The sequence below is a fragment of the Stenotrophomonas sp. GD03819 genome, assembly GCF_029841665.1.
Taxonomy (GTDB): domain Bacteria; phylum Pseudomonadota; class Gammaproteobacteria; order Xanthomonadales; family Xanthomonadaceae; genus Stenotrophomonas; species Stenotrophomonas geniculata.
The window spans coordinates 1-172,265 of record NZ_JAOCEW010000005.1; the positions used below are offsets into that span (position 1 = coordinate 1).

A 172,265-nucleotide genomic window follows, 5' to 3' on the forward strand; every position below is an offset into this window, starting at 1 on the left:
GTGGTTGAACATCAGCACCAGGCTGAGCACCACCGCGCCGATGGCCGAATACAGCACCTTGGAAGGCGACAGCACGAAGAACGCGGCCACCATCAGGCAGGCGTCGTAGGACATCTGCACCTTGCCCGCGCTCCAGCCACGGGTGCGCTGCAGGTACACCGCCAGTATGCCGATACCGCCGAGGCTGGCACGGTGACGGATGAAGAACAGGATGCCCAGGCCGGACAATGCGCCACCGACGATCGCCGAATACAGCGGGTGGATGTGCGAGAAGTCGATCCAGCGCGGCAGCAGGTCGGTCAGCACGCCACAGGCGGTGACCGCGGCGAAGGTCTTCAGGGTGAATTCCCAGCCCATGCGCCGCACCGCCACCCAGTAGAACGGCAGATTGACCAGCACGAACACCACGCCGAAGTTCCAGTCCAGCGCGTAATGCAGCAGGAAGGCCATGCCCGCCATGCCGCCGATCATCAGCCCACTCTTGGCGAAGATGGCCAGGCCCAGCGAGGCCACCATCGTGGCCAGCACCATGCCCTGCACATCCTCGGCGATCGAGTGGCGCAGCGCTTTTTCGTCGGCGGTGGTACCGGCGCTGTCGGGCGGCGGGGTCAGCGGACCGGCGGTGACCAGGTGGCCGTCAGCGTCGTCGCACGGCGCGGGGCCATGGGAGGGAAGGGACATACGGATGGGGAACAGCAGGTGGGGAGCGGTATTAGACACGATCTGCATGACAGTTGCAGATGAAATCGTTCAGCTGAATGCGCCCCGCCCTGCCCTGGGCCCGCCGCTGCTCAGCCCTTGCCGGCCAGATGGTGCGCCACCAGCGCGTTGGCGTGACCATGGCCCAGGCCATGCTCACTCTTCAGGAAGCTGACCAGTTCCATGTGTTTCAGGCCCTTCTTCCCGGCCAACAACCCGAACCAGTGCGCCACCGGCTGCCCGTAGGTCTTCTCGATGGAGGGGAAATACGAGGCCGGGCCTTTCGGCTTGGTGTCAGTGCTCATGTGCAGCTCCCGTTGAAGTCATTCATTCGACGAACCACAGTCCCTGAAATCGACATCCCCACACGCCTACACAGAATGGGGTCGAAGCCGTTCCAACAGCTCGCGGGAAACTGTCAAAGGCGGGGTGGCTCAGGTTGCGGGGGCGTGAGCGCCATGGGCCCGAGGCATGCCTCGGGCGGGTTGGGCAGGACGCCCAACCCCGGTCTTGCCGTGTGCGCAGGACAGCGCACACGAGCAAGCGCGACCGAGGCTACATGGGTGAGGGCGCTTTGCTTGCGAAGCACTGCTTCGCAAGCGCCCGAACGCCCAGCCGCCAGCGGCTGGGCCGGGCCCCGGAGGGGGACTTGCGCCGTCCCCCGCAACCTGAGCCACCTCGCCTCCCACGGGAAGCCAGCTTTTGACGTTGCCGTTGACGTTGATTCGGCAGGTGCCGGGCGCAGCCCGGCCGTATCATCCCGTCATGCCCCGCGAAAACCTCAACGACCTGCAGGCCTTCGTCCACGTTGCCCGCGAGGGCAGCTTCACCAAGGCCGCCGCCCAGCTGGGCATATCCCAGTCCGCGCTCAGCCATGCCATGCGCGGCCTGGAACAGCGCCTCGGCGTGCGCCTGCTGACCCGCACCACCCGCAGCGTCTCCACCACCGAAGCCGGGGCCCGCCTGCTCGATACCCTGGGCCCACGCCTGGCCGAGATCGAGGATGGGTTGGCCGCGCTGGCCGAGTACCGCGAACGCCCGGCCGGCACCATCCGCATCAATGCCACCGGCCACGCCGCCGAGTACATCGCATGGCCACGGCTGGCGCCGCTGCTGCAGCAGTATCCGGATTTGAAGGTGGAACTGGCCGCCGACTACGGGCTGGCCGACATCGTGGCCGAGCGCTATGACATCGGCATCCGCCTCGGCGAGCGGCTGGCGCGCGACATGGTCGCTGTGCCGATCAGCCCGCCGCTGCGCATGCGCGTGGTCGGCGCGCCCAGCTACTTCCGCCAGCATGTGGTGCCACGACATCCGGACGAGCTGGCAGGCCACAACTGCGTGACCCTGCGCCTGCCCACGCATGGCGGGCTGATGCCGTGGGATTTCGGCCAGGATGGCAACGAACTGAGCGTGCGCGTCGCCGGCCAGTGGACCTTCAACACCATGGGCATGACCCGCGCCGCTGCGCTGGCCGGCAGTGGATTGGCCTGGCTGCCGGAAGACCAGGTGCAGCCGATGCTGGACGATGGCCGGCTGCAGTCGGTGCTGGACGACTGGTGCCCCCACTTCGATGGCTACTACGCGTACTACCCGTCGCGCCGCCACGTCACCGTGGCGATGCGCACGGTGCTTGATGCGCTGCGTGGGCCGATGGGGTGAGGGTCAAGGAGTGCGGACCAACGGTCCGCACCCGCCGGGTGGTCAGCCCTTGGCCTGCGCCGCACGCTGCGCGTTGTAGCGCTCGCCGACGATCGACACTTCATCCAGCGCCTGTGCGATGCGCTGCAATTCCTCCGGCGCCAGCTGCAGGTTGGCCGCGCCCAGGTTTTCTTCCAGGCGGTGAACCTTGGTAGTGCCCGGGATCGGCACGATCCACGGTGCCTGCGCCAGCAGCCAGGCCAGCGCCACCTGCGCCGGGGTCGCGCCACGAGCCGCAGCAATCGTACTGATGCGGTCCACCAGCGCCTGGTTGGCGCGGCGTGCTTCCACTTCGAAGCGCGGCACGGTGTTGCGGAAGTCGTTGGCGTCGAAAGTGGTATCGGCGTTGATCGCACCGGTCAGGAAACCGCGGCCCAGCGGACTGAACGGCACGAAGCCGATGCCCAGTTCCTGCAGAGTCGGCAGCAGCTCGCGCTCCGGTTCCCGCCACCACAGCGAGTACTCGCTCTGCACGGCGGTGACCGGCTGTACTGCATGCGCGCGACGCACGGTGGCGGCACTGGCCTCGGACAGCCCGAAGTGGCCGACCTTGCCCTCGGCGATCAGGTCGCGCACGGTACCGGCCACGTCCTCGATCGGCACGTTCGGGTCGACGCGGTGCTGGTAGAACAGGTCGATATGGTCGGTACGCAGGCGCTTGAGGCTGGCTTCGGCCACAGCACGGATGTTCTCCGGGCGGCTGTCCAGGCCGGCATCGGTGCGCGCATCCTTGAAGCCGAACTTGGTGGCGATCACCAGCCTGTCGCGGTAGGGTGCCAGGGCCTGGCCGAGCAGGTCTTCGTTGGTGTACGGGCCGTACACCTCGGCGGTGTCGAAGAAGGTCACGCCGCGCTCGACGGCGGCGTGCAGCAGGGCAATGCCCTGGCCCGTTTCGACCGGTTGGCCGTAGGCATGGGTCAGGCCCATGCAGCCCAGGCCCAGGGCGGAAACCTTCAGGCCGCTGCGGCCGAGTTCACGTGTCTGCATCGTCGTGCTCCAGAGAGGGGAGCGCTGACGATACGCCTGCATTGGCGATGGATTGAACCGGCTGGACGGCAGTCGGTCATGACCGGAATTCATCAATCGCCCGCGCGCCCGGTAGAGTCGACTGTCAGTCGACTCTACACATCGCCAGGTCACCGGATCTCGGAGATCTCCACGCCATCCAGCCCCTGCGACAGGGTGCGCGCGTCACCGCCCTGGCTGAGCTTGATACGCAGGCGTACCTCGTTCTGCGAATCGGCGTAGCGCAGTGCGTCCTCGTAACTGATCTCACCGGCCTGGTACAGCTCGAACAGGCTCTGGTCGAAGGTCTTCATGCCCAGCTGGACCGAGTCCTTCATCACTTCCTTCAGCTTGTGGATTTCGCCATCGCGGATGTAGTCCTGCACCAGCGGCGTGCCCAGCAGGATCTCCATCGCCACCTTGCGCGAGCGGCCATCGGGCGAAGGAATCAGCTGCTGAGCGACCACGCCTTTGAGATTCAGCGACAGGTCCATCAGCAGCTGGTTGCGGCGGTCTTCCGGGAAGAAGTTGACGATGCGGTCCATCGCCTGGTTGGCGTTGTTAGCATGCAGGGTGCACAGCACCAGGTGGCCGGTTTCGGCGAACGCGATGGCATGGTCCATGCCTTCGCGGGTACGCACTTCGCCGATCATGATCACGTCCGGCGCCTGGCGCAGGGTGTTCTTCAGCGCCGCTTCCCAGCTGTCGGTATCGATGCCGACTTCACGCTGGGTGATGATGCAGCCCTCGTGCTTGTGCACGAATTCGATCGGGTCTTCGATGGTGATGATGTGGCCGGTCGAGTTCTGGTTGCGGTAACCGATCATCGCCGCCAGCGACGTTGACTTGCCGGTGCCGGTGGCACCGACGAACAGGATGATGCCGCGCTTGGTCATCGCCAGCGTCTTGATGATCGGCGGCAGACTCAACTCTTCCACGGTCGGAATGCGCGTCTCGATGCGACGCAGCACCATGCCCACCTGGTTGCGCTGGTAGAAGCAGCTCACGCGGAAACGACCGACACCGGACAGGCCGATGGCGAAGTTGCATTCGTGGGTCTTCTCGAATTCCTCGCGCTGCGCCGGGGTCATCACGTTGAGGACCAGGTCGCGGCTCTGCTGCGGCGTGAGCGGGGTCTGCGTGATCGGCGAGATCTTGCCGTTGACCTTCATCGCCGGCGGCATGCCCGCAGTGATGAACAGGTCCGAGGCGCGCTGGTGCGCCATCAGCTTGAGGAACGAAGTGAAATCGATGGTGGTCGCGGTGGTGTTCACGGCAGGCTCCCGGAAAAGCGGTTTACCAAGTAACGGTCGATGGAGGAAACAACACGGAGCGGCCGCGCCATTGCACGCGCCGCCCGTGGCTGCCCCGCCTTACTCGAACAGGCGCTTGTCCTTGGCGTAGTCACGGGCCTGGTTGCGGGTGATCAGGCTGCGCTTGACCAGGTCCTGCAGGTGCTGGTCCAGGGTCATCATGCCGTACTGCTGGCCGGTCTGGATGGCCGAGTACATCTGCGCCACCTTGTCCTCACGGATCAGGTTGCGGATGGCCGGGGTGCCGACCATGATTTCCCACGCAGCGGTACGACCGCCACCAACCTTCTTCAGCAGCGCCTGCGAGATCACCGCACGCAGCGATTCGGACAGCATCGAGCGCACCATCGGCTTTTCGCCGGCCGGGAACACGTCGATGATGCGATCGATGGTCTTGGCCGCTGAGCTGGTATGCAGGGTGCCGAACACCAGGTGGCCGGTTTCCGCGGCGGTCAGTGCCAGGCGGATGGTTTCCAGGTCACGAAGTTCGCCGACCAGGATGATGTCCGGGTCCTCACGCAGCGCCGAGCGCAGCGCTTCGTTGAAGCCATGCGTGTCACGGTGCACTTCGCGCTGGTTGATCAGGCACTTCTGCGAGGTGTGCACGAATTCGATCGGATCCTCGACGGTGAGGATGTGGCCGTATTCGTTCTTGTTGATGTAGTCGATCATCGCCGCCAGCGTGGTCGACTTGCCCGAGCCGGTCGGACCGGTCACCAGGATCAGGCCCTGCGGCTGCTGGATCACTTCGCGGAACAGCGGCGGGCAGGCCAGGTCCTCGAGGGTGAGCACCTCGGACGGAATGGTACGGAACACCGCACCGGCACCGCGGTTCTGGTTGAACGCGTTCACACGGAAGCGCGCCAGCGACGGAATCTCGAAGGAGAAGTCCACTTCGAGGAATTCCTCGTAATCGCGGCGCTGCTTGTCGGACATGATGTCGTACACCAGCGCATGGACCTGCTTGTGGTCCAGGGCTGGGATGTTGATCCGGCGAACGTCGCCGTCCACGCGGATCATCGGCGGCAGGCCTGCGGACAGGTGCAGGTCGGACGCTTTGTTCTTTACGGAAAACGCCAACAGCTCGGCGATATCCATGAGCGGCTACTCCCCAATAACGGCTTCGACTGGAAGGATCTTTCCCCGGGCGGCAGTATAGCCTCCTGATTCAACGGAACGCGTTACGTGGCCACTCCCCTGCCCCAGATCCTGAGCAACCTGCATGCCGCCGCCGAGACCGCGGGCAGGCCCGATCCACGCCTGCTGGCGGTGTCCAAGACCCAGCCGGCCGAGGCCGTGGCCGCGCTGGCCGCACAGGGCCAGCATGCCTTCGGCGAAAACTATGTGCAGGAAGCGCTGGCCAAGATGCAGGCGCTGCAGCACCTGGCGCTGGAGTGGCACCTGATCGGCCACCTGCAGTCGAACAAGGCCGATGCCGTGGCCAGCCACTTCGACTGGGTGCAGAGCGTGGACCGGCCCAAGCTGGTAACGGCGCTTGCGCGCCATCGCCCGGCCGCGCGCGGCCCGCTGAACGTGCTGATCCAGGTCAACATCGACGACGAATCCAGCAAGCATGGCTGTGCACCGGAGGAAGTGGACGTACTCGCCGCCGCAATTGCCGCCGAACCCACCCTGCGCCTGCGCGGACTGATGGCGATTCCCGCGCCATGGCCCGAGGCCGAGCGCCGTCGGGATGCATTCGTGCGCATGCGCACACTTTTCCAGTCGCTGGCTGCCCAGCACACGCAGATCGACACGCTGTCGATGGGCATGAGCAGCGACTACGCCGAAGCCATCGCCGAGGGTGCCACCCTGGTGCGGATCGGTACCGCACTGTTCGGCGCGCGCCCGCGCCCAGCCTGACTTTCCAAGGAGCTTTCCATGGCAGCTGATTCCATCACTTTCATCGGCGGCGGCAACATGGCGCGCAGCCTGATCGCCGGCCTGATCCGCCAGGGCACACCCGCCGCGCACATCCACGTCGCCGAACCGGTGGCCGAACTGCGCCAGGCGCTGGCCGCCGACTTCGGTGTGCAGGTGCATGACAACGCCGCAGATGCCGCCGCGCAGGGCAGCACCTGGCTGCTGGCGGTGAAGCCGCAGGTGCTGCGTGAGGTCTGCCAGTCGTTGCGGGCACTGGCCCAGGCAAACCAGCCGTTGGTGGTGTCGATTGCCGCCGGTATCACCAGCGCGCAGCTGGAACGCTGGCTGGGCGGCAACCTGCCGGTAGTGCGCGCGATGCCCAACACCCCGGCCCTGCTCGGCGCCGGTGTGACCGGCCTGTTCGCCACACCGTCGGTGGACACGCAGCAGCACGCACAGGCCGAGAAGGTGCTGGCCAGTGCCGGGCGCACGGTGTGGATCGACAGCGAGGCGCTGATGGATTCAGTGACTGCCGTATCCGGCAGTGGCCCGGCCTATGTGTTCCTGCTGGCCGAAGCGATGGAAGCGGCGGGTATTGCCCAGGGCCTGCCAGCCGACGCCGCGCGCACGCTGGTGGTGCAGACCCTGCTGGGTGCCTCGCGCATGCTTGATGAAGCCGGTGAGAGCCCGGCCGAGCTTCGCCGCCGCGTGACCTCGCCGAATGGCACCACCCAGGCCGCGATCGAGAGCTTCCAGGCCGGTGGCTTCGAGGCCCTGGTGGACACCGCACTGCGTGCCGCACAGGTGCGTGGGCAGGAACTGTCTGCGGCGAATGATTGATCCCGATGCGTGCCGACCAACGGTCGGCACCCACCGTCATCCACGCCTGGCGTGGATGCTCATTGCCCCAATGTGGTCATGACGAAATCGACGAAGCACTGCAACCGCGGACGCGGCCTGCGGTCGGGCAGGTAGATCAGGTGCATCGGCCGTGGTTCGGGCAGGTAGTCGCGCAGCAGCGGCTTCAACCGCCCTGCCGCGATCTCACCGGCCAGCAATGCGGTCGGCTGCAGCACCAGCCCCGCGCCGGCGACCGCCGCTTCGCGCAACGCAAACCCATCATTGCAGGTCAGACGCGCCTCCCAATCCACCTGTTCGCCATTGGCCAACTGCCAGCCGTGGCCACCGCGCCAGGCCAGGTGGCTCAGGCAATCATGCCCCTGCAGATCCGCGGGCGTACGCGGCGTGCCGCGCCGGCGCAGGTAGGACGGTGCCGCACACAGGCTCATCGCATACGGTGGCAGCGGCCGCGCCACCACTTCCTGCGACGGCAGTGGCCCGACCCGAATCGCTACGTCGAAGCCGTCCTCGATCAGATCCACACGGCGGTTGCTCAGATCCAGTTCGATGTTCAACTGCGGCTGCGCGCGCAGCAGGCCGGCCAGTTGTGGCGCCAGCACGCAGCTGCCCCAGGTGGTGGGTGCGCTGACCCGCAGCAGCCCGCGTGGCTGTATCTGCAGTCCGGCCACGTCGGCCTCGGCCTGCTGCACCTGCTCCAGCACCTGCCGGCACCCGGCCAGGTAGGCGCTGCCGGCTTCGGTCAGGCGCTGGCGGCGGGTGTTCCGTTGCAGCAACGCGGTGCCCAGGTGCGCCTCCAGCTGCTGGATGTACTTGCCGACCATCACCGCCGACACCTGCAGCTGTTCGGCAGCCCCTGCGAAGCTCCCGCGCTCGGCCACGGCAACAAAGGCCTGCATGCAGCGAAGGGTATCCATTGCTAATCCAGAGTTAGGAATCTGCGAAGAATACGCCGCTTACCTAACCGCACCGTGACGGCGCAGACTGCGCTCACTCCCTCACGCAAGGAACGGCCATGAAGATCCTCCTCGTCGGTGCCAGCGGCACCCTCGGCCAGGCAGTCGCCCGCCAGCTCGGCCAACAGCATCAGATTCTCGCCGCCGGCCGCAGCAGCGGCGAACTCCGAGTGGACCTGACCGATGACGCCAGCGTCGCCGAACTGTTCGCGCGTACCGGCCCGGTCGATGCGGTGATCTCCACCACCGGCTCGGTGCACTTCGGCCCGTTGCAGCAGATGACGCCAGCACAGTTCAACATCGGGCTGCAGGACAAGCTGCTGGGGCAGGTGCGGCTGGCACTGGCCGCCCAGCACCACCTCAACGCCGGCGGTTCGATCACCCTGACCAGCGGCATCATCAGCGCCCAACCGATCCGCGATGGCGTCAACGCCACCGCCGTGAACACCGCACTGGAAGGCTTCGTACGTGCGGCGGCGCTGGAGCTGCTGCCCCGTGGCCTGCGCATCAATGTGGTCAGCCCGAACGTGCTGATCGAATCGATGGCGGCGTACGGCCCCTACTTCCCGGGCTTCGAAGCGGTAAGCGCGCAGCGCGCGGCGCTGGCCTTCCAGCGTGCAGTGGAAGGCATCCAGAGCGGCGAGACGATCACGGTCTGGTAAGAAAAAAGGGGACGGAGGGGATTAAGTCGTTAATGCACAAACGACATAATCCCCTCCGTCCCGTTTTCGTGGGTCACTCCCAGCGCATCGGGCCGTCGCCGCGTTCGCCGAGGACGTCACCGGGGTTGGCCAGGCGGCAGCGCTGCAGCGACAGGCAGCCACAGCCGATGCAGCCGGTCAGTTCGTCGCGCAGCAATTCCAGCATGTGGATGCGCTCCTCCAACTCGGTGCGCCAGCGCGCGGACAGCTTGGCCCAGTCGGCTTTGGTGGGTGCGCGCCCCTCGGGCAGGCTTTCGAAGGCACGGCCGACGGCTTCCAGTGGCATGCCCACACGTTGCGCGACACGGATCACGGCCAACCGTCGCAGCACGTCACGGCTGTAGCGACGCTGGTTGCCCGAGGTGCGCAGGCTGCTGATCAGCCCCTTGCGCTCGTAGAAATGCAGCGCCGAAACCGCCACGCCACTGCGCTGGGAGACTTCGCCAACGCTCAGTTCCTGGGACACCATTGCTTGACCTCAACTGCAGTTGAGGTGTCATGCTGCTATCTTCGCCGCCAGTTGACAAGCGCGGCCCGCATCTGACTCGTATGTCCCCCACTCTTTCACCCGCCGACGCCCGTGCACCGGCGGATACGTCGATCCTGTCCCCGCGCTACCGCGCCACCACCATCGGCATGGTGGCGCTGGTGGCGCTGCATGCCTTCGAAGCCCTGGCGGTGGCGGCGGCCATGCCGACCGTGGCCGAGGCCCTCGATGGCCTGCGCCTGTATGCGCTGGCCTTCGGCGGCACCCTGGCCACCAGCGTGATCGGCATGACCCTGGCCGGACGCTGGGCCGACCGCCACGGGCCCGCCAGGCCGCTGTGGTACGGCCTGGGCTGCTTCGTGCTGGGCCTGCTGCTGGCCGGCTTCGCGATGCGCATGGGCATGCTGGTGGCGGGGCGGCTGCTGCAGGGCCTCGGCGCGGGCGCGATCTCGGTTTCGCTGTATGTGATGGTCGGCCGCAGCTACCCCGAGCACCTGCGGCCGAAGGTATTCGCCGCCTTCTCGGCCGGTTGGGTGGTGCCATCGATGGTCGGCCCGGCGTTGAGCGGCCTGATCGTGCAGCACCTGGGCTGGCGCTGGGTGTTCCTGGCGGTGCCATTGCTGGCGGTTCCGGCGGCCCTGCTGCTGCGCCCCGCGCTGGCACGCATGCAGCCCAGTCCTGCCGGCAGCGCCGATGATGGAGGCGGCAACGTGGTGCGCTGGGCCAGTGGTGCCTCGCTGGCCGCGTTGCTGCTGTACTTCGGCGGTCAGCAACAGGGCCTGCCTGCCTTGCTCTGCATCGGCGTGGCGATGCTGGCGATGCTGGCGCTGCTGTTCTGCGTGCATCGACTGCTTCCGCCCGGAACACTGATCCTGCGCCGTGGCCTGCCCAGCGTGATCGCGCTGCGCGGCGTCGCGGCGGCCGCCTTCTTCGCCTGCGAGGCCTACCTGCCGCTGCTGCTGCAGCGCGAACGCGGGCTCTCGCCCAGCTGGGCCGGTGCCGTGCTCAGCCTTGGCGCACTGGGCTGGTTCGCCGGTTCATGGCTGCAGGGTCACCAGCAGCGTGGCTGGTCGCGCCAGCAGCTGTTGCGGGTGGGCACGACGATGATGACGGTCGGCATCGCCGCAACGCTGGCGGTGCTGTTCAACGTGGTGCCACTGCCGGTGTCGCTGCTCGGCTGGGCCGTGACCGGCTTCGGCATGGGCATGATCTACGCAAGCCTGTCGGTGCTGACGCTGTCGTTGTCGGCGCCGCAGGAGCAGGGTGCCAACACCTCGGCACTGCAGCTGAGCGAGGCCCTGTCGGTGACCACCGCGCTGGCGGTTTCCGGCGCGCTGTTCGCGCTGTTCGTGCAAAGCGCACCCCACACCGGTTACGTGCTGTGCCTGGCGATCACCTTCGGCCTGGCGCTGCTGGCCACGGTGATCGCGCGGCGGGTGTAACGCCGCCGCATTGCGGGATTGCCGGCCAGCGGCCGGCACTACCGGGTGCCAGTCCCCATGTCATCAATATCCCGGTGCAGGATGCGCCGCACCTCCAGCACCGCCTGCGGGGTCTCCTGCACGCTGTGGCCGGAAATGATCACCTTCTCCGACAATGCGCCCGGCAGGTGTGCGCTCCAGTACGGCACCAGCCCGTCATCGGACTTCTCCACCGGCAGTTCCGGTTTGCGCTGGGCGATGATCGAGTGGTACTTCAGGCCCGCTTCGATCGGCAGCTGTGCGGCGGCCTTCACGAACGGATCGCTGGCCTTGAGGTTGTCGATGCTGTTCGGGATCTTCGGCTTGGCGGTGCCATCGACCTGCTGCTCGGCCTGCGCCAGTGCCATGAACACGTCCTCGAACTTGCCGAGAATGGTCAGCGGCAGGCGCACCAGGCGACCGATCAGGCGGCCGACCTTGTTGCCGGCGATGTCGGTACCCTGGTGCGGTGCGGCGATGAAGATCGCGCGTTCCACGTTCGGCTGTGCCTTGAAATGCAGCAGCGGCCCCAGCTTGTTCTGCACCCGCTTCAGCCGTTCACCCTTCAGGTCGTAGTTGGCCAGCAGGTCATTCCACAGCACGTCGCCCGAGTCGCTCACCAGCAGCCGCGCCAGTACACCGCCCATGCTGTGGCCGATGTAGACCATGTCCTTCGATGCACGCGTGCTGCCGTTGGGGTCGAAATGCTTCAGCGTATCGTTGAACGCATTGGCGATCTCGTAGCGGTTCAGTGCGATCGGCGCATTGGTCGGGTAATAGACCTGCCAGACCTGGAACTGCTGGCGCAGCTCGGGATCGCCCATGATCTCGTTGGCCAGGTTCACCCAGGCTTCCGGGCTGCTGGCCAGGCCGTGCAACATGAAGATGATGCGGCGGTTGGGGTCCCACGGCTGCATCAGGTAGATGTGCGGCTCGCCGATGCCCTCGCTCATGCCGAACAGGGTGCGCAGCGACTGCCGGGCGAAGCCACTCTGCGCCAGCCACAGGCCATAGGCCGCGGTGAAATTGCCGGCCAGCGGTACCTGCTCACCGTGCAGGGTGATGCGCTCGGTGGCTTCCGGCGAATAGGCATCCAGCTCGACCCGGCGTGTGCGCATCACGTCTTCCAGGCTGCTGCCCTCGAAGCGCAGCAGCGCTGTGACGTTGATCGAGGACATCTCGCTGAACTCAGGCACCGAGTCGTCATGGCGATGGCGGCGGCCACGGCGTGCGTCGTCCTCATCCTCCTGCGGCGCCTCGGCCTTGGGGCCATCGGCTGCGATCACCGGCGCAACCAGCTTCGGCGGATCCATCACCATCACCAGCTCGGCGCCGAAACCATCGCGGCGATAGGTGCTGCGCAGGCCGACGAAACTGACGGTACCGGCCGGCACCAACTGCGCCGGGATGCTCTTCAGGTTCAGCTGCTGGTAGTTGGAGGCCAGCGACCAGCTGCCGACCGAGACCGGCTTCGTGTAGTCCTCGCCGGCAAGTGCCGCCGCACGCGCACGCACGAACAGCACCACCGCTGCTTTCTCGGCCGCGTAGTTGTAGTAGTCACGCACCTGCGTCTGCCGGTCCTCGAAGGCACGGTCGGATGGGGACCTGCCGCTGTAGAACAGATACGCATACGCGTAACGCGCCGCTTCCAGCCAGGCATCCAATGCCGCATCGCTCATCGGCGGATCACCCGCTGCGGTCTTCTTCGGCGTCAGCGCCAGCGCGGCCTTCACCCACAATTCGGACAGCGCCGACAGCCGCTGCTCGACATTGAGGTCATCGGTCATCAGCAGCGTGCTGCGGCAGACCAGAAAGTCCTTCTCGCACTGCGACTCGTCCAGGCCCGCCGCGCTGAGCGTCTCGCGCGCGGCTGGGCTGAGCTTGCCGGTGTTGAGCACATCCGCGCGCTTGTTGACCAGCGAATCGCTGGATTTGACCTGCTTGACGGTCACCATCGCACAGCCGCTGCTGCCCAGCAGCAGGAAGGCCGCAAGCAGCGCCGGCAGCATGCGCTGCCAGCGGGTCAGAAAGAGTTGGGTCATTACTGCGGGTCCTGCTCGGTGCCGGGCACGCCCTGGCGGATCACGGTGGAGAAGTGCGGGCCATCGCCCAGGTCCAGCGCACGCTGGGTGATGCGGCCCTTGGCATGCAGCTCGGTGTACGGCACCCCCGGAGTGAGCGCACCGACCTCCTGCGCGTACTCGGCCAGGTAACCGGACAGCAGCAGGCGGTAATCCAGCGGCAGGCGCGGTGCGATGTGGCGGGCCAGGTCGAAGACGATGGTGGTGCAGTTGCTGGTCAACGTGTTGTAGAAGCCGGGCTTCGCATCCAGTTCGCGGGCCTGCGCGATGTACGCAGCGAACAGTTCCTTCAGCTGCGTGCGGTCCATGCCATGCAGGCGGTACAGGTAGACATCCTCGCCACGCGCGTTGGTGCGTGTGCGGATGATGTCGGTCTCCTCCGACGCCACCAAGGTCATCTCGAACTTGCGGAAGAAGCCGCCCAGCGCCGAGAACGACTCACCGCGCTCCTTGCGGATCTCCAGCGAGAACACCACGTGGCGACCGTCCTCGAAGCCGAACGAGATGAGGGTGTGGGCGATGGCCGGGCCCATCCAGTACGACAGCACCAGGTCGGCCGAGCGCAGCTGGTCCAGGTCGTACTCGCGGCGCACCCAGTGTGTGTCGTAGTCGGTTTCGGTGCGCCAACTGAAGTCACGCACATTGTCCAGCACGACGTGGCGGCCATCGAAGGACACCACGTGCAGGCGCTGCGCCACGTCATCGGCCCACAACCGGTCCTGGCGCGGGGTCAGCAGCAGCCACCACAGGCCGGCCAGCGCCAGCGATGCCCCGAACGCCAGACCCAGGCGGCGCGAGGCACGGCCCCGCGCGACCCGCCACGACGCCCACAGCGCAACCAGCAGCCACAGCCCGGCGACGCCGGTGGCCAGCCAGCCCGGCCCCGGCAACTGATAGGCCAGCAGCCCGGTCACCCACAGCGCCAGCAGCGCCATGGCACTTCCTGTCATCCAACGTCCTGCGGCGTTCACTGGCATCCTGTCGCGGTCTTGAAGCCGCATAGTTAGCCACAAGCGGGTTCACCGTGGCATCTACGGCCCGTTCAGGCAGGCCGGTGCACCGTCGGCGGCGGCCTCTGCGGCCAGATTCACCTCACAGGAGCAACGATGGGCATCACTTCCGTGGCCGGCGTTCCGGTCCAACCCCGGCATCGCGCCACCTGCCACTGCGGCACGGTCGAACTGCTGCTGGACCTGCCTGATGGCATCGTCGATCCGCGCCGCTGTGACTGCTCGATGTGCCGCCGCCGTGGCGCCATCGCCGCCAGCGTCGCACGCGCGGGCCTGCAGGTGGTGCGCGGGCAGAACCACCTGCAGCTGTACCAGTTCAACACGCATGTGGCCGAGCACTATTTCTGCGGCGTGTGCGGCATCTACACCCACCACCGGCGTCGCTCCAACCCGGACCAGTACGGCTACAACGTGGCCTGCCTGGAGGGCATCGACCCGTTCGCACTGGGCATCATTCCGGTCAACGACGGGGTCAACCACCCCGCCGACCGCACCGCCTAGTGGCGTGTGCGCCGCGGCGGTGCGGCGACCTTCTGCCAAGGCGCCATGCCGCTGCGCCCGGCCCGCACCGGGCGTTTCAGCCAGGGCCGACGGGGCGTCGCCTGTGGTTCGGCAGCGACCGGGGGAGGGACAGGTCTGCGGCCAGGCCAGAGATGGTCGAGCAGCCACATGGCAGGTCTCCGTGGGGGACGGGGACGACCTACGCTAGCGACAGCTGGGCAAAGGAAGGGTGATGGCGCTGCGGCAGCCAGATGACAGCCGCGCCCCCCGCTCACTCCTGCCGCCGTGACCGGCCCAGGCGGCGCACCAGCACGAAGAACAATGGCACCAGCACCACCGCCAGCACCGTGCCGGAGACCATGCCGCCGATCACGCTCATGCCGATCTCACGACGGCTGACCGCACCGGCACCGGTGGCCAACGCCAACGGAATCACACCGGCCACAAAGGCCAACGACGTCATCACGATCGGACGCAGGCGCAGGCGTGCGCCCTGCAGCGCGGCCTCCACCGCTGAACTGCCCGCGCGATAGCGGGCCTCGGCGAACTCCACGATCAGGATCGCATTCTTCGCCGACAGGCCGATGGTGGTCAGCAGACCGACCTGGAAGTAGATGTCGTTGACGAAGCCCGCCGCGGTGGTCGCCAGCACGGTACCGATCACGCCCAAGGGAATCACCAGTACCACGGCCACCGGCACCGTCCAGCTTTCATAGAGCGCAGCCAGGCACAGGAAGATGAAGGCAATCGAGGCCAGGTAAAGCCACAGCGTCTGGTTGCTGGCCAACCGCTCCTGATAGGACAGGCCACTCCACTGCAGGTCGAATCCCGCCTGGTCCGCAATCAGCGCCTGCATGCGCTGCATCGCCTCGCCCGAGCTGCGTCCTTCGGCGGCACTGCCCTGGATCTGCATCGCCGGCAGACCGTTGAAGCGCTGCTGCAGCTGGGGTCCGCGCGCCCAGTGGCTGCTGGCGAAGCTGGCGAACGACGCCATCTGGCCGTTGCCACCGCGCACATACCACTGGCCGATGTCGTCGGGCACGCTGCGGTAGGGCTGGTCACCCTGCATGTAGACCCGCTTGACCCGACCGCGATCGAGGAAATCGTTGATGTAGCTGCCGCCCCAGGCCGCCGACAGGGTGGAATTGATGTCAGCCTGGGACAGCCCCAGCGCGCTGGCCTGCGCATGGTCGATGTCCAGCCGCAGCTCGGCCTTGTCGCCCAGGCCGTTCAGGCGCACCGAGGTGAGCCCATCGTCTTCGCCGGCCGCACGCACCACCTGTTCCTGCGCCGCCTGCAGGGCCACGCGCCCGGCGGCGCTGGTGTCCTGCAACCACAGTTCGAAGCCGCTGGACTGGCCCAGTCCACGCACCGCCGGCGGTGCCAGCACATTGACCCTGGCATCGGGCAACCCGCGGAAGTAGGCATTGGCACGCGTGATGATCGCCGCAGCGGTGTTGTCGCCGGTACGCTCATCCCAGGGCTTCAGTGCGAGGAAGCCCTGTCCGGCGTTCTGGCCGGTGCCGGCATTGTTGCGGCCAACCACCACGAACACCACGTCCAGGTTCTGCTTCTCGTGCTCCATGAAGTAGCGGCTGATCTGCTCGCCCAGCGCTTCGGTACGCGCCATCGGCGTGCCCTCCGGCGTGGAGAACTGGAAGGTCACCTGGCCCTGGTCTTCCACCGGCAGGAAGCCGGTGGGCATGCGCGCGTACAGCGCAATCATGGCGACCACCAGCAGCAGGTAGAACGCCATCCAGCGCCGCGGCCGGGCGACGACGCCACCGAGCTTTCCCTGATAGGCCAACTGGCTGCGCTCGACACCCCGGTTGAAGGCCCTGAAGAAGCGCCCCTGCGGTTTCTGCGCCGAAGATGGCTTGAGCAGGGTCGCGCACAGCGCCGGGGTCAGCGTCAGCGCGACCAGCGCCGACAGCGCCATCGCAGATGCAATGGTGATCGAGAACTGGCGGTAGATGATGCCGGTGGAACCACCGAACAGGGCCATCGGCAGGAACACCGCGCCCAGCACCACGGTGATGCCGATCAGCGCGCCGGTGATCTCGCCCATCGATTTTTCGGTGGCCTCGCGTGGCGGCAGGTGCTCGTCGTGGATGATGCGCTCCACGTTCTCCACCACCACGATCGCGTCGTCGACCAGCAGGCCGATCGCCAGCACCATCGCAAACAAGGTGAGCGTGTTGATCGTGAATCCGGCGACCGCCAGCACGCCGAACGTGCCCAGCAGCACCACCGGCACCGTGATCGCGGGGATCAACGTAGCACGCAGGTTCTGCAGGAACAGGAACATCACCACGACCACCAGCACGATGGCCTCGATGAGGGTATGGATGACACCCTCGATCGAGACCCGCACGAACGGTGTGCTGTCGCGCGGATAGGCGACCTGCAGCCCGGGCGGGAACGTTGGTCGCAGGCGTTCGATCTCCTCACGGACCGCATCCGCGGTGGCCAGCGCGTTGGCCCCGGAGGCCAGCGTGACCGAGAAACCCGCCGCCGGATAGCCATTGAGATAGCTGCTGGTCTGGTAGTTCTCGGCACCGATCTCCACCCGTGCCACGTCGCCCAGGTGCACTGCAGCGCCGCTGGGAAGCGTGCGCAGGATGATCGCGCGGAACTGTTCGGGCGTCTGCAGCCGCGACTGGGCAGTGACGGTGGCATTCAGGCTCTGCGTTGCGCTGGATGGCAATGCGCCCAGTTCGCCGGCCGTGACCTGGGTGTTCTGGGCCTGGATGGCCGTGCGCACGTCGGCCGGCATCAGGTCGTAGGCGCGCAGCTTGTGCGGGTCCAGCCACACGCGCATCGCATACGCCGAGCCGAACACATTGATCTCGCCGACACCCGGAATGCGGCTGATCGGATCCTGCACGTTGCTGACCAGGAAGTCGGAAACATCCACCCGTTCCATGCGCCGGCTGGTGTCATACAGCGAGACCACCATCAGCGAGTCGCCCTGCGACTTGGCGACCGTCACGCCCTGCTGCTGCACTTCCTGCGGCAACCGGTTGATGGCCTGGTTGACGCTGTTCTGCACCTGGACCTGGGCAATGTCCGGGTTGGCGCTCTGGTCGAATGTGACCGTGATGCGCGCCTGCCCCGATGACGAACTGGTCGACGAGAAATACAACAGGTGATCGATGCCTTTGATCTGCTGTTCGATCACCTGGGTGACGCTGTCTTCCACCGTCTGCGCCGAGGCGCCGGTGTAGTTCGCGGTGATGTTGACCTGTGGCGGTGCGATGTCCGGGTACTGTTCGACCGGCAGCTGGCTGACGGCAATCGCGCCGAAGGCCATGATGCAGATCGCCAGCACCCAGGCAAATACCGGGCGGTGGATGAAGAAGCGCGGCAGCATGGGCTCAGTCCTTCCCGGCCGCTGCCGGCGTGACTGCCCCAGCGGGCTTCACCTGCACCGCCATGCCATCGGAGAGCCCCTGTGCGCCGGCCACGACCACCCGTTCGCCGGCAGCGATGCCATCCAGCACCAGCCACTGGTCGCCAATCGCGCGCGCGGTACGGAACAGGCGCAGCTTCGCCTTGCCGCCCTCATCCACCACCCACACCTGCGCCTCGCCCTTCGGGCTGCGGTCCACGGCAGACTGCGGCACCAGCAGCGCCTGCCGCTGCGTGCCCTGCCCCACCTGCGCCCGCACGTACATGCCCGGCAGCAGCTGCCCGGCGGGATTGGGAAACCGTGCACGCAGGGTGATGCTGCCGGTTTCCTGCTGCACGTCGATATCGGCAAATTCCAGGGTGCCGGGCAACGGATACGCACTGCCATCGGACAGCCGCAGCCGCACCGCAGCGGTGGTGGCCTGCACGCCACCGTCGGCGATCGCGCGGCGCAAGGCCAGGTACTCGTTGCTGGACTGGGTGATGTCCACGTTCATCGGGTCGACCTGCTGGATCCGCGCCAGCGGGTTGGCCTGGCCCGAGGTAACCAGCGCCCCGGGTGTGAACAGCGCACGGCCGATGCGCCCGGCAATCGGCGCGGTCACCGTGGCGAAACCAAGCCGCGTACGAGCGGTATCCAGGCTCGCCTGTGCCGCCTGCACCGCGGCTGCGGCCTGCTGCCCACTCGCGATGGCGTCATCCACGTCCTGGCGCGCGGCCAGCTGCTCGCCGCCCAGCGCCTGCATCCGTTGCGCGCGCAGGCGTGCGGTCACTGCCGCCGCTTCGGCGGTTTTCAGGTTGGCCTGAGCCTGATTCAACGCCGCCTGGTACAGGGCCGGTTCGATCTGGAACAAAGGCTGCCCGGCACGCACGGTTTCGCCCTCTTCGAACAGGCGTTTCACCAGCACGCCATCCACCTGCGGGCGCACATCCGACTCCTGCGATGCGATGGTTCGCCCCGGCAGCTCCTGTTCCATCGCCAGCGGCCTTTCCTGCAGGGTCAGCACTTCCACCTCGTGAAGCCGGCCGGCCGGCGTGGGCGCATCCTTGCCGCAGGCCGACAGCAGGCCGAGCAGAACGAGCGCAAGCAGCAGAGGCCGCCGGAGCCGCAGTGGCCGGGCATGGCATGGCAAGGGCATGTGCAGGAGGTTCATCGGGTGCCGGGGTTCCGCGCGTCGTGGGGAGACGCTCGGCGCCGAATATAGAAGACCCGTGCGCGGAATCCGGCGAATCGCGCATGAAACATTTTTCATTTGCAGTCACCGCGAGCGGTTGCGAGGATGGCAGCCATCCAACCTGCACAATGGCCCATGCCGCGCGTACTCACCATCGAGGACGACCTTGTCACTGCGGAGGAAATCGTAACCGAGCTGCGCAGCCATGGCTTCGAGGTCGACGTTGCCGTTGATGGCACTGCCGGCCTCGCATTGGCGCGTGCGGGCGACTACGCGGTGATCACCCTGGACCGCATGCTGCCCGGCATCGATGGCCTGGCGCTGGTCACTGCGCTGCGGCGCGAAGGAATCGTCACCCCCGTACTGATGATCAGCGCGCTGTCGGACGTGGACGAGCGCGTGCGTGGCCTGCGTGCAGGCGGCGACGATTACCTGACCAAGCCGTTCGCCTCCGATGAGATGGCGGCCCGCGTGGAGGTATTGATCCGTCGCCAGAGCCAGGCCGGCCCTGCCGACAGTGTCCTGCATGCCGGCGACCTCGAACTGGATCTGATGACCCGTTCGGCCCGGCGTGGCGGGCAGGAGATCAGCCTGCTGCCGACCGAGTTCAAGCTGCTCGAATTCCTGGTCCGCAATGCCGGCCAGGTGGTCACCCGCAGCATGCTGTTCCAGGAAGTCTGGGGCTATCACTTCGACCCCGGCACCAACCTGATCGATGTCCACATCGGCCGCGTGCGCAAGCGCATCGAGCAGCCGGGCCGCCCGCAACCCATCACCACCGTCCGTGGAACCGGCTATGTCTTCGATGCGCAATCCTGACCAGTGGTGCTCGTCCAGCAGCCGCCTGCTCGGGTTGTACTGCATCCTGTTCGTGGCCTGGTCGAGCCTGCTGCTGGGGGTGATGTACTGGCGCATCTCGGACTATCTCAATGACCTGACCGAATCCGGGCTGCAGCAGCGTGCCCATCTGTTCATGGCATTCGACGGCCAGGCACTGGACGATGCGTTGCGCGACAGCCAGCGCTTCGACCTGCACCAGGTCTACACCTACGGATTGTTCAGCGGCGACGGCGCGCCATTGGCTGGACCGCTGACCGCCATCCCAGCGGGACTGCCGCTGGATGGCAGCTCGCATCCGGTGGAAGGCTGGACATTGGTCGATGGAAAGCACGAGAGCGGCGGCAGCGCACTTGGCGTAGCGACCCGGGACGGGCGGACGCTGGTGTTCGTGCGCCAGAACGGCAAGCTCATGGCGGTCAACAGCATCATTCTCGATGCACTGCTGTGGGGCGTGTCGCTGACCGTCATCCCTGGCCTGGTCGGCTGGCATCTGCTGCGCCGGCGCCCGTTGAAGCGGATCCAGCAGATCGAAGCGGCCACCAGCCGCATCGTCGCCGGCGACCTCGGCCAGCGCCTGCCGGTATCCAACCGTCGCGACGAGATCGATCGGCTGTCGAGCATCGTCAATGCCATGCTCGAACGCATCGAGCAGCTGATGACCGAGGTCAAAGGCGTGTGCGACAGCATCGCCCATGATCTGCGCACCCCGCTCACCCGCCTGCGGGCGCATCTGTACCGCATGCGCGTCGGTCTGGACGAACAGGATCCGCATGCAGACCCGCTGGACAGGGCATTGGCGGAAACGGACATGCTGATGGCGCGCTTCACCGCGCTGCTGCGGGTATCCGAACTGGAAAGCCACCAGCGGCGTTCGGCCTTCGACGAGGTCGACCTTGCCGAGCTGCTGCAGGAACTGCACCAGTTCTACCTGCCACTGGCCGAAGAGAAGCAGCAGTTGCTGGAACTGCAGGTGGATCCACAGGCCGGCCTGCTGCGCGGCGACCGTGAGCTGTTATTCGAAGCGGTGGCGAACCTGCTGTCCAACGCCCTGCAGTTCACCCCTGCGCACGGCCGCATCCTGCTGCGTGCGGTCGATGATCACGGCGCGCCGAGGATCGATGTGATCGACAATGGACCCGGCATCCCGCCGCAGGATCGCACGCTGATCTACCAGCGCTTCTTCCGCGGCAGCAGCAGTGCCGGCCAGGGACCTGGATTCGGCTTGGGCCTGTCGATCGTGGCTGCTATTGCCGGCCTGCACGGCTTCCGGCTGCGCGCGGGCAGCGCCCCGGGCGGTGGCGCCTGGCTGAGCATCCGCGGCGCCTCGGACGGCCTGCCCTGACACCGGGCCTGGGTAACTCAATTGCATTTGGGAATCATTTGTATTTGCAGGCACGCATCCGGATAATCCGCCGTCACCGCCTTCCCGGATTCCTGACGATGCCCGCCCTGTCGCCGCGCCGCCCGCTGCTGTACACGCTCGCCCTGCCCACCCTGCTGGCCTCGGCCGTCGCCCAGGCCCAGGACGGCCCGGCGGCAGGCACCCTGGACAAGGTGACCGTGGTGGCCGAGCGGGCCAGCACCGCGACCAAGACCGACACCGCCCTGACCGAGACGCCGCAGGCGATCAGCGTGGTCACCCAGCAGCTGTTCACCGATCGCGGCGCGCACAACCTGCAGGAAGTGCTGCGCTACAGCGCCGGCGTCACCGCCGATGCCTGGGGCCTGGATACCCGCAACGACGCGACCTCGGTACGCGGGCTGGACCCCGTGCAGTACCAGGATGGCCTGCGCCGCAGCTACGGGTTCAGCCCGCTCGCCCGCCCGGAAATCTACGGCCTGGAACGCGTGGAAGTACTGCGCGGCCCGTCCTCGGTGCTGTACGGTGCCGGCGCCACCGGCGGCATCATCAATGCGATGAGCAAGCGCCCGACCTTCGGCGCCCTCACGGGCGAAGTCGGCGTGCAGTTCGGCAGTTTCGACCGCAGGCAGCTTCAGGGTGACATTGGCGGCGCCTTGAACGATGCCGGTACGCTTGCCGGCCGCTTCGTCGGGCTGCTGCGTGAATCGAACATGCAGACCGATGTACTCAATGATGACCGCATCTACCTGGCGCCCTCGATCAGCTGGCGCGGCGAACGCAGCACGCTGACCCTGCTGGCCAGCTACCAGCACGACAGGACCGGCTCCAGCCAGCAGTTCCTGCCGCTGGCCGCGACCCTGCTGGCACTGCCGGGCCGCCGCCTGGACACTTCCACCTTCATCGGCCACCCCGGCTTTGATCGCATCGATTCGCGCGTCTACAGCCTGACCGCGCTGTTCGACCACAGCTTCAATGACGTGCTCAGCCTGCGCTCGGCGGTGCGCTACATCGATGGCAGGACCACCCTGCAGCAGATGTACGTGGACAGCTACAGCAATCCGGCAGATCCCTTCATCGATGCCGACCACCGCGTGGTCAACCGCACCGCCTACGGCACCCGCCCCGACGTGCAGATCTTCAGCGCCGACAATGCGCTGCAGTTCGACTTCGCCACCGGTGCGTTCCAGCACCTGCTGCTGGCCGGGGTGGACTACAGCCAGTACAAGGAGCAGCTGCAGCGGCTGGATGCCACCGGCACGCCGATCGACATCTACGCCCCGGTGTCGGCCGCACCGGTCGTGCGTGGCTGGGATCGTCAGCCGGACCAGACCTCCACCCAGCTGGGTGTCTATGTGCAGGACCAGATCCGCTGGGCCGACCGCGTCTCGCTGGTGCTGGGCGCGCGCCGCGACCATGCGCGCTCGAAGACCGAAGGCCAACCCAGCCAGACCGACAACGCCACCACCTACCGCGCCGGCCTGATCGGTGACCTCGGCGCCGGAGTATCGCCCTACCTGAGCTACAGCGAATCGTTCCTGCCGGTCACTGGCCAGGACCTGTTCGGCCAGGCCTTCAAACCAATGCGTGGCCGCCAGAGCGAGGCCGGCATCAAGTGGCAACCGGCACGCAATCTGCTGCTGACGATGGCGGCGTACCGCATCACCGAAACCAATCGCCAGACCAACGATCCGGACAACGTGCTGAACGTGGTGCAGACCGGGCAGATCCGCTCCAAGGGCCTCGAGCTGGAAGGCCAGTTCCAGTTCGCCAACGACCTCACCATCACCGCCGCGGTGGCCCGCAATGAGGCCGAAGTCAGCCGCAGCAACTTCGCGCTGGAAGTGGGCCAGCGCCTCAACGACACCCCACGGGACCTGGCCTCGGCCTGGGTATCCAAGGGCTTCCAGCTTGACGATGCCGCACGCCTGCGCCTGGGCCTGGGCGTGCGCCACGTCGGCAACACCGTATCGCTGGGCAATGGCGGGCGCATCATCACGCCCAGCTACACGCTGGCCGATGCATTGGTGGAAGTGCAGGTGACCGACTGGACGATGGCATTGAACATCACCAACCTCGCCGACAAGCGCTACTACGCCCCGTGCCGTACGTTTGGCGACTGCTTCGCCGGCTACCCGCGCGTGGTCACCGGCACCATCAGCTATCGGTTCTGACCGAGGATCACGCTGGCCGCCGATTCAGCAGGTGAACCCGCGGCTCAGCCGCGGGCAGGCAGCTTCGCCACGTCCAGGAAATTGCCAAGCACCGGTGACGGTGGTTCCGGGCGCATGCAGAACTGCAGGGCGAAACGGGCGGCTTCGCCCTCCAGCACGCGATAGACGATCTCCTGCGGGCGGAAGCTGGCCATGCTGGCCGGCACGATCGCCACGCCGGCGTCCACCGCCACCAGTGACAACACCGCGTGCATGCCCTGCGCTTCCTGCACCACACGTGGGGTGAATCCCGCTGCGGTACACAGGCCCAGCACCTGCGCATGGAAGCCGATGCCCTCGCCCGCCGGCCACGAAACGAACGGTTCATCAGCCAGCATCGCCACACTGGCCTCCGCCGCATCGGCCAACGCATGTGCACGCGGCAGCGCAATCGCCAGGCGGTCGTGGTCGAAGTCGTGCAGCACCAGCTCGGCGGCGGGAATCGGTGGAATCAGCACGCCTACGTCGATGCGCTGCTCACGCAGCCACAACTGCTGCTGGCGCGAGGTGGCTTCCTGCAGGTGCAACTGCACCTGCGGGTACTGCTGGCGGAAGCGGCGGATCAAACCTGGCAGGCGGCCATACAGCGCACTGCCGACATAGCCTACGCGCAGGCAGCCAGACTGTCCGCTCGCCGCCTCGCGCGTGCGCAGCAATGCCTGCTCGGCCTGCTGCAGCGTCGCACGTGCCTCCACCAGCAACGTCTGCCCGGCCACGGTCAGGCCCAGGGTGCGGTTGCCGCGCACGATCAGTTCACATCCGAGCACGTCTTCCAGCCGACGTATCGCTGCCGTCAGTGGTGGCTGCGACATGTGCAGGCGGGCCGCGGCGCGGTGGAAATGCAGTTCTTCGGCCACGGCCACGAACTGGCGAAGCAGGCGCAGGTCGATCATCTGGGAGCAGGCAGTGGAAACCTGCCTAGGGTACGCCCTCAGCTACGCGCGTCCACGCTGGCGCGCGCGATGGCCGGCCACTGCAATGCCACCGACTCGATGCTGTCTGCACTGACCGCACGCAGATCGCGTGGATACGCCACGTGCTCGGCCTCCTGCAGGCGCAGTGCATGGAACTGCCCGTTGCTGGCGCGCAGCGTCCATCCGCCCTCGTGGCAGCGCGTGGATGCCAGATAGGCCACGCCCTGCGCGACCGCCTCCGGATGCAGTTCGTCGGGTTCGCCTTCGATGCCCCACATGCGCGTCTTCGCTACCGGCGAAACCGCATTGACCACGATGCCGTTCTCGGCGCCTTCCAGGGCCAGCACATTGACCAGGCCAAGCGCGGCCAGCTTGCCCATCGCATAGGCAGACAGTCCGCGCTGTGCGTACTGCGGATACAGCGCGCGATCGGAGGTGGTGATGACGATGCGGCCCCCGCCCGCCGCGCGCATCGCCGGCCACACCGCCTGCGCCAGCCACAGCGGTGTCTTCGCCGCCAGGCACAGCGTCTGATCCAGCGCCTCGTCCTCGATCGCTTCCAGCGGCTGGTACTCGACCCAGCCCGCGTTGTGGATCAGGAAATCGATGCGGCCATGTTGCTGCAACAGATCCTGCACCAGCGCGTGGCAACCCGAGCGATGGTCGATGGGACCGCTTGCGGCCTGCACCGGCAGACCCTGCCCCTGCAGCACTTCCACGCTGCGAAGGATGCGCTGCGGATCGGCGCCGCGGCCATCGGTACCGGCACCGACGTCATGCATCACCACCTGCGCACCGCGCTCGGCCAGCAGGCGGCTGTAGGCCAGGCCCAACCCACCCGCGGCACCGGTCACCAGGCCCACCTGACCCTCGAAGGAAATACGCGACATCGGCTTCATGCGCACAGCTTCAGCCAAGCTCACCGCCCCGGCCAATACCGTTGACCACCGCCCACGATACGCCCTCGCTATCACCGGAAAAGGGGACGGAGGGGATTAAGTCGTTTCAGGCACAGCAGGGCCAGTTACGACTTAATCCCCTCCGTCCCCTTTTTCGCTCAGCGGCTGAAGCGGCGCGCGCCGGCGACGCAGATCACCGCGACCACGGTCACCAGCACCATGCTGAGGCTGACCGCTTCATGCAGCAACAGCGCAGCCAGCGCAAGGCCGAAGAACGGTTGCAGCAGCTGTAGCTGGCCGACCGCGGCGATTCCACCCTGGGCCAGCCCGCGATACCAGAACAGGAACCCGAGCAGCATGCTGAACACCGCCACGTAGCCCAGCGCCCACCACGCGGATGCCCCCACTTCGACGAACGAGGCCGGACGCATCAACACCGTCAGCGGCAGCATCACCGGTAGTGCCAGCAGCAGCGCCCAGCTGATCACCTGCCAGCCGCCGAGATGACGGGCAAGCCGACCGCCTTCCGCGTAGCCCAGTCCACACACCACGATCGCCGCCAGCATCAGCAGGTCGGCCTGCAACGAGGCCTCAATGCCGTTGCGCGCGGCATAGCCGACCACGCAGGCGCTGCCCAGCAGCGAGAACAGCCAGAACGCCGGGCGCGGCCGATCGCCACCGCGCAGTACGCCGAACACCGCAGTGCTCAGCGGCAACAGGCCGAGGAACACGATGGTGTGCGCTGATGAGGCGTGGCGCAGGGCAAGCGCGGTCAGCAGCGGGAAGCCGACCACCACGCCAAGGCTGACCACCGCCAGCCCGGGCAGGTCGCTGCGTCGCGGAAAGGGTTGGCGCAACAGCAGCAACAGGCCCAGGCCGAGTATGGCGGCGATGGTGGCGCGCGCGGCGGTAACGAACCCGGCGTCCAGCTGCAGCACGGCCAGGCGGGTGGCCGGCAACGAGCCGGCAAAGATCACCACACCGATGAAGCCATTGATCCAACCACTCGCCGACCGTTCCACGTCTGTACTCCCGGGGTGCCGGGCGGTGCCCGGCGGGATCTCCATGGAAGCACCTGCGGCCCGCGCCCCCCAGCTACAATCCAGTACAGTTTCAAATAACTGTACTGCCCACACTTACAGCACACTTTCGCCATGACGCGCCCGCTTACCCGCATCGAATCGGTCATCCAGGCCGTCCGTACCCGTATCGGCACGCGGGTGGATGGCGCCGGTTCGCGGCTGCCCTCGGTACGCGCGCAGGCGGCGGCAATGGGCGTGTCGGTTTCCACCGTGGTCGAGGCCTACGAGCGCCTCGCCGCCGAAGGGCTGATCAGCGCGCGTGCCGGTTCCGGCTTCTATGTCAGTGGACCGGCCGCACCGCTCGCCCTGGCCGAAATGGAACCACGCCTGGACCGCGCGGTGGACCCGCTGTGGGTGTCGCGGCAATCGCTGGAAACGCCGGCGGGCCACCTCAAGCCGGGCTGCGGCTGGATGCCCAGTGATTGGCTGTATCACGACGGCGTGCGCCGCGGCCTGCGCCGACTGGCGCGTGCCGATGCCATGCAGCTGGTCGACTACGCCGGCCCGCTCGGGCTGCCCGCATTGCGCCAGCTGCTGCAACGGCGCTGCGCGGCGCTGGGCATTGATGCACCGATTGAGCAGATCCTGCTGACCGAATCCGGTACGCACGCGGTCGATCTGCTCTGCCGTTTCCTGCTCAAGCCCGGCGACTGCGTGCTGGTGGATGATCCGAGCTACTTCAACTACCACGCGCTGCTGAAGGCGCACCAGGTGCAGGCCATCGGCGTGCCGTACACGCACAGCGGCCCGGACCTGGAGGCGTTCGCGCAGGCACTTCAGGCGCATTCGCCACGGCTGTACATCACCAACTCGGGCCTGCACAACCCGACCGGCGCGGTGCTCTCGGCCAGCACCGCGCATCGGCTGCTGGGGCTGGCCGAACGCAGCGAACTGATCATCGTCGAGGACGACATCTTCGCCGACTTCGAACTGCAGCCGGCACCGCGCCTTGCTGCGCTGGATGGGCTGTCGCGTGTGATCCACGTCGGCAGCTTCTCCAAGACCCTGTCGGCCGCTTCGCGCTGTGGCTACATCGCTGCACGCCACGACTGGATCGAAGCGCTGACCGACCTGAAGCTGGCCACCAGCTTCGGCGGCGGCCATCTGGCGATGCAGTTGATGCACATCGCGCTGACCGACAGTGGCTATCGCCGCCACATGCAATCGGTGCGCTCGCGCCTGGCCGATGCGCGCCGGCACACACTGCGGAAACTGCACACGCTGGGCATCACGCCGTGGCTGCAACCGGAAGCCGGCCTGTTCCTCTGGTGCCAGCTTCCCGATGGCCGCGATGCTGCTGCGCTGGCACGGCAGTGCCTGCGCGAAGGCATCGTGCTGGCCCCGGGCAACGCGTTCAGCCAATCGCAGCGCGCGGCCGACTATGTGCGTTTCAACGTCTCGCAGTGCCAGGATCCGAGGATCTGGCAGGTACTGGCACGCGCGCTGCGTTGAGCTGGTAATGCGCGACCAGCGCATCCACCACCACGCGCACGCCCGGCAGCTGGCCGCGACGATGCGGCAGCAGCACGCTGGTGGTGACTTCGCCGGCATGCCACGCCGGCAGGACCTGCTGCAGGCGGCCAGCAGCGATGGCCGCCGCACACAGGCTGTAGGGCAGCACGGTGATGCCAAGACCCGCTTCTGCCGCCGCGATCAGCAGCTGCGATTCATTGCCGACCAGCGCCACCTGCGGCTCCACCTGCACGGTGCCGGCGTCGGCGCTGTGCAGCGTCCAGCGCGTTGCATGGCGCGCGGTCAGCAGGCCGGCATGCGCGCGTAGCTGCTCGGGCGTGTCCACTGCCGGCGCGGCTGCCAGATAACCAGGGGACGCCACCAGCACGATGCGTTCGCTACCGAGCATTCGCTGCACCAACCCGGAATCCGGCAGCGGACCGAAGTGGCTGCGCAGGGCGATGTCGATGCCCTCCTGCGCCAGATCGATGAAACGATCACTCACTTCAACTTCGATGCGCAGCCGCGGATAGCGGCGGGCCAACGCGGGCAGGCACGCGGCAAGCTCGCCCTGCACCACCGGAATCGAAGCGCTGATGCGCACGGTGCCGCTGGGTTCGGCCTGGCGGTCGCGGACAATGGCCTCCGCAGCCTCTACCTCCGACAACGCCGCGCGTGCGCGTTCGAAGAACTCTTGGCCGACCTCGGTCAGCGCGAAGCGGCGCGAACTGCGTTGCAGCAGCCGCACTTCGAGGTGTTCTTCCAGCAGCGCCACGCGCTTGCTAAGGGTCGAGCGCGGCAGGCCCAGATGGCGCCCACCTGCGGCGAAACCACCCTGCTCCACTGCGGTCACGAACAGGGCCAGATCATTGAGGTTGAGCATGCGCAACGTCCACACGTGTGGACTTCAGGATGCCATTCGGACGGCTTCAGCGGCAATGTCCATGCTGGCACGCTTTCCTCACCCGCCGCATCGCGGCTCGAACCGGAAATCTGCCATGACCCCGATCCTCTTCTACGGCGTGCCCTCGGGCTGCTCGTTCGGCTCCATCGTTGCACTGGAGTGGCTGCGCCAGCCTTACCAGCTGTGCCGCATCGACATGCCCGGCCAGGTGCAGGGCGAAGACTACTGCCGCCTCAATCCACTGGGCGAAACCCCGACCCTGCGAACCCCGCAGGGCGAGCTGCTCAGCGAGAGCCTGGCCATCCTCAACCACCTGGCTGCGAAGGGGATCGCGCAGGGGCTGGGCTTCGCACAGGGCACGGCTGGTTTCGATCGCCTCAACCACCGGCTGGCCTATCTCAACACCAGCTTCTTCGGTGCCTACGCGCCGCTCTGGCACGCACTGGAGCATGCGGAAGGTGATGAAGCCGAGGTGCTGGGTGCCTATGGCACGACCAAGGTGCGCCACGCCCACCAGGCGCTGGAGCAGATGATCGGTACGGGCCCGTGGCTGCTGGGCGAACAGCGCAGCTTCGCCGATGCCTACTTCGCCGGCATCGCGCGCTGGAACGACTATCACCAGGTGGTCGACCGCCGCGAGTTCCCCAGGGTGCAGCAGCTGTTCGAACGCCTGCAGGACGACGCGGGCGTGCAGTTCGCCCACGCCATCGAAGCGCAGCAGCCGGCAACCAGCAGTGGTGGCTTCCTCGGCGAGGTGAGGCTGGAAGACGTGCTTGAGGCCGCAGCGGCCTGAGCCCTGTGCTGTCTCTGCGGCAGCGGCGCGCAATACCTCTTGCGCGCCGCGCTACAGTGGTCTGTCCCCGTCGAAGGAATCCGCACATGTCCACGTTCTCCGACCCGCAGGCGGTGGCCCGCTATGCCGAAGCACCGCTGCGCCAGGTGCCCGGTTTCCTCGCGTTGCAGCAGATGAGCCGCCTGCTGCTGGCCGAACGCGTTCCCGCACAGGGCCGCGTGCTGGTACTCGGTGCCGGTGGCGGGCTTGAGCTGAAGGCCTTCGCCGAGGCACAGCCGGGCTGGCAGTTGCTCGGCGTGGATCCGGCCGCACCGATGCTGGCCCTGGCCGAACAGACACTGGGTCCGCTGAAGTCGCGCGTGCAGCTGCTGGAAGGCTACATCGACGATGCGCCCGATCTGCGCTTCGACGGTGCCACCTGCCTGTTGACCCTGCACTTCCTCGACGCCGCGCAGCGCCTGCACACGTTGCGCGAGCTGCACCGGCGCCTGCAGCCCGGCGCGCCGCTGGTGGTGGCGCACCACAGCGTGCCGCAGGATCCGGCCGGCAAGCTGCGCTGGTTGCAGCGCTACGCGGCGTTCGCCGAAGCCTCGGGGGTTGCCCGCGCCGATGCGCAGCGCGCGATCGAGGCCATTGCCGAGCGGCTGCCGCTGCTGGCGCCCGAGCAGGAGGTCGCCCTGCTGCAGGAGGCCGGCTTCGACGACGTGGAGCTGTTCTATGCCGGCTTCAGCTTCAAGGGCTGGGTGGCGTACGCCAGGTGATGCCTACGGCACCACGGTGATGCCGATGCGCTGCATCAACAGCGCCACCTGCTGCACGTCCAGCGTGGCGCCGCGCAAGTTGGTCCTGCGCAGGTCCAGCTCGCCCAGCTCGGAGTTGGTCAGATCGCAGTCGGTGAAGTTGGCGCTGTTCCAGTCGATGCCCTCGAACTGGCCGCCGGACAGGTCCGAGCCGGCGAAGCTGGCGCCACTCACGTTCGCACCGTCCCAACGGTTTTCCCAAAGCTCGCACTTCTCCAGCGTCACCCGCGAGAAGTTCGCGTAGCGCAGGTTCGACTTCTTGATGAAGGCACTGCAGAACCAGCTCCGCGTGGTGATCTGGTTCATGAAGCTGGCGTTGCTGAAATCCGCGCCCTGCGCGCGGCACTCGCTGATCTCCAGGCCCAGTGCCTTGATGAAGTTGAAGTGGCACATGCTGATGTCGCAGCTGCGGAAGCTGGCTTCCTTCAGCGTGGCGCCGTTGAAGCGACAGCCGGCACGGCTGTCGGCATCGTAGAAACTGCAGTTGATGAACTCGGTGCCGGTCAGGTCCGCGCCGGAGAAATCGCACTTGTGGAACTGCTGGTCGACCACCTTCTGGCCGGTGTACTGGTCTGCGCCGATGCGCAGCTCGCGGTGAACGGTGGGGGACATCAGGGATTCCATGCCAGGTGCCCCGCCATGATGCCGGGCCGCGAGGGCGATCCATAGACCCCAGGCGCCGGCGGGTTCACCGGCAGTTCAGCCACCCTGTGTCCACTTCCACCCATTGCACGTTGTTGCACGTTAACGCACGAATGTGCAGACTTGCAGCATGAGCTCAGATCCCAGCCCCCTCCCCGCCCAGCGCCCCCGGCAGATCCTTGAGGAACTGCGCCAGCAGGGCCGCGTGGTCGCCGCCGAACTGGCGCGCCGCTATGCCGTCTCCGAAGACTCGATCCGCCGAGACCTGCGCGAGCTGGCCGCACAGGGCCTGTGCCAGCGTGTCTACGGCGGCGCCGTGCTGCCACCGCCGAAGGAACGCCCGCTGCGCGAGCGGCTCACCCGCGACCGCAGCGACAAGGCCGAGCTGGCCGCCCGCGTCTGCGCGCTGCTGCAACCCGGCCAGGTCGTACTGCTTGATGCCGGTTCGACCAACCTGGCGATCGCCCAGCAGCTGCCGACCGCTCTCGGGCTGACGGTGATCACCAATGCCCCGCAGATCGCCACCGCCGCCAGCATGCTTGAAGGCACCCTGGTGCAGCTGATCGGCGGCCGCCTGGCCAGCGGCGGCGGTGCGGTCGGTGCCGAAGCGTTGGCCCAGGTGCAACGCCTGCGTGCCGACGTGTACCTGCCCGGCCCCTGCGCGGTGGACGGCGACACCGGCGTGTGGGCGATGGATGCCGAGGAAGCCACGCTCAAGCGCGCGATGGTGGCCTGCAGCAGTCGCATCATCGTCGCCGCCACCACGGAAAAGCTCGGCGCCCGCGGCCACTGGCAGATCGCCAGCCTCGACGAGATCGACGATCTGGTGCTGACCACCACCGCACCGCCCGCACTGGCAGCTCGCTTCCGCGCCGCCGGTATTGCGGTGCACCCCACTCCTCCCTGACCGTACCGCTCATGTCCCTCGCCAACCGCGCGCGTGCCGAACAGCACGCGACCCGCGCTGCATTCTTCATTCCCGGCTTCGCCACCGCGCTGTGGGCCACGCTGGTGCCCTTCGCCAAGGCACGTACCGGGATCAATGACGCGACGCTGGGCCTGGTACTGCTCTGCCTCGGTGCCGGTTCGCTGCTGGCGATGCCCTTGTCCGGCGTGCTGGCCGCGCGCCTCGGCTGCCGCCGGGTGATGGTGGCCAGCAGCCTGCTGATCTGCCTGACGGTGCCCGGCCTGGCACTGGCCGGTTCGGCCTGGACGCTGGGACTGGTGCTGTTCGTGTTCGGTGCCGCCGTGGGCGCGATGGACTGCACGATGAACGTACAGGCCGTCATCGTCGAGCGCGAAGCACGGCGCGTGATGATGTCCGGCTTCCATGCCTTCTTCAGCATCGGCGGCTTCCTCGGCGCGGCCACCATGACCGTGCTGCTGTCCGCGCAATTGCCACCGATAGCGTCGGTGCTGATCGGCGTCGGCGCCATGCTGCTGGCGTTGCTGCTGTCAGCGGCGTACTGGCACAGCGAACGGATGCCGCACGACACACCGATGCTGGCCCTGCCACACGGCATCGTGCTGTTCATCGGCGTACTGGCGTTCGTTGCGTTCCTCGGCGAAGGTGCGATGCTGGACTGGAGCGCGGTGTTCCTCAGCGATGTGCGTCGCGTCGATGCCAGCCTCGCCGGTATCGGCTATGTGACCTTCACCCTGACCATGACCATCGCCCGCCTGTTCGGCGATGCACTGGTGGCGCGCGTGGGCCGCCAGCGCGCGATCGTTCTCGGCGCTCTGCTTGCTGCCGCTGGCGTGCTGGTGCTGACCCTGGTCACGCCATGGCAGGCGTCGCTGGCGGGCTATGTGCTGGTCGGCCTTGGCTGCGCCAACATCGCACCGGCGCTGTTCTCGCTGGCCGGCCACCAGACCCGCATGCCGGGTGCGCTGGCGATCACCGCCGTTTCCACGCTGGGCTTCGCCGGCATCCTTGCCGGACCGGCGCTGATCGGCTTCGCCGCCAACCATTTCGGCCTGATCACCGCGTTCATCGGCGTGGCCACGGCCTTGCTGCTGGTGGCCGTGTCCACGCGTTGGCTGCGGGTGTAGCCCAGTGCATCAGCGCCGCCTGCGCCGCAGCTTCATCCGCAACCGGCGGTAGCCGATCACCGTGGCCGTTGCACACAACGCAGTGCCCGCAACGCTCAACAGCAGCAGAACAGCCAACCGGGCGGTGTCGAAGCGCAGCATCGCAGGCAGGTCCCAGCTGTGCAGGAAGTAGAACAGCCAGCGCCCCACCCGCTCGCGATACCCCATCGTCAGCAATGGATCGCCGGTGGCCAGGTCTAGGTAGACGCGCGTCGCCTCGGCATCGCCGAAGTCCACCACCGCCACCGGGAAGCGGCGCACCGCTGCGCCGTTCATGGCTTCCGGTGCACGTGGGTAGAAGTACGCATCCGCTGCATGCTGGACCCAGTACCCCTGCATGGGCGCATCCGACAGCGCCCGCACCTTCTGCTGCAGCCACCCGGCCGGCAGCCACCGCGCAACCTGCAGATGCCCATTGCTGCCGGACACGATACGGGTCTCGCCCTGTCCGTCCAGCAGCACCGCGAACAGCTCGCCACCGATGCGTCGCCACTGGATCTCCACGGGCTTGAACCGCTCGGCCTCGACGGCCGTCAGCAGCGCCGCTGGTTCGCCCAGTGCGCCATCCACCACCACCGGACCACCACGATAACGTCCGCTGTCGATCGCCTCGCGCGTGCTGCTCAAGACGCCCCACGGGTTCATCGACATCAGCCCGCTGAAGATCCAGGTGAACACGAACGCTGCAGCCACCAGCCCGATCAGATGGTGCCAGCGCATCCATGGTTCGACGTATGGCGTCTTTGCACCCGAACGGTAGTGTCCACGGAAACGCCAGCGCCACACACCGACCACGATGCCGCTGACTGCGGCCACCGTGCACAGCGCGGACAACACGATCACCACCCACGTCCACACCGGGTCCACCGACTGCATGCGCAGGAAGTACAGCCAGTGCAGCCAGGCACCCACATAGTTCCAACGCTGCTGCACATGCGGTGCGTCCAGCACCACTTCGCCGGTGTGCGAGGACACATACAGGTCACCCGGCTGCGCGCCCCCTACCTCCACCCGGTACAGCGGCCGGTGCGCGTCCAGCGCGCGCGAGTGCGTCCAGCGATCCTCATCCACGCGCATCGCGCCGACGAACGCCTGGCCGCCAGCAAACTGCGCAGCGGATGCTTCGGCACGCTGTGCCGACACCGGCAGCAGCACCTGGCCGGTGCGCGCAGACCAGGCGCCCACGTTGCCGCCGCTTCGCACCACATACGCTGGCTCGCCGCGCAGCGTCGTCAGTGCCACGGCCTCCGGCTCGGCCTGCACGGCGGCCGGCAATGCCGACAGCCCCTGCCAGCCGCGGGCATCCCCCAGCACCGGCAACGCCGCCAGCCGCTCACCCGGCGTCAGCTTCGGGTAGCCGATGAACAGCATCACCATGCCACTCACGAACCACAGCAGCATCAACAGGCACCCACCAATGCCCAGCCAGCGGTGCACCAGATAGGTCCAGCGCCTGGCGGTGGATCGCAGCGTCATGGCCGGCCTCCTCAGAAGCGATGGTCGACGGTGAGTTCGACGCGCCGGTCCGCACCCAGCAGCCATTGCGTGCTGGTGTAGTACGCGGTGGCGTAGTACGCCTTGTCGAACACGTTGAACAACCGCGCGGACAGCCGCGTGCGCGGTGCCGCCTGCCAGGTCAGCGCCAGGTCGGTGGTGCTGTAGCCGGGAAGTTCCAACGCGTTGGCATTGTCGGCGTAGCGCTTGCCGACATAGCGAACACCCGCCGCTGCGCTCCAGTCCGGCAGGAACTGCCAGCTCAACCATGCGTTGGCCAAGCGCTCGGCCACGTTCGGCGGTACGTTGCCATCACGCGACACCAGCACCGCCGGCGAACCCGTGGTTTCCAGGAAGTCCTCGAACTCGGCCTTCAGCACCGTCGCGTTGGCATCGAGCGACCAGTGCGGCGCGAAGTTCCAGTTCAAGGACGCTTCAATACCGCGCGAGGTCTGCGCACCCACCTGCACCCGGCGATCCGGCACCAGCGGATCACGGCTGAGCAGACCGGTCTTGCGGATGCGATACGCCGCCAGCGTCCACTCGCCGCCATCGAAGGCCTGCTTCAGGCCCACCTCGATCTGCCGGCCCTTGGCCAGATCGAAGGCACCGTTGGCTGGGCTGATCATCAGCAGTCCACTGACCGGGTCCGCCGCCTGTGAGTACTGCGCGTAGAGGCTCAGCGTCGGCTGCAGCGCGAATACGGTACCTGCACGCCAGCCGGTGCTGCTGTAGGTCTTCGAGAACGCGTTCTGGCCACTGATCAGATCGGTGCGATCGATGCGCGCGCGGTCGTGGCGCAGTCCACCCAGTACCGACCAGCGTTCGCTCAACGCCAGCCGGTCCTCCACGAACAGCGCGTACTGCTCGGCGCGGTTGCGATAGCGCGGCAGGTTGGGCGCGTCGCTGGCGAACCGGCCTGGCACCGGATCGAACGGATCGACCGGGCCCGAGCTGCCGGCATAGGTGTTGTTGGTGTGCTTGAAGTGCGCACGATTGGCATCGAGGCCCACGGCAAAGCGGTTGGCCAGGCCCGCGATGTTTCCTTGTACCCGCAGTGTCGAGGTCAATCCGGTCTGGTCCTGGTTGTGGGTGATCTCGGTGTTGCCGGAGCGATCGATCAAACCGGTGGCGCGGTTGTAGACATAGGCCTCGGCATTGCGCCAGTCGCGCTGGCTGTCAATCTGGTAGACGCGGGTGCGCCATTCCACGTTCGAGGTCGGCGTCCACAGCGCATCAAGTTGGGTCCAGCGGTCGCGATAACGGATGTCGCTGTCTTCCACGTTGTAGTTGCGATGGCGCAATGCCTCCAGCTGCTGCCCACCCACCAGCGGCGTGCCGAAGTAGCGCATCGGCTTCTGGTGGCCCTGCGCATGGGTGAGGGTCAGCTGCAGATCCGGGCGCGGCTGCCACAGCAAGGCACCGGAGAAGGTCGCGTCACTGTTTCGCCCGCGGTCAACCCAGCCACCGCTGTAATTGCCACTCACGTCCAGCCGATAGGCCAGGTCCCGGGTCAACGCACCGCCGCTGCCGAAGCCCAGGCGCGCAGTATCCTCGCTGCCGACGGTCACGCTGATCTCGTTCTCGATGGCGCTACGCGAGGGCTTCTTGGGCACGATGTTGATGACCCCGCCAATGGCGCCATCGCCATGGATGACCGAAGCCGGGCCGCGCAGTACTTCGATGCGTTCGATCGACCAGGTATCGAACGGGAAGGTGATGCCCACGCCGCCGTACTGGCGAAGCCCGTCGTACAGGCGCATCACCGAGGCGCCATCGGTGAAGCCACGGCTGGACAACGCACTCAGGCCGTTGCCTGGGTGCGGCATCGCACTGATCGCGCCTGCCCGGCTGATCGCATCATTGAGGTTGGTGTCGCCCCGCTGTTCCAGTTGTTCGCGCGAGATCACGGTCAGGCTGGCCGGTGTCTGCAGCACGCTCAGGCCCAGCGCAGACCCGGCGCTGGCGGTGGAAGACAGTTCACCGCTGCGGGTGTCGACCACGCGCACGGTATCCAGCGTGGTCGGAGGTGGCGCATCGGCGGCAAGGGCCGGCACGGCGTACAACAGGGACATGCACAGCGCAGGCAGTGTCGCCCTGCGCAGGCGCGCGGAGTTGGGGTTGGTTTTCATTTGTTCACGGCATGCAAGGCCACCCCGCAATGGCAGGGCAGCAATCAGAAAGGGGCAAACACGCGCGTGCGGGCACCGGCCGTGGCCGGCAACCTCATGGAAGAACGTTCAGTGCAACACGCGTGCGGCTCAGACGGCCATCAAGGCCGGCGGCCCACGCGCTCCCAATGTGCCGCTGATCCGTTGCGGCAACGTCTGCACCGCACCGCGCAGCGCGCGGCACACCGGTGCCATCGGCGCCAACAGCAACACTGCCGCCACCAGCAGGGTGATCAGCCGTGCAGCGATCAGGCAGTAATCGCAGTCCACACCCATCTCATGGTCGGCGTGTGGATCGGCAGCCGGCTTCGGTGTCGATTCCCCGTTCTGCATTGCCATCGCGTGATGGTCATGGTGCGCTTCCATCGCGTGCTGTGCATGCTCTGCGTGCATCGCGTGATTCAAGGCTGCCACCGGTGCGGTGGCCGCAACGTGGTCATGCGCCAGCCAGCGGCTCACCAGCGGGGCGAGCAGCACCAGCAGCATGGCAAGCCATGCCAGGACCTGGAACCGGCGGTGGAGGACAGAACGACGCACGCCACCATTCTACGGGGCGATGGCCAACCTTGGACCGAGTTCAGGGTTTCCAGAAAGGCGGTGCGACGTTATGACGCAGCCGCGGACGCAGACGCTCTCCACGGCCCCAAAGGGGGACGGAAGGCGGCCTTACAGCCCCTTCCGTCCCCACATCGCATTGCTAGAACCGCGCGGGCTGCTGCACCGCACGTTCCAGGAACATGACGCCCGCCTGCAGGCTGTTGCGGGCGTTCTCCAACCAGCGCTCCGGATCGGCCACCGCAAATCGCTCCTGTGCATCCACATCACCCGAGTCGGCCAGGTCGGCCAACTGCAGATGGATGTGGTTCTCCACCAGGCTCACCAGCACGGCGAGCTCGGCCGACAATCCGGCGATGCGTTCGGTGAAGCCAGCGTCGTTGCTGTTCAGAGACATGTCCCCTGTTCCTATGCGTTGCGGTGTTGATGGATGGCTTCGAAACGCTCGGCGCAGGCAGGCCCACAGAACAGCCTGGCCGGATCGTTGTCGAAGTCTTCGCTGCAGTCCGGGTTGTGGCATTCCCCAATGGGCCTGAGTGGGGCAACGCTGCGGGCCCGCGTTGCGTGCTGGGCCAGTGCTCGTTGCAGATGGCGCGCGTCCAGTTCCTGCGCTTCGTCGATGGTGTCCGTCATGCGGGTTGTATTTTATTGAGGGGTCGTCGCACTGATTGAGAACGTCGCGGCCGCGGCCTGCGGCGCGCATGTGGCGTCAGGCCGGGGCATTTCATTGAGGTCGGCTTCAGTCATGCAGGCTCCTTGTGCATGGGCGCCCTGGCGGGCGTTCGAGAGAGAGTGAAGGGCCGCGTCGAACGGCGCGGCCATCATCCGGAAACCGGTTCTCGCCGATTGCGACACAAGACGGCGATGATGCGGATCTGCGATCGCAGTCGCATGTTGAACCGCGTGGAGCGCCTTTGGCGGATCCAGGGACAGCAGGTATCCAAAGGTGTTGCAAATGGCGGATCCATCGGACACCATGACCACATCAACACCTTCCATCACCTACTGACCACTTCGCGTCGGGCCGCCGCCGCATGGCCTGCACAGCGCAGGCATCGCACAGCGCCATTGCCATCCACGGTCGCTGTGCATCGAACAACGTTCCAAGGGGGTCCCGCCGAATGTACACACCGCACCCAACGCAGGACGTCGTCCCGGCGTTCCTGCAGGCCATGCATGCACACGGCATCGTGCCGGACGCACGCGGACGCGATGCACTCAACGCCGACGGCACGCTGGTGCGCTTCCACGTGGAGGGTGACCGTCGTGGCACCCGCAATGGCTGGGCGGTCCTGTTCGGCGACAACGTGCCCGCCGGCGAGTTCGGCAGCTGGCGTACCGGTACCCGTCACGCCTGGTGCGCGCAATCACCGGCCACGCTGAGTCCCACCGAGCAGCGCGCGATCCGGCAGCGCCAGGAATCGGCCCGGACCGAACGGGAGCGGCAACAACGCGAGCGCGAGGATGCCGCAGCCAAGGCCGCCAACGTACTGTGGCAGCGGGCCATGCCCGCCGACGACAGCCACCCCTATCTTGCCCGGAAGGGCGTGCACGCTCATGGCCTGCGCGTGGCAGCGTGGCCGGTACGCAACAGCGATGGGCTGGTGTTCCGCCACATCGAGAATGCGCTGTTGGTGCCGGTGGTGAACACTGCCGGACGCATCGTCTCCCTGCAGGCGATCCTTCCCCGTACCGACCCGGCACTGGGGCGCGACAAGGACTTCCTGGCCGGTGGCCGCAAGCAGGGCTGCTTCCATGTCATCGGCAAGCCATTGCCCGGGCATCCCATCGCCATTGCCGAGGGCTATGCCACCGCGGCATCGATCCATCAGGCCACCGGCTGGTGCGTCGTGGTCGCGTGGGATGCGGGCAACCTGACGGCCGTGGCCCGTGCCTGGCGCAACGCCGTACCCGATGCCTCGTTCGTGCTCTGCGCGGATAACGACCAATGGACGCGGCAACCACTGGAGAACCCTGGTGTCAGCCAGGCCACGCAGGCTGCGGCGGACATCGGTGCTCGGGTGGTCTGGCCGGAATTCGCCATCGTGCACGGCGACGATGATCGCCCCACCGACTTCAACGACCTGCATCGGCGTGAAGGCCTGGAAGCACTGCGCGCGCAGCTGCTTGCCGACCCACCGTGCGCGCCGGGCGAAGTTCCCGCCGAGAGCGGCACACGCTCCCCGGCCGCCGCGAGCTACCAGGTTCCCGGCAACCTCTCCGCCTTCGATACCTTCACTCCGTTCCCCGACAGCAGCGCACGCGGCCGCCCGTTGCCGACCGCGCGCAATCTCGCCGAGCTGTGCCGCCGCACCGGCGTTACGGTGCGTTACAACGTCATCCGCAAGGACCTGGAGATCCTGGTGCCGGACCTCCAGTCCACGATCGACAATGCCAAGGAGGTTGCCGCCGGCGAAGTGATGGACTGCATGCACCGTGCCGGCATGGCCACCGCCAGCTTCGAGACCAACCTGTGCCAGGTGGCCGAAGCCAATCCCTACAATCCCGTTGCCAGCTGGATCACCTCGCAGCCCTGGGATGGCCACTCCCGCCTCCAGGCGTTCTTCGACACCGTGCAGGAAGCCCAGCCCACGCGCATGGCCGATGGCCGCATCCTGAAGGAGGTGCTGATGCGGCGCTGGCTGATCTCCGGCGTGGCGGCCGCCTTTGAACCGGATGGCGTGGTCGCACGGGGTGTACTGACCTTCGTCTCCAGGCAGAATCTGGGCAAGACGCGCTGGGCACGGCAGCTGGCACCGGCCGAACTGCAGCTGATCGCCGATGGCGTGGTACTCGACCCCACCAACAAGGACAGCATCAAGCAGGTCATCTCCAAGTGGATCGTGGAACTGGGTGAGGTCGACGCCACCTTCCGCCGCACTGATATCGCCGCGCTGAAATCATTCATCTCGCGCAGCCACGATGAAATCCGCCGGCCTTACGCACGCACCGAATCGCGCTATGCGCGGCGCACCATCCTGTTCGCCAGTGTCAACGACGAGCGCTTCCTGCGTGACGCGACCGGCAACAGCCGCTGGTGGACCGTGCATGCCGTGGCGTTGGGTGAACCGGCGCGGATCGACATGCAGCAGGTGTGGGCCGAAGCCCACGCGCTGTACCGCAATGGCGAGACCTGGCACCTGTCCGGCGAAGAGCTGGATGCGCTCAATGCCACCAACAGCGAGCACGAACCCATCTCGCCTATCGCCGAGCTGATCGATCGCCACTTCGACTGGTCCCTCCCCGCCGAGCATTGGAGCACGCACTACCGTGCCACCGAGATCGTCATCGCGGTGGGCATCGACAGACCGAACCGGCGCGAGGTCAACGAGGCCGCCGCCTACGTGGTGAAGCGGCATGGCGTGCGCACCCGCGTGGTGGGCAAGGAACGGGCAAAGGTATGGCTGATGCCACCGCGCAGCCGCAGCCTGTCCGAACACATCGCAGGACCGTTCTGATGCCACGCACCCATGATGGCCGCGAAGTCGGCAGCGACAGCGCCGAGTGGCGCCTCGACTGCGAGGCACGGCGCCTGCTGCAACTGGCGGGCTACCGCTGCATCGACGCTCAAGGGCGGTGCAGAACGATCAGCCCGCGTCGGCATCGCCAGCAGTACCTGGCGCGCATACAGGCCACCCGGGGTCCTGTGGAGCGCGAGCGATTGGCGTCACTGGCGGTACGGCAGTGGATCGCCAATCCCCCCTCCCAGCCCGCCGAGGATGCAAGTAGATGAAAGGTGTTGACTGGAGCGATCCACAGAGGCAAGATGACTGTATCGGCTACGCCACCTTCCAGGAGCGCTTCCGCCATGCCTCGACCCCGACTGCATGCCTTCGAAGGTGAGCAGCTCACCGTGCGACAGATCCACCAACGGGTACCGGTACTGTCCGAGCGGACCATCCGCGATCACCTTGCTGCCGGCCGTCGTACGCGTACCGCCATGTTGTGCTTTGACCCGATCGCGGCGGCAGCGCGTGGTGGCCGCATCACCCAGCGCATCCTGCGCGCCCGCAGCACCGCCGCATGTGATTCCTGATCCACCGGCAGCGGCCACGTCCTTCAAGGAGTAGATTCCCCATGATTCCCGCGTCCCCCGACAGCGGCCATCGCATGATCGCCGACACGCTGGCTGCGTTCCGTGCCGGGCCTGCCCTGGCCAGCACGGCGCTTCGCGCACGCCCGCAGGCGGATCCGCCGCTCTACATCGGCATCGCCGGCGCCAAGCGCGCGGGCAAGGACACCCTCGCCAGCGGGCTGGCGTCGGCACTGGCACTGCCCTGCGACAGCTTCGCCGCACCGCTGCGGCAGTTCGTCGCGTCCCTCCTCGGGCTCTCCCTGCGTGAACTGGACAGCCGCAAGGAGGACACCATCGACTGGCTGGCCGAACTCACTCCTCGCCACCTGATGCAGACCGCGGGTACCGAATGGGGCCGCGACCGTGTCCATCCCGAGTTGTGGGTACGCTCGCTGTTCGCGCGCCTGCCTGCGGGAGGACTGGTGCCCGACGTCCGCTTCAGTAATGAGGCCTGCGCGATCCGTCGCCGTGGTGGTGTCGTGATCCGCGTCAGCCGCCCGGGCCATGGAGACCATGACACCCACGCCAGCGAGCAGCCACTGGCCGATGAGCTGGTCGACATCGAGGTAAGCAACGACGGCAGCCGGGCCGATCTGGTACGCAGGACGCTGGACCAGCTGCTGTCGCGCGGCGTGATCTGAGCCTGGAGCAGGGCCGCGCTGCCCTGCAGCTTCCCCTGACCCAACCGCAGGTTCCGGCCCATCATCGGCGAAAATGATGTAAGGTCGTCCCCCATCACCGACGGCACCTGTCGTCACCCTGCATCCCCAATCATTTCGCAAAGAGGAATTGTCATGGAGGTCGAACAGTTCACGTCGACGCGCCAGAAGGCCATCGAATTGTTCAAGTCGCAGCCCAAGGGTGGCAAGGACATCGTGAGCCTGGACGCGATCTTCATCTCGCTGTGCTCGCTGGCCAACGCCCGGGCCGAGACCGGCACCACCCGGCAGGAACGCACTGCGGCTCGTCCTGGCAGCCAGCAACCTCCCGCGCCGTGGTTCACCGAGACCCTGGCCGCCCTGAAGGGCAAGGGCGAATCGATCACCGTGGCGCGGTTCCTGATGTTCGCCAACCGCTTCCCGGTCAAGCGCATGGACCAGGTCAATGCAGCGCGCTGGCTGCGTGATGCCGGCTACATTCCGCGCAAGACCGGCGGCAACCTGGTATTCGACCTTTGATCCAGCACCACCTGCAGTCCTGAAGCCCCGGCATCGTCCGGGGCTTTTTCGTTTCAGGGCCTGCTCACCGGTGTGAGGGAGGACGACCAACGGGACGCCATCCTCACCCCATACCTGCCACATCCCCTTGATCTGCCTTTCCCTCCTCTCTGTGAGGACTGCGAGTACGAAGGAAGGAGCAAACATCAGCAGCAACAGCCAGCGGCCGCAGGGCGTCATGCGCTCCCGAGCAGCCATCCTCACCCGTCCTCGGGGCACCGATGAATACCTTCAGCACCCACACTCGAAAGTAGACGAAAGGTGTTGACTGGCAGTGAGGGATGGCAACAGTGGAGATCAATGCCACTGAAGACATCCTCCATGAACGCCCTGCCCGACAGCATCCAGACCCTGGCCGAGGTCATCGGCGAATCCGCAGCCCTCACGCTGGTGCGTGCGTGGCCGCCGACAACGTCCAGCACCACCGGCCGTCATCGCGTCATCGTCTACGTTCCCTCCACCCTGCCCGACCAGCATCGCCTGATCGACATCCTCGGCCGCGACGTTGCCCAACGGCTGGTCACCCACTTCGGTGGCGAGCTGCTGTTCCTGGCCTCGTGCTTTGCAGCCAGCGCCCATGAGCGCCGCGAGCAGATCGCACGAGCGGTCGCCTGTGGCATGCCGCGCGAGCACGTCGCGCGCGAGTTCGGTGTCTCGCAGACCACCATCAAGCGCGCCCTGCGTGGCGCCCGTTCCGCGCCACCGACCGCGGTCCATCCGGCCCTGCTCAAGGGGTACGCACGCGCATGAACGAGAGCGACCTGCTGGCCGGTGTACCGGACTGGGCCAAATATCTGGGGGGAACCTCGGGTGTACTGATCGCGGTGTCGCTGTGGCTGCGCCAATGGTTGTCGTCGGCCAAGGTCGACCGCACCGCAGACGAGGCCACCAGCAACACCCTGCGCACCCTGCAGGAGCAGCTCGCAGCCGAGCGTACCCGCGCCGACGGCCTGATGCACGAGCGCGAAGCAATGGCCCAGGAGATCGGCCAACTGCGCGGCGAGGTCAACGCCCTGCGCGCGCAGATCGCCCAGCAGAGCGTGCAGATAGACGCGCTGTTGAACCTGGTGCGCAAGCAGCCGGGGGCCGCCGCATGACCGCCGCTGCAGCCAGCGCCCTCGGTGGGGCCAACGTCGCCGCATTCCTGGACATGCTGGCGGTATCCGAAGGCACCGACATCCCCAGCCAGCACTCGCGTGACCGCGGCTACGACGTGATCGTGGGTGGCCAGTTGTTCAACGACTACCGCGACCATCCCCGCGTGCTGGTGTCGCTGCCACGCTATGGCATCAAGTCCAGTGCCGCCGGTCGCTACCAGTTCCTGCGCAGTACCTGGGATGACCTGCGCGCGCGGCTGGGCCTGCCCGACTTCGGCCCGGTTTCGCAGGACCGCGCGGCCGTGGCGCTGCTCAAGCAATGCGGTGCCTACGAATTGATCCGCCTCGGTCGCTTCGATGCCGGCATCAACGCCGCACGACGTATCTGGGCGTCACTGCCGGGCGCCGGCTACGGGCAGAAGGAGCATGCGCTGGAAACACTGCGCGTGGCCTACCGCGCCGCCGGCGGAGGCCTGCAGTGACGCCCGTCGCCCTGCGGTTCCGCATGGGCCTGCTGGTCCTCGCCGGTACCCATGCATGCTGTGCCTGGCTGGGGTGGACGCTGCGCGACCGCAGCGCGGACCTTGCCATCGCCACCGTCCAGACCGCACAGCAGGCATCGCGCGCTGATGCGGCGCAGGCCGCACATCAGCGGGACCTCGGCAACGCCCGCGCAGGTGCGCAGGCCGAATCGCAGCGCCTGGCCACGCAGGCCGAACGCACCCGGCAATTCCAAACCCTGCAACAGGACATCGAGACCCATGCCAAGACTCCTGGCCGTGACCGCGGCGATGCTGATGCTGAGTTCGTGCGCATCTGGCGCGAAGCCAACGCCGGTCGCGCCCTGTCGCGTTGATCTCAGCATCGCCCCGGCGCAGCTGCGTGCGCCGGACGAGCTGCCGGACCTGCAGGCGGCCAACGACAATGCGCTGCTACGCAATCACGTTGCCGTCGCGCGGCAGTACCACGCACTGGCCGACCAGCTGCGTGCCCTGCTGTGCAGCCTCGGCAGCCAGCAGGGGATCACCCTCAACGGTACAGCGCCAATGGCGCCTGCAGAGTGCACAGCCACCGGCACGGCCACCGCGCGACAACAGCGCTGATCCCCGCGGCCACGCCTGCAATGTCCCATGCGGCGGGTGATGGCAACACTGGATGCAGACAGCGCGCGTCCCCAACCAGGCGCGTACTCCCATTCAACGCACGAGCTGACATGGCGACCAACTCCTCCTCTTCCATTCTCGACGCACTGCACCCCGCCATCGAAGCCGCGATCCGCGCCCGCTTCCCGGACTTCGCAACCGTCGAGTTCTATCGCGAACCCGGTGCTGAAGGCCTGGCCACACCCGCCTGCCTGCTGGCAATGACCCGCTGCGATCGCAGCAAGGACAAGGACGATGGCAGCGGGCAGATGCAGGCATTGCTGCGCTTCGAGGCACGCGTCGTCGTCGCTGCCGCCGCTATCGACGCGGCACTGCAGCTGCGCAAGGCCGCCGTCGCGCTCGCCGGCTGGCTGCACCAGCTCGGCCGGTTCCCCGGCGCGGCCAGCGGCGCGATCGATGTGATCGCCGCACTGCCCGAAGACACGGCGGCGGCGCAGCCAGGCCTTCGCACCTGGCTGGTGGAGTGGTCACTGCCGGTCGCTTTGGGCAGCAACGCCTGGGAGGAGACCGGAGGCGCAGTTCCCCAGGCCTTCTACAGCTTCGTACCGGAGATCGGTCGTGATCACGAAGCACGCTACCAGCCCATTGAAGGAGCAGCACCATGAGTGCCGAACACGCGCGCCTGATCGGCAACCTGCTGATGATCGGCGTCGTGCGCGAGCTGGACGAAGCGGGCGGCCGCGTGCGCGTGGATGCAGACGGCATGCTGACCGACTGGATTCCCTGGCTGGAGCGCCGTGCTGGCCCGGGCGTGCGCAGCTGGTGTGCACCCGAACCCGGCGAGCAGGTGCTGCTGGCGTGCCCCTATGGCGACCCCGGCCAGGCACTCGTTCTCGGCAGCCTGTACCAGGACCGGTTCCCGGCGCCCGCCGACTCGCGGCTGCGGCACCGCACCGAGTTCGCCGACGGCAGCGTTGTCGAGTACGACCAGGAAACCGCAACGCTCAACGTCGATGTCGGCAGCGGCAAGGTCATCGTCACCTGTGCAAGTGCACAGGTGATCGCCAGTGAGTCGATCGTGCTCGATACGCCATCGGTCAAGGCGACTGGCGACCTGGACGTCACCGGTGCGATCAGTGCCGGCAAGGACATCAGCACATCCGGCGAGGTCAAGGCTGGCGCCATCGGCCTGAAGGCACACAAGCACACCGCACAGGGTCCGACCGCACCTACCACGCCCGCGCAGCCCTGAGCGGCCACGCGTGCAATGCCCTGAAAACCCGCACTCCACGACGATAGAGGCCATGCGAGGAATCGACGCCAACACCGGCAAATCACTGGATGGGCTCGCCCATCTGCACCAGTCCGTGCGTGACGTTCTCACCACGCCCCTTGGCTCCCGGGTACTGCGCCGTGAATACGGTTCGCGCGTGTTCGAACTGATCGATGCGCCGACCAACCGCTCGCTGCGCATGGACCTGATCGCGGCCACCGTCGACGCACTCGCGCGATGGGAACCGCGGCTTCACGTCGAGAACGTCGACGTCTCCCTCCCCGCCCCCGGCGTGATGATCCTGGCAGTGACCGGAATCCACCTGCCGGACGGCGAGGCCATCACCATCGAAGGAATCGAGGTTCGCTAACCGTGGCATCCGGCTCGTTCACCAGTGTCAATCTCTCCCAGCTGCCTGCACCGGCGGTCATCGAAGTGCTCGATTTCGAGACGCTGTTCGATGAATCGTTGACCGCACTGCAGGCGCTCGACCCCACCTTCGACGCGCTGCTGCCGTCGGACCCGGCCTTCAAGATCCTGGAGGTCTGCACCTACCTGCGCCTGCTCGACCGACAGCGCGTCAACGATGCGGCGCGTGGCGTGATGCTGGCCTACGCGGTCGGCAGCGACCTGGACCAGCTGGCCGCGATCTTCGGCATCGGCCGCCAGATGCTGGACCCGGGCAAGCCGCAGGAAGGCATTCCGCCACGCTACGAGAGCGATGAAGATTTCCGTCGGCGCATCCAGCTGGGTCCGGAAGGCTTCAGCGTGGCCGGGCCGGAAGGCGCCTACATCTTCCACGCGCTGAGTGCCGATCCGCGGGTGCTCGACGCCAGCGCGACCAGTCCGTCGCCGGGTGAAGTGGTGGTCTCGGTGCTGTCGCGTGAAGCCGATGGCACGGCCACCCAGGCGCTGCTCGACGCAGTGGAAGCGAAGCTGAGTGCGGCCGACGTGCGTCCGCTGACGGACCACGTGCTGGTACGCACGGCGGCAATCATCAACTACGCGGTCACCGCCACGCTCTACACCTACGCCGGCCCGGATTCGCAGGTGGTGCTGGCCGAAGCACGCTCGCGCCTGGATCGCTACATCGCCGAGTCGCATCGGCTCGGCCGCGATGTCACCCGCTCCGGCCTGTTCGCCGCATTGCATGCCGAGGGCGTGCAGCGCGTGGAGATTTCCAGCCCGGCGGCTGACGTGGTGGTGGACCGGACCCAGGCCACCTACTGCACCGCGGTGACCCTGACCCATGGCGGCAACGATGAATGATTCCACCGCACGCCTGATCAATGCACGCCTGCGTGGCGCGATCGATGGGCACAACCTGCAGTTCCGCCATCCAGGTGGCGCACTGGCCACCCTGCAGGCGGTGTACCGCACCGATTGGCAGGGGCGTTTGAAGCTGTCGGATACGATGCGGCGCAACCTGCAGCGTTTCTCGGCATCCTTCGACCATCCACGATGGAAAGGCTTCTACGTGAAGCCGGCCAACCTGTCGTCCAGTCATCCCGCTCCGGATGGCAGCTCCAGTGCCTGGTCCTTCCCGGTCTCCGATGCGATCGGGGGCCCGGAGCAGAACTTCGCCGGCGTGGTGGACGAGGATGGAAGCGCGTTTCCCAATGGTGCCGTGCGCACCATCAGCATCTGGCTGCGTGCAACCGAACCCTGTGCGATCGACTTCGGCATGCGCGCCACCGGCGCAGGCAGGACCCGTCTGCAGGTGGGCACCGAGTGGAAGCGCTACAGCTACACCTATGCCGCAACCGCGGATGACGCCCCCCGGGGCGTGAGCATCGTGCTGGATCGGCGGGCGGGCGGGAACGCCGGCCTGAAGCCGGACAGCCGCATCCACCTTTGGGGCGTGCAGGTGGAGGAAGGCCGCGAGGCGACCAGCTACATCCGCACCATGCCCGAGCCAGTGGGCGTGATCGATTACAGCGTGCTCAACAATGTGATCACGCTCAGCCGCCCTCCCGCTCCCGGTTCGATCATCGACGCCGACGCGCTGATCAGGGTGCCGACGGCAACCACCCTGCTGCCGCCCAACGCCACCCGCGCGGAACGGGCGCTGGCCCGTGCTGCGGTGACCCGCCCGCTGCCGGTGGACATCACCGCGCTGTGGGATGCGGACCGCTGCCCGGCCGCGTTGCTGCCCTGGCTGGCCTGGGCCTTGTCCGTCGACGAATGGAAGGCCTACTGGCCGGAAACGGTAAAGCGTGCCCGCGTGCGCGCCGCGATCGCGATCCAGCGCCGCAAAGGCACCTGGGGCAGCGTCCGCGATGTGGTGGCTGCGTTCGGCGGTTCGATCCTGATCCGCGAATGGTGGGAAATGCAGCCGCGAGGTGCACCGCACACCTTCGAAGCGGTGATGACCATCGCCAACCAGGGCGGCGAGACCGCCACCGCCAAGTTCGTCGACGACGTGATCGGCGAGATCAGCCGCACCAAGCCGGTGCGCTCGCACTTCACGTTCACCCAGGGCATGCAGGCCAGCGCCGGTATCGGTGCACTTGCCGGCGCCCATGGCACCACCTTCCGCCGCATCCAACTGATCGGAGAGTAAACCCCGCATGCGCTTGAAAATCACCGACGCCGGCTTCGCCAGGCTGGTCAATCCACCCAACACCGGCACCAGTGCCGTGCTGATCACCGAGATCGGCCTGACGTCCACGGCATTCACGCCGACGGCAGGGCTGACCGCCCTGCCCGGCGAGATCAAGCGGGTCTCGACGTTCGGCGGCAAGGCCGTGGGCGACGACACGCTGCACGTCACGATCCGTGACGACAGCGCTACCGCCTACAGCCTGCGCGGCTTCGGCCTGTACCTGGGCGACGGTACGCTGTTTGCAACCTTCGGCCAGACCGATCCGATCATGGAGAAGACCGCAGCCTCGATGCTGCTGCTCTCCACCGATACCCGCTTCAGTGAAGTCGATACCGCGCTGATCGAGTTCGGCAATGCCGAATTCATCTATCCGCCCTCCACCACCGAGGTGCAGGGCGTGGTCGAACTGGCCACGACGACCGAGACCGAAGAGGGTGCAGATGCCCAGCGTGCGGTGACACCGCGCGGGCTGCGTGCCTTCATCGACAAGCGCTTTGGCGCCAGCGCCCCCACCCAGTTCGTCCGCACGCTGCTGTCGATCGCCACCGATGCCGCGTTCCGCTCCGCCCTGGGGCTGAAATCGGCCGCGTTGAAGGACGAGGGCGCCGACAAGGGCCTGGATGCCGACCTGCTCGATGGCCGCCACGGCACCCACTACCTGGACTGGCGCAACATGACCGGCGTGCCATCCAGCGTGCACGTGCCCGGACAGGTGATTCTGTTCGCCGGTGCCACCGCGCCCAACGGCATGCTGCTGTGCAATGGTGCCGCTGTTCCGCGTGCCAGCTACCCGGCCCTGTTCGCCGCCATCGGTACCCGCTACGGCGCCGGTGATGGCGCAACCACCTTCAACCTGCCGGCAATGCAGGAAGGCACGGTGGTCACGCACACACTGAACCCGGAAGCGGTCGGCAGCTTCACCCAGGGTGAGGTGATCCGCCACACCCATGGCGCAAGTGCGGCGACAGCGGGCAACCACAGCCACGCCATTTCCGTAGGCGCAGGCGGCGCGCATTCCCATGGCGCCAGCGCCAGCGCGGTAGGCGACCACGCGCACGGTGCATGGACCGACTCGCAGGGCCACCACGCGCATACCGGCGGCACCTCGTGGATCGGCGATCACCAGCATCTCACCGCGTTCGCCGAATCCGGCACCACCTACCCGTGGGGCGCCGACTACAACAACCACGCCGGTTCACGCGGCAACCTGGACTACGACAACCCCTGGCCGTACACCAGCCCGGCCGGTGGCCACGCCCACAGCTTCACCACCGACGGCGCAGGCGGCCACGGCCACAACATCGGCATGAACGGCGCCGGCGGCCACTCGCACACCATTTCCATCGCCCAGGTGGGTGACCACGGCCACGCCGCGTCGGCCGCCGACGCCGGTGCGCACACCCACACCGTCGTGGTGGAGAACGCCGGTGGCGACCGCAACCTGCCGGCTGGCCTGCGGATGATCTATTGCATCGCGTACTGAGGACATGAACTTGCCTACCGAACCGCGCTTCGCGCACTCCTACGATCCCGATACCCGCGCCTACATGGGCAAGGTCCGCCTGCAGCCTTCGCCGGACGGCGCCTGGAACCTGCCCGACTTCACCGTGGACGTCGCGCCTCGCCAACCTACCGGCGAATACCAGGCACTGCGCCTGGCCGAGGATGGCTCACGCTGGGAACTGGTGGCCGATTTCCGCAACTGCATGCTGTGGGACACACGCACCGCGATGGCGGTACCCAACCGCCTCGCGCTGGGCGAGCCGTTGCCCAAGGACGTGACCCTGTCCGAACCATTCAAGCTGGATGGCACCACCGCGCAATACAACGCGTGGAATGCCAGCCGCCGCGAATGGACGCTGCTGCCGGACTACAGCTCGCGACCGCTGTGGAACAAGCACGATGCCAGCTTCGCGACTCCCGTTTCCCGTGGGGTCGCGCTGCCGCCATCGGTCACCGATCTGGCACCGCCTGCAGATCGCAGCTACCCGGTCACCTTCGATGAAGCCCGTGCTGCCTGGGTGATGGTCACTGCCCCCGAACCCGACCCGGCCGCGCAACCGCAACCGCAACCGTGATTTCGGGCCACCGCTGCAATTAATCCAGCCGCGGCCAGATACGAACATGTACCCATGCGGCGCAGATCGCGACCGCAGCACCCACCCAACCAAGGAAAAAACAACGCATGGCCGAATTTCTGCATGGCGTGCAGGTCGTCAACATCGATGGTGGTTCCCGCTCGATCGCTGTTGCCTCGACCAGCGTCATCGGCATCGTGGGCACCGCGCCCCGCGCCGACAAGATCGCCTTCCCCTACAACACTCCGGTCCTGGTGACCTCGCGTTCGCAGGCAGCCAAGCTGCTCGCCAACGCCGCAACCGAAGTCGATGAGGGCACCCTCCCGGGCCAGCTCGACGCCATCTTCGACCAGTCCAACGCGGTTGTGGTCGTCATCCGCGTCGAGAAGGGCGCCACCGAGAACGACACCCTGGCCAACGTGCTGGGCGGCGTGAACGCGCAGACCGGTGCCTACACCGGCGTGCATGCACTGCTGGCGGCAAAGTCGGTGGTGGGCATCAAGCCCCGCATCCTGGCGGTACCGGGCTTCACCCACACCCACGAAAAGCGCGATACCGAACTGCTGGCCAACCCGGTCGTGGCCGAACTGCTCGGCATTGCCGACAAGCTGCGCGCGGTGATCATCAAGGATGGCCCGAACAGCAACGACGACGCCGCCAAGAGCACCACCGCTCTGACCGGTTCCAAGCGCGTCTACGTGGTCGACCCGGCGCTGCTGGTGCAGTCCGGTGATGCCATCGTCACCCGCTACGCCTCCGGTGCCGTGGCCGGTGCCATTGCCCGCAGCGACAACGAACGCGGCTGGTGGGCATCGCCGTCCAACCTGGAGCTCAACGGCGTGGTCGGTACCGCACGTGCGATCGACTTCGGCCTGTCCGACGCGACCAGCCGCGCCAACCTGCTGAACCAGTCGAACGTGGCGACCATCATCCGCGAAGGTGGCTTCCGCCTGTGGGGCAACCGTACCGCCAGCAGCGACCAGAAGTGGCAGTTCCTGTGCGTGGTGCGCACCGCCGACATCATCGCCGACAGCCTGGAAGCCGCCCACCTGTGGGCCGTCGACCGCGGCATCAGCAAGACCTACGTCGACGACGTGCGTGAGGGTGTCAATGCCTTCCTGCGCGGCCTGAAGACCCAGGGCGCGATCCTCGGCGGCAACTGCTGGATCGACCCCGACCTGAACGCAGCGGACAGCGTGGCCCAGGGCCGCTTCTACTGGGACTTCGACTTCACCCCGACCTACCCGGGTGAGCAGCTGACCTTCCGCATGCACATGAACAACAACTACGTCTCGGAGATCTTCTAAGCATGGCGCGCAAGATCCGCAAAAACTTCAACTTCTACGTCGACGGCAAGGGCTATGCCGGCAGCGTGATGTCCTTCACCGCCCCCAAGCTGTCGCTGAAGACCGAGGACTTCCAGGCCGGCGGCATGCTGGCCCCGACCGAGATCGTGCTCGGCCATGACAAGCTGACCGCCGATGTCGAGTTCGCCTCCGACGACGCGGAGATCATGAGCAAGTTCCACGTCATCGAAAGCAAGGAATACGGCTTCACCGCCCGCGAAGCGCTGGAAGGCGATGACGGCGAAGTGACCCAGGTCGTGCACAACATGCGCGGCAAGGTGAAGCTGCTGGACCGTGGCGAAACCAAGGTCGGCGAGAAGGGCACGATCAAGGTCAACCTGGCGCTGAGCTACTACAAGCTGACCCATGGTGCCCAGGTCGTGCAGGAGATCGACGTGGTCAACATGATCGCCCGCCAGGGTGGCGTGGACGTGCTGGCCGGCATCCGCGGCGCACTGGGCATCTGAACCCTCGCCGCACTGAAGAACCCGGGGGCGCCTCGCGCCCCCGCATCCATCGCACCGCATCGCATCCAGGAACGCATCCATGTCCAGCAAGACCAAGACCCCCACCGACACCGTCATCGAGCGCGATGGCTTCGCCGAGATCACCCTCACCCGCCCGCGCCAGGTCAATGGCATGGAAACCGCCGTGCTGCGCATGCGTGAACCGACCGTGGAAGACATGGAGCGCTACCAGGATGACAAGGGCAGCGACGCACAGCGCGAGGTGCGGATGATCGCCAACCTGTGCGAGGTCTCGCCGGAAGACGTGCGCAAGATGCCGCTGCGCGACTACGCACGACTGCAGGCAGGCGTCGCGCTTTTTACCACCTGACCCTGCCTCAGATCAGGCAGGGAGTGCTCGCCCTGGCCGGTCATACCGGCTGGGGCCTGCGCGAGATCATGACACTGCGGGTGTCTAAGTTCATCTGGTGGATTCAGGGATTGCCGGTACATGGCCAGTAACGTTCAAACGACAACGATCACGATCGGCGGCGAGGTGTCCAAGTCACTGAAGGACGCCTTCTCCTTTGCCAACGACGGTATCAAGCGCCTCGGCACCGAGGTGACCCTGCTGGACCGCAGGCTCGCGCGCATGAGTACGACCAGCAAGGAGTACGCCCGCATGCGTACCCAGGTCGATGCGCTGCGTGCCTCGCAGGTGGCGCTGGAGAGCATCGAAGCAAAGCGCGACGCCAACCTGGAGAAGCGCGGGAAGCTCGGCTCGGCATTTGGCGAAGCACGCGGCACGCTTGGCACGGCCGTTACCGCGCTGGCCAAGCCGGTCGAGAACGCCTCCGGCTTCGCCCGCCAGAACCAGCAGATCGGTGTGGCAGCCAACCTCAGCCGCGCCCAGGTCAGCGCACTGGGGCAGGCCATCCTGGAACAGTCGCGTGCAACCAACCAGGGCGCCGACGCGCTGCAGCGCTCGATCAGGCTGATGATCGACGCCGGCATGGATGCGCAGTCGGCCCAGGCCAGCCTCGGTGCTGTCGGGCGGACCACCACTGTCACCGGTGCCAGCATCGATGATGTGGCCCAGGCTGCGGCCGCCCTGCAGCAGTCGTTCGATATCGATCCCTCGCGCATGCAGAGCGCGCTGGATGTGCTGGTGGTCAACAGCCGGCAGGGCGGCCTGGGCCTGAAGGACATGGCCGCAGTGCTGCCTACCCTGGGTTCGTCGTTCGAAGCGATGAAGCTGCAGGGCACCTCGGCGACCGCCACCCTCGGCGCGGCCCTGCAGGCCACGCTGGACTCGGCCGGCGGCGCCGACAAGGCCGCCAGCAACATGAAGAGCTTCATGTCCGAGGTGCTCTCGCCGGACATTCAGGAGAAGGCCAAGAAGAGCCTGAACCTGGATCTGCGCAAGATCATCGGCGATGCACAGACCAGCGGCGGCAATCCCTTCGACGCTGCGATGCAGGGAATCATCCAGGCGACCGCGGGCGACCAGAAGAAGATCGGCACCCTGTTCAGCGATGCACAGGCGAAGAACTTCGTCCAGCCGATGATCGAGAACTGGGATACCTACATCCGTGTCCGCGACAAGGCCTTGAATGGATCGGCGGGTACCACCGATGCGGCCTATGCCGATGCGATGCAGACCGATCCGCAGAAGATCGAGGGTGCCAAGATCGCCGTGGACAACCTGTCCAAGGCCTTCGGTGCGGCACTGCTGCCCGCGGTGGGCGAGGCCGCGGTCAAGCTGACCGAGCTGTTGAACGGGGTTACCTCGTTCGTGCAGGAAAACCCGAAGCTGATCGCCAACACCACCCAGATCGTGGTCGGCATGCTGGGCATGCGCACGGCGGTGCTCGGCGCTCGCTACGCCTGGACCTTCCTGCAGGGCCCGATCCTGGGCGTGCAGAAGGCCTTCCAGCTGTTCCGTGGTGGCAGCCTGCTGGCACAGATGGGGCGCTTCGGGCCGATGGCCATGCGCCTGGCATCGGGCTTCCGCATCGTCGCCACTGCCGTGGCCGCCATCGGTGGTGGTCCGATCACGATCGCCATCGCGGCAATCACCGCAGGCGCCATCCTGGTGCGCAAGTACTGGGAGCCGATCAAGGCATTCCTGGGCGGCGTCTGGGAGGGCCTGAGCGGTGCAGGCACCGCAGCGATGGGTGAACTGATGCGTGCGGTTGAACCGCTGCGCCCCGCCTGGGAAGTCATGAGCGGGTTGATCGGCCAGGCCTGGGACTGGCTGTCGAAGATGCTTGCACCTGCACAGTACACCGGCAACGAACTGTCGCGCGTTGCCCAGATCGGCAGCTTCCTCGGTACCGTTCTGATGGAAGGCCTGAGAATGAACATCCAGCTCATCAGCGGCCTGGTGCAGTACGTCGCCTGGATGGGCAACGTGTACACGACCGTCGCCAGCGGGATCGGAATCGGAATGAGCAAGATGTGGACGGCGATCAAGTCCGGTGCCGAATCCCTGTTCGACTGGCTCATCCCGAAGCTGGATTTCCTCATGCCCTACGTCGAGAAGCTGATGGGGTTCGTCGAAGGGGGCATTGGCAAGGTCAGTGCGCTGGTCGGCAAAGGCCTGGACTTCGGCAAGGAGGTGCTTGCCGGTGGTGCGGAAGCGATCGGCAACGGCATGGTGGGGTACACGAACATGCGGGCCGGCGGCCGAGGTGGCCTGGATGACGCCGTGGGCCTGGTCGGCGACGTCGCCACGTTGGACGCGCCGGGCGCGCGCAAGCGTTGGGGCGGCATCAGCGAGGCCGCTCGCGGTCGCACCGCACCCGACATGCCATCGCCCACTACGCGCGGCGTCACCACCGTGCAGCAGCAACAGACCAACAACATCACCATCCACCAGCAACCGGGTGAATCCAGCGAATCGGTGGCGCGTCGCACTGCCGACGAACTGCAGCGTCGCAACGCGGTTGCTGCCCGTGGTGGCCTGGCAGACAGGAACTAAGCATGAAGCGTGAGTTCGTAACCGCATCCATCGACAAGCTGTTGTCCAGTTTCCAGAGCAACGACTCCGGCAACGCCCCGGTGCTGCTGATGCTGGGCGGCTTCAAGTTCAGCCTCAACACCGCCGTGTTCCAGGAGATCCAGCAGAGCAACGAATATGGCTGGGCTGCGCAGGAACGCATCGGGCAGATGGCCGCCCTGCAGTACACCGGCCCCGGCAAGGCCAGCATGACCTTGCCGGGCGTCATCCACTATGCGTTCCGGGGCGCCGGCAATGAGCTCTCGCAGCTGCGCAGGCTGGCGGCACAGGGCAAGCCACAGCGGCTGCTGACCGGCAAGGGCGGAAACCTGGGGCTGTGGGTCATCGACAAGATCGACGCCACCGCCTCCGGCTTCACCGTCGATGCGGGAATCCAGCGGCACGAATTCACCCTCTCCCTGCGGAAGCACAGCGATGGCACGAACGTATAACACCCGCGACGGCGACGTCGTTGACCGCATCGCGCATGCGCACTATGGCGAACAATCACCGGCCATTCTGCGCGCGATACTCGACGCCAACCCGGGCCTGGCCGCCCGCGGCGCGGTACTGCCTGCGGGCATCGCGATCACTCTGCCAGACGTGCAGCGCCCCGCCGGCGAACGCAAGGGGATCGCACTGTGGGACTGAACATCACACCGGCATTCCGCGTGGTGGCCAACAGCCAGGACATCACCGACAAGATCATGTCGCGCTTCAAATCACTGCGCATCACCGACGAGACCGACAACAACTCGGACATGCTGGAGCTGCAGCTGGCCGACCATGATCCGTCCGATCCGATCCAGCTGCCGCCGGCAGGCGCGGAGCTGGAAGCCTTCATCGGCTATGACGGCGAAGTGCGGCGCATGGGCCTGTACATCTGCGATGAGGTGGAGATTTCCGGCTACCCGGGCAGCATGACCCTGCGCGCGCGCGCCGCACCGTTCGAGGCCAGCAAGGGCGGCAAGAACGATCTGCAGACGCAGAAGACGCGCACCTGGAAGAAGGGCACGACGATCGGCGGCATGGTCCAGCGCATGGCCGGCGAGCACGGACTCAGCGCGGCCGTGAGCGGATCGCTGGCGTCGATCGCACTGCCGCTGACAGTGCAGTCGCAGGAGTCGGACATGAATCTGCTGCTGCGCCTGGCCAAGCAGCATGATGCCATCGCCAAGCCGGGCGGCGGCCGCCTGATGTTCGTCAAGCGCGGCGAATCCACCAGTGCCAGCGGTGAGCGCATTCCCGACGTCACCCTGACCCCGGCCGACGGCAGTGGCTACAAAGTGAGCATCGTCTCACGCGAGAAGACCGGCACCACCATTGCCTACTATCGCGATGTACGCGGTGCCAAGCGCCAGGAAGTAAAGCTGGGCAGCGGTGAACCGATCGTGCGCCTGCGCATGGCGTACGCCGACCGCGAAGCCGCCGAAGCCGCAGCGCGCGCCAAGCACCAGGAACAGGCCCGGCAGACGCGTACGCTGAGCTACACCCTGCCCGGCCGCGAGACGCTGATGGCCGAAGCCACGGTGGTGATGCAGGGCTTCCGCGATGGCGTGGATGGGCAGTGGCTGGTCAAGCGCGCCGAGCACAACATCAGCCACGACGGCTACGTGACCAGCATCGAGTGCGAACAACCCAACAGCGCCGACGCAGTGAAGGCGGCCCGCAGTGCCGCGGCCACCGAAGGCGAGCAGGTCGGCAGCGAGGTGTAGATCCACGCGGGCGTGGGTCTACATCGGCGGCCTCGACCAGGCTCGGTAGATCCACGCCATGCGTGGATGCTTTTCGCGCATCAACTCACGTACTGCGCAACCCCGTTGCCGAACGACCAGTTCTCCTTTTTCACTTCCACCAGGTTGATGAACACATCCTCGCGGCGGATGCCCACCGCCGCGTGCAGGCCATCAGCGATGCCGGCATACAGCGCCTTCTTCTGCTCCAGCGTGCGCCCTTCGTTCCAGGTGATCTGGATGCAGATGAAGTCGTCGGTGCGGTCCACGCCCAGGTAGCCGGGGTCGTAGATCAACGTGCCGGCGTCGTGCTGCTGGAAGATCTGGAAGCGGTCGTTCTCCGGCACACCCACCGCGCGCATGGCCTGGTAGATGGCTTCGCCGACACGTTGCAGGTAGTCGGCGGATTTACCTTTGCGAAGATCGATGCGGGCGAGCGGCATGGTGGCACTCCAGCGTGGATGGGTAAGGCGACAGGATGAGACTACGCCTGCCCGGGGCGGTGGGACAGCGCAGGGATGGAACCCTCTGGCTCCATGCATGACACATTCCCGCCTGCGCGCGCCGGGTGACGGAATTGCCATGGCGGCGCCGCTCTGGAGTCGTCACGTGCACGGTCGGCAGAAGGGCGCTCTGCGCCATCAGTGATGGGCGACACAGTCGGCGGATGCTGGAGGGCACAGAACCGGAAACGCTTGGTGTGCCTGCGTGGAGTTGAGAACTTTCCTTACAGACCACCGTGATTGCGCGATCCCATGATCACCGCGCCGAGGCAGATTGCCTGGGCCGGGATTGGCGTCTCGAATAAACGAATGAACACCCATCGCTGCGATTTACGCCGCAGCAGAGAGAATGCACCGATTGCCTTCAATGGCGGCCGGTGCGTGGGGATCGACAGATCCGCCAGGCCTTCTTCTCGATGGGAGTTCGTTTGCCTTGGTACGCCAACCCGCACCGTCCGCCACCTTCACTCCGGAAGGTGGCTCTACGCCAGTGAGGGTTTCGCCATGACCAATCGCACCGCCGACCGTCCCCGCCTGCACGCCCTGATCGGCAACATCGCCGCCGACGTGCCTGAAGAGCTCGCGCACGAGATCGAGTGCGCCTTGCAGGAACAGAACCTGCCCGTACAGTCGCCCACGTTCTTCGCCTGCCTCAATGCGATCAGCAACGCCGACGCCGATGACGGGCAACCGTGTGGCGGCCTCACCCTCGGCGCCAGCAATCACGCTTCGCTGCGCCGCTCGATGTCCGGGCTCAGCGCAGTGCTCGATCTGCTGCAGGCCGCCGACCGGGCGCGTGCCGAGGCCGGCCCGGAGGAACAGCTGGGCGCCTTCCATACCGACGGACTGATCGTGGCGGCACGACAACTGGTGCGCGAGGAGCATCACTGCCTCGCCGAGGGCCACACCTGACCGGCCCGGATGCGCTCCCGCTACAATCGCGCAGGGAACGCGGGAGGCCGCAATGGACGCCGAACACCTGGAGTATTTCAAGGCCGCTCTGGAGGGCCGCGCAAGCGTAGGCTGGAACGTATGGTTCGCCGCCAACCAGCAGGCGCTGGCACAACAACTGAGCCGCCCTGCACTGCTGCGCTTGAAGTTCAGCAAACTGGATGAAGCCGAACGCTTGCTCGCCCAGGCCGACATCGTGCCTCGCAGCACAGCGGGCAAGCGCTACGAAATGTACTGCGCGGAGTTCGCGGCAGACGTGGTGGACGCGAACGGTCGCCCGCTGCCAGCCCTCTGGCGCGCAGCGCACGGCGGAGCCATCGGCCTGCTTGCCGATGGCGAGCGTGAGGCCGGCCAGGCGAAGCTGCTCGCGGAGTTCCGCCGCGCCCGCAAGCGCGGGCTGCAACAGGTCCACGAATGGTTGGCCGATCTGTGCTTTGAAGGCGAGATGGAACTGACCAGCGGCAATGCCGAGGTGGGCCGTGGTCTGCTTGCAGTGGTGGTGCAGGCCGGCAGCGGCCACGACCTGCTGGATGCAACGGCACTGATCGCGCGCGCGCTGTTGGACGAACACGGCTGAGACAGGGTCCGCTGCCCGTCGGCCCAGCAGAATCGCAGGCAACAAAAAAGCCCCCATTGCTGGAGGCTTCTTTCGTTCTGCAACATGGTGGGCGGTACAGGGATCGAACCTGTGACCCTTGCCGTGTGAAGGCAATGCTCTACCGCTGAGCTAACCGCCCGGTGTGTTGCTGAGCCGCTCATTATAGGGGCTTTTCAGAGGCCGTCAACAGTTTTTCACATTCGTGTTCACGGGTGTTTCCGGGGTCCGCAGCCGAGCATGGCTCAGCTCTACAGAAAGGCCCCGGTGCTACCTCACATCGTGTGGGTCGGCTTGTCCGAGCCGGTAAGTCCGGCCAGCAGGGTCTCGATCTTGTGGCGCACGCCCTCGCCTTCGGCACCGTCGGCCAGCTGCACGCCGATACCGGCGGTGCGGTTGCCCTGCGCGCCGGCCGGGGTCACCCAGATCACCTTGCCAGCCACCGGCAGGCGCTCGCTGGAATCGGGCAGGGTCAGCAGCAGGAACACCTCGTCGCCCAGGAAGTAGCGCTTGGGCGTGGGCACGAAGATGCCGCCGTTCTTCACGAACGGCATGTACGCGCTGTACAGCGCGGCTTTGTCCTTCACGGCCAGGGACAGGATGCCCTGGCGGGCGTTGCTGGCACTCATCGATTTCCCCTTGCGGCAGGCCGCTCGTTCACCTTGTTCCAGGCCAGCAGCAACTCGACCACCGCAAGGTCTGCGCGCACCGTGGTGCGCAGCAGGTCGCGGGTGCGGTTGGCCGCATCGAACCAGGCTGCAAGCTTGTGCAATCGCTCCGGCGTGGTCAAGGCATCGGTGCTGGCCTGGGCCAGCGCCAGGTCGGCGGCAAAGCGCAGGCGCAGCGCTGCGTTGTCGTCGCCGCACCACTTCTGCGCCAGCTCCACCGCACCGGTCTTGCCGGCGGCCAGCTGTTCCAGCTCGCGGCCAACCTCGCGGCGCAGGCTCAGGCCATCTTCGCGCAGCCAGTTGTCGGCCTGGCCGGGATGGCCGCGTGCAGCCTCCAGCGCTTCGCGCGCCGACGCCTCGCTGTGTCCCTGCTGCTGCAGCCAGGCCAGTGCTTCGTGCTGCGGCGGCAGCTTGAATTCCAGGCGCTGGCAACGGCTGCGGATGGTCTGCGGCAGCCGCGCCGGGTCGCTGCTGATCAGCCACAGGTAACGGCCGGGCTGCGGCTCTTCCAGGGTCTTCAGCAGTGCATTGGCGGCCGAGCGGTTGATCGCATCGGCCGGGTCGACGATCACCACCTGTGCCACGCCGTACTGCGGGGTCAGCGCCAGCGTGTCGGTGATCTCGCGCACCTGCTCGATGACGATCTCGGTGCGCAGCTTGTCGCCGCTCTTGTTCGGAATGAAGCTGACCAGCTGCAGGTCCGGGTGGGTACCCGCGGCGATCAGCTGGCGCGTGCGCGTGGCATGCGCGGCATCGCCGCGCGCCAGCACGTGGCCGGCCAGCGCCAGTGCCACCTCGCGCTTGCCCAACCCGGCCGGGCCGCAGATCAGCAGGCCATGACCGAGCCGGTCTGCATCGAGCGCAGCAACCGTCTGATCGAACGCGCGCTGCTGCCACGGCGAAAACGTGCTCATACGCCCTCCCCGTCCCGCAGCCAGCGCTCGACACGCGCGACCACGTCGGCCGCCACGCGTTCCTGCACCTGGCCAGCGTCGACCAGCGCGAAGCGCTGCGGATCCTGCTGTGCGCGGCTGCGGAACACTTCGCGCACGCGCTGGAAGAAATCGTCCTGCTCGCTCTCGATGCGGTCCGGCCACAGGTCGCGGCCGTTGGCGCGTGCGCGGCCCACCGCCACGTCCACGTCCAGCAGCAGGGTCAGGCCCGGCAGCAGGCCCACCGCGCGTCGTTCCAGGTCGGCAATCCACTGCGGATCGAGGCCGCGGCCACCGCCCTGGTAGGCATAGCTGGAATCGGTGAAGCGATCGCTCAGCACATAGGCGCCGCGCTGCAGCGCCGGCTGGATCACCTGGCGCACGTGCTGCGCGCGTGCGGCGAACACCAGCAGCAGCTCGGCTTCGGCGCTGAGCGGTTCGGCGGCGATCTCGGCATCGGGCTTCAGCACCAGGCCGCGGATGCGCTCGGCCAGGGGCGTGCCGCCCGGCTCGCGGGTCAGCACCACCTCGTGGCCGTGGCTGCGCAGGCAGTCACGGATGGCGTTGATGGCGGTGGTCTTGCCTGCGCCCTCGCCGCCTTCCAGGCTGACGAAACGCGGGTGGCGAAGCAGCGCGGGACTCATTGCGCCGAGGTCTCCTTGGTACGTTGCTGGCGCAGCTGCTGCAGGTAGCGGGCGACTGCGGCGTTGTGCTGGTCCAGGCTGGGCGAGAACACGTGCGCGCCACTGCCATCGCCCACGGCGACGAAATACAGCACGTCGCCCGCTGCGGGTTGCGCGGCGGCCATCAGTGCATCGCGGCTGGGCATGGCGATCGGGGTCGGGGTCAGGCCCGCACGGGTATAGGTGTTGTAGGGCGTATCGGTGGTCAGGTCGCGGCGGCGGATGTTGCCGTCATACGCGGCACCGATGCCGTAGATCACGGTCGGGTCGGTCTGCAGGCGCATGCCGATCTTCAGGCGACGCATGAACACGCCGGCAATCTGCGGGCGCTCGCTGGCCAATGCGGTTTCCTTCTCGATGATCGAGGCCATCGTCAGCAGTTCGTAGGGCGTGTTGATCGGCAGGTCCGGCGCGCGGCTTTCCCAGGCTTCATCCAGCGCCTTTTCCATCGCGGCGTGGGCGCGCTTGAGCACGTCCAGATCACTGTCGCCGCGCTGGTAGACGTAGGTCTCCGGCAGGAAGCGGCCTTCCGGATGCTGTCCACCGAAGCCGAGGCGCTGCATCAGCGCGGCGTCATCAAGATTGTCGGTGGTGTGCAGCAGCGGCTCGGCGCGCTTGAGCGCGGCACGCAGCTGGCGGATGTTCCAGCCTTCGATGATGGTGACACGGTGCTGCAGCACCCTGCCGGCACGCATGCGCAACAGCAGCTCGCGCGGGGTCAGGTCGCCGCTGAGCGCGTACTCGCCCACCTTCAGCTTGCCGGCGGCATCGAGCTGGCGCGCCAGCAACTGCCACTGGGTGTCCTGGCCCTCGTCCACGCCGGCATCGCGCAGCTTGCGCAGCACGCTGTTCATGCCATCGCCGCTGGCGATGACCACACTTTCGGCGGTGGGAGTGATCGGGGCATCGGCGAAGCGGGTCTGCTGGTAGAAGAACCACGCGCCCGCGCCGGCCACGACAGCGGCCAGCACCACCACCAGCGTTACCACGAACAGACACCCGCGCTTGGCTCCCGCCATGGACTACCTCTGAACTCGATTCCGTCGTGCAGGATACCGTGCCGCTGGTGTGGGGTCATGACCGGGGCCACACACCCGTGCCGACCAAGGTCGGCACCCACCGAAGCCGAACCGGCGGCCGTCAGCCTTGCTGACCGAGCGCCCGCAGCAGGCCGCGCGCCTTGGCGAGGGTCTCGTCCAGTTCCTTGTCCGGGTCCGAATCCACCACGATGCCGGCACCGGTGCGGAAGCTCACCTCGTGGCCATCCACTTCGGCGGTGCGGATCAGGATGTTCAGGTCCAGGTCGCCATCCCGGTTCAGCCAGCCGAAGGCGCCGGTATAGGCACCGCGCGGCACCTGCTCCAGTTCGCTGATGATCTGCATGCAGCGCACCTTGGGGCAGCCGGTGATGGTGCCGCCCGGGAACGTGGCGGCGATCACCTCGCCGGGCGTGACCTCCGGGCGCAGATGGCCACTGACGTTGCTGACGATGTGGTGCACATGGGCGTAGCTCTCCACGGTCATCAGCTCGTCGACCACCACGGTGCCGGGCAGGCAGATGCGGCCCAGGTCGTTGCGCTCCAGGTCGATCAGCATCACGTGCTCGGCGCGCTCCTTGGGGTGGCCGACGAGTTCCTGGATGCGCGCGGCATCATCGTCCCCCTCGAAACGCGGACGCGTGCCGGCAATCGGCCGGGTCTGCGCGTGACCGGCATGCACCGACACCAGCCGCTCCGGCGAGGAACTGACCACGTGGCGGCCATGCGCGCTGAACAGGCCGGCAAACGGTGCCGGGTTGGCACGGCGCAACTGCGCGTACAGCGCCTGCGGGCTGACCGGCGCGGCGAACCGGGCGCTCCAGCGCCGCGACAGGTTCACCTGGAACACATCGCCGGCGCGCAGGTAGTCGATCACCCGGCGCACGCCGTCGGTGAAGCGCTGCGGCGCATCCTCGGCCACCGACTGCGGCGGCTGCCAGCCTTGCCCGGCTTCGGGCATCGCGGCCGAAGCCAGTGCCACCAGCGCGTCCAGCAGCGCCTGCTCGCCGGCTTCGGCGATGACAAAGCTGGCATCGTTGTGATGGTCGTGCAGCACCGCGGCCGGGCAGCGCAGTGCCAGCGCGGTCGGGCGGCCGTCCTCGCGCGCACGCGCCGGCAGAACCGGTTCGATCTGGCTGGCCACTTCGTAATCCAGCATCAGCGCCCAGCCGCCACGGAACGGCAGGCTGTGGCTGCCGTCGTGCGACAGGCGCTCATGCTGCCAGGCACGGTCCAGTGCCTGCAGGAACGTGCCGGGCTGCACCACGTCGTGCAGATCGCGCACCTGGCCATCGGCGTCCAGCCGCAGGCCCTCGCCCTGCGCGGCCAGCAGCAGGCTCCAGCGGCCCTGGGCGGTGCCCGAGGCGGTGGATTCCATCAGCAGCGGGAAGCGCGCCGGGTCGTGCTGCTGCAGCGCCAGCAGATCGATCGGATGCGGCAACGGGTGAATCAGCGGTGCGTGGGTCATGGCAGCCAGTTCGGGGTATCAGATGCACGGAAGCCGCCTTGCGGCGGCTCCATGGAACGCGGAGTCGAGCATGGCTCGACGCTACAACTCGGTCAGACGCGCTTGAAGATCAGCGTGCCGTTGGTGCCGCCGAAGCCAAAACCATTCGACATCACCACGTCCACCTTGGCCTGGCGTGCTTCGTTGGGCACGTAGTCCAGGTCGCAGCCTTCGCCCGGCTGCTGCAGGTTGATGGTCGGCGGAATGACGTTGTCCTGCAGCGCCATCACCGAGAAGATCGCTTCCACGCCGCCGGCAGCGCCCAGCAGATGGCCGGTCATCGACTTGGTGGAGCTGACCATCATCTTGTAGGCGTGGTCGCCGAAGGCGGTCTTCATCGCCATGGTCTCGCCCAGGTCGCCCAGTGGCGTGGAGGTGCCGTGCGCGTTGAGGTAGCCGACCTGCTCCGGGGTCACGCCGGCGTCCTTCATGGCCATGGCCATGCAGCGGGCGGCACCTTCGCCGTTCTCGCTCGGTGCGGTCATGTGGTACGCATCGGAGCTGGCGCCGAAACCGGCCAGCTCGCAGTAGATCTTCGCGCCACGCGCCCTGGCGTGCTCGTACTCTTCCAGGATCAGGATGCCGGCGCCGTCGCCCAGCACGAAGCCGTCACGGTCCTTGTCCCACGGGCGCGAGGCCTGTTCCGGGGCATCGTTGCGGGTGCTCATGGCCTTCATCGCGCAGAAGCCGCCCAGCGCGGTCGGCGACGAGCCACGCTCGGCACCACCGACCACCATCACGTCGGCATCGCCGTACTGGATCATGCGCATCGCGGTGCCGATCGAGTGGTTCGATGTCGCGCACGCCGACACCGCCGAGAACGACGGGCCCTTCAGGCCGGTGATGATGCTCAGCTGGCCCGGCAGCATGTTGATGATGGTCTTGGGCACGTAGAAGGGCGAGATCTTCTTGCCCTCGTGGAACTCGATGGTCTGCTCTTCGATGCCGAGCAGGCCGCCGATGCCGGCGCCGACGATGGCGCCGATGCGTTCGGCATTGGCGTCGGTGATCTCCAGGCCCGAGTCGTGCAGGGCCATGAACGAGGCACCGAGGCCGTAATGGATGAACGGGTCCATCTTCTTGGCATCCTTGCCGCTGACCCGGAATTTGCCGAACAGTTCATTGTCGGCGGTGATGTCGAATCCCTTGACCTCACCTGCAATCTTGGTGGTGAACCGATCCAGATAGGCATCAGAAACGTTGGTCAGCGGACCGATGCCCGAACGACCATGGGTGATGCCTTCCCAGCTGCTGGCCAGATCATTGCCCAACGGCGAGACGATACCCAGGCCGGTTACGACGACGCGACGCTTCATTGCTGATTCTCCTGGCCCGGATGGTTTCAACGGGCAACTCGGTTTGCTTCGGTGTGATGCTCAAACACACGGGGCCGCAACAGCGGCCCCATGGGGTGCGGTGCGCGGCGAGCGTGAACCCGCGCGCGCACTGCCGTCTGACATCAGGCCTTGACGTGGGCCTTGATGTAGTCGATGGCGGCCTGCACGGTGCTGATCTTCTCGGCTTCTTCGTCCGGGATCTCGCACTCGAATTCTTCTTCCAGGGCCATCACCAGCTCGACGGTGTCCAGCGAGTCAGCGCCCAGGTCATCGACGAACGATGCGCTGTTGGTGACTTCTTCTTCCTTGACGCCAAGCTGTTCGACGACGATTTTCTTGACGCGTTCTTCGATGGTGCTCATGGGATCTCGCTCCAGATGGAGTTGTGGTTCAAAAGTGGTCGCCATCAAAGGCGATGGCCGTGGGATAGTGTAGTGGAAACCGGCGCGGCCTTGCATCGCAGCAAAAACCTCAGCAGATCAATCACTTGCGGCGCAATCCCTGCGCCCCTTGCTTACGGCATGTACATGCCACCGTTCACATGGAGGGTTTCGCCGGTGATGTAACCGGCAGCCGGGCTGGCCAGGAAGGCCACCGCATGGGCGATGTCTTCCGGCGAACCCAGGCGTTCGAGGGCGATGTCGTTGATCAGCGCGGTACGCGCTTCTTCCGGCAACGCCTTGGTCATGTCGGTGTCGATGAAGCCAGGTGCGACAACATTGACGGTGACGCCGCGCGAACCGATTTCCTTGGCCAGCGACTTGCTGAAGCCGATGATGCCGGCCTTGGCGGCAGCGTAGTTGGCCTGGCCGGCGTTGCCGGTCACGCCCACCACCGATGCGATGTTGATGATGCGGCCCTTGCGCGCCTTCATCATGCCGCGCATTACCGCCTTGCTGGTACGGAACACGCTGGTCAGGTTGGTGTCGATGATCGACGCCCAGTCCTCGTCCTTCATGCGCATCAGCAGGTTGTCGCGGGTGATGCCGGCATTGTTGACCAGGATCGAGATCGGGCCGAATTCCTTGGCGATGCCGTCCAGCACGCTGTCCAGCGCAGCCGCATCGGTGACATTCAGCGCGCGGCCATGACCACCGTGGGCGGCCAGGCGCTCACCGATCGCGGCAGCGCCGGATTCGGTGGTGGCGGTGCCGATGACGGTGGCGCCCTGGGCGGCCAGCAGATCGGCGATGGCGGCACCAATGCCACGGCTGGCGCCGGTGACCAGTGCGATTTCACCCTGCAGGGGCTTGCTCATGATGTTTTCCTCAGGCTGGGGCGGCCGCCGCACCCGTGCCGCGTGCAGCGGCCACCGGTACGGACGGCAGGAACAGGGGGGATCAGGCCGACCATGCCTCGCGGGCAGCTTCGAAGTCGCCCGGCGTGGCCAGCGAACGGCCGTCGATGGCCTTGTCGATGCGCTTGACCAGGCCGGTCAGCACCTTGCCCGGGCCGCACTCGGCGATCTGGGTGACGCCACGGCCAGCCAGCGCCTGCACGCAGCCGGTCCACTGCACCGGCTGGTACAGCTGCTGGACCAGCGCGGTACGGATCGCGTCGATGCCGTCATGCACCTTGGCGTCGACGTTCTGCACCACCGGCAGCTGCGGCGCCTGCCAGGCCAGGCCGGCCATCACTTCGGCCAGGCGGTTGGCGGCTTCGCGCATCAGCGGGGTGTGCGAGGGCACGCTCACGGCCAGCTTGACCGCCTTGCGCACGCCCTTCTCGGCCAGCAGCGCCAGCGCGCGGTCGACCGCATCGGCGTCGCCACCAATCACGATCTGGCCCGGCGAATTGAAGTTGGCCGGCACCACCACCTGGCTGCCTGCCGCTTCAGCGCAGACGTCCAGCACCAGCTGGTCTTCGGCGCCGAGCACGGCGGCCATGGCGCCGACACCGGCCGGCGCGGCTTCCTGCATCAACTGGCCGCGCAGGCGCACCAGGTGCGCACCGTCATGCAGGCTCAGCGCGCCAGCGGCAACCAGGGCGGTGTACTCGCCCAGGCTGTGACCGGCCAGCACCGACGGGCGCGGACCGCCCACGGCGTTCCAGGCGCGCCACACGCCGATGCTTGCAGCCAGCAGGGCCGGCTGGGTGTATTCGGTGCGGTTGAGCATTTCCTCCGGGCCGCCCTGGGACAGCGCCCACAGGTCGACGCCGGCACCATCGGACGCCTCGGTGAAGGCGTCACGCACCTGCGGGTGCAGTTCGGCCAGCTCGGCCACCATGCCCACAGACTGCGAGCCCTGGCCGGGGAAGACAAAAGCGAGGGTGGATAGGGTCACGCGGTCATCCGCTTGTTGCAATCGAAGCGGGCCATGATAAGGGGGAACATGCCGTGTCGTCTGTACGTGCGCGTATGCACGCGTATGGTGAATGGCTGTCGCAACACGCTGGAGATCCGGGGCCGGATGCCTCTCCATGGAAAAAAGGGATCCGGCCCCAGCTGCTGATCAGCAGAACAGCTGCAGGACGTCCAGGTCGCCGTCGGCGAGGAAATCCACGCACAGGCCCACCAGCATCAGCACGCCAGCGGTGCTGGCGCCATGGGCGATGAAAATGGAGTGGGCCAGAGCGCGCGCTGAGCGGCCCAGCTTCATGCAGACCCGGGCCAGGCTGCGCAGGCGGCCGCTGACCGCGTGCACGTGCTCGCGCACCGGCGCCTGGGCATCGCCCATCGCCTCGGCCATCATCGCCTGCAGGTGCTCGGGGCGGTCGGCGTAGTGCTTGGCCACGCCATAGCCGAACATCAGCCAGTCGCGGGCCTGCGCTTCGGACAGATCCATCACTTCCAGCGGATCTTCCTCGAAGTCGATGAAACCGACGTTCTCGCCATCCCAGGTGAGATTGCGCGGCAACGGCTGGCCGAAATAGGCGCCACGCGCATGCGCTGCGGCAATGGCCAGCATCGCCGCCATCACCAGTCGGTCGCGACCTGCGTCGTCGGCTTCGCGCAGGCAGGTATTGAACGAACTGCCGTTGTCGCCGATCACCAGCGCGGCATGGCCGGTGCCCAGCACGTCGGGCACGTTCACACCCTGCGCCTGCAGTTCTGCAAGGCGACGGGCTTCGGTTTCGCGTGCGGCGTCGCCGCCACGGTGCGGCGGCGGACGCAGGGCGTCCAGATGAAAACGACGGGCAACAAAATTGAGCAGGCCAAGGGCCAGCGCCCGGCTTCCCTTGCCGTACTGCTTCAGCCAGGCACGTTGCCCTTCGATGACGATGGGCTCAACCATGACAGGTCCTCCTTAAACGCGTTACGGCCCCAGACGGGCCGCAACGACAAAGCTTCACGTTGTCGTAACTTGCACTATCAATAGCGCAGCAGAGCCGAACCCCACGTGAAGCCGCCGCCGAAGGCTTCCAGCAGCAGCAGCTGGCCACGTTCGACCCTGCCCGAACGCACGGCGGCGTCCAGCGCCAGCGGCACCGAGCCGGACGAGGTATTGCCGTGCTTGTCGACGGTCACCACGACCTGGTCCATCGACATGTCCAGGCGCTTGGCGGTGGCTTCGATGATGCGCAGGTTGGCCTGGTGCGGAATCAGCCAATCCAGGTCGGACTTGTCCAGGCCGTTGGCGGCCAGGGTCTCGTCCACGACCGAGTCCAGCGCCTTGACGGCGTACTTGAACACGTCGTTGCCCTTCATGTTGATGGTGCCGCCGCCATTGGCGCCGTCCTTGAAGCCGGTCGAGACACCGACCGGGTTCCACAACAGCTCCTTCTTGCTGCCATCGGCATGCAGGTGGGTACTGAGGATGCCGGTCTCTTCATCGGCCTTGAGCACGACGGCGCCGGCGCCATCGCCGAACAGCACGCAGGTGGTGCGATCGTTCCAGTCGACCATGCGGGTCAGCGTTTCGGTGCCGATCACCAGCACATGCTTGCAGTCACCGGAACGGATGAATTTGTCGGCCACGCCCAGCGCGAACACGAAGCCCGAGCAGGCTGCGTTGACGTCAAAGGCAGGGCACCCCGCAACACCGAGCTTGGCCTGGATCAGGCACGCGGTGGACGGGAAAATGAGATCAGGGGTGGTCGTGCCGACCACGATCATGTCGAGCTGCGAGGCATCGATGCCTGCGGCTTCAAGCGCGCGCAGGGCGGCGTTGTAGCCGAGGTCGCTGGTGGTTTCGCCTTCGGCCGCGATGTGCCGTTCACGAATTCCGGTGCGCGACTGGATCCACTCATCCGAGGTTTCGACCATTTTTTCCAGGTCGGCGTTGGTCAGGACTTTTTCCGGCAAATAGCTACCGGTGCCCGCGATCCTCGAGTAGATCCGCTTGCTCATCATGTTTCCTGTTGCGCGGGCCGCCGATCACCGGCACACCCGGGGAAGAAGGCAAAGGCCGCTGCCCGGAGGCAGCGGCCTTCCCGGCACATCAATCTTCTTCGACGGCCGAGGTCTTGGTCTGGATGACCTTCTTGCCGCGGTAGAAACCATCGGCAGTGATGTGGTGACGCAGGTGCACTTCGCCGGTGGTCGGGTCGGTCGACAGCTGCTTGGCGCTCAGGGCGTCATGCGAACGGCGCTGGCCGCGGCGGGACGGGGTAACACGGGATTTCTGGACAGCCATGGGATTGCTCCAAACTCGGTTCGTTTTGCTTCGTCGTTTCGTCGCACAGGACGCCAGCGCCCAGCACACTTTTCGCTTTCGCCGCAGCCGCCGACGACAACCGGCTGCTATTGTTTCTTCAATGCCGCCAACGCCGCAAACGGGTTGGCCTTCTTCGTTTCTTCTTCGCTCGGCGCCCAGTCCTTGTCGACTGCTTCACCGTCGGGCGACAGCGGTACCACCGGCACCGCCAGCACCAGTTCGTCCTCGACCAGATCCAGCGGCTTCAGCTGGCCATCTTCCGGCACCAGCAACGCCTCGTATTCCTCCGGCAGGGACGATTCCTCGTCCTCGTCGCGGATCAGGCCAAGCCTCTGGGTCACCTTCACCGGCAACAGGAATCGCTGCATGCTGCGCTGACAGGTCAGCGGCAGCGCGGTGTCGATGGTCAATTCCACATAGGATACCCGCAAGACGTCGTCGCGACCGAATTCAAGCGAGTAATTGCACTCACCGTCGGTATCTGCGACCAACCCCTGCAGGCGGGTCAATTCAGCCAGAGACACCTGACCGTCGAAGCGCCTTCGCGCTACAACCATCCGCCAGGCATCCAGCGTTTCGGGCACGTTCGCGGACATAAGCCGCTGAATACTAAGGATCCGGGCGCCGACTGTCAAATGCCCGCCATGCAGGACTTGCTGCTGGCGCTGCGGACACGCCAGACTGCCATGCCCTGCCCCGGTATTCTCGCATGTCACTGGTCCTGGCCTCCACCTCCCGCTACCGCCGCGAGCTGCTGGAACGGCTGGGCCTGCCCTTCGACTGCGCACGTCCGGAGGTGGATGAGACTCCCATGAACGGGGAGGCTCCGCTGGCCCTGGCCACCCGCCTGGCCACCGCCAAAGCGGCCGAGGTGGCGTCCCGCCACCCCGGCGCGTGGGTGATCGGTTCGGACCAGGTCGCAGACCTGAACGGCCAGCCACTGGGCAAACCGGGTACGGTCGAGGCCGCCTGTGCGCAGCTGGCAGCGATGTCGGGGCAGACCGTCCGCTTCCACACCGCCGTCTGTCTCAGTCGTGACGGAGAATCATTCACGGCCGTCGATCTGACCGAAGTCTGCTTCCGCGCACTGGAGCCAGACGAAATCGCCCGCTACGTGACCACCGAGCAACCGCTGGACTGCGCCGGCAGCTTCAAATGCGAGGGCCTGGGCATCAGCCTGTTCGACGCCATCGACAACCGCGACCCGACCGCGCTGGTCGGCCTGCCGCTGATCGCGGTATGCGGATTGCTGCGCAGGGCCGGTTTCGCGGTGCCCTGAACGCTCCTGCCAACCTGTAGAGCCGAGCCCATGCTCGGCTGCTTTTCGCTCGGCACCTGCCATCTGCAACATCTGCAACAAAAGCAGTCGAGCATGGCTCGACTCTACAGATGCAGGAGCCTCAACGGACCTCGAACGGCTGCTCCTGCCACGCCTCCACACTGCCATCGCGGCCATGCAGGCGCAGCCCGAGCCAGTGCTTGCCCGGAGCCAGCGTGGTGGTATCCAACGATGCGTCGAAGCCCACCGCCGGATGCTGCGGATCGGTACTGTCCGGCCAAGTGTGGCGCACGTCGAACACACGCCCATAGCGGGCGTCACCGATCGGGCGACCATCGACCAGCACTTCGACGCGCGCCAGGCCGACACCATCCTTGAACGCCCAGCCCTTGATTGCGAGCGTGCCGGACACCTTCTCGCCATTGGACGGCGCATCCAGCCACGCCATCGCCGGCGTCACGCACGGCCCTTCTGCGCGCTGCACCGGCAGCCGGAACAGCAGGAAGCGCTGGAACCCGTGATCACTGCTGACCACGCGTGGCGCAGGCATCGGCCCCACCTGATTGCAGATGGCGTGATAGCGCTCCAGCAGTTCGCGATAGCGCTGGTCGCTGGGTGACAGCACCAGCAGCATCGGCACCGTGCGCTCGCCCTCATGCAGCAGGCCCCACTGCGCCAGCTGCGCGGTGCGGCCATGCTTGTCATTGAGCAGATGCGGCAGTACCTCGATGTTGCCATTGCCCAGCTGGAAACCCAGCTCGGCGCCAACCTTGAAGTTGCCGGCCAGCACGCGCGTTCCTTCCGGCATCTGCCGCAGCTCTTCATGGACCGCAACTGCCAGTGGCTGCCAGCCGGCGAAATTGCGCGGATAGTACTTGCTGCCGGCCATCTGCTCGCGCAGTGCCGGCGTGGATGCCACCAGGTAGTAGCCGAAGGCCAGCACCATGCCCGCGCCGGCCAGCCACCAGCCGGTGCGGCGCAGCCAGCGCGGCCAGCCGTTGAGCACCACCGGCACCGCCACCAGCAATGCGAGGTAGCCCGGCAGCGGCCAGTGGAAGCTGATCCGCTCGACGTCAGTGAAGAAGCCGAGCACGAAAATGCCCAGCGTGGATACGCCGCCCACCAAGCCGAAATAGCGCCACTGCACGCGCGCACCGCCACCGCTCCGGGTTCCTGCCAGCGCCACCTTCCACATCGCCATGCACAGGATCGGCGTGACCAGCATCGGCTGGATCACCAGGAACCACAGCCCGCCCCATTCAAACGCCCAGGGATGACGCTCGATCACCTGGAATTTCAGGCCGGCATCGTGGTTGTCCGCATTCCACGCCAGCAGTGGCAGCCATGCCAGCACGCCCACCGCCAATGCCACCCACACGCGCGGATCGGCCAGCATGCGACGTCCCTGCGGCAATGCCAGCAACGCGATGAAACCGACGCCGATGACACCGATGAAACGGTAGTGGCTGAGTGCACCGATCAGCAGGCCCAGCGCCAGCTTCATCGCCGAGGAGGCATCCACGTTGTGCAGCAGGCGCGCACCGGCGTGCAGGCAGATCACTGCCGCCAACGCCATCGGCACGTCCGGTACCGCCAGCAGGCCCAGCGTCGCCGACAACGGCATCAACAGCGTGAGGCTGCCCGCCTGCCAACCGGCCACATTGCCGAACCAGCGCGTGGCCGTGCGCACCACCAGCAGCGGCAGCAGCGCACCGATGGCCAGGAACGGCAGGCGCAGCGCGAGCACGTGATGCCCCCCGATCTCCACGCCCAGGCGGGCCAGCCAGGCGGTCAGCCCGGGCAGATCCGAATAGGCCGCGGCCAGATGCTGGCCTTCCTGCCAATAGAACGCTTCGTCGACGAACAGCGGCAGGCGCGCGGCAACGATCAGCTTGGCCGCTGTGACCAGCGTCCATAACCAGAGAAATATCGTCCGTGCGCGCTGTTCGCCTTGCATTGCTCTATGGATAATCGAGTGGATTCCAGATCTGAGACGATCATGCCAGCTTCGTCCCCCAATCCCAGCATGCTAACCGATCAATTGCGTCAGGCCCTGCGGGAGGCACAGGATCAGGTGAACGCACTGGTACTGGGCAAGGTGCCGGAAGTCAGGCTGGCGTTCGTCGCATTGCTGTCCGGCGGCCACCTGCTGATCGAAGATCTGCCCGGCCTGGGCAAGACCACGCTGGCGCATGCGCTGGCCAGCAGCCTCGGCCTCAGCTTCCAGCGCGTGCAGTTCACCTCCGACCTGTTGCCGGCCGATGTGCTGGGCGTGTCGGTGTATGAAGCCGGCAGCCGCCAGTTCCAGTTCCACCCAGGCCCGGTGTTCACCCACGTACTGCTGGCCGACGAGATCAACCGTGCACCACCACGCACGCAGAGCGCGTTGCTGGAAGCGATGGCCGAACAACAGGTCACCCTGGACGGACAGACGCATCCGCTGCCCGACCCGTTCTTCGTGATCGCCACGCAGAACCCGGTGGACCTGTCCGGCACCTTCCCGCTGCCGGATTCGCAGCTGGATCGTTTCCTGCTGCGGCTGGCGATGGGCTACCCCAGTGCCCAGGCCGAACGCGAACTGCTGCGGGGCAGCGACCGCCGCGACCTGATCGCGCGCGCCGTGCCGAAACTGGATGACACCCAGGTGCGCGCGCTGCGCGACGCGGTGAACCAGGTGCATGCCAGCGACGCGCTGATCGACTATGTGCAGGCCCTGCTGACCCGCAGCCGCCAGCACGCCGGCGTGCGCGTCGGCCTGTCACCACGCGCCGGCCTGGCATTGCTGCGTGCGGCCAGGGCACATGCCCTGCTGCTGGGTCGCGGGCATGTCGTGCCCGAGGACGTGCAGACGCTGTTCGTCGCAGTGGCTGGTCACCGGCTGGTGGCGGAAGCCGAATCCAGTTCGGGACCGGCACTGGCGCGCGCGATCCTGCAGACCGTCGCGGTGGATTGAGCGTGGCCACACGCTGGGCACGCATGCAGCTGCTGGCACGGCCACGCAGGCCCGAAGCCTTGCCGAAGCGGCTGGACCGCCATCGCATCTATGTGCTGCCCACCCGCTTCGGCCTGTTCGTTGCCACCCTGCTGGTGGCCATGCTGCTGGGCGCGCTGAACTACAACAACAATCCGGCGCTGCTGCTGGCCCTGCTGCTTGCCGCAGCGGCCATCGCCAGTGCCATTGCCGCGCATCTCCAGTTGTCCGGCGTGCAGATGGATGCGATCTCGGCCGAGCCGGTACCTGCCGGGCAACCGTTGCGCCTGCGCGTAGACCTCTCACTGCGTGATCCGCGTGCGCGGCACGGCCTTCATCTGCAGCTGGGTGACAGCAACGCCTGGACCTCGCTGCCTGCGCACGGCCGTGGCGAAGTGGAACTGGACGTTCCCAGCGAACGCCGTGGCTGGCTGGAACTGCCGCGTATCCGCCTGTCCACCACCCAGCCGCTGGGCCTGGTGCGGGCATGGTCGTGGGTGTGGCCGGAACAGCCGCTGCTGGTCTACCCGCTGGCCGAGGCCGTGGCGCCTGCACTGCCGGAGAGCGGCAGCGATCCGCTGCATACCCGTGCCCATGCCAGCGGCGAGGAGCTGCATCAGCTGCGCCCCTACCGGGCGGGCGATGCGCCGCGCAGCATTTCCTGGAAGCACTCGGCACGCCGCGACAGCCTGCTGGTGCGCGAGTACGAAAAGCCGGTCGGCATCGAAGTGATCCTCGACTGGCGCTCATTGGCGCCGCTGGGCCATGAAGCACGCATCGCTCGATTGGCGCGCTGGGTGGATGTGGCCGAGCGCGAGGGCCGCCGCTACACCCTGCTGCTGCCTGCGCATCCACCGTTCGGGCCCGGCCAGGGCGCCAGCCATCATCACCTGTGCCTGCGCGCGCTGGCGCTGATGCCGCATGACTGATACCCCGGCCCTGCTCGACCGCAATGCCCGCAACTGGACCCTGGCCAGCGCGGCGCTGGCACTGTTGCCGTTGCTGCTGCAGCTGCCACCACTGCTGGCGGGCGTGATCGCGCTGGCGGCGATCATCACTGCCGCCCTGTCGTGGCGGACAGTGTTGCCGATGCCGGTACGCCTGCTGCTGGTGCTGGGCATGCTCGGCGCCATCGTCTGGCAGATGGGCGTGGTGCGCCCAGGACGCGATACCGGTTGCGCGCTGCTGGCCGCGATGCTGGCGATCAAGTCCAGCGAGCTGCGCAGCCTGCGTGATGCCCGCAGCCTGCTCGGCTTCGCGCTGTTCTCGCCCTTTGCAGCATTCCTGCTCGACCAGGGGCCGCTGACAACAGCGCTGGCCACGCTGGCCGGGGGCAGCGCACTGATCGCACTGCAACGCCTGGCGCAGGATGAAGGCCATGCTGGCCGCCAGCCACTGCGTGGACAGCTGCGTGGTGTCGGCCGCCTGCTGGCGATCGGCCTGCCGCTGGCACTGGCCTGCTTCTGGCTCTTCCCCCGACTGGCCACGCCACTGTGGGGTATTCCCGAACGCGCCGTGGGTACACCGGGGCTGTCCGACAGCATGGAACCCGGCCAGTGGCTGGACCTGATGGCCGACGACACCCCGGCGCTGCGCGTGCAGTTCTTCGGCGCTCCGCCCGAGCCGGCGCAGCGCTACTGGCGCGGCCCTGTACTGACCGCCTTCGATGGACGGCGCTGGACACGCGACCGTGCCAGCGCGCGGCGACCTGCTGCAGCGGTTGCAGCGGGTACACAGGGCTGGGACTACCAGATCGACTACGAGCCCACCGACCGCCGCCAGCTGGTGGCGCTGGACCTGCCCAGCCGCGCACCTGCGGGCAGCATGCTGGATGCGGACATGAGCCTGAGCAGCGAACGCCCGCTGGCCTCGCTCAGCCGCTGGCGGTTGCATTCGGCCCCGCCACTGCGCTTCGACAGCACGCTGTCGCCCTATCTGCGCCGCGCGACGTTGCAGCTGCCGACCGGCTTCAACCCGCGCACCGCCACGCTGGCGCAGCAATGGCGGCAGGACGCCGGCAGCGACGACGAGGCCATCGTGCGCCGCGCGCTGCAGTGGATCACCACCGATTTCTCGTACACGCTGGATACCCCTGCGGCAGGGCGCGACCCGATCGACGAGTTCCTGTTCGGCTACAAGGCCGGCTTCTGTGAACACTTCAGCTCGGCCTTCGTGGTGCTGATGCGCAACGCCGGCGTCCCGGCACGGGTGGTGACCGGTTTCGCTGGTGGCACCCGCAACCGCATCGGCGACTACTGGGTAGTGCGGCGGATGGATGCCCACGCCTGGGCCGAGGTATGGCTGCCGCAGCGCGGCTGGGTCAGGGTTGACCCGACCGCAGCCGTGGCACCGGAACGCATCCTGGACACCCTGGATGACCGCCTGCAGGCCGGCACGGACACACCACTGCAGCAGCGTTGGCTGCAGCTGGGCCAGATGGGCGACTGGCTGCGCCGCGGCTGGAACGATCTGGTGCTGTCCTTCGATGCGCGCCGCCAGCAGCAGCTGCTCAAGCCGTTCGGGCTGGACGATCTGGGCCCCGGGCAGCTGGTCGCTGGCTTCGTGGTAGCCGCACTGCTGGCGCTGGCGTGGATGGCCTGGCTGCTGGCCCGTGGCGAGCGCGAACGCGAGCCGCTGCTGCGCGCCTGGCACCGGCTCGGACGGCGCTACGCCCGCCTCGGCCTGGCCCGTGAACCGCACGAAACCGCACAGGACTGGGCACAGCGGGTACACCGGCAGCGCCCCGACCCGGCCCTGCTCGCACTCAGCCAGCGTTTCGCCGACGCGCGCTACGCTGGAACTTGCACCGACCTCGCTTCATTATTGCGGGACCTGCGCAGGCATCGCCCGACTTCCGGAGCCTCCCCATGAACACCAAGTTCCTTCTCACCGCTGTGGCCACGCTGGCCCTGTCGGCCTGCGCCACGGCCCCCAAGCCGCTGCAGGGACAGTTCAGCCTGGTCTCCCCTCGCGACTCGGTCGCTACCCAGCAGGTCGGCACGCCGGTCCGTTGGGGCGGTCGCATCATCGAAACCAAGCCCGGCCAGGGCGAGACCTGCTTCCAGATCATCTCGCGCCCGCTCAATGGCAGTGGCCGCCCGAACACCACCTCGTCCGACGCCAGCGACGGCCGCTTCATTGCCTGCCGTGCCGGCTTCTACGACCCGGCGGTGTTCGAAGCCGGTCGTGACGTGACCTTCATCGGCAAGATCGACGGCTACCAGAACACCCGCATCGGCGAGTACGACTACCGCCTGCCGAAGCTGTCGGCCGATGTGATCTACCTGTGGCCGGAACAGCGCCAGGTCGACGTGGTGCCCTACCCCTATGGCCCGTGGGGCCCGGGCCCGTATGGCCCGTACTGGGGCGGCTATGGTCGCTGGGGCTGGTGGTGATCGTCGCCACACACGCATGACGGAAAAGGCCGCCCTCGGGCGGCCTTTTTCATCCACGCATGGCGTGGATACCGGGCGCTCAACGTCCCGGGGTACCGAAGTGCCCCAGCGGCGCACCGGCCAGCAGATGCATGTGGATATGGAACACGGTCTGGCCGGCATCCTCGCGGCAGTTCATCACGATGCGGTAGCCGTCCTGTGCGAAGCCTTCGCGGCGCGCGTACTCGGCGGCAGCCAGCGCCAGCTTCCCGATCAGGTGCGCCTGCGACGGCTGCAGGTCATCCAGGGTCGGAATGATCTCGTTCTTCGGAATGAACAGCACGTGCACCGGCGCCTGCGGTGCGATGTCCTTGAAGCCCAGCACCTCGTCATCCTCGTAGACGATGGTGGCCGGGATCTCGCGACGGATGATCTTGCTGAAGAGGGTTTCGTTGCTCATGGTCGGCCTCGGCGGAGATGTCTCCCGCATTGTAGGCCGCTCACGTCCGGCCATGCCGGCCGTTGCTCAATCGCGGAATTCGCTGCGCGTCCCGAACGCGTGCGACAGCGTGCCACGATCGACGTATTCCAGTTCGCCGCCCAGCGGCAGGCCCTGCGCCAGACGGCTGGGCTGCACCTTGCGTGCGCGCGCCAGCTGCGCCAGGTAATGCGCGGTGGCCTCGCCCTCGACAGTGGCGCTGGTGGCGATGATCAGCTCCTGCACCTCGCCTTCGGCCAGCCGTCGCTCCAGCTGCTCCAGGCCCAGCTCGCGCGGGCCGATGCCATCAAGCGGCGATAGGCGGCCCTGCAGCACGAAGTAGACACCGCGGAAGCCGGTGGCGTTTTCGATGGCCAGGCGGTCGGCCGGCGATTCGACCACACACAGCTGGCTGCGCTCGCGGCTGCTGTTGGCACAGGTCGGGCACAGCTCGGTTTCGCTGAAATCGCGGCACTGCACGCAGTGACCGATGCGTTCCACCGCCAGCGCCAGGGTTTCGGCCAAGCGCCGGCCACCTTCGCGCTCACGCTCGAGCAGGTGGTAGGCCATGCGCTGCGCAGTCTTCTGGCCGACGCCCGGCAGCACCCGCAACGCGTCGATCAATTGTTCAAGCAGGGGTGCGGACACGGCGACAGGCTTTCATTGCGTCGAGCAGGCTCGACGGCTACAGGGTCCGTGGCACCCGGTTACACGGGTGCCACGCTGAAAATCAGAACGGCAGCTTCATGCCCGGCGGCAGCTGCATGCCAGCGGTGGCCGACCCCATCTTCGACTTCGACTCGGCATCGATCTTGTTCGAGGCATCGTTGAAGGCGGCGGCGATCAGGTCTTCCAGCATCTCCGGGTCGCTGGTCAGCGACGGGTCGATGCGCACCTTGCGGCATTCCTTGGCACCGGTCAGGGTCACGCTGACCATGCCGCCACCGGCGCTGCCGGTCACTTCGATCCTGGCGATTTCTTCCTGGGCCTTCTGCAGGTTTTCCTGCATCTTCTGGGCCTGCTGCATCAGTTGGGCGATGTTGCCGCGCATAGTCTCTACTCGTCAAAAGAACGGATGGAATCGGAAACAACCCGGGCGCCGTGCTGTTGGATCAGCACCTGCACTTCCGGATCGTCCATGAAAACAGCCTCTGCCACCTGCTGCCGCTCACTACGCTGGCGGTCGGCACGCTGATGCAGGGTCTCGGCCGGAACGTGCTCGATTTCCACGGTCTCGACCACGATCTTCGGGGCCTGGCCAAGGGCTTTCTCCAGCATCTCGCCCAGGGCCGCCAGCGCACGCTCCGAGCGCAGGTACTCAAATCCGGGCGAAAGGCCCAGTTTCAAGGTCCCGTGCTGGCAACTGATGAAGGCAGCGTTGGCCGCCAGCTGCCGCGACGGGCCGCTCAGGCCACTGTTGGCCACCAGGTCGAGCCAGTCCTCGGCCGTGGCCAGCTCGCTGACGCCTTCCTGCGGCACGGCATCACGTGCCGGGGCCGACTCTGTTGGCGCGATGGCAATGCCTTCAGTGCGGAACGGGCGCTCGGACGGCGCAGGCTCGCCGGGAGCCGCGACGGGAGCCGGCGGTTCATGCCAGGGCGCCACCATGGCGGCGTCCGGCCCAGCCATCTCGGCCGCCAGCGCCTCGTCACGCGCCTCGGCTTCGTCGGTGGCCCACGGCGGCAGGTCGTCGCCCGCTTCTGTTTCAACAGACGGAGGCGCCACGGCTTCGGCCTTCACCGGCGGCGGTGACACCGGCTCCTCCACCGGAACCGGCTCGGGCTCCGGCGTCGGCTCAGGGTCGGGTTGCGGGACCGGCTCCGGTTCGGGTTCAGGTTCGCGCGGCGCGGCCTGCGCCGGAGCGGCCACCTGCGCCACCACGGCCGGGCTGGCCGAAGCGGCGGCAGCGGCCGGCGTCGCTTCGTGGCTACCGGCACCGGTGCCACCACCGGCAGCGTTACCGCCCGGCGTGCCACCCACCGCACCGTCGACGGCCTTCGGCACCGGCGGTACCGCTGCGGCCGGTCGGAACGCCAGCATGCGAAGCACGGCCATTTCAAATCCCGCGCGCGGGCTCGGCGCCAGCGGCAGGTCACGACGGCCGTTCAAGGCCATCTGGTACCAGAGCTGCACCACTTCCGGGCGCAGGCGTTCGGCGAACACCGTCGCGTCCAGGCCTTCAGCGGCCGCTGCGGCACCCGGTACCAGCTGCTGCACCTGGATGCGATGCAGGCCTTCGGCCAATGCTTCCAGCACGCCACTCCAGTCCGGCGAGAATTCGGCCAGCGCAGCCACCACCTGCAGCAGGCGCGGACCATCGCCCTCGGCCAGCGCATCGAGCATCGCCGCCACCTGGGTGCGGTCGACCGTGCCCAGCATGGTGCGCACCACGTCCTCGCGCAGCGCGCCGCCGGCATAGGCGATCGCCTGATCAAGCAGCGACAGGCCGTCGCGCAGGCTACCGTCAGCGGCCTTGGCCAGCTGTACGATGGCACTGCCGTCGGCCTCGATCTCTTCTGCCGCCAGGATGCGCGTCATCTGGCCCTGGATCTGATCCTCGTCCAGGCGCTTGAGGTTGAATTGCAGGCAGCGGCTCAGCACGGTGACCGGCAGCTTCTGCGGGTCGGTGGTGGCCAGCAGGAACTTCACGTGCTCCGGCGGTTCTTCCAGCGTCTTCAGCAGCGCGTTGAACGCCGCCTTGGACAGCATGTGCACTTCGTCGATCAGGTAGACCTTGTACTTGCCACGCGAGGGCATGTACTGCGCGTTCTCGATCACCTCACGCACGTCATCCACACCGGTGTTGGACGCGGCATCGATTTCCAGCAGGTCGATGTAGCGGCCGGCGTCGATGTCCAGGCAGGCCGCGCACTGGCCGCACGGGTCGGCGCTGGTGCCCTGCTCGCAGTTCAGCGACTTGGCGAAGATGCGCGCGATGGTGGTCTTGCCCACGCCGCGGGTGCCGGTGAACAGGAACGCGTGGTGGACCCGGCCGCTGTCCAGCGCGTTGCTGAGCGCACGGACCACGTGTTCCTGGCCCACCAGCTCGGCAAAACGCTTCGGACGCCACTTGCGGGCAAGGACGAGGTAGGACATCAGGCCACCGTTTTCCATCGGATGTTCCATTGTGCCATGCCTGTCCAGCCCCCTCGCCTCCGGCACGTCCTTCGCAGGTTCCTGGCTGGGGTGCTTGTGAAGTGCCGCGTAGCCCGCTAGAATCTGCGCCCCTGCTGAGGCGTTTGCCGATGGCAGGGATCCGGAGAGGTGTCCGAGTGGTTGAAGGAGCACGCCTGGAAAGTGTGTAAGCGTCTAAACCGCGCTTCGGGGGTTCGAATCCCCCTCTCTCCGCCAGATAAATGAAGAAGCCGCCCAGTGGGCGGCTTTTTTATTTGTCTGGCGGGGAGCATCGGGCGAGAGAAGCCCCGCCGGGGTTCGACGGTTCTGCAGGAGCAGAACCGGACCGCCGCAGGCGGGTCCCGGTGCGCAGCGCGCCGGGATCGGGTGCATGGATGCACCCGACAATCCCCCTCTCTCCGCCAGATAACTGAAAAAGGCTGCCTGAAAGGGCAGCCTTTTTCAGTTATCTGGCGCGGGACGCGAAGTGCGCTGCGCGCGCTTCGCCCCAATCGTTGCTGCGCAACGTTTGGGCCCCTCCCTTTGCCTGCCTCTCCCCGCCCCTGCCGGGGCAGCCCCTCAACAGAGGGGCTTGTTCCTCCAGAGACGTCGGTAGATCCACGCCATGCGTGGATGCTCTTCGCGCGCCCCCCCCTGCTTCCCCACATGCTCCTCAAACAAGCTGGCGCGGGACGCGAAGTGCGCTGCGCGCGCTTCGCCCCAATCGTTGCTGCGCAACGTTTGGGCCCCTCCCTTTGCCTGCCTTCTCCCCGCCCCTGTCGGGGCAGCCCCTCAACAGAGGAGCTTGCTCCTCCAGATCCATCAGTAGATCCACGCCATGCGTGGATGCGTTTGATCGCCTTACGCACGCTCGATAGCACCCCAAAACAAACCTGAACGAATCCTGAAAATTCGCTATCGTAGGCGCCTTCAACCGACGCTTGGCCCATTGCCCATGAGCTCGATCGACAGCGCTCACGCCGCCTGCGAAAACTGCGACACCGCCCTGCACGGCCACTACTGCCATCGCTGCGGGCAATCGGCGCACAACCCGCTCAAGCATGTGGGTCATGCCATCGAAGAAGTGTTCGAATCCTTCTGGCATCTCGATGGGCGTATCTTCCGCACGCTGCGCGATCTCTGGGTGCCGGGCCGCATCGCGCTGAACTACCTCAAGGGCCGCCGGGTCGGATACGTGCAGCCCCTGCGGCTGTTCGTCATCCTCACCCTGTTTACGTTCTTCGTCGGCAAGCTCTTCGTGCACGTCGACGATTTCAGCATCGGCGGTGGCACCAACTCTGTGTACGCCAAGACCACGACAGTGGAGCAGGTCGAAGCCGCCCGCGCGGCGCAGCTGGCGTTGATCGACCAACAACAGGCCAACTCACCCGGCACCGGCAACGCCGGCTTCGCCATGGCCAGGGCCGCAGTGAATGCCGCAGCCGCGCAGCGCAAAGCCGAACTCACTGGCACCGGCAAGCAGGCCGCCGCGACGGAGCACGGCACGTTCTTCAACCACACCGTCAACGGAAAGCCCTGGGATGCGGACACCAACCCCATCGTGATGGCCGGCTGGCCCCGGTTCGCCAACAACTGGCTCAACAAGCGCCTGCACAACGGCAACGCCAACATCCAGCGCATGGGGGGCAAGACCGATCTGTACATGCAGGCGATCCTGACCGCATTGCCCGGCGCCCTGTTCTTCCTGATGCCGGTGTTCGCACTGGTACTGCGCGTCGCCTATATTCCGCGGGCGATGGGCTATCTGGAACACCTGGTGGTGGCGCTGTACAGCCATTGCTGGCTGATGATGGTGCTGCTGGCAACCTTCCTCATCGCCGGCATCAGCAGCGCGCTCGCATCACCCGCATTCGCCGCCGTCAGCCAATGGCTGTATGCACTGTTGTGGCTGGCAGTACCGGTCTATCTGCTGTGGATGCAGCAACGCGTGTACGGCGGCAACAAGGCGCTGACCGTACTGCGCTACCTGGCCATCGGCGGCGTCTATCTGTTCCTGGTGAGCTTCGTGGTGATGTATGCGGTGCTGGCGGGAATCTCGGCCTGAGGGATACACGCACGGCATCACGCCCATGAATCCACGCATGGCGTGGATCTACTGGCGATCGTTTATCGTGGGCCCATGAACCTCCGCCTCTACTACCCCACAGATGCCAGCGCCTGCCTGTCGATTTTCGACAGCAACGTACCCACCTACTTCGCGCCCGAAGAGCGCAGCGACTTTGAACGCTTCCTGCGCGAACAAGCCACGGACTGTGCATTCCAGGTCATCGAGCGCGATGGCAGCATCGTGGCCTGTGGCGGCCTGTCGCGACGCGGCGACGGCAGTGCCGGTTTCTGCTGGGGGATGGTCCAGCGCGCGCTGCACCGGCATGGACTGGGCCGCGAACTGGCACTGGCACGCCTGCGCCAGGCTGAAGCGGATCCCTCGATCAAGCGCATCGCGCTCAGTACCAGCCAGCACACCCAGGGCTTCTATGCCGGGCTGGGCTTCCAGGTGACGCGGATCGTGCCCGATGGCCACGGCGCCGGGATCGACGCCGTGGAAATGGAGCGGGAGATCTAGCGCTCCCGCCCCGGCCCCATCCACGCAGGGCGTGGATCTACCGCTGGCCCGCTCCCCTCAGAAGCCTACGCGCAGGTTGATCTGCCCGCCAACATCACGGCGGCCATCGCCGTGCTGGCCCTGCACGAACATCGACAGCTGGCTGTTGCGGCCGAGCCCAACCGCCACGCCCACCTGACTGACCAGCGCATTGCGTGCCATCACCGCGCTGTAAACGTCGAACGCGTTGCCACCGACGGCGAAGCGGTTGCGGCTGGCCACATCGGTGTCACCCGAGGCGTGCTGCCAGCCGAGGCCGACCGTCAGCTGTGCCGGGAAGCGCTCGCCGCTGCCCACATCCCAACGTCCACGCACGCCCACGGTGCTGACATTGAGCGTGTCCTTGCCGCCTTCCAGCTCCAGTGCAGCAGTGCCACCCTGCTCTACTGCGCGATCGCTGTCGACCCAGTGCTTCGTGAACTGCACGTACGGCTGCAGCTGGGTCCTGCCATGGGTCCAGGTCCAGCTGCCCTCCACCTGCGCGATGGTCACGTCCGAGTCCTGGCGGCTGTACAAGGTCTGGCCCAGCAGCGGCACCTCACGCGTGGTGCGCGTACGGTAGTCACCGCGCGATACGCTGCCCCCCACCGCGAAGCCGTTGTTCCACTGGCCCTGTGCATACAGGCCGAACGTGTTGCCACGCAGGCGGGCCCGCGAACTGCGATCGTACAGGCGCGTATCCAGCCGCTCGTTGCCTGCGGCCGCACCCAGCACCACGTGCTCGCCCAGCTGCCAGTCCACGCCCGCCATCAGCGCATTGCGGTTGGAGCGGATGTCATCGCCGTTGCCGTCACCGTCCTGGCGGAACACCTTGCCACTGCCGGCCAGCCACGCCGAAGCACGCTCACCACGCACGGTCGGCAGCTCACTGCCCAGGCGCTGGCGGATACCCTCTTCCAGGTAATTGTCGTACAGCAGCACCGCGCGGCTGGCCGCATGCACTTCACCGGACAGCTGGTCGAAGGCAGCGCGCGCGGTACCCGCGTCATACATCAGCAGCGTGTTGTACAGGCCCAGTGCCGAACCACTCTGCGGCAGGCTGTCCAGCGCTGCGGCGGTGTTGTACTGGTTGCGCGTCTTCGCCGCCGTGGTGAATGCCGCGGTCTGCGCCACGTCGATCTGCAGGTTGGCCGTGTTCGCGGTGTAGACCGGGGTGATGGTCAGGAAGGCCGACGGCGTGGTCGCCGAGGCGAACTGCCCGCTCACCCCACCGCCCGCGTTGACCACGGTGTACTGCTGGCCCTGCTGGTAGCTGGTGCTCGGCGAGATGGTGTTCACCTGCACGGTGCTCCCAGCCACGTTGGCACTGCCGCCCACCTGCACCGTGTCGCTGCCGGTGGCACCCAGATCGATGCCCAGCGTGCTGCCCGGCGACAGGGTCAGGTTGCCCCCCACCGTGATCGTGCCGGTGCCATTGCCCGCACCGCTGCCGTTGCCCGGACCATTGCCCGGCGACAGCACGCCGCCGCTGGATACAGTCACGCCACCGCCGGCGCCACCGATGGTGCCGGTGCCGGACAGCGTGGTGCCGCTGCCGATGGTCCACTGGCCGCCGATGTTGCCGGTGACATTCAGACCACCGCCGGTGACCTGGCCGGTACCGCTGAAGCCACCGCTGTTGCCGCCCAGGTTCAGGCCCCCCGGGCCGGCCTGCACGATGCTGCCACCACCACTGATGGTGCCGCCCAGCGAGGTGGTGCCACCGGTGTTGATGATCAGGCCACCATTGTTGGTGATGTTGCCGGTGACCGAACCGCTGGCCCCGCCGTTGCCGACCTGCACCGTGCCACCTGCATTGATGGTGGTGCCGCCGGTGTAGGTGTTGTTGCCGGTCAGCGTGATGGTGCCGTTGCCGGCCTGGGTCAGGCCACCGCTGCCACTGATGGTGCCGCCAACGGTGGTGTTGCCACCGATGTTGAACACCAGGCTGCCGTTGTTGCTGACGTTGCCGGCGATGGCACCGCTCGCGCCGCCGTTGCCAACCTGCAGCGTGCCACCGGTGTTGATGGTGGTGCCACCGGTATAGGTGTTGTTGCCGCCCAGGATCAACGTGCCGCTGCCGGCCTGGGTCAGGCCACCGCTGCCGCTGATGGCGCCGCCGACGGTGGTGTTGCCACCCACGTTGAACACCAGGCTGCCGTTGTTGGTGACGCTGCCGCCAATCGCACCGGTCGCGCCGCCATTGCCCACCTGCAGGGTGCCACCGGCAGTGATGGTGGTCGGGCCGGTATAGGTGTTGTTGCCGGTCACGGTCAGCGTGCCGCTGCCGGCCTGGGTCAGGCCGCCGCTGCCGCTGATGGTGCCGCCCAGCGTGGTGTTGCCCGCCACGTTGGACACCAGCGTGCCGTTGTTGGTGACGTCGCCCACGATCGAGCCGGTCGCACCGCCGTTGCCAAGCTGCAGCGTGCCACCGGCATTGATGGTGGTACCGCCGGTGTAGGTGTTGGTGCCGGTCAGCACCAGCGACCCACTGCCCGCTTGGGTCAGGCCACCCGTACCGCTGATGGTGCCGCCCAGCGCGGTATTGCCGGCCACGTTGGAAATCAACGCACCATTGTTGGTGATGTCACCGGCAATCGAACCTGTGGCGCCGCCGTTGCCGACCTGCAGCGTGCCACCCGCATTGATGGTGGTGCCGCCGGTGTAGCTGTTGTTGCCGACCAGGGTCAGCACGCCAGCACCGGCCTGGGTCAGCGCGCCAGTGCCACTGATCGCACCGCCGACCGTGGTGTTGCCACCGACATTGAACACCAGGCTGCCGTTGTTGGCGACGTTGCCGGTGATCGCGCCGGTCGCACCGCCATTGCCGACCTGCAGCGTGCCACCGGTATTGATGGTGGTGCCGCCGGTATAGGTGTTGTTGCCGGTCAGGGTCAGCGTGCCGGCACCGGCCTGGGTCAGGCCACCGGCGCCGCTGATGGTGCCGCCCAGCGTGGTGTTGCCGGCCACGTTGGACACCAGCACACCGTTGTTGGTGATGTCACCGACGATCACACCGGTCGCACCGCCATTGCCGACCTGCAGCGTGCCACCGGCATTGATGGTGGTACCGCCGGTGTAGGTGTTGTTGCCGGTCAACACCAGTGTGCCGCTGCCAGCCTGGGTGAGGCCGCCGCTGCCGCTGACCACGCCGCCCACGGTTGCCGTGGTACCGAGGTTGTAGACCAGGCTGCCATTGTTGGTGATGTCGCCCAGCACCGAACCGGTGCTGCCACCGTTGCCGATCTGCAGCGTGCTACCACCGTTGATGGTGGTGCCACCGGTATAGACGTTGTCGCCGCTCAGGGTCAGCGTGCCGGTACCGCTCTGCACCAGACCGCCGGTGCCACTGAGCACACCGCCGAAGGTGGTGCTGCCGTTGTTGCCGCCGGTGGTCAGGGTCGCACCGCCCAGCACCACGCCGGATCCGGTCACGCCGGCCAGGCCTCCGATGCTCTGGCTGCCACCGGCACTGATGTCCAACGTGCCGGCGCCGGCCAGGTTCACCGTGCTGGCACCGGACAGGCTGCCACCGGCCGCCACCGCCAGCGTGCCGCTGTTGATGGTGGTGGTGCCGGTATATGTGCTGGCACCGCCCAGGGTGACCGTTGCTGCGCCATCCTTCAGCAGGCCGCCAGCACCGCTGATCGGGCCGTTCAAGGTCAGCGCGTTGCTGCCGGCCAGGGTCAGCGTGCCGCTGGCCAGCTGCACGGTGTTGGCCAGGGTCAGCGCGGTGGTGCCGTCCAGGCTGGCATTGCCGCCCACGGTCAGCGTGCCGGTTCCCAGTGCACCGTTGTTGCCCAAGGCAAGGCCACCGGCGTTGAGTGCCACGCCGCCACTGAAGGTATTGCTGCCGGTCAGGCCCTGGATCCCAGCGCCGTTCTTCACCAGGCCGCCGGTGCCGGTGATGTCACCAGCGAACGTAGTGTTGCCCACGCCATTGAGTGTCAGCGTGCTGCCACCCAGCGCCACGGTGCTGCCGGCCACGCCTGCCAGCGAGCCGATAGCCTGCGGGCCACCCGCGCTGATGTCAAAGGCGGTACCGGCGTTGGCCAGATTCACCGCACCCGTGGCAGCCAGGCTGCCACCGGCGCCGATCGCCAGCGTACCAGCGTTGATGGTGGTGCCACCGGTGAAGGTATTGGTGCCGGTCAACGTCTGGGTGCCCGAACCTTCCTTGACCAGGCCGCCGGTGCCCGCCACCGAACCACTGAAGGTGCCATTGGTAGCGCCTCCGATCGTAAGCGTGTTCGCGCCCAGATTCACCGTACCGCTGCCGATCAGGGTACCGAACTGCTGCGTACCGCTACCCGCCGACAGATCGAAGGTCGCACCCGAGGCCAGGTTGACGATGCCACTGGCGTGCAGGCTCGCGCCGGCGCCCAGTGCCAACGTACCGGCGTTGATGTTGGTGCCACCGGTATAGGTATTGGTGCCGTTCAAGGTCAGCGTCGCTGCTCCCTCCTTGGTCAGGCTGCCGGTACCACTCAGGTTGCCGTTGAGGGTGAGGTTGTTGCTGCCGAGTACGGTCAATCCGTTGTTGAGGATGAAGTTGTTGGCCAGCGTCACCGCGGAGTTCGAATCGAGCGTAGCCGCGCCTCCAACCGTCACCGCACCGGTGCCCAGCGCAGCGTTGTTGCCGACCACCAGGCCACCTGCGTTGAGCGCCACGCCACCGCTGAAGGTGCTGGCGCCATTGAGCGTCTGCACGCCTGCGCCGTTCTTGATCAGGCCGCCATTGCCGCTGATCGCACCGTTGAAAGTGCTGTCCACGGTACCACCCAGGGTCAGCGTGCTGCCGCCCAGTGCCACCGTGCTGCCGGCCACGCCGGCCAGCGAACCGATGGCCTGGTTGCCCGCCGAGATGTCGAGCGTGCCGGTGCCGGCCAGGTTCACCGCGCCGGTTGCGGCGAGGCTGCCACCGGCACCGATCGCCAGCGTGCCACTGTTGATGGTGGTACCCCCGGTGTAGGTGTTGGCACCGCTCAGGGTTACGGTGGCCGCACCGTCCTTGATCAGCCCGCCCGTGCCGGAAATCACACCGCCCAGTGTCAGCGCCTGGCTGCCGAGCAGGTCGAGATTGGCACCCGAAGCTAGGTTGATGTTGTTGGCCAGGTTGACGCCGGTCGATGCATCCAGTGTCGCGTTGCTTCCGACCGTCAACGCACCGCTGCCGAGCGCAGCGTTGTTGCCGACCACCAGTCCACCGCCGTTGAGTGCAACGCTACCACTGAACAGATTGGCGCCGCCCAGCGTGAGGATGCCGGCGCCATTCTTGACCAGGCCACCGGTGCCGGAAATCGCGCCATCGAAGAGGCTGTTGCCCACACCACCGAGTGTCAGCGTCTGTGCCCCCAGGCTCACCGTCGAGCCCGCCACGCCATTCAACGACCCGATGGTCTGGCTGGCCCCTGCGGTGGAGATATCGAAGCCGGTGCCTGCAGCGCTCAGCGTCACAGCGCCGCTGGCGGCCAGGCTGCCGCCCGGACCAATCGCCAGCGTGCCGGCATTGATGAAGGTCCCGCCGGTGTAGGTATTGGCACCGGTCAGCGTCTCGATACCGGCACCGACCTTGGTCAGGCCACCCGTGCCTGCGATCGAGCCGCTGAAGGTGCCATTGGTGGCGCCACCGACCTCGATCGAGTTGGCACCGAGGTTTACCGTACCGTTGCCGACCAGCGTGCCGAACTGCTGCGTGCCACTGCCGGCAGACAGATCCAGCGTGGCGCCGGTGGCGAGGTTCACGGTACCGCTCGCCGCCAGGCTGGCACCGGCCCCCAGCGCCAGCGTGCCGGCGTTGATGTTGGTGCCACCGGTGTAGGTGTTGATGCCATTCAAGGTCAGCGTCGCGCTGCCATTCTTGGTGAGGCTGCCGGCCCCGGACAGGACGCCGTTGAGCGTCAGTGCATTGGTCCCGAGCACGGTCAGCCCGGCGTTGAGCGCGATGTTGTTGGTCAGCGCTGCCAGGCCGGTGGTATCCAGCGTGGCGGCACCACCAACGGTCAATGCGCCGCTGCCCAGCGCCGCGTCATTGCCCAGGACCAGCCCGCCTGCGTTGAGTGTCACGCCGCCGCTAAAGGTGTTGGCGCCGGACAACGTCTGTACGCCCGCGCCCACCTTGATCAGACCGCCACCGCCAATGATCACGCCGTCGAACGCGGCGTTGCCGGTCGTGCCGAAGGTCAACGAATTGCCGCCCAGTGTCAGCGTGCTTCCGCCCGCACCGTTGAGCGCGCCGATGGTCTGGCTGCTGCCGGCACCGGAGATATCGAAGCCAGCACCTGCGCCCAGCGTGATATCACCCGCTGCGGCAAGACTGCCGCCCATGCCCAGCGCCAGCGTACCGGCGTTGATGGTGGTACCGCCGGAGTAGGTATTGGCACCGGACAGCGTCAGCGTGGTGGCACCATTCTTGATCAGGCTGCCATTGCCGCCGATCACACCCGACAGCGTCAGCGCGTTGCTGCCCGGCAACGTCAGTGCAACGCCCGAGCCCAACGTGACTGCATTGCCCAGTGTCACCGCAGCGCCTGCATCCAGCGTGGTACTGGCATTCACCGCCAGCGTGCCGGAACCGAGTGCACCGTTCGCGCCGACCACCAGGCCACCGCCGTTCAAGGTCAAGCCACCGCCGAAGGTATTGGTGTTGTTGAGCGTCAGCAGGCCTGCACCGTTCTTGATCAGGCTGCCGTTGCCAGCCACCACGCCACCAAGGGTGAGATCGTTGCTACCGCCCAGCGTCAGCTGTGTACCGGCACCAAAGTTCACCGCGTTGGCAAGGTTCAGTGCCACCGTGTTGTCGAGGCTGACGGTGCCACCCACACCGAGCGCGCCGGTCCCCAGCGCACCGGCGTTGCCCAGCACCAGCCCACCGCCATTGAGCGCCAGGCCACCGCTGAAGGTGTTGGCACCGGACAGCGTCTGGATGCCAGTACCGGTTTTGACCAGGCCGCCAGTGCCGCTGATCACGCCATCAAAGGTGGCGTTGGCATTGCTGCCGAAGGTCAGCGAATTGCCGCCCAGCGTCAGCGCGGTTCCGGCCACGCCGTTCAACGCAGCGATGGTCTGGTTGCCGCCGGCCGCGGAAATGTCAAAGCCCGCGCCGGCATTGCCGAGCGTCACATCGCCGCCCGCCGCCAGGCTGCCACCGGCCCCCAGCGCCAGCGTGCCGTTGTTGATGGTGGTGCCGCCGGCATAGAGGTTGGCACCGCTCAGGGTCAACCGTGCCGCACCGTCCTTGATCAATCCACCGGCGCCGAACACCGGCCCACCCAGCGTCAGGTCGTTGCTGCCCAGCACGGTCAGATTGGCACCTGCGGCCAGGCCGATGCTGTTGCCCAGGTTCAGTGCGGCGCTGGCATCCAGCGACGCGTTGCCACCCACATCCAGTGCGCCGGTGCCCAGTGCGCCGGCATTGCCCAGCCGCAGCACACCGGCATTGAGGCCGACACCACCGGAGAAGGTGTTGGGGCCATTCAAGGTCAGCGTCGAAGCGCCGTTCTTGACCAGTTCGCCGGTTCCGGCGATGACACCGCCCAGCGTTACATTCTCCGTGCCAAGCAGGTTCAGTACCGTGCCTCCGCCCAGATTCACCGCATTGCCCAGGCTGAGCGCCACACTGCTGTCCAGCGTCGCGCTTGCGCCGACATTCAGTGCGCCCGTGCCGAGTGCACCGGCATTGCCCAGCAGCAGGCCACCACCGTTGAGCGTCAGCCCACCATTGAAGGTATTTGCGCCGTTGAGGGTCAATAAGCTGGCACCGTTCTTCACCAGGCCACCTGCGCCGGAAACCACGCCGCCCAGAGTAATGGCCTGTGTGCCCGGCAGCGTCAGCAGCGCACCACCGCCGAGCGCGACATCATTGACCAGGCTCAGCGGGGCACTGCCGTCCAGCGAAACACTCCCGCCGACGCTGAGCGCCCCGGTACCCAGCGCACCGTTGTTGCCCAGCAGCAGACTTCCGGCGTTTGCGCTCAGTCCACCACTGAACGTGTTGTTGCCGTTCAACGTCAGCAGCGACGCACCGTTCTTGACCAGGCTGCCGGTGCCGGTGATGTTGCCGGCCAGGGTCAGGTTCTGGCTGCCCGGCAGGGTCAATGCCGCGCCAAGGTTGATCGCATTGCCCAGGTTGAGTGCTGCAGTGGTGTCCAGCGAACCGTTGCCACTGACCGTCAGCGCACCGCTTCCCAGCGCGCCGGCGTTGCCCAGCACCAGGCCGCCGGCCGCAAGATTCAGCCCACCACTGAAGGTGTTGGCGCCGGTCAGCGTCTGCACGCCACTGCCCTGCTTGATCAGGCCACCGGTGCCGCCGATCACGCCGGCGAAGGTCTGGTTGGTGGCATCACCGAAGGTCAGCGTGCTGCTGCCCAACGTCACCGTGCTGCCAGCGATGCCGGACAGTGCGCCGATGGTCTGGTTGCCCCCCAGCGAGATATCCAGTGTGCTGCCCGCGCCGGCCAGGCTGACCGCGCCGGTCGCCGCCAGGCTGCCACCACTGGTCAATGACACCGTTCCGGCATTCACCGCCAGCCCACCGGTGAACGTGTTCGCGCCGCCCAGCGTCAGCGTGGCAGCGCCGTTCTTGACCAGGCTGCCGGCCCCGCCAATGACACCCCCCAGCGTCAGCGCGTTCGAGCCCAGCACATTGAGCGAACCACTGGCGCCCAGTGTGATGCCATTGCCCACGGTAAGCCCGGTGCTGGCGTCGAGCGATACCGCACCGCCGACGTTCAGTGCCCCTGCTCCCAGTGCACCGCCGTTGCCCAGCACCAGGCTGCCCGCGTTGAGCGCCAGACCACCGCCGAACGTATTGGCGCTGTTGAGGGTCAGTGACGATGCACCATCCTTGATCAAGCCGCCGGCGCCACCGATCACCCCGTTGAACGTGAGCGCCTGCCCGCCAAGCAGATTCAGGCTGGCGCCGGCACCGAGGTCGACGGCATTGGTCAACGCCAACCCGGTCGTGCCATCCAGCGTGGCATTGCCGCCGATAGACAGCGTGCCGCTGCCCAACGCGGCGTTGTTGCCCAGCAGCAGGCCACCGCCGTTGAGCGCGACGCCGCCGCTGAGGTTATTGACACCGGACAGGGTCTGTACGCCGGTACCCAGCTTGATCAGACCACCGGTGCCTGCGGCGAACGTGCCGGCATAACTGGTATCGCCCACTCCACCGAGGGTCAGCGTGTGGCTGCCGAGATTGACCGAACCGCCGAGGCCGGCCAGCGAGCCGATGGTCTGGTTGGTCGCCGCTGAAAGATCCAGGCTGGTACCAACGCCCAGCGTGATCGCACCGGTGGGCGACAGGCTGCCACCCGCGCCCAGCGCCAATGCGCCGCCAGCCAGGTTGAAGCTGCCGGTCAGCGAATTGGCGCCATTCAAGGTCAGCGTGCCGGCACCGTTCTTGGTCACGTTGCCGGCACCGGAAATCGAGCCACTCAATGTCAGCGCATTGCTGCCCAGCAGGTTCAGCGAGCCCCCGCCATTGACCACCAGGTTGTTGCCCAGGTTGAAGCCCGCCGTCGTATCCAGCGAGGCGCTGCCACCAACGGTCAGGTTGCCGCTACCGAGCGCACCGGCATTGCCCAGCACCAGGCCACCGGCATTGAGGTTGACGCCGCCACTGAACAGGTTTGCACCGCCCAGTGTCACCACACCGGTATTAGTGACGGTGAGGCTACCCCCACCGGACAACACGCCCCCCAGACTGAAGGGGTTGCTGCCACCGAGGGATAGCCCAAGGCCGCTGCCGAGGGAGAAATTGTTGGCGAGGGTCAGCCCCGCCGTGCTCGCCGCGATGCTGCCGCCGGCACTGGTGATTGTGCCCAAGCCGAACGCGCCTGGATCATTGAAGTTGGCCAGACCGCCATTGAGGGTCACCGCACCGGTACCCGACCACGGTCCCTGCAGGTTCCAGGTGCCGCTGTTGACGGTCAGCTTCTGGAAGCCGATGTAGTTGGTCCAGCCGATGCTCGATAGCGGGCCGTTGTTGCTTGCGTTGTCCTGCAGTACAAGCATATTGCTGGCGGCACCAGTACCGGCGCCTGCGTTGACAGTGCCCGCCGCTGCAACCTTGACCCCGGTTACGCCCGTGAGCACGCCGGCCCCGATAAGACTGCCACCGGCGGAGACCGTGGATCCGGCCACGGCGGTAAAGGTATTACCACCGGTCGAATCGCCCAGGTGCACGCTGCCGTTGACCGTTCCCGCATTGAGGAAGGTATTGCCCGACGAAGAGCCCAATCCCACCCGCCCGGTGATGCTGCCAGTATTCGTCACATTGGCGGCTGCCCCGCCATAGGTCACCACCGAAGTCGCATCAACGACATTGCCAAGGCCGATCAGTGACACGCCAATCGTGCCATTGTTGGTAATGGTGGTGACCTGGCCGGGAGAGCCACCGCCCCCATTCTGCGCCACGATGGCCTGGCCGCCGAAACCCAGCAAGGTAGCGATATTGAATACACCGTTGATCGTGCCGCCACTGTTGTTGTTGACAGTGATCGCGCTGGCCGAGCTGTTGCCGACCACCAGTCCATCCGAAGCGAGCAGCAGCGTGCTGGGATCAATCAGCCCGCTGTTGTTGACCGTGACATTGCTGCCCCCCAGTGTCACCGCATTGCCGCCCAAGGTCGCAGATGAGCGCATCGTTGCACCGGAGTTGACCTGCAGCGTGATGCCAGATGCGGGGTTGTTGTAATTGGTGGGGTTGGGGGTGTTGTCGCAGATGATCGTCGTTGTGCCGGTGCACGCTGCGAACGCCGAACCGCTGGCCAAGGTGGCTGCCAGTGCGACCGCCAGCTGATGCGCCCGCAATCGCGGTGGCCGCTTCGCGGTAATCGCACTTCCGCCGGGATTCTGGGCGACCTCCGAGGCAACCTGCATTACGCCGAGGGCACGATTGAAAACCAGACGGTAAATGCGGTTCATCGGTAAATCTCCATGAAAAGACCGGATGGCACTGCGGGCAGGTTTTTTGAAGACGATGCGGCCCATCCCGGCTCCCGATACGGGAACAAGGCCTGGCGGCATTAACTCCTGAAAATCTTCACATCTTCACGCGACGCCCCCTGAAAAAGGTGCGCCGGCGTGTCCGTCAAGGCGAAAACTCCCCGGTTTCGCATGACGAATGGCGGCACTGTGCGTCCGATGGCGCCAGCGGCATGTGAATCACGCTCGTTATTTTCATGACGTGCGTCAAATAAAACGAGCGGACAAAATGGCTTTGCCGAAAATGCATATACCTGCAGGACGCGGGGAATCCATTCCCCGCTCAACTAAATGCATTCAGCTGCTGGAGAGTTTCATCAGCACCAGCCCGGACACGATCAAGACCGCTGCACCGATCCGCATCGGGCTGACCTGCTCACCGAGGAACACGATGCCGACCACGAACGCGCCTACCGCACCGATGCCGGTCCAGATCGTATAGGCGGTACCCAATGGCAGGCTGCGCATGGCCACCGCCAGCAGCCAGAAGCTGGCGATCATGCCGATGATCGTGACCACGGTGGGGGTGAGCTTGGTGAAGCCTTCGGACTGCTTCATGGACACGGCCCAGACGATTTCCAGCAGGCCGGCGAACAACAGATAGATCCAGGCCATGACAGCCCTCCTCTTGGTAGGGCCAGGCCGTCCTGGTCATTGATTCCCGATGTGGGGGAGGTCGTTCCTCCTGGCCGGTATTCTAGCAACGCCGGTCGCGCCGGGGCGTTGCCAGCAGACGCGGGTTACAGCCGATTCAGTGCACGAAGCTGGCGTCGATGTACCTGCCTGCGCTATAGTTGCCTTCTGCCATCGGCCAGCCGATGTGCAGTCCGGCTGTGGTCTCCGGCGCATCGCGCGCTGGTTCCCCTGATCGGTGAACCGGCCACCCACTGGGCGGCCAACGTCTCTATGGTGGCCCCGTCGGCCCCTCGCGACGCTAGGTCGAAAATCCCGCCAGGGCCGGAAGGCAGCAACGGTATCGATCGACGCGGGCGCCGAGGTCAGCCGGCGGGGCCATCGCCTTTTCCGGCGACGCCCCGCCTCTGGTAGATGCCAACCTTGGTTGGCGCCCTTTGCCGGGCATGGCCCCGCGCTACTGCGCTTCCGGCGTACCCTGGTGGAACACCATGCGCCATCCGTCCCCATGCCGGCGCCACAGCGAACTGCGCAGTACCCAGCCTTGCGGCTGGCCATCCAGGTAGTAGCGGCTGCGATAACGCACCTGGGCCAGGTCTTGCGTCAGCAGCGAGACCGCGTACTGCTCCGATTCGATCCGCACCTGCGCCCGTTCCAGCGGGATCTCCGCCAGCGCAGCTGCACGGTCGTAACAGCGGCCGGAACTGCCGATCTCGCTGAAATCCTCGTCCAGCAGGGCCGCAAGGGACTCGCGATCCCCCCGCACCTGCGGCGCATGCAGCGCGCGTTCCAGCGCCTCCAGTTCGGCCGCCAGCGCCGCGTCGACGGGCTGGCCAACACCGCTCACGGCGGATCCTGCGCCAGCACGTGCGGCGCCGTCGGGCTCGCCAACCGCACGCACTGCCCCGGCTGGGCGACGCGGTGACCGCGCGCGGCCAGCGCCGCACCATCGGCCACGCTGGCGTAGTGGTAGAGCATCATCCGGGACTGCAGCTCGGCGCTGTACTCGCGCTCCAGGTCGTCCACACCGGTATGCGACGGGTTGCCGTGCAGGCCGCAGTCGTGCGCGATCAGTTCGTTGTCGTTGGCGAAACGGGCCAGCATCTCCGGAATCGGCCGGGTATCGCCGCTCCAGGTCAGCGCGCCCTGCAGACGCAAGCCGTAGGCCGTCTCCGGCCAATGGTGGCGCACCGGGAACACCTCCAGGCGCACGCCCTCATGCCAGAACGCCTCACCCACCACGATCAGCTGGAACGCATCCCAGAAGTTGGCGCCGCCCTCGGCCAGCACGTTCGGGTAATCCCCGATGCGCTTGTGCAGCAGCGGCACCACCGTGGCAGGCACATACAGGCGCACCTTGCCGCGCCGGTGCGCATTGAAGAAGGTATCGACGAACAGGCGCTCGAAGCCCGCCACGTGGTCCAGGTGCACATGGGTGACGAACAACGCCTGCGGCATGTGGCCGTAGTGCGCCTTGAACGCGGTCAGGCCTTCACCGCCGCAGTCGATGGTCAGCCACGGACGCCCGTCCCGCTCGATCACCGACATCGGCGACCCCAGCTCGACCGCCGACGCATTGCCGACGCCGAGGAAACGCAACGACCAGTCCATCAGGTGCCCCGGTTCCAGGCCATGTCATAGGCGCGGCGCAGACGCGCGAAGTCCTTCTGCACGTCTTCCATGCTGCGCTCGCCGCGCAGCTTGATCAGCGAGCGCAGCAGGCGCTTGAGATTGCGTTCGCGCCAGGCGGTCGCCGGGATGCGGATCACCCCGCGGTCGAAGTCGATCAGCCAGCCATGGCCATTGCCGTCGAACAGGATGTTGTGCGCATTGAGGTCGGCATGGTCCAGGCCGGCACGGTGGAAGCGCGCGATCAGCCGCCCGGTTTCCTCCCACGGTGCGCCCCGGCCAGCGACCAGCGCACGGTCGGCCAGCGAACGGACACCCTCGATCCGCTCCATCAGGATCGCGGCCCGGTAGCGCAGGCCCTCGCGCATGTAGAACGCGGCGATCGGCCGTGGCACCGGCAGCTTCTTCTCGCGCAGCGCGCGCATCAGCCGGAATTCGGCGAAACTGCGGGTGCGGTCCGCGCCGCGCCAGAAGTACTGGTCATGGCTGATCTTCGCCGCCAGGCCACCGCGCAGGTAGTGGCGCAGCACGCTGGGGCCGAACGGCGCATCGACCAACCAGGCGCTGCCACGGCCGCCCTCACCCACCGGCCGGGCCCTGCTTCCCCAGTGCTGGGGCGAGAACAGGCCGATCTCGGCTTGCCGCAGCCGCTCGCGGTCGAACAGAATGGCCCCGATGCCGCGACCCTCGCGGCATGGCGTCAGCGCTTCATTGGCGTCGAATGCGACCATTTCATTGAGTCTAACAACACATGGCATCAGCGTCCTCCTCCTTGTGCCTCCTGCGCTTGTCCGCACTTGGCGATGTCACCCACGTGGTGCCCCTGGTGCGCACCCTGCAGGCTGCGCGTCCGGACACGCCGATCCACTGGATCATCGACAAGGCCGGCCACAAGCTGCTCGACGGCCTGCCTGGCGTCACCTTCCATGCCTACGACAAGAAGAGCGGCATGGCCGGGGTCAAGGAACTGCGCAGGCAGCTGCCACCGGGGCGCTTTGAAGCGCTGCTGCAGATGCAGGTGGCGTTCCGCGCCAACCTGCTGTCGGCCTTCATTCCCGCAGAGCGTCGCATCGGCTACGACCGCAGCCGATCGAAGGATCTGCACGGTCTCTTCATCAACGAGCGCATCCCCGACCGCCCCGGCATCCATGTGCTGGACGCCATCGGCAGCTTCTGTGAACCCCTTGGCCTGCGCCAGGCCGAGGTCAGCTGGGACCTGGCGGTGCCGCAGTCCGCGTATGAGTGGGCCGCCGCGCAATGGCAGGACGATGGCCGACCGGTACTGATGATCTCGCCCTGTTCCAGCCACGTGCGCCGCAACTGGTATGCAGACCGCTATGCAGCCGTGGCCAACCATGCCGCACAGCGCGGTTGGCGGGTGGTGCTGTGTGGTGGCCGCAGCGAGCTGGAGCGCAGCATGGCCGATGCCATCCAGGCCCAGCTGCACACGCCGGCACTGGACCTGGTCGGCAAGGACACCTTGAAGCAGCTGCCGGCACTGCTGGCCCGCGCCAATCTGGTGATGACCCCGGACTCGGGCCCGATGCACATCGCCAACGCGATGGGCGCCAAGGTACTGGGCCTGCATGCGGCCAGCAACCCGAACCGCAGCGGTCCCTATTCCGACCGCCGCTACTGCGTGGACCGCTACGATGATGCCGCGCGCAAGTACCTGGCCAAGCAGGCCGCGGATCTGAAGTGGGGCACCAAGATCGAGTTCGACGATGTGATGGAACTGATCACTGTCGAAGACGGTATCGCTGCGTTCGAACGCTACGTCGCCGACCACCTGGGGTGAGCGGCAGGCTGCCGGGGATTACGCGCGCTGCGCGTAATCCTGGTAGGACTTCTCTTCCACGTACGCCGAACCCAGCGCCAGGTTGATCGCCTTCTTGATGCGCGCGCGTTCGTCGTTGCGCAGGTAGACACTGCGCGCCAGGTCGATGAAGCCCTGATCGAACGCCTGCGCCTTCTCCTTCAGGCGGATGTCGTCCTCGATGTCCCACAGCTGCTCGTTGACCGTCTTCAGCTCGGCACGCAGCTTGGCGATGTCCTTCACCGCCGCCGGGTGTGCCATCCAGGTCTGCTCCAGCGCCGACAGCTCCTTGCGCACATTGGCCAGCTTGCCCTCGTCGCTGATGCGCTCGGACTTGATCTGCAGGATCGAGATCTTGTCCAGCAGCTCGCCGAAAGAAACGGGGACGAGGATTTCAGCGGTCATGGGGAAAAGCTCCAGCAGGTGATGCGTGCAGTTTAACCCGCAGCTCGCGATGGGACAGGTAGATCCATCTGGAGGAACAAGCCCCTCTGTTGAGGGGCTGCCCCGACAGGGGCGGGGAGAGGCCGGCAAAGGGAGGGGCCCACGCGTTGCACAGCAACGCGTGGGGCGACGCGCAACGCGCGTCGTCCCGCGCCAGATAAAGAAAAAGGGCCGCCTTTCGGCAGCCCTTTTTCTTTATCTGGCGGAGAGGGGGGGATTCGAACCCCCGAGGCGCTATAAACGCCTGCCTGATTTCGAGTCAGGTACATTCAACCACTCTGCCACCTCTCCGGGTGGTCCCCGGCGGACCGGGGACGCGCATCATACGAGGAAGTGAGGCCGACGACAAGTCATTCCGGCCAACGAAGTGAAAATTTCCTGAGCGCATGCCTTGCCGGATGCGTGCCGTCACCCGATGATGCCTGTCTCCCCAGCAACACCCCGCCCCAGCCCCCCCATGATCGAATTCGGACACCTCACCCACCCCGGCATGCGCCGCGAGCTCAACGAGGACACCTACTACGGTGACAGCGAGCTGGCCTTGTGGCTGGTGGCCGACGGCATGGGCGGACCCGCCTGCGGCGAAGTGGCAAGCGCGCTGGCACGCGAGACCATCGTGCGCGAGATCCGCCGCGGCGCGCCGCTGGCGCAGGCCATCCGCACCGCCGACGAAGAGATCATCCGCGCCTCGCGCCGACGCAACGACACGCTGCCGATGGGCACCACCGTGGTTGCCGCGCGCGTGCAGGGCAATCGCTATGAAGTGGCGTGGGTCGGCGACAGCCGCGCCTACCTGTGGCGCGACGGCCAACTTGCGCAGCTCAGCCAGGACCACAGCGTGGTGCAGGAACTGGTCGCGCAGGGCAACCTGACCGCCGAACAGGCGCGCGCACATCCGCATCGCAACGTGGTCACCCAGGCGCTGGGCGTGACCGATCCGGCGCATCTGAACGTGGCCACCACCAGCGGTGAACTGCGCCCGGGCATGCAGCTGCTGCTGTGCAGTGACGGACTGACCGAGGAAGTGGACGACCGCGGCATCGCCCGCACCCTCGCCTTCGACGATGCCAGCGCGCAGGAGTGCGTGGATACGCTGGTCGCGGCCGCGCTCGACGGCGGTGGCCGCGACAACATCAGCGTCATCCTGGTGCGCTGCCACTGAACCTGGTGCATGAGCCGAGCATGGGCTCGGCTCTACAGTAGATCCACGCCATGCGTGGATGTTTATGCGCTGGCGGGCTCTTCCACCTTCGGGCCATCCCACAGCGCGTGGCCAGCCTTCTTGCGCAGCCGCTCCAGTCGCGCGGCATGCGCTTCCAGTTCCGACGGCGTGGCCACCACGCGCGGGCGCGGCAGCAGCTTGCTGGTGTCGAAGGCCTGCAGCGCCGCACCGGCACCACCGCCATCGTCATCGCTCAGGCCGAAGCCGATTTCCTCCTGGCCCGAGGTCAGCGCGATGTAGACGTCGCCCAGGATCTGCGCATCGAGCAGGCCGCCGTGCAGTGCACGGTGCGAGTTGTCCACGCCCAGCCGCTTGCACAGCGCATCCAGCGAATTGCGCTGGCCCGGGAAGCGCTCGCGCGCCATCACCAGGGTATCGATCACGGTGCAGCGGTCGGTGATCTTCCCGTACTGCGGCCCCAGCAGCGACAGCTCGTTGTCGAGGAAGCCGAGGTCGAACGCGGCGTTATGGATGATCAGTTCGGCGCCATCGATGAAGGCCAGGAACTCGTCGGCGATCTGCGCGAAGTCCGGCTTGTCATCGAGGAACTCCAGGGTCAGGCCGGTGACTTCCTGCGCGCCCTGTTCGAACTCACAGTCCGGCTTGATGTACTGGTGGTAGTTGTTGCCGGTCGGGCGGCGCTTGAACAGCTCCACGCAGCCGATTTCGACAATGCGGTTGCCCTTCTTCCACTCCAGGCCGGTAGTTTCGGTATCGAGGATGATCTGACGCATGGGCTCAGTTTACCGGGCTGGCGTCGCGGATCTGGATCGCCGCGTTGCGGGCCAGGGTATCCACCCGCTCATTGTCGGGGTCGCCGGAGTGCCCCTTCACCCACCGCCAGTCGATCTGATGCCGCAGCGTGGCCGCCTGCAGGCGCTCCCACAGCTCGCGGTTTTTCACCGGATCGCCACCGGCGGTCTTCCAGTTCTTGCGGATCCAGCCCGGCATCCACTGGGTCAGGCCCTGCCTCACGTACTGCGAATCGGTATAGAGCACGATGCTGCACGGCTCGGTCAGCGACTCCAGCCCGGAAATGGCCGCCATCAGCTCCATCCGGTTGTTGGTGGTGTGCGCCTCGCCACCGCTCAGCTCACGCTCGTGGCCCTTGTAGCGCAGCAGCGCAGCCCAGCCGCCGGGGCCGGGATTGCCAAGGCAGGAACCGTCGGTGTGGATTTCGATGGTTTTCAATACAACTCCAGAATCAGGTAGCTACGGTGCCGTGCCAGCGCACCGGCAGCGGTTTCGGCCCGGGCAGGGCCAGCGTGCGTTTTTCCGCATGGAACAGGCAGGCCGCACGCAGCGGTGCCCAACCTCCGGGACGACGGCTGCCCGCACCGCGCCAGAGCGGGCCCAGGTAACGCATATCGTCGCACTCCAGCCCATGACGGCCGAGCAGCAGGCGGATCCGCTGCGGCGTGCGCACCACCAGCCCATGCTGGCGCCAGCGCGTGCGGTACGGGCTGAACGGATTGAGGCTGCTCAGCCACAGGTGGCCGCCCGGCATCAGCACGCGCTCGCACTCGTCGAGCAGCCGATCAGCGTCGGCCGCGGTGACATGCTGCAGCACGATCGCATTGACGCTTTCATTGGCCAGCGGCAACGGCAGCGCGCAGCGGGTGTCGCCGGCATAGCCCGGCCCCTGTCGATACAGGCGCAGGCCGCGCCCACCCAGCTGCGCATCCTCCAGCCAGGCCGCACTCGGCGCGATCCACAGCCAGGGCTGCGCCGGCAGCACCGACAGCTGCGGCAGCAGCAACTGTCGCTCCAGCACGCGCAAGGCCTCCGCCGGTTCACTGTCGAACCACGGGGTCTGGCTCGCTTGACGGGTACTCTGCAGCGCGGGCATGGTCCAATTCTATGCGACTGACTGCCCTGCCCGCATTTGCGGATAACTACATCTGGACGCTGATCGACGACGAGGGTGCTGCCGTGGTCGTCGACCCCGGTGATGCCGCGCCCGTGCTCGCGCTGGCCGATCAGGGCATGCGCGTGGACACGATCCTGCTCACCCATCACCACGACGATCACATCGGTGGCGTGCCGGCATTGCAGGCGCGATTCCCCGGCGTGCGGGTCGTCGCGCCGGCCGAGGAGCGCATTCCCACGGCGACCGAGCGGGTCGGTGAAGGTGAACGCGTTCAGGCATTGGGCCGGACGTTCCACGTACTATCCGTGCCCGGGCATACCCGCAGCCACATCGCGTTTCACACTGCTGAACATCTTTTCAGCGGAGATTCGTTGTTCAGCCTGGGCTGTGGACGCCTGTTCGAAGGTACGCCGTCCCAGCTGCTGGCGTCGATGCGCAAGCTGGGTGCCCTGCCCGCGCAACTGCTGCTTTGTTGCGCTCATGAGTACACCGTGTCAAATGCCGTCTTCGCGCGGCATGTCGACCCCGCCAACGCTGCCTTGTGGCAGCGCCAAGAGGAGGCTTTGGCCATGCGCCGCGATGACCGTTCCACCCTGCCGGTAACCCTGGCCAACGAATTCGACTGCAATCCCTTCCTGCGTGTGCACGCTGCACCGATCCGTGCGTCGGTATCGGCACACCTGGGCCGTGACGTCGTGGACGACGTCGACGTGATGGCCGGTCTCCGGCACTGGAAAGACGGCTTCCGCGCATGATGCGCCGAAGTCTGACGCTGGCCCTGGGGCTTGCCCTGGGGTTGGCCGGGAACGCGGGCGCGCAGTCGCTGGGTGCCGGCATCAGCCAGAACCTGACCGCTGCCGCGGCCCTGCCGCTGGACGCTTCAGCGCTGCCCGCCGCTTCGGTGCGCAACGGCCAGGAGATCTTCACCAGCTTCCGCGACGGCCTGGCCGAGCCCAGCTGCGATGCCGAGGCCACCAGCCCGCGCTGGCAGAAGCAGTTCGCCCACGCCCCCTCGCGCCTGGCCAACCAGGATGACGATGCGCTGGTGCTGTTCGGCTATGTGGTCGAAGAGCTGCGCAAGGCCAACCTGCCCACCGAATTCGCGCTGATTCCGTTCGTGGAAAGCGGCTATCGGCCCAATGCCCGCAACGGCAGCGGCCCGACCGGCCTGTGGCAGTTCATCGCCACCACCGCACGCAACCACCGCGTGCCGATGGCCAACGGCTATGACGGCCGTCTGTCGGCGGTGGATTCCACCCAGGCCGCGGTGCGCTACCTGAAGACCCTGCACGGCATGTTCGGCGGCGACTGGCGCCTGGCCACCATGGCCTACAACGCCGGCGAGTACCGGGTACTGCAGTCCATGCGCAAGGCTGGCATGAACGCGCAGAACGCCAAGCCGGCAGCCCTGCCGGGCCTGTCGCCGGTCACCCATGCCTATGTCGAGAAGCTGCATGCCCTGGCCTGCGTGCTGGAAGACGTGGAAGACCAGCCGGGCGTGATGGCCTCGCTGGACCGCACCGTGCCGGTGCTGAAGGACCACACCCTGCCGGCCGGCACCAGCGTCCAGCAGTGGGCCGCACAGCGCGCGCTGGACCCTGCCAGGATCGCCCGCCTCAACCCGGCCCTGGCTGCCGGCAACCGCGCCTCTGGAACCACCCGGGTGCTGGCCCCGGTCTCGGCTGCCAATGCGACTGTGACGGAAACCGCGACCACACTGGTGGCCAGCACCGCACCGGTTGCCACGACCACGCCGACGCCGCAGGTGGCCAAGACCGTCGCCGCGATCGCCGACCGCCCGCGCAGCCGCCGCCACACCGTTCGTGATGGCGAGTCGGCATGGACCATCGCCCGTCGCTACGGCATGCCGGTGAAGGCGCTGCTGTCACTGAACGGCCTGAGCGGCAGCAGCGTGCTGAAGCCGGGCGCGGTACTGCGCGTCGAGGATTGAAGCAGGCGCGGTTCCGGCCGCGCCCTGCCCTGCTTCCTGTAGAGCCGAGCCCATGCTCGGCTTTTTCATGTTCGCGCCCTGCCGGGGTTCATGACAGGCCGAGCATGGGCTCGGCTCTACAGTTCAATTTCCAGCATCGCTCCCAATAAAAAAGGCCCGGCATTGCCGGGCCTTTCTCGTCCTGCCCGCCGCGAGGCTTACAGGTTCTCTTCGGTGGTCTGGATCACGAACTTCTTGCGCATCGCCTCGACGTAGGCCTTGGCTGCGGCCATGCCATCGATCTGGCTGAGCTGGTCCTTGAGCTGCTTCTGCTGCTCGGCAGTCACTTCCTTGATGTCGCCCGGGTTGACCTTGTTCACCGCGAACAGCAGCGCGTGGCCGTTGACATCCACCTTGCCGTAGCTCGGCTTGCCCTCGGCCGGCACCGGCGCGCTGAAGATCGCGCGGTTGATTTCCGGAGTCGGCACCGGCTGGCTGCGCGGCAGGCCTGGCATCGGGCTCAGCTGCAGCTTCTCGCTGGCAGCCAGCGACTGCAGGGTGGCACCGGCCTTCAGCTTGGCCAGCACGGCGTCGGCGGCCTTGTCGCTGGCCTGACGCTGGCGGTCGGCGCGGATCGCGGCGATCACCTGTTCGCGCGCCTTGTCCAGCGGCATGGCCTGTTCCGGAGTGTGCGCGGCCACGCGGATGACCACACTGTGGTTGGTCGCGCCGCCCAGGGCGATCGGGTCGCTGGCGGTCCCATCCTGCACCAGCACGTCGGAGAACGCGGCACGCAGCACGGCCGGGTCAGCGGCGATGCCACTGGCAGTGGCACGGGTGATCGGGCCCAGGGTCTGCAGCGGCAGGTTCACTTCCTTGGCCGCAGCAGCCAGATCGCTCGGGCTCTTGTTGATGGCGTCGACCAGCTTGCCGGCCAGTTCGTTGAAGCCGCGCTCGCCGTCGGCCTTCAACTGCTCGGCAGCCAGCGTGTCACGCACTTCCTCGAAGGACTTGCCTTCGCCACCGCGCACCGCGGCGACCTTGATGATGTGGTAGCCGAAGTCGGTCTTGACCGGACCGATCACGTCACCCGCCTTGGCAGCGAACAGTGCATCTTCGAACGGCTTGACCATCGCACCGCGCTCGACCCAACCCAGGTCACCGCCCTGGTCCTTTGAACCCGGGTCTTCCGAATTGGCCTTGGCCAGTGCAGCGAAGTCGGCACCGGCCGCCTTGGCTTCGGCAGCGATCTTGTTCGCCTTGGCTTCGGCGCCGTCACCGGTGATCAGGATATGGGCAGCCTGGCGCTGTTCCGGCGAGGTGAACTTCGCCTTCTCGTCTTCATAGCGCTTGCGAAGGGTCGCTTCGTCAGCCGCGGTCGGTGCCGGCAGGTTCGCGCCGTTGATCTCGACGTATTCCAGCGACACGCTTTCGGCCTGGCGGAAATCCTTGCCGTGGCTGTCATACCACTGCTTGATCTGTTCGTCGGTGACCGGCGCGGTATCGGCCGGCACTTCCGGCAGCGCGGCCAGTTCGACGTCGCGGGTTTCACCCAGCAGCTTCAGCAGGCGCTCGGTCTCGGCCTGGGTGACGAAGCCCGAATTCTGCAGGCCCGACGGAATCACCGACTGCTGCAGGCTCTCGCGCACCAGCTCCTGGAACTGCGTGGGCGTACGCGGCGGATTGCCACCGGCCAGGGCCAGGCGATAGTTGTTCTCGTTGAACTTGCCGTTCGAATCGAGGAAGGCCGGGATGGTGGCGATGTACTCGCGCACCGCACCGTCGCCCACCACGACACCGGCCTGCTCGCCCACCAGGCGCACGACCTGCTCGTCGATCAGCTGATCGAGCACGGCCATCTTGTTTTCAGTGCTTTCGAACGCGCGCGGGTCGAAGTTCTCACCCTGCTGCTGGCGCTCGCGCATGCGCTCCTGCTCGAAGCGGGTGCGGAAATCCTGCGCACTGATCTCGTGGTGCTGCCACAGCATGCGCACCGGCCACCACGACGGCGCCGAACGCCACCAGGTCGGCGGCGCGGAAACCTTGGCCACGTTCTGTGCGCCAACGCCACCGAGGTAGCTGTTGTCGATCACGAACAGGAACGGAATCATCAGCAGCCCCAGGATCACGGTGACGATCCAGCCTGAGGTCTTGTCGCGGAGTTTCTGCAGCATGGTGAGAATCACAAGGCCTGATTGGCGAGCCCGGCAGTGTAACCCGCTTCGCCGCAGGGACCAAAAGCAGCGCCGGCGCGGCCTGCGCCGATCTTCGTGGACCTGCACCATCAGCACATCGGCAGGCCTGCGGCACGGCCCAAAGAAAAAGCCCCCGGCTTGCGCCGAGGGCTTTTAAAGTTGGCGGAGCGGACGGGACTCGAACCCGCGACCTCCGGCGTGACAGGCCAGCATTCTAACCAGCTGAACTACCGCTCCGCGCTGAAACTTTGCAGGCGCCCAGTATATCCGAAGACTCCCTGGAAACCCAGCCCGATGAACACTTTTTTCAAAGTTTTTTCACAGGGACTTAAGAATTCTGCAATGGCGGAGCGGACGGGACTCGAACCCGCGACCTCCGGCGTGACAGGCCAGCATTCTAACCAGCTGAACTACCGCTCCGTTCTTGCAAAAACCTTTTCGCCTTCTTCCCGAACCTGTCGGTGAGAAGACAAGGCCCCCGGCTTCAGGCCGGGGGCCTCGATGTAGTGGCGGAGCGGACGGGACTCGAACCCGCGACCTCCGGCGTGACAGGCCAGCATTCTAACCAGCTGAACTACCGCTCCGCATTGTTGCTTTTTTGTTTTCCCACTGGCTTGGACCGGGGAGAAAACAAAGCCTCCAGCTTTTGGCCGGAGGCCTCGTTGAATGGCGGAGCGGACGGGACTCGAACCCGCGACCTCCGGCGTGACAGGCCAGCATTCTAACCAGCTGAACTACCGCTCCACACTCAAACTTTTACCGCGGTGCTGTGGTGGGTGCTGAGGGTTTCGAACCCCCGACCCTCTCCGTGTAAAGGAGACGCTCTACCGCTGAGCTAAGCACCCCAGCGAGCCGCTTAGTTTACAGCATCCTTCAGGGCCTTACCAGCCTTGAACGACGGATTCTTCGAAGCAGCGATCTTGATGGTGTCGCCGGTCTTCGGGTTGCGGCCGGTGCGGGCAGCACGGTCGCGGACCTGGAAGGTACCGAAGCCAACCAGGGTGACCGCATCGCCGTCCTTCAGCGCCTTGGTGACGGCAGCAACGACGGCATCGACAGCGCGGCTGGACTCGGCCTTGGTCAGGTCGGCAGCTTCAGCAACGGCATCGATCAATTCGGTCTTGTTCATTCTCTACAACTCCTTTGGCGGTGGGTTCCGCTTATTCGACAGGGAAGCAACCGCACGCCTTCTGCATGCGGCCGCCATGTGGAAACGGTTCGCCGATTCAGTCATCGCTGACAGCGATCACTCATTCGCGAGTGCTGCTTTTATACCAGTGGCCCTACCCCCACGCAAGCTGGAAAGCCAGCAACGACGCGGGTTTCGGGCCATCGGACAGCGCACGTCAATGCTTGACGCGCGCGCTTCCACTCGGTTTGGCCTTGCTGCGCACCGTGACACGCTGCGCACTCTTGCGCGCCTTCTTCGGTGCCAGCGGACGCTCCAGCGCCAGGTCCAGGACTTCTTCGATGTACTTCACCGGCACGATCTCCAGATCGCGGGTGACGTTGGCCGGAATGTCTGCAAGGTCCTTGCGGTTCTCTTCCGGAATGATGACGGTGCGGATGCCGCCACGCAGTGCGGCCAGCAGCTTCTCCTTCAACCCACCGATGGCAGTGACGCGACCCCGCAGGGTGATCTCGCCGGTCATCGCCACGTCGGCACGCACCGGCACCTTGGTCAGCATCGACACCAGCGAGGTGACCATCGCCGCGCCGGCGCTCGGGCCGTCCTTCGGCGTGGCGCCATCGGGCACGTGCAGGTGCACGTCGTGCTTCTGCAGGAAGTCGCTGTCGATGCCGAAGCCGACCGCGCGCGAACGCACCACCGACAGCGCCGCCGACGCCGATTCCTTCATCACGTTGCCAAGCTGGCCGGTCAGGATCAGCTGGCCCTTGCCCGGCACGAGCGTCGATTCGATCTGCAGCAGATCGCCACCGACTTCGGTCCAGGCCAGGCCGGTGACCAGGCCGATCTCGTTTTCTTCCTCGGCACGGCCGAAGTCGAAACGACGTACGCCCAGGTACTTGTCCAGGTTCTTGCTGGACACGCTCACCAGCGCCTTGGACTTCTTCGTGCCCTTCTTCGCCTTCACCGCCGGCTGCGGGCCGGCCAGTGCTATCTCCTTCACTACCTTGCGGCAGATCTTGGCGATCTCGCGTTCCAGGTTGCGCACGCCCGATTCGCGCGTGTAGTAGCGCACGATGTCCTGGATGGCATCACTGCCGATCTCCAGCTCTTCCGGCTGCAGGCCGTTGGCCTTGATCTGCTTGGGCACCAGGTAGCGGGTGGCGATGTTGAGCTTCTCATCCTCGGTGTAGCCGGGGATGCGGATCACTTCCATGCGGTCCAGCAACGGGCCCGGAATATTGAGCGAGTTCGAGGTGGCCACGAACATCACTTCGGACAGGTCCAGGTCCACTTCCAGATAGTGGTCGTTGAACGCGTTGTTCTGCTCCGGGTCGAGCACTTCCAGCAGCGCCGAAGACGGATCGCCACGGAAGTCCATCGACATCTTGTCGATCTCGTCGAGCACGAACAGCGGGTTCTTGCTGCCGACCTTGTTGAGGTTCTGCACGATGCGGCCCGGCATCGAACCGACGTAGGTACGACGGTGGCCACGGATCTCGGCCTCGTCACGCACGCCGCCCAGCGACATGCGCACGAACTTGCGGTTGGTGGCCTTGGCGATGGACTGGCCCAGCGAGGTCTTGCCCACGCCCGGCGGCCCGACCAGGCACAGGATCGGGCCCTTCATCTGCTTCACGCGCGACTGCACCGCCAGGTACTCAAGGATGCGCTCCTTGACCTTCTCCAGGCCGTAGTGATCGGCATCGAGGGTGTCCTGCGCCACCTTCAGGTCCTTGCGCACCTTGCTGCGCTTCTTCCACGGCACGCCCAGCAGCCACTCCAGGTAGTTGCGCACGACCGCGGCTTCGGCCGACATCGGCGACATCTGCTTGAGCTTGTTCAGTTCGTTGCGTGCCTTGGCTTCAACGGCCTTCGGCATGCCGGCTTCGGCGATCTTGCGGGCCAGCTCTTCCAGCTCGCCCGGCGCGTCGTCCAGGTCACCCAGTTCCTTCTGGATGGCCTTCATCTGTTCGTTGAGGTAGTACTCGCGCTGGCTCTTCTCCATCTGCGACTTCACGCGGCCGCGGATGCGCTTTTCCATCTGCTGCACGTCGATCTCGCCATCGACCAGGCCGACCAGCATCTCCAGGCGATCGCCGACGGCCAGCGTTTCCAGCAGGCGCTGCTTGTCGGCCAGGCGCACGCTGATGTGCGCGGCGATGGTGTCGGCCAGGCGCGCCGGCTCATCGATGCCCGACAGCGTCTGCAGCAGTTCCGGCGGCAGCTTGCGGTTGGTCTTGACGTACTGCTCGAACAGCGACATCAGCGAGCGGGCGATCGCCTCGACCTCGCGCGCTTCGCGCTCGTCGGTGGCGTCAATTTCCACCGCCTGCCCATGCAGCGAGCCGTTGCGCTCGTCGACGTGGGTGACCTGCACGCGCGACAGGCCTTCGACCAGCACCTTGATGGTGCCGTCGGGCAGCTTCAGCAGTTGCAGCACCTGCGCCAGCGTACCGACCTGGTAGAGATCGGCCGCATGCGGGTCATCGGTCTCGGCCGACTTCTGCGCCAGCAGCAGGATGCGCTTGTCCGCCTCCATTGCCTGTTCGAGCGCGTGCATGGACTTGTCACGGCCGACGAACAGCGGGATGACCATGTGCGGGAACACCACTACGTCGCGCAGCGGCAGGACCGGCAGGTCGAGGGTTTCACTTGGGGAACGGGCCATGGGGGCTCCAGGGAAGGGGAAAACCGCCTCCGGGAGGGCATCTTCCGGAGACAAAAAAAGCCGATGGCCCCGTTATGGGGCCATCGGCTTTCAGATGCAAGGCATTCCTTGAAAATCCTTTCCAATCAACAACCTGGAAGGATCACTCAGCGCCTGCGGCCTTCTGTTCAGGGGCCGCCGGGGTCTGGTAGATCAGGTACGGCTCGGACTTGTGCTCGATCACCGATTCGTCCACCACCACCTTGCTGACGTTTTCCTGCGACGGCAGGTCGTACATGGTGTCCAGCAGGACCGATTCGACGATGGTGCGCAGGCCACGGGCGCCGGTCTTGCGCTTGAGCGCCTTGCGGGCGATGGCCGACAACGCGTCCGGACGGAACTCCAGTTCGACGTTCTCCATCTCGAACAGCTTCTTGAACTGCTTGGTGATGGCGTTCTTCGGCTCGGTCAGGATCCTGATCAGGGCCGGCTCGTCCAGCTCCTCCAGGGTCGCCACCACCGGCAGGCGGCCGACGAACTCGGGGATCAGGCCGAACTTGATCAGGTCTTCCGGCTCGACTTCGGCCAGCACCTTGCCCACTTCCTGCTTGCGCTCGCTGCTCTTCACCTTGGCGCCGAAGCCGATGCTGCCGACGTCGGTGGAACGGGCCTGGATCACCTTGTCCAGCCCGGCGAACGCGCCGCCGCAGATGAACAGGATGTTCTTGGTGTCCACCTGCAGGAATTCCTGCTGCGGATGCTTGCGGCCGCCCTGCGGCGGAACGCTGGCCACGGTACCTTCGATCAGCTTCAGCAGGGCCTGCTGCACGCCTTCGCCGGACACATCGCGGGTGATCGACGGGTTCTCGCTCTTGCGCGAGATCTTGTCGATTTCATCGATGTAGACAATGCCCTGCTGCGCCTTCTCGACGTCGTAGTCGCACTTCTGCAGCAGCTTCTGGATGATGTTCTCCACGTCCTCGCCCACGTAACCGGCTTCGGTCAGCGTGGTGGCGTCGGCCATGGTGAACGGCACGTTGAGCAGGCGGGCCAGGGTCTCGGCCAGCAGCGTCTTGCCCGAACCGGTCGGGCCGACCAGCAGGATGTTCGACTTCGCCAGTTCGACGTCGTCGTTCTTCTGCCGGCTCTCGATGCGCTTGTAGTGGTTGTACACGGCCACGGCCAGGGTGCGCTTGGCGCGGTTCTGGCCGATCACGTACTGGTCGAGCACCTCGAGGATCTCGCGCGGCTTCGGCAGCGAACTGCGCGCCGACTGGGCCTTTTCCTCAAGTTCCTCGCGGATGATGTCGTTGCACAGCTCCACGCATTCATCACAGATGAACACGCTCGGACCCGCAATCAGCTTGCGCACTTCATGCTGGCTCTTGCCGCAGAAAGAGCAGTAGAGGATCTTGCCGGTGTCCGTGGAACGACCTTGGCGGTCTTCGCTCATGCTTCGCTTACCCAGTTACCCCACCCGCTGAACGGGGGTTCGATTCGAGAATAGCACAGGGCCGAGGGGACACCAGTCCCGCCCGACCCTGCAGGAACGGGGCCTCCATGGCCCCGTGAAGGCCGGTCAGCCGGCCTGGATCGACTCATCCGGACGACGCTCCAGGACCTGGTCGACCAGACCGTAGGCCTGCGCCTCGAAGGCGCTCTTGAAGTTGTCGCGCTCGGTGTCACGCGCGATCGTCTCCAGCGACTGGCCGGTGTGCTTGGCCAGCACCTCGTTCAGGCGCGAACGCAGGGTCAGGATCTCACGTGCGTGGATGTCGATGTCGGTGGCCTGGCCCTGGTAGCCGCCCAACGGCTGGTGGATCATCACACGCGAGTTCGGCAGCGCATAGCGCTTGCCGGCTTCGCCTGCGGCCAGCAGCAGGGCGCCCATCGAGGCAGCCTGGCCGATGCAGGTGGTGCTCACATTCGGCTTGATGTACTGCATGGTGTCGTAGATCGCCATGCCGGCGGTGACCACGCCACCCGGCGAGTTGATGTAGATGTTGATGTCCTTTTCCGGGTTCTCCGATTCCAGGAACAGCAACTGCGCCACCACCACGTTGGCCATGTGATCGTCGATCGGGCCCACGAGGAAGATCAGGCGCTCCCTCAACAGGCGCGAATAGATGTCGTAGGCACGCTCGCCGCGGCTGGTCTGCTCGACCACCATCGGAACCAGGTTCAGGGCTTTGGTTCGGTTGTCCATTACGTGAGGTACCTATCTTGGGGGGCAACAACCCCGCGCCGGCAAAGGCGCGGGGCATCCGGTGATCCGCCCGGGCTTACTGGCGGATCGCGTCCTGGAACGACAGCTTCTCTTCGGTGTGCTGGGCACGCTCGGCGATCCAGTCGATCACCTGCTCTTCCATCACACGGTTCTGCAGGCCAGACATCAGCTGGGGGTCATTGCGGTACATCTCAATGACCTGCTCCGGCTCTTCGTAGGTCGAAGCGATCAGACGCATCGTTTCGTTCAGGCGCTTGGCTTCCAGGCGCAGGTCGTTGATGCGGGCCACTTCACCGACCAGCAGGCCGACCAGCACGCGCTTGGCGGCCGCTTCCTTGAAGCCTTCGTGGGCATCGGCCGGGATCTCGCCAACGTTCTGGCCGTTGCGGCGGATCTGCTCGACCTGCTGGGCCAGCATGGCGCGGGCTTCGTTCTCGACCAGGCGCGGCGGCATTTCCACCGAGGAATAGGCGGCGATCAGCTGCTCGCCGACCTCGCGGCGCAGGCGGTTCATCAGGGCACCCTTCAGCTCGCGCTCCAGGTTGGCGCGGATGTCGCTGCGGAACTGCTCCACGTCGCCGCCCTTCACGCCGAAGCTCTTGATGAAGGCTTCGTCGACCGCCGGCACGACCGGCTCGGAGACTTCGGCAACCTTGACGGTGACCTGCACGGTCTTGCCGGCCAGCACCGGCACGCGCCAGTCAGCCGGGAACTCGACGTCCAGGGTCTTCTCTTCACCCTTGGCCAGGCCGACCAGGCCCTTTTCGATGGTCTCGAACATCATGCCCTGGCCGAGCACGATCGAACCCTTCTCGGTGCCTTCGGCCGGCAGGCGCTCTTCGCCGGCCTGCGACCAAGTTTCCACCGCGACCAGGTCACCGTCCTGCGCGCCACGGCTGACCGGGGCCCAGGTACGACGCTGGTTCTGCAGGTTCTCGATCATCTGGTCGATGTCGGCGTCGGTGATCTCGGCGGTATGGCGCACGACGGTCAGCTTGCTGACGTCGATGTCGCCGAAGTCCGGCACCACTTCCACGGTGGCCACGAAGGAGAACTCACCCTCGTCGCCCTTGTCGATGCGCGGGCTGCCGACGATGCGCAGGTCGTGCTCGCGCACGGCCGCGTCGAAGGTTTCGCGCAGCAGGCCGTCCAGCGCCTCACCACGGACCTGCGCGCCGAAGCGCTGCTCGATCACCTTGGCCGGCACCTTGCCCGGACGGAAACCCTTGATGCGGGTGGTACGGGCGATTTCGCCCAGGCGGCCGACGATGTGGCTCTGCAGACGCTCTTCCGGCAGCGAGAAGCTCAGGCGGCGTTCCAGGTTGCCGGTGGATTCGATCGAAGCTTGCATGTTGACTCCTGCCACCGGTGGCCCACGCCCCCGGCTCGATGATTGGGATGAAACGGTTGTAAGGACACGACGTCTGGGACGCGCCTGCTTGCCGCAGCCCTTTAGTTTCGCCCAATTCGGCCTGCACTGCCAGCGCGTGCCGGTCAAGGGGGGCGCAGATGGCCCGATCAGGGCGGGGACAGGCCGGCACTGGTGCGAAAGGGGGGACTCGAACCCCCACGCCTTGCGGCACTGGAACCTAAATCCAGGGCGTCTACCAATTCCGCCACTTTCGCGTGGCCGGCTCAGGCATTCATTGTCGCAGGCGACGGCGGGAATCGGAAGGCCTGCACAAAACTGAACATGACAGCCATGTGCTCATTGCCCGCCCCGAAGGTCCTGCGACCGTTCGGGACGGCAGCGACTCAGTGCTTCGCCTCGGCAGGGGACGCAGGTGCGTCAGCGCCCTGCCCGGCCGCCACATCCACCTTGCGGATATCCACGCCACCCTCGTCGGCGCGACGCAGCTCCATCGCCTCCGGCGCCGCTTCACCCTCCACCGGCTGCGCCGGCTGCATCTGCATGGCGTCACCGACCGGGCGCGCCGGAACCGCCCCTGTACCTGCATCGCGCTCCACGGTCTGCGCCGGATCACGTTCCGGCGCGCAGGCCACCAACACCAGCAACGCAAATGAAACCCACAGCCCCCGGCGCAGTCGTTTCATATCGGCCATCAGGATCTTCCTTCGTACATGCATGCGCTCTCGGCGCGGAAGATCCATTGGGTGCGATGAAGGGCGCAGCGCGGTGAGAAGCAGCGCACAGCATTGAAAACACTGATGACGCGTATGCCCCTGATTTCAGCATCGCTTCAGTAGATCCACGCCATGCGCGGATGAAACGCCACCCGGCGAACAGGCAAGAAAAAAGCCACTTGGCGAACCAAGGGGAAGCTGCTGCGCATTCGCGCCGCAGCCCCACTTCACCAGCCCCCACATCCCCGCGGCTTCGCCGCGCCCCCTTGACTCAAGGGGGCTCCACTCCAGCCAGCACCGCTGGTATCTGCAGACGCCACCCGGCGAACAGGCAAGAAAAAAGCCACTTGGCGAACCAAGTGGCTTTCGTCTGGTGGGCTGTCAAGGATTCGAACCTTGGACCTATTGATTAAGAGTCAACTGCTCTACCAACTGAGCTAACAGCCCGAAATCGGGGCGCGAATTATGACCCGATCCGCTCGGTGGGTGCAAGCACTTTTTTCAACGTGGTTGAAACCAGCACTGCGGTCCCGCTGCTGCTGCAGATCCGCGCCGAGCGGGTTCTGCAACGCGTGCCCCATCGAAACGATGGGAGTCACACCTATAAGAAAAAAGCCACCTGGGGTACCAGGTGGCTTCTGCCTTGGTGGGCCGTCAAGGATTCGAACCTTGGACCTATTGATTAAGAGTCAACTGCTCTACCAACTGAGCTAACGGCCCGTGAAACTCAGACGCACATTGTAGCGTGCTTTCTGTTTATTGCAATACCGTTTCGGCTGCGCCGATGCGGTTGAATCAGTGGGGTGGCTGAGGGGATTCGAACCCCCGACCACCGGAATCACAATCCGGTACTCTAACCAACTGAGCTACAGCCACCACTGAAACTTTCGCTCCACCGCCGATGAGGCTGACGTTGGAACTTGATGCTTTGCTACCGGGCGGAACCAGAAGTCCGTCCCCCGAAGCGAGTCCGGCATTTTCCGGGAGTCGCGAAGGAATTGCAAGCACTTCTTCACATTGATGTGCAGGGGCCGGAACAGGAGATCAGAGCTGCTCCGCCGAGATCACACGCACGGCGTCCCCATGCTCGTCCAGGAATGACAGCGTGGCCTCCCCCTTCGGCGTGACCTGCAACTGCTGGCGCGGCTGGCCCGCTCCGTCGAGCAGCTGAAACATCGCATTGTGCGACTGCGTCCTGCCAGGAAACACACGACGGGCAATGGCTTGCACACCTGCGCGTGCAAGCGCTTTAGGCCGAGAACATCGGCCGCCGCTGTCCATCTGCAACATCGTTTCGATCACGTCGATCGACGCACTGCGTTGGTCCGTCGCCCCCGTCAGCAGGCCAGTCAACGCCAGCGAGGTGACACCGCCGCAGTACAGGGCAAGCCGCCGTTGGCAACTGCGCAGACGATGCACTTCGGCCAGCACCTGCTCTACCTCTCCCGCGCCTTTCCAAACTGCATCTCATGCCGAGCGCCAGAAGGTGCGTGCCGCCTGCGCCGAAGGTCAGGTGCAGGCAAACAGCTCGCCATGGTCGGACGCACTCCCGACGGCGTGAACGATTGGTGAACGAATCGTGAATGAATCTCAAACGGGAATGGGGGAGATCCATTCATACAACGTTAGCTGCAGGACATGGAACGCGAGGCGCACGTTTGCAACCATGCCGGTTCCTGCAATGAAGGTGAGATCAATAGATGAGCAAGCGGCTAATCGGATTCGTCACGCTGGCAGCGGTGCTGGCAGTGGCAGCCGTTGCAATGTACGGCTACCGGCAGCAGCCAGCTGCCGATGCCACGGCAGAGGAATCCGGGAACAGTGGCAGCCTTGATGAAAGGCCCGACCAGGGAAGGCAGCTTCCGGCGTCAGGTGCGGCGGCCGCGCAGAGGCTGGAGCGGGACAACAAGATCCCGCCGGGCTCGTACAAGGCGGTGGGCCCCAAAGCCTACGAGATCGTAAGAGGCAATGAGTTCCGGCCTCCCGGTGACGCGCTCGCCCACGTCAAGCAACTGATGCTGCGCTCCGAATCCGGAGATGCCACGGCAACCTACGAAATCTATCGAACCATCGAGCAGTGCCAGACCTTCATCTCGGATCGCGCTGACAAGCTGGCGGATTCAGCCACCACGGTCGGGTCCGGCAACTGGTTCCTGGAGCGATCGGAACGAATCCTCAAAGAGTGCGAGTCGCTGGCTCTGGATCAGGACATCTATCACGCCGATTGGCTTTCGAAGGCCGCCGCCATGGGCTCGCAGGAAGCGATGCGCGCTTACTCGCGATCGCCGGAGAAAGTCATCGGTTCGCTTGATGACGCAATCCGTGATCCCGCGGCGCTCGAGGCGTGGAAGGACACCGCCACCGGATATCTGCGCGAACTGGAATCACAAGGGAACGTCAATGTCATCAGCGACATGGCGATGGCCTACACGTATGGCGGCATCGTTCCTGCGGATCCCGTTGCCGCCCTGGCGTACACCCGCGTCCTCAACCGGCTGGACCCACGTTTTGCCACCACCACTGACATTGCCAACCATGAGAAAAACCTGAGCAGCCAAGAGAAAGAGAAAGCCCGCATTTCATCGAACGAAATCTTCAAGAACTGTTGCATCCCACGATAAGGACCTATTGTGAAAGCTAGACTGATTGGGATTATCCCTTCGCTTGGTAGAAACTCCATTCCCGCCATTGCAGGCGTGCTGCTGTTCATGGCAGCCGGGAGCCTTCAAGCGAAAAAGCTTCCTGGCGTCATCAACTGCACCGCCGGATGCACGCTGGCAACCCCGTATCCCGATCCGGTGACCAACCAGCAGCTTTCCCAAGAGGTCCAGAAGCTCAATGACGGCCGGACCACCGTCTGGACAGCCCAGACGCGAGTCCAGACCGGCGATGTCCTGACCGTCTGCAACGGTATTTCCTGCGTCAACTACACGTGGCGAGGTGCAGGTTTCGACTCCGGCGAAGTGATTTCGACCGTCCTCCCGCCCAACTCCCGGGGCGGTGGTGGTGGCGGCGGTGGTGGTGGCGGCGGCGGCGGTGGCAGCGGCCCGATCAGCGGCGGCTGCCACGGCAACTGCGGTGGCGGCAAGGTCCGGGTGGGCGAACTGGAACAGATGTGATCCATCCAGGGCGCACTCGACCAGAGTGCTTCCATCGCGACCATCGCGACTTGGGAAAGGCCAGCGCATAGCGCTGGCTTTTTTCGTTGCCGGGCACATTGCCCCAACCCAGGCGGCGCTGCTCAAGCACCTGCGGAGTGAGCCGATCATCGCCAGACGCAGGTTCACCGCAACCCGCCTGGCATCACGCCGTGCGACTGCACCCCAGGCAAAGGGCATCTTTCATCGGAAAAGAGGAAGGTGGAACGCTCGCCACCCAGGATTGCCCAGCCATCGAATGGGAACCGATGTTCGCGGGCGTGAGTTCATAAACCATTGATTCCAATGGCGCGCCCGACAGGAATCGAACCTGTAACCGCCGGCTTAGAAGGCCGGTGCTCTATCCAGTTGAGCTACGGGCGCCCGAACCGGAACGGTGTCCAATCCGACGTGATGTGGGATTGGTCGGGGTAGAGGGATTCGAACCCCCGACATCCTGCTCCCAAAGCAGGCGCGCTACCAGACTGCGCTATACCCCGGTCTTGCAATCCCCTCGGGCCATGCCCGGGGAGTTGGTCATTGTCGCCAAGCGCATTGGGAACTGTCAACGCAGGATGTACAGATCCGGCGCCTGCCACAACGCCGAAAGCAGTCATCGGCTATGCTCACGCCCATCGGCCGGATGGCCGTCCAGACCCTCATTCGCACGGAGAACGCGCATGCGCAGCGGCAACCCGGCTCTTTCCGAGTCCACCTTCCTCGACCTCGCCAGCGGCTCGGTGGTGACCAGCCCCGACCAGGCAATGACCCTCAACGGCACCGTCAACAAGACCGGTTTCCTGCTGCTGTTGACCGTGCTGACGGCCGCTTTCGCCTGGAACCAGACCATCGACGACTACGGTCAGGTTTTGCCCGGTGCCAGGCTGTATGCCATGGGCGGCGCCATCGGCGGCCTGGTGCTGGCGCTGATCACCGTTTTCAAGAAGGAATGGTCGCCGGTCACCGCGCCGATGTACGCGCTGGTGGAAGGCCTGTTCCTCGGCGCCATCTCGGCCGTGTTCAACGCCAAATTCCCGGGCATCGTGTTCCAGGCCGTGCTGCTGACCTTCGGCACTCTGTTCGCGCTGCTGTTCGCGTACCGCAGCGGCCTGATCAAGGCCACCGAGAACTTCAAGATGGGCGTGGTCGCGGCCACTGGCGGCATCGCCCTGCTCTACCTGGCGTCGTTCGTGCTGGGCTTCTTCAACATCGACGTGCCGGTGATCCATGACTCCAGCTGGCTGGGCATCGCCTTCAGCCTGTTCGTGGTGGTCGTGGCCGCGCTGAATCTGGTGCTGGACTTCGACTTCATCGAGACCGGTGTCGCCCAGCGTGCACCGAAGTACATGGAGTGGTATGGCGCATTCGGCCTGATGGTGACCCTGGTCTGGCTGTACGTTGAATTCCTGCGCCTGCTGTCGAAAATCCAGCAGCGCTGAGCCGCAACATGCAATAGACGACAAAGGGCGCCCTTCGTGGCGCCCTTTGTCGTTCCTCCCTCAGCGCGCCAGCAGCACCGGCAGCGACGATACCAGCAACGCGATGCCTGACGCGGTCAGCAGGCCCAGCACGAGCTGCCGGAAGCGCGCCTCGCTGATGCCGATGTAGACCCTTGCACCCAGCAGGGTCGGCACCAGCATGGCCGGTGCCACGATGGCGAAATACGGCAGCATCTGCCGGCTGACCAGGCCGCTGCCGACATAGGTGGCCATGGTCACCGCCAGCATCGCCAGGTTGAAGTTCTGGATGACCGCGCGCTGTTCGTCCTTGCCGAAGCCTCGCAGGGTGCTCCACAACGTCGGCACCGGCCCGGCAAAGCCGCCAATGCCACTGAGCACGCCACCGGCCATGCCAGCGATCGCATCACCGATACGGCCGCCGACGCGGACCGGAGGCAACGAGCGCGCCATCAGCATCACCGGGCACCACAGCGCCAGGAAGCCGCCCAGCAGCGCCTTGAACCAGTCCATGTCCAGCTGCGGCAGCACCATCACGCCCAGCGGAATGCCGGCCAGCCCGCCCAAGACGAAGGGCAGCAACAGGCGCAGGTTGAAGCCACGGCGCACGGTGAACACCGCCACCAGCTGACCGACCAGCGCACCAAACACCGACAGCGTCGCCGCCAGCCGCGGCTCCAGTCCCCATGCCCAGAACGACATCGCCACCATGCCAAAGGCGAAGCCGGACAGGCCCTGCACGAATCCGGCGACGATCGCGCCCAGCGCGACCAGCAGATACACCGACTCCATCACCACCTCGGTTGCAGCCGCGCGACTACCCTGCCGCGCCCACCTGCGCAGCGTAGTGCGCCGCAAGGTGCTCGACCAGCGCACGCACCTTGGGAGCAAGCGCACGCGCATGTGGATACAGCGCGAAGTAGCGTCGCTGTCCCGCATGCCAGGCCGGCAACACACGGATCAAACGACCGGCGCGCAGGTCTTCCTGCACCGTCAGTGCGGTGAACAGGCTGATGCCCATTCCCGCCAGCGCGGCGGCATACAGCGCCGGCGTCGCATCCACGCGCAGGCGTTGCCCGGCCTCGATGCTCGCACTGGCACCGCGCGGCCCCTGCAACTGCCAGGGCGGCATTGACGGCGTGGGACTGAAGCCCAGCAGCGTGTGCTGCGCCAGATCCGATGCCTGACGCGGCAGACCATGATGCGCCAGATAGGCCGGTGCAGCGACCAGGATGCGCGGGCACCTGGCCAGTTCGCGCGCGACCAGCTGGCTGTCCGGCAGCGAGGCCGCGATACGCAGCGCCAGGTCAAAGCCACCACCGACGACATCGACCAGTTGATCATCGGCCGACAGGTCCAGCGAGACCTGCGGGTAGCGCTGCAGGAACGACGGCAGCCACTGGGGCAGCTCCTGGCTGGCGACCACCTGCGGCACGCTGATGCGTACGGCGCCACTGGGCTGCGCCTGCCCGGCGCGCGCGCGGTCGTCCGCTTCCTGCAGGCGATCGAGCAGCACGCCGGCCTCCCGGTGATAGTCGCGCCCGGCTTCGGTCAACGACAGCCGCCGACTGTTGCGATCGAGCAGGCGAACCTGCAGGTGATCTTCCAGCTGCCGCAGTTGCCGTGACATCGCCGAGTGGGTCGTGCCCAGGCGTTCAGCCGCAGCGGTGAAACTGCCTGCGTCGACGATGGCGCGCAGCGCACGCAGGGCGGCGAAGTGATCCATCGGCGAGCGACTCCAGGTGACGGGGCCCACGGCATGCGGGCCCACCAGCTTATCAAGCGCCGTCGCCGGCCTTGCGCACCGGCAGCGCCAGGATCGCGTCGGTGTTCATGACATCACCGAAGGCGTCTTCGATCTGCGCCAGCGAGGCGTCATGCAGCGCGCGATGATCGATGCGCTGGCCACTGGCCAGGTCCAGGTCGCGGCTGGCGCTGGCATCGGACGATACGATCACCCGGTAGCCGCGCGGTGCCGCCGCCGCGTCGCGCGCAGCACCGGCCACACAGGCATGGGTCTGCAGGCCGGTGACGATCAGGGTGTCGATGCCGGCATCCTTCAGGACCGTGTCGAGCATCGCGGCCGAGTTGCCAGCGAACACGCTGACATTGTCCTTCTGCACCACGGTCTCACCCTTGCGCGGCTGCAGGTCGCGATGGAAGGCGGCATTGACGCTGCCCTGCGCGAACAGCGGTGCACCGGCCGGCAACACATGCTGCACGTGGATCACGCGGATGCCGTGAGTATCGGCGAACTCGACCACCCGCCTGGCCTGGCGCAGTGCGGCCACGCCATCGGGAATGACCATGCGGCCACCAGCAAAGCCGGGCGCGGCGCTGGCATCGAAGTATTCGTTCTGGAAGTCGATCACCAGCACGGCGGTCTTCGCTGCATCCAGCGAGGCCGCGACCGGCGCGCCGGCCATGTGGCGGATGGTGGGATGGGACGGTTCGGCGGCAGCGACCGGGGCGGTGGCGGCCATGCCGATCAGGCTGGCCAGGCCGAAGGCGGTGAGGTTCATGGGAGGGTTCCTGTGCGGTGGGTGTGGGGCACAGGATGCGGAGCGATTGGCGCACGAACCAGCCGTGCCGGGGCACATGACCTGTGCGAAACCCGCACAACCGATCATTCCGTCATCCACGCATGGCGTGGATCTACCGGAAAACGCAACGGGGCGCCCGAAGGCGCCCCGCTGGGATCCAACCGAGGCCGACCGGCCGCTTACAGGCGGCTGGCGATGGCCTTGGCGAAGCTCATGGTGGTGCCGGTGCCGCCCAGGTCGCCGGTCAGCGAGTCCTTGGCTTCCATGGTCGCCACAATGGCCTTGCGCAGGCGCGCGGCGTTTTCCGGCTGGCCGACGTGGTCCAGCATCTGCGCGGCTGCCAGCAGCAGCGCACACGGATTGGCCTTGCCCTGGCCGGCGATGTCCGGCGCGGTGCCGTGCACGGCTTCGAAGATCGCCGCGTCCTTGCCGATGTTGGCACCCGGGGCCAGGCCCAGGCCGCCGACGAGGCCGGCACACAGGTCGGAGATGATGTCGCCGAACAGGTTGGTGGTGACGATCACGTCGAACTGTTCCGGACGCATCACCAGCTGCATGCAGCAGTTGTCGACGATCATTTCCTGGAATTCGATGTCCGGATACTGCGCGGCCACTTCACGGGCGACATTCAGGAACAGGCCCGAGGTCGACTTGATGATGTTGGCCTTGTGCACGGCGGTGACCTTCTTGCGGCCGGTGCTCTTGGCCAGCTCGAAGGCGTAGCGCACGATGCGCTCGGAGCCCTTGCGGGTGATGCGGGTGCCGGAGAAGGCGGTCTCGCCGTCGGCCGACACTTCCTGGCCTTCGGCCAGGTACGCACCTTCGGTGTTCTCACGAACGGTGATCAGGTCGACGTTGTCGAAACGCGACTTGGTGTTCGGGAAGGTGTGGGCCGGACGCACGTTGGCGTACAGGTCGAAGTGACGGCGCAGGCTGACGTTGATCGAGGTGAAACCACCACCGACCGGGGTGGTCAGCGGGCTCTTCAGCGCGACCTTGTTGCGCGCGATCGATTCCAGGGTCACCGCCGGCATCAGGTCGCCGTGCTTTTCCAGGGCCACCAGGCCGGCGTCGGCGTCTTCGTACTCCAGGCCAGTCTTGAGCTGGTCGAGCACGAACAGGGTGGCGTCCATGATTTCCGGGCCAATGCCGTCGCCGCGGATGACCGTAATTTTCTGCGTCATTGATCGATGTTCCGAACAGGGGGAAAAACGCCGTCCGGACGTGCCCGGAAACGCCGGCGCAAAGGAAGTTTCACCGGCAATTATGCCTGAGCCGGGGCCGAGGTCCCAAATAGACCATGGTCCCAGTGCCCGGCTCAGGCAGAATTGCCCGCGCATTCCACCTTATCCCCGCGCCTGTCGGCGCGCCCCCTTGAACAACAAGGGGGCTCCTGGACTGTTGGATTGCGGGAAATGCCCCGGCGCTACCTCAGTGCTCGTGCGCTGCCGGGGCGGCGGCGCCGCCTTCGAGCTGGTCGAGGAAGTCGACCGCGCGGCGCAGGTGCGGGATCACGATCGAGCCGCCCACCACCAGGCCGACCGAGAAGGTCTCGAAGAATTCTTCACGGGTCACCCCGGCGTCCTTGCACTGGGCCACGTGGTAGCTGATGCAGTCGTCGCAGCGCAGCACCATCGAGGCCACCAGGCCCAGCAGTTCCTTGGTCTTCACGTCCAGCGCACCGGCCTGGTAGGTCTGCGTGTCCAGCGCGAAGAAGCGCCGCACCACCTGGTTCGGCTCGCCCAGGATGCGCTCGTTCATGCGCTTGCGGAACTCGGTGAACTCGGCGATGCGGTCCTTGCTGCCGTCGTCGGCCGCGCTCATGCCTGGCCCTGCCCGGCCAGCAGCGGCTCGAGCTTGCCTTCACGGTGCAGGGCCATCATGTCGTCGTAGCCGCCCACATGGACGTCGCCGACGAAGATCTGCGGCACGCTGGTACGGCGGGTCTTGGCCATCATCTTCTCGCGCTCGACCGGGTCCAGGTCGATGCGGACCTCGGTCCATTGCTGGCCCTTGCTCTTCAGGAAGTTCTTGGCGGCCACGCAGTACGGGCAGACGGCGGTGGAATAGATGGTGATGGCGGGGGCACCGCCGGCGGTCTGGGCTGTCACGGGAAACTCCACGATGGATCGACGGTCTACATATGGTACCGGTGCGCTGGAAATTCCACGCCACGGCCGCAACACTGTGGATTAACGAATGGTTGCCCCCTGCCCTGCCACGCTTGGCGCGCCCCGCCCGAGGACCTCCTGCTTGCGAGCCCTGCTGCTGACTACCGCCGTCACCCTGGCCCTGGCCACGCCGCTGGCCCAGGCCCAGGAGAAGCTGCCCGACATCGGCTCGTCGGCCGGCGAGCTGCTGACCCCGGCCCGCCAGGCCGAGTACGGCGCGATGATGCTGCGCGAGCTGCGCAACTACGGCTACCTGCTGGACGACCCGCTGGTCAACGACTGGCTGCAGACCATGGGCACCCGCCTCGGCTCCAACAGCGACCAGCCGCGCCAGCCGTACACGTTCTTCGTGATGAAGGACCGCCAGATCAACGCCTTCGCCACGCTGGGCGGCTACATCGGGGTCAATGCCGGCCTGGTGCTGACCGCCGAGCGCGAGGACGAGGTGGCCGCGGTGCTGTCGCACGAAATCGCCCACGTCACCCAGCAGCACGTGCTGCGCGGAGTCGAGCGCGCCCAGCGCGACCAGATCCCGATCCTGCTCGGCATGCTGGCGGCGGTGGTGGCCGCGCAGGCCAGCAACAGCACCTCCTCCGGCAACGCGACGATGGCCGCGATCAGTTCCGGCATGGGCCTGATGCAGCAGCGGCAGATCAACTACACCCGCTCCAACGAGTCCGAGGCCGACCGCCTCGGCATCCGCACCCTGTCGCGCAGTGGCTACGACGTGGATGCCATGGCCGGCTTCTTCGAGCGGATGGCATCGGCGATGCGCGGCAACGAGGGCGGCTACAGCGTGCCCGAGTTCCTGCGCACCCACCCGGTCAACATCACCCGCATCAGCGAGGCCAAGGCCCGCGCCGAGCAGATGAAGAAGGACACGGTGCTGCTGACCACCACCACCCCCAGTAGCGAGCGCAGGGAGCGCGTGGACCCGACCGATCCCAGCCTGGCCGAACCCCTGTTGCGCGGAAACAACCCGCTGCTGCCCAGCAGCGTGCTGCGCATCCCGATGGGCCAGCTCAGCCGCGGCGCCAGTGGCGACTTCGACTGGGCGCGCGAGCGCCTGCGCGTGCTCAGCGCGGACTCCACCCCCGAGCTGGAACGCGAGTACGCCGATCTGGCCAAGCGCCAGAAGGACGGCCTCAACGATGCCCAACGCTATGGCCAGGCGCTGGCGGTGATGCGCAGCGGTCGCGCCGGCGCCGCCCAGGCCCGGCAGACCCTGGCAGGCCTGCTGCAGACCCGCCCGGACAATCTGTGGCTGGCACTGGGGCTGGGCGAGGCCGAATCGCGTGCGGGCCAGACCGCCCAGGCCAACAGCCGCTTCGAGCAGCTGCTGCGCCAGCACCCCAACAGCCGTCCGGTGGCGCTGACCTATGCCGAGATCCTGAACGAACAGGGCAGCCGCGAGGCCGGCCAGCGCGCGCAGGCCATGCTGCGGCCCCTGCTGTCGCAAAGCGGTAACGATCCGGTCTTCCAGCAGCGGTACGCCCGCGCCAGCGAACTGGCCGGCGACAGCGTGCGTGCCAGCGAGGCCTACGCCGAGGCGGCCTTCCTCAGCGGTCGGCCCGAACAGTCGCTGATGCAGCTGCAGGCGCTCAAGCGCAATCCGGCGCTGGACTATGTCGGCCGGGCACGGGTGGATGCGCGCATCGAGGCGATCACCCCCACCGTGCTGGAGCTGCGCCGCCAGGGCGTGCAGGACCCGGATCTGGACCGCCGCTGAGCGCTGCATGACCGGCCGATGGCAATCCAGGCCGGTTCCGGCCAGGCAGTCACAAACATGTCATCAAACCGTAGTCTACTGGCACCACTCCAGTAACCGAGCCCTACGGTGTCCTCGTGCAGAAACGCATCCTGATCGTCGATGACGAGCCCGCGATCCGTGAAATGGTCGCCTTCGCCCTGCGCAAGGGCGATTACGAACCGGTCCACGCCGGCGACGCCCGTGAGGCCCAGACCGCCATCGCCGACCGCGTTCCCGACCTGATCCTGCTGGACTGGATGCTGCCCGGCACCAGCGGCCTGGACCTGGCCCGCCGCTGGCGCAAGGAAACCCTGACCCGCGAAGTGCCGATCATCATGCTGACCGCCCGCGGCGAAGAGAACGATCGCGTCGGTGGCCTTGAAGCTGGCGTCGACGACTATGTGGTCAAGCCGTTCTCGGCGCGCGAACTGCTGGCCCGCATCCGTGCGGTGATGCGCCGCGCCCGCGAAGATGACGAGGACGGCAGCGTGGCCGTCGGCCCGATCCGCATCGACGGCGCCGCCCATCGCGTGTTCGCCAACGACCAGCCGGTGCCGATCGGCCCCACCGAATACCGCCTGCTGCACTTCTTCATGACCCACCCCGAGCGCGTCTACACCCGCGCCCAGCTGCTGGACCATGTCTGGGGCGGCAGCGTGTACGTGGAGGAGCGCACCATCGACGTGCACATCCGCCGCCTGCGCAAGACGCTGGAACCGTTCAACGCCGAAAACATGGTGCAGACCGTGCGCGGCGCCGGCTACCGCTTCTCCACTGCTACCTGAGTCTCGTCGTGCCGGCGCGCCACGCACCTGCGGGTGCCGGCGCCGGCAACTCTGCTATAACCCTCGGTTCACCCCAGTGAACCGCCGCACCTCAACGACGAGATCGCAATGCCCCGCCACATCCGCTCTGCCTGGTTGAAGACCCTGGCCACCGTTGCCGCGGTACTGCTGTTCGCCGGATTGGTGGGGTGGTTCACGGGCCATCTGTGGTTGTGCATCGCACTGGGCGCACTGGCCACGCTGGCATGGCATTACTGGCGCCTGCGCAGCGTGCTGCGCCGGCTGACCGCGCGCCAGCGCTGGGACACCGCCGAAGAAGGCACCGGCGTCTGGAACGAGCTGGACCGCCTGCTGTACCGCAACCAGGTGGAAATGCGCGTGCGCAAGCGCCGCCTGCTGGACATGCTGCGCAGCTACCGCGCCGCCGCCGCCGCGCTGCCCGATGCCGTGGTGGTGCTGGATCGCAACAGCCAGCGTGTGCAGTGGTTCAACGAAGCGGCCACCGCCCTGCTCGGCCTGCATCATCCGGGCGACCTCGGCGAGGCCTTGGTCGAACGCCTGCAACCGATGCCGCTGGCGCATTGGCTCGCTGGTGGCCGCAATGCCGAGCCGATCCTGGACGTGCCCTCGCCGGTCGACCCGGCGATCCGCCTGAACCTGCGCCTGATTCCCTATTCCTCCGATTACTGGCTGCTGATCGCCCGCGATGTCAGCAAGCTGCTGCGCCTGGAGCAGGTGCGCCGCGACTTCGTCGCCAACGTTTCACACGAGCTGCGCACGCCGCTCACCGTGGTCCACGGCTATCTGGACATGATGGACCCGGAGGATTTCCCGGGAACCGGTCCGATGCTGGAAGAAATGCGCAAGCAGAGCCAGCGCATGGCCCAGCTGGTGGAAGACCTGCTGACGCTGTCGCGCCTCGAGTCGCAGGAACACAGCGAGGAAGAGACCGTGGCCATGCAGCCGATGCTGGCCACCCTGCGCCGCGAAGCCGAAGCGCACAGCCAGGGCCGCCACCAGATCAGCATCGACGATCTTGCCGGCGTTGACCTGCAGGGCTCGACCAAGGAACTGCACAGCGCCTTCTCCAACCTGGTCACCAACGCGGTGCGCTATACGCCGGCCGGTGGCCGCATCGCCGTGGAATTCCGCCGCGAAGGCGACGGCGCCGTGCTGGCAGTGCGCGATTCCGGCTACGGCATCCCGGCCACCCACCTGCCGCGCCTGACCGAACGTTTCTACCGTGTCTCCAGCAGCCGCTCCCGCGAAAGCGGTGGTACCGGCCTGGGCCTGTCCATCGTCAAGCACATCCTCGGCCTGCACCATGCGCGGCTGGAGATTGAAAGCGAGGTTGGCAAGGGCTCGGTGTTTTCCTGCCATTTCGATGCCGACCACGTGCGCCCGCGCGACTCCGCCCCCCTGACTTCCATCGAAGAATGACGCCATGAGCAGCCTCGGATCCCTCCCCCTCCCCGTGAGCCCGGACAACGATCCGCTGCGTGACCCGGCGCTCTACATCAACCGCGAACTGTCGCAGCTGGATTTCAATTTCCGCGTGCTGGCCCAGGCGATGGACCCGCAGGTGCCGCTGCTGGAGCGGCTGCGCTTCATGTGCATCTCCTGCACCAACCTAGACGAGTTCTTCGAGATCCGCGCCGCCGCCGTGCGCCACGCGCAGGAATTCGGCCTGCCGCCGGCGCCGGACGGGATGAGCCCGCAGGCCATCCTCAATGCCATCCACGACCGCGCCGCGGAACTGGTGGACCAGCAGTACCGCTGCTGGAACGAGACGCTGCGCCCGGCGCTGATGGAGGCCGGCATCGGCGTGCTCGGCCGCCATTCCTGGACCGACCGCCAGAAGCGCTGGCTGCGCGCCTACTTCCGCAACGAGATCATGCCGGTGCTGTCGCCGCTGGGCCTGGACCCGGTGCATCCGTTCCCGAAGATCCTCAACAAGTCGCTGAACATCGTGGTGGTGCTGAAGGGCACCGACGCGTTCGGCCGCGCCGGCCATCTGGCCATCGTGCGTGCGCCGCGCTCGCTGCCGCGCATCATCCAGCTGCCGGAGAAGCTCGGCGGATCGCAGAACTTCGTGTTCCTGTCGTCGGTGCTGTCCACCTTCGTCGATGAGCTGTTCCCCGGCATGGAAGTGCAGGGGGCCTACCAGTTCCGCGTTACCCGCAACTCCGAGCTGGTGGTGGACGAGGAGGAAGTGGAGAACCTGGCGCTGGCACTGCGCGACGAACTGGTCGACCGCGGCTACCGGCCGGCGGTGCGCCTGGAAATCGCGCAGGACATGCCACGCGACATCGTGCGCACCCTGCTGCAGAATTTCGGCCTGACCGAGAACGCGGTGTACCGCATCGACGGCCCGGTCAACCTCAACCGCATCATCCAGCTGTACGACCTGATCGCGCAGCCGGACCTGAAGTACCCGCCGATGACCCCGCGCACGCTGCGCGACAGCGACGGCATCTTCGAGACGGCGGCGCGCCAGGACCTGCTGCTGCACCACCCGTTCGATGCCTTCACCGCAGTGCTGGACCTGATCCGGCAGGCGGCGATCGACCCCAACGTACTGGCGATCAAGCAGACCCTGTACCGCACCGGCAAGGATTCGCTGATCGTCGACGCGCTGATCCAGGCCGCGCGCAACGGCAAGGACGTGACCGTGGTGGTTGAACTGCGCGCACGTTTCGACGAAGAGGCCAACCTGGGCCTGGCCGATCGCCTGCAGGAAGCCGGCGTGCAGGTGGTGTACGGCGTGGTCGGCTACAAGACCCACGCAAAGATGCTGCTGATCGTGCGCCGCGAGGGCCGCAAACTGCGCCGCTACGTGCACCTGGGCACCGGCAACTACCACAGCGGCACCGCCCGCGCGTACACCGACATCAGCCTGATCACTGCCGATGCGGACATCGGCAACGACGTGCACCTGCTGTTCCAGCAGCTGTCCGGGCTGGCCTCGAAGATGAAGCTCAAGCGCCTGCTGCAGTCGCCCTTCACCCTGCACACCGGCATCCTCGGCCGCATCGAGCGCGAAACGCGCATCGCCGCCGCCGGCCGCCCGGCGCGGATCATCGCCAAGATGAACGCACTGAACGAACCGCAGGTGGTGCGCGCGCTGTACGCCGCCTCGCAGGCCGGCGTGCAGATCGACCTGATCATCCGCGGCGCCTGCACCCTGCGCCCGGGCGTACCGGGCATCTCGGACAACATCCGCGTGCGCTCGATCGTCGGCCGCTTCCTGGAGCACAGCCGCGTCTACTGGTTCGGCAACGACGGCGCACCGGAGATGTACTGCGCCAGCGCCGACTGGCTGGAACGCAACCTGCTGCGCCGTGTCGAGACGTGCTTCCCGATCCTCGACCCGGAGCTGGCCAAGCGGGTCTACCGCGAAGTCCTGCAGAACTACCTGGACGACAACCTCAACGCCTGGGAGCTGGACGCCGACGGCATCTACCACAAGCGTGCCCCGGCGCACGACGAAGCCCCGCATTCTGCTCAGATGGCATTGATGCAGGGGCTGTGAGCCGGTGTGTCGACCAAGGTCGACACCTACCAGGAGCGGCAGGCACCGATTCTGGTCGGGATTGGATCAGTGTCGACCAAGGTCGACACCTACCAACAGCAGCGGAATTCTGTCGAAGGCGGGGTGGGTCCGGTGGCAGGGGTGTGAGCCGCATGGATGCGGCGACCAAGCCCCCATGGACGGGTTAACGGCGTCCCCTGCCATCGGACCCACCCCGCCATCCTACGGATAGCCCGCTTTTGCCTTTGCTTTAGCCGTTGCCGTTGATTCGGCGGGTGCAGGGCGCAGCCCTGCCGCACTCCCCTCTTCCAAAATGTGAAGGCCGCGCGGTGACGAGCACACCGCCCCTTCGGCTAACATTCGTCCATGCCGCATACCACCACGACTCCGCCCGCATTGCAGGATGGCGACCTGCTGGCCGCCATCGACCTTGGCTCCAATAGTTTCCACATGGTCATCGCGCGCTACACGCTCGGCCAGCTGCGGGTGATCGACCGCCTGCGCGAGACCGTGCGCATGGCCGATGGCCTGGATGGCAAAGGTGGGCTCTCCTCCGCTGCGCGGCAGCGCGCGCTGGAATGCCTGGCCCGCTTCGGCCAGCGCATCCGCAACGTGCCGCCGCACCGGGTGCGCGCACTGGCCACCAACACCGTGCGCCAGCTGCGCTCTCCGCAGTCGTTCCTGGTTCCCGCCGAAACCGCGCTCGGGCATGCCATCGAAGTGGTCAGCGGCCGCGAAGAAGCGCGCCTGATCTACCTGGGCGTGGCCCACGCGCAACCGCCCAAGCCCGGCCAGCGCCGGCTGGTGATCGACATCGGCGGCGGCTCCACCGAATTCATCATCGGCATGGGCATGCAGACCCTGGAGCGCGAAAGCCTGCAGGCCGGCTGCATCGCCAGCACCCGGCGCTTCTTCCCCGGCGGCAAGCTGAGCAAGAAGCGCTGGAAGGACGCACTGGCCGAGATCGGCCGCGAGTTCCAGCCCTTCGCCAGCAAGTACCGCGCGCTGGGCTGGCAGGAAGCCTTGGGCTCGTCCGGCACGCACAAGGCGATCAGCGAGATCTGCGCCACGATGAAGCTGAGCAAGGGCGCGATCACCGCCGAGGCCCTGCCCCAGCTGCGCGACGAACTGCTGAAGGCCAAGAAGATCGACGACATCCAGTTGCCGGGCCTGTCCAGCGACCGCCGCCCGATCATCGCCGGCGGCATCCTGGTGCTGGAGGCCGCCTTCCAGGCACTGGGCCTGCAGAAGCTGCTGGTCAGCAAGGCGGCGATGCGCGAAGGCATCCTGTACGACATCGTCGGCCGCGCTGGCGAAAACGACCTGCGCGATGAATCGGTGTCCGCACTCAGCCAGCGCTACGGCATCGATACCGTGCAGGCCGATCGCGTGCAGGACACCGCGCTGTCACTGCTGGAACAGGTGCAGGAACGCTGGCGGCTCGATGCCGACGACGCGCGGATGCTCGGCTGGGCCGCACGCCTGCACGAGCTGGGCCTGATGATCGCGCACAGCGGCTATCACGTGCATGGCAGTTACGTACTGGAACACTCGGATATCGCCGGCTTCTCGCGGCAGGAACAGCAGATGCTGGCCGCGCTGGTGCGCAGCCATCGCCGCAGCGTAACCAAGACCGCCTTCGACGCCCTGCCCGAGCGCCTGCTGCTGACCGCTCGCCGGCTGGCCGCCCTGCTGCGCCTGGCGGTGCTGCTCAATCGTGCCCATGAGGACGATCCACTGCCCGCGCTGGAACTGACCGCCGACGACAACCGCCTGTCGCTGATCGTGCCGCAGGCCTTCATCGATGCCCGGCCGCTGCTGCGCGCCGATCTGATCGGCGAGACCGACGGCATCGCCGGGCTGGGCATCCAGTTCCGGCCGTTCGTGGCCTGAGGCTGAACTCGTTGTTCCCCTACTACGGTGGCTTCGACATCGGTCGTTTCATCTACATGAAATACCAGCAGCGCTTCTGATCCACCGCGCTTCCTGGACCACCGCCACGGCCCTTCGGGGCCGTGGCTCCATGGGAACCGGACCGCCGTCATCCCGTGGTCGCAAAGCGGTCATATCCGCTACATCGCCAGGCCCGAGCATGCCGGAAACCCGGAGGCCCGCCATGCGCTATGCCATCGTCACCGAGACCTACCCGCCGGAAGTGAACGGCGTTGCCCTGACCGTGCAGGGCCTGGAGCAGGGACTGCGCACTTCCGGCCATGACATCGACCTGATCCGGCCACGCCAGACCAGCGAAGCGCTGGACTCGGCGCCAGGCACGCTGCTGGTTCCGGGTGCCGCATTGCCGCGCTACCCCGGCCTGCGCTTCGGCCTGCCTGCACCGATCCGGCTCAACCGCCACTGGCAGCAGCAGCGTCCCGATGCGGTCTACATCGCCACCGAAGGCCCGCTGGGCTGGTCGGCGCTGCGCACCGCGCGCCGCCTTGGCATTCCAGTCGCCAGTGGTTTCCACACCCGCTTCGACGAGTACCTGCCCGACTACGGCGTCGCCTGGCTGCAGGCCGCTGCGATGCGCTGGATGCGCCGGTTCCACAACCAGGCCGACGCAACGCTGGTACCCACCCGCGAACTGCAGCAGTTCCTCGGCGAACAGGGTTTCGAACGTGTACGCCTGCTGGCACGTGCGGTCGACAGCCAGCAGTTCGATCCGGGCCGGCGCGACCCGGGGCTGCGCGAGGAATGGGGCGTGGACGGCAATGGCCTGGTCGCGATCCATGTCGGCCGCATCGCCGCGGAAAAGAACCTTGGCCTGGCGGTGAAAGCCTTCCGGCGCTTGCAGCAGATCCGGCCCAAAGCCCGCTTCGTCTGGGTAGGTGATGGTCCGGCCCGCGAAAAACTGGCACATGAAAACCCGGATTTCATCTTCTGCGGCATCCAGCGCGGCGAGGCCCTGGCGCGGCATTTCGCCAGCGGTGACCTGTTCCTGTTCCCCAGCCGCAGCGAGACCTTTGGCAACGTGACCCTGGAAAGCATGGCCAGCGGCCTGGCCACCGTCGCATTCGACTACGGTGCGGCCCGCGAATACCTGCGTAATGGCGAGAACGGCGCGGCCGTGGAAAACGATGAGCAGTTCATCGAGGCAGCCGTGCAGCTGGCCGCCGATGATGCACGGCGCCGCGAATTCGGCAGCAGCGCCGCGCGTGCGATGAAGCGCCTGCATCCACAGCAGGTGGTTGCCGAGTTCGATGCGCTGCTGTCCGAGCTGGCCCAGTCGCGGAGGAGCGGCCATGCGCACCACGCCGCTTGAGCTGTTGGCCGGCCGCGAGGCGCGGCTCTGCCGCCGGGCCAACCACTACTGCCGGCGTCGCCGCGTGCGTCGCCTGTTCTCGGTCATCAGCCGTCTCGGCGATGGCGTGTTCTGGTACGTGCTGATGGGCGCGCTGGTGCTGCTCGACGGCTTCGACGGACTGCGCGCCTCCGTGCACATGGCCGCCACCGGTCTGGCCGCGCTGCTGCTCTACAAGGGCCTCAAGCGCTGGACCCGGCGTCCCCGCCCGTATGCGGCCGATCTGCGCATCCGTGCCTGGGTGGCACCGCTGGACGAGTTCAGCTTCCCCTCCGGGCACACCCTGCACGCGGTGTCGTTCACCATCGTCGCGTTGGCCTACTACCCGTGGCTGGCACCGCTGCTGGTCCCGTTCACCTTCGGCGTCGCGCTGTCGCGGGTGGTGTTGGGCCTGCACTACCCGTCCGATGTACTGGCCGCCACCGGCATTGCCATCCTGCTGGCATCGGCCAGCCTGGCCTGGTTGCCGCTGCCGGTGTGATGGCCGCCGCGCCGGCCACGCATGGCCCGGCGCTACCGCCATCGTTGATGGCCTAGAATGCAGGCATGACCACGCTGTTCATTTCCGACCTGCACCTGGACCCCAGTCGTCCGGAGATCACCGACCTGTTCCTGCGCTTCCTGCGCGAACAGGCGCCCGGCGCCGATGCGCTGTACATCCTCGGCGACCTGTTCGAAGCCTGGATCGGCGACGACACGCCCTCGCCCGCCGCCGATGCAGTGGCCGACGCGCTGAAGGTGCTCTCCGACAGCGGCGTGCCGGTGTATTTCATCCGCGGCAACCGCGACTTCCTGCTCGGCGAAGACTATGCGCGCCGTGCCGGCCTGCGCATCCTGCCCGACCCGTGCGTGATCGAGCTGTACGGTCGCCCGGTGCTGCTGCAGCACGGTGACCTGCTGTGCACGGACGACATCCCCTACCAGCAGTTCCGTGCACAGACGCGCGACCCGGCATTCCAGGCGCAGTTCCTGTCACAGCCGCTGGCCGCACGCATCGCCTTCGCGCAGAAGGCACGCGACGCCAGCCAGGCCCGCCAGTCGGAAATGAAGCAGGACGATCGTGCGCAGTTCGAGACCGTGACCGATGTGGCTCCGGCCGAAGTCGATGCCACCTTCGTGCGCCATGGCGTGGACACCATGATCCACGGCCACACCCATCGCCCGGCGGTGCACACGCTGCAGGCCGGTGGCCGCACCTGCAACCGCATCGTGCTGGGTGACTGGTACGAACAGGGATCGGTACTGCGCGTGGATGCCGGCGGCTGGTCGCTGGATACGCTCGCGCGCGAATGATGGATCGCAGGGTGCCAACCAAGGTTGGCATCTACCAGGGCAGGTGCACGCACCCGGGTAGACGCCGACCCCGGTCGGCGACTGGCTTCAGCGGAAGGCCGCGATGGTGGCCTTGGTATTGACCAGCACGCGCTGGTTGTCGGCGGTACTGGCATTGCCCATCGGGATGCCGTTGTAGCTGATGTTCGGGTTGGACCAGTAGTTCAGGCGCGGGCAACCGGCCGAGCAGTCATAGGCCATGATCGTGCGCCAGCGCGAACCGGAGGACGGCTCGTAGCGATAGCCGTGCCCATAGGCATAGGGCGACGTGCTGGGATCACTGGCGATATCGTGCCGCGCACTCTGCAGATGGCCGATCTCATGTGCGAAGGAGTAGTAGCCGGTCGCGCAATCCCAGTACACCGCCGCGAAGGCCGTCGATGCCGTCGAGCCGATGCCCGAGGCCAACCCGCAGTAGCTCGTGTTGTTGATCAGCAGGACGCCGACATCGGCCGCGGTGTTGTTGCGGCTGGTGTGGATGCTGTCCATGTAGCCGTCGCTGGTGTTGCGGAAGCGGGTCAGGTCGGTGGTGAAGTTGCCGGACTCGGTGTAGTTGGTGGTTTCATAGCCGGCCAGCTGCAGGGTGATGCCAACGTTGCTGTTGACGTAACCCTGGTTGGATTCGGCCACCGCCAGCTGCACCAGCGACTGCATGTTGCCGCCATAGGCCGTTACCGCTGCATTGGTCGCCACCACCAGCACGCGGATGGTGGCCGGGGTGCCGGACGAGGCCTGCGCGATGCCGATGCGGTCATTGTTGCCCATCGGGATTTTCGGCAGCTGGTTGTAGTCGGCCGGATGATCGGCCGGCATCCGCGATTCATCCACTTCCACCAGTACATGGCGGTTGCCCAGCGGACGCAGCCGGTAAAGCTTGCCGTCCTTGCGGATCGAGCCGGTGAGGGTGTTGCCCGAACGCACCAGGATCACTGAATTGCCAGGATCATCCTGACCGTTCGAAGTGGCGGCAGTCAGCCGATCGGACGGCGAACGCAACTGGCCGTACCAGATGCTGCCGCCATCGGGCAGGGCTTCCACCTTGCTGCGCACCGCCTGCACGCGCTGGCCAAGCAGTTCGAACTCCAGTTGCGGCTGCGCGGTGGCAGCAGCGTCGACACGCACTTCCTGTACCGTCGCGGTGGACGGGGTGGCCAGCAGCTTGCCCAGCGCGGGCTCACTGTTTGCCGATGCCCGGCTGATGACCGTCACCGGCTCGAACAACGGTGCCGCATGCGCGGCCGCTGCCACCGACAAACCCAACACCAGGCCACCTGCCGCTTTGCCAATCGATCTGGACAACATTGCGTCGCTCCTTGAATGATGTGAACAGCGTTGATGCAGCACGCCCGGGTTTGCCGGGTCTGGCCATATGGCCTGCGCGGGTCGTGTGAATTCAATAGAAGATGGGAATGAAAATCAGGAACTGTGATCGACCGCATCTGCGTTAAGTAAGGTCAAAAGCGTCACTACACTTCGTCAATACACCGCTTTCGCGCTACCGTGACGCAGTCACGACGGGACATGCACATGGCACCATCGCAGGACACGGATGAAGATGTCGGCATGCTGCGGATTGGCCTGTTCTTCGATGGCACCCGCAACAACGCACACAACCTGGCACGCGGTCGCCCACAGGTTCCGCAGCCACGTCCGGCGCAGCTGCGCGCGGATGATGATTCGACCTACCAGAGCCGGCTGACCAGCAGCTACGACAACGGCCTGACCAACATCGCGCGCCTGCAGCAGCTGTATCCGGACAGCCGCCGCAATGCGATGGGCGCACCTTCGTTGTCGATCTATGTGGAGGGCGTGGGCACCCGCGATGATGCCGATGATGATCTGATCGGACTGGCCTTCGGTATCGGTGCCAGTGGCGTTCGTGCGAAAGTGCAGCGCGCGCTGCAGGTGCTGCTGCCGGCGGCACTGGCCGAGCTGTCCGCGCGCTGGCAGCGACCGTTGCGTGGCGTGCAGCTGGATCTGTTCGGCTATTCGCGCGGCGCTGCCGCGGCACGTGATATCGCCAACCAGCTGCAGGGCTGGGACAGCGTGCGCTGGCGCCAGCTGCTGCAGGGCGCCGGCCTGTCCTGCACTGCGAACTTCGCCCCCGCCACACCGGTGCTGCGCTTCATCGGACTGTTCGACACCGTGGTCGCAGTCAATGGCGGCCGCGCCGATGAGCACCCGCAGCTGGCCCTGCACAGCGGCATCGCCGGTCGCGTCGTGCAGCTCACTGCACGCGATGAACACCGCCAGCACTATCCGCTGACCAGCGTGGCGCCGCCATTCGCCGAGATCGCCCTGCCCGGTGTGCATGCCAACATCGGTGGTGGCTACAACCAGCTGGAGGAAGGCCCCAAGCTGCTCAGCCGACCGCGCCGGCAACAGTTGCGCCGCCCAGCGGTTGCCGACTACCAGGTCCCACCATTGGCGTTGCTGCAGGCCACCACGGCCTACGCTGAAACACAGGCCGATGCCGAACGCTGGCGGCAGCAGCTGGGCGTTGGGGAAAAAGAGATCTGGGTGGATGTCTGGCACCAGTGGCAGCAGCAGCGTCGCGCCGGCAGCCGCAGCGTGCTGCTGTCACCGGTGCTGTATGTGACGGCCGCGGTGGTGCTGCGTCGGCGCATCGACTGGCGTTATCAACTGATCGCACTGCTGGTGATGCAGCAGCGGGCCATCGATGCCGGCGTGCAATGGACCGCCAATGCGGCCAGAGTTCCCGGCTGGGAGCTGCCATCCGCCCTGCAGCCGATCGCACGCCGCCTGGTGGCCGGACAGCCGCTGACGCAGACACAGGAGGCGCTGCTGCGGCGGCGCTACCTGATGCAGTCAGCGCACTGGAACTTCGATGCACTGGGCGACACCGCACTGACCTACGCCGCCGATGCCGGCGTCAGCGAACTGCCGTACCGGCCGGGTCCCGGCCTGTTCTACATCAACCGGCCGACCGTGGACGGCAAGCGCGTGGTGTTGCCGAATGCATAAGAAAAAGGGGACGGAGGGGATCAAGTCGTTAATGCCACAAACGACTTGATCCCCTCCGTCCCCTTTTTCTCAACCCGCCTGCTCGACCAGGTTGGCGAGCTCATCCGCATCAAAACCAGCCAGCAGGCGCGCTTCGATGTTGAACGGCCCGTGCAGGTAGCCGCCGGCGTACTCCACCAGCAGTTCCTTGAAGCGTGCGCGCGGCTCGACACCGGCGCGGTCGCAGTACCAGCGGTACCAGCGCGAACCGGCGGCAACATGCGCCACTTCCTCGCGCAGGATCACTTCCAGCACGTCGGCGGTTTCGCCATCACCGACGTTGCGCAGCTTCTCGATCATGCCCGGGGTGACGTCCAGGCCGCGCGCTTCCAGCACGCGCGGCACCAGCGCCATGCGTGCCAGGCCGTCATGCGCGGTCTTTTCGCACATTTCCCACAGGCCGTTGTGCGCGGGGAAATCGGCATAGTCGTGGCCATGCACCTGCAGGCGTTCGCGCAGCAACATGAAGTGCCGCGATTCGTCGTCGGCACAGCTGACCCAGTCGGCATGGAACGCCGGCGGCAGGCCGCGGAAGCGGTACACCGCATCCCAAGCCAGGTCGATCGCGTTGAGTTCGATATGGGCGATGGCGTGGATGAAGGCGGCCCGCCCTTCCACGCCGCCCAGTCCGCGCCGCGGTACCTCGCGCGGATGCACCAGCACCAGTTGCGCCGGCCGGCCGGGCATGCGGATCGGTTCCGGCGGCGGCGCATCGGCGGCCACTCTCAGGCGACCGGCACGGAACGCGGCGGCGTACGCCTGGGTCAGCGCGACCTTGCGCAGCGGGTCGGCTTCGGCCAGGCACTGCTGCGCCGCACGCAGCAGATCACCACCAACGTCGGGCACGTCAACCACGCCTGGACCTCAGGCGCGGCGCTTGTGCTTGGCATCGTCCGAACGCAGCTGCTGGATGCGCTCGAAGTAGCCCGGCTCGATACCGGTCGGGTAGTGGCCGTTGAAGCAGGACGAATCGAAGTTGCGCAGCGCCGGGTTGCCCTCGCTCACTGCCGCTTCCATGTCTTCCAGATCCTGGTAGATCAGCCAGTCGCAGCCCAGGTGGGCTTCGATCTCTTCCACGCTGCGGTTGTGCGCGACCAGCTCTTCCGCAGCCGGCATGTCGATGCCGTAGATGTTCGGGTAGCGCACCGGCGGCGCCGCGCTGGCCAGGTAGACCTTGCGTGCGCCTGCATCACGGGCCATCTGCACGATCTGCTGGCTGGTGGTGCCGCGCACGATCGAGTCGTCCACCAGCAGCACCACGCGGTTGCGGAATTCCAGGTGGATCGGATTGAGCTTGCGGCGCACCGACTTCACGCGCTCGCCCTGCCCCGGCATGATGAAGGTGCGGCCGATGTAGCGGTTCTTGATGAAGCCTTCGCGGTACTTCACCCCGAGTACGTTGGAGATCTCCAGCGCGGCGTCGCGCGAGGTGTCCGGGATCGGGATGATGGTGTCGATGTCGTGGTCCGGGCGCAGGCGCAGGATCTTCTCGCCCAGCTTGATGCCCATGCGCATGCGCGCCTTGTGCACCGACACGTTGTCGATCATCGAATCCGGGCGTGCGAAGTACACGTACTCGAAGATGCACGGGGTGTGCTCGGCCGGCTCGGCGCAGATCTCCGAGAACAGCTCGCCACGCGCGGTGATCACCAGCGCTTCGCCCGGCTGCACGTCACGCACGCGCTGGAAGCCCAGCACGTCCAGCGCGGCCGATTCGGACGCCACGATGTACTCATCACCCTCGGCGTGGCTGCGCTTGCCCAGCACCAGCGGGCGGATACCATGCGGGTCACGGAAGGCGACCAGGCCCAGGCCCAGCACCACGCTGACCACCGCATAGCCGCCCTTGCAGCGGCGGTGCACGCCAGCCACGGCACGGATGGCCGCTTCCGGGCTGAGCTGGCGCTGCTGCTCCAGTTCGTAGGCGAACACGTTCAACAGCACTTCGCTGTCCGAATCGGTGTTGACGTTGCGCCGGTCCTGTTCGAACACCTGCTGGCGCAGCGCCTCGGTGTTGATCAGGTTGCCGTTGTGGGCCAGCGCGATGCCGTACGGCGAGTTGACGTAGAACGGCTGTGCCTCGTCCATGCCTTCCGAACCGGCGGTCGGGTAGCGCACATGAGCGATGCCGACGCTGCCTTCCAGGGTGGACATGGTGCGGGCATCGAACACATCGCGGACCAGGCCGGTGGCCTTCTGCACCCGCAGGCGGCTGCCATTGACGGTGGCGATGCCTGCTGCGTCCTGGCCGCGATGCTGGAGGACGGTCAAGCCGTCATACAACTGCCCGGCGACGTTCTGGTTGCCGACGATTCCGACGATGCCACACATGGTGCGAGGTCTCCGCTGGGCTTTGCCCAGTTACAAGGAAGGTGGCCGTACCTGGCCGCGGTGGTCGCCGCGCGCGCGGTCGACATTGGCCGGATCGCCCGGCTCGATACTGTCCGGCAGTGCTGGGGCGTCCGGACGCACTTCGGCCGGATCGTAGGAATCGCCCTGTTCCGCTTTCGCAGGCCGCAGCCATCCGCTGCCTGCCACTACCTGGTTGAGGATGCCATTATCGCCTGCCGCGCCCGGCTTTCCCAACCCGGCGCCTGCGTTCTTCCCCAACTCCATCAATGCAGATGGGGACAGGGCGTCGGTGGGCAAGCCCTTGGGCAGCAGATCGGCGCCGGGAACCTCCCAGTGCGGCAGCTTGCTGTTCATCCAGGCAACGGTGGGGTTCAGCAGTGGGCGCACCGCCGAACGCTGCCAGGAAGGCTCGGCGGTCAGCGGGGTGAAACTGCCCAGCAGCAGCAGGATCGCGGCGATCAGGCCGCCCCGCACCGCGCCCAGCACCCCGCCCAGCAGGCGGTCCAGGCTGGTCAGCATGCTGCGGTGGACCAGGGCCTTGATGACCATGCCGATCACCGCGACCACGATCATCACGCCGATGCCGACCCCCAGGTAGCCACCGACGAAGTGTTCGCCACCGGGGGCCGCCGGGGCGGCCCACCAATGGGCGGCATCATTGCCGAAGGCGAAGGCCGCCCACGCGGCCAGCAGCCACGACAGGGTGCCGATGACGATTCCCACAAAGCCGCGCAGCATCCCCAGCAAGGTGGAGGCGGCGATCACGATCAGCAGCACAACGTCGATCATGGCGCCCCGCTCCTTCGGCGGCGCTGGCAACGGGGCTGCGCGTGGGTCATGGGTGCGGTCGCACCATGCCGGCCACGCCGACCTTGGCGGCGACCTGCGCCTTCAGCTGCTCGGCATCGGCGCGGTTGGCCACCGGCCCGACGCGGACGCGATGCAGGGTGCCCTTGTCCGTGCGCACCTGTTCAACGAACGCGCTGAAACCGGCGGCGCGGACCTTGTCGCGCAGGGCATTGGCATCGTTGGCCTGACCGAACGCGCCCAGCTGCACGGCAAAGCCGACGCCGCTGGCAGCCGGTGCCGCCGGCGTGGTCGGCGCCGTCGCCGGCTTGCTTGCGGTGGCCTCCGGCTTCGGCTCGGGCTTCGGCGCCGGCTTCGGCGGTTCCGGCCTGGCGGCCGGGGTGGTCGTTGCGGTCGGCGTACTCGGCGGAAGGCTTTCGCTGCGGACCGGGTTGCTGCTGGCCGACGGCGCAGTGGCTGCGGACGGAGTGCTGGCGCTCGGCGTAGCCGATGCCGGAGTGGCCGCGACCGGGGCACTGCTGCCGGCCGCCGCGTCCAGAGTGATCACTTCGGCCTTCACATCCGCGCGGATCTTCACCGCCTGCAGGCGGGCCGCCTCGGCCTGGGCGCGGTCGGCATACGGCCCGACCCGCACACGCCATGCCTGACGGCCGCCGATGGTGGCGGTTTCAGTGAAGCCCGGCAGCTGCCAGCGCTTCAGGTAGGCGATCACGGCATCGGCATCGGCCTTGCTGCCGTAGGCACCGAAGGTGACCGCATAGTTGCCGGCGGCAACCGTCGGCGACGTGTCCACGGTCGGCGGCGTGGCCGGCGTGGCGGCATCCTGCAGCGGCTTGGCCTGTCCGGTCTGCAGGCCGGTGGCGCCACCGGCCGGGGCGACCAAGGGCAGCTCACGGGTTTCGAACTGGCCATCGGCCGGTGCATCCGGCGCGGCGATCGGCACATTGGCCACACCGCTGTCCGGTGCCGGTCCCTTGACCAGCATCGGCAGGAAAATCACGGCCAGCGCCACCAGCACGATGGCACCAATCAGACGCTGTTTCAGAGGCGTATCCACGTGAGGCAGGCAACTGTCCGGAGGTTGCCGTCGATTATACGGGTGCCGGACCGGACGGCGTCGGCGTTGGCTGAACGCGGATCAGGCATCGCCCTGCAGCATCTGCAGGGCAGCCGCGGCGGTATGGAAGGAGCCGAACACCAGCACGCGGTCGCCGCGCTCGGCCTGGGCCAGCACCTGCGCCAGTGCCTGTTCGACGCTGTCGGCCAGCGGCGCCTTGGCCGCAGCCGTGCCGGCCAGGCGCTCCTGCAGCTGGGTGGCGCTCTGCCCACGCGGGCCATCCAGCCCGGCCAGGGTCCACTCGCCCACCACATCCTGCAGCGCCTGCACCACGCCCACCGCGTCCTTGTCCTGCAGCGCGGCGTACACCGCCAGGGTGCGCCCGGCCGAGACCTCGGCCTTCAGCGCACGCGCCAGCTGGCCCGCTGCCTGTGGGTTGTGGCCCACGTCCACACGGATCTGCACGCCATCCCGCTCGAATGCCTGCATGCGGCCGGAAATACGCGCCGCCGCGATACCGGCGGCCCACGCCGCACGCGGCACCGGCTTGTCCAGCGCGCGCAGGGCGGCGATGGCGGCACCCGCATTGGCCAGCTGGATCGGGCCGGCCAGCGCCGGGGTCGGCAGCTCCATGCGCAGGCCGACATCACGCCAGCGCCAGCGCTGTGCATCGATCGGTTCGTAGAAATAATCGCTGCCGCCGCGGATCGCGTTGGCACCCACCAGATAGGCACGTGCGAGCACGCTGGACGGCGGATCGGTCTCGCCCAGAATCACCGGCTTCCAGCCACGGATGATGCCGGCCTTCTCTGTGCCGATCGCTTCGCGGTCCTCGCCCAGCCACTCGGCATGGTCGATGTCCACGGTGGTGATCACCGCCACGTCGGCATCGACGATGTTGACCGCATCAAGGCGGCCACCCAGACCCACTTCCAGTACCGCCAGATCCAGCCCGGCGTCGGTGAACAACTGCAGCGCGGCCAGCGTGCCGTACTCGAAATAGGTCAGCGTGGTCTCGCCCCGCGCGGCCTCGATGGCGTTGAACGCAGCGACCAGCGCTGCATCGTCCACATCCTGCCCGTCGATGCGCACACGCTCGTTGTAGCGCAGCAGATGCGGTGACGTGTAGGCACCGACCTTCCAACCAGCAGCACGGCCGATGGCCTCGATGAAGGCCACGGTGGAGCCCTTGCCGTTGGTGCCACCGACCACGATGGTGCGCCCGGCCGGCGCGCCAAGCCCCATCGCCGTGGCCACGGTGCGCACGCGCTCCAGGCCCATGTCGATGGTCGCCGGGTGCTGGCGTTCAATGTAATCCAGCCAATCGGCCAGGGTGGTCGGGGTGTTCGTCACGGCAGTGCTTCCAGCAGGTACAGGTGGTTCGGTGTGGCGGGTCAGAGTGCGCGGTGCTTGGCTTCGCCGAAGAACGGCGTGTGGTGGGCGCAGTCGTTCAGGCGCACCACTTCCAGGCTGTCCAGGTCGGCGCCCTCGAGCAGGTTGAGCGTGGTCGGTGCCTGGCGGAAGGTCCACAGGCGGGAGATCGGCAAGCCCAGCACCTTGCACAGAATCACGCGGTTGACCGCGTCATGCGCGACCACCAGCAGGGTGTCGTGCTCGCCGAGGCCTTCGGTGGCACGGGCCAGGCCACGCCAGCTGCGTTCCAGCACCAGGCGCAGCGATTCGCCGCCGGGCATCAGCACGGTATCCGGTTCCTCGCGCCAGGCCTGCAGGCGCGATGGATCCTTTTCGTTGATTTCGCTGGCCAGCAGGCCTTCCCATTCGCCGTGGGCGATTTCCTGCAGCTCCGGCTCGGTCAGCAGCATGTCGGCGCGGGCGGCGCCAAGCGCCAGCTGCGCGGTGCGCTGCGCGCGCGACAGCGGCGAGGCAACGGCACGGGTGATGTCCACCGAGGCCAAGCGGGCGCCAAGCGCCTGGGCCTGGGCTTCGCCGATCGGCGAAAGCGGAATATCGATCTGGCCCTGGTAGCGGCCTTCGGCGTTCCACGGCGTTTCGCCGTGGCGGGCAAGCAGGATGCGCATGCGTGCAAGGGGTCCTGGGGGGAGGAGGTTTCCGCGTTTCGTTCACATCCTGTGAAGTGCGCGGAACAGGGATGATACCTGTTCGGCGCACCGGGCCGGGCAGCTAGGGATGGAGTGCAACCAACGACGTCGAAGCGGACAGCCACGTTCACTTTGCAATATGCAACTAATCTGATGGTATTGCTGGCACCGGACGTCCACGCTTGGAGCCTTTGCGGGCCGATCAATGTCCAATCGATCCTATCTGTGCTGCAGCCCCCTGCCGGGCATCTATCCCAGCTTCTCCGTCGACTACGATTCCGACGTGCAGACACTGGCAAACGATGTCTACTGCATACCGCTGCTGTGGCCGGCGCTTTTCACACCCGAGGATTTCCAGCGGGCTGATTTCGAAGTCGATGGCGAAGTTGTGATCGGACAGGCACCTTCGGCACCCAAACAGAAAGTGCTCGAAACCCTTCGGCGCCGCCGCACAGGCGTCGTCCAGGCATTCAAGGGTATCGGTGATCTTGCTCCGTACGTGAACATGCTCGAACGGGTGATTGAAGACGCACCGTATGAGTTCATTTCAATCGAAATGGACGAAATTGCCGCCCTGAACGATCCCGAGGAAGATTTCTATGAAGCGTTCGAGCGCTTGTTGTCCGGATTGGATGCACCGGACGAAGACGTTTGCGAACAGCTGATCGCGCTGGCTGCAATGGAACACAGCTGGCCTATCCCATCCGTCCGCCTGCATCTCGACGGCCTTGAGGGCTCGGAAGATGACTACTGGAATCACTGTCGGGTGCTCGGAGCGGGCAGCGATGTGTCGGGAATGGGGCGCCCGGTTCCCTGGGAAACCGCTTAGGGCTGCTGACAAAAAACCCCGCGACAGACGTCGCGGGGTTTCAGGATTGCAGTAGATCCACGCCATGCGTGGATGCACCGCCAGGGACCGCGAACCTTACTTGACCAGGTTCAGTTCCTTCAGCAGCTGCGGCGCCGGCGCCACTTCCTGCATGATCCACTGCATGTAGCGGCTGTCGACGGCGATCATGCGGGTCATCACCGGATCGAACACCCAGTTGGAGCTGACCGATTCCCAGTTGCCGTCGAATGCCAGGCCGACCAGCTTGCCGTTGGCGTCCAGCACCGGCGAACCCGAGTTGCCACCGGTGATGTCCAGGTTGGACAGGAAGTTCACCGGCACCGAACCAATGCGCTTGTCTTCCAGGCCGCCGTAACGCTTGGCCTTGACGGCATCGAGCAGCGCCTTCGGCGAATCGAAGGGATCTTCGCCGGTTTCCTTCGCCGCTACGCCTTCCAGGGTGGTGAACGGGGTGTACTTCACGCCGTCCTTGCCATAGCCCATGACGTTGCCGAAGGTGATGCGCAGCGACAGGTTGGCGTCCGGGTAGACGAACTCGCCCTGGCTCTTCTTGTAGTCGGCCACGGCCTGCAGGTACAGCGGGCGGGCGGTCAGCGATTCGCCTTCGCGGATCTTCTTCTGCTCTTCCTGCTTCAGCAGTGCCGGCATCACAGCCACGGCGTACTGGATGGCCGGATCGCTGCTGGCTTCAAATGCGGCACGGTCGGCCTTGAACCACTTCAGGCGGGTGTCCAGGCTGCCCAGTCCGGTGCCGCCCAGCTTGGCCACCAGCGACTTCACCGCAGCGGCATCGCTGCCGGCCAGCCACTTGTTCAGCACTTCATTGTCGCGCTGCGCAGCGGGCAGGGCCACGTACTGCTCCAGCCAGTAGGCCTGCAGCTGCTGGTCCATCTTCGCCACGTAGCGGCGGTCCAACTGCTTGAGGCCACCTTCGATGGTGGTCAGGTCGCGTTCCTGGTAACCGGCTTCGCGCTCGGCATCCGGCTTGCTGCGCTCGATCGACAGGCGGTACAGGGTGATCGCTGCGCCAACGGCCGAGGTGTTGTTGAACTGACCGACGAACAGGTCGCGTTCGCGGGTCGACTTGCTGGTATCCAGATGCTTGAGCAGCTGCGCGTGTGCGGCCAGCGCCGGCTTGCCGGCAGCGCCCTGCTTCTTCAGCCACGCCAGCACGGCGGCTTCTTCAGCCTGCTTCTGACCAGCGGCGTCGATGCGCTTGAAGCCTTCCAGCTGGCCCAGGTAGTTCTTGGCCACGTTGTTCATGCTGGCGGCGGTGGCGGCGTACTTCACCTTGACGTCGGCGTCGGCCTTGCCGGCGTCGGCGATCATCTTCAGCACCGCGTTGTAGTGCTTGGCGATGGTCGGGTAGGTGAAGCTGGCGGTTTCGTTGAACTCACCGGCCAGTGCATAGCGGTTGGTACGGCCCGGGTAGCCAGCCACCATCACGAAGTCGTCGGCGCCCAGCGGCTGGTCGGCGAACTTCAGGAAGTGCTTGGGCTGGTACGGCACGTTGTCGGCGGCGAAGGCGGCCGGCTTGCCGTCCTTGCCCACGTAGGCGCGGTAGAACGAGAAATCGCCGGTGTGGCGCGGCCACATCCAGTTGTCGACGTCGCCGCCGAACTTGCCGACGCTGCCCGGGGGCGCGTAGACCAGGCGCACGTCCTTGATTTCCATGTTGCGGAACAGGCGGTAGGTGTTGCCGCCGGAGAAGCTGTACAGGCGGCATCGGAAGCCGGCATCGGCTTCACAGGCCGCGACCTGGGCCTTGTCGAAGGCGTCCAGCGCGCGACTGCGGGCCAGCGGGTCGTTGCCGGCGGCAGCGATGGCGGCCTTGGCCTGGGTGGTGACGTCGGTGATCTGGTCGAGCACGAACACGCGGGCGTTCGGGCCGGCGCTCAGTTCGTCCTTCAGGGTCGGCGCGTTGAAGCCGTCCTTGATCAGGTTCTTCTGCGCGGTCGAATTCAGCTGGATGGCGCCATAAGCGCAGTGGTGGTTGGTGACCACCAGGCCCTGCGGCGAGACAAAGCTGGCGGTGCAGCCGCCGAGGGCGACGACCGCACCCATCGGGTCGCCGGTCAGGTTGGCCAGCTGTTCCGGGGACAGCTTCAGGCCGGCCTTCTGCAGCGGGCCGGCGATTTCCGGCAGCTGCTGCGGCACCCACATGCCTTCAGCGGCATGGGCGACCTGGGCCAGCCCGAGGCTGGCGACGATGGAGAATGCAAGCAGGTTCGAGCGCATGGAGCGGCCCCTGGTAGTGGAACCTTCGATTGTAGCCCGCCGCCCTGCCCCGGCCCGAACCCCGGAAGTCATGCAATCGGATGCTTCCATCGTTCAGCGTCTCCACTGCGATCGGACGGAGGCGGGAGGCCAGGCCGATGCAGGACACGCCGTAAACCCATCCATGGGGGCTCGATCGCGCCATCCATGGCGCTCACGGTCCTGCATCGGCCTGGCCTCCCGTCTCCCGACAATTGCCTGGCCTCGGACGGTAGCGCCGGGCCATGCCCGGCGAGTGCAGCGGCCACGTTCGAAACGCCCGCCGGCGCACGCCTTTCGTTCCACCACTGCACCCGCAGCGCAACATGGGAAATCCGTGCGGCACCCTATAATCCGCGCTTTCCCCCTGATGAGTTCCACCTCGATGGCGCAGCAAACGATGAAGGCCCTGGTCAAGCGCGAAGCGGCCAAGGGCATCTGGCTGGAAGAAGTTCCGGTTCCGACCCCGGGCCCGAACGAGGTCCTGATCAAGCTGGAGAAGACCGCGATCTGCGGCACCGACCTGCACATCTACCTGTGGGACGAGTGGAGCCAGCGCACCATCAAGCCGGGCCTGACCATCGGCCACGAATTCGTCGGTCGCGTCGCCGCACTCGGCTCGGCCGTGACCGGCTATGAAATCGGCCAGCGCGTCTCGGCCGAAGGCCACATCGTCTGCGGCCACTGCCGCAACTGCCGTGGCGGCCGCCCGCACCTGTGCCCCAACACCGTCGGCATCGGCGTCAACGTCAACGGCGCCTTCGCCGAATACATGGTGATGCCGGCCAGCAACCTGTGGCCGATCCCGGACCAGATCCCGTCGGAGCTGGCTGCGTTCTTCGACCCGTACGGCAACGCCGCGCACTGTGCGCTGGAGTTCAACGTGATCGGCGAGGACGTGCTGATCACCGGTGCCGGCCCGATCGGGATCATCGCCGCCGGCATCTGCAAGCACATCGGTGCACGCAATGTGGTGGTGACCGACGTCAATGATTTCCGCCTGAAGCTGGCCGCCGACATGGGCGCCACCCGCGTGGTCAACGTGGCCAACCAGTCGCTGAAGGACGTGATGAAGGAACTGCACATGGAGGGCTTCGACGTGGGCCTGGAAATGAGCGGCAACCCGCGTGCGTTCAACGACATGCTCGACTGCATGTACCACGGCGGCAAGATCGCCATGCTCGGCATCATGCCCAAGGGCGCCGGCTGCGACTGGGACAAGATCATCTTCAAGGGCCTGACCGTGCAGGGCATCTACGGCCGCAAGATGTACGAGACCTGGTACAAGATGACCCAGCTGGTGCTGTCCGGTTTCCCGCTCGGCAAGGTGATGACCCACCAGCTGCCGATCGACGATTTCCAGAAGGGCTTCGACCTGATGGAAGAAGGCAAGGCCGGCAAGGTCGTGCTCAGCTGGAATTGATCCATCGCCGCAGGCGATGGGCGGGTGCCAAGCTTGCTCGGCACACCTTGAAATTGAAAAAGGCGCCCGATGGGCGCCTTTTTCGCAATGCGTGCCAGGCAAGCCTGGCACCTACCGTAACGCCTGCGGCGTTACTTGCCGACGGCCACGCTCAGCATGACGCGGCTGTGCGCCAGCTTGCCCGAATTGTCGCGGCCGTTACCGTCGGTGCCGTAGTAACCCAGGCCGACGTTGAACAGGCCGAACTGGCGCGCGACGCCGACGTTCCAGTCGGTGTAGTCCTTGGCGATGCCGTCCTCGAAGGTGCTGCGACCGACGTTGGCATTCAGGGTGAAATCCTTCGGCAGGCCCCAGCTGCCGCCCAGGCCGAAGTACCAGCCATCGGTGCTGCTGTTCCAGACATCGTTGGTGTAGGCCACCGTCAGCTTGTAGGTGTCATCCAGCGTGGTGGTGGTGATCAGCTCGTTGTAGTTCTGGTGGCTGGACTTCAGGTAGGTGTAGCGGTTCAACAGCACATCGACGTTCACGCGCTCGGTGACATCCACGCCGTAGCCGATCAGGTAATCGACCTCGGTCTTCGGGTCACCCGCACCAAAGTCCACACCCGAGCCCCACACGCCGGCATACAGGCCAACCGGGCTGGTGTAGGTGAAACCGGCCTGCAGGGTCGGATCCTCGTCGGTCTGCGACACACCACGGAACAGGTAATCGGAAACGGCGGTGACGTTCCAGCTGTACGGCGATTCGTTTTCCTGGGCGCTGGCGGCGAACGGGGCGGCCAGGGTCAGGGCAGCGGCAATGGCGAGGCAGGCACGGGCGTGCTTCATGAGCGTCTCCGAGGGTGGCGGGGGCGGGAAGGGGGAGCGGGCAACCGGCGCCAGACAGGCGCGGTTCACGAATTTTTAACCCGTTTGCTATTGCGATGCAACATGTGCCGGCCGTGGCGATGCCCCAGCCGGGCCGGTCGGCACGCGGCGATGCCCGGTAGAATCAGCGGTTTCCCCGTTCAGAGCCGTGCCCACGCCATGACCGACGCTTCCTCCGCCCTGACCCGCCACTACGCCGAGGAACTGGACGCCATCCGCGCCCAGGGCCTGTTCAAGTCCGAACGGATCATCACCAGCCCGCAGTCGGCCGAGATCACCCTCGAGGACGGCCGCAAGGTGCTGAACTTCTGTGCGAACAACTACCTCGGCCTGGCCGACCATCCGGACCTGATCCAGGCCGCCAAGGATGCGCTGGATACCCACGGCTTCGGCATGGCCTCGGTGCGCTTCATCTGCGGTACCCAGGACCTGCACAAGCAGCTGGAGAAGCAGATCGCCGACTTCTTCGGCAAGCAGGACACCATCCTGTATGCGGCCTGCTTCGACGCCAACGGCGGCCTGTTCGAACCGCTGCTCGGCGAGAACGACGCGATCATTTCCGATGCGCTGAACCATGCTTCGATCATCGACGGCGTGCGCCTGTGCAAGGCCAAGCGCTTCCGCTACGCCAACTGCGACATGGCCGACCTGGAAGCGCAACTGCAGGCCGCCGATGCCGCCGGCTGCAAGACCAAGCTGATCACCACCGACGGCGTGTTCTCGATGGACGGCTTCATCGCGCCGCTGGACGAAATCACCGCGCTGGCGAAGAAGTACAACGCGCTCGTGCACATCGATGAGTGCCACGCCACCGGCTTCCTCGGTGCCACCGGCCGCGGTTCGGCCGAGGTCAAGGGCGTGCTGGAGAAGATCGACATCATCACCGGCACCCTGGGCAAGGCCATGGGCGGCGCACTGGGCGGCTTCACCTGCGCCAGCGCCGAGGTGATCGAGCTGCTGCGCCAGCGTTCGCGGCCCTACCTGTTCTCCAACTCGCTGCCGCCGCATGTGGTTGCCGCCGGCATCAAGGCGTTCGAGATGCTGGCCGCCGCTGACGACCTGCGCGACACCCTGGTGGAGAACACCCGCTACTTCCGCGAAAAGATGGTCGCCGCCGGTTTCGACGTGAAGCCGGGCGTGCACCCGATCAGCCCGGTGATGCTGTACGACGCACCGCTGGCGCAGAAGTTCGCCGAGCGCCTGCTCGAAGAAGGCATCTACGCGATCGGTTTCTTCTTCCCGGTGGTGCCCAAGGGCCAGGCGCGCATCCGCACCCAGATCAGCGCCGCGCACAGCCGTGAGCATCTGGACCGCGCGATCGATGCGTTCACCCGCATCGGTGTCGAGCTGGGCGTGATCAAGGGCTGATCGCCCCGGGGTCGGATCCCCACGGGTAGCGCCGGGCCATGCCCGGCGGTTTCCCGATAGCCGCGCTATGCGCTCGCCGGGCACGGCCCGGCGCTACCGAAATGACGCGCGACGCGCGTCACTTCTTTTTCTTCTTGCCCTTCGGCTCGTCCTTGCTGGCCACCACCACCGGCTTGGCGGCAGCGTCCTGGCCGTTGCCCTTGGCAACGCGGATGCCGTTGGCCTTCATCCAGGCATCGAACTCATCGGCGGTCATCTTCTTGTCGCCGTTGCTCATCAGGAAGCGGTAGCTGCCGCGGCCATCCAGCTCCGGGGTCTTCACTTCCACCACCGGTGTTTCAGCCGGCGTTTCCGCCTTGGCCACCTTCTTGTGGCCACCACAGGCGGTCAGCAGCACCATCGGCAGCAGCAGGCCTGCGCAGCGCAGGGTTTGGTTGAGGGTCGGGTGGTACATGGGCAGGCTCCGTTCGGGAAATTCAGCAACCAGGCGCCCCCTACGCCTGGAACGGTGGCCGGCAACCGCCGGCCGCGGGCGATGATCAGCCCGGTGCAGCGGCCCCCAGCCGCTGCTGGTCACTGACCTCAAGTAGCCGCCATTGCCCCTTGCCGAGATCGCCGAGCTGCAGCCCGCCGATCGCAACCCGGACCAGGCGCAGTACCTGCAGGTCGAAGGCCGCCAACAGGCGGCGGATGTGGCGGTTGCGGCCCTCGTCGAGGACCACCTCCAGCCACGCGGTCTTGTCGCCGCTGCGCAGCACGCGCACGGCCTGGGCGAGGAGGAACTCGCCTTCGTCCTCGACACCGGCGCGCAGCGCAGCCAGGGTGTCCTCGTCGGGTAGGCGGTCCACCTGCACGTGGTAGGTCTTCTGCGGGCCGGTTTCCGGATCGGTCAGACGCGCGGCCCACTGCGGATCGTTGCTGAACAGCAACAGCCCCTCGCTGGCCTTGTCCAGGCGCCCGACCGGTGCGATCCACGGCAGCCCGGCGCCATCGAAACAGCGGTAGACGGTGTCGCGGCCACGCTCGTCCTGCGCGGTGGTCACCACCCCGCGCGGCTTGTTGAGCATCAGGTACAGGCGCTGCGGCGCACCCATCGGCTGGCCATCGACCTCGATCGGCGGCGCCGGCTGGCCAATCGGGAACTCGGGATCCCGCACTATGCGGCCGGACACGCGTACGCGGCCCTCGGCGATCCAGCGCGCGGCCTCGCTGCGCGAGCAGACGCCGGCCTTGGACAGCACGCGCGCCAGGCCATGACGGACACCGGCGGCTGTGGCAGCGGGAATCGCACGCCCACGCGGTGCGTGGGAGCGGGCGGCGGGGGCGGCAGGTGGGCGGCGCGTGCGCAAGCCTCTGCTCCCCGCGGCGCTTACTTCTTGTCGACCGGCTTGGTCTCAGCCGGTGCTTCGGCTGGAGCCGGGGTGGCGGCCGGAGCCGGACGTGCCTTGACCACACGCACGCCACGCGCCTTCATCCAGGCATCGAACTCTTCAGCGGTCATGCGCTTGCCGTTCTGGCTCATGTCGAAGCGCCAGGGCGTGTTGTCGAATTCGGTCTGCGGCTTGTAGGCCGCCGGATCGTTCGGCTTCACCGCCGGTGCGCTCGGAATGGCCTTGGCGATGTTCTGGCAGCCGTCGATGCGCAGGCGCTGAAGCACCTGGTCCAGCGACTGCGACGGATCGTAGTTGCTGCTCAGCACACCGGCCGGCATGCCCAGCTGGTTGCCACGGATGTAGAGCTCGTCGGCCACCGGCGCAATGGTCGTGGCCGGCAAGGGCAGCGGCGAGGCGCTGGTGTTGACCGAGCAATCGACCGCAGCGTGGGCGGCGGGAACCAGGGCCAGCGCCAGGAAGGCGGCCGATGCAGAGCGCAGCATGAAGGGCATCCAGGAAAGGAAGTGACGCGGCGAGTTTAGCAATGCCGCGACAGCTTTCAAGCGCCACTTTCAATGAATACGGCAACTCATTGGTTTTACGAACAAAAACCCGACGAACGGTTGCCTGCGTAGCAGTAGATACCCGGATTCCGGGCCGCAGAAACAACAAGACCCGGCCGAAGCCGGGTCCTGCTGTGTCCTACAGGCAGAGCGTCAGAACTTAGTTCTGGACGTTCAGCTCGGTACGACGGTTCTTGGCGCGACCTTCCGGGTTGTCCGAACCATCCGGGTTGGTGTTCGGAGCAATCGGACGGCTCTCGCCGTAGCCGATCGGGCCGACCAGGCGACCGGCGTCAACGCCGTTCTTGGTCAGGTAGTTGTACACGGCGGTAGCACGACGCTCCGACAGCTTCTGGTTGTAAGCGTCGGTACCCTTCGAGTCGGTGTGACCGGCAACTTCAACGCGCAGATCCGGGTAACGCTTCAGGATCTCGGTGGCTTCGCTCAGGATCGCCACGGCGTCCGGACGCAGGTTCGACTTGTCGAAGTCGAAGTTGACGCCCTTCAGGTCGATGGAGACCGGCACCGGGCAACCGTCCGGACCGATGGTCTGACCCGGCTGCGAGTTCGGGCACTTGTCGTCGCAGTTGTTGACGCCGTCACCGTCGTCGTCCAGGTCGGCGCAGCTCGGGGCAACCGGAGCCGGAGCCGGAGCAGCCGCGACCGGAGCCGGGCCCAGCGGGATCACGACGCCGACCGAAGCCAGCACGTCGCCGAACCAGTCTTCCTTCGGAGCGGCAACGCTCTGGTCGTCGAAGTCAGCGCGGTAGGCCACTTCGGCGCGGACAGCAACGCGCTTTTCGAACGTGGTCTGCAGGCCGACGCCCAGCTTGGCGGCAACGTTGCCGTCCTTACGCTGGCGCGGACCATTGGCATTCAGCGCCGGGTACTCTTCTTCCGACTTCTGGTAGCCCAGGCCACCGACGATGTACGGGTTCCAGCCGCGGCCTTCCTTGATGAAGTGGCGACGCAGGTCCAGCGAGACGCCGTACTGCGACCAGTTCAGGTCCTTGTTCGAATCGAAGTTCGGGTTCTGATAGTTCAGCTCACCGTCCAGCGACCAGTTCGGGCTGATGAACTTGCCCAGGCCCAGGGTCACGAACGGAGCGTCATTGGTCAGACGGTCGCTGTCCTGGAAGTTGAAGCCGGCCGAACCGGTCAGGTACCAGCGGTCATCGAACTCCTGCGCCGAAGCTGCCTGGGCAAAAGCCAGGCCGCCCAGCAGCGCGGCAGTAAGGATCTTCTTGTTCATTGAGTACAGCTCCTATTTCGGGGGTATGAAACCGGTAGAGGCATGGGCCAGCACAAGTGCGTCGATGTACGACAGCCGATTCAGCACGCCACCGCCGCGAACATTATGCTCAGGCGGGTGAAGGCCATGTTAACAGTCCCGTAACATGTGAAGTGTTGCGCCCGACCGTCCACCGGTCCGACGTTGAAACCCTATACAGGATGATGAAAATCCGCAAGACCCTCACGCTGCAAGGGTTTGACGGGGTTTAGGCGGGGAAAACGACATATTGCGCAACGTACTGCATCACACGGTTCAGCGTGTTTGCGGAAAGGTGAGGAACCTTATGATGGAGCCACGAACCCAGCCGGAGCCGTGATGAAAGCCGTCGCCCTGAGTCGTGAATCCGCCCCCGCCCTGTGCGATATCCACCTGCCCCCGCCGCTGCCTCCCCGGGGGCGTGACCTGCTGGTCCGGGTCGAGGCGGTTTCGGTCAACCCCGTCGATGGCAAGCAGCGTGCCAGCACGGATCCGGCCACGCTCCAGGCGCCCCGCGTGCTGGGTTGGGACGCCGCCGGCGTGGTCGAGGCGATCGGCGACGAGGCCAGCCTGTTCGCCTCTGGTGACGAGGTCTATTACGCCGGTGATGTCACCCGCCCCGGCTGCAATGCGCAGTACCAGTGGGTGGACGAACGTCTGGTCGCGCGCAAACCCACCACGCTGGATTTCGCTGAGGCCGCAGCGCTGCCGCTGACCACGCTCACCGCCTGGGAGCTGCTGTTCGAGCGCATGCCCCTGCGCCTGGACGATCGCCGCCACGCCGGCCAGCATCTGCTGGTGATCGGCGGTGCGGGCGGGGTCGGCTCGATGGCGATCCAGCTGGCCCGCCATGCGGGTTTCGAGGTGATCGCCACGGCGTCGCGCGAGGCCTCGGCCGACTGGTGCCGGCAGATGGGTGCCCGGCACGTGATCGACCACCGGCAACCGCTTCAGGCCCAGCTGCAGGCGCTGGGCATCGACGCGGTGCAGGTCGCACTCAACCTGGCCGACACCGATCACTACTGGGACGAACTGGGCCTGTTGCTGGCGCCGCAGGGACACGTCGGCCTGATCGTCGAGCCACGTGGGCCGCTGCGCATCGGCGATCCCTACAAGGCCAAGTGCATCGGCATCCACTGGGAGTTCATGTTCGCGCGCTCGCGCTTTGCCACTGCCGACTGCATCGAGCAGCACCGCATCCTCAGCCGCACGGCCAGCATGATCGATGCCGGCCAGCTGCGCGGCACCCTCAGCGAGACGCTGGGCCCGATCAATGCGACAAATCTGGACATCGCGCATCAGCGCCTGGCCGGCGGACGCACGGTGGGCAAGCTGGCGCTGGCAGGCTGGGGCGACTGACGCGTCATGTAGCGCCGAGCCCATGCTCGGCTGGTGGTGCCAGGCAAAGCAGCCGGGCATGGGCTCGGCGCTACAGATTCCGCCTGTAGCGGCTGATTGGTCGGCATCTGTATCTATTGAAGTGACTGGATCGGGATTACGGTGGGAACAGATCCCCCTCCCCCGAGACCGCCATGCCCACCGCCCTGCCCCTGCGCATGCTGCAACTGATCACCGGCCTGTTCCTGTACGGCTTCGGCGCATCGCTGATGATCCGTGCCGCCATCGGCGTGGCGCCCTGGGACGTGCTGTCGCAGGGCATCGCCGCGCAGACGCCGCTCTCGTTCGGGCTGGCCACCAATGTGATCGGTGCGCTGGTGCTGCTGCTGTGGTGGCCGCTGCGGCAGAAGCCGGGCGTTGGTACTGTGCTCAACGTGATGCTGATCGGCCCGTCCGCGCAGTTCGGGCTGTGGCTGCTGCCGCCGGCGGTCGGCCTGGGCTGGCAGCTGGCGATGTTCTGCGCCGGCATGCTGCTGGTCGCGCTGGCCACCGGCCTGTACATCGGCGCCAAGCTGGGCCCTGGCCCGCGCGACGGCCTGATGACCGGCCTGCACGCCCGTACCGGCTGGCCGATCTGGAAAGTGCGCAGCCTGATCGAGGGCAGCGTGCTGCTGCTGGGCTGGTGGCTGGGCGGCAATGTCGGCCTCGGCACGCTGGCCTTCGCCCTGCTGATCGGGCCGCTGTGCGGAATGACGCTGGGCTGGTTCGGGATTGGCCGGCCGATGCCCGGACCGCGCCCGGCGAGCGCACAGCGCGGCCACGGGTAGCCGCGTCCCCGGGCATGGCCCGGCGCTACCGATTCGCCAGCCCTTGCTCCGGCCGCCGTTTCGCGGCACGCTTCGCGCTTCCGTACGCAAGCGTATCGACCATGTCGCCAGCCAACGAAAGCGCCTATCCCCACCTGTTCGCCCCGCTGGACCTGGGCTTCACCCAGCTGCGCAACCGCGTATTGATGGGCTCGATGCACACCGGCCTGGAGGATCGCGCCCGCGACTTCCCGCGGCTGGCGGCCTATTTCGCCGAACGCGCCGAGGGCGGCGTCGGCCTGATCGTCACCGGTGGCTTCGCGCCGAATGTAGTGGGCTGGTTGAAGCCGTTCGGCGGCAAGCTGTCCTGGCCGTGGGAAGTACGCCCGCACCGCCAGCTCACCGCCGCCGCGCACCAGCACGGCGCGAAGATCTGCCTGCAGCTGCTGCATGCCGGCCGCTATGCCTACCACCCTTTGTCGGTGGCGCCGTCGAAGCTGAAGGCACCGATCAACCCGTTCACCCCGCGCGCGCTCTCGGCCAGCGGCGTCGAGCGCCATATCGCCGACTACGCACGCAGCGCGAAGCTGGCCCGCGAGGCCGGCTACGACGGCGTGGAAGTGATGGGCTCGGAGGGCTACCTCATCAACGAGTTCATCGCCCCGCGCACCAACAAGCGCACCGATGCCTGGGGTGGCGACGCGCGCCAGCGCATGCGCTTCGCGGTGGAGATCGTGCGCCGTATCCGCGAGGCCTGCGGCCCGGACTTCATCATCATCTACCGCCTGTCGCTGGTGGATCTGGTGGACGACGGCAGCAACTGGGACGAGATCGTGCAGCAGGCGCAGGCCATCGAGGCGGCCGGCGCAACGATCATCAATTCCGGCATCGGCTGGCACGAAGCGCGCATCCCGACCATCGCCACCTCGGTGCCGCGCGCTGCCTTCGCCGGGGTCACCGCCAAGCTCAAGCCACATGTGAAAGTGCCGCTGGTGGCGACCAACCGCATCAACATGCCCGACGTCGCCGAGCGCATCCTCGCCGATGGCGGCGCCGACATGGTGTCGCTGGCGCGGCCGCTGCTGGCCGACCCGCAGTGGCCGAACAAGGCCCGTGCCGGCCGCGCCGAGGCGATCAACACCTGCATCGCCTGCAACCAGGCCTGCCTGGACCACGTGTTCGAGAACAAGCTGGCCAGTTGCCTGGTCAACCCGCGCGCCGCGCACGAGACCGAGCTGGTCTACCGCCCCACCACTACGCCGAAGAAGGTTGCCGTGGTCGGTGCAGGCCCCGCCGGCCTGGCCTGTGCCACCGTCGCTGCCCAGCGCGGCCACCAGGTCACCCTGTTCGATGCCAACGAGGAGATCGGCGGGCAGTTCAACGTGGCCAAGCGCATCCCCGGCAAGGAAGAGTTCTACGAGACCCTGCGCTACTTCCGCCACACGCTGCAGGAGACCGGCGTGCAGCTGCGCCTCGGCACCCGTGCTGATGCCGCCAACCTGGCCGGCTTCGACGAGGTGGTGCTGGCCACCGGCATCACCCCGCGCAAGGTCGATTTCCCCGGCGCCGACCACGCCAAGGTGGTCAGCTATCTGGACGTGCTGCTGGGGCGGGTCGAAGTGGGCGCCAATGCGGCGATCATCGGCGCCGGCGGCATCGGCTTCGATGTCGGCGAATTCCTCAGCCACGCCGGTGAGTCGCCCTCGCTGGACTCGCAGCGCTGGATGGCCGAATGGGGCGTGGACAGCACGTTCGAGGCCCGCGGCTCGCTGGCCAGGCCGCAGGCAGAAGCCTCGCCGCGCCGGCTGTGGCTGCTGCAGCGCAGCCCGGGCAAGCCCGGCGCGCGACTGGGCAAGACCACCGGCTGGATCCATCGCGCCACGCTGAAGGCCAAGGGCGTGCGCATGCTCGGCGGCGTCGAGTACCTGGGCGTGGACGACGAGGGCCTGCGCATCCGCGTGGAAGGCAGCGAACAGCTGCTGCCGGTCGACCATGTGGTGATCTGCGCCGGGCAGGAACCGAACCGCGCATTGCAGGCCGAACTGCAGGCCGCCGGCATCAACGCGCAGCTGATCGGCGGCGCCGATTTGGCCGCCGAACTGGATGCGAAGCGGGCGATCGACCAGGGCAGCCGGGTCGCCGCTGCGCTCTGATGAGGGCCTGAATGGGGGGCGGAATGTGATTTCCGTCACCCCTGCCGAACCTGAATGTCAAGTCGCACGGTTCACGATGCGTTCGGCTATCCCCCCCTACCTTGCGCCATCTTTCCGCTCACCAGCCAGTTTCCGGTGAGCCGGCGCAGCCCCCTCGATCGGTACTGATCGTTTCTTTTGGGGCTGCCCACGGGGCGGCCCCGATGGCCGCCTCCCCATGACGCCAAGTCGTACCCCGCCTCCTGTCGCCCCCGCGGCCGGAACCGGAGGGTGCGGCCCACACGGAGCAAGGAGTTATATGAAACTGGCCTGGATTCTCTGGCTGTCGCAGTTGTTGCCGCAGCCGGCCGCTGATTCATTGTGTTTGAGCACCACCGTTTACCTGGAAGCCCGCGACCAGACCCTGCGGGGCCAGCAGGCCGTCGCCGAGGTCGCCCTGCGCCGTCTCGACAGTGGCCTGTGGGGCGACTCGATGTGCCAGGTGGTCACCGCGCGTAAGCAGTTCGCACCGACCATCGTCTCCCCCGGTACCCAGCTGGGCAACGACGCGGCCTGGAGCGAGGCGATGAACGTGGCCTTCGACGCCGAGCGCAACTGGGCGCTGCCGGCCGGCGAGCGCCGCGAGATCGTGCCCGGTGCCAGCCACTTCGCCGCGCTGTCCATCGCCAGTCCGAACTGGCGCAATGCCTACCAGGTGGCCACCATCGGCGATCACACCTTCTACAAGGTGCAGAACCTCAAGCCGCGGCAGTCGTAACGATCCGTGCTGGCGGCAGCGTTGCCGCCCGCCGGCAGGCTCTGGGATAGTGGGCGTTTCCCGCCCGCATCACCTGGAGTTCCCATGAAGCTGTACAGCAAGCCCGGCGCCTGTTCCACCGCCGACCACATCGCCCTGCAGTGGACCGGCCAGCCGTTCGAGGTTGAACTGCTGAACAAGGACACCCTGAAGGGGCCGGAATTCCTCAAGATCAATCCGGCCGGTGCCGTCCCCGCACTGGTCGACGGCGACTTCGTGCTGCTGCAGAACGCCGCGATCATGGGCTATATCGCCGACACCTACCCGCAGGCCGGCCTCGGCGGCGATGGCAGCCCGCGCCAGCGCGCCGAAGCCACCCGCTGGCTGGCCTTCGTCAATTCCGATGTGCATCCGGCCTTCTCGCCGCTGTTCGCGCCGGGCAAGTTCATCGCCGACGAGAGCCAGTTCGATGCGATCCGCGCCGCCGCGCACAAGCGCCTGCGTGGCCTGTTCGAGACCGCCGACAAGCAGCTGGCCGACAAGCCGTGGCTGGCCGGCTTCCGCAGCTTCGCCGATCCGTACTTCTACATCACCCTGCGCTGGGCCGCCGGCACCAAGGTCGACCTGTCCGGCCTGGACAACCTGGCCGCCTACAAGGCGCGCATGGATGCCGACGCCGGCGTGCAGGCCGCGCTGAAGGCTGAAGGCCTGGCCTGATCTTGACCTGGGGTCGGATCCGTCTGCGCAGCAGGCGGCTCTGACCCCCTCGGTTCCAGCAGCGTGATCAGCCGATCTGGCGGATCACTTCGCCCTTGGCATCGCGCAGATAGGTCGGCACCACTTCGATGCACAGCGCCTCCACCACCGGGTAGATACCGCGCTCGGCACGCACGCCAGCCAGGGCCTGCAATCCCGCCTCGTCCAGTGCCCAGCGCGCGTTGTCGGCGGAGACGTCGCCCACTTCACCGCCCCTGGCCGGAACGAACTCCCACTGCCGCTCGCGGCTGACCAGTTCCAGCGATCTGCCGTGGCGCAGGCGCAGCGGCAGCAGCTCGCACACGCTGGCGACCTGGCCGGCCCCCAGCACCAGGGTGGTGACGCCCGCCTCCTGCCGCCAATCCAGTGTCTCGATGAACAACATGCCGGTACTGGAGCCCTCGCGCTCGCTGCCGGCCTGCACCTGTGCGGCCAGCGCCGGTTCCTCCAGCAGGTTGCCGCGATGCAGGTCGCTGATCCACAGCGGCATCGCCGGTTGCAGCGCCTGCAGCACGCCGCGCGTCGACCAGCGCTTGACCGCTTCCATCTCCTCATCGGTCAGCCCGACCAGCTGCAGGAACTGCAGGTGGCCATTGGCGGTGTCGCGTGCGGGCAACTGCGGATCCGCGACGAAGGCCAGATGGCACAAGCGCGTGCCGGTCTCCAGCGCGATCGGGCCGTTGGCATTGAGATGGTGACCGTCCTCGAACACGTTGCCACTGCCGAACACATAGCGCGCCAGGTTCTGCAGCAGGTTCATCGGCCACACCGGCGGGGTGCTGCCGGCGTTCTCACCGGCGTCGGCAGCGAGACGGAAGGTCAGCTCGAAACCATAGCCGCTGGTGGCGGCATCACTGCTCTCCTTGGCATACAGTTCGGAGAAGCCGTAAGTGATGTAGTGCCAGTGGGGTACAGGCGCATCCGCCCAGTACACGCTGATGCCATCGAGAGGATCCTGGCCACCGAGCGTGTACGGCAGCGCGGTGCCGAAGTGACGCGGCTCCTGCCCGGCATACAGGGGCGCCAGCGCCGCATTGATCGCGTCCCAGCCAGGGGTGTCGGTGTCGTCGTGGTCGTCCTGCACGCGGGACTCCTTGTGGGGGAAGTGAACCGATCACTTTACGCGGTGGCTCAGGCCTGCACGACCTCGCCACCACCATTGACCACGGCAGCCTGGGTTTCCTGCCACCAGCGCTGCGCCAGCGCCGGACTGCGCGCCTTGCCCACCGCCGCCAGCAGTTCCGGGCACAGGCGTTCCAGCGCCAGCGCATCGGTGCAGCGTTCGATCTTCAACTGCATGAAGTAGCCCTTCAGGCCCAGGTGGCGGCGTACCGCCTCGCTCATCGCGTCGTACAGCTGCTGGTACAGCGCCGGGTCCTGTTCGCGCCCGGTGCTGATGCCGCGCAGCGGTGTCACCTCGGCACTTCCGCCGATCACTTCGATCAGGCCCTGCGCTGACAATTGCTCCAGTGCGTCGGGCGGCGCACGCAGGCCTTCGAACAGGCCGCGCAATTCAGTGTCATCGCGATGGCCGTCGACCATCAGCAGGATCGAACGCAATGCCGCCGGCAGGCGCCGGCCACGGTCTTCGATTTCCTGACGGCCAGCCGCCGTCTTGGCGTGCAGCAATGCCATTGCCTCCCCCTCCCTCGATGCGCAATGCCGGCGCGCCCTGGCGGGCACGCTCCCCTGCAACCGAGCTTAGCGCACCGGTTGCAGGGAGGAAGCTGCGGTGCAGCAACGGCCTCCCCTGTAGAGCCGAGCCCATGCTCGGCTGCTTTGGCAAGGCATGCGGAGCCGAGCATCGGCTCGGCTCTGCAGAAGCAGGTCAGCGGCCCAGCGCGCGGCGGATTTCCTCCAGCGCGCTGGGATCATCCAGCGTCGACAGGTCACCCGGGTCGCGCTGTTCGGCCAACGCCTGCAACGAGCGCCGCAGCAGCTTGCCCGAACGGGTCTTGGGCAGTGCATTGACCACGTGCACATGCGCCGGGCGCGCTACCGCACCAAGCGAAGTCGTCACCGTCGCCATCATCTCGGCCACCACCGGCGCCGGATCCTCGCCATCGAGCCCCTGCTTGAGGGTGACGAACACCAGCGGCACCTGCCCCTTCAGTTCGTCCTTGACCCCGATCACGGCAGCCTCGGCAACGCGCGGATGGCTGGAAATGGCCTCCTCGATCTCGCGCGTGCCCAGGCGGTGCCCGGCCACGTTGATCACATCGTCGGTGCGGCCGAGGATGAAGGTGTAACCGTCATCATCGCGGATCGCCCAGTCCAGCGAGCTGTACAGCAGTTCCTTGAAGTGGCTGAAGTAGCTCTGCAGGAAGCGGCTGTCATCATTCCACACCGTGCTCATGCAGCCCGGCGGCAACGGCGGCGACACCACCAGCACGCCCTTCTGCCCCGGTGCGACTTCCTCACCGGTGTTCTCGTCGATCACCTTCATCCGATAGCCGAGATTGGGGAAACCCGGCGAACCGAAGCGCACCGGCTTCATCTCCAGGCCCGGCAGCAGGGTCAGTGCCGGCCAGCCGGTTTCGGTCTGCCAGTAGTTGTCGATGATCGGCTTGCCGAGCGCTTCGCTGATCCAGTGCGCGGTCGGTTCATCCAGCGGCTCACCGGCCAGGAACAGGTACTTCAGCGCGCGCAGGTCGTGGCGATGGATGAAGTCTGCGTCGTGCTTCTTCAGCACGCGGATGGCGGTGGGCGAAGAGAACATCGTTCGCACGTTGTACTGCTCGCACAGTGCCCACCAGATGCCCGGGTCCGGATTGGTCGGCAGCCCTTCGTACAGCAGCGAGGTGCAACCACCGATCAGCGGGCCGTACACATTGTAGGAATGACCGACAGCCCAGCCGACATCAGAGGTGGAAAACATCACCTGGCCAGGCTTGCAGTCGAATACCGTCTCCATCGACTGCGCCATCGCCACGGCATAGCCACCGACATCACGCTGCACGCCCTTCGGCTTGCCGGTGGTGCCGGAGGTGTACAGCAGGTAGCTCGGTTCGCTTGCTTCCAGCCATTGCACCGGCACATCGACTTCCCCGATCTGCGCACGCAGCGTAGCGTACTCCACATCACGGCCCGGCACGCGTGGTTCGGCTGCATCCAGCCCACGCGACACGATCAGCACATGCGGTGGCGGCGAAGCCGCTTCGGCGCAGGCGGCGTCGACCATCGGCTTGTACGGAATCAGCTTGCCACCACGCATGCCGGCATCGGCGGCGATGAGCAGCCTGGGCTTCGCATCGTCGATGCGCAGCGCCAGGTTGTGCGCGGCGAAGCCACCAAACACCACCGAGTGCACCGCACCGATGCGCGCGCAGGCCAGCATCGCGAACACGGCTTCGGCCATGTTCGGCATGTAGATCACCACGCGGTCACCGTGACCGACGCCGAGGTGCTTGAGCGCGGCGGCGAAGTCGTTCACTTCGCGATACAGCTGGCGATAGGTGATCTCACGCGTGCTGTTGGTTTCGGTGGAGATAGCGACCAGCGCGAGCTGGTCGGCGCGCTCGGCCAGGTGGCGATCCACGGCGTTGTAGCAGAGATTGGTTTCACCACCGACGAACCAGCGCCGGAACGGCGGGTTGCTGTAGTCGAGCACCTGCTGTGGCGGTTTGTGCCAATGGATGCGCTTGGCTTCCTCGCCCCAGAAGGCCTCCGGCTCGTCGATCGAGCGACGGTAGGTTTCCTCGTAGTTCATGACGCAGCCCTCCCAGACAAAGTCATGGGTTCGAGGATAGTCCGGCGCTGGCGAGCGGGCCGCCCTACCTTGGTAGGGGGTGGGGTTTGTTCTGCAGGGCTTGCAGCCCTGCACCTGCAGAAGCCGAAGCAACAGCAGAAGCTGGCTTACCGGGGATGGCGGGGCGGGTCCGGTTGCGGGGGAAGCCGTGAATCCGTCCATGGAGGCTCGGTCGCCGCATCCATGCGGCTCACGCCCCCGCAACCGGACCCACCCCGCCTTCGACAGTTCCCCGCAATCTTTCGGGCTGGCATTGCCTGCTCTTGGTGGGTGTCGACCTTGGTCGACACGCTCGATCCACGCCATGCGCGGATGAATTCCATTCGATTCGATTTCTGACAGATGTGTCGACCAAGGTCGACACCTACCAACGACCACGGAAATCTGTCGAAGGCGGGGCACTGTGGGTGTGCGGGGTGTGAGCGGCATGGATGCCGCGACCAAGCCCCCATGGATGGGTTCATGGAGTCCCCGCACACCCACAGTGCCCCGCCATCCCGCGGAATGCCGCTTTAGTTTTTGACGTTGCTGTTGCTGTTGCCTGAAAGCTTCGGCAGGTGCAGGGCTGCAAGCCCTGCCGGCCCCTAGAACGGAGCCGCGGACTCGAACGCGAGCGCCTCGCCCGTCAGCGGATGCGTAAACCGCAGGCTGCGCGCATGCAGATGCACGCGTTGCGCCGGTGCCGCGTCATACAGCACATCGCCGACGATCGGATGGCCAAGGCTGGCCATGTGCAGGCGCAGCTGATGGCTGCGGCCGGTGATCGGTTCCAGTTCCACGCGCGTGCGCTGCGCTTCAACATCACGAGCCAACACGCGCCAACGCGTCAGCGCCGGCTTGCCGCGCTCATGGTCGACCATCTGCTTCGGCCGGTTCGGCCAGTCCACGATCAACGGCAGGTCCACTTCGCCGGCATCACCTTCGAGCACTCCCTGCACCACGGCTTCGTAGCGCTTGCCGACCTGGCGCTGCTCGAACTGCATCGACAATGCGGCCTGCATCTCCTTGCCTCGCGCGTGCAGCAGCAGGCCGGAGGTGACCTGATCCAGCCGATGCACCGTCAACGCATCCGGGTACAGCGCCTGCAGGCGCGCGACCACGCAGTCCTGGTTCTCGGCGCTGCGGCCGGGCACGGACAGCAGGCCGGCCGGCTTCTCGGCCACCAGCAGCGCGTCGTCGATGTAGTGCAGGTGGATCATGCGATTCCAGGAATTCCAAATGAAAACGGGGAAGCCGAAGCCTCCCCGTCTTCTGCGGTGAGCGTACCGACCAACGGTCGGTACCCACCATCGCGGTGGAGGTACCGGCCGTGGCCGGTACCGCCTGCATCAGCCCAGCAGGTGGGCGACGCCGGCGCGCTCTTCTTCCAGCTCGGCCAGGGTCTTGTCGATGTACTTCTGGCTGAAGTCGTCGATCGGCAGATCCTTCACCAGGGTGTACTTGCCGTTCTCGGTGGTCACTGCAAAGCCGAAGATCACGCCTTCCGGAATGCCGTAGGAACCGTCGGACGGCACGCCCATGGTGACCCACTTGCCGTTGCTGCCCAGCACCCAGTCACGCACATGGTCGATGGCAGCGTTGGCGGCCGAAGCAGCCGAGGACGAGCCACGGGCTTCGATGATCGCCGCGCCGCGCTTGCCCACGGTCGGGATGAAGGTGTTGGCGTTCCACTCCTGGTCGTTGATCGCATCGGCGATCGATGCGCCATCGGCGGTGGCGAAACGGTAATCCGGGTACATGGTCGGGCTGTGGTTGCCCCACACGACCAGCTTCTCCATGCCACCGACCGGCTTGCCCAGCTTGGTCGACAGCTGGCTCAGCGCGCGGTTGTGGTCCAGGCGCAGCATGGCGGTGAAGTTTTCCGGCTTCAGGTCCGGCGCCGACTTCATGGCGATGTAGGCGTTGGTGTTGGCCGGGTTGCCGACCACCAGCACCTTCACGTCACGGCTGGCGACCTTGTTCAGCGCTGCGCCCTGGGCGGTGAAGATCTTGGCGTTTTCCAGCAGCAGGTCCTTGCGCTCCATGCCCGGGCCACGCGGACGTGCGCCGACCAGCAGGGCGATGTCGGCGTCCTTGAACGCGACTTCGGCGTCATCGGTGCCGACCATGCCGGCCAGCAGCGGGAAGGCGCAGTCTTCCAGCTCCATCATCACGCCCTTCAGGGCGGCCTGGGCCTTGTCGACCGGCAGTTCCAGCAGCTGCAGGATGACCGGCTGGTCCTTGCCCAGCATTTCGCCGGAGGCGATGCGGAACAGCAGGGCATAACCGATCTGGCCGGCGGCGCCGGTCACGGCAACACGAACGGGTGCTTTCATGGGGGTTTCCTCTTGCTTGCAAGCGTTTGATGGGACGCCGCGGGCGTGGCCACGCTGGCCTGGCGGGCGGCGGGGAACAGGGAAACGGCCACCCGTGGGTGGCCGTCTCGAAGGGGGGTCAGGCGGCGAGGTGCTTGTTCCACTCCGCGACGCGCTCGGCCTGGGCGGCCAGCACGGCGTCGACGTCGCCTTCCAGGGTGATCGAATGGATCACGTCGCCCTGCTTGACCGAATCGACGATGGCCTGGCCTTCCAGGACCTTGCCGAAGACGGTGTGGCGGCCATCCAGCCAGTCGGTCTTGATGTGGGTGATGAAGAACTGGCTGCCGTTGGTGTTCGGGCCGGCGTTGGCCATCGACAGCGAGCCGACCTCGTGCTTCACGCCATTCTTCTCGTCTTCGAACTTGTAGCCCGGGCCGCCGGTGCCACGACCCTGCGGGCAGCCGCCCTGGATCATGAAGTCGGCGATCACGCGGTGGAAGATCAGGCCGTCATAGAAACCGTGCTTGACCAGGTTCACGAAGTTGGCCACGGTCAGCGGCGCCTTGTCGGCGAACAGCTCGACCTTGATCGGGCCCTGGGTGGTGTCGAAAGTGGCGATGAGGGACATGAAGATCCTTGATGCAGAGGGGAACGCGTCTAGCCACCTAGTTTACACCTGCCTCGTGGCGGCGGCGGCTTCGACCATGGGCGCAGATCCGGGCTTCAGCCGCCGGCGGGGGAGCCCCACACGACGGTCCTGGCGGCCTCGGCCGCCGCTGCGGACAGCCAGCTGAATGGGCCCCATGACCGGCGTGAAATCCACCTTTTCGCGAATCGTCAAGTTCGACGTATAATGTTGGACTTCTTTTTCCAAATCCGGCGCCGACTGGCCCCCTTTCGTATGTCCATCGAAAATCTTCGCAACATCGCCATCGTCGCCCACGTCGACCATGGCAAGACCACCCTGGTCGACCAGCTGCTGAAGCAGTCCGGCACCCTGTCCGAGCGCACCGTCCTCGCCGAGCGCGTGATGGACAGCAACGACCAGGAAAAGGAACGCGGCATCACCATCCTGGCCAAGAACACCGCCATCACCTGGGAAGACAAGAAGACCGGCATCAAGAACCGGATCAACATCGTCGACACCCCCGGCCACGCCGACTTCGGTGGTGAGGTCGAGCGCGTGCTGTCGATGGTCGACACCGTGCTGATCCTGGTCGATGCGATGGACGGCCCGATGCCGCAGACCCGCTTCGTGACCCAGAAGGCCTTCGCGATGGGCTTCAAGCCGATCGTCGTGGTCAACAAGGTCGACCGTCCGGGCGCCCGTCCGGAATGGGTGATCGACCAGGTCTTCGACCTGTTCGACAAGCTCGGCGCGACCAACGAGCAGCTGGACTTCCCGATCGTCTACGCCTCGGGCCTGAACGGCTACGCCGGCCTGGAAGACACCGTGCGCGACGGCGACATGACCCCGCTGTACGAAGCGATCATGCAGCACGCGCCGCGTCCGGAAGTGGACCCGGAAGGCCCGTTCCAGATGCGCATCAGCCAGCTGGACTACAACAACTTCGTGGGCGTGATCGGCATCGGCCGCATCCAGCGCGGCACCCTGAAGAAGAACATGCAGGTCGCGGTCATCGACCGTGAAGGCAAGAAGCGCAACGGCAAGGTGCTGCAGGTGCTGGGCTTCATGGGCCTGGAGCGCATCGAGCAGGATTCGGCCGAGGCCGGCGACATCGTGGCCATCTCCGGCATCCAGGAGCTGACCATCTCCGACACCATCTGCGCGCCGGACTTCCCGGAAGCCCTGCCGGCGCTGACCGTCGACGAGCCGACCATCTCGATGACCTTCCAGGTCAACAACTCGCCGTTCGCCGGCAACAAGGACCTGTCCGGTGGCAAGTTCCTGACCAGCCGCCAGATCAAGGACCGCCTGGACCGTGAAAAGGTCCACAACGTGGCCCTGAAGGTCGAGCAGCTGGAAGACGCTGACAAGTTCCTGGTCTCCGGCCGTGGCGAACTGCACCTGTCGGTGCTGATCGAGAACATGCGTCGCGAAGGCTACGAGCTGGCCGTGTCGCGCCCGGAAGTGATCATCAAGGAAATCGACGGCCAGATGATGGAGCCGATCGAGCAGCTGGTGGTGGACATCGAAGAAATCCACCAGGGCGGCGTGATGGAAAAGCTGGGCACCCGCAAGGGCCAGCTGAAGAACATGGAATCGGACGGCAAGGGCCGCGTGCGCCTGGAATACTCGATCCCGGCCCGTGGCCTGATCGGCTTCCAGAACGAGTTCAAGACCCTGACCCAGGGTTCGGGCCTGCTGTTCCACGTGTTCGACCACTACGGTCCGAAGGAACAGGGCGCGATTGCCAAGCGCATCAACGGCGTGATGATCGCCAATGCGCCGGGCACCACGCCGGCCTACTCGCTGGGCCCGCTGCAGGAACGCGGCAAGCTGTTCGCAGCTGAAGGCGACAACGTGTATGAAGGTCAGCTGGTCGGCATCCACTCCAAGGACAACGACCTGACCGTCAACGCGATCAAGACCAAGCCGCTGACCAACATGCGCGCTTCGGGCAAGGACGATGCGATCCAGCTGACCCCGGCGATCAAGTACTCGCTGGAACAGGCCCTGGACTTCATCGAAGACGACGAGCTGGTCGAGATCACCCCGAAGGAGATCCGTCTGCGCAAGAAGTTCCTGACCGAAAGCGACCGCAAGAAGGCTTCGCGCGGCGGCTGAGCCAGCACCCCGTGAACCAGAGCGGCTACAACCCGGATCCACACCGGCATCCGGGTCTCCATGTCATCGCCCTGCTCGAAGCGAGCAAGGCGATGCTGGCGCTGTTGGCCGCCACCGGGCTGGAAGTGCTCGGACCGCAGCCGCTACGGCACGGCATCATGGCCCTGATCCGGCGTTTCAGCCTGGATCCGGACCATGGCACCCTGCCCTCGCTGCTGCACATGATCAGCCCCGACGCGGTCCACCTGGCCGCGGCGGGGATGATCGGCTACGGCCTGCTGCACCTGGTTGAGGCCTGGGGCCTGTGGCGGGCCAAGGCCTGGGCTTCCTGGCTGGGCTGCCTGACCGCCGCCCTGTACCTGCCGTTCGACATCTTCGCGATCATCCGCCATCCCGGCTGGCCGTCGTGGACGATCCTGGCGATCAACCTGATCGTGGTCTACGTCCTCGCCCGCGACCTGCGCAAGCGTCACCGCTGAGCACCCGCTACACTGGGGATTGGAGCCGACCAAGCCGCCCCATGCGCCCGTCCTTGCCGCCTCTGCTGACCTGCCTGCTCGCCGCGCTGCCGGCGCTGCTTTCGGCTGGCTGCAGCCCGGCCACGCCCAGCGCGCATGCGGCCGAACCTGCGAGCCGCAACGTGCCGTTCCCGTACGCCGAAACCGATGTTGCCGACCTGCAGGCGCGGATGTCCGCCGGTGAACTGGACAGCACCACCCTGACCCAGGCCTACCTGCAGCGCATCGCCGCCCTGGACCGCACCGGGCCGCGCCTGCGCGCAGTGATCGAGCTCAACCCCGATGCCCTGAAGGAAGCCGCCGCTCGCGACCGCGAGCGCCGCGAAGGACGCCTGCGCGGCCCGCTGCATGGCATCCCGCTGCTGCTGAAGGACAACATCAACGCCGCGCCGATGGCCACCAGCGCCGGCTCACTGGCCCTGCAGGGCTTCCGTCCGGACGATGCCTACCTGGTGCGCCGGCTGCGCGAAGCCGGTGCGGTGGTGCTGGGCAAGACCAATCTGAGCGAATGGGCCAATTTCCGCGGCAATGATTCCATCTCCGGCTGGAGCGCACGCGGTGGCCAGACCCGCAATCCCTATCGGCTGAGTCATTCGCCCTGTGGCTCCAGCAGCGGCAGCGCGGTGGCCGTGGCCGCCAACCTCGCCAGCGTGGCGATCGGTACCGAGACCGATGGCAGCATCGTCTGCCCGGCGGCGATCAACGGCGTGGTCGGCCTGAAGCCAACCGTCGGCCTGGTCAGCCGCGACGGCATCATCCCGATCTCCTTCAGCCAGGACACTGCCGGGCCGATGGCACGCAGCGTCGCCGACGCTGCCGCCGTGCTGACCGCGATCGCCGGCCGCGATGATGCCGACCCGGCCACCGCGACCATGCCCGGCCGCGCGGTCTACGACTACACCGCACGCCTGGACCCGCAGGGCCTGCGCGGCAAACGCATCGGCCTGCTGCAGACGCCGCTGCTGAAGTACCGCGGCATGCCGCCGCTGATCGATCAGGCAGCGACCGAGCTGCGTCGCGCTGGTGCCGTCGTGGTCCCCGTCGAGTTGCCCAACCAGGGCGCCTGGGCCGAAGCCGAGCGCACGCTGCTGCTGTACGAATTCAAGGCCGGGCTGGAGCGCTACTTCAGCACCCACCGCGCGCCGTTGCGCAGCCTGGCCGACCTGATTGCCTTCAACCAGGCGCACAGCAAGCAGGAACTGGGCCTGTTCGGCCAGGAGCTGCTGGTGGAGGCCGATGCCACTGCTGGCCTGGCCGACCCGGCCTACATCCGCGCGCGCAGCGATGCGCGCCGCCTGGCCGGCCCGGAAGGCATCGACGCCGCCCTCGCCGCCCACCAGCTCGACGCGCTGGTCGCACCCACCACCGGTGTGGCGTGGCCGATCCGCAGCGAAGGCGACGACTTCCCCGGCGAGAGCTACAGCGCGGCCGCCGTCGCTGGTTACCCCAGCCTGACCGTGCCGATGGGCCAGATCGATGGCCTGCCGGTCGGCCTGCTGTTCATGGGCACCGCCTGGAGCGAACCGAAGCTGATCGAAATGGCCTACGCCTACGAGCAGCGCACGCGCGCACGGCGCCCGCCGCACTTCGATACCGATGCATTGATCGACGCCGGCGAGCCGTGATCGTGTTTCTGTAGAGCCGAGCCCACGCTCGGCTTCACCGGAAAATCGAAAGCGGCCGAGCATGGCCCGGCTCTACAGAGGCTGGTCAGGCTCCGCCGGCACGATCGCCGCTTCACCATCCTCCGCGCCAGGCGAACGCACATCCGCGGTGCGCGCACGTGGGCCGCGCGGCATATCCAGCTCGTCTTCGTGTTGCAGCCGCGCACGCACCTGCGGCAGCGACTGCGGATGCTCACGCGCGAGGAAGTCGAGCATGCGCTCGCGCACCAGGCAACGCAGGTCGAAGGCATCACCGGAGCTGCGCGCGCTGACCAGCAGTCGCACCTGGATCGCACGCTCGCTGGTCTCGGTCACCTGGGTCACGCAGACCCGGCCATCCCACAGCGCTTCGCCACGACAGATGCGCTCCAGTTCGGCGCGGATCGCCGTGATCGGCGCCCGGTAGTCCAGCCATAGAAACGCAGTGCCGAGCAGATCGGCACTGCGCCGCGTCCAGTTCTGGAACGGGTTCTCGATGAACCAGGTCAACGGCACCACCATCCGCCGCTCATCCCAGATGCGCACCACCACGTAACTGCTGCCGATCTCCTCGATGCGGCCCCATTCGCCTTCGACGATCACCACGTCATCCAGGCGGATCGGCTGCGTCACTGCAATCTGCAGGCCAGCGATCAGGTTGCCGAACACCGGCTTGGCCGCGATACCGGCCACCAGACCGATCAGGCCCGCCGAGGCCAGCAGCGCGGTACCGATCTTCTGCACCATCGGGAAGGTCAGCAGCACCAACGACGCGCCCAGCACGACGATGCCGCCCATCAGCACACGACTGAGCACCCGCGTCTGCGTCTGGATGCGGCGCGCCTCCAGGTTATCGGAGACATCGATGGGATGGCTGCGCAGGATCGCGCGCTCACCGGCCGCCACCGCGCGTACAAGCAACCAGATGAAGCACGCGGTCAGCGCGATGTGCAGCACATGCTGCAGATTGCCCAGCAACGGATCCTGCAGCGGTGTGGCCTGCAACGCGGGAATCAACAGCAGCAGCGGCCATGCAGTGGCCATCGGTAGCCCGAGCACACGACCGATGCGCGCACGCCGGCGATCACGCCCTTTCAGCCGGTGATAGATCCACAGGATCAGCCACGCGCCGATGCCGCCCACCAACGCCGCCAGACCCAGCGGCCATGCATATGCCTGTGCGCTTTGCCAGTGCACCGTTGCTACCTCCACACGAACAGCCAAGCGGACAGCCTCGCGCATGGCGCATGAGCGTCACGTCAGTCGTTCGTAAGCAGGGTGTTGATCGGCAGGGCTTGCAGCCCTGCACCTGCTGTAGCGCCGGCCGCTGGCCGGCAACCTCAACAGCAACAGCAACAGCAGAAGCGTGTTTCCTCTGGGATGGCGGGGAGGGT

The 172,265-nt window shown here is 66.5% G+C and carries 157 protein-coding genes, 14 tRNA genes, 1 other RNA gene and 1 pseudogene; 76 read left to right on the forward strand and 97 right to left on the reverse strand.

Going from position 1 to position 172,265, the window contains the following annotated elements; genetic code table 11:
• A partial coding sequence (locus N5D45_RS04120; RefSeq protein WP_279938507.1) for a YitT family protein occupies positions 1-681 on the reverse strand: 681 nt, incomplete at its 3' end.
• Positions 682-791: 110 nt separating this feature from the next.
• Positions 792-1,004: a DUF4287 domain-containing protein gene (locus tag N5D45_RS04125; RefSeq protein WP_014646220.1), complete on the reverse strand. Its 213-nt coding sequence runs from the start codon at positions 1,002-1,004 to the stop codon at positions 792-794.
• A 460-nt stretch (positions 1,005-1,464) separates the two neighbouring features.
• Here N5D45_RS04125 and N5D45_RS04130 point away from each other — a divergent pair, with 460 nt between their 5' ends.
• Positions 1,465-2,361, forward strand: a complete 897-nt coding sequence (locus N5D45_RS04130; RefSeq protein WP_057503305.1) for a LysR family transcriptional regulator — start codon at positions 1,465-1,467, stop codon at positions 2,359-2,361.
• Positions 2,362-2,403: 42 nt separating this feature from the next.
• Here N5D45_RS04130 and N5D45_RS04135 read toward each other — a convergent pair whose 3' ends face one another.
• The 3 genes from N5D45_RS04135 to N5D45_RS04145 form a co-directional block, all read right to left on the reverse strand.
• Positions 2,404-3,387, reverse strand: coding sequence for an aldo/keto reductase (locus N5D45_RS04135; protein WP_057503304.1), 984 nt, complete (start codon positions 3,385-3,387; stop codon positions 2,404-2,406).
• Between the two features lie 149 nt (positions 3,388-3,536).
• Positions 3,537-4,679 carry a PilT/PilU family type 4a pilus ATPase gene (locus N5D45_RS04140; RefSeq protein ID WP_006422552.1) on the reverse strand — a complete coding sequence of 381 codons (1,143 nt, stop codon included), beginning with the start codon at positions 4,677-4,679 and terminating at the stop codon, positions 3,537-3,539.
• A 99-nt stretch (positions 4,680-4,778) separates the two neighbouring features.
• A complete protein-coding gene (locus tag N5D45_RS04145; RefSeq protein WP_006422551.1) occupies positions 4,779-5,816 on the reverse strand; it encodes a type IV pilus twitching motility protein PilT in 1,038 nt (345 codons plus the stop codon).
• Positions 5,817-5,903: 87 nt separating this feature from the next.
• On the opposite strand from N5D45_RS04145, the gene N5D45_RS04150 reads away from it, so the two are divergent.
• Together N5D45_RS04150 and proC are read left to right on the forward strand one after the other, a co-directional pair.
• Complete coding sequence (locus N5D45_RS04150) at positions 5,904-6,581, forward strand: YggS family pyridoxal phosphate-dependent enzyme (RefSeq protein ID WP_057503303.1); 678 nt, start codon at positions 5,904-5,906, stop codon at positions 6,579-6,581.
• 18 nt (positions 6,582-6,599) lie between these two features.
• Positions 6,600-7,421: a pyrroline-5-carboxylate reductase gene (proC, locus tag N5D45_RS04155; protein ID WP_057503302.1), complete on the forward strand. Its 822-nt coding sequence runs from the start codon at positions 6,600-6,602 to the stop codon at positions 7,419-7,421.
• Between the two features lie 59 nt (positions 7,422-7,480).
• Here proC and N5D45_RS04160 read toward each other — a convergent pair whose 3' ends face one another.
• Positions 7,481-8,356 carry a LysR family transcriptional regulator gene (locus tag N5D45_RS04160; protein WP_057503301.1) on the reverse strand — a complete coding sequence of 292 codons (876 nt, stop codon included), beginning with the start codon at positions 8,354-8,356 and terminating at the stop codon, positions 7,481-7,483.
• Between the two features lie 71 nt (positions 8,357-8,427).
• Between N5D45_RS04160 and N5D45_RS04165 the strand changes: the two are divergent.
• A pseudogene (locus N5D45_RS04165) lies at positions 8,428-9,057 on the forward strand (short chain dehydrogenase); the annotation flags it as partial.
• Positions 9,058-9,130: 73 nt separating this feature from the next.
• Here N5D45_RS04165 and soxR read toward each other — a convergent pair.
• Positions 9,131-9,565 carry a redox-sensitive transcriptional activator SoxR gene (gene soxR / locus N5D45_RS04170; RefSeq protein ID WP_019336938.1) on the reverse strand — a complete coding sequence of 145 codons (435 nt, stop codon included), beginning with the start codon at positions 9,563-9,565 and terminating at the stop codon, positions 9,131-9,133.
• A gap of 29 nt (positions 9,566-9,594) precedes the next feature.
• Here soxR and N5D45_RS04175 point away from each other — a divergent pair, with 29 nt between their 5' ends.
• Positions 9,595-11,025 carry an MFS transporter gene (locus N5D45_RS04175; protein ID WP_279938488.1) on the forward strand — a complete coding sequence of 477 codons (1,431 nt, stop codon included), beginning with the start codon at positions 9,595-9,597 and terminating at the stop codon, positions 11,023-11,025.
• 38 nt (positions 11,026-11,063) lie between these two features.
• Here N5D45_RS04175 and N5D45_RS04180 read toward each other — a convergent pair whose 3' ends face one another.
• Both N5D45_RS04180 and N5D45_RS04185 read right to left on the reverse strand, forming a co-directional pair.
• Positions 11,064-13,085: an alpha/beta hydrolase gene (locus N5D45_RS04180; RefSeq protein WP_057503298.1), complete on the reverse strand. Its 2,022-nt coding sequence runs from the start codon at positions 13,083-13,085 to the stop codon at positions 11,064-11,066.
• Complete coding sequence (locus N5D45_RS04185; RefSeq protein WP_082587854.1) at positions 13,085-14,059, reverse strand: DUF4105 domain-containing protein; 975 nt, start codon at positions 14,057-14,059, stop codon at positions 13,085-13,087. The genes N5D45_RS04180 and N5D45_RS04185 overlap by 1 nt, the downstream gene beginning before the upstream one ends.
• Before the next feature lie 171 nt (positions 14,060-14,230).
• Here N5D45_RS04185 and N5D45_RS04190 point away from each other — a divergent pair, with 171 nt between their 5' ends.
• The gene (locus N5D45_RS04190) at positions 14,231-14,635 is read left to right on the forward strand and encodes a GFA family protein (RefSeq protein ID WP_049453579.1); all 405 of its coding nucleotides are present in this window, start codon (positions 14,231-14,233) and stop codon (positions 14,633-14,635) included.
• A gap of 271 nt (positions 14,636-14,906) precedes the next feature.
• On the opposite strand, the gene N5D45_RS04195 is transcribed toward N5D45_RS04190, so the two are convergent.
• Together N5D45_RS04195 and N5D45_RS04200 are read right to left on the reverse strand one after the other, a co-directional pair.
• Positions 14,907-18,008, reverse strand: a complete 3,102-nt coding sequence (locus N5D45_RS04195; protein ID WP_057503296.1) for an efflux RND transporter permease subunit — start codon at positions 18,006-18,008, stop codon at positions 14,907-14,909.
• 4 nt (positions 18,009-18,012) lie between these two features.
• Positions 18,013-19,200, reverse strand: a complete 1,188-nt coding sequence (locus N5D45_RS04200) for an efflux RND transporter periplasmic adaptor subunit (protein ID WP_057503295.1) — start codon at positions 19,198-19,200, stop codon at positions 18,013-18,015.
• 156 nt (positions 19,201-19,356) lie between these two features.
• Here N5D45_RS04200 and N5D45_RS04205 point away from each other — a divergent pair, with 156 nt between their 5' ends.
• The 3 genes from N5D45_RS04205 to N5D45_RS04215 all read left to right on the forward strand — a co-directional run bounded on the left by N5D45_RS04205 (position 19,357) and on the right by N5D45_RS04215 (position 23,595).
• Positions 19,357-20,040, forward strand: a complete 684-nt coding sequence (locus N5D45_RS04205; RefSeq protein WP_057503294.1) for a response regulator transcription factor — start codon at positions 19,357-19,359, stop codon at positions 20,038-20,040.
• Positions 20,027-21,403, forward strand: a complete 1,377-nt coding sequence (locus N5D45_RS04210) for an ATP-binding protein (RefSeq protein WP_082587853.1) — start codon at positions 20,027-20,029, stop codon at positions 21,401-21,403. Before N5D45_RS04205 ends, N5D45_RS04210 begins: the two co-directional genes overlap by 14 nt.
• Positions 21,404-21,501: 98 nt before the next feature.
• A complete protein-coding gene (locus N5D45_RS04215; protein ID WP_057503292.1) occupies positions 21,502-23,595 on the forward strand; it encodes a TonB-dependent siderophore receptor in 2,094 nt (697 codons plus the stop codon).
• Between the two features lie 44 nt (positions 23,596-23,639).
• Here N5D45_RS04215 and N5D45_RS04220 read toward each other — a convergent pair whose 3' ends face one another.
• From N5D45_RS04220 to N5D45_RS04230, 3 genes are all read right to left on the reverse strand, one after another.
• Positions 23,640-24,527 carry a LysR family transcriptional regulator gene (locus tag N5D45_RS04220; protein ID WP_057503291.1) on the reverse strand — a complete coding sequence of 296 codons (888 nt, stop codon included), beginning with the start codon at positions 24,525-24,527 and terminating at the stop codon, positions 23,640-23,642.
• 38 nt (positions 24,528-24,565) lie between these two features.
• The gene (locus tag N5D45_RS04225; RefSeq protein WP_057503290.1) at positions 24,566-25,447 is read right to left on the reverse strand and encodes an SDR family oxidoreductase; all 882 of its coding nucleotides are present in this window, start codon (positions 25,445-25,447) and stop codon (positions 24,566-24,568) included.
• 158 nt (positions 25,448-25,605) lie between these two features.
• Entirely contained in the window at positions 25,606-26,469 is an 864-nt protein-coding gene (locus N5D45_RS04230; RefSeq protein ID WP_057503289.1) for a DMT family transporter, read from the reverse strand.
• A gap of 132 nt (positions 26,470-26,601) precedes the next feature.
• Between N5D45_RS04230 and N5D45_RS04235 the strand changes: the two genes are divergently transcribed.
• Positions 26,602-27,981 carry a PLP-dependent aminotransferase family protein gene (locus N5D45_RS04235; RefSeq protein WP_057503288.1) on the forward strand — a complete coding sequence of 460 codons (1,380 nt, stop codon included), beginning with the start codon at positions 26,602-26,604 and terminating at the stop codon, positions 27,979-27,981.
• Here N5D45_RS04235 and N5D45_RS04240 read toward each other — a convergent pair.
• The gene (locus tag N5D45_RS04240; protein ID WP_057503287.1) at positions 27,920-28,864 is read right to left on the reverse strand and encodes a LysR substrate-binding domain-containing protein; all 945 of its coding nucleotides are present in this window, start codon (positions 28,862-28,864) and stop codon (positions 27,920-27,922) included. The two genes, N5D45_RS04235 and N5D45_RS04240, sit on opposite strands and share 62 nt — an antisense overlap.
• A gap of 115 nt (positions 28,865-28,979) precedes the next feature.
• On the opposite strand from N5D45_RS04240, the gene N5D45_RS04245 reads away from it, so the two are divergent.
• Positions 28,980-29,678: a glutathione S-transferase family protein gene (locus tag N5D45_RS04245; protein WP_057503286.1), complete on the forward strand. Its 699-nt coding sequence runs from the start codon at positions 28,980-28,982 to the stop codon at positions 29,676-29,678.
• Between the two features lie 86 nt (positions 29,679-29,764).
• Positions 29,765-30,439: a class I SAM-dependent methyltransferase gene (locus tag N5D45_RS04250; RefSeq protein WP_049410213.1), complete on the forward strand. Its 675-nt coding sequence runs from the start codon at positions 29,765-29,767 to the stop codon at positions 30,437-30,439.
• Between the two features lie 3 nt (positions 30,440-30,442).
• Here the strand turns inward: N5D45_RS04250 and smqnr are convergent, their stop codons facing one another.
• Positions 30,443-31,090, reverse strand: a complete 648-nt coding sequence (gene smqnr / locus N5D45_RS04255; protein ID WP_010483741.1) for a SmQnr family pentapeptide repeat protein — start codon at positions 31,088-31,090, stop codon at positions 30,443-30,445.
• A gap of 160 nt (positions 31,091-31,250) precedes the next feature.
• Between smqnr and N5D45_RS04260 the strand changes: the two genes are divergently transcribed.
• Both N5D45_RS04260 and N5D45_RS04265 read left to right on the forward strand, forming a co-directional pair.
• Positions 31,251-32,027: a DeoR/GlpR family DNA-binding transcription regulator gene (locus N5D45_RS04260; protein ID WP_057503285.1), complete on the forward strand. Its 777-nt coding sequence runs from the start codon at positions 31,251-31,253 to the stop codon at positions 32,025-32,027.
• Between the two features lie 11 nt (positions 32,028-32,038).
• Entirely contained in the window at positions 32,039-33,172 is a 1,134-nt protein-coding gene (locus tag N5D45_RS04265) for an MFS transporter (protein ID WP_057503284.1), read from the forward strand.
• 9 nt (positions 33,173-33,181) lie between these two features.
• On the opposite strand, the gene N5D45_RS04270 is transcribed toward N5D45_RS04265, so the two are convergent.
• From N5D45_RS04270 to N5D45_RS04295, 6 genes are all read right to left on the reverse strand, one after another.
• Positions 33,182-34,687, reverse strand: a complete 1,506-nt coding sequence (locus tag N5D45_RS04270) for a PepSY domain-containing protein (RefSeq protein ID WP_057503283.1) — start codon at positions 34,685-34,687, stop codon at positions 33,182-33,184.
• Between the two features lie 11 nt (positions 34,688-34,698).
• Positions 34,699-36,837 carry a TonB-dependent receptor gene (locus N5D45_RS04275; protein WP_164191902.1) on the reverse strand — a complete coding sequence of 713 codons (2,139 nt, stop codon included), beginning with the start codon at positions 36,835-36,837 and terminating at the stop codon, positions 34,699-34,701.
• A gap of 129 nt (positions 36,838-36,966) precedes the next feature.
• Positions 36,967-37,362, reverse strand: coding sequence for a DUF2946 family protein (locus N5D45_RS04280; RefSeq protein WP_019336919.1), 396 nt, complete (start codon positions 37,360-37,362; stop codon positions 36,967-36,969).
• Positions 37,363-37,573: 211 nt separating this feature from the next.
• Complete coding sequence (locus N5D45_RS04285; RefSeq protein ID WP_005408345.1) at positions 37,574-37,828, reverse strand: hypothetical protein; 255 nt, start codon at positions 37,826-37,828, stop codon at positions 37,574-37,576.
• Positions 37,829-37,839: 11 nt separating this feature from the next.
• Positions 37,840-38,064 carry a hypothetical protein gene (locus tag N5D45_RS04290; RefSeq protein WP_010483754.1) on the reverse strand — a complete coding sequence of 75 codons (225 nt, stop codon included), beginning with the start codon at positions 38,062-38,064 and terminating at the stop codon, positions 37,840-37,842.
• Between the two features lie 12 nt (positions 38,065-38,076).
• Positions 38,077-38,430 carry a hypothetical protein gene (locus tag N5D45_RS04295; protein WP_164191899.1) on the reverse strand — a complete coding sequence of 118 codons (354 nt, stop codon included), beginning with the start codon at positions 38,428-38,430 and terminating at the stop codon, positions 38,077-38,079.
• Between the two features lie 122 nt (positions 38,431-38,552).
• Here N5D45_RS04295 and N5D45_RS04300 point away from each other — a divergent pair, with 122 nt between their 5' ends.
• The 24 genes from N5D45_RS04300 (at position 38,553) to N5D45_RS04415 (ending at position 57,387) form a co-directional block, all read left to right on the forward strand.
• Positions 38,553-40,889, forward strand: coding sequence for a VapE domain-containing protein (locus tag N5D45_RS04300; RefSeq protein ID WP_057503280.1), 2,337 nt, complete (start codon positions 38,553-38,555; stop codon positions 40,887-40,889).
• The gene (locus N5D45_RS04305; RefSeq protein WP_164191896.1) at positions 40,889-41,164 is read left to right on the forward strand and encodes a hypothetical protein; all 276 of its coding nucleotides are present in this window, start codon (positions 40,889-40,891) and stop codon (positions 41,162-41,164) included. Before N5D45_RS04300 ends, N5D45_RS04305 begins: the two co-directional genes overlap by 1 nt.
• Before the next feature lie 75 nt (positions 41,165-41,239).
• Complete coding sequence (locus N5D45_RS04310) at positions 41,240-41,467, forward strand: hypothetical protein (protein ID WP_164191894.1); 228 nt, start codon at positions 41,240-41,242, stop codon at positions 41,465-41,467.
• Between the two features lie 41 nt (positions 41,468-41,508).
• Positions 41,509-42,147 (forward strand): hypothetical protein, encoded by a 639-nt coding sequence (locus N5D45_RS04315; RefSeq protein ID WP_279938489.1) that lies wholly within the window; start codon positions 41,509-41,511, stop codon positions 42,145-42,147.
• 153 nt (positions 42,148-42,300) lie between these two features.
• Entirely contained in the window at positions 42,301-42,684 is a 384-nt protein-coding gene (locus N5D45_RS04320; RefSeq protein ID WP_019336915.1) for a hypothetical protein, read from the forward strand.
• Positions 42,685-43,044: 360 nt separating this feature from the next.
• Positions 43,045-43,473, forward strand: coding sequence for a Mor transcription activator family protein (locus N5D45_RS04325; protein ID WP_228355113.1), 429 nt, complete (start codon positions 43,045-43,047; stop codon positions 43,471-43,473).
• Positions 43,470-43,820 carry a hypothetical protein gene (locus tag N5D45_RS04330; RefSeq protein ID WP_010483765.1) on the forward strand — a complete coding sequence of 117 codons (351 nt, stop codon included), beginning with the start codon at positions 43,470-43,472 and terminating at the stop codon, positions 43,818-43,820. The genes N5D45_RS04325 and N5D45_RS04330 overlap by 4 nt, the downstream gene beginning before the upstream one ends.
• Positions 43,817-44,302, forward strand: coding sequence for a glycoside hydrolase family 104 protein (locus N5D45_RS04335; protein ID WP_057503277.1), 486 nt, complete (start codon positions 43,817-43,819; stop codon positions 44,300-44,302). Before N5D45_RS04330 ends, N5D45_RS04335 begins: the two co-directional genes overlap by 4 nt.
• A complete protein-coding gene (locus N5D45_RS04340) occupies positions 44,299-44,676 on the forward strand; it encodes a hypothetical protein (protein WP_029550698.1) in 378 nt (125 codons plus the stop codon). Before N5D45_RS04335 ends, N5D45_RS04340 begins: the two co-directional genes overlap by 4 nt.
• Positions 44,618-44,923: a hypothetical protein gene (locus N5D45_RS04345; protein WP_164191888.1), complete on the forward strand. Its 306-nt coding sequence runs from the start codon at positions 44,618-44,620 to the stop codon at positions 44,921-44,923. Before N5D45_RS04340 ends, N5D45_RS04345 begins: the two co-directional genes overlap by 59 nt.
• A 110-nt stretch (positions 44,924-45,033) precedes the next feature.
• Positions 45,034-45,588 (forward strand): hypothetical protein, encoded by a 555-nt coding sequence (locus N5D45_RS04350; RefSeq protein ID WP_010483773.1) that lies wholly within the window; start codon positions 45,034-45,036, stop codon positions 45,586-45,588.
• Entirely contained in the window at positions 45,585-46,175 is a 591-nt protein-coding gene (locus N5D45_RS04355; RefSeq protein ID WP_053442589.1) for a phage baseplate assembly protein V, read from the forward strand. The genes N5D45_RS04350 and N5D45_RS04355 overlap by 4 nt, the downstream gene beginning before the upstream one ends.
• A gap of 52 nt (positions 46,176-46,227) precedes the next feature.
• Entirely contained in the window at positions 46,228-46,566 is a 339-nt protein-coding gene (locus N5D45_RS04360) for a GPW/gp25 family protein (protein WP_010483777.1), read from the forward strand.
• A 2-nt stretch (positions 46,567-46,568) separates the two neighbouring features.
• On the forward strand, positions 46,569-47,465 hold the full coding sequence (locus N5D45_RS04365; RefSeq protein ID WP_010483779.1) for a baseplate J/gp47 family protein: 897 nt from the start codon (positions 46,569-46,571) through the stop codon (positions 47,463-47,465).
• Complete coding sequence (locus tag N5D45_RS22560; protein ID WP_019336910.1) at positions 47,458-48,759, forward strand: phage tail protein I; 1,302 nt, start codon at positions 47,458-47,460, stop codon at positions 48,757-48,759. The genes N5D45_RS04365 and N5D45_RS22560 overlap by 8 nt, the downstream gene beginning before the upstream one ends.
• Before the next feature lie 7 nt (positions 48,760-48,766).
• Positions 48,767-50,284: a tail fiber protein gene (locus N5D45_RS04375; RefSeq protein ID WP_057503276.1), complete on the forward strand. Its 1,518-nt coding sequence runs from the start codon at positions 48,767-48,769 to the stop codon at positions 50,282-50,284.
• 4 nt (positions 50,285-50,288) lie between these two features.
• Positions 50,289-50,879 carry a hypothetical protein gene (locus N5D45_RS04380; protein WP_279938490.1) on the forward strand — a complete coding sequence of 197 codons (591 nt, stop codon included), beginning with the start codon at positions 50,289-50,291 and terminating at the stop codon, positions 50,877-50,879.
• A gap of 107 nt (positions 50,880-50,986) precedes the next feature.
• Positions 50,987-52,186 carry a phage tail sheath C-terminal domain-containing protein gene (locus tag N5D45_RS04385; RefSeq protein WP_010483787.1) on the forward strand — a complete coding sequence of 400 codons (1,200 nt, stop codon included), beginning with the start codon at positions 50,987-50,989 and terminating at the stop codon, positions 52,184-52,186.
• A gap of 2 nt (positions 52,187-52,188) precedes the next feature.
• Positions 52,189-52,692, forward strand: a complete 504-nt coding sequence (locus tag N5D45_RS04390; protein ID WP_010483789.1) for a phage major tail tube protein — start codon at positions 52,189-52,191, stop codon at positions 52,690-52,692.
• Positions 52,693-52,771: 79 nt separating this feature from the next.
• Positions 52,772-53,062, forward strand: a complete 291-nt coding sequence (locus tag N5D45_RS04395; protein ID WP_019336908.1) for a phage tail assembly protein — start codon at positions 52,772-52,774, stop codon at positions 53,060-53,062.
• Between the two features lie 120 nt (positions 53,063-53,182).
• Positions 53,183-55,654, forward strand: a complete 2,472-nt coding sequence (locus N5D45_RS04400) for a phage tail tape measure protein (protein ID WP_267067084.1) — start codon at positions 53,183-53,185, stop codon at positions 55,652-55,654.
• A 2-nt stretch (positions 55,655-55,656) separates the two neighbouring features.
• Complete coding sequence (locus N5D45_RS04405) at positions 55,657-56,124, forward strand: phage tail protein (RefSeq protein WP_049410185.1); 468 nt, start codon at positions 55,657-55,659, stop codon at positions 56,122-56,124.
• Complete coding sequence (locus N5D45_RS04410; RefSeq protein WP_010483798.1) at positions 56,108-56,323, forward strand: tail protein X; 216 nt, start codon at positions 56,108-56,110, stop codon at positions 56,321-56,323. Before N5D45_RS04405 ends, N5D45_RS04410 begins: the two co-directional genes overlap by 17 nt.
• On the forward strand, positions 56,314-57,387 hold the full coding sequence (locus N5D45_RS04415) for a contractile injection system protein, VgrG/Pvc8 family (RefSeq protein WP_049410183.1): 1,074 nt from the start codon (positions 56,314-56,316) through the stop codon (positions 57,385-57,387). Before N5D45_RS04410 ends, N5D45_RS04415 begins: the two co-directional genes overlap by 10 nt.
• An 80-nt stretch (positions 57,388-57,467) precedes the next feature.
• Here the strand turns inward: N5D45_RS04415 and N5D45_RS04420 are convergent, their stop codons facing one another.
• Positions 57,468-57,848: a tautomerase family protein gene (locus N5D45_RS04420; RefSeq protein ID WP_005408320.1), complete on the reverse strand. Its 381-nt coding sequence runs from the start codon at positions 57,846-57,848 to the stop codon at positions 57,468-57,470.
• A gap of 564 nt (positions 57,849-58,412) precedes the next feature.
• Between N5D45_RS04420 and N5D45_RS04425 the strand changes: the two genes are divergently transcribed.
• Positions 58,413-58,820: a hypothetical protein gene (locus tag N5D45_RS04425; protein WP_019336903.1), complete on the forward strand. Its 408-nt coding sequence runs from the start codon at positions 58,413-58,415 to the stop codon at positions 58,818-58,820.
• A 52-nt stretch (positions 58,821-58,872) separates the two neighbouring features.
• On the forward strand, positions 58,873-59,436 hold the full coding sequence (locus N5D45_RS04430) for a hypothetical protein (protein WP_049453542.1): 564 nt from the start codon (positions 58,873-58,875) through the stop codon (positions 59,434-59,436).
• Between the two features lie 85 nt (positions 59,437-59,521).
• On the opposite strand, the gene N5D45_RS04435 is transcribed toward N5D45_RS04430, so the two are convergent.
• From N5D45_RS04435 to N5D45_RS04500, 14 genes are all read right to left on the reverse strand, one after another.
• Positions 59,522-59,596 (reverse strand) — tRNA-Val (locus N5D45_RS04435).
• 133 nt (positions 59,597-59,729) lie between these two features.
• Positions 59,730-60,083 (reverse strand): PilZ domain-containing protein, encoded by a 354-nt coding sequence (locus N5D45_RS04440; RefSeq protein ID WP_005412452.1) that lies wholly within the window; start codon positions 60,081-60,083, stop codon positions 59,730-59,732.
• Positions 60,080-61,036, reverse strand: a complete 957-nt coding sequence (locus N5D45_RS04445; RefSeq protein ID WP_197657021.1) for a DNA polymerase III subunit delta' — start codon at positions 61,034-61,036, stop codon at positions 60,080-60,082. Before N5D45_RS04445 ends, N5D45_RS04440 begins: the two co-directional genes overlap by 4 nt.
• Positions 61,033-61,698 (reverse strand): dTMP kinase, encoded by a 666-nt coding sequence (tmk, locus tag N5D45_RS04450; RefSeq protein ID WP_019336901.1) that lies wholly within the window; start codon positions 61,696-61,698, stop codon positions 61,033-61,035. The genes N5D45_RS04445 and tmk overlap by 4 nt, the downstream gene beginning before the upstream one ends.
• Entirely contained in the window at positions 61,695-62,756 is a 1,062-nt protein-coding gene (gene mltG, locus N5D45_RS04455) for an endolytic transglycosylase MltG (protein WP_279938491.1), read from the reverse strand. Before mltG ends, tmk begins: the two co-directional genes overlap by 4 nt.
• Before the next feature lie 121 nt (positions 62,757-62,877).
• Positions 62,878-64,242, reverse strand: coding sequence for an aminodeoxychorismate synthase component I (locus tag N5D45_RS04460; protein WP_197657023.1), 1,365 nt, complete (start codon positions 64,240-64,242; stop codon positions 62,878-62,880).
• 92 nt (positions 64,243-64,334) lie between these two features.
• Complete coding sequence (gene fabF, locus N5D45_RS04465; protein ID WP_057503269.1) at positions 64,335-65,597, reverse strand: beta-ketoacyl-ACP synthase II; 1,263 nt, start codon at positions 65,595-65,597, stop codon at positions 64,335-64,337.
• Positions 65,598-65,740: 143 nt separating this feature from the next.
• A complete protein-coding gene (acpP, locus tag N5D45_RS04470) occupies positions 65,741-65,980 on the reverse strand; it encodes an acyl carrier protein (RefSeq protein WP_005415509.1) in 240 nt (79 codons plus the stop codon).
• Positions 65,981-66,132: 152 nt separating this feature from the next.
• Positions 66,133-66,876, reverse strand: a complete 744-nt coding sequence (fabG, locus tag N5D45_RS04475; RefSeq protein WP_005408312.1) for a 3-oxoacyl-ACP reductase FabG — start codon at positions 66,874-66,876, stop codon at positions 66,133-66,135.
• Between the two features lie 82 nt (positions 66,877-66,958).
• Entirely contained in the window at positions 66,959-67,903 is a 945-nt protein-coding gene (fabD, locus tag N5D45_RS04480; RefSeq protein ID WP_010483822.1) for an ACP S-malonyltransferase, read from the reverse strand.
• 168 nt (positions 67,904-68,071) lie between these two features.
• A complete protein-coding gene (locus N5D45_RS04485) occupies positions 68,072-68,854 on the reverse strand; it encodes a serine/threonine protein phosphatase (protein WP_164191869.1) in 783 nt (260 codons plus the stop codon).
• A gap of 77 nt (positions 68,855-68,931) precedes the next feature.
• Complete coding sequence (locus N5D45_RS04490; RefSeq protein ID WP_005415505.1) at positions 68,932-69,909, reverse strand: beta-ketoacyl-ACP synthase III; 978 nt, start codon at positions 69,907-69,909, stop codon at positions 68,932-68,934.
• Between the two features lie 91 nt (positions 69,910-70,000).
• On the reverse strand, positions 70,001-70,195 hold the full coding sequence (gene rpmF / locus N5D45_RS04495) for a 50S ribosomal protein L32 (protein WP_005408308.1): 195 nt from the start codon (positions 70,193-70,195) through the stop codon (positions 70,001-70,003).
• A 107-nt stretch (positions 70,196-70,302) separates the two neighbouring features.
• The gene (locus N5D45_RS04500; protein WP_010483828.1) at positions 70,303-70,812 is read right to left on the reverse strand and encodes a YceD family protein; all 510 of its coding nucleotides are present in this window, start codon (positions 70,810-70,812) and stop codon (positions 70,303-70,305) included.
• A gap of 113 nt (positions 70,813-70,925) precedes the next feature.
• On the opposite strand from N5D45_RS04500, the gene N5D45_RS04505 reads away from it, so the two are divergent.
• Positions 70,926-71,495 carry a Maf family nucleotide pyrophosphatase gene (locus N5D45_RS04505; protein ID WP_279938492.1) on the forward strand — a complete coding sequence of 190 codons (570 nt, stop codon included), beginning with the start codon at positions 70,926-70,928 and terminating at the stop codon, positions 71,493-71,495.
• A gap of 121 nt (positions 71,496-71,616) precedes the next feature.
• Here N5D45_RS04505 and N5D45_RS04510 read toward each other — a convergent pair whose 3' ends face one another.
• Positions 71,617-73,452, reverse strand: a complete 1,836-nt coding sequence (locus N5D45_RS04510) for a glycosyltransferase family 39 protein (protein WP_279938493.1) — start codon at positions 73,450-73,452, stop codon at positions 71,617-71,619.
• 42 nt (positions 73,453-73,494) lie between these two features.
• Between N5D45_RS04510 and N5D45_RS04515 the strand changes: the two genes are divergently transcribed.
• Genes N5D45_RS04515 through N5D45_RS04530 form a run of 4 tightly spaced genes read left to right on the forward strand, consistent with a single transcriptional unit; the run spans position 73,495 to position 77,861 of the window.
• Positions 73,495-74,448 (forward strand): AAA family ATPase, encoded by a 954-nt coding sequence (locus N5D45_RS04515; RefSeq protein WP_043398214.1) that lies wholly within the window; start codon positions 73,495-73,497, stop codon positions 74,446-74,448.
• Between the two features lie 23 nt (positions 74,449-74,471).
• Positions 74,472-75,395, forward strand: a complete 924-nt coding sequence (locus tag N5D45_RS04520; protein WP_279938509.1) for a DUF58 domain-containing protein — start codon at positions 74,472-74,474, stop codon at positions 75,393-75,395.
• Positions 75,388-77,337 carry a DUF3488 and transglutaminase-like domain-containing protein gene (locus N5D45_RS04525; protein WP_279938494.1) on the forward strand — a complete coding sequence of 650 codons (1,950 nt, stop codon included), beginning with the start codon at positions 75,388-75,390 and terminating at the stop codon, positions 77,335-77,337. Before N5D45_RS04520 ends, N5D45_RS04525 begins: the two co-directional genes overlap by 8 nt.
• A complete protein-coding gene (locus N5D45_RS04530) occupies positions 77,334-77,861 on the forward strand; it encodes a Slp family lipoprotein (RefSeq protein WP_005408301.1) in 528 nt (175 codons plus the stop codon). Before N5D45_RS04525 ends, N5D45_RS04530 begins: the two co-directional genes overlap by 4 nt.
• A gap of 79 nt (positions 77,862-77,940) precedes the next feature.
• On the opposite strand, the gene N5D45_RS04535 is transcribed toward N5D45_RS04530, so the two are convergent.
• From N5D45_RS04535 to dnaX, 4 genes are all read right to left on the reverse strand, one after another.
• Entirely contained in the window at positions 77,941-78,300 is a 360-nt protein-coding gene (locus tag N5D45_RS04535) for a histidine triad nucleotide-binding protein (protein ID WP_014646179.1), read from the reverse strand.
• Positions 78,301-78,366: 66 nt separating this feature from the next.
• Positions 78,367-78,966, reverse strand: coding sequence for a recombination mediator RecR (gene recR, locus N5D45_RS04540; protein WP_100447841.1), 600 nt, complete (start codon positions 78,964-78,966; stop codon positions 78,367-78,369).
• Positions 78,967-79,048: 82 nt separating this feature from the next.
• On the reverse strand, positions 79,049-79,369 hold the full coding sequence (locus N5D45_RS04545; RefSeq protein ID WP_019659509.1) for a YbaB/EbfC family nucleoid-associated protein: 321 nt from the start codon (positions 79,367-79,369) through the stop codon (positions 79,049-79,051).
• 5 nt (positions 79,370-79,374) lie between these two features.
• Positions 79,375-81,414, reverse strand: coding sequence for a DNA polymerase III subunit gamma/tau (gene dnaX, locus N5D45_RS04550; RefSeq protein WP_279938495.1), 2,040 nt, complete (start codon positions 81,412-81,414; stop codon positions 79,375-79,377).
• Positions 81,415-81,576: 162 nt separating this feature from the next.
• Between dnaX and N5D45_RS04555 the strand changes: the two genes are divergently transcribed.
• From N5D45_RS04555 to N5D45_RS04565, 3 genes are all read left to right on the forward strand, one after another.
• Positions 81,577-81,669 (forward strand) — tRNA-Ser (locus N5D45_RS04555).
• 718 nt (positions 81,670-82,387) lie between these two features.
• A complete protein-coding gene (locus N5D45_RS04560) occupies positions 82,388-83,497 on the forward strand; it encodes a DUF3667 domain-containing protein (RefSeq protein WP_279938496.1) in 1,110 nt (369 codons plus the stop codon).
• 75 nt (positions 83,498-83,572) lie between these two features.
• Positions 83,573-84,016 carry a GNAT family N-acetyltransferase gene (locus N5D45_RS04565; protein WP_228355109.1) on the forward strand — a complete coding sequence of 148 codons (444 nt, stop codon included), beginning with the start codon at positions 83,573-83,575 and terminating at the stop codon, positions 84,014-84,016.
• Positions 84,017-84,073: 57 nt separating this feature from the next.
• Here the strand turns inward: N5D45_RS04565 and N5D45_RS04570 are convergent, their stop codons facing one another.
• Together N5D45_RS04570 and sugE are read right to left on the reverse strand one after the other, a co-directional pair.
• Entirely contained in the window at positions 84,074-94,960 is a 10,887-nt protein-coding gene (locus N5D45_RS04570; protein WP_279938497.1) for an autotransporter-associated beta strand repeat-containing protein, read from the reverse strand.
• A gap of 357 nt (positions 94,961-95,317) precedes the next feature.
• Positions 95,318-95,635, reverse strand: coding sequence for a quaternary ammonium compound efflux SMR transporter SugE (gene sugE / locus N5D45_RS04575; RefSeq protein ID WP_010483859.1), 318 nt, complete (start codon positions 95,633-95,635; stop codon positions 95,318-95,320).
• A 300-nt stretch (positions 95,636-95,935) separates the two neighbouring features.
• On the opposite strand from sugE, the gene ffs reads away from it, so the two are divergent.
• An RNA gene (gene ffs, locus N5D45_RS04580) (signal recognition particle sRNA small type) lies at positions 95,936-96,032 on the forward strand.
• A 78-nt stretch (positions 96,033-96,110) separates the two neighbouring features.
• Here ffs and N5D45_RS04585 read toward each other — a convergent pair.
• From N5D45_RS04585 to N5D45_RS04595, 3 genes are read right to left on the reverse strand one after another with little or no spacing between them, the layout of a single operon-like run.
• A complete protein-coding gene (locus N5D45_RS04585; RefSeq protein WP_057502326.1) occupies positions 96,111-96,500 on the reverse strand; it encodes a nuclear transport factor 2 family protein in 390 nt (129 codons plus the stop codon).
• On the reverse strand, positions 96,497-97,264 hold the full coding sequence (locus N5D45_RS04590; protein ID WP_010483863.1) for an MBL fold metallo-hydrolase: 768 nt from the start codon (positions 97,262-97,264) through the stop codon (positions 96,497-96,499). Before N5D45_RS04590 ends, N5D45_RS04585 begins: the two co-directional genes overlap by 4 nt.
• Positions 97,264-98,013, reverse strand: a complete 750-nt coding sequence (locus tag N5D45_RS04595) for a 3-deoxy-D-manno-octulosonic acid kinase (RefSeq protein ID WP_010483865.1) — start codon at positions 98,011-98,013, stop codon at positions 97,264-97,266. Before N5D45_RS04595 ends, N5D45_RS04590 begins: the two co-directional genes overlap by 1 nt.
• Before the next feature lie 20 nt (positions 98,014-98,033).
• Here N5D45_RS04595 and N5D45_RS04600 point away from each other — a divergent pair, with 20 nt between their 5' ends.
• Positions 98,034-99,080 carry a glycosyltransferase family 9 protein gene (locus N5D45_RS04600; protein WP_010483867.1) on the forward strand — a complete coding sequence of 349 codons (1,047 nt, stop codon included), beginning with the start codon at positions 98,034-98,036 and terminating at the stop codon, positions 99,078-99,080.
• 18 nt (positions 99,081-99,098) lie between these two features.
• Here N5D45_RS04600 and N5D45_RS04605 read toward each other — a convergent pair whose 3' ends face one another.
• A complete protein-coding gene (locus N5D45_RS04605) occupies positions 99,099-99,503 on the reverse strand; it encodes a DUF6165 family protein (RefSeq protein WP_010483869.1) in 405 nt (134 codons plus the stop codon).
• A gap of 239 nt (positions 99,504-99,742) precedes the next feature.
• Positions 99,743-99,833, reverse strand: a tRNA-Ser gene (locus N5D45_RS04610).
• 166 nt (positions 99,834-99,999) lie between these two features.
• On the opposite strand from N5D45_RS04610, the gene N5D45_RS04615 reads away from it, so the two are divergent.
• Positions 100,000-100,704 carry a protein phosphatase 2C domain-containing protein gene (locus N5D45_RS04615; RefSeq protein ID WP_010483871.1) on the forward strand — a complete coding sequence of 235 codons (705 nt, stop codon included), beginning with the start codon at positions 100,000-100,002 and terminating at the stop codon, positions 100,702-100,704.
• Between the two features lie 62 nt (positions 100,705-100,766).
• Here the strand turns inward: N5D45_RS04615 and dnaQ are convergent, their stop codons facing one another.
• Genes dnaQ through N5D45_RS04630 form a run of 3 tightly spaced genes read right to left on the reverse strand, consistent with a single transcriptional unit; the run spans position 100,767 to position 102,613 of the window.
• Positions 100,767-101,498, reverse strand: coding sequence for a DNA polymerase III subunit epsilon (gene dnaQ, locus N5D45_RS04620; protein ID WP_019336550.1), 732 nt, complete (start codon positions 101,496-101,498; stop codon positions 100,767-100,769).
• A gap of 4 nt (positions 101,499-101,502) precedes the next feature.
• On the reverse strand, positions 101,503-101,955 hold the full coding sequence (rnhA, locus tag N5D45_RS04625) for a ribonuclease HI (protein ID WP_010483875.1): 453 nt from the start codon (positions 101,953-101,955) through the stop codon (positions 101,503-101,505).
• A gap of 13 nt (positions 101,956-101,968) precedes the next feature.
• Positions 101,969-102,613, reverse strand: coding sequence for a methyltransferase domain-containing protein (locus tag N5D45_RS04630; protein ID WP_010483877.1), 645 nt, complete (start codon positions 102,611-102,613; stop codon positions 101,969-101,971).
• 11 nt (positions 102,614-102,624) lie between these two features.
• Between N5D45_RS04630 and gloB the strand changes: the two genes are divergently transcribed.
• Positions 102,625-103,389: a hydroxyacylglutathione hydrolase gene (gene gloB, locus N5D45_RS04635; protein ID WP_019336552.1), complete on the forward strand. Its 765-nt coding sequence runs from the start codon at positions 102,625-102,627 to the stop codon at positions 103,387-103,389.
• Positions 103,386-104,585, forward strand: coding sequence for a lytic transglycosylase domain-containing protein (locus tag N5D45_RS04640; protein ID WP_164191837.1), 1,200 nt, complete (start codon positions 103,386-103,388; stop codon positions 104,583-104,585). Before gloB ends, N5D45_RS04640 begins: the two co-directional genes overlap by 4 nt.
• 197 nt (positions 104,586-104,782) lie before the next feature.
• On the opposite strand, the gene N5D45_RS04645 is transcribed toward N5D45_RS04640, so the two are convergent.
• The 17 genes from N5D45_RS04645 to N5D45_RS04725 form a co-directional block, all read right to left on the reverse strand.
• On the reverse strand, positions 104,783-106,738 hold the full coding sequence (locus tag N5D45_RS04645) for a peptidyl-prolyl cis-trans isomerase (protein ID WP_019336553.1): 1,956 nt from the start codon (positions 106,736-106,738) through the stop codon (positions 104,783-104,785).
• 181 nt (positions 106,739-106,919) lie between these two features.
• Positions 106,920-106,996: transfer RNA gene (locus N5D45_RS04650), tRNA-Asp, on the reverse strand.
• A gap of 106 nt (positions 106,997-107,102) precedes the next feature.
• Positions 107,103-107,179: transfer RNA gene (locus N5D45_RS04655), tRNA-Asp, on the reverse strand.
• Between the two features lie 87 nt (positions 107,180-107,266).
• Positions 107,267-107,343, reverse strand: a tRNA-Asp gene (locus N5D45_RS04660).
• An 83-nt stretch (positions 107,344-107,426) separates the two neighbouring features.
• Positions 107,427-107,503: transfer RNA gene (locus tag N5D45_RS04665), tRNA-Asp, on the reverse strand.
• A 26-nt stretch (positions 107,504-107,529) separates the two neighbouring features.
• A tRNA-Val gene (locus N5D45_RS04670) sits at positions 107,530-107,604 on the reverse strand.
• Positions 107,605-107,615: 11 nt separating this feature from the next.
• On the reverse strand, positions 107,616-107,888 hold the full coding sequence (locus N5D45_RS04675) for an HU family DNA-binding protein (RefSeq protein WP_004146343.1): 273 nt from the start codon (positions 107,886-107,888) through the stop codon (positions 107,616-107,618).
• A 217-nt stretch (positions 107,889-108,105) separates the two neighbouring features.
• A complete protein-coding gene (gene lon / locus N5D45_RS04680; RefSeq protein WP_053442573.1) occupies positions 108,106-110,559 on the reverse strand; it encodes an endopeptidase La in 2,454 nt (817 codons plus the stop codon).
• A 142-nt stretch (positions 110,560-110,701) separates the two neighbouring features.
• Entirely contained in the window at positions 110,702-111,991 is a 1,290-nt protein-coding gene (gene clpX, locus N5D45_RS04685; protein WP_032129320.1) for an ATP-dependent Clp protease ATP-binding subunit ClpX, read from the reverse strand.
• Positions 111,992-112,117: 126 nt separating this feature from the next.
• Complete coding sequence (gene clpP, locus N5D45_RS04690; protein ID WP_279938498.1) at positions 112,118-112,744, reverse strand: ATP-dependent Clp endopeptidase proteolytic subunit ClpP; 627 nt, start codon at positions 112,742-112,744, stop codon at positions 112,118-112,120.
• Positions 112,745-112,820: 76 nt separating this feature from the next.
• Entirely contained in the window at positions 112,821-114,116 is a 1,296-nt protein-coding gene (tig, locus tag N5D45_RS04695) for a trigger factor (protein WP_010483893.1), read from the reverse strand.
• Positions 114,117-114,306: 190 nt separating this feature from the next.
• Positions 114,307-114,391, reverse strand: a tRNA-Leu gene (locus N5D45_RS04700).
• 129 nt (positions 114,392-114,520) lie between these two features.
• The gene (locus tag N5D45_RS04705; RefSeq protein WP_197657330.1) at positions 114,521-114,829 is read right to left on the reverse strand and encodes a hypothetical protein; all 309 of its coding nucleotides are present in this window, start codon (positions 114,827-114,829) and stop codon (positions 114,521-114,523) included.
• A gap of 392 nt (positions 114,830-115,221) precedes the next feature.
• Positions 115,222-115,297 (reverse strand) — tRNA-Lys (locus tag N5D45_RS04710).
• Between the two features lie 197 nt (positions 115,298-115,494).
• Positions 115,495-115,570: transfer RNA gene (locus N5D45_RS04715), tRNA-Lys, on the reverse strand.
• A 79-nt stretch (positions 115,571-115,649) separates the two neighbouring features.
• Positions 115,650-115,726 (reverse strand) — tRNA-His (locus tag N5D45_RS04720).
• A 168-nt stretch (positions 115,727-115,894) separates the two neighbouring features.
• Positions 115,895-116,281, reverse strand: a complete 387-nt coding sequence (locus N5D45_RS04725) for a hypothetical protein (protein ID WP_197657331.1) — start codon at positions 116,279-116,281, stop codon at positions 115,895-115,897.
• Positions 116,282-116,550: 269 nt separating this feature from the next.
• Here N5D45_RS04725 and N5D45_RS04730 point away from each other — a divergent pair, with 269 nt between their 5' ends.
• Together N5D45_RS04730 and N5D45_RS04735 are read left to right on the forward strand one after the other, a co-directional pair.
• A complete protein-coding gene (locus tag N5D45_RS04730; protein WP_049454898.1) occupies positions 116,551-117,471 on the forward strand; it encodes a hypothetical protein in 921 nt (306 codons plus the stop codon).
• 9 nt (positions 117,472-117,480) lie between these two features.
• Entirely contained in the window at positions 117,481-117,969 is a 489-nt protein-coding gene (locus tag N5D45_RS04735; protein WP_279938499.1) for a hypothetical protein, read from the forward strand.
• Between the two features lie 325 nt (positions 117,970-118,294).
• Here the strand turns inward: N5D45_RS04735 and N5D45_RS04740 are convergent.
• Positions 118,295-118,371 (reverse strand) — tRNA-Arg (locus N5D45_RS04740).
• 39 nt (positions 118,372-118,410) lie between these two features.
• A tRNA-Pro gene (locus N5D45_RS04745) sits at positions 118,411-118,487 on the reverse strand.
• Between the two features lie 180 nt (positions 118,488-118,667).
• Between N5D45_RS04745 and N5D45_RS04750 the strand changes: the two genes are divergently transcribed.
• Positions 118,668-119,426 (forward strand): Bax inhibitor-1/YccA family protein, encoded by a 759-nt coding sequence (locus N5D45_RS04750; protein ID WP_126929896.1) that lies wholly within the window; start codon positions 118,668-118,670, stop codon positions 119,424-119,426.
• Between the two features lie 60 nt (positions 119,427-119,486).
• Here the strand turns inward: N5D45_RS04750 and N5D45_RS04755 are convergent, their stop codons facing one another.
• From N5D45_RS04755 to grxC, 6 genes are all read right to left on the reverse strand, one after another.
• On the reverse strand, positions 119,487-120,236 hold the full coding sequence (locus tag N5D45_RS04755; protein ID WP_197656946.1) for a sulfite exporter TauE/SafE family protein: 750 nt from the start codon (positions 120,234-120,236) through the stop codon (positions 119,487-119,489).
• Positions 120,237-120,261: 25 nt separating this feature from the next.
• Entirely contained in the window at positions 120,262-121,170 is a 909-nt protein-coding gene (locus N5D45_RS04760) for a LysR family transcriptional regulator (RefSeq protein ID WP_197656947.1), read from the reverse strand.
• A 52-nt stretch (positions 121,171-121,222) separates the two neighbouring features.
• Positions 121,223-121,966 (reverse strand): cysteine hydrolase, encoded by a 744-nt coding sequence (locus tag N5D45_RS04765; protein ID WP_125437321.1) that lies wholly within the window; start codon positions 121,964-121,966, stop codon positions 121,223-121,225.
• A 200-nt stretch (positions 121,967-122,166) separates the two neighbouring features.
• Entirely contained in the window at positions 122,167-123,171 is a 1,005-nt protein-coding gene (locus N5D45_RS04770) for an isocitrate dehydrogenase (RefSeq protein ID WP_049412684.1), read from the reverse strand.
• Positions 123,172-123,418: 247 nt separating this feature from the next.
• A complete protein-coding gene (locus N5D45_RS04775) occupies positions 123,419-123,811 on the reverse strand; it encodes a carboxymuconolactone decarboxylase family protein (protein ID WP_004154542.1) in 393 nt (130 codons plus the stop codon).
• Positions 123,808-124,098, reverse strand: coding sequence for a glutaredoxin 3 (gene grxC, locus N5D45_RS04780; protein WP_010483913.1), 291 nt, complete (start codon positions 124,096-124,098; stop codon positions 123,808-123,810). The genes N5D45_RS04775 and grxC overlap by 4 nt, the downstream gene beginning before the upstream one ends.
• Positions 124,099-124,186: 88 nt before the next feature.
• On the opposite strand from grxC, the gene N5D45_RS04785 reads away from it, so the two are divergent.
• The 8 genes from N5D45_RS04785 (at position 124,187) to lpxH (ending at position 134,819) form a co-directional block, all read left to right on the forward strand.
• Positions 124,187-125,887, forward strand: a complete 1,701-nt coding sequence (locus N5D45_RS04785) for a M48 family metalloprotease (RefSeq protein WP_197656948.1) — start codon at positions 124,187-124,189, stop codon at positions 125,885-125,887.
• Between the two features lie 116 nt (positions 125,888-126,003).
• Positions 126,004-126,693, forward strand: coding sequence for a phosphate regulon transcriptional regulator PhoB (phoB, locus tag N5D45_RS04790; RefSeq protein ID WP_005408258.1), 690 nt, complete (start codon positions 126,004-126,006; stop codon positions 126,691-126,693).
• A gap of 108 nt (positions 126,694-126,801) precedes the next feature.
• Positions 126,802-128,133 (forward strand): phosphate regulon sensor histidine kinase PhoR, encoded by a 1,332-nt coding sequence (gene phoR, locus N5D45_RS04795; protein ID WP_057503052.1) that lies wholly within the window; start codon positions 126,802-126,804, stop codon positions 128,131-128,133.
• A 4-nt stretch (positions 128,134-128,137) separates the two neighbouring features.
• Positions 128,138-130,225 carry a polyphosphate kinase 1 gene (gene ppk1 / locus N5D45_RS04800; RefSeq protein WP_019337026.1) on the forward strand — a complete coding sequence of 696 codons (2,088 nt, stop codon included), beginning with the start codon at positions 128,138-128,140 and terminating at the stop codon, positions 130,223-130,225.
• Between the two features lie 366 nt (positions 130,226-130,591).
• The gene (ppx, locus tag N5D45_RS04805) at positions 130,592-132,118 is read left to right on the forward strand and encodes an exopolyphosphatase (protein ID WP_010483920.1); all 1,527 of its coding nucleotides are present in this window, start codon (positions 130,592-130,594) and stop codon (positions 132,116-132,118) included.
• Positions 132,119-132,341: 223 nt separating this feature from the next.
• The gene (locus N5D45_RS04810) at positions 132,342-133,487 is read left to right on the forward strand and encodes a glycosyltransferase family 1 protein (protein WP_010483926.1); all 1,146 of its coding nucleotides are present in this window, start codon (positions 132,342-132,344) and stop codon (positions 133,485-133,487) included.
• Entirely contained in the window at positions 133,468-134,007 is a 540-nt protein-coding gene (locus N5D45_RS04815; RefSeq protein ID WP_010483928.1) for a phosphatase PAP2 family protein, read from the forward strand. Before N5D45_RS04810 ends, N5D45_RS04815 begins: the two co-directional genes overlap by 20 nt.
• Before the next feature lie 65 nt (positions 134,008-134,072).
• Positions 134,073-134,819, forward strand: coding sequence for a UDP-2,3-diacylglucosamine diphosphatase (gene lpxH, locus N5D45_RS04820; protein WP_057503051.1), 747 nt, complete (start codon positions 134,073-134,075; stop codon positions 134,817-134,819).
• A gap of 87 nt (positions 134,820-134,906) precedes the next feature.
• On the opposite strand, the gene N5D45_RS04825 is transcribed toward lpxH, so the two are convergent.
• On the reverse strand, positions 134,907-136,160 hold the full coding sequence (locus N5D45_RS04825) for a zinc-dependent metalloprotease (protein ID WP_010483932.1): 1,254 nt from the start codon (positions 136,158-136,160) through the stop codon (positions 134,907-134,909).
• Between the two features lie 225 nt (positions 136,161-136,385).
• On the opposite strand from N5D45_RS04825, the gene N5D45_RS04830 reads away from it, so the two are divergent.
• Positions 136,386-137,843 (forward strand): DUF2235 domain-containing protein, encoded by a 1,458-nt coding sequence (locus N5D45_RS04830; RefSeq protein ID WP_279938500.1) that lies wholly within the window; start codon positions 136,386-136,388, stop codon positions 137,841-137,843.
• Positions 137,844-137,912: 69 nt separating this feature from the next.
• On the opposite strand, the gene N5D45_RS04835 is transcribed toward N5D45_RS04830, so the two are convergent.
• The 6 genes from N5D45_RS04835 to N5D45_RS04860 form a co-directional block, all read right to left on the reverse strand.
• Positions 137,913-138,737 carry a ferritin-like domain-containing protein gene (locus N5D45_RS04835; protein WP_043401359.1) on the reverse strand — a complete coding sequence of 275 codons (825 nt, stop codon included), beginning with the start codon at positions 138,735-138,737 and terminating at the stop codon, positions 137,913-137,915.
• A 9-nt stretch (positions 138,738-138,746) separates the two neighbouring features.
• Positions 138,747-140,213, reverse strand: coding sequence for an amidophosphoribosyltransferase (purF, locus tag N5D45_RS04840; RefSeq protein WP_010483938.1), 1,467 nt, complete (start codon positions 140,211-140,213; stop codon positions 138,747-138,749).
• A 30-nt stretch (positions 140,214-140,243) separates the two neighbouring features.
• Entirely contained in the window at positions 140,244-141,023 is a 780-nt protein-coding gene (locus N5D45_RS04845) for a CvpA family protein (RefSeq protein ID WP_019336370.1), read from the reverse strand.
• Positions 141,024-141,069: 46 nt separating this feature from the next.
• Positions 141,070-142,098 (reverse strand): SPOR domain-containing protein, encoded by a 1,029-nt coding sequence (locus N5D45_RS04850; RefSeq protein ID WP_279938501.1) that lies wholly within the window; start codon positions 142,096-142,098, stop codon positions 141,070-141,072.
• A gap of 81 nt (positions 142,099-142,179) precedes the next feature.
• Positions 142,180-143,451, reverse strand: coding sequence for a bifunctional tetrahydrofolate synthase/dihydrofolate synthase (gene folC / locus N5D45_RS04855; RefSeq protein WP_010483943.1), 1,272 nt, complete (start codon positions 143,449-143,451; stop codon positions 142,180-142,182).
• A gap of 41 nt (positions 143,452-143,492) precedes the next feature.
• On the reverse strand, positions 143,493-144,137 hold the full coding sequence (locus tag N5D45_RS04860; protein ID WP_010483945.1) for a histidine phosphatase family protein: 645 nt from the start codon (positions 144,135-144,137) through the stop codon (positions 143,493-143,495).
• A gap of 226 nt (positions 144,138-144,363) precedes the next feature.
• Between N5D45_RS04860 and N5D45_RS04865 the strand changes: the two genes are divergently transcribed.
• Complete coding sequence (locus N5D45_RS04865; protein WP_111104139.1) at positions 144,364-144,987, forward strand: hypothetical protein; 624 nt, start codon at positions 144,364-144,366, stop codon at positions 144,985-144,987.
• A 96-nt stretch (positions 144,988-145,083) separates the two neighbouring features.
• On the opposite strand, the gene N5D45_RS04870 is transcribed toward N5D45_RS04865, so the two are convergent.
• Positions 145,084-147,246 carry a S46 family peptidase gene (locus N5D45_RS04870; protein ID WP_279938503.1) on the reverse strand — a complete coding sequence of 721 codons (2,163 nt, stop codon included), beginning with the start codon at positions 147,244-147,246 and terminating at the stop codon, positions 145,084-145,086.
• A 418-nt stretch (positions 147,247-147,664) separates the two neighbouring features.
• On the opposite strand from N5D45_RS04870, the gene tdh reads away from it, so the two are divergent.
• Positions 147,665-148,687 (forward strand): L-threonine 3-dehydrogenase, encoded by a 1,023-nt coding sequence (gene tdh / locus N5D45_RS04875; RefSeq protein WP_010483949.1) that lies wholly within the window; start codon positions 147,665-147,667, stop codon positions 148,685-148,687.
• A 131-nt stretch (positions 148,688-148,818) separates the two neighbouring features.
• On the opposite strand, the gene N5D45_RS04880 is transcribed toward tdh, so the two are convergent.
• On the reverse strand, positions 148,819-149,514 hold the full coding sequence (locus tag N5D45_RS04880; protein ID WP_010483951.1) for a TorF family putative porin: 696 nt from the start codon (positions 149,512-149,514) through the stop codon (positions 148,819-148,821).
• Positions 149,515-149,712: 198 nt separating this feature from the next.
• Here N5D45_RS04880 and kbl point away from each other — a divergent pair, with 198 nt between their 5' ends.
• Positions 149,713-150,921 carry a glycine C-acetyltransferase gene (gene kbl, locus N5D45_RS04885; RefSeq protein ID WP_005408238.1) on the forward strand — a complete coding sequence of 403 codons (1,209 nt, stop codon included), beginning with the start codon at positions 149,713-149,715 and terminating at the stop codon, positions 150,919-150,921.
• Between the two features lie 118 nt (positions 150,922-151,039).
• Here kbl and N5D45_RS04890 read toward each other — a convergent pair whose 3' ends face one another.
• The 4 genes from N5D45_RS04890 to N5D45_RS04905 all read right to left on the reverse strand — a co-directional run bounded on the left by N5D45_RS04890 (position 151,040) and on the right by N5D45_RS04905 (position 154,109).
• Entirely contained in the window at positions 151,040-151,375 is a 336-nt protein-coding gene (locus tag N5D45_RS04890) for a hypothetical protein (RefSeq protein WP_005412356.1), read from the reverse strand.
• An 85-nt stretch (positions 151,376-151,460) separates the two neighbouring features.
• A complete protein-coding gene (locus N5D45_RS04895) occupies positions 151,461-152,207 on the reverse strand; it encodes a pseudouridine synthase (protein WP_238794440.1) in 747 nt (248 codons plus the stop codon).
• An 83-nt stretch (positions 152,208-152,290) separates the two neighbouring features.
• Positions 152,291-152,797 (reverse strand): hypothetical protein, encoded by a 507-nt coding sequence (locus tag N5D45_RS04900; protein WP_010483956.1) that lies wholly within the window; start codon positions 152,795-152,797, stop codon positions 152,291-152,293.
• 220 nt (positions 152,798-153,017) lie between these two features.
• The gene (locus N5D45_RS04905) at positions 153,018-154,109 is read right to left on the reverse strand and encodes an OmpA family protein (RefSeq protein WP_010483958.1); all 1,092 of its coding nucleotides are present in this window, start codon (positions 154,107-154,109) and stop codon (positions 153,018-153,020) included.
• Positions 154,110-154,466: 357 nt separating this feature from the next.
• On the opposite strand from N5D45_RS04905, the gene N5D45_RS04910 reads away from it, so the two are divergent.
• The 5 genes from N5D45_RS04910 (at position 154,467) to N5D45_RS04930 (ending at position 159,877) form a co-directional block, all read left to right on the forward strand.
• The gene (locus tag N5D45_RS04910) at positions 154,467-155,486 is read left to right on the forward strand and encodes a zinc-binding alcohol dehydrogenase family protein (protein ID WP_043401399.1); all 1,020 of its coding nucleotides are present in this window, start codon (positions 154,467-154,469) and stop codon (positions 155,484-155,486) included.
• A 173-nt stretch (positions 155,487-155,659) separates the two neighbouring features.
• Positions 155,660-156,292: a membrane protein gene (locus N5D45_RS04915; RefSeq protein ID WP_010483962.1), complete on the forward strand. Its 633-nt coding sequence runs from the start codon at positions 155,660-155,662 to the stop codon at positions 156,290-156,292.
• 101 nt (positions 156,293-156,393) lie between these two features.
• The gene (locus tag N5D45_RS04920; RefSeq protein WP_279938504.1) at positions 156,394-158,424 is read left to right on the forward strand and encodes an NADPH-dependent 2,4-dienoyl-CoA reductase; all 2,031 of its coding nucleotides are present in this window, start codon (positions 156,394-156,396) and stop codon (positions 158,422-158,424) included.
• A gap of 298 nt (positions 158,425-158,722) precedes the next feature.
• Positions 158,723-159,181 (forward strand): cell wall hydrolase, encoded by a 459-nt coding sequence (locus N5D45_RS04925; protein ID WP_004154513.1) that lies wholly within the window; start codon positions 158,723-158,725, stop codon positions 159,179-159,181.
• Positions 159,182-159,265: 84 nt separating this feature from the next.
• The gene (locus N5D45_RS04930) at positions 159,266-159,877 is read left to right on the forward strand and encodes a glutathione S-transferase N-terminal domain-containing protein (RefSeq protein ID WP_010483964.1); all 612 of its coding nucleotides are present in this window, start codon (positions 159,266-159,268) and stop codon (positions 159,875-159,877) included.
• Positions 159,878-159,944: 67 nt separating this feature from the next.
• Here the strand turns inward: N5D45_RS04930 and N5D45_RS04935 are convergent, their stop codons facing one another.
• The 6 genes from N5D45_RS04935 to N5D45_RS04960 form a co-directional block, all read right to left on the reverse strand.
• Positions 159,945-161,000, reverse strand: coding sequence for a suppressor of fused domain protein (locus N5D45_RS04935; RefSeq protein ID WP_019337044.1), 1,056 nt, complete (start codon positions 160,998-161,000; stop codon positions 159,945-159,947).
• Positions 161,001-161,047: 47 nt separating this feature from the next.
• On the reverse strand, positions 161,048-161,551 hold the full coding sequence (locus N5D45_RS04940) for a hypothetical protein (protein ID WP_010483966.1): 504 nt from the start codon (positions 161,549-161,551) through the stop codon (positions 161,048-161,050).
• Positions 161,552-161,744: 193 nt separating this feature from the next.
• The gene (prpE, locus tag N5D45_RS04945) at positions 161,745-163,625 is read right to left on the reverse strand and encodes a propionate--CoA ligase (protein WP_279938506.1); all 1,881 of its coding nucleotides are present in this window, start codon (positions 163,623-163,625) and stop codon (positions 161,745-161,747) included.
• 623 nt (positions 163,626-164,248) lie between these two features.
• A complete protein-coding gene (locus tag N5D45_RS04950; protein WP_049411406.1) occupies positions 164,249-164,863 on the reverse strand; it encodes an RluA family pseudouridine synthase in 615 nt (204 codons plus the stop codon).
• A 129-nt stretch (positions 164,864-164,992) separates the two neighbouring features.
• A complete protein-coding gene (locus N5D45_RS04955; protein WP_004153634.1) occupies positions 164,993-165,979 on the reverse strand; it encodes a malate dehydrogenase in 987 nt (328 codons plus the stop codon).
• A 118-nt stretch (positions 165,980-166,097) separates the two neighbouring features.
• The gene (locus N5D45_RS04960) at positions 166,098-166,589 is read right to left on the reverse strand and encodes a peptidylprolyl isomerase (RefSeq protein ID WP_004153629.1); all 492 of its coding nucleotides are present in this window, start codon (positions 166,587-166,589) and stop codon (positions 166,098-166,100) included.
• Positions 166,590-166,862: 273 nt separating this feature from the next.
• Here N5D45_RS04960 and typA point away from each other — a divergent pair, with 273 nt between their 5' ends.
• The 3 genes from typA to N5D45_RS04975 are packed head-to-tail and all read left to right on the forward strand — an operon-like array spanning position 166,863 to position 170,853.
• Positions 166,863-168,710, forward strand: coding sequence for a translational GTPase TypA (gene typA / locus N5D45_RS04965; RefSeq protein ID WP_010483969.1), 1,848 nt, complete (start codon positions 166,863-166,865; stop codon positions 168,708-168,710).
• A gap of 11 nt (positions 168,711-168,721) precedes the next feature.
• The gene (locus N5D45_RS04970) at positions 168,722-169,189 is read left to right on the forward strand and encodes a DUF2127 domain-containing protein (protein WP_005408223.1); all 468 of its coding nucleotides are present in this window, start codon (positions 168,722-168,724) and stop codon (positions 169,187-169,189) included.
• A 41-nt stretch (positions 169,190-169,230) separates the two neighbouring features.
• On the forward strand, positions 169,231-170,853 hold the full coding sequence (locus N5D45_RS04975; RefSeq protein ID WP_197656954.1) for an amidase: 1,623 nt from the start codon (positions 169,231-169,233) through the stop codon (positions 170,851-170,853).
• Positions 170,854-170,925: 72 nt separating this feature from the next.
• Here the strand turns inward: N5D45_RS04975 and N5D45_RS04980 are convergent, their stop codons facing one another.
• On the reverse strand, positions 170,926-172,113 hold the full coding sequence (locus N5D45_RS04980) for a mechanosensitive ion channel family protein (RefSeq protein WP_197576549.1): 1,188 nt from the start codon (positions 172,111-172,113) through the stop codon (positions 170,926-170,928).
• Between the last annotated feature and the right edge of the window lie 152 nt (positions 172,114-172,265).

Excerpts from the sequence above, each read along its gene's own strand:
- N5D45_RS04125 (WP_014646220.1), bottom strand. The coding sequence starts at position 1,004 with ATGAGCACTGACACCAAGCCGAAAGGCCCGGCCTCGTATTTCCCCTCC.
- N5D45_RS04130 (WP_057503305.1), top strand. The coding sequence starts at position 1,465 with ATGCCCCGCGAAAACCTCAACGACCTGCAGGCCTTCGTCCACGTTGCC.
- N5D45_RS04135 (WP_057503304.1), bottom strand. The coding sequence starts at position 3,387 with ATGCAGACACGTGAACTCGGCCGCAGCGGCCTGAAGGTTTCCGCCCTG.
- N5D45_RS04145 (WP_006422551.1), bottom strand. The coding sequence starts at position 5,816 with ATGGATATCGCCGAGCTGTTGGCGTTTTCCGTAAAGAACAAAGCGTCC.
- proC (WP_057503302.1), top strand. The coding sequence starts at position 6,600 with ATGGCAGCTGATTCCATCACTTTCATCGGCGGCGGCAACATGGCGCGC.
- N5D45_RS04160 (WP_057503301.1), bottom strand. The coding sequence starts at position 8,356 with ATGGATACCCTTCGCTGCATGCAGGCCTTTGTTGCCGTGGCCGAGCGC.
- soxR (WP_019336938.1), bottom strand. The coding sequence starts at position 9,565 with ATGGTGTCCCAGGAACTGAGCGTTGGCGAAGTCTCCCAGCGCAGTGGC.
- N5D45_RS04175 (WP_279938488.1), top strand. The coding sequence starts at position 9,595 with ATGCTGCTATCTTCGCCGCCAGTTGACAAGCGCGGCCCGCATCTGACT.
- N5D45_RS04180 (WP_057503298.1), bottom strand. The coding sequence starts at position 13,085 with ATGACCCAACTCTTTCTGACCCGCTGGCAGCGCATGCTGCCGGCGCTG.
- N5D45_RS04185 (WP_082587854.1), bottom strand. The coding sequence starts at position 14,059 with ATGGCGCTGCTGGCGCTGTGGGTGACCGGGCTGCTGGCCTATCAGTTG.
- N5D45_RS04190 (WP_049453579.1), top strand. The coding sequence starts at position 14,231 with ATGGGCATCACTTCCGTGGCCGGCGTTCCGGTCCAACCCCGGCATCGC.
- N5D45_RS04195 (WP_057503296.1), bottom strand. The coding sequence starts at position 18,008 with ATGCTGCCGCGCTTCTTCATCCACCGCCCGGTATTTGCCTGGGTGCTG.
- N5D45_RS04200 (WP_057503295.1), bottom strand. The coding sequence starts at position 19,200 with ATGAACCTCCTGCACATGCCCTTGCCATGCCATGCCCGGCCACTGCGG.
- N5D45_RS04205 (WP_057503294.1), top strand. The coding sequence starts at position 19,357 with ATGCCGCGCGTACTCACCATCGAGGACGACCTTGTCACTGCGGAGGAA.
- N5D45_RS04210 (WP_082587853.1), top strand. The coding sequence starts at position 20,027 with ATGCGCAATCCTGACCAGTGGTGCTCGTCCAGCAGCCGCCTGCTCGGG.
- N5D45_RS04215 (WP_057503292.1), top strand. The coding sequence starts at position 21,502 with ATGCCCGCCCTGTCGCCGCGCCGCCCGCTGCTGTACACGCTCGCCCTG.
- N5D45_RS04220 (WP_057503291.1), bottom strand. The coding sequence starts at position 24,527 with ATGATCGACCTGCGCCTGCTTCGCCAGTTCGTGGCCGTGGCCGAAGAA.
- N5D45_RS04225 (WP_057503290.1), bottom strand. The coding sequence starts at position 25,447 with ATGAAGCCGATGTCGCGTATTTCCTTCGAGGGTCAGGTGGGCCTGGTG.
- N5D45_RS04235 (WP_057503288.1), top strand. The coding sequence starts at position 26,602 with ATGACGCGCCCGCTTACCCGCATCGAATCGGTCATCCAGGCCGTCCGT.
- N5D45_RS04240 (WP_057503287.1), bottom strand. The coding sequence starts at position 28,864 with ATGCTCAACCTCAATGATCTGGCCCTGTTCGTGACCGCAGTGGAGCAG.
- N5D45_RS04245 (WP_057503286.1), top strand. The coding sequence starts at position 28,980 with ATGACCCCGATCCTCTTCTACGGCGTGCCCTCGGGCTGCTCGTTCGGC.
- N5D45_RS04250 (WP_049410213.1), top strand. The coding sequence starts at position 29,765 with ATGTCCACGTTCTCCGACCCGCAGGCGGTGGCCCGCTATGCCGAAGCA.
- smqnr (WP_010483741.1), bottom strand. The coding sequence starts at position 31,090 with ATGTCCCCCACCGTTCACCGCGAGCTGCGCATCGGCGCAGACCAGTAC.
- N5D45_RS04260 (WP_057503285.1), top strand. The coding sequence starts at position 31,251 with ATGAGCTCAGATCCCAGCCCCCTCCCCGCCCAGCGCCCCCGGCAGATC.
- N5D45_RS04265 (WP_057503284.1), top strand. The coding sequence starts at position 32,039 with ATGTCCCTCGCCAACCGCGCGCGTGCCGAACAGCACGCGACCCGCGCT.
- N5D45_RS04270 (WP_057503283.1), bottom strand. The coding sequence starts at position 34,687 with ATGACGCTGCGATCCACCGCCAGGCGCTGGACCTATCTGGTGCACCGC.
- N5D45_RS04275 (WP_164191902.1), bottom strand. The coding sequence starts at position 36,837 with ATGAAAACCAACCCCAACTCCGCGCGCCTGCGCAGGGCGACACTGCCT.
- N5D45_RS04280 (WP_019336919.1), bottom strand. The coding sequence starts at position 37,362 with ATGCTGCTGGTGCTGCTCGCCCCGCTGGTGAGCCGCTGGCTGGCGCAT.
- N5D45_RS04285 (WP_005408345.1), bottom strand. The coding sequence starts at position 37,828 with ATGTCTCTGAACAGCAACGACGCTGGCTTCACCGAACGCATCGCCGGA.
- N5D45_RS04290 (WP_010483754.1), bottom strand. The coding sequence starts at position 38,064 with ATGACGGACACCATCGACGAAGCGCAGGAACTGGACGCGCGCCATCTG.
- N5D45_RS04295 (WP_164191899.1), bottom strand. The coding sequence starts at position 38,430 with ATGGAAGGTGTTGATGTGGTCATGGTGTCCGATGGATCCGCCATTTGC.
- N5D45_RS04300 (WP_057503280.1), top strand. The coding sequence starts at position 38,553 with ATGTACACACCGCACCCAACGCAGGACGTCGTCCCGGCGTTCCTGCAG.
- N5D45_RS04305 (WP_164191896.1), top strand. The coding sequence starts at position 40,889 with ATGCCACGCACCCATGATGGCCGCGAAGTCGGCAGCGACAGCGCCGAG.
- N5D45_RS04310 (WP_164191894.1), top strand. The coding sequence starts at position 41,240 with ATGCCTCGACCCCGACTGCATGCCTTCGAAGGTGAGCAGCTCACCGTG.
- N5D45_RS04315 (WP_279938489.1), top strand. The coding sequence starts at position 41,509 with ATGATTCCCGCGTCCCCCGACAGCGGCCATCGCATGATCGCCGACACG.
- N5D45_RS04320 (WP_019336915.1), top strand. The coding sequence starts at position 42,301 with ATGGAGGTCGAACAGTTCACGTCGACGCGCCAGAAGGCCATCGAATTG.
- N5D45_RS04325 (WP_228355113.1), top strand. The coding sequence starts at position 43,045 with ATGAACGCCCTGCCCGACAGCATCCAGACCCTGGCCGAGGTCATCGGC.
- N5D45_RS04330 (WP_010483765.1), top strand. The coding sequence starts at position 43,470 with ATGAACGAGAGCGACCTGCTGGCCGGTGTACCGGACTGGGCCAAATAT.
- N5D45_RS04335 (WP_057503277.1), top strand. The coding sequence starts at position 43,817 with ATGACCGCCGCTGCAGCCAGCGCCCTCGGTGGGGCCAACGTCGCCGCA.
- N5D45_RS04345 (WP_164191888.1), top strand. The coding sequence starts at position 44,618 with ATGCTGAGTTCGTGCGCATCTGGCGCGAAGCCAACGCCGGTCGCGCCC.
- N5D45_RS04350 (WP_010483773.1), top strand. The coding sequence starts at position 45,034 with ATGGCGACCAACTCCTCCTCTTCCATTCTCGACGCACTGCACCCCGCC.
- N5D45_RS04355 (WP_053442589.1), top strand. The coding sequence starts at position 45,585 with ATGAGTGCCGAACACGCGCGCCTGATCGGCAACCTGCTGATGATCGGC.
- N5D45_RS04360 (WP_010483777.1), top strand. The coding sequence starts at position 46,228 with ATGCGAGGAATCGACGCCAACACCGGCAAATCACTGGATGGGCTCGCC.
- N5D45_RS22560 (WP_019336910.1), top strand. The coding sequence starts at position 47,458 with ATGAATGATTCCACCGCACGCCTGATCAATGCACGCCTGCGTGGCGCG.
- N5D45_RS04375 (WP_057503276.1), top strand. The coding sequence starts at position 48,767 with ATGCGCTTGAAAATCACCGACGCCGGCTTCGCCAGGCTGGTCAATCCA.
- N5D45_RS04380 (WP_279938490.1), top strand. The coding sequence starts at position 50,289 with ATGAACTTGCCTACCGAACCGCGCTTCGCGCACTCCTACGATCCCGAT.
- N5D45_RS04385 (WP_010483787.1), top strand. The coding sequence starts at position 50,987 with ATGGCCGAATTTCTGCATGGCGTGCAGGTCGTCAACATCGATGGTGGT.
- N5D45_RS04390 (WP_010483789.1), top strand. The coding sequence starts at position 52,189 with ATGGCGCGCAAGATCCGCAAAAACTTCAACTTCTACGTCGACGGCAAG.
- N5D45_RS04395 (WP_019336908.1), top strand. The coding sequence starts at position 52,772 with ATGTCCAGCAAGACCAAGACCCCCACCGACACCGTCATCGAGCGCGAT.
- N5D45_RS04400 (WP_267067084.1), top strand. The coding sequence starts at position 53,183 with ATGGCCAGTAACGTTCAAACGACAACGATCACGATCGGCGGCGAGGTG.
- N5D45_RS04405 (WP_049410185.1), top strand. The coding sequence starts at position 55,657 with ATGAAGCGTGAGTTCGTAACCGCATCCATCGACAAGCTGTTGTCCAGT.
- N5D45_RS04410 (WP_010483798.1), top strand. The coding sequence starts at position 56,108 with ATGGCACGAACGTATAACACCCGCGACGGCGACGTCGTTGACCGCATC.
- N5D45_RS04420 (WP_005408320.1), bottom strand. The coding sequence starts at position 57,848 with ATGCCGCTCGCCCGCATCGATCTTCGCAAAGGTAAATCCGCCGACTAC.
- N5D45_RS04425 (WP_019336903.1), top strand. The coding sequence starts at position 58,413 with ATGACCAATCGCACCGCCGACCGTCCCCGCCTGCACGCCCTGATCGGC.
- N5D45_RS04430 (WP_049453542.1), top strand. The coding sequence starts at position 58,873 with ATGGACGCCGAACACCTGGAGTATTTCAAGGCCGCTCTGGAGGGCCGC.
- N5D45_RS04440 (WP_005412452.1), bottom strand. The coding sequence starts at position 60,083 with ATGAGTGCCAGCAACGCCCGCCAGGGCATCCTGTCCCTGGCCGTGAAG.
- N5D45_RS04445 (WP_197657021.1), bottom strand. The coding sequence starts at position 61,036 with ATGAGCACGTTTTCGCCGTGGCAGCAGCGCGCGTTCGATCAGACGGTT.
- tmk (WP_019336901.1), bottom strand. The coding sequence starts at position 61,698 with ATGAGTCCCGCGCTGCTTCGCCACCCGCGTTTCGTCAGCCTGGAAGGC.
- mltG (WP_279938491.1), bottom strand. The coding sequence starts at position 62,756 with ATGGCGGGAGCCAAGCGCGGGTGTCTGTTCGTGGTAACGCTGGTGGTG.
- N5D45_RS04460 (WP_197657023.1), bottom strand. The coding sequence starts at position 64,242 with ATGACCCACGCACCGCTGATTCACCCGTTGCCGCATCCGATCGATCTG.
- fabF (WP_057503269.1), bottom strand. The coding sequence starts at position 65,597 with ATGAAGCGTCGCGTCGTCGTAACCGGCCTGGGTATCGTCTCGCCGTTG.
- acpP (WP_005415509.1), bottom strand. The coding sequence starts at position 65,980 with ATGAGCACCATCGAAGAACGCGTCAAGAAAATCGTCGTCGAACAGCTT.
- fabG (WP_005408312.1), bottom strand. The coding sequence starts at position 66,876 with ATGAGCAAGCCCCTGCAGGGTGAAATCGCACTGGTCACCGGCGCCAGC.
- N5D45_RS04485 (WP_164191869.1), bottom strand. The coding sequence starts at position 68,854 with ATGGTTGAGCCCATCGTCATCGAAGGGCAACGTGCCTGGCTGAAGCAG.
- N5D45_RS04490 (WP_005415505.1), bottom strand. The coding sequence starts at position 69,909 with ATGAGCAAGCGGATCTACTCGAGGATCGCGGGCACCGGTAGCTATTTG.
- rpmF (WP_005408308.1), bottom strand. The coding sequence starts at position 70,195 with ATGGCTGTCCAGAAATCCCGTGTTACCCCGTCCCGCCGCGGCCAGCGC.
- N5D45_RS04500 (WP_010483828.1), bottom strand. The coding sequence starts at position 70,812 with ATGTCCGCGAACGTGCCCGAAACGCTGGATGCCTGGCGGATGGTTGTA.
- N5D45_RS04505 (WP_279938492.1), top strand. The coding sequence starts at position 70,926 with ATGTCACTGGTCCTGGCCTCCACCTCCCGCTACCGCCGCGAGCTGCTG.
- N5D45_RS04510 (WP_279938493.1), bottom strand. The coding sequence starts at position 73,452 with ATGCAAGGCGAACAGCGCGCACGGACGATATTTCTCTGGTTATGGACG.
- N5D45_RS04515 (WP_043398214.1), top strand. The coding sequence starts at position 73,495 with ATGCCAGCTTCGTCCCCCAATCCCAGCATGCTAACCGATCAATTGCGT.
- N5D45_RS04520 (WP_279938509.1), top strand. The coding sequence starts at position 74,472 with ATGCAGCTGCTGGCACGGCCACGCAGGCCCGAAGCCTTGCCGAAGCGG.
- N5D45_RS04525 (WP_279938494.1), top strand. The coding sequence starts at position 75,388 with ATGACTGATACCCCGGCCCTGCTCGACCGCAATGCCCGCAACTGGACC.
- N5D45_RS04530 (WP_005408301.1), top strand. The coding sequence starts at position 77,334 with ATGAACACCAAGTTCCTTCTCACCGCTGTGGCCACGCTGGCCCTGTCG.
- N5D45_RS04535 (WP_014646179.1), bottom strand. The coding sequence starts at position 78,300 with ATGAGCAACGAAACCCTCTTCAGCAAGATCATCCGTCGCGAGATCCCG.
- N5D45_RS04545 (WP_019659509.1), bottom strand. The coding sequence starts at position 79,369 with ATGCGCGGCAACATCGCCCAACTGATGCAGCAGGCCCAGAAGATGCAG.
- dnaX (WP_279938495.1), bottom strand. The coding sequence starts at position 81,414 with ATGTCCTACCTCGTCCTTGCCCGCAAGTGGCGTCCGAAGCGTTTTGCC.
- N5D45_RS04560 (WP_279938496.1), top strand. The coding sequence starts at position 82,388 with ATGAGCTCGATCGACAGCGCTCACGCCGCCTGCGAAAACTGCGACACC.
- N5D45_RS04565 (WP_228355109.1), top strand. The coding sequence starts at position 83,573 with ATGAACCTCCGCCTCTACTACCCCACAGATGCCAGCGCCTGCCTGTCG.
- N5D45_RS04570 (WP_279938497.1), bottom strand. The coding sequence starts at position 94,960 with ATGAACCGCATTTACCGTCTGGTTTTCAATCGTGCCCTCGGCGTAATG.
- sugE (WP_010483859.1), bottom strand. The coding sequence starts at position 95,635 with ATGGCCTGGATCTATCTGTTGTTCGCCGGCCTGCTGGAAATCGTCTGG.
- N5D45_RS04590 (WP_010483863.1), bottom strand. The coding sequence starts at position 97,264 with ATGGACTGGTCGTTGCGTTTCCTCGGCGTCGGCAATGCGTCGGCGGTC.
- N5D45_RS04595 (WP_010483865.1), bottom strand. The coding sequence starts at position 98,013 with ATGGTCGCATTCGACGCCAATGAAGCGCTGACGCCATGCCGCGAGGGT.
- N5D45_RS04600 (WP_010483867.1), top strand. The coding sequence starts at position 98,034 with ATGGCATCAGCGTCCTCCTCCTTGTGCCTCCTGCGCTTGTCCGCACTT.
- N5D45_RS04605 (WP_010483869.1), bottom strand. The coding sequence starts at position 99,503 with ATGACCGCTGAAATCCTCGTCCCCGTTTCTTTCGGCGAGCTGCTGGAC.
- N5D45_RS04615 (WP_010483871.1), top strand. The coding sequence starts at position 100,000 with ATGATCGAATTCGGACACCTCACCCACCCCGGCATGCGCCGCGAGCTC.
- dnaQ (WP_019336550.1), bottom strand. The coding sequence starts at position 101,498 with ATGCGTCAGATCATCCTCGATACCGAAACTACCGGCCTGGAGTGGAAG.
- N5D45_RS04630 (WP_010483877.1), bottom strand. The coding sequence starts at position 102,613 with ATGCCCGCGCTGCAGAGTACCCGTCAAGCGAGCCAGACCCCGTGGTTC.
- gloB (WP_019336552.1), top strand. The coding sequence starts at position 102,625 with ATGCGACTGACTGCCCTGCCCGCATTTGCGGATAACTACATCTGGACG.
- N5D45_RS04640 (WP_164191837.1), top strand. The coding sequence starts at position 103,386 with ATGATGCGCCGAAGTCTGACGCTGGCCCTGGGGCTTGCCCTGGGGTTG.
- N5D45_RS04645 (WP_019336553.1), bottom strand. The coding sequence starts at position 106,738 with ATGCTGCAGAAACTCCGCGACAAGACCTCAGGCTGGATCGTCACCGTG.
- N5D45_RS04675 (WP_004146343.1), bottom strand. The coding sequence starts at position 107,888 with ATGAACAAGACCGAATTGATCGATGCCGTTGCTGAAGCTGCCGACCTG.
- lon (WP_053442573.1), bottom strand. The coding sequence starts at position 110,559 with ATGGCCCGTTCCCCAAGTGAAACCCTCGACCTGCCGGTCCTGCCGCTG.
- clpX (WP_032129320.1), bottom strand. The coding sequence starts at position 111,991 with ATGAGCGAAGACCGCCAAGGTCGTTCCACGGACACCGGCAAGATCCTC.
- clpP (WP_279938498.1), bottom strand. The coding sequence starts at position 112,744 with ATGGACAACCGAACCAAAGCCCTGAACCTGGTTCCGATGGTGGTCGAG.
- tig (WP_010483893.1), bottom strand. The coding sequence starts at position 114,116 with ATGCAAGCTTCGATCGAATCCACCGGCAACCTGGAACGCCGCCTGAGC.
- N5D45_RS04705 (WP_197657330.1), bottom strand. The coding sequence starts at position 114,829 with ATGGCCGATATGAAACGACTGCGCCGGGGGCTGTGGGTTTCATTTGCG.
- N5D45_RS04730 (WP_049454898.1), top strand. The coding sequence starts at position 116,551 with ATGAGCAAGCGGCTAATCGGATTCGTCACGCTGGCAGCGGTGCTGGCA.
- N5D45_RS04750 (WP_126929896.1), top strand. The coding sequence starts at position 118,668 with ATGCGCAGCGGCAACCCGGCTCTTTCCGAGTCCACCTTCCTCGACCTC.
- N5D45_RS04755 (WP_197656946.1), bottom strand. The coding sequence starts at position 120,236 with ATGGAGTCGGTGTATCTGCTGGTCGCGCTGGGCGCGATCGTCGCCGGA.
- N5D45_RS04760 (WP_197656947.1), bottom strand. The coding sequence starts at position 121,170 with ATGGATCACTTCGCCGCCCTGCGTGCGCTGCGCGCCATCGTCGACGCA.
- N5D45_RS04765 (WP_125437321.1), bottom strand. The coding sequence starts at position 121,966 with ATGAACCTCACCGCCTTCGGCCTGGCCAGCCTGATCGGCATGGCCGCC.
- N5D45_RS04770 (WP_049412684.1), bottom strand. The coding sequence starts at position 123,171 with ATGACGCAGAAAATTACGGTCATCCGCGGCGACGGCATTGGCCCGGAA.
- N5D45_RS04775 (WP_004154542.1), bottom strand. The coding sequence starts at position 123,811 with ATGAGCGCGGCCGACGACGGCAGCAAGGACCGCATCGCCGAGTTCACC.
- N5D45_RS04785 (WP_197656948.1), top strand. The coding sequence starts at position 124,187 with ATGGTTGCCCCCTGCCCTGCCACGCTTGGCGCGCCCCGCCCGAGGACC.
- phoR (WP_057503052.1), top strand. The coding sequence starts at position 126,802 with ATGCCCCGCCACATCCGCTCTGCCTGGTTGAAGACCCTGGCCACCGTT.
- ppk1 (WP_019337026.1), top strand. The coding sequence starts at position 128,138 with ATGAGCAGCCTCGGATCCCTCCCCCTCCCCGTGAGCCCGGACAACGAT.
- ppx (WP_010483920.1), top strand. The coding sequence starts at position 130,592 with ATGCCGCATACCACCACGACTCCGCCCGCATTGCAGGATGGCGACCTG.
- N5D45_RS04810 (WP_010483926.1), top strand. The coding sequence starts at position 132,342 with ATGCGCTATGCCATCGTCACCGAGACCTACCCGCCGGAAGTGAACGGC.
- N5D45_RS04815 (WP_010483928.1), top strand. The coding sequence starts at position 133,468 with ATGCGCACCACGCCGCTTGAGCTGTTGGCCGGCCGCGAGGCGCGGCTC.
- lpxH (WP_057503051.1), top strand. The coding sequence starts at position 134,073 with ATGACCACGCTGTTCATTTCCGACCTGCACCTGGACCCCAGTCGTCCG.
- N5D45_RS04825 (WP_010483932.1), bottom strand. The coding sequence starts at position 136,160 with ATGTTGTCCAGATCGATTGGCAAAGCGGCAGGTGGCCTGGTGTTGGGT.
- N5D45_RS04830 (WP_279938500.1), top strand. The coding sequence starts at position 136,386 with ATGGCACCATCGCAGGACACGGATGAAGATGTCGGCATGCTGCGGATT.
- purF (WP_010483938.1), bottom strand. The coding sequence starts at position 140,213 with ATGTGTGGCATCGTCGGAATCGTCGGCAACCAGAACGTCGCCGGGCAG.
- N5D45_RS04845 (WP_019336370.1), bottom strand. The coding sequence starts at position 141,023 with ATGATCGACGTTGTGCTGCTGATCGTGATCGCCGCCTCCACCTTGCTG.
- N5D45_RS04860 (WP_010483945.1), bottom strand. The coding sequence starts at position 144,137 with ATGCGCATCCTGCTTGCCCGCCACGGCGAAACGCCGTGGAACGCCGAA.
- N5D45_RS04865 (WP_111104139.1), top strand. The coding sequence starts at position 144,364 with ATGTCCAATCGATCCTATCTGTGCTGCAGCCCCCTGCCGGGCATCTAT.
- N5D45_RS04870 (WP_279938503.1), bottom strand. The coding sequence starts at position 147,246 with ATGCGCTCGAACCTGCTTGCATTCTCCATCGTCGCCAGCCTCGGGCTG.
- tdh (WP_010483949.1), top strand. The coding sequence starts at position 147,665 with ATGAAGGCCCTGGTCAAGCGCGAAGCGGCCAAGGGCATCTGGCTGGAA.
- N5D45_RS04880 (WP_010483951.1), bottom strand. The coding sequence starts at position 149,514 with ATGAAGCACGCCCGTGCCTGCCTCGCCATTGCCGCTGCCCTGACCCTG.
- kbl (WP_005408238.1), top strand. The coding sequence starts at position 149,713 with ATGACCGACGCTTCCTCCGCCCTGACCCGCCACTACGCCGAGGAACTG.
- N5D45_RS04890 (WP_005412356.1), bottom strand. The coding sequence starts at position 151,375 with ATGTACCACCCGACCCTCAACCAAACCCTGCGCTGCGCAGGCCTGCTG.
- N5D45_RS04900 (WP_010483956.1), bottom strand. The coding sequence starts at position 152,797 with ATGCTGCGCTCTGCATCGGCCGCCTTCCTGGCGCTGGCCCTGGTTCCC.
- N5D45_RS04905 (WP_010483958.1), bottom strand. The coding sequence starts at position 154,109 with ATGAACAAGAAGATCCTTACTGCCGCGCTGCTGGGCGGCCTGGCTTTT.
- N5D45_RS04910 (WP_043401399.1), top strand. The coding sequence starts at position 154,467 with ATGAAAGCCGTCGCCCTGAGTCGTGAATCCGCCCCCGCCCTGTGCGAT.
- N5D45_RS04915 (WP_010483962.1), top strand. The coding sequence starts at position 155,660 with ATGCCCACCGCCCTGCCCCTGCGCATGCTGCAACTGATCACCGGCCTG.
- N5D45_RS04920 (WP_279938504.1), top strand. The coding sequence starts at position 156,394 with ATGTCGCCAGCCAACGAAAGCGCCTATCCCCACCTGTTCGCCCCGCTG.
- N5D45_RS04925 (WP_004154513.1), top strand. The coding sequence starts at position 158,723 with ATGAAACTGGCCTGGATTCTCTGGCTGTCGCAGTTGTTGCCGCAGCCG.
- N5D45_RS04930 (WP_010483964.1), top strand. The coding sequence starts at position 159,266 with ATGAAGCTGTACAGCAAGCCCGGCGCCTGTTCCACCGCCGACCACATC.
- N5D45_RS04940 (WP_010483966.1), bottom strand. The coding sequence starts at position 161,551 with ATGGCATTGCTGCACGCCAAGACGGCGGCTGGCCGTCAGGAAATCGAA.
- prpE (WP_279938506.1), bottom strand. The coding sequence starts at position 163,625 with ATGAACTACGAGGAAACCTACCGTCGCTCGATCGACGAGCCGGAGGCC.
- N5D45_RS04950 (WP_049411406.1), bottom strand. The coding sequence starts at position 164,863 with ATGATCCACCTGCACTACATCGACGACGCGCTGCTGGTGGCCGAGAAG.
- N5D45_RS04955 (WP_004153634.1), bottom strand. The coding sequence starts at position 165,979 with ATGAAAGCACCCGTTCGTGTTGCCGTGACCGGCGCCGCCGGCCAGATC.
- N5D45_RS04960 (WP_004153629.1), bottom strand. The coding sequence starts at position 166,589 with ATGTCCCTCATCGCCACTTTCGACACCACCCAGGGCCCGATCAAGGTC.
- typA (WP_010483969.1), top strand. The coding sequence starts at position 166,863 with ATGTCCATCGAAAATCTTCGCAACATCGCCATCGTCGCCCACGTCGAC.
- N5D45_RS04975 (WP_197656954.1), top strand. The coding sequence starts at position 169,231 with ATGCGCCCGTCCTTGCCGCCTCTGCTGACCTGCCTGCTCGCCGCGCTG.
- N5D45_RS04980 (WP_197576549.1), bottom strand. The coding sequence starts at position 172,113 with ATGCGCGAGGCTGTCCGCTTGGCTGTTCGTGTGGAGGTAGCAACGGTG.